Source organism: Streptomyces sp. NPDC025651 (assembly GCF_055558735.1).
Genome location: NZ_JBVHLZ010000007.1, coordinates 57672 through 285359, shown reverse-complemented (window position 1 = coordinate 285359; position 227688 = coordinate 57672). Strand labels below are relative to the sequence as shown.

Annotated in this window: 209 protein-coding genes, 7 tRNA genes and 1 pseudogene (2 of these 217 running past the window's edge); 154 read left to right on the top strand and 63 right to left on the bottom strand. The window is 71.4% G+C overall.

Features of this window, described 5'->3' with window-relative positions; translation table 11 throughout:
* Positions 1–987, bottom strand: the 5' portion of a protein-coding gene (locus ACZ4D5_RS25390; RefSeq protein WP_467774686.1) for a BMP family ABC transporter substrate-binding protein. The gene continues 72 nt to the left of window position 1, outside the view; only the first 987 of its 1059 coding nucleotides appear in the window; the start codon lies at positions 985–987; the stop codon falls past the left edge of the window.
* A 380-nt stretch (positions 988–1367) separates the two neighbouring features.
* Here ACZ4D5_RS25390 and mtnA point away from each other — a divergent pair, with 380 nt between their 5' ends.
* A complete protein-coding gene (gene mtnA, locus ACZ4D5_RS25385; protein WP_467774685.1) occupies positions 1368–2432 on the top strand; it encodes an S-methyl-5-thioribose-1-phosphate isomerase in 1065 nt (354 codons plus the stop codon).
* A 239-nt stretch (positions 2433–2671) separates the two neighbouring features.
* Here the strand turns inward: mtnA and mtnB are convergent, their stop codons facing one another.
* From mtnB to ACZ4D5_RS25345, 8 genes are all read right to left on the bottom strand, one after another.
* Positions 2672–3289 (bottom strand): methylthioribulose 1-phosphate dehydratase, encoded by a 618-nt coding sequence (gene mtnB / locus ACZ4D5_RS25380; protein WP_467774684.1) that lies wholly within the window; start codon positions 3287–3289, stop codon positions 2672–2674.
* A gap of 13 nt (positions 3290–3302) precedes the next feature.
* Positions 3303–4040, bottom strand: a complete 738-nt coding sequence (mtnC, locus tag ACZ4D5_RS25375) for an acireductone synthase (RefSeq protein ID WP_467774683.1) — start codon at positions 4038–4040, stop codon at positions 3303–3305.
* The gene (locus tag ACZ4D5_RS25370) at positions 4037–4630 is read right to left on the bottom strand and encodes a 1,2-dihydroxy-3-keto-5-methylthiopentene dioxygenase (protein ID WP_467774682.1); all 594 of its coding nucleotides are present in this window, start codon (positions 4628–4630) and stop codon (positions 4037–4039) included. The genes mtnC and ACZ4D5_RS25370 overlap by 4 nt, the downstream gene beginning before the upstream one ends.
* A gap of 58 nt (positions 4631–4688) precedes the next feature.
* Complete coding sequence (locus tag ACZ4D5_RS25365) at positions 4689–5753, bottom strand: LLM class flavin-dependent oxidoreductase (RefSeq protein ID WP_467774681.1); 1065 nt, start codon at positions 5751–5753, stop codon at positions 4689–4691.
* 123 nt (positions 5754–5876) lie between these two features.
* Positions 5877–7487 (bottom strand): glycerol-3-phosphate dehydrogenase/oxidase, encoded by a 1611-nt coding sequence (locus ACZ4D5_RS25360; RefSeq protein ID WP_362327480.1) that lies wholly within the window; start codon positions 7485–7487, stop codon positions 5877–5879.
* A gap of 4 nt (positions 7488–7491) precedes the next feature.
* Positions 7492–9054 carry a glycerol kinase GlpK gene (glpK, locus tag ACZ4D5_RS25355; protein WP_467774680.1) on the bottom strand — a complete coding sequence of 521 codons (1563 nt, stop codon included), beginning with the start codon at positions 9052–9054 and terminating at the stop codon, positions 7492–7494.
* A gap of 69 nt (positions 9055–9123) precedes the next feature.
* On the bottom strand, positions 9124–9915 hold the full coding sequence (locus tag ACZ4D5_RS25350; RefSeq protein ID WP_467774679.1) for an MIP/aquaporin family protein: 792 nt from the start codon (positions 9913–9915) through the stop codon (positions 9124–9126).
* Between the two features lie 334 nt (positions 9916–10249).
* Positions 10250–11014: an IclR family transcriptional regulator gene (locus ACZ4D5_RS25345; protein ID WP_467774678.1), complete on the bottom strand. Its 765-nt coding sequence runs from the start codon at positions 11012–11014 to the stop codon at positions 10250–10252.
* A gap of 278 nt (positions 11015–11292) precedes the next feature.
* Between ACZ4D5_RS25345 and metH the strand changes: the two genes are divergently transcribed.
* The 4 genes from metH (at position 11293) to ACZ4D5_RS25325 (ending at position 19266) form a co-directional block, all read left to right on the top strand.
* Positions 11293–14829, top strand: a complete 3537-nt coding sequence (gene metH, locus ACZ4D5_RS25340) for a methionine synthase (RefSeq protein ID WP_467774677.1) — start codon at positions 11293–11295, stop codon at positions 14827–14829.
* Between the two features lie 127 nt (positions 14830–14956).
* Positions 14957–15652, top strand: a complete 696-nt coding sequence (locus ACZ4D5_RS25335) for an HAD family hydrolase (RefSeq protein WP_467774676.1) — start codon at positions 14957–14959, stop codon at positions 15650–15652.
* 347 nt (positions 15653–15999) lie between these two features.
* The gene (locus ACZ4D5_RS25330; RefSeq protein ID WP_467774675.1) at positions 16000–17607 is read left to right on the top strand and encodes an ABC transporter substrate-binding protein; all 1608 of its coding nucleotides are present in this window, start codon (positions 16000–16002) and stop codon (positions 17605–17607) included.
* A gap of 75 nt (positions 17608–17682) precedes the next feature.
* Positions 17683–19266 carry an ABC transporter substrate-binding protein gene (locus tag ACZ4D5_RS25325; RefSeq protein WP_467774674.1) on the top strand — a complete coding sequence of 528 codons (1584 nt, stop codon included), beginning with the start codon at positions 17683–17685 and terminating at the stop codon, positions 19264–19266.
* A gap of 75 nt (positions 19267–19341) precedes the next feature.
* Here ACZ4D5_RS25325 and ACZ4D5_RS25320 read toward each other — a convergent pair whose 3' ends face one another.
* Complete coding sequence (locus ACZ4D5_RS25320) at positions 19342–20013, bottom strand: response regulator (protein WP_030782872.1); 672 nt, start codon at positions 20011–20013, stop codon at positions 19342–19344.
* A 15-nt stretch (positions 20014–20028) separates the two neighbouring features.
* Positions 20029–20910: a RecB family exonuclease gene (locus tag ACZ4D5_RS25315; RefSeq protein ID WP_467774673.1), complete on the bottom strand. Its 882-nt coding sequence runs from the start codon at positions 20908–20910 to the stop codon at positions 20029–20031.
* A gap of 129 nt (positions 20911–21039) precedes the next feature.
* Here ACZ4D5_RS25315 and ACZ4D5_RS25310 point away from each other — a divergent pair, with 129 nt between their 5' ends.
* The 3 genes from ACZ4D5_RS25310 (at position 21040) to ACZ4D5_RS25300 (ending at position 24322) form a co-directional block, all read left to right on the top strand.
* Positions 21040–22524: a site-2 protease family protein gene (locus ACZ4D5_RS25310; RefSeq protein WP_467774672.1), complete on the top strand. Its 1485-nt coding sequence runs from the start codon at positions 21040–21042 to the stop codon at positions 22522–22524.
* Positions 22525–22595: 71 nt separating this feature from the next.
* Positions 22596–23498, top strand: coding sequence for a tRNA (adenine-N1)-methyltransferase (locus ACZ4D5_RS25305; protein WP_362327508.1), 903 nt, complete (start codon positions 22596–22598; stop codon positions 23496–23498).
* 230 nt (positions 23499–23728) lie between these two features.
* Positions 23729–24322: a hypothetical protein gene (locus ACZ4D5_RS25300; RefSeq protein ID WP_467774671.1), complete on the top strand. Its 594-nt coding sequence runs from the start codon at positions 23729–23731 to the stop codon at positions 24320–24322.
* A gap of 46 nt (positions 24323–24368) precedes the next feature.
* On the opposite strand, the gene ACZ4D5_RS25295 is transcribed toward ACZ4D5_RS25300, so the two are convergent.
* Positions 24369–24683, bottom strand: coding sequence for a ferredoxin (locus ACZ4D5_RS25295; protein WP_362327514.1), 315 nt, complete (start codon positions 24681–24683; stop codon positions 24369–24371).
* 255 nt (positions 24684–24938) lie between these two features.
* Here ACZ4D5_RS25295 and arc point away from each other — a divergent pair, with 255 nt between their 5' ends.
* The 6 genes from arc (at position 24939) to prcA (ending at position 31008) form a co-directional block, all read left to right on the top strand.
* The gene (arc, locus tag ACZ4D5_RS25290; protein ID WP_362327517.1) at positions 24939–26705 is read left to right on the top strand and encodes a proteasome ATPase; all 1767 of its coding nucleotides are present in this window, start codon (positions 24939–24941) and stop codon (positions 26703–26705) included.
* A 213-nt stretch (positions 26706–26918) separates the two neighbouring features.
* On the top strand, positions 26919–28430 hold the full coding sequence (gene dop / locus ACZ4D5_RS25285; RefSeq protein WP_467774670.1) for a depupylase/deamidase Dop: 1512 nt from the start codon (positions 26919–26921) through the stop codon (positions 28428–28430).
* Between the two features lie 118 nt (positions 28431–28548).
* A complete protein-coding gene (locus tag ACZ4D5_RS25280; protein ID WP_150219625.1) occupies positions 28549–28767 on the top strand; it encodes a ubiquitin-like protein Pup in 219 nt (72 codons plus the stop codon).
* Positions 28768–28772: 5 nt separating this feature from the next.
* A complete protein-coding gene (locus ACZ4D5_RS25275) occupies positions 28773–29366 on the top strand; it encodes an endonuclease VII domain-containing protein (RefSeq protein ID WP_467774669.1) in 594 nt (197 codons plus the stop codon).
* Entirely contained in the window at positions 29318–30163 is an 846-nt protein-coding gene (gene prcB, locus ACZ4D5_RS25270; RefSeq protein ID WP_467774668.1) for a proteasome subunit beta, read from the top strand. Before ACZ4D5_RS25275 ends, prcB begins: the two co-directional genes overlap by 49 nt.
* Positions 30164–30216: 53 nt before the next feature.
* Positions 30217–31008: a proteasome subunit alpha gene (prcA, locus tag ACZ4D5_RS25265; protein ID WP_467774667.1), complete on the top strand. Its 792-nt coding sequence runs from the start codon at positions 30217–30219 to the stop codon at positions 31006–31008.
* 75 nt (positions 31009–31083) lie between these two features.
* Here the strand turns inward: prcA and ACZ4D5_RS25260 are convergent, their stop codons facing one another.
* Entirely contained in the window at positions 31084–32106 is a 1023-nt protein-coding gene (locus ACZ4D5_RS25260) for a LacI family DNA-binding transcriptional regulator (RefSeq protein WP_467774666.1), read from the bottom strand.
* 129 nt (positions 32107–32235) lie between these two features.
* Between ACZ4D5_RS25260 and ACZ4D5_RS25255 the strand changes: the two genes are divergently transcribed.
* From ACZ4D5_RS25255 to ACZ4D5_RS25200, 12 genes are all read left to right on the top strand, one after another.
* Positions 32236–33495 (top strand): MFS transporter, encoded by a 1260-nt coding sequence (locus ACZ4D5_RS25255; protein ID WP_467774665.1) that lies wholly within the window; start codon positions 32236–32238, stop codon positions 33493–33495.
* A gap of 9 nt (positions 33496–33504) precedes the next feature.
* Complete coding sequence (gene pafA, locus ACZ4D5_RS25250; RefSeq protein WP_055567245.1) at positions 33505–34866, top strand: Pup--protein ligase; 1362 nt, start codon at positions 33505–33507, stop codon at positions 34864–34866.
* A gap of 149 nt (positions 34867–35015) precedes the next feature.
* On the top strand, positions 35016–36014 hold the full coding sequence (locus tag ACZ4D5_RS25245) for an FKBP-type peptidyl-prolyl cis-trans isomerase (protein WP_467774664.1): 999 nt from the start codon (positions 35016–35018) through the stop codon (positions 36012–36014).
* Positions 36015–36073: 59 nt separating this feature from the next.
* The gene (locus ACZ4D5_RS25240) at positions 36074–36448 is read left to right on the top strand and encodes an FKBP-type peptidyl-prolyl cis-trans isomerase (protein ID WP_467774663.1); all 375 of its coding nucleotides are present in this window, start codon (positions 36074–36076) and stop codon (positions 36446–36448) included.
* A 197-nt stretch (positions 36449–36645) separates the two neighbouring features.
* A complete protein-coding gene (locus ACZ4D5_RS25235; protein WP_467774662.1) occupies positions 36646–37599 on the top strand; it encodes a helix-turn-helix transcriptional regulator in 954 nt (317 codons plus the stop codon).
* Positions 37600–37614: 15 nt separating this feature from the next.
* The gene (locus ACZ4D5_RS25230; RefSeq protein WP_362327544.1) at positions 37615–38592 is read left to right on the top strand and encodes a helix-turn-helix transcriptional regulator; all 978 of its coding nucleotides are present in this window, start codon (positions 37615–37617) and stop codon (positions 38590–38592) included.
* Positions 38593–38603: 11 nt separating this feature from the next.
* A complete protein-coding gene (locus tag ACZ4D5_RS25225; RefSeq protein ID WP_467774889.1) occupies positions 38604–38864 on the top strand; it encodes a hypothetical protein in 261 nt (86 codons plus the stop codon).
* Between the two features lie 9 nt (positions 38865–38873).
* Complete coding sequence (locus tag ACZ4D5_RS25220) at positions 38874–39071, top strand: hypothetical protein (protein ID WP_467774661.1); 198 nt, start codon at positions 38874–38876, stop codon at positions 39069–39071.
* Between the two features lie 208 nt (positions 39072–39279).
* Positions 39280–39564: a Sec-independent protein translocase subunit TatA gene (gene tatA, locus ACZ4D5_RS25215; RefSeq protein WP_467774660.1), complete on the top strand. Its 285-nt coding sequence runs from the start codon at positions 39280–39282 to the stop codon at positions 39562–39564.
* Positions 39565–39656: 92 nt separating this feature from the next.
* Positions 39657–40550 carry a twin-arginine translocase subunit TatC gene (tatC, locus tag ACZ4D5_RS25210; RefSeq protein WP_467774888.1) on the top strand — a complete coding sequence of 298 codons (894 nt, stop codon included), beginning with the start codon at positions 39657–39659 and terminating at the stop codon, positions 40548–40550.
* A gap of 17 nt (positions 40551–40567) precedes the next feature.
* On the top strand, positions 40568–41458 hold the full coding sequence (locus ACZ4D5_RS25205) for a diacylglycerol kinase (RefSeq protein ID WP_467774659.1): 891 nt from the start codon (positions 40568–40570) through the stop codon (positions 41456–41458).
* Between the two features lie 54 nt (positions 41459–41512).
* Positions 41513–44323 (top strand): DEAD/DEAH box helicase, encoded by a 2811-nt coding sequence (locus ACZ4D5_RS25200; RefSeq protein ID WP_467774658.1) that lies wholly within the window; start codon positions 41513–41515, stop codon positions 44321–44323.
* A gap of 386 nt (positions 44324–44709) precedes the next feature.
* On the opposite strand, the gene ACZ4D5_RS25195 is transcribed toward ACZ4D5_RS25200, so the two are convergent.
* Positions 44710–45816: an LLM class flavin-dependent oxidoreductase gene (locus tag ACZ4D5_RS25195; protein WP_467774657.1), complete on the bottom strand. Its 1107-nt coding sequence runs from the start codon at positions 45814–45816 to the stop codon at positions 44710–44712.
* 506 nt (positions 45817–46322) lie between these two features.
* Here ACZ4D5_RS25195 and ACZ4D5_RS25190 point away from each other — a divergent pair.
* The 5 genes from ACZ4D5_RS25190 to ACZ4D5_RS25170 all read left to right on the top strand — a co-directional run bounded on the left by ACZ4D5_RS25190 (position 46323) and on the right by ACZ4D5_RS25170 (position 50989).
* On the top strand, positions 46323–47999 hold the full coding sequence (locus tag ACZ4D5_RS25190; RefSeq protein ID WP_467774656.1) for an ATP-binding protein: 1677 nt from the start codon (positions 46323–46325) through the stop codon (positions 47997–47999).
* Positions 47996–48403 (top strand): roadblock/LC7 domain-containing protein, encoded by a 408-nt coding sequence (locus ACZ4D5_RS25185; RefSeq protein WP_362327567.1) that lies wholly within the window; start codon positions 47996–47998, stop codon positions 48401–48403. Before ACZ4D5_RS25190 ends, ACZ4D5_RS25185 begins: the two co-directional genes overlap by 4 nt.
* Positions 48400–48813 (top strand): DUF742 domain-containing protein, encoded by a 414-nt coding sequence (locus tag ACZ4D5_RS25180; RefSeq protein ID WP_467774655.1) that lies wholly within the window; start codon positions 48400–48402, stop codon positions 48811–48813. The genes ACZ4D5_RS25185 and ACZ4D5_RS25180 overlap by 4 nt, the downstream gene beginning before the upstream one ends.
* Entirely contained in the window at positions 48794–49417 is a 624-nt protein-coding gene (locus ACZ4D5_RS25175; protein ID WP_467774654.1) for a GTP-binding protein, read from the top strand. The genes ACZ4D5_RS25180 and ACZ4D5_RS25175 overlap by 20 nt, the downstream gene beginning before the upstream one ends.
* Before the next feature lie 81 nt (positions 49418–49498).
* Positions 49499–50989, top strand: a complete 1491-nt coding sequence (locus ACZ4D5_RS25170) for a cytochrome P450 (RefSeq protein WP_467774653.1) — start codon at positions 49499–49501, stop codon at positions 50987–50989.
* Here ACZ4D5_RS25170 and ACZ4D5_RS25165 read toward each other — a convergent pair.
* The gene (locus ACZ4D5_RS25165; RefSeq protein WP_467774652.1) at positions 50983–51927 is read right to left on the bottom strand and encodes an RluA family pseudouridine synthase; all 945 of its coding nucleotides are present in this window, start codon (positions 51925–51927) and stop codon (positions 50983–50985) included. The two genes, ACZ4D5_RS25170 and ACZ4D5_RS25165, sit on opposite strands and share 7 nt — an antisense overlap.
* 89 nt (positions 51928–52016) lie before the next feature.
* Here ACZ4D5_RS25165 and ACZ4D5_RS25160 point away from each other — a divergent pair, with 89 nt between their 5' ends.
* Both ACZ4D5_RS25160 and ACZ4D5_RS25155 read left to right on the top strand, forming a co-directional pair.
* Complete coding sequence (locus ACZ4D5_RS25160) at positions 52017–52616, top strand: GNAT family N-acetyltransferase (protein WP_467774651.1); 600 nt, start codon at positions 52017–52019, stop codon at positions 52614–52616.
* A 145-nt stretch (positions 52617–52761) separates the two neighbouring features.
* Positions 52762–53229: a hypothetical protein gene (locus ACZ4D5_RS25155; protein ID WP_467774650.1), complete on the top strand. Its 468-nt coding sequence runs from the start codon at positions 52762–52764 to the stop codon at positions 53227–53229.
* A 109-nt stretch (positions 53230–53338) separates the two neighbouring features.
* On the opposite strand, the gene ACZ4D5_RS25150 is transcribed toward ACZ4D5_RS25155, so the two are convergent.
* Both ACZ4D5_RS25150 and ACZ4D5_RS25145 read right to left on the bottom strand, forming a co-directional pair.
* The gene (locus ACZ4D5_RS25150; RefSeq protein ID WP_467774649.1) at positions 53339–54175 is read right to left on the bottom strand and encodes a siderophore-interacting protein; all 837 of its coding nucleotides are present in this window, start codon (positions 54173–54175) and stop codon (positions 53339–53341) included.
* 52 nt (positions 54176–54227) lie between these two features.
* On the bottom strand, positions 54228–55133 hold the full coding sequence (locus ACZ4D5_RS25145) for a 5'-3' exonuclease (RefSeq protein WP_467774648.1): 906 nt from the start codon (positions 55131–55133) through the stop codon (positions 54228–54230).
* Between the two features lie 320 nt (positions 55134–55453).
* Between ACZ4D5_RS25145 and ACZ4D5_RS25140 the strand changes: the two genes are divergently transcribed.
* From ACZ4D5_RS25140 to ACZ4D5_RS25120, 5 genes are all read left to right on the top strand, one after another.
* A complete protein-coding gene (locus ACZ4D5_RS25140) occupies positions 55454–56575 on the top strand; it encodes a quaternary amine ABC transporter ATP-binding protein (RefSeq protein WP_467774647.1) in 1122 nt (373 codons plus the stop codon).
* Positions 56568–59177 (top strand): ABC transporter permease/substrate binding protein, encoded by a 2610-nt coding sequence (locus ACZ4D5_RS25135; protein WP_467774646.1) that lies wholly within the window; start codon positions 56568–56570, stop codon positions 59175–59177. The genes ACZ4D5_RS25140 and ACZ4D5_RS25135 overlap by 8 nt, the downstream gene beginning before the upstream one ends.
* A 141-nt stretch (positions 59178–59318) precedes the next feature.
* Positions 59319–60308, top strand: coding sequence for a hypothetical protein (locus ACZ4D5_RS25130; protein ID WP_467774645.1), 990 nt, complete (start codon positions 59319–59321; stop codon positions 60306–60308).
* Positions 60309–60413: 105 nt separating this feature from the next.
* On the top strand, positions 60414–60989 hold the full coding sequence (locus ACZ4D5_RS25125) for a helix-turn-helix domain-containing protein (RefSeq protein ID WP_467774644.1): 576 nt from the start codon (positions 60414–60416) through the stop codon (positions 60987–60989).
* 1 nt (position 60990) lies between these two features.
* Entirely contained in the window at positions 60991–61755 is a 765-nt protein-coding gene (locus ACZ4D5_RS25120) for a helical backbone metal receptor (RefSeq protein ID WP_467774643.1), read from the top strand.
* Between the two features lie 94 nt (positions 61756–61849).
* Here ACZ4D5_RS25120 and ACZ4D5_RS25115 read toward each other — a convergent pair whose 3' ends face one another.
* Positions 61850–62977, bottom strand: coding sequence for a TDT family transporter (locus ACZ4D5_RS25115; RefSeq protein ID WP_467774642.1), 1128 nt, complete (start codon positions 62975–62977; stop codon positions 61850–61852).
* A 70-nt stretch (positions 62978–63047) separates the two neighbouring features.
* Between ACZ4D5_RS25115 and ACZ4D5_RS25110 the strand changes: the two genes are divergently transcribed.
* The 3 genes from ACZ4D5_RS25110 to ACZ4D5_RS25100 all read left to right on the top strand — a co-directional run bounded on the left by ACZ4D5_RS25110 (position 63048) and on the right by ACZ4D5_RS25100 (position 65713).
* A complete protein-coding gene (locus ACZ4D5_RS25110; protein WP_467774641.1) occupies positions 63048–64016 on the top strand; it encodes a LysR family transcriptional regulator in 969 nt (322 codons plus the stop codon).
* Positions 64017–64188: 172 nt separating this feature from the next.
* Entirely contained in the window at positions 64189–64650 is a 462-nt protein-coding gene (locus ACZ4D5_RS25105; protein ID WP_467774640.1) for a DNA-binding protein, read from the top strand.
* 79 nt (positions 64651–64729) lie between these two features.
* Entirely contained in the window at positions 64730–65713 is a 984-nt protein-coding gene (locus ACZ4D5_RS25100) for a phosphotransferase family protein (protein ID WP_467774639.1), read from the top strand.
* Here ACZ4D5_RS25100 and ACZ4D5_RS25095 read toward each other — a convergent pair.
* The 3 genes from ACZ4D5_RS25095 to ACZ4D5_RS25085 form a co-directional block, all read right to left on the bottom strand.
* Positions 65682–66368: a gamma-glutamyl-gamma-aminobutyrate hydrolase family protein gene (locus tag ACZ4D5_RS25095; RefSeq protein ID WP_467774638.1), complete on the bottom strand. Its 687-nt coding sequence runs from the start codon at positions 66366–66368 to the stop codon at positions 65682–65684. The genes ACZ4D5_RS25100 and ACZ4D5_RS25095 overlap by 32 nt on opposite strands.
* A gap of 67 nt (positions 66369–66435) precedes the next feature.
* Positions 66436–67881: an ethanolamine permease gene (eat, locus tag ACZ4D5_RS25090; RefSeq protein ID WP_467774637.1), complete on the bottom strand. Its 1446-nt coding sequence runs from the start codon at positions 67879–67881 to the stop codon at positions 66436–66438.
* A 144-nt stretch (positions 67882–68025) separates the two neighbouring features.
* Positions 68026–68766, bottom strand: coding sequence for a FadR/GntR family transcriptional regulator (locus ACZ4D5_RS25085; RefSeq protein ID WP_467774636.1), 741 nt, complete (start codon positions 68764–68766; stop codon positions 68026–68028).
* 75 nt (positions 68767–68841) lie between these two features.
* On the opposite strand from ACZ4D5_RS25085, the gene ACZ4D5_RS25080 reads away from it, so the two are divergent.
* The 6 genes from ACZ4D5_RS25080 (at position 68842) to ACZ4D5_RS25055 (ending at position 76102) form a co-directional block, all read left to right on the top strand.
* The gene (locus tag ACZ4D5_RS25080) at positions 68842–70212 is read left to right on the top strand and encodes a glutamine synthetase family protein (RefSeq protein WP_467774635.1); all 1371 of its coding nucleotides are present in this window, start codon (positions 68842–68844) and stop codon (positions 70210–70212) included.
* An 8-nt stretch (positions 70213–70220) separates the two neighbouring features.
* The gene (locus ACZ4D5_RS25075) at positions 70221–71582 is read left to right on the top strand and encodes an aldehyde dehydrogenase family protein (protein ID WP_467774634.1); all 1362 of its coding nucleotides are present in this window, start codon (positions 70221–70223) and stop codon (positions 71580–71582) included.
* Between the two features lie 6 nt (positions 71583–71588).
* The gene (locus ACZ4D5_RS25070) at positions 71589–72371 is read left to right on the top strand and encodes a 3-oxoacyl-ACP reductase (RefSeq protein ID WP_467774633.1); all 783 of its coding nucleotides are present in this window, start codon (positions 71589–71591) and stop codon (positions 72369–72371) included.
* A gap of 102 nt (positions 72372–72473) precedes the next feature.
* On the top strand, positions 72474–73793 hold the full coding sequence (locus ACZ4D5_RS25065) for a haloacid dehalogenase-like hydrolase (RefSeq protein WP_467774632.1): 1320 nt from the start codon (positions 72474–72476) through the stop codon (positions 73791–73793).
* A gap of 22 nt (positions 73794–73815) precedes the next feature.
* Positions 73816–75117, top strand: a complete 1302-nt coding sequence (locus ACZ4D5_RS25060) for a haloacid dehalogenase-like hydrolase (RefSeq protein WP_467774631.1) — start codon at positions 73816–73818, stop codon at positions 75115–75117.
* A gap of 28 nt (positions 75118–75145) precedes the next feature.
* On the top strand, positions 75146–76102 hold the full coding sequence (locus ACZ4D5_RS25055; RefSeq protein ID WP_467774630.1) for a DUF2510 domain-containing protein: 957 nt from the start codon (positions 75146–75148) through the stop codon (positions 76100–76102).
* 13 nt (positions 76103–76115) lie between these two features.
* Here the strand turns inward: ACZ4D5_RS25055 and ACZ4D5_RS25050 are convergent, their stop codons facing one another.
* On the bottom strand, positions 76116–77318 hold the full coding sequence (locus tag ACZ4D5_RS25050; RefSeq protein WP_467774629.1) for an amino acid deaminase/aldolase: 1203 nt from the start codon (positions 77316–77318) through the stop codon (positions 76116–76118).
* A gap of 195 nt (positions 77319–77513) precedes the next feature.
* On the opposite strand from ACZ4D5_RS25050, the gene ACZ4D5_RS25045 reads away from it, so the two are divergent.
* Genes ACZ4D5_RS25045 through ACZ4D5_RS25035 form a run of 3 tightly spaced genes read left to right on the top strand, consistent with a single transcriptional unit; the run spans position 77514 to position 81628 of the window.
* On the top strand, positions 77514–79616 hold the full coding sequence (locus ACZ4D5_RS25045) for a hypothetical protein (RefSeq protein ID WP_467774628.1): 2103 nt from the start codon (positions 77514–77516) through the stop codon (positions 79614–79616).
* A 44-nt stretch (positions 79617–79660) separates the two neighbouring features.
* Positions 79661–80839, top strand: coding sequence for a type VII secretion-associated serine protease mycosin (gene mycP / locus ACZ4D5_RS25040; protein WP_467774627.1), 1179 nt, complete (start codon positions 79661–79663; stop codon positions 80837–80839).
* Between the two features lie 54 nt (positions 80840–80893).
* Positions 80894–81628, top strand: a complete 735-nt coding sequence (locus ACZ4D5_RS25035) for an SseB family protein (RefSeq protein WP_467774626.1) — start codon at positions 80894–80896, stop codon at positions 81626–81628.
* Between the two features lie 4 nt (positions 81629–81632).
* Here ACZ4D5_RS25035 and ACZ4D5_RS25030 read toward each other — a convergent pair whose 3' ends face one another.
* A complete protein-coding gene (locus ACZ4D5_RS25030) occupies positions 81633–82010 on the bottom strand; it encodes a DUF1844 domain-containing protein (protein ID WP_467774625.1) in 378 nt (125 codons plus the stop codon).
* A 393-nt stretch (positions 82011–82403) separates the two neighbouring features.
* On the opposite strand from ACZ4D5_RS25030, the gene infC reads away from it, so the two are divergent.
* From infC to ACZ4D5_RS24980, 10 genes are all read left to right on the top strand, one after another.
* Positions 82404–83063 carry a translation initiation factor IF-3 gene (gene infC / locus ACZ4D5_RS25025; RefSeq protein WP_362328230.1) on the top strand — a complete coding sequence of 220 codons (660 nt, stop codon included), beginning with the start codon at positions 82404–82406 and terminating at the stop codon, positions 83061–83063.
* A gap of 107 nt (positions 83064–83170) precedes the next feature.
* On the top strand, positions 83171–83365 hold the full coding sequence (gene rpmI / locus ACZ4D5_RS25020; RefSeq protein WP_007829094.1) for a 50S ribosomal protein L35: 195 nt from the start codon (positions 83171–83173) through the stop codon (positions 83363–83365).
* Between the two features lie 97 nt (positions 83366–83462).
* Positions 83463–83849, top strand: coding sequence for a 50S ribosomal protein L20 (gene rplT / locus ACZ4D5_RS25015; protein ID WP_055699044.1), 387 nt, complete (start codon positions 83463–83465; stop codon positions 83847–83849).
* Between the two features lie 171 nt (positions 83850–84020).
* Positions 84021–84866, top strand: coding sequence for a TrmH family RNA methyltransferase (locus tag ACZ4D5_RS25010; RefSeq protein WP_467774624.1), 846 nt, complete (start codon positions 84021–84023; stop codon positions 84864–84866).
* Positions 84867–84961: 95 nt separating this feature from the next.
* Entirely contained in the window at positions 84962–86104 is a 1143-nt protein-coding gene (locus ACZ4D5_RS25005; protein ID WP_467774623.1) for a sensor histidine kinase, read from the top strand.
* 149 nt (positions 86105–86253) lie between these two features.
* Complete coding sequence (pheS, locus tag ACZ4D5_RS25000; RefSeq protein WP_467774622.1) at positions 86254–87384, top strand: phenylalanine--tRNA ligase subunit alpha; 1131 nt, start codon at positions 86254–86256, stop codon at positions 87382–87384.
* Positions 87384–89894 carry a phenylalanine--tRNA ligase subunit beta gene (pheT, locus tag ACZ4D5_RS24995; protein WP_467774621.1) on the top strand — a complete coding sequence of 837 codons (2511 nt, stop codon included), beginning with the start codon at positions 87384–87386 and terminating at the stop codon, positions 89892–89894. Before pheS ends, pheT begins: the two co-directional genes overlap by 1 nt.
* Before the next feature lie 384 nt (positions 89895–90278).
* Positions 90279–91268, top strand: a complete 990-nt coding sequence (locus ACZ4D5_RS24990) for a PP2C family protein-serine/threonine phosphatase (RefSeq protein ID WP_467774887.1) — start codon at positions 90279–90281, stop codon at positions 91266–91268.
* A 290-nt stretch (positions 91269–91558) separates the two neighbouring features.
* Positions 91559–92908, top strand: a complete 1350-nt coding sequence (locus tag ACZ4D5_RS24985; protein ID WP_467774620.1) for a tetratricopeptide repeat protein — start codon at positions 91559–91561, stop codon at positions 92906–92908.
* Positions 92909–93029: 121 nt separating this feature from the next.
* Positions 93030–93572 (top strand): NUDIX hydrolase, encoded by a 543-nt coding sequence (locus ACZ4D5_RS24980; protein ID WP_055699051.1) that lies wholly within the window; start codon positions 93030–93032, stop codon positions 93570–93572.
* On the opposite strand, the gene ACZ4D5_RS24975 is transcribed toward ACZ4D5_RS24980, so the two are convergent.
* Positions 93573–93830, bottom strand: a complete 258-nt coding sequence (locus tag ACZ4D5_RS24975) for a hypothetical protein (RefSeq protein WP_467774619.1) — start codon at positions 93828–93830, stop codon at positions 93573–93575.
* A gap of 211 nt (positions 93831–94041) precedes the next feature.
* On the bottom strand, positions 94042–94902 hold the full coding sequence (locus ACZ4D5_RS24970) for a 3-hydroxybutyryl-CoA dehydrogenase (RefSeq protein WP_467774618.1): 861 nt from the start codon (positions 94900–94902) through the stop codon (positions 94042–94044).
* A gap of 182 nt (positions 94903–95084) precedes the next feature.
* Between ACZ4D5_RS24970 and ACZ4D5_RS24965 the strand changes: the two genes are divergently transcribed.
* Positions 95085–96320, top strand: coding sequence for a glycoside hydrolase family 10-like protein (locus ACZ4D5_RS24965; RefSeq protein WP_467774617.1), 1236 nt, complete (start codon positions 95085–95087; stop codon positions 96318–96320).
* An 11-nt stretch (positions 96321–96331) separates the two neighbouring features.
* Here ACZ4D5_RS24965 and ACZ4D5_RS24960 read toward each other — a convergent pair whose 3' ends face one another.
* A complete protein-coding gene (locus tag ACZ4D5_RS24960; RefSeq protein ID WP_467774616.1) occupies positions 96332–96532 on the bottom strand; it encodes a DUF1918 domain-containing protein in 201 nt (66 codons plus the stop codon).
* A gap of 108 nt (positions 96533–96640) precedes the next feature.
* Positions 96641–97600, bottom strand: a complete 960-nt coding sequence (locus tag ACZ4D5_RS24955; RefSeq protein WP_467774615.1) for a DMT family transporter — start codon at positions 97598–97600, stop codon at positions 96641–96643.
* Between ACZ4D5_RS24955 and ACZ4D5_RS24950 the strand changes: the two genes are divergently transcribed.
* The 3 genes from ACZ4D5_RS24950 (at position 97599) to ACZ4D5_RS24940 (ending at position 100213) form a co-directional block, all read left to right on the top strand.
* Positions 97599–99035: an aminotransferase-like domain-containing protein gene (locus tag ACZ4D5_RS24950; protein ID WP_467774614.1), complete on the top strand. Its 1437-nt coding sequence runs from the start codon at positions 97599–97601 to the stop codon at positions 99033–99035. The genes ACZ4D5_RS24955 and ACZ4D5_RS24950 overlap by 2 nt on opposite strands.
* A 70-nt stretch (positions 99036–99105) precedes the next feature.
* Positions 99106–99546 carry a GNAT family N-acetyltransferase gene (locus ACZ4D5_RS24945; RefSeq protein WP_467774613.1) on the top strand — a complete coding sequence of 147 codons (441 nt, stop codon included), beginning with the start codon at positions 99106–99108 and terminating at the stop codon, positions 99544–99546.
* 82 nt (positions 99547–99628) lie between these two features.
* A complete protein-coding gene (locus tag ACZ4D5_RS24940; RefSeq protein ID WP_467774612.1) occupies positions 99629–100213 on the top strand; it encodes a histidine phosphatase family protein in 585 nt (194 codons plus the stop codon).
* On the opposite strand, the gene ACZ4D5_RS24935 is transcribed toward ACZ4D5_RS24940, so the two are convergent.
* The 3 genes from ACZ4D5_RS24935 to ACZ4D5_RS24925 all read right to left on the bottom strand — a co-directional run bounded on the left by ACZ4D5_RS24935 (position 100182) and on the right by ACZ4D5_RS24925 (position 102359).
* A complete protein-coding gene (locus ACZ4D5_RS24935; protein WP_467774611.1) occupies positions 100182–100667 on the bottom strand; it encodes a DUF6314 family protein in 486 nt (161 codons plus the stop codon). The genes ACZ4D5_RS24940 and ACZ4D5_RS24935 overlap by 32 nt on opposite strands.
* Positions 100664–101233 (bottom strand): GrpB family protein, encoded by a 570-nt coding sequence (locus ACZ4D5_RS24930; protein ID WP_467774610.1) that lies wholly within the window; start codon positions 101231–101233, stop codon positions 100664–100666. Before ACZ4D5_RS24930 ends, ACZ4D5_RS24935 begins: the two co-directional genes overlap by 4 nt.
* 136 nt (positions 101234–101369) lie before the next feature.
* Positions 101370–102359, bottom strand: coding sequence for an aldo/keto reductase (locus ACZ4D5_RS24925; protein ID WP_467774609.1), 990 nt, complete (start codon positions 102357–102359; stop codon positions 101370–101372).
* Positions 102360–102631: 272 nt separating this feature from the next.
* Between ACZ4D5_RS24925 and ACZ4D5_RS24920 the strand changes: the two genes are divergently transcribed.
* The gene (locus ACZ4D5_RS24920) at positions 102632–104119 is read left to right on the top strand and encodes an alpha/beta hydrolase (protein ID WP_467774608.1); all 1488 of its coding nucleotides are present in this window, start codon (positions 102632–102634) and stop codon (positions 104117–104119) included.
* Positions 104116–105318 carry a serine hydrolase domain-containing protein gene (locus ACZ4D5_RS24915; protein WP_467774607.1) on the top strand — a complete coding sequence of 401 codons (1203 nt, stop codon included), beginning with the start codon at positions 104116–104118 and terminating at the stop codon, positions 105316–105318. The genes ACZ4D5_RS24920 and ACZ4D5_RS24915 overlap by 4 nt, the downstream gene beginning before the upstream one ends.
* A 32-nt stretch (positions 105319–105350) precedes the next feature.
* On the opposite strand, the gene ACZ4D5_RS24910 is transcribed toward ACZ4D5_RS24915, so the two are convergent.
* Complete coding sequence (locus tag ACZ4D5_RS24910) at positions 105351–106679, bottom strand: MFS transporter (protein WP_467774886.1); 1329 nt, start codon at positions 106677–106679, stop codon at positions 105351–105353.
* A 65-nt stretch (positions 106680–106744) separates the two neighbouring features.
* Positions 106745–107323, bottom strand: coding sequence for a TetR/AcrR family transcriptional regulator (locus tag ACZ4D5_RS24905; RefSeq protein WP_467774606.1), 579 nt, complete (start codon positions 107321–107323; stop codon positions 106745–106747).
* 165 nt (positions 107324–107488) lie between these two features.
* On the opposite strand from ACZ4D5_RS24905, the gene ACZ4D5_RS24900 reads away from it, so the two are divergent.
* Positions 107489–109708: an NADP-dependent isocitrate dehydrogenase gene (locus ACZ4D5_RS24900; protein WP_467774605.1), complete on the top strand. Its 2220-nt coding sequence runs from the start codon at positions 107489–107491 to the stop codon at positions 109706–109708.
* Between the two features lie 71 nt (positions 109709–109779).
* Here ACZ4D5_RS24900 and ACZ4D5_RS24895 read toward each other — a convergent pair whose 3' ends face one another.
* From ACZ4D5_RS24895 to ACZ4D5_RS24885, 3 genes and pseudogenes are all read right to left on the bottom strand, one after another.
* Positions 109780–110565, bottom strand: a complete 786-nt coding sequence (locus ACZ4D5_RS24895) for an ABC transporter permease (protein ID WP_467774604.1) — start codon at positions 110563–110565, stop codon at positions 109780–109782.
* On the bottom strand, positions 110562–112106 hold the full coding sequence (locus tag ACZ4D5_RS24890) for an ABC transporter permease subunit (RefSeq protein ID WP_467774603.1): 1545 nt from the start codon (positions 112104–112106) through the stop codon (positions 110562–110564). The genes ACZ4D5_RS24895 and ACZ4D5_RS24890 overlap by 4 nt, the downstream gene beginning before the upstream one ends.
* A 302-nt stretch (positions 112107–112408) precedes the next feature.
* A pseudogene (locus ACZ4D5_RS24885) lies at positions 112409–113314 on the bottom strand (ABC transporter ATP-binding protein); the annotation flags it as partial.
* 144 nt (positions 113315–113458) lie between these two features.
* Between ACZ4D5_RS24885 and ACZ4D5_RS24880 the strand changes: the two are divergent.
* Positions 113459–114679: a sensor histidine kinase gene (locus ACZ4D5_RS24880; RefSeq protein WP_467774602.1), complete on the top strand. Its 1221-nt coding sequence runs from the start codon at positions 113459–113461 to the stop codon at positions 114677–114679.
* Positions 114676–115368 (top strand): response regulator, encoded by a 693-nt coding sequence (locus ACZ4D5_RS24875; RefSeq protein WP_467774601.1) that lies wholly within the window; start codon positions 114676–114678, stop codon positions 115366–115368. The genes ACZ4D5_RS24880 and ACZ4D5_RS24875 overlap by 4 nt, the downstream gene beginning before the upstream one ends.
* Positions 115369–115383: 15 nt before the next feature.
* On the opposite strand, the gene ACZ4D5_RS24870 is transcribed toward ACZ4D5_RS24875, so the two are convergent.
* Together ACZ4D5_RS24870 and ACZ4D5_RS24865 are read right to left on the bottom strand one after the other, a co-directional pair.
* Positions 115384–115950, bottom strand: coding sequence for a CGNR zinc finger domain-containing protein (locus tag ACZ4D5_RS24870; RefSeq protein ID WP_467774600.1), 567 nt, complete (start codon positions 115948–115950; stop codon positions 115384–115386).
* Between the two features lie 102 nt (positions 115951–116052).
* Positions 116053–116850, bottom strand: coding sequence for a LysR family substrate-binding domain-containing protein (locus tag ACZ4D5_RS24865; protein WP_467774599.1), 798 nt, complete (start codon positions 116848–116850; stop codon positions 116053–116055).
* Between the two features lie 57 nt (positions 116851–116907).
* Between ACZ4D5_RS24865 and ACZ4D5_RS24860 the strand changes: the two genes are divergently transcribed.
* On the top strand, positions 116908–117327 hold the full coding sequence (locus tag ACZ4D5_RS24860) for a DUF5997 family protein (protein ID WP_467774598.1): 420 nt from the start codon (positions 116908–116910) through the stop codon (positions 117325–117327).
* A gap of 508 nt (positions 117328–117835) precedes the next feature.
* Here ACZ4D5_RS24860 and ACZ4D5_RS24855 read toward each other — a convergent pair.
* Together ACZ4D5_RS24855 and ACZ4D5_RS24850 are read right to left on the bottom strand one after the other, a co-directional pair.
* Positions 117836–117973 (bottom strand): hypothetical protein, encoded by a 138-nt coding sequence (locus tag ACZ4D5_RS24855; RefSeq protein WP_467774597.1) that lies wholly within the window; start codon positions 117971–117973, stop codon positions 117836–117838.
* A 14-nt stretch (positions 117974–117987) separates the two neighbouring features.
* Positions 117988–118398 (bottom strand): VOC family protein, encoded by a 411-nt coding sequence (locus ACZ4D5_RS24850; protein ID WP_467774596.1) that lies wholly within the window; start codon positions 118396–118398, stop codon positions 117988–117990.
* 312 nt (positions 118399–118710) lie between these two features.
* Between ACZ4D5_RS24850 and argC the strand changes: the two genes are divergently transcribed.
* Genes argC through ACZ4D5_RS24825 form a run of 5 tightly spaced genes read left to right on the top strand, consistent with a single transcriptional unit; the run spans position 118711 to position 123574 of the window.
* Positions 118711–119739, top strand: a complete 1029-nt coding sequence (gene argC, locus ACZ4D5_RS24845; RefSeq protein WP_467774595.1) for an N-acetyl-gamma-glutamyl-phosphate reductase — start codon at positions 118711–118713, stop codon at positions 119737–119739.
* Entirely contained in the window at positions 119736–120887 is a 1152-nt protein-coding gene (gene argJ, locus ACZ4D5_RS24840; protein ID WP_467774594.1) for a bifunctional glutamate N-acetyltransferase/amino-acid acetyltransferase ArgJ, read from the top strand. Before argC ends, argJ begins: the two co-directional genes overlap by 4 nt.
* On the top strand, positions 120884–121819 hold the full coding sequence (argB, locus tag ACZ4D5_RS24835) for an acetylglutamate kinase (protein ID WP_467774593.1): 936 nt from the start codon (positions 120884–120886) through the stop codon (positions 121817–121819). Before argJ ends, argB begins: the two co-directional genes overlap by 4 nt.
* A complete protein-coding gene (locus tag ACZ4D5_RS24830; RefSeq protein WP_467774592.1) occupies positions 121816–123009 on the top strand; it encodes an acetylornithine transaminase in 1194 nt (397 codons plus the stop codon). Before argB ends, ACZ4D5_RS24830 begins: the two co-directional genes overlap by 4 nt.
* A gap of 19 nt (positions 123010–123028) precedes the next feature.
* On the top strand, positions 123029–123574 hold the full coding sequence (locus ACZ4D5_RS24825) for an arginine repressor (RefSeq protein WP_362327786.1): 546 nt from the start codon (positions 123029–123031) through the stop codon (positions 123572–123574).
* Between the two features lie 72 nt (positions 123575–123646).
* Here the strand turns inward: ACZ4D5_RS24825 and ACZ4D5_RS24820 are convergent, their stop codons facing one another.
* A complete protein-coding gene (locus ACZ4D5_RS24820) occupies positions 123647–124639 on the bottom strand; it encodes a bile acid:sodium symporter family protein (RefSeq protein ID WP_467774591.1) in 993 nt (330 codons plus the stop codon).
* A 98-nt stretch (positions 124640–124737) separates the two neighbouring features.
* On the bottom strand, positions 124738–125325 hold the full coding sequence (locus tag ACZ4D5_RS24815) for a pyridoxamine 5'-phosphate oxidase family protein (protein WP_467774590.1): 588 nt from the start codon (positions 125323–125325) through the stop codon (positions 124738–124740).
* Between the two features lie 128 nt (positions 125326–125453).
* On the opposite strand from ACZ4D5_RS24815, the gene ACZ4D5_RS24810 reads away from it, so the two are divergent.
* From ACZ4D5_RS24810 to ACZ4D5_RS24790, 5 genes are all read left to right on the top strand, one after another.
* Complete coding sequence (locus ACZ4D5_RS24810) at positions 125454–126647, top strand: argininosuccinate synthase (RefSeq protein WP_467774589.1); 1194 nt, start codon at positions 125454–125456, stop codon at positions 126645–126647.
* 67 nt (positions 126648–126714) lie between these two features.
* A complete protein-coding gene (gene argH / locus ACZ4D5_RS24805; RefSeq protein WP_467774588.1) occupies positions 126715–128145 on the top strand; it encodes an argininosuccinate lyase in 1431 nt (476 codons plus the stop codon).
* Between the two features lie 57 nt (positions 128146–128202).
* Positions 128203–129177, top strand: a complete 975-nt coding sequence (locus ACZ4D5_RS24800; protein WP_467774587.1) for an aldo/keto reductase — start codon at positions 128203–128205, stop codon at positions 129175–129177.
* Positions 129178–129261: 84 nt separating this feature from the next.
* Complete coding sequence (locus ACZ4D5_RS24795) at positions 129262–129813, top strand: TetR/AcrR family transcriptional regulator (protein WP_467774586.1); 552 nt, start codon at positions 129262–129264, stop codon at positions 129811–129813.
* Positions 129810–131354: an MFS transporter gene (locus tag ACZ4D5_RS24790; RefSeq protein WP_467774585.1), complete on the top strand. Its 1545-nt coding sequence runs from the start codon at positions 129810–129812 to the stop codon at positions 131352–131354. The genes ACZ4D5_RS24795 and ACZ4D5_RS24790 overlap by 4 nt, the downstream gene beginning before the upstream one ends.
* 135 nt (positions 131355–131489) lie before the next feature.
* On the opposite strand, the gene ACZ4D5_RS24785 is transcribed toward ACZ4D5_RS24790, so the two are convergent.
* Positions 131490–132164 carry a lysophospholipid acyltransferase family protein gene (locus ACZ4D5_RS24785; protein WP_362328236.1) on the bottom strand — a complete coding sequence of 225 codons (675 nt, stop codon included), beginning with the start codon at positions 132162–132164 and terminating at the stop codon, positions 131490–131492.
* Positions 132165–132590: 426 nt separating this feature from the next.
* Here ACZ4D5_RS24785 and ACZ4D5_RS24780 point away from each other — a divergent pair, with 426 nt between their 5' ends.
* The 3 genes from ACZ4D5_RS24780 to ACZ4D5_RS24770 all read left to right on the top strand — a co-directional run bounded on the left by ACZ4D5_RS24780 (position 132591) and on the right by ACZ4D5_RS24770 (position 134923).
* Positions 132591–133772: a glycerophosphodiester phosphodiesterase gene (locus ACZ4D5_RS24780; protein ID WP_467774584.1), complete on the top strand. Its 1182-nt coding sequence runs from the start codon at positions 132591–132593 to the stop codon at positions 133770–133772.
* A 74-nt stretch (positions 133773–133846) separates the two neighbouring features.
* Complete coding sequence (locus tag ACZ4D5_RS24775; RefSeq protein WP_467774583.1) at positions 133847–134374, top strand: RNA polymerase sigma factor; 528 nt, start codon at positions 133847–133849, stop codon at positions 134372–134374.
* Between the two features lie 36 nt (positions 134375–134410).
* Positions 134411–134923: a GNAT family N-acetyltransferase gene (locus ACZ4D5_RS24770; RefSeq protein ID WP_467774582.1), complete on the top strand. Its 513-nt coding sequence runs from the start codon at positions 134411–134413 to the stop codon at positions 134921–134923.
* A gap of 59 nt (positions 134924–134982) precedes the next feature.
* Here ACZ4D5_RS24770 and ACZ4D5_RS24765 read toward each other — a convergent pair whose 3' ends face one another.
* Complete coding sequence (locus tag ACZ4D5_RS24765; RefSeq protein WP_467774581.1) at positions 134983–135417, bottom strand: hypothetical protein; 435 nt, start codon at positions 135415–135417, stop codon at positions 134983–134985.
* A 1-nt stretch (position 135418) separates the two neighbouring features.
* Positions 135419–135778 (bottom strand): hypothetical protein, encoded by a 360-nt coding sequence (locus ACZ4D5_RS24760; RefSeq protein ID WP_467774580.1) that lies wholly within the window; start codon positions 135776–135778, stop codon positions 135419–135421.
* Positions 135779–135849: 71 nt separating this feature from the next.
* On the opposite strand from ACZ4D5_RS24760, the gene ACZ4D5_RS24755 reads away from it, so the two are divergent.
* From ACZ4D5_RS24755 to ACZ4D5_RS24710, 10 genes are all read left to right on the top strand, one after another.
* The gene (locus tag ACZ4D5_RS24755; RefSeq protein ID WP_467774579.1) at positions 135850–136497 is read left to right on the top strand and encodes an HAD-IA family hydrolase; all 648 of its coding nucleotides are present in this window, start codon (positions 135850–135852) and stop codon (positions 136495–136497) included.
* A 404-nt stretch (positions 136498–136901) separates the two neighbouring features.
* Complete coding sequence (locus ACZ4D5_RS24750) at positions 136902–137969, top strand: methionine ABC transporter ATP-binding protein (protein WP_467774578.1); 1068 nt, start codon at positions 136902–136904, stop codon at positions 137967–137969.
* Positions 137966–138712 carry a methionine ABC transporter permease gene (locus ACZ4D5_RS24745; RefSeq protein WP_467774577.1) on the top strand — a complete coding sequence of 249 codons (747 nt, stop codon included), beginning with the start codon at positions 137966–137968 and terminating at the stop codon, positions 138710–138712. The genes ACZ4D5_RS24750 and ACZ4D5_RS24745 overlap by 4 nt, the downstream gene beginning before the upstream one ends.
* Before the next feature lie 83 nt (positions 138713–138795).
* Positions 138796–139632, top strand: coding sequence for a MetQ/NlpA family ABC transporter substrate-binding protein (locus ACZ4D5_RS24740; protein WP_467774576.1), 837 nt, complete (start codon positions 138796–138798; stop codon positions 139630–139632).
* Between the two features lie 2 nt (positions 139633–139634).
* Positions 139635–140462: a MetQ/NlpA family ABC transporter substrate-binding protein gene (locus tag ACZ4D5_RS24735; RefSeq protein ID WP_467774575.1), complete on the top strand. Its 828-nt coding sequence runs from the start codon at positions 139635–139637 to the stop codon at positions 140460–140462.
* 152 nt (positions 140463–140614) lie between these two features.
* The gene (locus ACZ4D5_RS24730) at positions 140615–141307 is read left to right on the top strand and encodes a GNAT family N-acetyltransferase (RefSeq protein WP_467774885.1); all 693 of its coding nucleotides are present in this window, start codon (positions 140615–140617) and stop codon (positions 141305–141307) included.
* A gap of 120 nt (positions 141308–141427) precedes the next feature.
* Positions 141428–142654: a precorrin-6y C5,15-methyltransferase (decarboxylating) subunit CbiE gene (gene cbiE, locus ACZ4D5_RS24725; protein WP_467774574.1), complete on the top strand. Its 1227-nt coding sequence runs from the start codon at positions 141428–141430 to the stop codon at positions 142652–142654.
* A gap of 358 nt (positions 142655–143012) precedes the next feature.
* A complete protein-coding gene (cobT, locus tag ACZ4D5_RS24720) occupies positions 143013–147218 on the top strand; it encodes a nicotinate-nucleotide--dimethylbenzimidazole phosphoribosyltransferase (protein ID WP_467774573.1) in 4206 nt (1401 codons plus the stop codon).
* Positions 147219–147565: 347 nt separating this feature from the next.
* The gene (cobA, locus tag ACZ4D5_RS24715; protein WP_467774884.1) at positions 147566–148798 is read left to right on the top strand and encodes a uroporphyrinogen-III C-methyltransferase; all 1233 of its coding nucleotides are present in this window, start codon (positions 147566–147568) and stop codon (positions 148796–148798) included.
* Positions 148799–148886: 88 nt separating this feature from the next.
* Positions 148887–149705, top strand: coding sequence for a TrmH family RNA methyltransferase (locus ACZ4D5_RS24710; protein WP_467774572.1), 819 nt, complete (start codon positions 148887–148889; stop codon positions 149703–149705).
* A 48-nt stretch (positions 149706–149753) separates the two neighbouring features.
* Here ACZ4D5_RS24710 and ACZ4D5_RS24705 read toward each other — a convergent pair whose 3' ends face one another.
* Positions 149754–151094 carry a serine/threonine-protein kinase gene (locus ACZ4D5_RS24705; RefSeq protein WP_467774571.1) on the bottom strand — a complete coding sequence of 447 codons (1341 nt, stop codon included), beginning with the start codon at positions 151092–151094 and terminating at the stop codon, positions 149754–149756.
* A 196-nt stretch (positions 151095–151290) separates the two neighbouring features.
* On the opposite strand from ACZ4D5_RS24705, the gene ACZ4D5_RS24700 reads away from it, so the two are divergent.
* From ACZ4D5_RS24700 to ACZ4D5_RS24685, 4 genes are all read left to right on the top strand, one after another.
* Positions 151291–151557 carry a hypothetical protein gene (locus ACZ4D5_RS24700; protein ID WP_467774570.1) on the top strand — a complete coding sequence of 89 codons (267 nt, stop codon included), beginning with the start codon at positions 151291–151293 and terminating at the stop codon, positions 151555–151557.
* 198 nt (positions 151558–151755) lie between these two features.
* A complete protein-coding gene (locus ACZ4D5_RS24695; RefSeq protein WP_055569527.1) occupies positions 151756–151959 on the top strand; it encodes a hypothetical protein in 204 nt (67 codons plus the stop codon).
* 272 nt (positions 151960–152231) lie between these two features.
* Positions 152232–153206 (top strand): aminoglycoside phosphotransferase family protein, encoded by a 975-nt coding sequence (locus tag ACZ4D5_RS24690; RefSeq protein ID WP_467774569.1) that lies wholly within the window; start codon positions 152232–152234, stop codon positions 153204–153206.
* 69 nt (positions 153207–153275) lie between these two features.
* Positions 153276–153590 (top strand): TFIIB-type zinc ribbon-containing protein, encoded by a 315-nt coding sequence (locus tag ACZ4D5_RS24685; protein ID WP_467774568.1) that lies wholly within the window; start codon positions 153276–153278, stop codon positions 153588–153590.
* Between the two features lie 64 nt (positions 153591–153654).
* Here ACZ4D5_RS24685 and ACZ4D5_RS24680 read toward each other — a convergent pair.
* The 5 genes from ACZ4D5_RS24680 to ACZ4D5_RS24660 all read right to left on the bottom strand — a co-directional run bounded on the left by ACZ4D5_RS24680 (position 153655) and on the right by ACZ4D5_RS24660 (position 154126).
* Positions 153655–153729 (bottom strand) — tRNA-Val (locus ACZ4D5_RS24680).
* 29 nt (positions 153730–153758) lie between these two features.
* A tRNA-Val gene (locus ACZ4D5_RS24675) sits at positions 153759–153830 on the bottom strand.
* Between the two features lie 36 nt (positions 153831–153866).
* A tRNA-Val gene (locus ACZ4D5_RS24670) sits at positions 153867–153938 on the bottom strand.
* 1 nt (position 153939) lies between these two features.
* Positions 153940–154013, bottom strand: a tRNA-Cys gene (locus ACZ4D5_RS24665).
* Between the two features lie 40 nt (positions 154014–154053).
* Positions 154054–154126: transfer RNA gene (locus ACZ4D5_RS24660), tRNA-Gly, on the bottom strand.
* 187 nt (positions 154127–154313) lie between these two features.
* Between ACZ4D5_RS24660 and ACZ4D5_RS24655 the strand changes: the two genes are divergently transcribed.
* Genes ACZ4D5_RS24655 through ACZ4D5_RS24645 form a run of 3 tightly spaced genes read left to right on the top strand, consistent with a single transcriptional unit; the run spans position 154314 to position 157035 of the window.
* Positions 154314–155339: a chorismate-binding protein gene (locus ACZ4D5_RS24655; protein WP_467774883.1), complete on the top strand. Its 1026-nt coding sequence runs from the start codon at positions 154314–154316 to the stop codon at positions 155337–155339.
* Complete coding sequence (locus ACZ4D5_RS24650; protein WP_467774567.1) at positions 155336–156157, top strand: aminotransferase class IV; 822 nt, start codon at positions 155336–155338, stop codon at positions 156155–156157. Before ACZ4D5_RS24655 ends, ACZ4D5_RS24650 begins: the two co-directional genes overlap by 4 nt.
* A 53-nt stretch (positions 156158–156210) precedes the next feature.
* Positions 156211–157035 carry a GNAT family N-acetyltransferase gene (locus ACZ4D5_RS24645; RefSeq protein WP_467774566.1) on the top strand — a complete coding sequence of 275 codons (825 nt, stop codon included), beginning with the start codon at positions 156211–156213 and terminating at the stop codon, positions 157033–157035.
* A 10-nt stretch (positions 157036–157045) separates the two neighbouring features.
* Here ACZ4D5_RS24645 and ACZ4D5_RS24640 read toward each other — a convergent pair whose 3' ends face one another.
* Entirely contained in the window at positions 157046–157564 is a 519-nt protein-coding gene (locus tag ACZ4D5_RS24640; RefSeq protein ID WP_467774565.1) for a DsbA family protein, read from the bottom strand.
* A 186-nt stretch (positions 157565–157750) separates the two neighbouring features.
* On the opposite strand from ACZ4D5_RS24640, the gene ACZ4D5_RS24635 reads away from it, so the two are divergent.
* Positions 157751–158197 (top strand): hypothetical protein, encoded by a 447-nt coding sequence (locus tag ACZ4D5_RS24635; protein WP_467774564.1) that lies wholly within the window; start codon positions 157751–157753, stop codon positions 158195–158197.
* 26 nt (positions 158198–158223) lie between these two features.
* Here ACZ4D5_RS24635 and ACZ4D5_RS24630 read toward each other — a convergent pair whose 3' ends face one another.
* On the bottom strand, positions 158224–159765 hold the full coding sequence (locus ACZ4D5_RS24630; protein ID WP_467774563.1) for a DUF4874 domain-containing protein: 1542 nt from the start codon (positions 159763–159765) through the stop codon (positions 158224–158226).
* Between the two features lie 184 nt (positions 159766–159949).
* Here ACZ4D5_RS24630 and ACZ4D5_RS24625 point away from each other — a divergent pair, with 184 nt between their 5' ends.
* Entirely contained in the window at positions 159950–160204 is a 255-nt protein-coding gene (locus ACZ4D5_RS24625; RefSeq protein WP_467774907.1) for a hypothetical protein, read from the top strand.
* Positions 160205–160220: 16 nt separating this feature from the next.
* On the opposite strand, the gene ACZ4D5_RS24620 is transcribed toward ACZ4D5_RS24625, so the two are convergent.
* Positions 160221–160778, bottom strand: coding sequence for a CGNR zinc finger domain-containing protein (locus tag ACZ4D5_RS24620; RefSeq protein WP_467774562.1), 558 nt, complete (start codon positions 160776–160778; stop codon positions 160221–160223).
* A 218-nt stretch (positions 160779–160996) separates the two neighbouring features.
* Positions 160997–161410, bottom strand: coding sequence for an SsgA family sporulation/cell division regulator (locus ACZ4D5_RS24615; protein ID WP_003959770.1), 414 nt, complete (start codon positions 161408–161410; stop codon positions 160997–160999).
* 191 nt (positions 161411–161601) lie between these two features.
* Here ACZ4D5_RS24615 and ACZ4D5_RS24610 point away from each other — a divergent pair, with 191 nt between their 5' ends.
* Positions 161602–162048, top strand: a complete 447-nt coding sequence (locus ACZ4D5_RS24610) for a TIGR02611 family protein (RefSeq protein WP_467774561.1) — start codon at positions 161602–161604, stop codon at positions 162046–162048.
* Positions 162049–162114: 66 nt separating this feature from the next.
* Positions 162115–162186: transfer RNA gene (locus ACZ4D5_RS24605), tRNA-Val, on the top strand.
* 104 nt (positions 162187–162290) lie between these two features.
* On the opposite strand, the gene ACZ4D5_RS24600 is transcribed toward ACZ4D5_RS24605, so the two are convergent.
* On the bottom strand, positions 162291–164678 hold the full coding sequence (locus ACZ4D5_RS24600; RefSeq protein ID WP_467774560.1) for an SCO7613 C-terminal domain-containing membrane protein: 2388 nt from the start codon (positions 164676–164678) through the stop codon (positions 162291–162293).
* 117 nt (positions 164679–164795) lie between these two features.
* On the opposite strand from ACZ4D5_RS24600, the gene ACZ4D5_RS24595 reads away from it, so the two are divergent.
* Positions 164796–165242 carry an SRPBCC family protein gene (locus ACZ4D5_RS24595; RefSeq protein WP_467774559.1) on the top strand — a complete coding sequence of 149 codons (447 nt, stop codon included), beginning with the start codon at positions 164796–164798 and terminating at the stop codon, positions 165240–165242.
* Between the two features lie 62 nt (positions 165243–165304).
* Positions 165305–165376, top strand: a tRNA-Val gene (locus ACZ4D5_RS24590).
* A 110-nt stretch (positions 165377–165486) separates the two neighbouring features.
* Here ACZ4D5_RS24590 and ACZ4D5_RS24585 read toward each other — a convergent pair.
* Complete coding sequence (locus ACZ4D5_RS24585) at positions 165487–166212, bottom strand: 3'-5' exonuclease (protein ID WP_362327879.1); 726 nt, start codon at positions 166210–166212, stop codon at positions 165487–165489.
* Positions 166213–166391: 179 nt separating this feature from the next.
* Between ACZ4D5_RS24585 and ACZ4D5_RS24580 the strand changes: the two genes are divergently transcribed.
* The 3 genes from ACZ4D5_RS24580 to thrS all read left to right on the top strand — a co-directional run bounded on the left by ACZ4D5_RS24580 (position 166392) and on the right by thrS (position 170343).
* On the top strand, positions 166392–166958 hold the full coding sequence (locus ACZ4D5_RS24580) for a DUF4365 domain-containing protein (protein WP_467774558.1): 567 nt from the start codon (positions 166392–166394) through the stop codon (positions 166956–166958).
* Positions 166958–168184, top strand: coding sequence for a hypothetical protein (locus ACZ4D5_RS24575; RefSeq protein WP_467774557.1), 1227 nt, complete (start codon positions 166958–166960; stop codon positions 168182–168184). The genes ACZ4D5_RS24580 and ACZ4D5_RS24575 overlap by 1 nt, the downstream gene beginning before the upstream one ends.
* Before the next feature lie 179 nt (positions 168185–168363).
* Positions 168364–170343 carry a threonine--tRNA ligase gene (gene thrS / locus ACZ4D5_RS24570; RefSeq protein ID WP_467774556.1) on the top strand — a complete coding sequence of 660 codons (1980 nt, stop codon included), beginning with the start codon at positions 168364–168366 and terminating at the stop codon, positions 170341–170343.
* Positions 170344–170372: 29 nt separating this feature from the next.
* Here thrS and ACZ4D5_RS24565 read toward each other — a convergent pair whose 3' ends face one another.
* Complete coding sequence (locus tag ACZ4D5_RS24565) at positions 170373–171068, bottom strand: potassium channel family protein (RefSeq protein WP_467774555.1); 696 nt, start codon at positions 171066–171068, stop codon at positions 170373–170375.
* A gap of 67 nt (positions 171069–171135) precedes the next feature.
* On the opposite strand from ACZ4D5_RS24565, the gene ACZ4D5_RS24560 reads away from it, so the two are divergent.
* Positions 171136–171696 (top strand): HIT family protein, encoded by a 561-nt coding sequence (locus ACZ4D5_RS24560; RefSeq protein WP_467774554.1) that lies wholly within the window; start codon positions 171136–171138, stop codon positions 171694–171696.
* A gap of 21 nt (positions 171697–171717) precedes the next feature.
* On the opposite strand, the gene ACZ4D5_RS24555 is transcribed toward ACZ4D5_RS24560, so the two are convergent.
* Together ACZ4D5_RS24555 and ACZ4D5_RS24550 are read right to left on the bottom strand one after the other, a co-directional pair.
* Positions 171718–173385, bottom strand: coding sequence for a hypothetical protein (locus ACZ4D5_RS24555; RefSeq protein ID WP_467774882.1), 1668 nt, complete (start codon positions 173383–173385; stop codon positions 171718–171720).
* Positions 173386–173567: 182 nt separating this feature from the next.
* On the bottom strand, positions 173568–175766 hold the full coding sequence (locus ACZ4D5_RS24550) for an elongation factor G-like protein EF-G2 (protein WP_467774553.1): 2199 nt from the start codon (positions 175764–175766) through the stop codon (positions 173568–173570).
* A gap of 258 nt (positions 175767–176024) precedes the next feature.
* On the opposite strand from ACZ4D5_RS24550, the gene pgsA reads away from it, so the two are divergent.
* The 18 genes from pgsA to ACZ4D5_RS24460 all read left to right on the top strand — a co-directional run bounded on the left by pgsA (position 176025) and on the right by ACZ4D5_RS24460 (position 194492).
* Positions 176025–176696 (top strand): phosphatidylinositol phosphate synthase, encoded by a 672-nt coding sequence (gene pgsA / locus ACZ4D5_RS24545; RefSeq protein WP_467774552.1) that lies wholly within the window; start codon positions 176025–176027, stop codon positions 176694–176696.
* The gene (locus ACZ4D5_RS24540) at positions 176693–177613 is read left to right on the top strand and encodes a phosphatidylinositol mannoside acyltransferase (protein WP_467774551.1); all 921 of its coding nucleotides are present in this window, start codon (positions 176693–176695) and stop codon (positions 177611–177613) included. The genes pgsA and ACZ4D5_RS24540 overlap by 4 nt, the downstream gene beginning before the upstream one ends.
* Positions 177610–178818: a glycosyltransferase family 4 protein gene (locus tag ACZ4D5_RS24535; RefSeq protein WP_467774550.1), complete on the top strand. Its 1209-nt coding sequence runs from the start codon at positions 177610–177612 to the stop codon at positions 178816–178818. The genes ACZ4D5_RS24540 and ACZ4D5_RS24535 overlap by 4 nt, the downstream gene beginning before the upstream one ends.
* An 86-nt stretch (positions 178819–178904) precedes the next feature.
* Positions 178905–179450 (top strand): LemA family protein, encoded by a 546-nt coding sequence (locus ACZ4D5_RS24530; protein WP_467774549.1) that lies wholly within the window; start codon positions 178905–178907, stop codon positions 179448–179450.
* A 168-nt stretch (positions 179451–179618) separates the two neighbouring features.
* Complete coding sequence (pdxS, locus tag ACZ4D5_RS24525) at positions 179619–180527, top strand: pyridoxal 5'-phosphate synthase lyase subunit PdxS (protein WP_467774548.1); 909 nt, start codon at positions 179619–179621, stop codon at positions 180525–180527.
* Positions 180527–181132: a pyridoxal 5'-phosphate synthase glutaminase subunit PdxT gene (gene pdxT, locus ACZ4D5_RS24520; RefSeq protein ID WP_467774547.1), complete on the top strand. Its 606-nt coding sequence runs from the start codon at positions 180527–180529 to the stop codon at positions 181130–181132. Before pdxS ends, pdxT begins: the two co-directional genes overlap by 1 nt.
* 80 nt (positions 181133–181212) lie before the next feature.
* Positions 181213–181965: a YebC/PmpR family DNA-binding transcriptional regulator gene (locus ACZ4D5_RS24515; protein WP_384553352.1), complete on the top strand. Its 753-nt coding sequence runs from the start codon at positions 181213–181215 to the stop codon at positions 181963–181965.
* Positions 181966–182088: 123 nt separating this feature from the next.
* Positions 182089–182664, top strand: coding sequence for a crossover junction endodeoxyribonuclease RuvC (ruvC, locus tag ACZ4D5_RS24510; RefSeq protein WP_467774546.1), 576 nt, complete (start codon positions 182089–182091; stop codon positions 182662–182664).
* Complete coding sequence (gene ruvA, locus ACZ4D5_RS24505; protein WP_467774545.1) at positions 182661–183272, top strand: Holliday junction branch migration protein RuvA; 612 nt, start codon at positions 182661–182663, stop codon at positions 183270–183272. Before ruvC ends, ruvA begins: the two co-directional genes overlap by 4 nt.
* A 66-nt stretch (positions 183273–183338) precedes the next feature.
* Complete coding sequence (gene ruvB / locus ACZ4D5_RS24500) at positions 183339–184421, top strand: Holliday junction branch migration DNA helicase RuvB (RefSeq protein ID WP_467774544.1); 1083 nt, start codon at positions 183339–183341, stop codon at positions 184419–184421.
* Positions 184422–184663: 242 nt separating this feature from the next.
* Positions 184664–185122, top strand: a complete 459-nt coding sequence (gene yajC, locus ACZ4D5_RS24495) for a preprotein translocase subunit YajC (protein ID WP_467774543.1) — start codon at positions 184664–184666, stop codon at positions 185120–185122.
* Positions 185123–185285: 163 nt separating this feature from the next.
* Positions 185286–187082: a protein translocase subunit SecD gene (secD, locus tag ACZ4D5_RS24490; protein WP_467774542.1), complete on the top strand. Its 1797-nt coding sequence runs from the start codon at positions 185286–185288 to the stop codon at positions 187080–187082.
* A gap of 1 nt (position 187083) precedes the next feature.
* On the top strand, positions 187084–188205 hold the full coding sequence (gene secF / locus ACZ4D5_RS24485; RefSeq protein WP_467774541.1) for a protein translocase subunit SecF: 1122 nt from the start codon (positions 187084–187086) through the stop codon (positions 188203–188205).
* Positions 188202–188750, top strand: a complete 549-nt coding sequence (locus ACZ4D5_RS24480) for an adenine phosphoribosyltransferase (RefSeq protein WP_467774540.1) — start codon at positions 188202–188204, stop codon at positions 188748–188750. The genes secF and ACZ4D5_RS24480 overlap by 4 nt, the downstream gene beginning before the upstream one ends.
* Positions 188751–189069: 319 nt before the next feature.
* Positions 189070–191610 carry a RelA/SpoT family protein gene (locus ACZ4D5_RS24475; RefSeq protein ID WP_467774539.1) on the top strand — a complete coding sequence of 847 codons (2541 nt, stop codon included), beginning with the start codon at positions 189070–189072 and terminating at the stop codon, positions 191608–191610.
* 39 nt (positions 191611–191649) lie between these two features.
* Positions 191650–192963, top strand: coding sequence for a serine/threonine-protein kinase (locus tag ACZ4D5_RS24470; RefSeq protein WP_467774538.1), 1314 nt, complete (start codon positions 191650–191652; stop codon positions 192961–192963).
* Entirely contained in the window at positions 192956–193369 is a 414-nt protein-coding gene (locus ACZ4D5_RS24465) for an effector-associated constant component EACC1 (RefSeq protein ID WP_467774537.1), read from the top strand. The genes ACZ4D5_RS24470 and ACZ4D5_RS24465 overlap by 8 nt, the downstream gene beginning before the upstream one ends.
* Positions 193353–194492 carry a caspase, EACC1-associated type gene (locus ACZ4D5_RS24460; protein ID WP_467774536.1) on the top strand — a complete coding sequence of 380 codons (1140 nt, stop codon included), beginning with the start codon at positions 193353–193355 and terminating at the stop codon, positions 194490–194492. The genes ACZ4D5_RS24465 and ACZ4D5_RS24460 overlap by 17 nt, the downstream gene beginning before the upstream one ends.
* A 123-nt stretch (positions 194493–194615) precedes the next feature.
* Here ACZ4D5_RS24460 and ACZ4D5_RS24455 read toward each other — a convergent pair whose 3' ends face one another.
* Both ACZ4D5_RS24455 and ACZ4D5_RS24450 read right to left on the bottom strand, forming a co-directional pair.
* Positions 194616–195848 (bottom strand): DUF349 domain-containing protein, encoded by a 1233-nt coding sequence (locus tag ACZ4D5_RS24455; RefSeq protein WP_467774535.1) that lies wholly within the window; start codon positions 195846–195848, stop codon positions 194616–194618.
* A gap of 134 nt (positions 195849–195982) precedes the next feature.
* Positions 195983–196807, bottom strand: coding sequence for a peptidylprolyl isomerase (locus ACZ4D5_RS24450; protein WP_467774534.1), 825 nt, complete (start codon positions 196805–196807; stop codon positions 195983–195985).
* Between the two features lie 152 nt (positions 196808–196959).
* Between ACZ4D5_RS24450 and ACZ4D5_RS24445 the strand changes: the two genes are divergently transcribed.
* The 6 genes from ACZ4D5_RS24445 (at position 196960) to rpsD (ending at position 203199) form a co-directional block, all read left to right on the top strand.
* Complete coding sequence (locus ACZ4D5_RS24445) at positions 196960–197682, top strand: MBL fold metallo-hydrolase (RefSeq protein WP_467774533.1); 723 nt, start codon at positions 196960–196962, stop codon at positions 197680–197682.
* A 13-nt stretch (positions 197683–197695) separates the two neighbouring features.
* Entirely contained in the window at positions 197696–198958 is a 1263-nt protein-coding gene (gene hisS, locus ACZ4D5_RS24440) for a histidine--tRNA ligase (protein WP_467774532.1), read from the top strand.
* 307 nt (positions 198959–199265) lie between these two features.
* Positions 199266–199898, top strand: a complete 633-nt coding sequence (locus tag ACZ4D5_RS24435) for a vitamin K epoxide reductase family protein (RefSeq protein ID WP_467774531.1) — start codon at positions 199266–199268, stop codon at positions 199896–199898.
* Positions 199899–199990: 92 nt separating this feature from the next.
* A complete protein-coding gene (locus ACZ4D5_RS24430; protein WP_467774530.1) occupies positions 199991–201352 on the top strand; it encodes a replication-associated recombination protein A in 1362 nt (453 codons plus the stop codon).
* A 147-nt stretch (positions 201353–201499) separates the two neighbouring features.
* The gene (locus tag ACZ4D5_RS24425) at positions 201500–202234 is read left to right on the top strand and encodes an HNH endonuclease family protein (protein ID WP_467774529.1); all 735 of its coding nucleotides are present in this window, start codon (positions 201500–201502) and stop codon (positions 202232–202234) included.
* A gap of 350 nt (positions 202235–202584) precedes the next feature.
* On the top strand, positions 202585–203199 hold the full coding sequence (rpsD, locus tag ACZ4D5_RS24420; RefSeq protein ID WP_055698916.1) for a 30S ribosomal protein S4: 615 nt from the start codon (positions 202585–202587) through the stop codon (positions 203197–203199).
* Here rpsD and ACZ4D5_RS24415 read toward each other — a convergent pair.
* Complete coding sequence (locus ACZ4D5_RS24415) at positions 203187–205319, bottom strand: ATP-binding protein (RefSeq protein ID WP_467774528.1); 2133 nt, start codon at positions 205317–205319, stop codon at positions 203187–203189. The two genes, rpsD and ACZ4D5_RS24415, sit on opposite strands and share 13 nt — an antisense overlap.
* A gap of 172 nt (positions 205320–205491) precedes the next feature.
* Between ACZ4D5_RS24415 and ACZ4D5_RS24410 the strand changes: the two genes are divergently transcribed.
* The 13 genes from ACZ4D5_RS24410 (at position 205492) to nusB (ending at position 218390) form a co-directional block, all read left to right on the top strand.
* Positions 205492–205938, top strand: a complete 447-nt coding sequence (locus tag ACZ4D5_RS24410) for a DUF948 domain-containing protein (RefSeq protein WP_467774527.1) — start codon at positions 205492–205494, stop codon at positions 205936–205938.
* Between the two features lie 7 nt (positions 205939–205945).
* Positions 205946–206302: a DUF6167 family protein gene (locus ACZ4D5_RS24405; protein WP_467774526.1), complete on the top strand. Its 357-nt coding sequence runs from the start codon at positions 205946–205948 to the stop codon at positions 206300–206302.
* A complete protein-coding gene (gene alaS / locus ACZ4D5_RS24400; RefSeq protein ID WP_467774525.1) occupies positions 206302–208971 on the top strand; it encodes an alanine--tRNA ligase in 2670 nt (889 codons plus the stop codon). The genes ACZ4D5_RS24405 and alaS overlap by 1 nt, the downstream gene beginning before the upstream one ends.
* The gene (gene ruvX / locus ACZ4D5_RS24395; RefSeq protein WP_467774524.1) at positions 208971–209456 is read left to right on the top strand and encodes a Holliday junction resolvase RuvX; all 486 of its coding nucleotides are present in this window, start codon (positions 208971–208973) and stop codon (positions 209454–209456) included. Before alaS ends, ruvX begins: the two co-directional genes overlap by 1 nt.
* A gap of 124 nt (positions 209457–209580) precedes the next feature.
* On the top strand, positions 209581–211314 hold the full coding sequence (mltG, locus tag ACZ4D5_RS24390; protein ID WP_467774523.1) for an endolytic transglycosylase MltG: 1734 nt from the start codon (positions 209581–209583) through the stop codon (positions 211312–211314).
* Complete coding sequence (locus tag ACZ4D5_RS24385) at positions 211304–212137, top strand: shikimate dehydrogenase (RefSeq protein WP_467774522.1); 834 nt, start codon at positions 211304–211306, stop codon at positions 212135–212137. The genes mltG and ACZ4D5_RS24385 overlap by 11 nt, the downstream gene beginning before the upstream one ends.
* 145 nt (positions 212138–212282) lie before the next feature.
* The gene (gene aroC, locus ACZ4D5_RS24380; RefSeq protein ID WP_467774521.1) at positions 212283–213467 is read left to right on the top strand and encodes a chorismate synthase; all 1185 of its coding nucleotides are present in this window, start codon (positions 212283–212285) and stop codon (positions 213465–213467) included.
* Between the two features lie 29 nt (positions 213468–213496).
* A complete protein-coding gene (locus tag ACZ4D5_RS24375) occupies positions 213497–213979 on the top strand; it encodes a shikimate kinase (protein ID WP_467774881.1) in 483 nt (160 codons plus the stop codon).
* Positions 213976–215073: a 3-dehydroquinate synthase gene (aroB, locus tag ACZ4D5_RS24370; protein ID WP_467774520.1), complete on the top strand. Its 1098-nt coding sequence runs from the start codon at positions 213976–213978 to the stop codon at positions 215071–215073. Before ACZ4D5_RS24375 ends, aroB begins: the two co-directional genes overlap by 4 nt.
* 150 nt (positions 215074–215223) lie before the next feature.
* Complete coding sequence (locus ACZ4D5_RS24365) at positions 215224–216123, top strand: Pro-rich N-terminal domain-containing protein (RefSeq protein WP_467774519.1); 900 nt, start codon at positions 215224–215226, stop codon at positions 216121–216123.
* Between the two features lie 95 nt (positions 216124–216218).
* Positions 216219–217325: a M24 family metallopeptidase gene (locus ACZ4D5_RS24360; RefSeq protein ID WP_467774518.1), complete on the top strand. Its 1107-nt coding sequence runs from the start codon at positions 216219–216221 to the stop codon at positions 217323–217325.
* 61 nt (positions 217326–217386) lie between these two features.
* Positions 217387–217953 carry an elongation factor P gene (efp, locus tag ACZ4D5_RS24355; protein ID WP_467774517.1) on the top strand — a complete coding sequence of 189 codons (567 nt, stop codon included), beginning with the start codon at positions 217387–217389 and terminating at the stop codon, positions 217951–217953.
* Between the two features lie 2 nt (positions 217954–217955).
* On the top strand, positions 217956–218390 hold the full coding sequence (gene nusB / locus ACZ4D5_RS24350) for a transcription antitermination factor NusB (RefSeq protein ID WP_362327972.1): 435 nt from the start codon (positions 217956–217958) through the stop codon (positions 218388–218390).
* Between the two features lie 225 nt (positions 218391–218615).
* On the opposite strand, the gene bldD is transcribed toward nusB, so the two are convergent.
* On the bottom strand, positions 218616–219116 hold the full coding sequence (bldD, locus tag ACZ4D5_RS24345; protein ID WP_030787240.1) for a transcriptional regulator BldD: 501 nt from the start codon (positions 219114–219116) through the stop codon (positions 218616–218618).
* Between the two features lie 224 nt (positions 219117–219340).
* Between bldD and pyrR the strand changes: the two genes are divergently transcribed.
* From pyrR to ACZ4D5_RS24310, 7 genes are all read left to right on the top strand, one after another.
* Positions 219341–219904 (top strand): bifunctional pyr operon transcriptional regulator/uracil phosphoribosyltransferase PyrR, encoded by a 564-nt coding sequence (gene pyrR / locus ACZ4D5_RS24340; protein ID WP_362327974.1) that lies wholly within the window; start codon positions 219341–219343, stop codon positions 219902–219904.
* Between the two features lie 85 nt (positions 219905–219989).
* Positions 219990–220967 (top strand): aspartate carbamoyltransferase catalytic subunit, encoded by a 978-nt coding sequence (locus tag ACZ4D5_RS24335; RefSeq protein ID WP_467774516.1) that lies wholly within the window; start codon positions 219990–219992, stop codon positions 220965–220967.
* Between the two features lie 5 nt (positions 220968–220972).
* Positions 220973–222259, top strand: coding sequence for a dihydroorotase (locus ACZ4D5_RS24330; protein ID WP_467774515.1), 1287 nt, complete (start codon positions 220973–220975; stop codon positions 222257–222259).
* A complete protein-coding gene (locus ACZ4D5_RS24325) occupies positions 222256–222828 on the top strand; it encodes a PH-like domain-containing protein (protein WP_467774514.1) in 573 nt (190 codons plus the stop codon). Before ACZ4D5_RS24330 ends, ACZ4D5_RS24325 begins: the two co-directional genes overlap by 4 nt.
* Entirely contained in the window at positions 222825–223976 is a 1152-nt protein-coding gene (gene carA, locus ACZ4D5_RS24320) for a glutamine-hydrolyzing carbamoyl-phosphate synthase small subunit (protein ID WP_467774513.1), read from the top strand. The genes ACZ4D5_RS24325 and carA overlap by 4 nt, the downstream gene beginning before the upstream one ends.
* Entirely contained in the window at positions 223969–227277 is a 3309-nt protein-coding gene (carB, locus tag ACZ4D5_RS24315) for a carbamoyl-phosphate synthase large subunit (protein WP_467774512.1), read from the top strand. The genes carA and carB overlap by 8 nt, the downstream gene beginning before the upstream one ends.
* Positions 227278–227340: 63 nt before the next feature.
* Positions 227341–227688 carry the 5' end (the start) of a quinone-dependent dihydroorotate dehydrogenase gene (locus tag ACZ4D5_RS24310; protein WP_467774511.1) on the top strand. 768 nt of this gene lie beyond the right edge of the window, so the window shows 348 of its 1116 coding nt (coding positions 1–348); its start codon is at positions 227341–227343; the stop codon falls past the right edge of the window.

Sequence of the window (227688 nt, the reverse complement as noted above, 5' to 3'; positions counted from 1 at the left end):
CACGTCCTTGTTGGCGGGCTTCGCGATCAGGCACCTGGAGTCGGCGACCTCCGGCTCCAGGCCGGTCAGCGACATGCCGCCCTCCTTGAGGCCGTACGACACCGTGGTGCCGCCCTTGCCGTCGAGGATCTGCGCGATGCCCTTCTCCACGGCGACATCGGTCTTCTTGAGTACGTTGTCGACGACGACCCCGGGGGCGCCGAGGCACTGGTTGGCGTCCACCCCGTACGCCTGAAACCCCTTGCCGTTCCCGGCCTTCGCCGCCTGGAAGACGCCCGTGTTGCCGCCGGCCGCGGCCGCCATCACCTGGTCCGCCCCGCCCGAACCGAGCGTCGCCGCCTGGTCCTTGGCGCGCGCCGCGTCGTTGAACGGCGACTGCCCGCCCACGAACAGCGTCCGGGCCCTCACACCCGGCCGCACCTTCTTCGCACCCGCCTCGAAGGGCTCGCTGTACCGCCGGAACTGCGGGGTGTCGAGCGCGTCGACGGCCCCGACCCGCCCGCTCTCGGTGAGCAGCCCGGCCTCGGCGCCCGCGAGGAAGACGGCCTCGTGCTCGCGGAACACGGCACAAGTGACGTTCTCGTACGTCTTCTTGGTGCACGCGTCGACGAGCAGGAACTGCTGCTTCGGGTGCGCCTCGGCCTGCTGCGCCACGATGTCCGCGAACTCGAAGCCGACCAGGGCGACGACGTCCGGGGCGGAGTCCACGGCCGAGGCGACGTTCTGCTGCCGCGAGTCGTGGTCGCTGCTCTGGAAGACCTTCTGCGAGCCGCCCCGGGCCTTCGCCGCCGCCTTCACCCCGCTGACGGACAGCTTGAGGAACTCGTTCTGGGCGACGGGGTCGGGCGTGATCAGCGTGAACGTCTTCCCCTCCCCGCCCTCGTCCGAATCCCCGCCCTTGGCGGCGGCGTTGCAGCCGGTGGCCAGCAGGACGGCGCCGACGGTCGCGGCGGTGAGTCTCAGGGACGTACGCGTACGCAGGGACATGGGATCGCCTTCGTGAGGTGCCTGGGAGCGGCCCAGACGGTGACAGGAGAGTCGTACGGGTGCTGAGGGTCGTGCCGGGGGTGCTCGGGGCGGCGTCGCTCAGCGGCGACAGAAGCAACAGCGGCGACAACGGCACATTCGGCGGCCGCAGGACACGGCGGGGCAGCGCGTCGCGGTCGCTTTCGCGGCGATGTTCGCGGTCATGGCTGTCCTCCTCGCACCGTGGATCGGATCGATCTGTCCTGGGTGGCGGTGAGGGTAACACCGGATTTCGGACAGCCGCACGAACGTCTCGGAATGTGGTTCGAGCATGTCAGGTACGGTGACGGCACCCCTCCTCCCATGGCCGGAATCGCCCCCCTTCATTCGGAGTTGAGCACATGAGCAGCCAGGACCTGCGCGCCGTGACGTGGACGGCGGGCCCGCACGACGACGCCTCGTCCCCGTCCCTCTCCCTCATCGACCAGACCGTGCTTCCGCACACCCTGGAGCGCCTCGACGTCACGACCGTCGACGGTCTGATCGACGCGATCGTGCGCCTCGTCGTCCGCGGCGCCCCCGCGATCGGCGCGGCCGGCGCGTACGGCGTCGCGCTCGCCATGGCCCAGGCCGAGCGCGAGGGCTGGGACCGCGCGCGCCTGGACGCCGAGGTCGCACGGGTCCGGGAGGCCAGGCCCACCGCGGTGAACCTCATGGTGTGCGTGGACCGCGTGAAGTCCCTCATCGACGCGGGGGCGGCGGCGGTCCTCGCCGAGGCGCACGCGATCGTCGAGGAGGACCTGGCGGCCAACCACGCGATGGGCGCGTACGGCGCGGACTGGCTCCTCGAGCGCGTGGCCGCGGAGCCGGACCGCCCGCTGCGGATCCTGACCCACTGCAACACGGGCGCGCTCGCCACGGCGGGCTGGGGCACGGCCCTGGGCGTCGTCCGCGAACTCCACGCCAGGGGACGCCTGGAGACGGTGTACGCGGACGAGACCCGGCCGCTCCTCCAGGGCGCCCGCCTGACGGCCTGGGAGCTCGCCCAGGAGGGCATCCCGCACTACGTCCAGGCGGACGGGGCGGCGGCGGGCACGATCCTGCGGGGCGAGGTCGACGCGGCGATCGTCGGCGCGGACCGCATCGCCGCGAACGGCGACACGGCGAACAAGGTCGGCACGGTCGGCGTCGCGCTGGCCTGCGCGCACGCGGGCATTCCCTTCATGGTGGCGGCACCGACGACGACGGTGGACCTCGGGACGGAGTCGGGTGACGGAATCCACATCGAACTCCGGGGCGAGGAGGAGGTGTTGGAGTGGTCGGGCATCCGCACGACCCCGGCGGCTTCCCGCGGCCACAATCCCGCCTTCGACGTGACCCCGGGCTCCTTGGTGACGGCGCTGGTCACGGAGCGGGGAGTGCTGGAGGTGTCGGCGGGGGAGTTGCCGAGCGCGGAGCTGGGCTGAGGTCTTGCCTCCGGCGGTCCTTTCCCCAACCCCGCCCCTTCCCGAAACCGGGGCTCCGCCCCGGACCCCGCTCCTCAAACGCCGGAGGGGCTGAAGAGATCAGTGCCGGACGGGCTGGATTTTCCAGCCCGTCCGGCGTTTGAGGACGAGCGCGAAGCGCGATCGACCGAGCCCCGGGCGGCGGAGCCGCAACTTTCGGGAAGGGGCGGGGTCGGGGAAGGAACCGCCGGAGGCAGACCTCAGCCCCGAGCCGCCGCCAACTCCAGCAGCCACTCCACGACTTCGGCCCGATGCCGAGCCTCCCGCGGATCCGCCCCCCACACATAGATTCCATGCCCCGCCACGACCACCGCCGGCATCCCCGGCGACAACGCCGCCTCCAGCCGATCCCCGAGCACACCCATGTCCTGGCTGTTCGCGATCACCGGAAGCGTCACCGACACCTCGTGCGTCGGATGACCGAGCCCCTTCAGCATCTCGAGGCCCTCGAAGGGAATCCCCTCGGGCGCGCGCTGCCCCATGACCACCGACGCCACCGTGTGCACGTGCACCACGGCCCCCGCCCCGGTCAGCCGCACCACCCGCGCGTGCAGCGCGGCCTCCGCGGACGGCCGCCCCGGCCCCACCGCCGCACCTTCCCCGTCCGTCAACACCACGTCGGACGCCGTCAGTTCACCCTTGTCCCGCCCGCTCGCGGTCACCGCGATCCGCACCGGATCCCGCGACAGCACCAGCGACAGATTCCCGGACGTCCCCCGCATCCACCCGAACGAGGCGAACCGCGCGGCCTCCGCGGCCAGTACGCGCCCCGCCCCCTCCAGGTCCTCGGCGGAAACGTCGACGGCGGTCTCGGTCATGAACTGCTCCTCATCAACTGCTCCGGGCGGCAAGAAAGATCCCGGAGAAGTCCGAGACCTGCGGATGGTCACCGAACGCGGCGTCGAAGTAGGGCTCGCCCGCCCGCCGCACCCCGACCGCCCGCCAGCCCGCGGCCCGCGCCGCGTCCAGCTCGCCCGGCCGGTCGGACAGGAACAGGAGCCGCTCCGGGGCGACCCCGACGGAGGAGGCGATCTTCCGGTAGGAGTCCGCCTCCTGCTTGGGCCCGGCGTTCTCGGTGTCGTACAACCCGCCGACGAGGCCCAGCAGATCGCCCTGCGCGGAGTGCGCGAACCACGCCCGCTGCGCCGCCACCGAGCCGGACGAGTACACGTACAGCCGCACCCCGTCCGCGTGCCAGCGCCGCAGCACCTCGATCACGTCGGGGTAGAAGTGCGAGACGAGCTCGCCGCGCGCGAAGCCCTCCGCCCAGAGGATGCCCTGCAGCGTCTTGAGCGGCGTTGCCTTGCGGTCGGCGTCGACCCACGCGCCGAGGACCTCCTCGACCCGCGCCGCATCGGCGTCGGGTTCGCCGATCTCCTCCCGCACCTGGGCGACGGCCCGCGCCACCTCCGCCTCCCCGCCCCGCGAGGCGAGCAGCTCGCCGAACCGCTCGCGCGCGTACGGGTACAGCACGTCCACCACGAACCCCGTGGCGCTCGTGGTGCCCTCGATGTCGAGCACCACGGCGTCCACGTCGAACTCCGAACCAGAACCCGAAGCCGAGCTCACGCCGCGTACCCCGCGTGAATCGTGTCGAAGTCGGGGAACCGCTCCGCGATCGGGCTGCCGGTGAAGTTGCCGATCCAGCCGTCCTCCTCGTGGAAGAAGCGGATCGCCGTGAAGGCGGGCGACGTACCCATGTCGAACCAGTGCGTGGTGCCGCGCGGCACGCCCAGCAGGTCGCCCTTCTCGCAGTAGACGGCGTGCACTTCGCCGCCCACGTGGAGGTAGAAGACGCCGGCGCCCGCGACGAAGAACCGCACCTCGTCATCGTCGTCGTGCGTGTGCTCGGCCAGGAACTTCTGACGGGCCGCCGCGGCCTTCGCGGGCCACTCGGGGTCGGCCCCGTCGGCCGGCGGGTGCAGCGCCACGACGTCGACCGTGCGGAAGCCCTCCTCGGCGTTGAGCTTGTCGATCTCCGTGCGGTACGCGGCGAAGACCGTGTCGCTGTCCGCGTCGGCGGGAACGTCCTCGCGCACCGGCCACTGTTCGTACCGCACGCCTGCCGGGGCGAGCGCGGCGGCGATCTCGGCCGGGTCCGAAGTGCGGCGCACGACGGTCTCAGGGCCGGCCTCCGGCCAGGTCGTCAGGAGAGTCATGGTCACTCCAGTGCAGGTCAAGGGTGTGCGTCGGATCGTAGTCCGCGGTGCGGACGCGTCACAGGGTGTCCCACAGCGTGGACGGGGCCGCCCGCCGGACCACCGGCGCGACCTCCTCGGCGAACCGCTGCAGTGTCTCGACCTGTTCGCCGCGCGAGAGCCCGAAGCCGTCCACGGAGACCGACTGCAGGTCGTGCCCGTACACCTCGTGCCAGCCGAGGATCTTGTCGATGATCTGCTGCGGGGAGCCGATGAGTTGGGGCCCGTCCGCGATGGCGTCCTCGATGGTGCGGAACGGCGTGTTGTAGCCCGCTCTGCCCTCCAGGTCGGGCCGGAAGGACTGGGCGATCTTCGCCTCGTACAGCTCCTTGTAGCGGGCGACGGCCTGCTCGGCGGTGTCCGCGATGAGCAGGCCGCCCGACCCCGCGGCCACCCGCGCGTCCGCCGGATCGTGCCCGTGCGCCTCGAACCGCTCGCGGTAGTGGCCGATGAGCGAGGCGTACGCCGAGCGCGGCTGGATGGCGTTGGCGGTGAACAGCGGGTCGCCGTGCTCGGCGGCGAGCTCGGGGGAGTTGAGGGAGGTCGCCGAGCCGTGCCAGATCCGCGGCGCCCCGGCGTAGGGGCGCGGCACCGTCGTCACGTTCTTCAGGGGCGGCCTGAACTCGCCCTGCCAGTCGACGTTCTCCTCGGTCCACAGCCGGCGCAGCAGCTCGTACTTCTCGCGCTGCAGGTCCCACTGGCGCGCCTCGTCGAGCCCGAAGAGGTCGAAGTGACCGGCCTCCGCGCCCTTGCCGACGACGAGTTCGACGCGGCCGCGCGAGATCTGGTCGAGCGTCGCGTAGTCCTCGGCGACCCGCACGGGGTCGAGGATCGCGACGACGGTGACTCCGGTGAGGAGTCTGATGCGGGTGGTGCGCGCGGCCAGGGCGCCGAGCACGACCGTCGGCCCCGACGACAGGAACGCGCCCGCGTGCCGCTCGCCCACGGCGTACGCGTCGTATCCGAGTTCCTCCGCGGCCACGCCGACCTCGACGACCTCCTCGAACCGGTCGGCGGGGGAGGGGAGTTCACCGGTCAGCGGGTGCGGGGCGTGGGAGATGAGGGAGAGCACCTGAAACTTCATGATTCAACACTGCGCGCCGAACATTGCGGCACTGTGGCAGTGGCATGGCATGAGTAAGGGGCGGTCGCCCTGGCGACCGCCCCTTACTCGACTCTCAGGAAACCACGCTCAAGAAGCCGACCTTCAGGCCTTCTTGCCCAGCAGGTCCTCGACCTTGCTGCGGACGTCGTCCGTGGCCAGGCCGCGGATCGTCAGCGTCGTACGGCGGCGCAGCACGTCGTCCGCCGTCTCGGCCCACTCGTTGTCGCGGGCGTACACGACCTGGGCCCAGATCTCCGGGGCGTCCGGGTGGACGCGCTCGGCGAGCTCCGGGTTCTCGTTCGCCAGGCGCGCGATGTCGAAGGAGAGCGAGCCGTAGTGCGTCGCCAGGTGCTTGGCGGTGTCGGCGGCCATGCGCGGGCCGGGTGCGGGACCGTCCACCAGGAGGCGGTGGGCGACGGCGCGCGGGTTGGCGATGCCGGGCAGCGGCAGCTTCTTCGGCAGCTCGGAGATCGGCTCGTAGTCGTCGCCGAGCGGGTGGCCGGGAAGCGACTCCAGCTTCTTCATCACCGTACGGCCGATGTGGCGGAAGGTGGTCCACTTGCCGCCCGCCACCGACAGCATGCCGCCGGTGCCCTCGGTGACGACCGTCTCGCGCTTGGCCTTGGAGGTGTCGCCGGGACCGCCGGGCAGCACGCGCAGACCCGCGAAGGAGTACGTGATCAGGTCGCGCGACAGCTGCTGGTCGCGGATGGAGAACGCGGCCTCGTCCAGGATCTGCGCGGTGTCGGACTCGGTGACGCGCACGTCCGCCGGGTCGCCCTCGAACTCCTCGTCCGTGGTGCCGAGCAGGAGCATGTCCTCCCACGGCAGGGCGAAGGTGATGCGGTACTTGTCGATCGGGGTCGCCAGCGCGGCCTTCCACGGGGCGGTGCGCTTGAGGACCAGGTGCGCGCCCTTGGACAGGCGGATGGAGGGCGCCGCGTCCGGGTTCTCCATCTTGCGCAGGTGGTCCACCCACGGGCCGGTCGCGTTCAGCACCAGACGGGCGTTGACGCCGAACTCGGTGCCGTCCATGCGGTCCTTGAGCTCCGCGCCCGTGACCCGGCCCTTGGTGAAGCGCAGGCCGGTGACCTCGGCGTGGTTGAGGACGGCGGCACCGGCCTCGACGGCCGCGCGGACCGTCATCAGGGCCATGCGGGCGTCGTTCATCTGGTCGTCGCCGTAGACCGCGACGGCCTTCAGGTTGTCCGTACGCAGCTCCGGCACGTCCTGCGCGGCCTTGGCCGGCGAGAGCAGGTGGCCGACGCCGTCGCCGAACGCGGACAGCGCGCTGTACGCGAAGACGCCCGCGCCCAGCTTGGCCGCGCCGTGCGGGCCGCCCTTGTAGACGGGCAGGTAGAAGGTGAGCGGGTTCGCCAGGTGGGGGGCCACCTGACGGGACACCGCGCGACGCTCGAAGTGGTTCTCCGCGACCAGCTTCACGGCGCCGGTCTGCAGGTAGCGCAGACCGCCGTGGAGCAGCTTGGAGGAGGCGGAGGAGGTGGCGCCGGCGAAGTCACCGGCGTCCACCAGGGCCACCCGCAGTCCCGACTGCGCGGCATGCCAGGCGGTGGAGATGCCCAGGATCCCGCCGCCGATCACCAGGAGGTCGTACGTCGCCTTGGAAAGCTGCTCCCGGGTCTCGGCGCGGCTCGGGTTGGAACCGGCAGCCGGATGCGTCCCGAGGGCAGGGACGCTCTGCAGGGTGGTCATTGTCTTACTCCTCGCCACTCTCGTCGAGCCAACCCATGGACCGCTCGACGGCCTTGAGCCAGCTCTTGTACTCACGGTCGCGGGTGTCCGCGTCCATGTGGGGGGTCCATTCCGCGGCCCGGCGCCAGTTGGCGCGCAGCTCGTCGGTGGAGGACCAGAAGCCGACGGCGAGACCGGCGGCGTAGGCGGCGCCGAGGCAGGTCGTCTCGGCCACCATCGGGCGCACCACGGGCGCGTCGAGGAAGTCCGAGAGGGTCTGCATCAGCAGGTTGTTGGAGGTCATGCCGCCGTCGACCTTGAGGGCCGCGAGCTCGACGCCGGAGTCCTTCGTCATGGCGTCGGTGATCTCACGGGTCTGCCAGGCCGTGGCCTCCAGGACGGCGCGCGCGATGTGCGCCTTGGTGACGTACCGGGTCAGGCCGGCGATCACACCGCGGGCGTCGGAGCGCCAGTACGGGGCGAACAGACCGGAGAAGGCCGGCACGAAGTAGGCGCCGCCGTTGTCCTCGACCGACGACGCGAGCGTCTCGATCTCGGCGGCGGAGTTGATCAGGCCCATCTGGTCGCGCATCCACTGCACCAGCGAACCGGTGACGGCGATGGAACCCTCCAGGGCGTAGACCGGCTTCTGGTCGCCGATCTGGTAGCCGACCGTGGTCAGCAGGCCCGAGTAGGAGTTGATGGCCTTGTCACCGGTGTTCATCAGCATGAAGGTGCCGGTGCCGTACGTGGACTTGGCCTCGCCCTCGTCGAAGCAGGTCTGGCCGAACAGGGCCGCCTGCTGGTCGCCGAGCGCGGAGGCGACGGGGATGCCGCCGAGCAGGTCGCCGAGCGTGCCGCCGGTGACCTCGCCGTAGACCTCGGCGGAGGAGCGGATCTCGGGGAGCATCTGCGTCGGGACGCCGATGGAGTGGCAGATGCGCTCGTCCCACGCCATCTCGTGCAGGTTCATCAGCATCGTGCGCGAGGCGTTGGTGACGTCGGTGACGTGCTTGCCGCCGTTGACACCGCCCGTCAGGTTCCAGATGACCCAGGAGTCCATGGTGCCGAAGAGGATGTCGCCGGCCTCGGCGCGCTCCTGCAGGCCCTCGACGTTGTCGAGCAGCCAGCGGGCCTTGGGACCCGCGAAGTAGGAGGCAAGCGGCAGGCCGGTCTCGCGGCGGAAGCGGTCCTGGCCGACGTTGCGCCCGAGCTCCTTGCAGAGCGCGTCGGTGCGGGTGTCCTGCCAGACGATGGCGTTGTGCACCGGCTCGCCGGTGTTCTTGTCCCACAGCAGCGTGGTCTCACGCTGGTTGGTGATGCCGATCGCCTTGATGTCGTCACGGGTGATGCCGGCCTTGGAGACGGCTCCGGCGACGACCTCCTGGACGTTGGTCCAGATCTCGGTCGCGTTGTGCTCGACCCAGCCCGGCTTCGGGAAGATCTGCTCGTGCTCCTTCTGGTCGACGGAGACGATCCGGCCGTCCTTGTCGAAGACGATGCAGCGGCTCGAGGTGGTGCCCTGGTCGATGGCCGCGATGAACGGCCCCGCGTGGGAGGGGGTGCCTGCGGTGTGTGCGTCGGTCACGGTGTGCTCCAGAAGTTCTTGCTCGGTGGTCTCAGGCGTCTGTGGCGGTCATCGGTCGCTGTCGCGGGTCTACTTGAACGCGACGTTGTACAGACCGCCGGCGATGGCGCCGCCGATCAGCGGACCGACGATCGGCACCCAGGCGTACGACCAGTCCGAACTGCCCTTGTTCGGCAGCGGGAGCACGGAGTGGACGATGCGCGGGCCGAGGTCACGGACGGGGTTGATCGCGTAGCCCGTGGGGCCACCGAGCGAGAGGCCGATGCCGACCACCACGAGGGCGGTGATGAGCGCGCCGAGGACGCCGAGGCCGTTGCCGCCGTCGTTGAGGCCCTGCGTCAGGATGGCCAGGACCAGGACGACCGTGGCGATGACCTCGGTGATCACGTTCTGGGCGTAGTTCCGGATCTCCGGGCCCGTGGAGAAGATGCCGAGCACGGGACCCGCCGCGGGGGCGGCCTTCTGGTCGACCATGCCTTCGTCCATCGGCTGCGCCGCGAGGATCTCGGGGTCGGTCAGGTGGGCCTTGAACTGGCCCATGTAGGTGACCCACACCAGGAAGGCGCCGATCATCGCGCCCAGCAGCTGCGAGGCCAGGTAGATCGGGACGTCGCTCCACTTGGTGCCGCCCTCGACCGCGAGGCCGAGCGTGACCGCCGGGTTGAGGTGGGCGCCGGAGACGCCGCCCGCGAGATAGGCACCGGTCAGTACGGCGAAGCCCCACCCGAAGGTGATCGCGAGCCAGCCGGCGTCCTTGGCCTTTGAGCGCTTGAGCGTGACGGCGGCGCACACGCCACCGCCCAGCAGGATGAGCACGGCGGTACCGATGGTCTCGCCGATGAAGATGTCGGAGCTGGACACCCGCGACTCCTTTGTCCTTCGTCCAGGGGAAGGCGAACCCCGGGTCCCTCCGGTGGTCCGCGACCTCAGGTGAGGTCGTTGCCGGCCCTTGGCCTTGCCACACTCTAGCGCGTAATGCCGGTAGGTGTTCGACAATGCCGACCGATGGACGCGAGTCTCGCTCCGGGGTTACTCGCTCGTCAAGAGTTCTGTTATTGAAAACACGATCGTTATTGATCGTTCCGGGTTATCGGTGATCTCGCAGCTCGAGCGAGGTGCCGACGTGCTCCGGAGGCCTCGGCCGGGGCCTCTGCGGAAGCCCGTCCGAAGCCTCCGCGGAGGCCCGGCCGCACCCTCAGAACCGCCCCGCGCCCAGATCCCTGGAGACGGCGCGGGCGCAGTCGCGTACGGCGGCGATCAGCTCGGGCCGCAGCTCCCCGTCGCGGCAGACGCGCTCCACGGCGCCGGTGACGCCGACCGCGCCGACCGGCATGCGCCGCCGGTCGTGGATGGGGGCGGCGACGGAGGCGATGCCCTCCCAGGTCTCCTCCACGTCGGCCGCGTACCCGCGCGCGCGGGTCAGGTCGAGTACGCCCTCGAAGGCGTCCGGGTCGGTCACCGTGCGCGTGGTGAAGGAGGTGCGCTCGGCCTCGACGGCTTCGTTGTGCGCGACCGGGTCGTAGGCGGAGAGGACCTTGCCGAGCGCCGTGGAGTGCAGCGGCTGCATCGCGCCGACCTCCAGGACCTGGCGGCTGTCGTCGGGCCGGAAGACGTGGTGGACGATGAGCACGCCCTGCTGGTGCAGGACCCCCAGGTGCACGCTCTCGCCGCTGGAGCGGGCCAGGTCGTCGGTCCACACCAGGGCGCGGGCCCGCAGCTCGTGCACGTCCAGGTAGCTGTTGCCGAGACGGAGGAGCTCGGCGCCCAGCTGGTAGCGGCCCGACGCGGAGTCCTGCTCGACGAAGCCCTCGGCCTGAAGGGTGCGCAGGATGCCGTGCGCCGTCCCCTTGGCGAGGTCGAGGGCGGAGGCGATCTCCGAGAGGCCGAGCCGTCGCTCGCCGCCCGCGAGCAGTCGCAGCATCGCCGCGGCCCTTTCGAGCGACTGGATGTTGCGTGCCATCGCAGCCCCGACCTCCGTCCCCTCGCACCACATTCGACGTTCGACAATGCTGAACACTATCGGTCGTTGTCGACCTCTCGCTAATGCGCGGACGGCCCGTGTTGTCGTCGTTTCCCACGGGTTCCCCCTGTCAAGCACCCGTTCGAGCCAGGCGTTCACCGGACGTCCGCCCCGTGGACTCCTTCACAACGGGACCTTGGTCCCGGCTACCCTGGCCGAGTGCGCCCTCCAACAGAAGGCGCAAAGCCGACAGCCGTCGCACTCTTGGGAGCTCTTTCATGGCCTCGTCGCCAACCCCGTCGTCGCAGTCCACGCCCGTTTCGTCCGAGAGCAGGACCCGAGCCGACGCCCTCCGCGAGGCCCTCGCCACCCGTGTGGTGGTGGCCGACGGCGCGATGGGCACGATGCTCCAGGCGCAGGACCCGTCCCTCGAGGACTTCCAGAACCTCGAGGGCTGCAACGAAATCCTCAACGTCACCCGCCCCGACATCGTCCGCTCCGTGCACGAGGAGTACTTCGCCGTCGGCGTCGACTGCGTGGAGACCAACACGTTCGGGGCGAACTTCGCCGCCCTGAGCGAGTACGACATCCCCGAACGGAACTTCGAGCTCTCCGAGGCGGGCGTCCGCATCGCCCGCGAGGTCGCCGACGAGTTCACCGTCTCCACGGGACAGCAGCGCTGGGTCCTCGGCTCGATGGGCCCCGGCACCAAGCTGCCGACCCTCGGCCACGCCCCGTACACCGTCCTGCGCGACGCCTACCAGACCAACGCCGAAGGCATGATCGCCGGCGGCGCCGACGCCCTCCTGGTGGAGACCACCCAGGACCTCCTGCAGACCAAGGCCGCGATCCTCGGCGCCCGCCGCGCCCTGGACGCCACCGGCGCGAACCTCCCGCTGATCTGCTCGGTCACCGTCGAGACCACCGGCACGATGCTCCTGGGCTCCGAGATCGGCGCGGCCCTGACCGCCCTGGAGCCGCTCGGCATCGACATGATCGGCCTGAACTGCGCCACGGGACCGGCCGAGATGAGCGAGCACCTGCGCTACCTCGCCCGCCACTCGCGCATCCCGATCTCCTGCATGCCCAACGCCGGCCTGCCGGTCCTGGGCAAGGACGGCGCGCACTACCCCCTGACGGCGCCCGAACTGGCCGACGCCCAGGAGACCTTCGTACGCGAGTACGGCCTCTCCCTGGTCGGCGGCTGCTGCGGCACCACGCCCGAGCACCTGCGCCAGGTCGTGGAGCGGGTGCGCGGCCTCCAGGCGCCCGCCCGCGACCCGCACCCCGAGCCCGGCGCCGCCTCGCTCTACCAGACCGTGCCGTTCCGCCAGGACACCTCGTACATGGCGATCGGCGAGCGCACCAACGCCAACGGCTCGAAGAAGTTCCGCGAGGCCATGCTGGAGGGCCGCTGGGACGACTGCGTGGAGATGGCGCGCGACCAGATCCGCGAGGGCGCGCACATGCTCGACCTCTGCGTCGACTACGTGGGCCGCGACGGCGTCAAGGACATGGAGGAGCTCGCGGGCCGCTTCGCCACCGCCTCCACCCTGCCCATCGTCCTGGACTCCACCGAACTCCCCGTCATCCAGGCCGGCCTGGAGAAGCTGGGCGGCCGCGCCGTCATCAACTCCGTCAACTACGAGGACGGCGACGGCCCCGAGTCGCGCTTCGCGAAGGTCACCGCGCTCGCCAAGGAGCACGGCGCCGCGCTGATCGCGCTCACCATCGACGAGGAGGGCCAGGCCCGCACCGCCGAGAACAAGGTCGCCATCGCCGAGCGCCTCATCGAGGACCTCACCGGCAACTGGGGCATCCACGAGTCGGACATCCTCATCGACACCCTGACCTTCACCATCTGCACCGGCCAGGAGGAGTCCAGGGGCGACGGCGTCGCCACCATCGAGGCGATCCGCGAGCTCAAGCGCCGCCGCCCCGACGTGCAGACCACGCTCGGCCTGTCCAACATCTCCTTCGGCCTCAACCCGGCCGCCCGCGTCCTGCTCAACTCCGTCTTCCTCGACGAGTGCGTCAAGGCGGGCCTCGACTCGGCGATCGTGCACGCCTCCAAGATCCTGCCGATCGCGCGCTTCGACGACGAGCAGGTGAAGGTCGCCCGCGACCTCATCTACGACCGCAGGGAAGAGGGCTACGACCCCCTGCAGAAGCTCATGGAGCTCTTCGAGGGCGTCTCCACCAAGTCGATGAAGGCGGGCAAGGCCGAGGAGCTCCTCGCCCTGCCGCTCGACGAGCGCCTGCAGCGCCGCATCATCGACGGCGAGAAGAACGGCCTGGAGGCCGACCTCGACGAGGCCCTCCAGGACACGCCCGCCCTCGACATCGTCAACAACACCCTCCTGGAGGGCATGAAGGTCGTCGGCGAGCTCTTCGGCTCGGGACAGATGCAGCTGCCGTTCGTGCTGCAGTCCGCCGAGGTGATGAAGACCGCGGTCGCCCACCTGGAGCCGCACATGGAGAAGTCCGACGCCGAGGGCAAGGGCACCATCGTCCTGGCCACGGTCCGCGGCGACGTGCACGACATCGGCAAGAACCTCGTCGACATCATCCTGTCCAACAACGGCTACAACGTCGTCAACCTCGGCATCAAGCAGCCCGTGGCCGCGATTCTGGACGCCGCGGAGGAGCACAAGGCCGACGTCATCGGCATGTCGGGACTCCTGGTCAAGTCCACCGTGATCATGAAGGAGAACCTGGAGGAGCTCAACCAGCGCAAGATGGCGGCCGACTTCCCGGTGATCCTCGGCGGCGCGGCCCTGACCCGCGCGTACGTCGAACAGGACCTCCACGAGATCTACGAGGGCGAAGTGCGCTACGCCCGCGACGCGTTCGAGGGCCTGCGCCTGATGGACGCCCTCATCGCGGTCAAGCGCGGCGTGCCCGGCGCCACCCTGCCCGAGCTCAAGCAGCGCCGCGTCCCGAGCAAGGCCTCCGCCGCCGTCCTGGAGGTCAACGAGGACGAGGGGCCCGCCCGTTCCGACGTCTCCGTCGACAACCCCGTCCCCACGCCGCCGTTCTGGGGCACCCGCGTCGTCAAGGGCATCCAGCTCAAGGAGTACGCCTCCTGGCTCGACGAGGGCGCGCTCTTCAAGGGCCAGTGGGGCCTCAAGCAGGCGCGCACCGGCGACGGGCCCACGTACGAGGAGCTCGTCGAGACCGAGGGCCGCCCGCGGCTGCGCGGCTGGCTGGACGAGCTGCACACCAAGAACATGCTCGAAGCCGCCGTCGTGCACGGCTACTTCCCGTGCGTGTCCAAGGGCGACGACCTGATCATCCTGAACGACGACGGCTCGGAGCGCACCCGTTTCTCCTTCCCGCGCCAGCGCCGCGGCCGCCGTCTGTGCCTCGCGGACTTCTTCCGCCCCGAGGAGTCCGGCGAGACCGATGTCGTCGGCCTCCAGGTCGTCACCGTCGGCTCGAAGATCGGAGAGGCCACGGCCGAGCTGTTCGCCGCCGACTCCTACCGCGACTACCTCGAACTGCACGGCCTGTCCGTGCAGTTGGCCGAGGCGCTCGCCGAGTACTGGCACGCGCGCGTGCGTGCCGAGCTCGGCTTCGGCGGCGAGGACCCCTCGGACGTCGAGGACATGTTCGCCCTGAAGTACCGCGGCGCCCGCTTCTCGCTCGGCTACGGCGCCTGCCCCGACCTGGAGGACCGCGCGAAGATCGCCGAACTGCTCCAGCCGGAGCGCATCGGCGTCCAGCTCTCCGAGGAGTTCCAGCTCCACCCGGAGCAGTCCACGGACGCGATCGTCATCCACCACCCGGAGGCGAAGTACTTCAACGCCCGCTGAGGCCCCGATCGGGCGTCGCGCTTAACTGAAGCGCGCGTTCCTGGGACGAGTCGTACACTGGTCGGTCCAGCTCAGGCCGGTTCCCTTCGGGGAGCCGGCCTTCTCGTCCCTCATGGAGGTGTGTCGGATGACCAGTACGGTCCCCGCGCTCGGTACACGTACGGCCGAAGGGTCCGCCCTTCAGGGCGTCCTCCTCGACATGGACGGCACGCTCGTCGACACCGAGGGCTTCTGGTGGGACGCCGAGGTCGAGGTCTTCGCCTCCCTCGGCCACGCCCTCGACGAGGCATGGCGCGACGTGGTCGTCGGCGGGCCCATGACCCGCAGCGCGGGCTTCCTCATCGAGGCCACCGGCGCCGACATCACGCTGCCCGAGCTGACCGTGCTGCTCAACGACGGCTTCGAGAACCGCATCAGCCGCTCCCTGCCGCTGATGCCGGGCGCCCGGGCCCTGCTCGCCGAACTCCGCACGCACGGCATGCCGATGGCGCTCGTGTCCGCCTCGCACCGTCGCATCATCGACCGCGTCCTCGACTCGATCGGCGCCCATCACTTCGAACTGACCGTCGCGGGCGACGAGGTGGCCCGCACCAAGCCGCACCCCGACCCCTATCTGTTCGCGGCCGCGGGCATCGGCGCGGACCCCGCCAGATGCGCCGTCATCGAGGACACCGCCACCGGTGTCGCCGCCGCGGAGGCGGCCGGCTGCCGGGTGGTGGCCGTCCCGTCGGTCGCCCCGATCGCCGCCGCGGCGGGCCGTACCGTCGTGCCCTCCCTCGAACACGTCAACCTGCCTTTCCTGCAAGGCCTGATGACTTTCTGAGGCTCCGACAGTTCCATCGGCGGCACGGTTGAAGGTGTGACGTTTCCCACGTCAATCGGGGTCGACAGTGGGGCCCTTGTGTGCAGTGACCCCTCCTGGGGCAGGCGAGGGCGTGACGTTGTGTCCCGATTGATGGGAGCGTGCACGAATCCTTCCGGTGTCGGGTTATCGGTGTGTCCACGCCCGGTTTCGCAGCGTGATTGACGGCCTGCTCAGTCCCCCTCCGGCAGCCAACTGGTGCGGACTAACCTCATCGCGAGAACATCGCCCCACCCCCCGTGCCCCACCAACCCTCACCCCGCGTTGCGGGATTCACGGGATTCAAAGAGCTCTGGAGAACGTCGAGCATGAACCGCAAGACTTTGGTGCTGCCGGCTGTCATAGGTCTGCTCGCCCCCGCGCTCGCCGCATGCGGTGGCTCGGGCAGCGGAGACGGCGACGAGGCGATCGCGGTCGGCACCACGGACACGTTCGCCATCTCGAAGGAGGTGCCGGCGCCCTTCGACCCGGCGTACGCCTACGACGCCGGCTCCTGGAACGTGCTGCGCCAGACCATCCAGACGCTGATGGCCATGCCGCGCGGCGACGGCGAGCCGCAGCCCGAGGCCGCCGAGCGGTGCGGCTTCACCGACACGGGCAACGAGCGCTACGCCTGCACCCTGCGCAAGGGCCTGACGTTCTCCGACGGCAAGCCGCTGACCGCCGCCGACGTGAAGTTCTCCATTGAGCGGGTCCGCGACATCAAGATCAAGGACCCCAGCGGTTCGGACGGTCTGGTCTCCAACATCGACGAGATCGAGGTCCAGGGCGACCGCGACGTCGTCTTCCACCTCAAGACGCCGGACGCGACGTTCCCGTACAAGCTGGCGACCCCCACCGCGGGCATCATCAGCAAGGACCACTACAGCAAGAACAAGCTGCGCGACGGCTTCGCCGTGGACGGCTCGGGCCCCTACAAGGCCGAGCACGAGATCAAGGACAACCGCGTCGTCAAGACGACGTTCACCAGGAACCCCAAGTACAAGGGCGAGTTCAAGCCGCAGAGCGACAAGGTCGAGCTGCGCAACTTCACGGACACCGACGCCATGGGCAAGGCGCTTGAGGACGGCGACATCGACCTGATGACGCGCACCATGTCGCCCGAGCAGGTCAAGAAGCTCAGCGCCTCCACGGACAAGAAGATCGACCTGGTCGAGATGCAGGGCCTGGAGATCCGTTACCTCGCCTTCAACACCGAGGCCCCCACGGTCAAGAACAAGGCGGTGCGCCAGGCCATGGCGCAGATCGTCGACCGCGGCGCGCTGGCCTCCGCCGTGTACGGCTCGACGGCCGACGAGCTGTACTCGCTGGTGCCGACCACCATCACCGGGCACGCCAACTCGTTCTTCAACAAGTACGGCAACCCGAGCCCGGCCAAGGCCCGCGGCATCCTGGAGAAGGCCAACATCTCCACGCCGGTGAAGCTGACGCTGCACTACACCACCGACCACTACGGCCCGGCCACCAAGAAGGAGTTCGAGATCCTGCAGAAGCAGCTCAACGACTCCGGCCTGTTCGACGTGTCGATCAAGGGCGTGCCGTGGAGCACCTTCCGCGCCGCCGAGCGCGACGGCAAGTACGCGGCCTACGGCATGGGTTGGTTCCCCGACTTCCCCGACGCCGACAACTTCCTCGCGCCGTTCCTCGACAAGGACAACTTCCTCGGCTCGCCGTACGTGAACCGCACCATCAACGACCAGTTGATCCCGACCTCGCGCCGCGAGGCCGACCGGCTCGCCGCGTCCAAGAGCATCCGCAGGATCCAGGACATCGTCGCCGACGACGTCCCGATCCTTCCGCTGTGGCAGGCCAAGCAGTACATCGCGGCGCGCGACGACATCACGGGCGTCGAGTGGACCCTCAACTCCTCGTCGAACCTCCAGCTGTGGGAGCTCGGCCGCGGCGTGAGCGGCTGACCTTCCGTGACGAGGGGGCGGCCGACCTCCGCCCCCTCGGTTCCACCGAACGACCACAACACCAAAGGCACGTACGTGAAACGTAACCAGTGGCTGGCCCTTCCCCTCACGGGAGGGCTCGCCGCCGCCCTGCTGACCGGCTGCGGCACGGAGTCGGGCGGTGCGGGGGACACGGGCGACGCGGTCGTGATGGGGATGTCCGACGACGTCCTCGCCATCGACCCCGCGTCCGGCTACGACCCCGGGTCCTGGCTCCTGTTCAACAACGTCTTCCAGTCCCTCCTGAGCTTCCCCAAGGGCGGCACGGAGCCGGAGCCGGAGGCCGCCAAGGAGTGCGGCTTCACGGACACGGAGGCGAAGGTCTTCAAATGCGAGCTGCGTGACGGGCTGAAGTTCAGCAACGGCAACGCGCTCACCTCGAAGGACGTCAAGTTCTCCTTCGACCGCACGCGGAAGATCAAGGACGACGCGGGTCCCGCGCTCATGTTCCCGATGCTCGACCGCGTCCAGACCCCGGACGCCAAGACCGTCGTCTTCCGGCTGAAGTACCCCGACGCGACCTTCCCCAGCAAGATCGCCTCGGGTGCGGGCTCGATCGTGGACCACCGCGAGTACGACATGAACGGGCTGCGCGAGGACGGCAAGGCCGTCGGCTCGGGACCGTACAAGCTCGACTCGTTCAGCAAGGACCAGGCGGTCTTCTCGGTCAACTCCGGCTACAAGGGCACGGCCGAGGTCAAGAACGAGGGCGTGGCCATCAAGTTCTTCCACGGCGACCAGAAGGGCCTGAAGAAGGCTCTCCTGGCCGGCGACGTGGACCTGGCCTACCGAGGCCTCGCCGCCGCGGACATCGCGGACATCGAGCGGGACACCTCCAAGGAGGGCCAGGACCTCGACATCGTCGAGGGCACCAGCGCCGAGGTACAGCACCTGGTCTTCAACATGAAGGACCCGGTGGCGGGCAAGCTCGGCGTGCGCAAGGCCATCGCCTATCTCCTGGACCGCGACGCGCTGGTCAAGGAGGTCTACCAGGACACGGCCACGCCGCTGTACTCGATCGTCCCCGCGGGCATCGGCGGCCACAACACCGCGTTCTTCGACACCTACGGCGCCCGCCCGCAGCGCGCGAAGGCGGCCTCCGCGCTGCGCGGCGCCGGCATCGACGGCAAGGTGAAGCTCACCCTCTGGTCGACCCCCTCGCGCTACGGCCCGGCCACCGACCAGGAGCTCAAGGCCATCGCCAAGCAGCTCAACGCCTCCGGCCTCTTCGAGGCCGACGTGAAGTCCGTCGAGTTCGGGCAGTACGAGAAGGACATCGCGGCCGGCAAGTACGGCGTCTACGTCAAGGGCTGGGTGCCCGACTACCCGGACCCGGACAACTTCACGCAGCCGTTCTTCGGCAAGGGCAACGTCCTCGGCAACCACTTCGAGAACAGCGCCATCACCGGGAAGATCATCCCCGGCACCGCCACCGAGAGCGACCGCACCAAGACCGACAAGCAGTACGCCGAGCTGCAGGACATCGTGGCCGACCAGCTGCCGATCCTGCCGGTCTGGCAGGCCAAGCAGTACGCGGTCGTCCGCGACAGCGTCTACGGCCTGGAGTCCTGCCTGGACGCGTCGACGGTCTTCCGCTTCTGGGAGATCAGCAAGGGCTGACCGCGGGTGACCGCACAGACGACGGTGGCCGCCCCCTCGGGGGCGGCCACCGTCGTCGTTCACGGGAGTGCGGTCCTACTGCGCGCCGGGACGCACCAGGCCGCTCTCGTACGCGTACACCGCGGCCTGCACGCGGTCGCGCAGCCCCAGCTTCGTGAGCACATGGCCGACGTGGGTCTTCACGGTCGTCTCGCTCACGAAGAGGTCCGCCGCGATCTCCGCGTTCGACAGACCGCGGGCCACCAGCTTGAGCACCTCGACCTCGCGGTCGGTGAGCGTGTGCAGGGTGTCCGGCACCGGCTCGTCGCCGGAGGGCAGGTGCGCGGAGTACTTGTCGAGCAGCCGGCGGGTGATGCTCGGCGCGAGCATCGCCTCGCCCGCGGCGACCACGCGGATCGCCTGCACCAGTTCGTTCGCGGGGGCGTCCTTGAGGAGGAAGCCGCTGGCACCGGCGCGCAGCGCCTCCACCACGTACTCGTCCAGGTCGAAGGTGGTGAGCACCAACACCTTCGCCGGGCCGTCCCTGCCCGGTCCGGTGATCTGCCGGGTCGCCTCGACGCCGTCCATCCGCGGCATGCGGATGTCCATCAGGACCACGTCGGGCTGCAGCGCCCGCACCTGGTCAAGAGCCTGCAGGCCGTCTCCGGCCTCGCCGACGACCGCGATGTCCTGCTCGGCCTCCAGAATCATCCGGAACCCGGTGCGCAACAGCGGCTGGTCGTCGACCAGTAGGACGCGGATCGCCACGTGTCTCTCCTTCAGCTAGCCCGGGCCCATTCTGCCCTGCTCGCCCTCCACCGACTCGGGCGCCCTCACCGGAAGCGGATACGGCGGGGGAGTCCCACCGAACTCCGGACAAACCGCCTGATGGTCGCACCAACCGCACAACTTGGTCGGCCGCGGCCGCCAGTCACCCGTCTCGGTGGCCAGCTCGATCGCCTCCCAGAGCGCGAGCAGCTTGCGCTCCACCCGCTCCAGATCCGCCACGACCGGGTCGTACGTGATCACGTCACCGCTGCCCAGATAGACGAGCTGCAGACGGCGCGGAACGACACCCTTGAGCCGCCACACCACCAGGGCGTAGAACTTCATCTGGAACAGCGCGCCCTCCGCGTACTCCGGACGCGGGGCCTTGCCCGTCTTGTAGTCGACGATGCGGACCTCCCCCGAAGGCGCCACGTCCACCCGGTCGATGATCCCGCGCAGCTTCAGGCCCGACTCCAGCTCGGCCTGCACGAACAGCTCGCGCTCCGCGGGCTCCAGACGCGTGGGGTCCTCCAGCGTGAACCAGCGCTCGACCAGCTTCTCCGCGTCCGCGAGCCAGCGCGCCATGCGCTCGCCCTCGGGATCGTCCGCGAACAGCTCCGTCAGCTCGGGCTTGGCCTCGCGCAGCCGGTCCCACTGGCCGGGGATCAGCGACTTGGCGCGCGGCGCGGTCCGCTCACTGGCGGGCGCGTCGAAAAGACGCTCCAATACCGCGTGCACCAACGTGCCGCGCGTGGCCGCCTCGCTCGGCTTCTCGGGCAGCTTGTCGATCACCCGGAACCGGTAGAGCAGCGGGCACTGCATGAAGTCGCCCGCGCGCGAGGGCGACAAGGACGCCGGGCGCACGGCCGCCACGGCACCGTCGGTGCTGGTTTCCATGAGGACAGACCCTACGACCCGCCACCGACAACGGACGCATACCATCGACGACAGACCCTCTCGCCCTGCATGATCGTGCATGCAACCACGCCATACCGGGGCGAGGGACGCTTCGAACGAGGGGACATCGTGGACGAAAGCGGCGGGAGCGGCAGGCCGCAGTCCGACGGCGCCGAGAGCCGGCGGCCGAGCGACACGGACGGCTCCCCGGAGCCGACGCGTCCGGTCGACACGGCACCGGAGCCGGAGCGCCCGGCCGACGAGGCCGCACGGCCGCCGAGCGGCGACACGGACACGCACCCGGCCGAGCCGCGAAGAAAGCCGGACACCACGCCCGACACGCCGCCGCGCCCCGACCTCACCAAGGCGGCGCGGGAGGAGCGGCCCACCAAACCCCCGCGCACCCCGGCAGGGACAAACCGCACCGGCGACGCCGCCCCCGTCCCGCCCAAGACACAGAAGAACCCCGGCGGGGGCCTTCTCATGGGCAGGCCCTTCGGCGTGCCCGTCTACGTGGCGCCCAGCTGGTTCCTCGTCGCCGCCCTCATCACCTGGGTCTTCGGCGACCAGCTCGACCGCGTCCTGCCCGAGCTCGGCGGCGCCCGCTATCTCGTCTCGCTCTTCTTCGCGGTGGCCTTCTACGCCTCCGTACTCGTCCACGAACTCGCCCACACCGTCGCAGCCCTCCGCTTCAAGCTGCCGGTCCGCCGCATCCAGCTGCAGTTCTTCGGCGGCGTGTCCGAGATCGAGAAGGAGTCGGAGACCCCGGGACGCGAGTTCGTCCTCGCCTTCGTCGGCCCGCTCCTCTCCCTCGTCCTCGCCGGGGTGTTCTACGCCGGGATGCGCGCCGTCGAACCCGGCACGGTGCCCGGCGTCCTGCTCGCGGGACTGATGATCTCCAACCTCATCGTCGCCGCCTTCAACCTCCTGCCCGGCCTCCCCCTGGACGGCGGCCGCATGCTGCGCGCCGTCGTCTGGAAGATCACCGGCAAGCCCATGAGCGGCACCGTCGCCGCCGCCTGGGTGGGCCGCGCCCTGGCCATCTCCGTCCTGATCGGCCTGCCGCTCCTCAACCAGTCCGGCGCCCTCGGCGGCGAGCCCCAGGACATCGGCGGCATGGACACCGTCACCGACGCCCTGCTCGCCGCGATCCTCGCCGCGATCATCTGGACCGGCGCCGGCAACAGCCTGCGCATGGCCCGCCTGCGCGAGCACCTGCCCGAGCTGCGCGCCCGCACCCTGACCCGCCGCGCCGTCCCCGTCGAGTCCGACACCCCGCTCTCCGAGGCGCTGCGCAGGGCCAACGAAGCCGGGGCCCGCGCCCTCGTCGTCGTCGACCCCGACGGCGACCCGGTGGCCGTCGTCCGCGAGGCCGCGATCGTCTCCGTGCCGCAGCACCGCCGCCCCTGGGTCACGGTCGACGGACTCGCCCAGGACATCACCGAGGGCATGCGGGTCTCCGCCGAGCTCGCGGGGGAGGAGCTGCTCGACACCCTGCGGGCCACGCCCGCCACGGAGTACCTCGTCGTCGAGGAGTCCGGCGAGATCTACGGAGTGCTGTCCGCCGCGGACGTGGAGCGCGCCTTCGTCAAGGCCATGGCCAGGCCCTCCTAGCGCAGGACCCGCGGCGGGGTCTGGCCGAAGCCGTGGTCTGCGGCTCCCGCCGCGGCCGGTAGGCTGGTCACATGTCCGAACCGACCGGTGCCGCCCGCCGTCGCGGGCCCTTCAAGGTCGGGGACCAGGTCCAGCTCACCGACCCCAAGGGACGCCACTACACGTTCACGCTCGAGGCCGGGAAGAACTTCCACACCCACAAGGGTTCCTTCCCGCACGACGAGCTGATCGGCGCTCCCGAGGGCAGTGTTGTCCGTACCACGGGAAACGTCGCCTACCTGGCGCTGCGACCCCTGCTCCCCGACTACGTCCTGTCCATGCCCCGCGGCGCCGCCGTGGTCTACCCCAAGGACGCGGGGCAGATCCTGGCCTTCGCCGACATCTTCCCCGGCGCGCGCGTCGTGGAGGCGGGCGTGGGCTCCGGCTCGCTCAGCAGCTTCCTGCTGCGCGCCATCGGCGACCAGGGAATGCTGCACTCGTACGAGCGCCGCGAGGACTTCGCCGAGATCGCCCAGCAGAACGTGGAGCGCTACTTCGGCGGCCCGCACCCCGCCTGGCAGCTCACCGTCGGCGACCTCCAGGACAACCTGAGCGACACCGACGTCGACCGCGTCATCCTCGACATGCTGGCCCCCTGGGAGTGCCTGGAGGCCGTCTCCAAGGCGCTCGTCCCCGGCGGCATCCTGTGCTGCTACGTGGCGACCACCACCCAGCTCGCGAGGACCGTCGAGTCCATCCGTGAGATCGGCGGCTTCAACGAGCCGACGGCCTGGGAGTCGATGATCCGCAACTGGCACATCGAGGGCCTCGCGGTCCGCCCGGACCACCGCATGATCGGCCACACCGGCTTCCTGCTCACCGCCCGCCGCCTCGCGGACGGCGTGGAGCCCCCGATGCGCCGCCGCCGCCCCGCCAAGGGCGCGTACGGCGAGGACTACTCAGGACCGAACGCCGACGGCGGCTCGCCGCGCTGACACGCGCGCGGGCGCCCCGAAGCGGGCACCCCAAAAAGCAGGCGCCGCCGCCGAGTTCCCTGACCGACCAGGGAACTCGGCGGCGGCGCCGTTTCGTTGACGGGACACCAGCGGCGTACCAGAAGAATCAAGAGACCCACCGGACCCCGGTGTTCCACCTCACTGTGACGTATGGCACGATGCTGGCCACCTCCCCCACCGGCACAGCCCTCACAGGAGACATCTCTCTCGTGCAGCACCCCGCCGTCCCGGAACTGGCACACACCTCCGCACGCCCCATCCACTGGCTGGCCACCGCGGCCGCCCTGGCCGCCGTCGTCGCGGGCTCCGCCTTCTTGCAGCCCGACTCCGCGACCGCCGCCCAGACCGACGCCAAGCCGCACTCCAGAGCCGCCGCGGGCGCCCCGGCCCCCGCGCCCGACCCCGCGTCCGTCGACTTCCCGCTGGAGTGCGGCACGGTGAAACCCGTGGTGAAGAAGAAGGCCTCCGGCGACCTCGACGGCGACGGCAGGGCCGAGACCGTGGCCGTCGTCCACTGCCAGGCGGGCTCGGGCACCCCGCCCGACGGGGTCTACGTGATCACCCGCAGCTCCGCGGGCAAACCCCGCGTGGTCGCGACGCTCGTCGACCCCAAGGAGCGGGTGAACGTGAGCGACTTCGCCGTACGCGACGGCGCGGTCACCGCGACCCTGCTCAGCTACTCCTCGCTGGACGTCCCCCGCTGCTGCCCCGACCTGAGCAGCACGGCCGACTGGCGATGGAAGGACGGCGCGTTCGAAAGGACGGTGCACGGCAAGGACAAGCCCGAAGCACGCAGCGTCTGACGCCGGGACGGGTCGGGGCCACGCCACGTGGATCACTCCACGCAGGTCACTCCGCGTCGGGACCGTAGACCTCGACCCTGTCCGAAACGCGGCGCACATGAATGCAGTCGCCCGGGCACTCCTTCGCGGAGTCCACGACGTCGTTGAGGAGCGGCAGCGGCACGGGCGTTGTGGCCCCCGGCGCCTGCAGGAGCTCGTCGTCCCCGCTCTTCACATACGCCAGACCGTCGATGTCCAGCTCGAAGACCTCGGGCGCGTACTGCGCACAGATGCCGTCTCCGGTACAGAGGTCCTGGTCGATCCAGACCTCCAGCAGATCGTGGCCCTCACTGCCGGTCTCGGCCTCGTGCCGCACGGTCATCTCTCCTGCCGGTTGCTGCGCCGAGCAGCCCGACTTTGCAGTAAGTCGGGCCAGCCCTGACGGGTGTTGAACGCTTCGACGATACAACCGCCCGCTTTCCGATGTTGTTGGGTGGGTATTCACCTGGCGTGAGGGAGAAGCGCAAGGGTGAAGATCGGACACACCCCCATCGTCTTTGTGATCTAGGGGTTTCAATCGACACCCACCCAGGTAGGGTCTGGAAGCGTCCAGCTCCCCTTGGAGGAGGTGAGGACCGTGGCAGCCCACGACGACGACATCAACCGCGGCATCCGGCCGGGGCGAGGGTCTGAAGACCCTGCCGGTCAGGTTGCCTATCTCGAGCAGGAAATCGCCGTCCTGCGACGCAAGCTCGCCGACTCTCCGCGTCATACGAGGATTCTCGAAGAGCGGATCGTCGAGCTGCAGACCAACCTGGCCGGCGTGTCCGCGCAGAACGAACGGCTCGCCAACACGCTCCGTGAGGCCCGCGACCAGATCGTGGCCCTCAAGGAGGAAGTCGACCGGCTCGCACAGCCACCGGCCGGCTTCGGAGTCTTCCTCGTGGCGAACGAGGACGGCACCGCCGACATCTTCACAGGCGGCCGCAAACTCCGGGTGAACGTCAGCCCCAGCGTGGAGCTCGAAGAGCTCAGGCGCGGCCAGGAAGTGATGCTCAACGAAGCGCTCAACGTGGTCGAGGCCATGGAGTTCGAGCGCGTCGGGGACATCGTCACCCTCAAGGAGATCCTCGAGGACGGCGAGCGCGCCCTGGTGCTCGGGCACACCGACGAGGAACGGGTGGTACGGCTCGCCGAGCCGCTGCTGGACGTCACCATCCGACCCGGCGACGCCCTGCTGCTCGAACCCCGATCCGGCTACGTCTACGAAGTCGTTCCCAAGAGCGAGGTCGAAGAGCTCGTCCTCGAAGAAGTCCCCGACATCGGCTACGACCAGATCGGCGGCCTGGGCAACCAGATCGAGCTCATCCGCGACGCGGTCGAACTGCCTTATCTCTACCCGGACCTCTTCAAGGAGCACGAACTGCGGCCGCCCAAGGGCGTGCTGCTGTACGGGCCCCCCGGCTGCGGCAAGACGCTGATCGCGAAGGCCGTCGCCAACTCCCTTGCCAAGAAGGTCGCCGAAGTGACCGGACAGGCCGCGGGGAAGAGCTACTTCCTCAACATCAAGGGCCCCGAACTCCTCAACAAGTACGTCGGCGAGACCGAGCGACAGATCCGCCTGGTCTTCCAGCGTGCCCGTGAGAAGGCCAGCCAGGGCACCCCCGTCATCGTCTTCTTCGACGAGATGGAGTCCCTCTTCCGCACCCGTGGATCCGGTGTCAGCTCGGACGTGGAGAACACCATCGTCCCGCAGCTCCTCGCCGAGATCGACGGCGTGGAAGGCCTGGAGAACGTGGTCGTGATCGGCGCCTCCAACCGCGAGGACATGATCGACCCCGCGATCCTGCGGCCAGGACGGCTCGACGTCAAGATCAAGATCGAGCGCCCGGACGCCGAGGCGGCGAAGGACATCTTCGCCAAGTACCTCACCGAGCGACTCCCGCTGCACGCCGACGACCTCGCCGAGCACAGCGCCGACCGGCGCGCCACGGTGCACGGCATGATCCAATCCGTCGTCGAGCAGATGTACGCGGAGTCCGAGGAGAACCGCTTCCTCGAAGTGACGTACGCCAACGGCGACAAGGAAGTCCTGTATTTCAAGGACTTCAACTCCGGCGCAATGATCGAGAACATCGTCGGCCGCGCCAAGAAGATGGCCATCAAGGCCTTCCTCGAAGCGAACCAGAAGGGCCTTCGGGTCTCCCACCTCCTCCAGGCTTGCGTCGACGAGTTCAAGGAGAACGAGGACCTGCCCAACACCACCAACCCGGACGACTGGGCCAGGATCTCCGGCAAGAAGGGCGAACGGATCGTGTACATCCGCACCCTCGTCACCGGAAAGCAGGGCGCGGACACCGGACGCTCCATCGACACGGTGGCCAACACCGGTCAATACCTGTAGAACACAGGGCGGCTGCGGGTGTCCTTCACGGGTACCCGCAGCCGTCTGTTTTTCAATGACAGCAATGATCTCCCCACCAGCGCAAAGGCGTTCTAGGCTCTTCGGTACCGCCGAGTCGCGCAGTGCGGGGACGGGCACCGCACACGCACCGGAGAACCAGCGGTACTTGAGCGCCGTTCCCGAACGGGAGCGCCGCCGGGCAAGGAGGGCCGCATGACCGTACGGCGAGTAATGGGCATCGAGACGGAGTACGGCATCTCCGTCCCCGGCCACCCCAACGCCAATGCCATGCTCACCTCGTCCCAGATCGTCAACGCCTATGCCGCGGCGATGCACCGGGCGCGACGCGCCCGCTGGGACTTCGAGGAGGAGAACCCGCTGCGGGACGCGCGGGGTTTCGACCTCGCCCGCGAGGCCGCCGACGCCAGCCAGCTGACCGACGAGGACATCGGCCTCGCCAACGTGATCCTCACCAACGGGGCGCGGCTCTACGTCGACCACGCACACCCCGAATACAGCTCACCGGAGATCACCAACCCCCGCGACGCGGTCCTGTGGGACAAGGCCGGCGAGCGGATCATGGCAGAAGCCGCCGACCGCGCGGCACAGCTGCCCGGCGCCCAGCCGATCCACCTCTACAAGAACAACACCGACAACAAGGGCGCCTCCTACGGCACGCACGAGAACTACCTCATGAAGCGGGAGACCCCCTTCTCGGACATCGTGCGCCACCTGACGCCGTTCTTCGTCTCCCGGCAGGTCGTCACCGGCGCCGGACGCGTCGGCATCGGCCAGGACGGCCACGAACACGGCTTCCAGCTCAGCCAGCGCGCCGACTACTTCGAGGTCGAGGTCGGCCTGGAGACCACGCTCAAGCGGCCCATCATCAACACCCGCGACGAGCCGCACTCGGACGCCGAGAAGTACCGCAGGCTGCACGTCATCATCGGCGACGCCAACCTCTCGGAGATCTCGACCTACCTGAAGCTCGGCACGACGTCACTGGTCCTCGCCATGATCGAGGACGGCTTCATCGCCGTCGACCTCGCCGTGGACCAGCCGGTGCGCACCCTGCACCAGATCTCGCACGACCCGACGCTCAAGCACCTCGTCACGCTCCGCAGCGGCCGCTCACTGACCGCGGTCCAGCTCCAGATGGAGTACTACGAGCTGGCCCGCAAGTACGTCGAGGAGCGGTACGGCGCCGACGCGGACGAACAGACCAAGGACGTGCTCGCCCGCTGGGAGGACGTACTCGGCCGACTGGAGAGCGACCCGATGAGCCTCTCCGGAGAGCTCGACTGGGTCGCCAAGCGGGAGCTCATGGAGGGCTACCGCCGCCGCGACAACCTCGACTGGGACGCCGCGCGGCTCCACCTGGTCGACCTCCAGTACGCCGACGTACGGGCCGAGAAGGGCCTGTACAACCGTCTGGTGGCGCGGGGCAAGATGAAGCGCCTCCTGGACGAGGCGGACGTCGAGCGGGCCCAGGCCAAGCCTCCGGAGGACACACGCGCGTACTTCCGCGGCCGCTGCCTGGAGCAGTACGCGGACGACGTGGCCGCCGCGTCCTGGGACTCGGTCATCTTCGACCTCCCGGGCCGTGACTCTCTGCAACGGGTGCCCACGCTGGAGCCCCTGCGCGGCACGAGGAACCACGTCAAGGAACTTCTGGACCGCTGCCGCACCGCCGAAGACCTGGTGCGCGTGCTGTCCGGGGGCTGAAAGACCCGGCGCCGGGGAATCATCGAGGTGGTCCCCGGACGTTGAGGAAGCAGGGGCCGATGTCAGACCTCGCTTGTAGGGTCTGATCAAGAACGTCTAACCGAGCGGGGTGAGGTAGATGGCGACCAAGGACACCGGCGGCGGACAGCAGAAGGCGACGCGTCCCACCGAGGAGACCGAGGAGCAGACGCAGGACGCGCAGGCTTCGGAGGACCTCAAGGAACGCCAGGAGAAGCTGAGCGACGACGTGGACTCTGTCCTGGACGAGATCGACGATGTCCTCGAGGAGAACGCAGAGGACTTCGTGAGGTCATTTGTCCAGAAGGGCGGGGAATAGCCTTAATGTCCGATTCGCTTCGGGCGAAGAAGTGCTCACGTTGTCAGCAGGTGCAGCCGCGGGATGCTTTCGCAAGCAACAAGGCGTCCCGCGATGGCCTCCAGGCGTACTGCCGAACATGCTGGGCGGCGTATCACCAGGAACGTCAGATCGCTCGTGGGAAGAGCGTCAGGCCGAAGGTGGAGGCGTCCGAAGGTCACAAGTTCTGCCGCACCTGCGGTGAGATCGAGCCGCACAGCGAATGGGACCGGAACCGAAGCGCTTCGGATGGCTTGGCGACGCTCTGCAAGCCGTGTAAGCGAGCCAAGGGGCGAGCGGGCCACCTGAAGCGCCAGTACGGCATGACCGAAGTCGACCGCGACGAGATGATCGCCTCTCAGATGGGGCTCTGCGTGATCTGTCTGAATGCTCCAGCCGTTCATGTGGATCACTGTCACGAGACGGGTAAGGTCCGTGGCGTACTGTGCTTCAACTGCAATTCGGCCATCGTCAAGTTGGGAGACGATCCCGACACTGTTCGTCGGGCTGCCGCCTACCTGGAGGGAACTTCGTGGAAGCCAACACTCGTAGCACCGGGCGTCTACCAGCTGCCTTCCTGACGCCAGGGTCGTCGTCCTTCATGGACTTCCTGTCCGGGCACCAGCCCGAGATGCTGCCCGGGAACCGGCAACTGCCCCCCACGCAGGGCGTGTTCGAGGCCCCGCACGGCACGACCATCCTGGCCGTGACGTTCCCCGGCGGCGTGGTCCTCGCCGGTGACCGGCGGGCGACGATGGGCAATGTGATCGCCTCGCGCGACATGGAGAAGGTCTTCCCCGCGGACGAGTACTCCGCGGTCGGCGTCGCCGGTACCGCCGGTCTCGCCGTGGAGATGGTCAAGCTCTTCCAGTTGGAGCTGGAGCACTTCGAGAAGGTGGAGGGCGCCACGCTCTCCCTGGAGGGCAAGGCCAACCGCCTCTCCACGATGATCCGCAGCAACCTCGGCATGGCCATGCAGGGCCTTGCCGTCGTGCCGCTCTTCGCGGGCTATGACGTGGACCGCGAGAAGGGGCGCATCTTCTCGTACGACGTCACGGGCGGGCGTTCCGAGGAGCACGGTTTCGCGGCGACCGGTTCGGGTTCGGTCTTCGCGCGCGGTGCGATGAAGAAGCTGTACCACGACGGTCTGACCGAGGAGCAGGCGACGACGCTGGCGGTCCAGGCGTTGTACGACGCCGCCGACGACGACTCGGCGACCGGTGGTCCGGATGTCGGCCGTCGGATCTACCCCATCGTCACGGTGATCTCCGACGAGGGGTTCCGGAGGCTGACGGACGAGGAGTCGTCCGCGATCGCGCGCTCGATCCTGGAGAAGCGCATGGAGCAGCCCGATGGTCCGCGGGCCGCGCTGCTCTGATCGTCCCGAATTCGCCACTGACTGAAGTTTTTTGACAGAAAGGGACGGATCCGGTGTCGACGCCGTTCTATGTATCCCCTCAGCAGCAGATGGCCGACCGGGCGGAGTACGCCCGGAAGGGCATCGCTCGTGGCCGCAGCCTGGTCGTGCTGCAGTATGCCGACGGCATTGTGTTCGTCGGCGAGAACCCGTCCCGTGCGCTGCACAAGTTCAGCGAGATCTATGACCGGATCGGTTTCGCGGCCGCCGGTAAGTACAACGAGTACGAGAACCTCCGCATCGGCGGCGTCCGGTACGCCGATCTGCGCGGGTACACGTACGACCGTGACGATGTGACGGCCCGCGGTCTGGCGAACGTGTATGCCCAGACGCTGGGCACGATCTTCTCCAGCGCGGCCGAGAAGCCGTACGAGGTGGAGCTCGTGGTCGCGGAGGTGGGTGCCACGCGCGAGGGCGACCAGATCTACCGCCTTCCGCATGACGGTTCCATCGTCGACGAGCACGGTTCGCTGGCCGTCGGTGGCAACGCCGAGCAGATCAGTACGTATCTCGATCAGCATCACAATGACGCCATGACGCTGGCGGCGGCTCTCAAGCTGGCGGTGCGTGCGTTGTCGCGCGACACCAACGGCAGTGAGCGGGAGATTCCCGCGGAGCGTCTTGAGGTGGCGGTCCTGGACCGGACGCGGCCGCAGCAGCGGAAGTTCAAGCGGATCGTGGGGCGTCAGCTGTCGCGTCTGCTCGAAGAGGGCGGTGCGTCGGCCGAGGCCGCGGCCGTGACTGAGGACGGCGACGGTGACGCGGGCGCCGGGGCCGCGCCGGAGTCCGGCGGCGACGTCGAGTAGTTCGTTTCGTTCAGGGGTGCGCCCCGTGTTCCGGCCGCCGGGCCGGAACACGGGGCGCACTCGTGTCTTCGGGAGTCAGCGCACGGGGCCCGTCGAGCCGCGGATCACCAGTTCCACGGGGAGTGGGGTGGCGTCGGGTTCGCGTCCTTCCAGGACGTCGATCAGCGTCTCCATGCCGCGCTCCCCGAAGCGCTCGGCGGGCAGTCGGACCGTCGTCAGTTCCGGTTCGACCGCGGTGGCGAGGATCAGGTCGTCGAATCCGGTCACCGAGACGTCCTCGGGGACGCGCAGGCCGAGGCGTCGGGCCGCTTTGCAGACGCCGGCGGAGAGGAAGTCGTCGTCGCAGACGACCGCGGTGGGGCGTGGGCCGGGAGTGGACAGGGCGGCTTCTGCGACGGCGCGGGCGCCTTCGACGTTCAGGGGGGCCGCCACGCGGCGTACTGCCGTGTCGGTGCCGCGCAGGGCTTGTGCGAGGGCGTCGGCGCGGACGTCGAAGGTCCAGGAGTCGACGTCCGCGGCGAGGTGGAGGAAGTCGCGGTGGCCGAGGGTGAGGAGGTGTTCCGTCACTTGGCGCATGCCGTCGGCCAGGTCGAGGTTGACGGTGGCGGCGCCGAGGCTGCCCGCGGGGTCGCTGTCGAGCATGACCAGGGGGAGGTCGTCGCCGCGGATGGTGGCCAGCGCGTCGGAGGCCATGGAGGAGGCGAGGACGCCGTCGAGTGAGGCGCGTGCGGAGGCGAAGGGGTCGCGGGCGGGGCCGACGCCGTCGGGGGAGGGGTAGATGACGACGCCGAAGCCGTGCCGGGCGGCGACGCGGGCGGCTCCGGTGTAGACGTGGGCGAAGAACTCGTTGGTGAGTTCGGGGACGACGAGCAGTGCCGTCCTGGTTCTGCCCAGGCGAAGGTTGCGGGCGGCGAGGTTGGGGCGGTAGCCGAGTTCCCGTGCGGCGGACCGTACGCGTTCGGCGGTGGGCGCGGCGACGCGGCCGCGCCATTTGTCGCCGAGGACGAGGGAGACGGTGGCCTGGGAGACGCCGGCCGCGCGTGCGACATCGCGGCTCGTGGGGCGCGCGCCCCCGGATTCCAGCTGTGGCCCGGCCACTGACACCTCCCGTTTCGTGTCCGCGCTCGGTTTGGCGGTGGACCCGCGGACAGCGCTCATGGTACGTATGACGCCGGACGTTATACGTAAAACCCCGGGCTCGGCGGTGCGGGGGGAGGGCGGGAGAGCATGGCTGCGGGATACACGGAGATCCTCCGGACGCGCTACGCGACACGGCTGCTCGTCGGCACGTTGGTGGGCCGACTGCCCAACGCCACGGCGGCGATCGCGATCGTGCTGTTCATCAGGGCCGAGGGCGGCACCTACAGCCTGGCCGGCGCGCTCGCCGCGGTGTACGGCGTGGCCAACGCCGTGGGTCAGCCGCTGCTCGGCCGTCTCGTCGACCTGCACGGCCAGCCGCGCGTGCAGCTGCCCGCCGCGCTGCTCTCCGCCCTCGGCATGGCGGTCTTCGCCTTCACCGGGCCCGACCAGCTCGCCCTCGCCCATGTCTCCGTGGCCGTCGCGGGGCTGTTCACGCCGCCTCTCGAAGGCGGTCTGCGGGCGCTGTGGCCGAGCGTCCTCGGCAAGGAGGAGCAGGTCCACACGGCGTACGCCATGGACGCCATCGCCCAGGAAGTCATCTTCACCGTGGGGCCGTTGCTCATCACGGGTTGTGTGGCCCTGTGGTCGGAGCAGGCGGCGCTGCTCGTCGTCAACGCCGTCGGTGTGCTCGGTGCCCTGTCCGTGGTGGTGTCCCGGCCCTCGCGCGCCTGGCGCTCGGCCCCGCGCGAGGCGCACTGGCTGGGGGCCCTGCGCGCGCCCGGACTCCTCGCGCTCCTCGGCGCGTTCCTCTTCATCGGCATGGCACTCGGCTCCATCACCGTCGCCGGGGTCTCGTACGCGGACGCGCACGGCGGTGACGCGGTCTACGGCTGGATGATGGCGGCGCTCGGCTTCGGCGCGCTGGTGGGCGGCTCCGTGTACGGGGCGCGGCGGTGGAGCGGCGTACCGGAGCGGCGGCTGACCGTCCTGGTGGCGCTCCTCGCCCTCTGTTACTGGCCGTTGACGCTCACTCCGGGGGCGCTCGCCATGACGGCGCTCACGGCGCTGGCCGGTGTGTTCCTGGCGCCGGCGCTCGCGTGCGCGTTCATCGTCGTGGACCGGCACGCGCCGCGGGGCACGGTCACCGAGGCGTTCTCGTGGCTCGTGACGACCTTCACGGTCGGGGCGTCGCTGGGAACCGCCGCCGCGGGGCCCGTCGTCGAGTGGGGCGGCACGGCGTGGGGGTTCGTGGTGCCGGGGCTCGCGGGCGCCTTCGCTCTCCTGGTTCTTCTGGCCACCGCGCGGGTACTGGTACCGGTCGGGCAATCCGAAGTCGTTGCGGGTTCATCGGAAAATGATCGAAACGGTGCCGTCGAACCCGGTTTCAGTGCCGGGCATCAGGCGTAATGTTCAGTCATGGACCGCCGCATTTTCGGGCTGGAGAACGAGTACGGCGTCACGTGCACGTTCAGGGGACAGCGTCGGCTGTCGCCTGACGAGGTGGCGCGCTACCTCTTCCGCCGTGTTGTGTCATGGGGCCGCAGCAGCAACGTCTTTCTGCGGAACGGCGCCCGCCTGTATCTCGACGTGGGATCACATCCGGAATACGCGACACCCGAATGTGACAACGTGACCGAGCTGGTCACCCACGACAAAGCAGGCGAGCGCATTCTGGAAGGCCTGCTCGTCGACGCCGAACGCCGCCTGCACGAGGAGGGAATCGCGGGCGACGTCTATCTCTTCAAGAACAACACCGACTCGGCGGGAAACTCCTATGGTTGCCACGAGAACTATCTGGTGGCCCGTCATGGAGAGTTCTCCCGGCTCGCGGACATCCTCATTCCGTTCCTCGTCACCCGGCAGCTGCTGTGCGGGGCGGGCAAGGTGCTGCAGACGCCGCGCGGCGCCGTCTACTGCGTGAGCCAGCGTGCCGAGCACATCTGGGAAGGGGTGTCCTCCGCGACCACCCGCTCCCGGCCGATCATCAACACCCGCGACGAACCGCACGCGGACGCCGAGCGCTACCGCAGGCTCCACGTCATCGTCGGCGACTCGAACATGTCCGAGACGACCATGCTCCTCAAGGTCGGCGCCACCGACCTGGTGCTGCGCATGATCGAGGCGGGCACGGTCATGCGCGACCTCACCCTGGAGAACCCGATCCGGGCCATCCGCGAGGTCAGCCACGACATCACGGGCCGCCGCAAGGTGCGCCTGGCCAGCGGCCGCGAGGCCTCGGCCCTCGAAGTACAGCGCGAGTACTACGAGAAGGCGGTGGACTTCGTCGACCGCCGTGGCATCCGCACCGGCACCGTCGAGCAGGTCCTGGAGCTCTGGGGCCGCACGCTGGACGCGATCGAGTCCGAGGACCTCGACCGCATCGGCACCGAGATCGACTGGGTCATGAAGTACAAGCTCATCGAGCGGTACCGCGCCAAGAACAACATGACCATGTCGCACCCGCGGGTCGCCCAGATAGACCTCGCCTACCACGACATCCACCGCCGCCGAGGGCTCTACTACCTCCTGGAGAAGAAGGGGCAAGCCGCCCGTATCTGCAATGACTTGAAGATCTTCGAGGGCAAGTCGGTGCCGCCGCAGACCACCCGCGCGCGGCTGCGCGGGGACTTCATCCGGCGGGCCCAGGAACAGCGCCGTGACTTCACGGTCGACTGGGTGCACCTCAAGCTCAACGACCAGGCGCAGCGCACCGTGTTGTGCAAGGACCCCTTCCGGTCCGTGGACGACAGGGTGGAGAAGCTCATCGCCGGGATGTGACCCGGATGGCTCCCCTGGGGCCGGTGGGATCGGAGTGACGTTGCGGGAACGCAACGCGGGCGCCGTACGTTCCTCGTGCGGCGCCCTTCTCACGCCGTAGAGTTGCGCGCACGCCAACCCACAAGATCGACCGATACGAGGCCCCCACCGTGCGCCGACGTTCCCTTCTCCTTGCCGTCCCGGCCGGCCTGCTGACGCTGGCAGGCTGTGGTGACGACAAGGCCGACAAGGCCAAGTCCAAGCCCACCGACAGCCCGACCAACGCGACGTCGGCCCCGCCGACGGCGAAGATCGTGGACGGACCGCTGCCCGAGATCACGAAGGGCACGAAGTTCGGCGAGAAGCCGACCGTCGCCAAGGGCCCGGGCAAGCCGTCCTCCGACCTCGCGGTCAAGACCCTGATCGAGGGCAAGGGCAAGGAAGTCGTCAAGGGCGACTACCTGCAGGCCAATTACCTCGGCCAGATCTGGGCGACGGCCAAGGTCTTCGACAACTCCTACGACCGCGGCAACCCCACGGTCTTCCCGATCGGCGTCGGCCAGGTCATCCCCGGTTGGGACCAGGCCCTGGTCGGCAAGAAGATCGACAGCCGCGTCGAGCTCGCCATCCCCCCGAAGATGGGGTACGGCGAGGAGGGCAACAAGCAGGCGGGCATCAAGGGCTCGGACACCCTGGTGTTCGTCGTCGACATCGTCGACACCTTCAACGCCAAGAGCTCGGCCAAGGGCAAGGAGGTCGCGCAGTCCAACAAGGACCTGCCCAAGGTCGGTACGAACACGGACGGCAAGGCCCCCTCCATCGACGTCCCCAAGGCCGACGCCCCCAAGAAGCTCGTCGCGAGCTACATCCTCGAGGGCGACGGCGACGAGGTGAAGGAGACCGACGGCCTCCTGTGCCAGTACAAGGGAGTGCTCTGGGCGGACGGCAAGGAGTTCGACTCCTCGTACAAGAGCGGTCAGCTCGCCCAGTTCCAGCTGGCACAGGTCGTCAAGGGCTGGGCGCAGGGCCTGACCGGCAAGAAGGTCGGCAGCCGCGTCCTCATCGTCATCCCGCCCGAGCTGGGGTACGGCGACCAGCCTCCGCAGGGCAGCTCCATCAAGAAGGACTCCACGCTGGTCTTCTGCGTGGACATCCTCGCGAAGGCCTGACCTTCCGGGGATGTAAGACTGTCCGAGCTGACCTTTTCGTATCAAGCAGGAGCATTTTCGTGAGCATCGACAAGCCCGAGGTCGACTTCCCCGTCGGCGAGCCGCCGGCCGATCTGCAGATCAAGGACATCTGGGAGGGTGACGGGGCGGTCGCCAAGGCGGGCGACTTCGTCAAGGTCCACTACGTGGGCGTCGCCTTCAGCACGGGCGAGGAGTTCGACGCCAGCTGGAACCGCGGCAACCCGCTGGAGTTCCAGCTCGGTGCCGGCCAGGTCATCTCCGGCTGGGACCAGGGCGTGCAGGGCATGAAGGTCGGTGGCCGGCGCGAGCTGACCATCCCGGCCCACCTCGCGTACGGCGACCGCGGCGCCGGCGGCGGCCGCATCGCCCCGGGCGAGACGCTGATCTTCGTCTGCGACCTGATCGCGGTCTGAGTCGCGCACCAGGTCGACCGGACCTGGTCACGGAGGGCCCATGCCTGTCTGGCATGGGCCCTCCGGTCGTGCTCCACCGCCCTCGCCGGGATCCCTTCGGGGTGCTGCCCTTGCCCTTGGCTTTTGCCACGACACCCCGGGGCGGTACGGTCATCGGTCGGAAGCACTGTGTGTTGTAAGGCCGAGAAAGGGCGTCGATGGCCATTGCCAAGGCCGAGCGGCTGATGAATCTGGCGCTGTGCCTGCTCGGGACCCGTCGGCCGCTCAGCAAGCGCGAGCTCCGCGAGTCCATTGAGGCCTATCTGGAAGCGGGGTCGGACGACTCCTTCAACCGGATGTTCGAGCGCGACAAGGACGACCTGCGCGAACTCGGCCTGGTCATCGAGACCGTGGAGAACCTCGACGGCGAGGTCGGCTATCTCGCCCGGCGCGACAGCAACCGCCTGCCGCCCATCACGATCGACGCCGAGGAGGCCGCGGCCCTCGGCCTGGCCGCCAAGGTCTGGCAGCAGGCGCGCCTCGCGGGAGCCGCCAGCGGCGCCCTGCAGAAGCTGCGCGCCGCGGGCCTGCCCGAGGACGTCGACCCGTACGAGGCGCACGGCGCCCTGGAGCCGCGCATCCCCGCGCACGAGGCGTCCTTCGAGCCGCTGATGCTCGCCTGCCGCGACCGCCGCCCCGTCGTCTTCGACTACCGCAAGGCGACCGCGGCCCGCCCCGAGCAGCGCCATGTGGAGCCCTGGGCGCTGGAGTGCTGGCGCGGCCACTGGTACCTCGCGGGCTGGGACCGCGACCGGCGCGCCGAGCGCGTCTTCCGGCTCTCGCGGATCACCGGAAAGGTCCGCGCCCGCGCGGGCAAGTACACCGCCGACGTCCCGGACGTCGTCACGGTGCGCGAGACCGTCGCGAGCTGGGCGGGGGAGATCGCCGACCGCACCGCCCTGATCCGGCTGCGCGCGGGCGCCGGCTACCCGCTGCGCGCCAAGGCCGCGTCGGTGCGGGAACTGGGCGACGGCTGGGACGAGTTGGAGATTCCGTACGGCCACGGTCTCGATGCCTGGCTGGTGGAGTTCGGGCCCGACGTGGTGGTCCTGGAGCCCGCGGAGCTGCGGGCCGACGTGGTGGACCGGCTGCGCGCCGTGGCCAAGGGCTGAGGGGGACGGACGAGTATGGCCTCGAACGCCATCGACCAGACGCGGCGGATGCTGTCGCTGGTGACCTATCTGCGCGAGCGTCCCGGCGCCCATGTCGAGGACGTCGCCCGCGCCTTCGGGATCACCCCGGACGAGCTGATCTCCGACCTCGACGTGCTGCCCCTGTGCGGGACCAGCTTCCGCGGCGGCGACCTGCTGGACATCGACACCGACGGCGACCGCATCTGGTGGCACAACCCGGACGACGTGGCGGCCCCGCTGCGGCTCGCCGCCGACGAGGCGACCGCGCTGCTCGTGGCCGCCCGCGCGGTGGCCACGCTGCCCGGCCTGCGCGAGAGCGACCGGCTCGCGCTGCTGCGCGCCACCGCGAAGCTGGAGACCGCGGCGGGCGAGGCGGCGGGCGCCAGCGCACGCCTCTCGGTGACGTTCGAGTCCGAGGGCGGCGTCTTCGCCGACGTCGACCGGGCCATCTCCGAGCGGCGCAGGCTCTGGATCCGCTACTACTCGCCCGCCCGCGACGAGGTCACCGAGCGCGAGATCGACCCCATCCGCCTGGTGAGCGTCGGCCACACGTACGTGGAGGCCTGGTGCCGCCGCTCCGAGGCGCGCCGCACCTTCCGCCTCGACCGCGTCGCCGAGATCAAGATCCTGGACGAGCCGTCCGCGCCGCCCGAGGTCGAGCTGCGCGACCTGTCCGAAGGACTCGTGCAGCCCGCCGCCGAGGACCCCGAGGTCGTCGTCGAGGTCGGCCCCGGCGGCCGCTGGGTCGCCGAGTACTACCCGCACGACAGCGCCGAGGAACTGCCCGACGGCGGCCTGCGGATCACACTGCGCACCCCCGACCCCGCCTCGCTGCGCCGTCTCGCGCTGCGGCTCGGCAGGGACGGGCGGATCGTCTCCCCGGCCCAGCTCGCGGACAGCGCGCGGCAGGCGGCACAGGAGGCCCTCGCGGCGTACGAGAGGGACTACGACAGGCAGGAGCAAGGGCGTTGAGCACACCCACCATGTCCGGATTGCCGGGCGTGCCGTCGCAGCCGCGGCCCGCGCCCGTCCTCTTCACCGCCGCCTGCCCCGACTGCCGCGCCCGCTTCGAGCTCTCCGCGGGCGCGCTGCGGCTCGCGATCGGTGCCAGCCCCCGCACCACCTTCTACTCCTTCACCTGTCCCGAGTGCGGAGCCGCGGTGCGCAAGCCCGCGGGCGAGCGCATCGTCGAACTCCTCACCGGCGGTGGGGTGCGGACGCTGCGCCTGCACTCGACCGTCTAGGCTCGGCGCATGTTCTGGGCGATGCTCGCGATCGCGGCGGGCTTCTTGGGTCTCGCCGTCCTCGGCGTACTGGCGATCAGGGTCTTCGTGGAGGCGCAGCGCCTGAGCCGCCAAGTGACCGAGACCACACGGCAGATCAACCGTGCGGCGGAGGACCTGGAGAAGGCCGCGGCCGGTGTGGCCCGTGCGGGGCGGGAGGCTCTTTAGCCTCCTCGGCCTGTCACCGCGCTGTGGCAGGCGGGTACGCTGCGAATACGGCCCGAAATCGAGGCGGGGGGCCGTACTCGGAGTATGCGCGGGGATTGCCGAGCGTTTACCCCGGGGGGTTACGATCGCTGCCAGCGCGGAGGTCGGATGAATGTCCGGTCTGCGAGCAACCAGACTCCTGTCGCCTCGGTGAAGAAGGTATACAGCTATGGGTAGGCTCGGCCCCACCGAGATCATTCTCATCCTCGTCATCATCGTCCTGCTGTTCGGTGCCAAGAAGCTGCCCGACATGGCGCGCTCGCTGGGCAAGTCGGCCCGCATCCTCAAGAGCGAGGCCAAGGCCATGAAGTCCGAGAGCAAGGACGACGCCGCCGCCCCGGCAGACCCGCCGAGCGACCCGGCCGTCCAGCAGCGCACGATCCAGGCGGCCCCCGGCGACGTGACCAGCTCGCGCCCGGTCAACGAGCCGACCGACCGTACGACGCAGCGCTGATCCAAGGCCGGCGTCGGCCGGCCTGCCGCACGAGATGAGGACGTGGGTTGCTCAAGTCTGCCCGCAAGAAGGAGAAGGACCCCGAGGGGCGGATGCCCCTCGCGGAGCACCTGCGCGAGCTCCGCAACCGGCTCGCGAAGGGCATCCTGGCGATCACGATCGTGTCGATCGTGGCCGCCTACTACAGCGAAGAGCTGATGAGGTTCCTCGCCTCTCCGGTGCCCCGCTGTACCGAAGGCATGGACAGCACGGGCGGCAAGTGCGCCACCGTCGCCTACACCGACCTGCTGTCGCCCTTCACCACCACGGTCAAGGTCAGCGTCATGGCGGGCATCATCATCGCCAGCCCGGTCTGGCTGTACCAGCTGTGGGCGTTCGTCGCGCCCGGCCTGCACAAGAACGAGCGCAAGTACACGTACGCCTTCGTGTCCGCCGCCGTGCCGCTGTTCGCGGGCGGTGCCTGGCTCGCGTACGTGATCATGCCGATCAGCATCCGCGTGCTGCTCGGGATCACGCCCGAAGGCTCTGAGAACATCCTGCCGATGGACAAGATCCTGGACTTCACGGTCCGGATGGTCCTGGTCTTCGGTGCCGCCTTCGAGCTGCCGCTGCTCCTGATCATGATGAATCTGACGGGCATGGTCACCGGCAAGCGCATGGCGGGCTGGTGGCGCGGTGTCGTCATGGGCGTGTTCATCTTCGGCGCGGTCGCGACGCCCACGACCGACCCGTTCGGGATGATCGCCCTCGCGGGCCCGATCGTCGTCCTGTACTTCATGGCCGTCGGCTTCTCGCTCCTGAACGACAAGCGGCGCAGGCGCAAGGACCCCGACGCCGAACTCGACGACGACGAGGCGTCCGACATCGACCTCACCCCCGAGGACGTCGGTGACGTCGAATCGGTGCGGCCGCCCAGGGCGCTGCCCGAGCAGGCGGGCACCGGACGGGCCGACCACCGTGTCAACGGTTTCGACGACGTGACCTGACCTTGTAGGGTCCGGCCGTGACAAGCGAGATCACCCTCTTCGTCAATCCCACCGCGGGCCGCGGCCGGGGCGCCCACGCGGCGCAGCCGGCCGCTTCGGCGTTGCGGGCCCGCGGCTTCTCCGTCCGGACGGTCATCGGCGAGGACGCCCCCGACGCGCTGCGGCGGGCCCGCGAGGCCGTCGACGGCGGCACCGGGGCGCTGATAGCCGTCGGCGGCGACGGCATGGCCAGCCTCGCGCTGCAGGCCGTCGCCGGGACGCGCACCCCGCTCGGGGTGATCGCGGTGGGCACGGGAAACGACTTCGCGCGGGCCCTCGGGCTGCCCGTGCGCGAGCCTGCCGCCGCCGGCGAGATCGTCGCCGAGGCCCTCAAGGGGGCGCGCACGCGCGCCGTCGACCTGGGCAGGGTCGGGGAGACCTGGTTCGGGTCCGTGCTCGCCTCGGGCTTCGACTCGCGGGTCAACGACCGGGGCAACCGGATGCGGTGGCCCACCGGGCGCTTCAAGTACGACCTCGCGATGATCGCGGAGCTCGCCGCCTTCACGCCCATCCCGTACCGCATCACGCTGGACGACGGGGACGTCCACGAGGTCGAGGCCACGCTCGTCGCGGTCGGCAACGGCACCTCGTACGGCGGTGGCATGAAGATCTGTGCCGGGGCCGACATGGCGGACGGGCTCTTCGACGTCACCGTGGTGGGGGAGTGCAGCCGCACGACCCTGCTCACAGTCTTCCCGAGGGTCTACAAGGGCACCCACCTCGACCACCCCAAGGTCACCGTGCACCGGGCCGCCAAGGTGGAGCTGTCCGCCCCCGGCGTCACCGGGTACGCGGACGGGGAGCCGCTGGGCGCTCTGCCGCTGACCGCGCAGTGCGTGGCGGGCGCGGTGCGGATCCTCGCGGCGTGAGCTCCCGATAATGATCGTCCGTTGTCAGTGGTCCCCGGTAGTCTCGAAAGCACGATGACAGAGGACCTCTCACCGGCCGAGCGGTACGCGGCGGCGCGCAAGCGCGCTGTCGAGCAGGCCACCGCACTCGCGTCCTTCCGCGAGATGTACGAATTCGGCCTCGACCCCTTCCAGATCGAGGCCTGCCGGGCGCTCGAGGCGGGCAAGGGCGTGCTCGTGGCCGCCCCCACGGGCTCGGGCAAGACGATCGTCGGCGAATTCGCCGTCCACCTCGCCCTGCTGCAGGGCAAGAAGTGCTTCTACACCACGCCGATCAAGGCGCTCTCCAACCAGAAGTACGCCGACCTCGCCAAGCGGTACGGCGCGGACAAGGTCGGCCTGCTCACCGGCGACAACAGCGTCAACTCCGAGGCCCCGGTGGTCGTCATGACCACCGAGGTCCTGCGGAACATGCTGTACTCGGGCTCGCAGTCCCTCCTGAACCTCGGCTATGTGGTCATGGACGAGGTGCACTACCTCTCCGACCGCTTCCGCGGCGCCGTCTGGGAGGAGGTGATCATCCACCTCCAGGAGTCGGTCACGCTGGTCTCCCTGTCGGCGACGGTGTCGAACGCCGAGGAGTTCGGCGACTGGCTCGACACGGTCCGCGGCGACACCGAGGTGATCGTCTCCGAGCACCGCCCCGTGCCGCTCTTCCAGCACGTGCTCGCCGGGCGCCGGATGTACGACCTCTTCGAGGAGGGCGAGGGCCGCAAGAAGACGGTCAACCCCGACCTCACGCGCATGGCGCGGCTCGAGGCCAGCCGTTCGTACAACCCGCGCGACCGCCGCAAGGGCAAGATGGTGCGCGAGGCCGACCGCGAGCGGGAGCGCCGGCAGAGATCGCGGATCTGGACGCCGGGCCGCCCCGAGGTCATCGAGCGGCTCGACTCCGAAGGGCTGCTGCCCGCCATCACGTTCATCTTCAGCCGCGCGGGCTGCGAGGCCGCGGTCCAGCAGTGTCTGTACGCGGGCCTTCGGCTGAACGACGACGAGGCGCGGACGAAGGTCCGCGAGATCGTCGAGGAGCGTACGGCCTCCATCCCAAACGAGGACCTCCATGTCCTTGGTTACTACGAATGGTTGGAGGGGCTGGAGCGCGGCATCGCGGCGCACCACGCGGGCATGCTGCCCACCTTCAAGGAGGTCGTCGAGGAGCTCTTCGTGCGCGGCCTCGTCAAGGCCGTCTTCGCCACCGAGACCCTCGCGCTCGGCATCAACATGCCCGCGCGCAGTGTGGTGCTGGAGAAGCTCGTCAAGTGGAACGGCGAACAGCACGCCGACATCACCCCCGGCGAGTACACCCAGTTGACCGGCCGCGCCGGCCGCCGCGGCATCGACGTCGAGGGCCACGCGGTGGTGCTGTGGCAGCGCGCCATGAGCCCCGAGCACCTGGCCGGGCTCGCGGGCACGCGCACCTACCCCCTGCGGTCCAGCTTCAAGCCGTCGTACAACATGGCGGTGAACCTGGTCGAGCAGTTCGGGCGGCACCGCTCGCGCGAGCTCCTGGAGACGTCCTTCGCGCAGTTCCAGGCCGACAAGTCGGTCGTCGGGATCTCCCGCCAGGTGCAGAAGAACGAGGAGGGCCTGGAGGGCTACAAGGCCTCCATGACCTGCCACTTGGGCGACTTCGAGGAGTACGCGCGGCTGCGCCGCGAGCTCAAGGACCGCGAGACCGAGCTCGCCAAGCAGGGTGCGGCCCAGCGCAGGGCCGCCGCTGCCGCCGCCCTGGAGAAGCTCAAGCCGGGCGACGTCATCCACGTCCCGACGGGGAAGTACGCCGGGCTCGCGCTCGTCCTCGACCCCGGGCTGCCCGCCGGCCGGGCCAACGGCCACCGCGGCTTCGACCACGTGGACGGGCCGCGCCCGCTGGTGCTCACCGCCGAGCGGCAGGTCAAGCGGCTCGCCTCGATGGACTTCCCGGTGCCGGTCGAGGCCCTGGAGCGGATGCGCATCCCGAAGTCCTTCAACGCCCGCTCGCCGCAGTCCCGGCGCGACCTGGCGTCCGCGCTGCGCACCAAGGCCGGGCACATCGTCCCCGACCGGCACCGCAAGGGCCGCGCGGCGGCCGCCGACGACCAGCACATCGCCCGGCTGCGCGCGGAGCTGCGGGCCCACCCCTGCCACGGCTGCGACGAGCGCGAGGACCACGCCCGCTGGGCCGAGCGGTACTACCGCCTCAAGCGCGACACCTCCCAGCTGGAGCGCCGCATCGAGGGGCGGACGAACACCATCGCCCGCACCTTCGACCGCATCGTCGCGCTCCTGACCGAGCTCGACTATCTGCGCGGCGACGAGGTCACCGAGCACGGCAAGCGCCTCGCCCGGTTGTACGGCGAGTTGGACCTGCTGGCCAGCGAATGCCTGCGCGCCCGCGTGTGGGAGGGGCTGAGCCCGGCCGAACTGGCCGCGTGCGTCTCCGCGTTGGTGTACGAGTCGCGTGTCGGCGACGACGCGCTCGCGCCCAAGCTCCCGTCCGGCGCGGCCAAGGCGGCGCTCGGCGAGATGGTGCGGATCTGGGGCCGCCTCGATGGTCTCGAGGAGGAGTTCAAGATCAGCCAGGCGGAGGGCGTCGGACAGCGCGAGCCCGACCTCGGCTTCGCCTGGGCGGCGTACATGTGGGCGAACGACAAGGGCCTCGACGAGGTGCTGCGCGAGGCGGAGATGCCGGCCGGCGACTTCGTGCGCTGGTGCAAGCAGGTCATCGACGTCCTCGGCCAGATCGCGGCGGCCGCCCCGCGCGAGGGCAGCACGGTCGCGAAGAACGCCCGCAAGGCCGTCGACCAGCTGTTGCGGGGCGTCGTGGCGTACAGCTCGGTGGGCTGACGTGTCGGTGGGCTGACGCGTCGGTGGGCTGACGCGTCGGAGGGTTGACGTGTCGGTGGGCTGACGGGGCGTTCTTGACGGGAGCGGGTGCCGTGGCGGGGGCCGGAGCCCCTGCTGCGGCGGCGCTCTCCGCCGCGGCGCGGGGCGGCAAGCCGGGTTCCGGGGCGCCGTACGGGACCGGATCGGTTTCGGACGGCCCTCGGAGCCCGCCCTCCGGCCCTACCCGTTCGGGTTGCTCGCCACGAACACGGTCGCGCTTCTCGACCACCTGGGCGTCGAACGCGCCGGGCGACGCCCGGGAACCGCCCGGTCCTCGGCAGGCGCGCCGCCGCGGCGATCCGCGGGGCGCGCCTTGAGCGGGAGGTGCTCGGCTTCCTTCGCCGAGGCTAGGCAGCCGCGGCCGCCCGCTGGGCGTCCCGCTTCGCGACCTCCTCGCGGACGATCGGGATCACCTGGCGGCCGAAGTCGATCGCGTCGTCCAGGAGGTCGTAGCCGCGGGCGGAGAGGATCTCCACGCCCAGGTCGTAGTAGTCGAGCAGGGCCTGGGCGACCGTCTCCGGAGTGCCCACGAGCGCCGTGGAGTTGCCCGCGCCGCCGGTCTCCGCGGCGGTCGGTGTCCACAGGGCGCGGTCGTGGCGCTCACCGGACGCGGCCACCGCGAGCAGCCGCTGCGAGCCGGAGTTCTCGGGGTTCTTCAGGGGGTGGCGGCGGGAGAGCGGGGCGCCGGCCTTGCGGGCCTTGATGCGGTCCAGCGTCGCGTACGCCTTCTCCCAGGCCAGCTCCTCGGTCGGCGCGATGATCGGGCGGAACGCCACCTGGATCTTCGGCACGTCGGTGCGGCCCGCGGCCTTCGCCGCCGCCTTCACCGACTCGATCTGCTCGGCGGTCTGCGCCAGGGGCTCGCCCCACAGGCAGTAGATGTCCGCTTCGGCGCCCCCGGCGGCGTACGCGGCGGGTGAGGATCCCCCGAACGAGACGCGCGGATGCGGCTGTTGGACGGGGAAGGTGTCGCTGACGAAGTCCTTGAAGCGGTAGTGCGTGCCCTCGTGGTCGAACGGCTCGTGCGAGGTCCAGGCCTTCTTGATGATCTGGATGGCCTCGCGGGTGCGCTCGTACCGCTCGTCCTTGGTGAGGAAGTCGCCCTCGCGCTGCTGCTCGTGGTCGTTGCCGCCGGTGATGAAGTGGACGGCCAGGCGCCCGTCGCTGATCCGGTCGAGCGTCGCGAAGGTCTTCGCGGCGAACGTCGGGTACGAGACGTTGGGCCGGTGGGCGACCAGGATCTGGAGCTTCTCCGTGCGCGCCGCGATGTACGCGGCGGCGGGGGAGGGGTCGGGGGAGCCGGAGCCGTAGGCGAACAGGACCCGGTCCCAGCCGTGGTCCTCATGGGCCCTGGCGAGCCGGAGCGTGTAGTCCTTGTCGAAGGACGGGCCCGGGCGGGCGGTCACTTCGGAGCCTTCGTTGGTCGCTGCGATGCCGAGGAACTCGACGGGCATGGCGGAGCCTCATCTCTTGCCGCGGTGAAGGTGGAGAAGGGGGGTGGTCTGCGGTGCCGTCAGAGGCAACACGCGGCGGACCACACTCGACCGAAGTCGATGTGGTCGCGGGTGACCAGCCGCGGTTGAGGTGGCATGCGATCAGTGGAACAGGCGTCCATACGAAGCGTCAACCACGGCCCTGAGCGGGCAATTCCCGTTCCCGCCAAGGCCGTTCGAGAGTGTCACTCCATGTGTTCGAATGATCGCCACGCGTGTAAATGGGGCGAGTGTATTCCTGTCGGCAAGGGCTCTGCAGGGGGTTGCCGAATATGACTCGGCGATGATTCCGGCGGACTAAGCTCGCCCGGAGCGCGGCGAGTTGAAACGAGTTGCGATAGATTCGCGCGCTTGTTCCCAAATCTTTCGATAGTTCGTTTTCCTGCTCCTCCCCGTCCTCCCTTCCCCCACCCCCCCCGCTTCCCCCACACCCCACTTCCCCCAAGACGAGTGTTCAGAGGGCATACATGGTGAGTGTTCAATCGCCTCCCGGTGGCCGAGAAGTCCCTTACGCGCGTGTGCTGTTGCTGCCCGCCATGCTGATGGCCGCGGCGACCGGGGCCGCCGTCGCCGCGGTGACGGAGCCGGCCCGGGTCGCGGTCGGCTGGTGCGGCGCCGTCGCGACCCTCATGGTCATGGCCGTCGGCGCGGAAGCCGTGCGGCGCGGCCGGACCATCCGGGGACAGCGCGCGCAGTACGGACAGCAACTCGCCTACCTCGAGCGGCGCATCGCAGCGCACGACGTGGAGACGGTGCGCCTGGGCCGGGAGATCCTGCCCGAGGCGCTCTGGCGGCTGCGGCAGGGCGAGTCGCCCGCCGAAGTGGTCCGCAACGTCGTCGACAAGGACGAGGCGTACCGCGATCTCCCCGACTCCCAGCGCGAGTTGCTCCGCTCCGTGCTCGAAACGCTGGACCACGAGGAAGCGATGCGCGAGTCCGCGCAGCGCGCCTTCGTCAACATCGCACGGCGCGTCCAGTCGATCGTCCACCAACAGGCCGCGGAACTGCGGGACATGGAGGAGTTCCACGGCCGCAACCCCGAGGTCTTCGACGACCTGCTGCGCATCGACCACGGCACCGCGCTGATCGGCCGGCTCGCCGACTCCATCGCGGTGCTCGGCGGTGCCCGGCCGGGCCGCCAATGGCCCAAGCCCGTACCGCTGTTCAGCGTGTTGCGCGGCGCGATGTCCCGGATCCTCGACTACCCCCGTGTCGAACTGCACTCGATCGCCAACGTCGCGATCCACGGCACGTCCGTCGAGCCCCTCATCCACGCCTGCGCCGAACTCCTCGACAACGCCACGCGGTACTCACCCCCGCAGACCAAGGTGCACGTCACCGCCGTCGAGGTGCAGACCGGTATCGCCGTGGAGATCGAGGACGGCGGCGTCAGCCTCAGCGAGGAGGCGCGGGCCAGGGCCGAGCGCATGCTGGAGCAGGCGCAGGCGGGCATCGACCTCAACGACCTCGGTGAGACGCCCCGGCTCGGCATGGCCGTCGTCGGCCGCCTCTCGCAGATGTACAACATGCAGGTCTCCCTGCGGCAGTCCGCCTACGGCGGCGTCCGCGCCGTGCTGATCGTGCCGCGCGAGATGATCACCACCGGGCCCGCGCCCGGCCTCGCCCACGGCATCGGCGCCTCCGCGGTGCCCCGCGTGGACAACAGCGGCCGCACCATCGAGGAGCCGGCCCGCAACATCCGCCGCAAGAAGCCCCGCGTCGTCACCGCAGGGCCGCCGCTGCGCACACCGATCACCGCGACCATGGAGGACGACGTCCCCGAGGTCACCGAGTGGACGCCCAACGGCCTGCCGCAGCGCCGCAGCCGCGTCAAGATCCCCCTCTCCCAGAGGTACGCCCAGGAGGCCGAGGCCCAGCGGGTCGCCGAGGCCCACGCGGCCGCGACGGCGCCGCCCCCGGCGCCCGCCCCGAAGAAGGACCCCGTCGAACCGGGCCTGTGGATCGAGGCGTTCATGAAGGGCGTCAAGGGCGAGGACGGACCGGGTGAGCCCGACCCGTCGGCTCCCCAAGGGCCTCAGGGGCAACTGGGACCGCAGGGGCAACAGGGCCCGCAGGGATCCCACGGACCGCAGGAAACCAACCAGAACAACCACGGCAGCGCCGACGAGAGGGACTGGCAGTGATCCAGCAACGCGCCAATTTCGACTGGATGCTGAAGGAGCTCGCCGACGGGGTTCCGCAGACCCGCCAGATCGTCGTGCTCTCCGCCGACGGGCTGCGCATCGCGCGCTACGGCGGCGACCCCGACGCGGCCGACCGCATCGCCGCGGCCTGCGCGGGCCTGCAGAGCCTCGCCGCGGCCGTGGCCACGGAGATCCCGCACAGCGACGGCGGGATGAAGATGGTCATCATCGAGATCGACGGCGGCTACTTCTACTTGATGGCCGCGGGCGCCGGCGCCTATCTCGCCGTGCTCGCCGACGAGACCGTCGACGCGGGCCTCATCGGCACCCGCATGCGCGATCTCGTCGTACGCATCGGGGCCCACCTGACCAGCCCGCCCCGGCGTGACGGGCAGGCCGTATGACTCCTCCGCAAGACTCTCCCCAAGGCTCGAAACAGGGCGACGTACCAGCGCAGGGCGGACTGCCTCCGCAGCGGGAACGCCGCAGTCCGGAGAATCCCGAGCGGCTGTACATCCTCACGGGCGAGGACTCCGAGCGGGCACCGCTCGACCTCGTCACCCTGATCGTGGCGCAGGGCGAGGCGTCCCCCACCACCCAGCCGGAACACTCGGCGGTGCTGCGGCTGTGCACGACGCCTCTCTCCGTCGCCGAGGTCTCGGCCTATCTGGGGCTTCCGTTCAGTGTCGTGACCGTCGTCCTGACGGAGTTACTCGCGGCCGAGCTCGTCCAGGCGCGCGCCCCCATCGTCCGCTCCGCGCTCCCCGACCGATCCCTTCTCGAAGCGGTGATGCATGGACTTCAGAAACTCTAAGAACACGGACACGATCACCGGCCCCCGCAGCGAGGACGTCCTGCCGCACACGGCCACGGCCGCCGTGAAGGTGGTCATCGTGGGCGGGTTCGGGGTCGGCAAGACCACGATGGTCGGCTCGGTGAGCGAGATCCGCCCCCTGACCACCGAAGAGACCATGACCCAGGCGGGCATCGGTGTCGACGACAACTACGGCTCCGAGTCCAAGACGGCCACCACCGTGGCCATGGACTTCGGCCGCATCAGCATCTCCGACGAGCTGGTCCTCTACCTCTTCGGGACCCCGGGCCAGGAGCGCTTCTGGTTCCTGTGGAACGGCCTCTTCGAAGGCGCGCTCGGCGCGGTCGTGCTCATCGACACCCGCCGCCTGGAGGTCAGCTTCGACGTGATCGGCCGCCTGGAGGAGCGCGGCGTGCCGTTCGTCGTCGCCGTCAACGACTTCCCCGACGCGCCCCATCACCCGATCGAGACCCTCCGCAAGGCGCTCGACCTGGAGCCCGAGGTGCCGATCATGGCGTGCGACGCCCGCCGCAGGGAGTCGAGCCGGGACACCCTGATGACCCTGATGCGCTACCTCCACTCCCTGACGGTGGCCCGCGTCTGAGCCGACGGCGGCCCCGCGCCCCCGACGACCCCGCATCCCGTAACACCGCAACCCCCCTTCCGCGAACCCGGAGCGACGACCGTGACGACTCCCTCCCCCTCCTGGCCCGGCACCGACGACCAGACCGCGCCGCCCCCCGGCTGCCCCGCCCACGGCCTCGGCCCCGGCGGACTGCGCCGCCTCTACGGCCCGGAGGCGGACACCGACCTCGCGGGTCTGTACGAGAAGCTGCGCGCCGAGCACGGCCCGGTCGCACCCGTGCTGATCCACAACGACGTACCGATCTGGGCGGTGCTCGGCCACAGCGAGAACCTCCACATGGTCCGCACTCCCTCGCAGTACACCCGCGACTCGCGTATCTGGCGGGCCGTGAAGGACGGCACGGCGGGCCCGGACAACCCGCTCGCGCCCGTCTTCACCTGGCAGCCGATGGCCACCTTCGCCGAGGGCGACGAGCACCAGCGGCTGCGCGGCGCCGTCACCGGCGCCATGTCGAGCATCGACCACCGCGGCGTGCGCCGTTACATCAACCGCTACACGAACCACCTGCTCAACGACATCTGCCAGGACGGCCGTGCCGACCTCGTCAGCCAGTTCGCCGAGCACCTGCCGATGATGGTGATGTGCCACGTCCTCGGGATGCCCGAGGAGTACAACGAGCGCATGGTGCAGTCGGCCCGCGACATGATCAAGGGCACCGAGACCGCCATCGCCAGCAACGCGTACATCATGGAAGTGCTGATGGGGCTCGTGGCCCGGCGGCGCGCCAACCCCGAGGAGGACTTCACCAGCAACCTCATCGCGCACCCCGCCCAGCTCACCGACGACGAGGTCGGCGCGCACCTGCGCCTGGTGCTCATCGCCGCGTACGAGGCCACCGCCAACCTCATCGCCAACGTGTTGCGGATGGTCCTCACCGACCCGCGCTTCCGCGCCCAGCTCAGCGGCGGCCAGATGACGGTGCCGGAGGCGGTCGAGCAGTCCCTGTGGGACGAGCCGCCGTTCAGCGCCATGGTCGGCTACTTCGCCAAGCAGGACACCCAGCTCGGCAGCCAGCGGATCCGGGCGGGCGACGGCCTGATCTTCGGCATCGCGCCCGGCAACGTCGATCCGGTGGTCCGTCCCGACCTCACCGCCAACATGCAGGGCAACCGCTCGCACCTCGCGTTCGGCAGCGGACCGCACGAGTGCCCCGGGCAGGACATCGGCCGTGCCATCGCCGACACCGGTGTCGACGCGCTCCTGATGCGGCTTCCGGACGTCGAACTGGACGTGGACGAGCGGGAGTTGCGGTGGACCTCGTCGATCCTGTCGCGGCACCTGGTGGCGCTGCCGGTGAAGTTCGCGCCGCGGCCGCCGCAGGACGTGATGGCCCGGCCCTCCGCGCAGGTGCCTGCGCCGCGCAGGGACTGGCAGGTGTCCTCCCCGCCGCCGCGTCCGCAGCAGCCCGCCGCTGCCGCCCAGGCCCCGGCCGCCGCGCGGCCGGCCGCGCCCGCCGCGGCCCCGGGGCCCGAGGCCGCCCGGCCCAAGGGGGCCTGGCGCCGCTTCCTGACCTGGTGGCGGGGTTACTGATCCCAGGTCTCGTACGCCGTCCAGGCGTCCAGCGTCCGCCCGCTGACGAAGCGGTGCCGGGCGCCCGTGACCGGATCCGTGAACTCCAGGGCACGCGCCAGGAGTTGCAGGGGCCGTCGGAAGTCGTCCGGCGCCACGGGTCCGGTCACCACCGGGTAGACCGGATCGCCGAGGATCGGCAGGCCCAACGCGTTCATGTGGACGCGCAGTTGGTGGGTGCGGCCGGTGTGCGGGGTGAGGCGGTAGCGCCCGAGGCCGTCCCGGTGCTCGATCAGCTCGACCACGCTCTCGCTGTTCGGCTCGGCGCCCTCGACCTCGTACGCCGCGATGACGCCGCGGTCCTTCTCGATGTGGCTGCGTACGGTGCGGGGGAGCGGCACGGCCGGGTCGTACGGCGCCACCGCCTCGTACTCCTTGTGGACTTGGCGGTCGCTGAACAGTGTCTGGTAGGCGCCGCGTTCCTCGGGGCGCACCGTGAACAGGAGCAGCCCGGCGGTCAGCCGGTCCAGGCGGTGCGCGGCGCCGAGCGTGGGGATGCCGAGCTGCGTGCGCAGCCGGGCGAGGGCGGTCTGGGCGACGTGGCTGCCGCGCGGCATGGTCGCGAGGAAGTGCGGCTTGTCCACGACGACGATGTGCTCGTCGCGGTGGACGACGTCGAGGGCGAACGGCACGGTGACCTCCGGCGGGAGGTCCCGGTGGAACCAGACGAAGGCACCCGGCAGATAGGGCGTGTCCGGCGTCACCGGCACCCCGTCCGCCCCGACGATCGCGCCGTCCCGCAGCATGGCGTCGATGACCCCGGGCCCGGCCGCGAGCCGCTCCACCAGGTGGTCGCGGACGGTGGCCCACGCCCCGTCGGGCGGCAGCTTGACCCGGACGGGGTCGACGCCGTCGCGCTGGGGGAGCGGGGCGGGCGGAATGCGGGGCTTGCGTCTCATCAGGAGGTCAGCGTACGGGGCGTGGCGGCGTGGGCGGGCGGGCCCGGAATTCTCTGTCCTTGCCGGTGGCTCGCTGCCACGATGGGGCCATGCCTTACAAGATCCCCGATGTCATCGCGCCCGGCGCCCTCGCCCGTGGGGAGCAGCCGGTGATCCCCGTCCCCGGAGGCCTCGCCATCCGCCCGTGGGCCCTCGCCGACGCGGGCGCCGTGTACAAGGCGTTCCAGGACCCCCTGCTCCAGCGGTGGCACGCGCGCGTGGCGGACTCCGAGAGCGAGGCGCGCGGCTGGATCGAGGAGTGGCGGGCGTCCTGGGCCGACGAGCGCAACGCGTACTGGGCGATCGCCGACACCGGCTCGGACGAGGTGGTGGGCCGGATCGCCCTGAAGTTCATCGTGCTGGCCGACGGGCAGGCCGAAGTCGCCTACTGGACCATGCCGACGGCGCGCAGGCGCGGTGTCGCCTCGCGCGCCCTGACCGCGCTCACGGAGTGGGCCTTCGACGAAGTGGGCCTGCACCGCCTGGAGTTGACCCACTCCACGGCCAACGAGGCGTCCTGCGGGGTCGCCCTGAAGACCGGCTTCGCCGCCGAGGGCACGAAGCGGCTCGCCGGTCTGCACGAGGACGGCTGGCACGACATGCACCTGCACGCGCGGATCAAGGGGGACGGCCCTACCGCACCGGTATGACGACGGGCCCGGCTACGCCCACGGTTTACGGCCGCTGCCACGTGGGTTGAGGCCGGGATTCAACCCTGCGTGGGACGCTGGGCCTCGCCGGTTCCCCCTACCGTCTGGTGCTGACCGCACCACCGTCGTACCAGGGGGAATGCGCATGCGTACCGTCCACAAGACCGGGCTCGCCGCGGCCGCGGCCCTCGCCGGGCTCACCGCCGCCGTTCTGCCGGGCAGCAGCGCGAGCGCCGCGTCCGCGTCCGCGGTGGAGCGGCCGTCGGCGAAGACGGCCGCGAAGGCCGGTGGTCCCGCGGCCGCCGCGGGCTGTCCCGTCACGCGGTGGAACCACACGGGCAGGTACAAGTGCGGAACCCGTGTCATGGACGCCCACTGGGACTCGAGCACCGGGGTCGACGAGACGTTCGTGATCGCCCCGGACCGGACCATCTGGCACATCTGGGCCCGGTCCGGCGGCTGGAAGCAGATGCCGAACGGCGGCCGCGCGGACGACATGGCGGGCTACGACACGTCCAACGGGCGGACGGTGGCGGTGTGGGTCGGCAACGTGAAGTGGTGCACGAACTACAAGGACAACAAGTGGAACGCCTGGCACAAGTGCCGGGGCTGAGCCCGGCGCGTCGCCGTGTGGGAACCGCGGGCCGTGCGTGGCTGATCGCGCGCGGCGGAGGGAGCCGCGCAGGGCACGGCCTCGCGCCCCTCGCGGGGCGCGGCGGCCGCTATGCGGCCTGTTCCTGCTCCGCCTCCACCTGCGCGTTCCACTCCCGCTTCGAGGCCTGCCAGCCGTCCTCGTTGTGGCCGAGGCGCCAGTAGCCGGAGATGGAGAGGCGCTCGCGCGGGATCTCGCGTTCCATGCGGAGGTAGCGGCGCAGTTCCTTCACGAAGCCCGCCTCGCCGTGGACGAAGGCCTGCACGTCGCCCGCGGGGAACTCCAGGGCGCGCACCGCCTCGACGAGCCGCTCGCCGACGGGGCGGTCGCCGCGGTGCAGCCAGACGACCTCCGCGTCCGTGGCGATCTTCTGCTCCTCCTCGGGGCCCTCGACCTCGATGAGGACGCGGGCGACGGCCCCCTGCGGCAGCGCCTCGGCCGCGGCCGCGATCGCCGGCAGCGCGCTCTCGTCGCCGGCGAGGAGGTGCCAGTCGGCGTCGGCACCGGGGGCGTAGGCGCCGCCGGGGCCGAGGAAGCGGACCGTGGCGCCCGGCTCGACGCGGCGCGCCCACGGCCCGGCGAGGCCCTCGTCGCCGTGGATCACGAAGTCGAGGGCGAGCTCACGGGCCTCGGGGTCCCACCAGCGCACCGTGTACGTCCGGGTCACCGGCCACTGCTCGCGCGGGAACTCCTCGCGGATCCGCTGCATGTCGAACGGCTCGGGGTAGGTGACGCCCTCGACGTCGAAGAGCAGTTTCACGTAGTGGTCGGTGCAGTCGCCCGCGGTGAAATCGGCGAGGCCCTCGCCGCCGATGACGACGCGCACCATGTGCGGGGTCAGCCGCTCCGTGCGCACGACCTGCCCGACGTGGGCCTTCGGTGCTTTGCGTGCCGGACGTTCTGCCATGGCGACGGCCTCCCCTGATCCACAAATACTTAGGCTTGCCTAAGCTAACACCTCACGCGTGGAGAGTGGAGAGCAGGCGCTGCAGCGAACTGCCGAGGCCCCAGCGGGCCGCCAGCTCGTCGAGGGCCGCCGGGTCGCGCGGCTCGCGGGGGAGTGCGACGTCGACGTCGGGCAGGGGTACGTCGCCCGCCACCCGCACGACCTTGGGCGCGACCGCCACGTACGCACGGGCCTCGTCCAGGCGCTTGCGCTGGGAGGGGGTGAGCTTCGACTTCGGGTCGTCGACCGCGGCCATGATCCCGGCCAGGTCGCCGAAGGCGTCCAGGAGCTTGGCGGCCGTCTTCTCGCCGATGCCGGGCACGCCGGGCAGGCCGTCGCTCGGGTCGCCGCGCAGCAGTGCCAGGTCCACGTAGCCCGGCCCGTCCACGCCGTACTTCTCGCGGAGCCAGGTCTCGTCCGTGGTCTGGAGCGTGCCGACGCCCTTCAGGGGGTACAGGACGCGGATGCCGCGCTCGTCGTCGACCAGTTGGTAGAGGTCGCGGTCGCCGGTGACGATGTCGACCGGGCCCGTGGCGCGGGCGGCGAAGGTGCCGATCACGTCGTCCGCCTCGTACGCCTCGACGCCCACGCGGGCGATGCCGAGCGCGTCGAGGACGTCCTCGATGACCGGCACCTGCGGCGAGAGCGTGTCCGGGATCTCCTCGGCGTCCGCGCCCTGCGGGACCTCCTCGGCGACGCGGTGCGCCTTGTAGGAGGGGATGAGCTCGACCCGCCAGTGCGGGCGCCAGTCCGCGTCCATGCACGCGACCAGGTCGTCCGGGCGGTGGTCCTGGACGAGGCGGGTGATGAAGTCGAGCAGCCCGCGCACGGCGTTGACCGGGGTGCCGTCCGGGGCCTTCACGGATTCCGGGACCCCGAAGTAGGCCCGGAAGTAGAGGGAGGCCGTGTCGAGAAGCATGAGCCGTCGTGTTCGCTGAGTCACATCGCGCATCATGCCGCACGGCACCGACAGCCGGGCCGCATGGCACCGACAGCCGGGCCGTGCGGCACCGGCCGCGCGGCTTCGTTGCGCATCGCGACACTTCTTGTCGAGAGTGCAACAAATGTGAACTGGAACACTCCTTGGTTTGGCCTGTGTAAGCGCGGGAAGGCGCGCATCCGGAGCGAACCCGGTCGAGTATTCAACTTTTCGATCGGGCAAGTGGGCAGAACCCCACGCCGCTCCACGGCCCGCCGGCGGGGGAGGCGGGCCGTCTTGGTTCGACCCGAGAGGTGTATGTGTCCAGGCTGCAGGCCGAGCACTTGTACAAAGTGTTCGGCAGACGACCCGATGACGCGGTGGAGAAACTCCGCGGCGGAGCCGACCGAGAGGAGCTGCGCGCCGACGGCACCACCGCTGCCGTGATCGACGCCTCCTTCGAGGTCGAGCCGGGCCAGATCTTCGTCGTCATGGGTCTCTCCGGATCCGGCAAGTCCACGTTGCTGCGCATGCTCAACGGACTGTCGGAGCCGACGGCCGGTCACGTCCGCTTCGACGGTCAGGACCTGACCGAGCTGAGCGCCCGTGAGATGCGCGAGGTGCGCTCCAAGAAGATCAGCATGGTCTTCCAGCACTTCGCCCTCTTCCCGCACCGCAGCGTTCTGGAGAACGCCGGCTACGGCCTGGAGGTGCAGGGCGTCCCGCGCGCCGAGCGCGAGAAGCGCGCCACCGAGGCGCTGGAGCTCGCGGGCCTCAAGGGCTGGGAGAAGTCCTGGCCCGACGAGCTGTCCGGCGGCATGCAGCAGCGCGTGGGCCTGGCCCGCGCGCTCGCCACCGACGCCGACCTGCTCCTCATGGACGAGTCGTTCAGCGCCCTCGACCCGCTGATCCGCCGCGACATGCAGGACCAGCTCCTGGTGCTCCAGAAGCGGCTGAAGAAGACCATCGTCTTCATCACCCACGACCTGAACGAAGCCATGCGCCTGGGCGACCAGATCGCCGTCATGCGCGACGGCCGCATCGTCCAGATCGGCACCTCCGAGGACATCCTGGTCACCCCGGCCAACGACTACGTGGCCTCGTTCACGCAGGACGTCGACCGGGCCAGGGTGCTCACCGCGGGCGCGATCATGGCCGAGCCCGACAAGGACTTCGCCCAGGCCGACGCCCCCGCGACCGTCACCGAGGACACCCCCATCATCGAGCTGTTCACGCCCTGCTCCACCAGTGGTGTGGCCGTGGCCGTGACCGACGACGACGGCAAGCTCGTCGGCGTCGTGCCGCGGGCGCGCCTGCTCGCCGTGCTCGGCGAGCCGATGAAGACGGAGACGGCGGCGGAGCCGCAGGACGCGGTTCCGGCCTCCGTACCCGCGCAGGACAACGGCGGCAAGAGCGTGGGCAAGGTGAGCAGCGGTGCCTAGGATTCCCTTCGGCGACTGGGTCAATGACTCGGTCGAATGGCTCAGAACCCATATGGACTGGCTGTTCGATCTCATCAAGACGATCTTCCAGAACATGTGGGACGGCGTCTACGACGTCCTCTCCGCGCCCGAGCCGCTCCTGATGGCGGGCATCCTCGCCGTCATCGCGTTCTGGCTGCGCGGCCTGCTCGGCGGCGTGCTCTCCTTCGCGGGCTTCGCGTTCATCGTGTCCCTGGAGCTGTGGGACAACGCGATGATGACGCTGTCCCTGGTGCTCGTCTCCACCTTCGTGGCGCTGGTCATAGCCGTGCCCGTGGGCATATGGGCGTCCCGCTCGAAGACGGTCAGCGGCATCGTGCGCCCCGTCCTCGACTTCATGCAGACGCTGCCCGCGATGATCTACCTCATCCCGGCGCTGCTGTTCTTCCGCATGGGCGCCCCCGCGGGCATCGTCGCCACGATCGTCTTCGCGCTCGCCCCCGGCGTGCGCATGACCGAGCTCGGCATCCGCCAGGTCGACAAGGAGCTGGTCGAGGCCGCCGACGCGTTCGGCACCACGCCCCGCAACACGCTCTTCCGCGTCCAGCTGCCGCTCGCGCTGCCGACGATCATGGCCGGTGTCAACCAGGTCATCATGCTCGGCCTCTCCATGGCGGCCCTGACCGGCATGGTCGGAACGCCGGGCCTCGGCGCCGACGTGAACGCGGCCATCGGCCAGCTCGACGTCGGCCTCGGCGCCGAGGCGGGCGTCTCCATCGTGATCCTCGCCATCTACCTGGACCGTGTCACCAGCGGTCTGGGCGGCCAGGTCTCCCCGCTGGGCCGCCGGGCGCTCGCCAAGCTGCGGGCCGCGCAGGGCCTGAACATCTGGAACTACCGCCCCCGGCCCGTCGTCGCGATGGTCGGCGTCGTCGTCCTCGCGCTCGTCGCGGGCGGCATGGGTATCTTCGGCGGCACCAAGTCCGAGTCCGTGGCCGACTCCAAGAACGTCGGCCAGGGCAAGGAAGTCAAGATCGGCTACATCCCCTGGGACGAGGGCGTCGCCTCCACCTTCCTCTGGAAGGAGATCCTGGAGCAGCGCGGCTTCAAGGTGACCACCAGCCAGCTGGAGGCAGGCCCGCTGTACACCTCCCTGGCGCAGGGCGACATCGACTTCCAGACCGACTCCTGGCTGCCGACGACGCACGCCTCGTACTGGAAGAAGTACGGCAAGGACCTCGAGGACCTGGGCGACTGGTTCGGCCCGACCTCCCTCGAGCTGACGGTCCCCGCCTACATGAAGGACATCAACTCCCTCGAGGACCTCAAGGGCAAGTCCGACCTGTTCAAGGGCAAGATCACCGGCATCGAGTCCAGCGCCGGAATGATGGGCCTGCTCAAGGACAAGGTCCTCGGCGAGTACGGCCTGGACAAGGAGTACAAGGTCGTCGACGGCTCCACGCCGGCGATGCTGGCCGAGCTGAAGGCCGCGTACGCCAAGAAGGAGCCGATCGTCACCACGCTGTGGTCGCCGCACTGGGCGTACAGCGACTTCGAGCTGAAGAAGCTCAAGGACCCCAAGGGTGCCTGGGGCAAGGGCGACGGCGTGCACACGCTGGCGCGCAAGGGCTTCTCGAAGGAGAACCCCGAGATCGGCAAGTGGCTCAAGGACTTCAAGATGAGCGAGAAGCAGCTCACGAGCCTTGAGGCCGAGATCAACAAGGCCGGCAAGGGCCAGCAGCAGGACGCCGTGCGCGCCTGGCTGAAGAAGAACCCGGGCGTCGTCGACAAGTTCGCGCCGCTGCCGAAGAACTCCGGCAGCGACGAGAACAAGCGTCCGCTGAAGGCCGCGTACTTCGCCTGGGACGAGAACATCGCCGTCACCAACCTGTGGAAGCGCGTCCTGGAGAAGCGCGGCTACACGATGGAGCTGACGCCGGCCGACGTGGGCCCGGCCTACACCGGTCTCGCGCAGGGCGACCTCGACCTCAACCTGGACGCCTGGCTGCCCACCGCCCAGAAGACGTACTGGGAGAAGAACAAGGCGAACCTCAACGACCTCGGCTCCTGGTACAGCCCGACGTCGCTCGAGGTCGCCGTCCCGTCCTACGTCAAGGACGTGAAGTCGCTGGAGGACCTCAAGGGCAAGGGCGACAAGTTCAAGGGCAAGATCATCGGCATCGAGCCGGGCACCGGCGTGATGCAGGCGCTCAAGGACAAGGTCCTGCCCGGCTACGGCCTGGAGGACGAGTACGAGATCGCCGCGGGCTCGACCCCCGCGATGCTCTCCGAGCTGAAGGCCGCCTACGCCAAGAAGGAGCCGGTCGCGGTCCTGCTCTGGTCGCCGCACTGGGCGTACAACGAGTACGACCTCACCAAGCTGAAGGACCCCAAGGGCGGCTTCGGCAAGGGCGACACGATCCGCTCGCTCTCCAGCAAGGACTTCCCGAACCAGTACCCGCAGCTCACGAAGTGGCTCAAGAACTTCAAGATGAGCGAGCAGGAGCTGGCGAGCCTGGAGAACGAGATCAACAAGGCGGGCAAGAACAACGAGCCCAAGGCCGTCGACGCCTGGTTGAAGAAGAACCCGGGCTTCGAGGAGAAGATGACCTCCGCGAAGTAGTCGGACGCGCTCAGCACTCCCGAGGGGTGGGCCTCGCCTTGTGGCGAAGCCCACCCCTCGCGCCGTTCCGGCGGGCCGCCCCGGTCCCTAACCTCGACGGGGCACCCGCTTCTTCGTACATCTGAACGTGAGACCCCACCCGTGACCGCAAGGCAGCCGAGGACGGCGCTCTTCGCCGTCGCCGCCGTCCTGGCCCTGGCCGCCGCCCTGCTCGTCGCGCAGCTGGCGCGGGCGGACGCCACCCCCGCCTCCGCGGGCACCGCACGCCTGGCCGCCCTCGCCGAGGACGTCACCGCCGCCGACGGACACCGCTACGACGCGCGGGACCACACCGGCCGCACCATGGACGCCGCGCAGATCGAGCAGGCACAGGACGGCACCTATCTCGCCGTCTACCACACGCTGGTGGACGACGGCCGCTTCCATGCCGCCGTCGCCACCTCCACCGACCTGCGCCACTGGACGCGCCGCCACGACTTCGGACCGGGCACGCACCAGGCCTCCCTCGCGCACGACGGCCGGGGCGGCTATGTCCTCGCGTACGAGAAGGACCCGCGCAACCACATAGCGGTGCGCGCGTACGCGGATCTGGGCGCGCTCCTCGACGGCCGCGCCCGCCGGGCCTTCGACGCGCCCCTGACCCTCTCGCGCTGCGCCGAGGGCACGCCGAGCGTCACCGCCGTGCGCGGCGCCACGATCCACCTCACCGGGCACTACCGTGCGGGCTGCGACACCGACCGCCAGCTGCGCGCCACGCTCACCGGCTTCCGGCACTGGCACGCCGAACCGGACCGGCGCCTGGACCGGGCGGTGCACACCTGGGGCAACGGCGGCAACATCGGCGACCGGGCGCCCGTCGAGCTCGGCGGGCAGCGCGTGGTGCTCGTCGAGGGGCAGGGCAGGCGCGGCGACTTCGGCAGTTGGGGCACCTACGCGTACGACCCCTCAAGTGGCCGCGCGGACCGCCTCGACATCCGCACGCACGGCGGCAGCCGCGCCTTCGCCAACCCCTCGGCGACCCTGCTGACCGACCCCGAGGGCCAACCCGCCCTGCTCGTCAGTCTGTTCGTCCCGGGTGAGGGTTCGGCACGCGGCGAGGCCGGGCAGCTGCTCTACTGGCACAAGCTGTAGCCGTCGGTCGGGGCAACGGGGCAAAACCGTTTGGCGAACATGCGTAGGGTGCAGAAAGCCCCTCAGGGTTGAGAGTGGGTCGATGCGCTGAAGGGAGCCGAGGCGATGGACGAGCACAAGGAGACCCTCCGGGTGGGCTCGGCCGTGCGGCGCCGCCGCCGACAGCTGGAGCTCACCCTCGCCGTCGTCGCCGAGCGCAGCGGCCTGTCGGTGCCGTTCCTCAGCCAGATCGAGAACGAACGCGCCCGGCCCAGCATGCGCTCCCTGCAGCGGGTCGCCGACGCCCTGTGTACCACCGACGTGGAGCTCCTGGCCGCCGCCGACCCGGCCCGCACGGTGGAGGTGGTGCGCGCCGACGACGACACGGACCTGGACGTCTCCACCCCTGAGGCGCGGGTGCGGGAACTGGCCCGCGGCCACCATCAGCTGCATGCCCTTGAGTTCATCGGCGACCACGACGAGGGGCGCGAGTTCCAGCACCGCAACGACGAGTTGATGTACGTCGTCGAGGGCGCCGTCGAGATGGAGGCGGAGGGCCGCGCCTACCGCCTGGGGCGCGGCGACAGCCTGTTCCTGACGGGCGGGGTCCGGCACCGCTGGCGGGCCACCGTGCCGGACACCCGCGTCCTGGTGGTCGCCGTGGGGGACCACATCGAGGCGGTGGACGGCAGGGGGCGCTGAGATGGCGTACGGGCTGGGGGCGGGCTCGGCCTCGGCCTCGCCGCGGGTCGTCTCGCTGGTGCCCTCGCTGACCGAGGCGGTCGCCGTGACCGTGCCCGGGGCGCTGGTCGGGGCGACGGACTGGTGCAGCCACCCCGCGGACCTCGACGTGGTGCGGGTGGGCGGCACCAAGAACCCCGACGTGTCCCGCGTCGTCTCCCTCGCCCCCGACCTGGTGATCGCCAACGAGGAGGAGAACCGCGCCCCCGACCTCGCGGCGCTGCGCGCGGCGGGCCTCCAGGTCCTGGTCACCGAGGTGCGGACGCTGGAGCAGGCCTTCCGGGAGCTGACGCGGGTCCTCGCCGCGTGCGGGGCGGGGCGCCCGAGGTGGCTGGAGGAGGCCGAGTCGGTGTGGCGGGAGCTGCCCAGCCCCTCGATGCGCCTGCGGGCCGCGGTGCCGATCTGGCGCCGCCCGTGGATGGTCCTCGGCCGGGACACCTTCGCGGGAGACCTCCTGGCGCGCATGGGAGTCGACAACGCGTACGCCGCTCACGCCGAGCGCTACCCCCGCATCCCCCTGGAGGAGCTGCGCGCGGCGGACCTGGACCTGGTGGTCCTGCCCGACGAGCCGTACCGCTTCACGCGGGACGACGGCCCCGAGGCGTTCCCGACGCGCACGCCGGTCGCGCTCGTCAGCGGCCGCCATCTCACCTGGTACGGGCCGTCGTTGACGGAGGCCCCGGCCGTGCTCGGCGCGGCGCTGCGAGCGGCACGTCGGCAGATGTAGCCGCCGCTCGGGGCCGCGGCCCGGCGCGGACCGGTACGCGCCCGCCGGCGGCGGCCGCCGAGGCCGGCAGGCCGTTGCTCCGGCAGCCCAGGAGCTACTTCCGCACCGGCGCCGCGAGCAGCCTGCCGCTGAGGACGCCGCTCAGGGTGTGCGCCAGGGCCACGGCCCAGGCGGCCACGAGGAGGGCGAAGAGGCCGGTCGCGAGCCAGTCGAAGACCGCGAGCCCGGTGTGCTTGGCGAGGCCCTCGGCGCCGGTCACGCAGGTGCCGACGGGGAAGGTGAAGGCCCACCAGGTCATCGCGAAGCCCATGCCGTGGCGCCGGGCGCGCACCACCATGGCCGCGGCGAGCGCCAGCCACATCAGGGCGAAGCCCATCACGGGCACGCCGTAGAGCACGGCGAAGGCGAGGAAGCCCCGGTCGAGCGGGGCGGGGACGACGCCGGGCGCGAAGTCGGCGAGCTTGTTGGTGGCGGTGGTCGACTGGCCGAGGGGGCCGAGCACCAGGAAGAGGGTGGGGGTGAGCGCCAGGGGCAGCGGGCCCGCGGTCACCAGACGGGCGAAGATCACCGGCAGCATCACCAGAGTGGCGAGCAGGCTCAGGCCGAACATCGCGAAACAGGCGTACAGCATGGTCTGCTGGGCCTGGCCCGCGGGCAGGTGGGGGATGAGCAGGGGGCCGACGGCCGCCGAGACCATCGGGGCCACCACGGGCAGCAGCCACACGGGCGACGCCTGGTCGGCGGCGATGCGGTGGCGGACCACCATCAGGTACGGGATGGCGACGGCGGCCGCGAGCCCGATGAGCGTGCCCGCGGTGAACAGCACGGTGTCGACCGCGACGGCCGCGCCCGTGCCGATCCAGTCCTTGCCGACGATCAGGGTGCCGGCGCCGACCGCGAGCAGCGCCATCGACAGACAGCCGTAGAAGGGGGCCACGGTCGGGTCGAGGAGGTGGGCACGGGCCTGGTCGCGGTGGTGGACCCAGTGCGCGGCGCGGGCGGTGAGCAGGACGGCGAGGAGCACCAGGGAGAGCGCCCAGACGACGGTGCAGGCCGTGCGCACTCCGGTGAACTGGTACGGCAGGGCGGCGCCCGCGTTGGCGATGATGGCGGTGCCCATGACGGAGGCGTACCAGTTCGGTCCGAGGTGACGGACCGCGGGGACGCGGGCGGCGGCGAGGCCGGTGCCGGTGGATGCGGCGGAGTGTGCGGTGGTGACCATGGGTCCACGGTCGTACGGGGCGACGGGCGCCACCAGGGAGCACTCTTCTATGGGCGCATAAGCTGGCCTTATGAGCACGTCGTCACCCACACCCGCCACGCCTCCCACGTCCCCCGTGCCCACGGAGGCACCGCTCGCCCACCGTGTGCCCGACCTCGGGGCGCTGCAGCTGCTGCTCGCGGTGGCCCGGCTCGGCAGTCTCGGGCGGGCCGCGCGGGAGCTGGGCATCACGCAGCCCGCGGCGAGCAGCAGGGTACGCGCCATGGAGCGGCAGCTGGGCGTCGCCCTCGTCGACCGGTCGCCCCGCGGCTCGCGCCTGACCGCCGCGGGGGCCCTGGTGACCGACTGGGCGGGGCGGATCGTGGAGGCGGCGGAGGCCTTCGACGCGGGCGCGCAGGCGCTGCGCGACCGGCGCGACTCGCGGCTGCGGGTGGCGGCGAGCATGACGATCGCCGAGTATCTGCTGCCGGGCTGGCTGATCGCCCTGCGCACCCAGCGGCCGGACACGGCGGTGTCGCTGCTCGCGGACAACTCCGCCGCGGTCGCGTCCCGGCTCCTCGCGGGGGAGGCGGACCTCGGTTTCGTGGAGGGGCTCACCGTGCCGGGCGGGCTCGACGAGGTGGTCATCGCACACGACCGCCTGGTCGTCGTGACGGCGCCGGGACACCCGTGGGCGCGGCGCAGGAAGCCGCTCGCCGCCGAGGAGTTGGCGGCGACCCCGCTGATCCTGCGCGAGGAGGGCTCGGGCACCCGGCAGGTCCTCGACGCGGCGCTCGGCGGCCTCGCCCGTCCCCTCATCGAGCTGTCCTCGACGACCGCGGTGAAGGCCTCGGCCGTGAGCGGCGCGGGCCCCTCGGTCCTGAGCGAGCTCGCGGTGGGCGAGGAGCTCGCGGCGCGGCGTCTGGTGGAGATCCCGCTCGCGGACGTGCGGCTGCGCAGGGAGCTGCGGGCGGTCTGGCCGACGGGGCATCGGCCCGCGGGGCCGGGGCGGGATCTGTTGGCGTTGACGCGGAGCGGGACGGGGGTGCGGGGGGCGTAGGCGCTGCCGCATTCCTGTTCCCCGGGCGAGTGTCCGGCGTGATCTCCGCATCCGGATCCGGATCCGCCCCCCCGCATCCGCCCCCCCCGCATCCCCCCGGCATCCGGCAGGCAAACAAACTGTTCACAATGAACTGTTGACTACGGGTCGTGTGTGGATCCATGCTGGACGCATGCCGAATCCCGAACAGCCGCCGCACCCCGAGCAGTCGCCGAACCCCGACCCCTTCGCCCCGCCGCACCCCGAACAGGCCCGCGCCCAGCGTGTGTACGCGGCCCTGATGCGCATCGCCGAGCGGCACGCCGCCGACGACGAGCAGCGCGGGCGGCAGGTCCACCCCACCGTCATCGGCCCGCACGAAGCGGTCCGGCTCGTGTCGTTCCTGATGAGCGGCGCCGCCCGGCCCGTCGACGGCGAGCCGGAGGTGGACCACGCCGACATCACGGCGGCACTGACCCTCCTGCCGCTGGTCCGCGGTGAGCTGGACGAGCTGGAGACCGGCCTCCTCCAGATGGCGCGCGGGCGCGGCATGACCTGGCCGGAGGTCGCCTTCGGCCTCGGCCTCGGCACCCCGCAGGCGGCCCGGCAGCGGTACGAGCGGCTGGTCGCGCGCACGGGAGGCGGAGAGGAGTAGGCCCGCCGGGTTCGCGGTGCCCGGTGGGCGCGGGAAAATCCCTGGCGGCAGGGGGTGGAGGGCCCTCACCATGGGGCGCATGATCCCCACCGCGCCTCCGGCCACCGGCGTCCGCACCCCCTGGCAGCACCTCCCCGCGCGCGTCCGCGGCGCGCTGGAGGCCGAGCTCGGTGCGCCCGTGGTCGACGCGGTGACGCAGAGCGGCGGATTCTCGCCCGGGGTCGCCGCCCGGGTGCGGCTCGGCGACGGCCGGCGCGCCTTCGTCAAGGCCGTCAGCTCCGAGGGCAACCCCGCCAGCCCCGCCCTGCACCGCGCCGAGGCCCGGCACTCCGCGGCCCTGCCGGAGTCCGTGCCCGCGCCCCGGCTCCTCGCCTCCTACGACGACGGCACCTGGGTCGCCCTCGCCTTCGAGGAGGTCGAGGGGCGTCAGCCCGAAGTGCCGTGGCGCGCCGCCGAGTTCGAGCGCGTGCTCGACGCCGTGGCGCAGCTCGCGCGGGCCCTGACGCCCGCGCCCTTCGACGCCCCGTCCGTCGTCGAGGCGGAGGCGGAGAGCTTCCGCGGGTGGGAGCAGCTGATCGAGGCCGGGGCCGAGGGCGACGAGCGGCTCGACCCCTGGGCCCGCCGCAACCTGCGTGCCCTCGCCGAACTCGCCGCCGACTGGCCCGAGTTCGCGGCGGGCGACACCCTCGCCCACGGCGACCTGCGCGCCGACAACATGCTCCTGACCGCCGGGGACGGCACCCGGGGCGAGGGGCGCGTCGTCTTCGTCGACTGGCCGCACGCCGTGCGCGCCGCGCCCTGGTTCGACCTGCTGGTCATGCTGCCGTGCGTGCGGGCGCAGGGCGGACCCGACCCGGAGGCCGTCTTCACCGCCCACCCCGTGGGCCGCGACGCCGACCCGAAGGGTGTGACCGCCACGCTCGCCGCCCTCGCCGGGTACTTCGTACGGGGATCCCTGCAGCCCGGCCCGCCGGGCCTTCCGACCCTGCGCGCCTTCCAGGGTGCCCAGGGCGCGGCCGCCCTGGACTGGCTCAGGACGCGGCTCGGACCAGCGCTGCCATGACGCGCGTGTCCTCGCCCATCTCCGGGTGCCACTGAACGCCCAACGCCCAGGCGGGCGAGGGGAGTTCGACGGCTTCGACGGTGCCGTCCGCCGCGTGGGCCGAGGCCGTGAGGCCCCGCCCCAGGCGGTCGACGGCCTGATGGTGGTAGGTCGGCACGTCCGTGGAGGCGTCCGGCGCGATCGAGGCGTAGAGCGTGCCGGGCACCGGCTTCACCGGGTGCGTGCCGAACACGCCGACCCGCTCCACGTGCCCCTCCAGGTGCTGGACCAGCGTCCCGCCGAGCGCCACGTTCATCAGCTGCATGCCCCGGCAGATGCCGAGCAGCGGCGTGCCGGACGCCAACGCCGCCTCGATCAGGGCGAGTTCCCAGGTGTCCCGCTCCCGCGCGGGCGGCCCGGTCCGCTCCTCGCGCTCCGCGCCGTACCGCACGGGTTCGACGTCGGGGCCGCCCGCGACGACCACGCCGTCGAGCCGGGCGACGACGGACGCCGCGTACGCGGGATCGTCCGGCGGCAGCATCACGGCGATGCCGCCCGCCGCCTGCACGAGGCGCGGGTATCCCGCGGGCAGCAGGGCCGCGGGCAGCTCCCACACGCCCCAGCTCGCCTTGGACTCCAGATAGGTGCTGACCCCGATCAGCGGCCTGCCGCTCACTGCGCTCTCCCTCACCGTTCTCGCTCGCCTCTCCCTCTCCGCTGTGATCAGTTGTTCTCCGCTGTGATCAGTCGCGTTCCAACTCTGCCTCGGCCGCCGCAAGCGCAGCGAACTCCTCCTCCGGCGCGCGGGCCACCAGGTGCTTGCGGCTGTAGATCCCGAAGTAGGCGATGGCGACCACGTACACCGCGAGCGCGATGAACGCCGCCGTCACGTCCACCAGGAACGTCGCGACCAGCGCCGCGCAGGCGAGGACCAGCGCCACGGACGACGTCAGGACGCCGCCGGGCGTGCGGTAGGGGCGCTCCAGGTCCGGTTCGCGGCGGCGCAGCACGATGTGCGAGAGCGACATCAGGGCGTACGAGATGGTCGCGCCGAACACCGCGACGTTCAGCATGCGGGCGCCGTCCCCGGTCGCCGCGGCGAGCCCGAAGCCGATCGCGCCCGGCACGAGCAGGCCCAGGTAGGGGGCCTTGCGGCTGCTGGTGAGCGAGAGGAAGCGGGGGAGGTAGCCGGCCCGGGAGAGCGCGAAGAGCTGGCGCGAGCCCGCGTAGATGAGGGAGAAGAAGGAGGCCACCAGGCCCGCGAGCCCCGCGTAGTTGACGATGCGGCTGAGCGTCGTCGCCTCGCCGCCCGGCTGCAGCGCCTCCACCAGCGGGTTGCCCGCGTCCTGGATCGCGTTCGCGCCGCGTGCGCCGGCCGAGGCGAAGAAGGTGAGGAGCGCGAGCACGACGAGGATCGCCATCGACCAGCGGATCGCGCGCGGCAGCGTGCGGGCGGGGTCCTTGGTCTCCTCGGCCGCCAGCGGTACACCCTCGACGCCGAGGAAGAACCACATGCCGAACGGGAACGCCGCCCAGATGCCCAACAGCCCCATCGGCAGCCAGGAGTTGGCGCCGAAGGCGGAGGCGTCGACCGGGATGTCGTCGAGCCTGGAGGCGTCGAAGTCCATGAACGCGCCGACCGCGAAGACCAGCAGCGCCGCCACCGCGATGCCGGTGACGACGAAGCTGAAGCGCAACGCCTCGCCCACGCCCCACAGATGGATGCCGATGAAGATCACGAAGCAGGTCAGATAGACGGGCCAGCCGGACGTCAGGCCGAACAGGCCGAGCGACTCGACGTAGTCGCCGATGAAGATGGAGATGGCCGCGGGTGCCAGCACGTACTCGATGAGGATCGCCGTGCCGGTGAGGAAGCCGCCCCACGGGCCGAGCGCGCGGCGCGCGAAGCCGTAGCCGCCGCCCGCCGTCGGCAGGACGGACGACAGCTCGGCGAGGGAGAAGACCATGCACGCGTACATCACGCCCATCAGGCCCATCGCGATGCCGAGGCCGCCGAAGCCGCCCTCGGCGAGGCCGAAGTTCCAGCCCGAGTAGTCGCCGGACACGACATAGGCGACGCCGAGTCCGGTGAGCAGCAGCCAGCCCGCGCTGCCCCGGCGGAGCGTTCTGCGCTCCAGATAGTCGTCCGCCGGTTCGGCGGCGCTCGGCTTGTTGGACTCCACGGTCATGGCACGGCTCCTATGCGGCGGCGCTGCGGGCTTGGCGGGTGACTCAATGGAACGGATCCACACCTTTGCCGTGCCGGGTGGGAGAAATCAAGCCCCGTGCGTTACACCGCGGTTAATCGCACCTCACCCGCCCTCGGACGCGGCTCAGGTGAGGAAGCCCCGCAGCAGGGCCGCCGTCCCCGCGCAGTGCTCCCGCATCATCTCCCGCGCGCCGTCCGCGTCCCCGTCGAGCACGGCCTCGACCAGCGCGGTGTGCTGGCGCTGGGAGTGCTCCAGGTTCCGCACCAGGAGCGGGATGCAGTCGAGCAGGTCGTTGACGGTGGCCCGCACCGCCGCGTACTGCGCGGTGAGCGTCGGCGAACCGGACAGTTCGGCGAGCGTGAGGTGCAGCAGCGTGTCCAGCCTGCGGTACTCCGCAAGAGGGGCGTCGCGGGTCTGCGCGAGCGCCGCGCGCAGCCGGTCCGCCTGTTCGTCGCCCAGGCCGTGCGCCGCGCACAGCCCGGCCGCCCCCACCTCAAGGACCTCGCGGAAGCGCAGCGCGTCCTCGACGTCGACGTCCGCGACCCTGCGCCGCAGTTCGTCCTCGCCCGCCGCCTCGGGGCGCGGCCGCACGAACGTGCCGCCGTAGCGCCCGCGGCGCGACTCGACGAGGCCCTGGTCCTGCAGCACCTTCAGGACCTCGCGCAGCGTGACCCGGCTGATGCCGAGACGGTCGGCCAACTCCCGCTCCGACGGCAGGCGTTCGCCGCCGGGCACCAGGCCGAGGCGGACCACCTGGAGGATCTGCTCCAGGGCCTCCTCGAAGCCGTTGCCCGCCCGCACCGGGCGAAGGACCTGCGTCAGCCGGTCGTCGTCCGCCGCGGTGCCCTCTTCCGTGTGCGACATGCCCGTACCCCCTTCCCAAGCAATGGTTCTCCGCAATACCTTATGGCTCCCGGCTGACCCAAGGAGGCTTTTCCCGTGGCAGACCGCACACCACCGCTCGCCGTCGAGGAGCTCCGCTCCCTCGTCGCGAGCGGCGAGATCGACACTGTCGTCCTGGCCTTCCCCGACATGCAAGGGCGGCTCCAGGGCAAGCGGTTCGCCGCCCGCTTCTTCCTCGACGAGGTCCTCGAACACGGCACGGAGGGCTGCAACTACCTCCTCGCCGTCGACACGGAGATGAACACCGTCGACGGATACGCGATGTCCTCCTGGGACCGCGGTTACGGCGACTTCGCCATGCACGCCGACCTGAGCACCCTGCGCCGGGTCCCCTGGAACGAGGGCACCGCGATGCTGATCGCGGACCTCGCGTGGAACGACTCCTCGCCCGTCGTGGCCGCGCCCCGGCAGATCCTGCGCCGCCAGCTGGAGCGGCTCGCGGAGCTCGGCCTCACCGCCCACGTGGGCACGGAGCTGGAGTTCATCGTCTTCAAGGACACCTACGAGCAGGCCTGGGACGCGGGCTACAAGGACCTCACGCCCGCCAACCAGTACAACATCGACTACTCCGTCCTCGGGACCGGCCGGATCGAACCGCTCCTGCGCCGCATCCGCAACGACATGTCGGCCGCCGGGCTCGTCGTCGAGTCGGCCAAGGGCGAGTGCAACCCGGGCCAGCACGAGATCGTTTTCAAGTACGACGAGGCCCTGGTCACCTGCGACCAGCACGCCATCTACAAGACCGGCGCCAAGGAGATCGCGGCCCAGGAGGGCGTCTCGCTCACCTTCATGGCCAAGTTCAACGAGCGCGAGGGCAACTCCTGTCACATCCACCTCTCGCTCCAGGACGCCGAAGGCAACAACGCCATGGCGGGCTCCTCCGACGACCCGGGAGGCATGTCGCCCGTCATGCGGCACTTCCTCGCGGGCCAGCTGGTGGCGCTGCGCGACTTCTCCCTCCTGTACGCGCCCAACATCAACTCCTACAAGCGCTTTCAGCCCGGCTCCTTCGCGCCGACCGCCGCCGCGTGGGGCTACGACAACCGCACCTGCGCGCTGCGCGTCGTCGGCCACGGCCGTTCCCTGCGCTTCGAGAACCGGCTGCCCGGCGGCGACGTCAACCCGCACCTCGCGGTCGCCGGGCTGGTCGCCGCGGGTCTGTACGGCATGGAGCAGAAGCTCGAACTGCCCGACGAGTGCACCGGGAACGCCTACACCGGCGACTACGAACACGTCCCCACCACCCTGCGCGAGGCCGCCGAGCTCTGGGAGAACAGCCCCGTCGCCAAGGCCGCCTTCGGCGACGAAGTGGTCGCGCACTACCGCAACATGGCGCGGGTCGAGCTGGACGCCTTCGACTCCGCGGTGACCGACTGGGAGCTCCGCCGCTCCTTCGAACGCATGTGAGGAACGACTTGCTGCAGGTACTCAACCCGGCGACCGAAGAGGTCGTCGCGTCCGTCCCCGCCGCCACCGCGGCAGACGTCGACGCCGCCGTCCTCCGGGCCGCGAGGGCCCAGGAGAAGTGGGCGGCCACCGCCCCCGCCGACCGCGCGCGCCTCCTGCGCCGCTTCGCCGCCGCCGTCGACGAACACGTCGAGGAACTGGCCCGGTTGGAGGTCCGCGAGGCCGGGCACGTCATCGGCAACGCCCGCTGGGAGGCGGGCAACGTCCGCGACCTGCTCGACTACGCGGCCGGGGGAGTGGAGCGCCTGAACGGCCGTCAGATCCCCGTGCCCGGCGGCCTGGACGTGACGATCCTCGAACCCCTCGGTGTCGTCGGCGTCATCGCGCCCTGGAACTTCCCGATGCCGATCGCGGCCTGGGGCACGGCCCCCGCCCTCGCGGCCGGCAACGCCGTGCTCCTCAAGCCCGCGGAGACGACCCCGCTCACCGCGCTGCGCCTGGCCGAACTCGCCCTGGAGGCAGGCCTTCCCGAGCACCTCTTCCAGGTCCTGCCCGGCACCGGCGCCGAGGCGGGCAACGCCCTCGTCGAGCACCCCGGCGTCGCCAAGATCGTGTTCACCGGCTCCACCGGCGTGGGCAAGCAGATCATGGCCAGGTGCGCCGACCGCGTGAAGCGCGTGACCCTCGAACTCGGCGGCAAGAGCCCGAACATCGTCTTCGCCGACGCCGACGTGGAGGCCGCCGCGCTCGCCGCGCCCGGCTCCTTCCTCGACAACTCCGGCCAGGACTGCTGCGCCCGCACCCGCATCCTGGTGCAGCGCTCCGCGTACGACCGTTTCGTCGAGGTCCTGGCGCCCGCCGTCGCGTCGTACGTCGTCGGGGACCCGGCCGACGAGAAGACCCAGATGGGCCCGCTGATCTCCAAGTCCCAGCTGGAGCGCGTGCGTTCGTACGTCGCCCCGGGCTCCGGCATCCACGGGTCCGCGCCCGAGGGCCCCGGCTTCTGGTTCCCGCCGACGCTGCTCACCGACGTCGCCCCGGACGCGCCCGTCGCCGTCGAGGAGGTCTTCGGGCCGGTCGCCGTCGTCATCCCCTTCGAGGACGAGGCCGACGCGATCCGGCTCGCCAACGCCACCGAGTACGGCCTGTCCGGCTCGATCTGGACCCGGGACGTCGGCAGGGCGCTGCGCGTCTCGGGGGCCGTGCGGGCCGGGAACCTGTCCGTCAACTCCCACTCCAGCGTGCGCTACTGGACCCCCTTCGGGGGCTACAAGCAGTCCGGGCTCGGCCGCGAGCTCGGCCCGGACGCGCTGACCGCCTTCACCGAAACCAAGAACGTCTTCATCAGCACGGAAAGCACGGAGGCCTGAGCACCCATGACCGAAGACAACATCTGCCGCCGTCTCGTGGGCCGCACCGCCGTCATCACAGGAGCCGGCAGCGGCATCGGCCTCGCCACCGCGCGCCGCCTCGCCTCCGAGGGCGCCCACGTCGTCTGCGGCGACATCGACGAGAGCGCGGGCAAGGCGGTCGCCGACGAGGTCGGCGGGATCTTCGTGAAGGTCGACGTGACCGACGCCGAGCAGGTCGAGGCGCTCTTCAAGACGGCCTTCGACACCTACGGCTCCGTCGACGTGGCCTTCAACAACGCGGGCATCTCGCCGCCCGACGACGACTCCATCCTGGAGACGGGCCTGGAGGCCTGGAAGCGCGTCCAGGAGGTCAACCTCACCTCCGTGTACCTGTGCTGCAAGGCCGCCATCCCCTACATGCGGCGCCAGGGCAAGGGCTCCATCATCAACACCGCGTCCTTCGTGGCGCGGATGGGCGCGGCGACCTCCCAGATCTCCTACACCGCGTCCAAGGGCGGCGTCCTGGCCATGTCCCGTGAGCTGGGCGTGCAGTTCGCCCGCGAGGGCATCCGCGTCAACGCGCTCTGCCCGGGCCCGGTCAACACCCCGCTCCTTCGGGAGCTGTTCGCCAAGGACCCCGAGCGCGCGGCCCGCCGCCTCGTACACATCCCCGTGGGCCGCTTCGCCGAGGCCGAGGAGATGGCGGCCGCGGTGGCCTTCCTCGCCAGCGACGACTCCTCGTTCGTGAACGCCACGGACTTCCTCGTGGACGGCGGTCTCACCGGGGCGTACGTCACCCCGCTGTAGGCCCATCGGGCACAGCCCCCGCAGTTCACCCAGCAGCCACCCACCCGTCAGCCGGGCGTCGCACGACGCCCGGCTGACCTGCGTAAACACTGGAGCGTGTTCGTGAACTTCAAGCGCCGCGCCGCCGCGGCCACCGCCGTACTCGCCGTCGCCGGAGCCGGTCTCGTCACCGTCCAGGCCACCGCGGAAGCCACGCAGCCCGACGCCGCCCACGCGCGGCCGAAGGCCTGCCCCGACCTCACCGTCTCGAAGGGCTGGTACGGCGACAACAAGGCGCGGCTCCAGCGCATGGTGGACCAGTACGGCCGCTGCGGCGAGGGCGCCCGCGAGGGCGGCGCCAAGCCGGTGGCCACCTTCGACTGGGACAACACCGTCATCAAGAACGACATCGGCGACGCCACCATGTTCTGGCTGCTGCGCAACGGCAAGATACGCACGCCCGAGCGGGCCGACTGGCGCACCACGAGCCGCTACCTCACCGCCCCGGCGGCCAAGGCCCTGGCGAAGGCCTGCCCCGCCACCGCCACCACCCTGCCCACGCACCGGAACGCCGCCTGCGCCGACGAGATCCTCTCCGTCTACAGCGAGGGCGCCACGACCTCCGGCAGGGCCGCCTTCGCGGGCTTCGACCACCGCCGCATGGAGCCGCAGTACGCCTGGCTCGCCCAGCTCACCCGCGGCTGGTCGACGCGCCAGGTCAGGCACTTCGCGGCCGCCGCCCGCACGGAGAACCTCGCCGCGCCCGTCGGCACCGAGCAGAAGGTCGGCACCCACAAGGTCACCGGCTGGGTCCGCTACTACGACCAGCAGCGCGACCTGATCCGCACCCTCAAGAAGGCCGGCTTCGAGGTGTACGTCGTCTCCGCGTCGCCCGAGCCGATCGCCGAGGTGTGGGGCAGGGGCGCGGGCATCGACGCGCGGCACACCCTCGGCATCCGCAACGTCACCGCGCACGGCAAGCACACCGCCCGCCTCAAGGGCTGCGGCACCGTGCGGGACGGCGACGACTCGATGATCACGTACATCGACGGCAAGCGCTGCTGGATCAACCAGGAGATCTTCGGGGTGCGCGGCGCCGCCGCCGAGAAGGTCCAACCGGCCGCCAGGCGCCAGGTGTTCGCGGCGGGCGACTCCGACACCGACGTCTCGTTCCTGCGCGACGCCACCGGTCTGCGCCTGGTCCTGAACCGCAACAAGAACGAGCTGATGTGCCGCGCCTACGAGAACGGCGACGGCCGCTGGCTGGTCAACCCCATGTTCATCGAGCCCAAGGGCAAGAAGGCCGACCCCTACCCGTGCGCCACCACCGGCTACACCGAACGGGACGGCAAGGAAGGGCCGGTGCGCCGTACGGACGGTTCCGTGATCCCCGATCAGAGGGACTCGGTGTACGGGACGCCTCCGGCATCGTCAGCCTCGTAGGACTGATGTACGGTCCACTCACATGCGTAACAGAAACATTTTGGCGCTGACCCTGGCCGCGGCCGCCACCCTGGCGGCCGTGCCGGCAGCTCTCCCCGCGGCCGCCGCCACGCCCGCGAACTCCCGCACCTCCGGTGGGCATTGCCCCCAGCTCTCGAAGAAGCTGGAGTGGCACGGCACCAACCGCGCCAAGCTCCAGCGGACCATCGACGAGCGCGGCACCTGCGCCAACCCGGACCTGGGGCACGGCAGGAGCAAGCGCCCGGTCGCCGCGTTCGACTGGGACAACACCATCACCAAGAACGACGTGACCGACGCGACCATCGCCTGGGCGCTGCGGCACGACAAGATCCTGCGACCCAAGAGCTGGAAGTCCACCAGCAAGTGGATGACCGACGACGCCGACCGCGCGCTCACCCAGGCGTGCGGCACGAAGGTGCCCGTCGGCAAGCCGCTGCCCACCTCCACCAACAAGGCCTGCGCCGACGAGATCTTCGAGGTCCGCGAGGACGGGAAGACGATGAGCGGCGCCGCGGCCTTCGCGGGCACGTGGGACCACCGGCACACCGTCCCGCAGTACGCCTGGGTGCCGCAGCTCTTCGCCGGGCACACCGTCCGCGAACTGGAGACATACGCCGCGAAGGCCCGCAAGGAGGCCCTCGCCGCCCCGGTCGGCGCCACGCAGACCGTCGGCACGCACAAGATCCCCGGGTACGTCCGCTACTACGACCAGCAGCGCGACCTGATCCGCACGCTCAAGAGGGCCGGGTTCGACGTCTACATCGTCTCGGCGGGCTCGGAGCCGGTGGCCGAGGTGTGGTCGAAGAGTGTCGGCATCGACCGCAAGCACACGATCGCGATCCGCTCGGTCCTGGACCGCAAGGGCCGCATCACCACCTGGAACCAGGGCTGCGGCGGCGTCCCCGTCAACAAGGGCGAGGCCATCCCGTACATCGACGGCAAGCGCTGCTGGATCAACCAGGAGATCTTCGGGATCAAGGGCAAGAAGGCCTGGGAGAAGCAGGACTTCGCGCACCGCATCGCGCTCGGCGGCGGCGACGCCGACACGGACGTGACCTTCGTCGGCGACGCCACCGGCGCGCACCTCGTCCTGAACCGCAACAAGAGCGAGTTCATGTGCCGGGCGTACGACAACGAGGACGGCCGCTGGGTCGTGAACCCCATGTTCATCGAGCCGATGCCGCAGAAGAGCGGCACCTACCCATGCTCGACCGCCGCCTACAACGAGCACGACGGGAGCAAGGGTCCCGTGCTGCGGGAGGACGGCTCGGTGGTGCCGGACCAGCGGGACTCGGTGTACTGATCGTCGGGCGAAGTCCTAGAGTGCCGGGATGAGCATGTCGCCGCCGCCCGGCTGGTATCCGGACCCCCACCAGCCCTCCGTTGAGCGCTGGTGGGACGGGTCCGCGTGGACCGAGCACCGGCGCGCGCCCGAGAACGCCCAAGCCGCCCCGGAACAGCAGGGGTTCGGGCCGCCCCAGGCCACGACCTCCGTCATGCCGGTGACGTCGGCGGGCGGCGGTGGCCGGGCGAAGGTCGTCGCGCTGACCGTCGCCGCGGCCGTCCTCGTCGCAGCGATCGTCACGGGCGCCGTCGTCCTCGGCAAGGACGACGGCGACCCGGAGGGCGGCGGCCCCGCGCCGACCACACCCGCGGCCACGAGCCCGACGCCGTCCGCCACGCAGAGGACGGCGTCGCCCTCGCCGTCCGACCCCGACCCGGACACCCTCGTCGACGACCTGAACGGCATCACGCTCCCCGTCCCCGAGGGCTGGGAGAAGGACGACGACAGCTTCGGCGGCGGCGCGACCATCCAGACGCCGGACATCGTCGACTGCCCGGGCGACTCCGGACTCTGCCGCGAGGGCACCGTCACGTCGAGCACCGCGACGGGCACGAACGAGACCGACCCCAAGGCCCTCGCCCGCGGCGACATCAAGGACGCCGCCGACGCCGTCTACGACAAGGACAAGCTGGACAAGCAGCCCTACGGCGGCATCACCGGCACCAAGAAGGTGAAGGAAGGCCAGGTCGCGGTCGCGGGCCGCAGCGGCTACTTCGTGCGCTGGCGCGTCCACACCGCCAAGGGCGACGGCGGCTACGTCCAGTCGCTCGCCTTCGCGTCGAGCGTCGGCTCCGAGTCCATGGTCATCGTCCGCTTCGCCGTCGGCGCGGGAGACGGGGCGCCGCCGGTCTCCGTCATGGACGAGATCACCGACGGGATCCGCTCGGTCGACGACAGCGCGACGGGCGGCGGCGTGGGCGACGACGTGGGCGCGACGCCCTGAGGCGCCGCGCGGCTCACAGGAACGTGTGCCCCTCGCCCCGGTACGTCGGGACGCTCGCCGTCACCTTGTCGCCCTCCACCAGGTGCAGGGTCTCGAACCGCTCGCACAACTCCCCGGCCTTGGCGTGCCGGAACCACACCTTGTCGCCGATCAGCAGGTCGTCCGCCGCGGGGCCGTGCAGCGGCGTCTGCACCTCGCCCGCGCCCTCCTGCGGGTCGTACCGCAGCCCCTCCGGGAGGTACGGCACGGGCGAGCGGTCGGCGCCCGCGACACCCGACGCGGGGTAGCCGCCGCCGAGCACCGTCACGATCCCCGCGCCGGGCCGCCGCACCACGGGCTGCGCGAAGAGCGCGGCGGGGCGCCCGCTGAACGAGGTGTAATGGTCGAAGAGCCTCGGTACGAAGAGGCCCGACCCCGCGGCGATCTCCGTCACCGCGCGCTCCGCCGCCGTGTGCTGCACGCTGCCGGTGCCGCCGCCGTTCACGAACTCCAGGTCCGGCGCGACCGCCCGCACGGCACCGATGGTCTCCGCGCGGCGCGCGGCCAGCTCCCTGCGGGCCGCGGTCTGCATCATCCGGATCGCCCGCGAGCGCGCGGGATGCCCCTCGACGGCGTCTCCGACTCCCGCCACATGCCCTTCGTACGCCATGACGCCCACGAGCCGGAAGCCGGGCCGCCGGGCGATGGCGCGGGCCAGGGCGGCGACCTGCACGGGCGAGTGCAGCGGTGAACGCAGCGCGCCGATCCGCACCTTGCCGCCGAGCACCTTGAAGGAGGTGTCCAACTCCAGGCAGACCCGCACCACTTCGGTCCCGCCGTTCCGTGCTTCGTCGATCAGCCGCAGCTGGGCCGGGTCGTCGATCATCACGGTCACCGCGGCCGCGAGCTTCGGGTCGGCGGTCAGTTCGGCGAAGGAGGCGCGGTCGGCCGAGGGGTAGGCGAGCAGTACGTCCTCGAAGCCGGAGCGGGCCAGCCAGATCGACTCGGCGAGCGTGAACGACATGATCCCGGCGAATCCGTCGCGGGCCAGGACCCGTTCGAGCAGGGCACGGCAGCGTACGGACTTGCTCGCGACCCGGATCGGCTTGCCCACGGCTCGGCGCAGCAGATCGTCGGCGTTGGCGTCGAAGGCGTCCAGATCGACGATGGCGACGGGGGCGTCGAGGTGTGCGGTGGCCCGGTCGTAGCGGGCTCGGTCTGCGGCACGGCCAGTCATGGGCGAAGCCTGCCAGACGCGATTACCCGAGGGTAGGGGGATGATCCGGGCAGATCGCCCGGGGGTGCGGACTGAGTTCCCTCGCGACCTGCGTCTGCCCGTAGAGTGACGCGCACGGAGCCCGGCCGAGCGACGCGTACCGCGCCACGCGGAGCCGAGTGTTCCGGCAGGTCGAGCGCGAGGAAACGGGGGAGCATGAGCACGGAGGCGCCTCGCGGCCCCATCCCCCCGCGCCCCACCACGCCGCCCCGCCCGGCGGCCCCGCCCGCGCCGCCGGAAGAGCCGCCGCCCGCCCCCTCCGCCCGCTTCCCCGACGTCCCACCACCGGTCGGCGAGGACTGGGTGCTCGGCGCCCCTCGCCCTGCGGCGGACGACGCCCCCGATGCCGCGGCCGCCGCCCCGGACGACGCCTCCGACGGAACGGCCGCGCGCATAAAGGACCTGCTGGCCCCCTTCGAAAAGGCCCGCACGGAACGGTCCGTGGGGTCCGGGGCGGAGCAGGACACCGCGGAGGACGACGCCGCGGAGCATGGCGGCACAGCGGAGGACGACGCCGCGATGCACCGCGCCGCGGTGCCCCACGTCGCGGTGTACGACACCGCGGAGCACGACAGCGCGGAGGAGCCCCCTCCGCCGCCTCCCGCGTCGGCCCGCCTGCCCGACGCCCCACCGAAGCCGGCCTTCGACGTGAAGCCGAGCACGTCCGACGCCACGACGCCCGCCGCCGCGCGCCCGGTTGTTCCGCCGCAGCCCTCCGCACCGCCCGCCGCGGGCGGGGAGCCGGGGGTGGACGGCGGCAAGGATCCCGCACCGCCCCGCGCCCCGAGGCCGGTTGTTCCGCCCCAACCTTGTGCCCCGCCCGCCGTCGCGGGGGAGTCGGGCGCCGCCCGTGCCGCCGAGTTCCCGGCAGGTCAGGTCCCGCCTCGGCGTTCTGCTGCCGCCTCGCGGTCTTCTGCCTTGCCTGCCGTGGAGGGGGAGTCGGGCGCCGCCCGTGCCGCGGAGTCCCCGGCAGGTCAGGTCCCGCCTCGGCGTTCTGCTGCCGCCTCGCGGTCTTCTGCCTTGCCTGCCGTGGAGGGGGAGTCGGGCGCCGCCCGTGCCGCGGAGTCCCCGGCAGGTCAGGTCCCGCCTCGGCGTTCTGCTGCCGCCTCGCGGTCTTCTGCCTCGCCCGCCATGGAGGGGGAGCCGAGCGCCGACCCCGCTGCCGAGTCCCCGGCAGGTCACGTCCCGCCCGCCGTCGCGGGAGAGCCGAGCGCCGACCGTGCCGCGGAGTCCCCGGCAGGTCACGTGCCGCCTCGGCGTCCCACCGCCGCCTCGCAGTCCTCCGCCCCGCCCGTCGCGGGCGAGGAGGCCGCCGCCCGGCTGCGACCCGTCGGCGATGGGGCGGCGGTGCCCGGTGTCGAAGGGGCGGGCCGTGCAACTGCCGCGCGGCGTGCGGTCGGTGCCGTCGATCTGACGCCGGGGCCCGGTACCGGGCGGCCCTTCGTGTTCTTCGCGCGGCCCGCGATGTACGACGACTCCACCACCCGGCTGCGCCCCGTCCGCGGCTGGGCAGGCCCCCGCGCGGCCGCCGCCGCGGCCTGCGCCGTCCTCGGGCTGGGCCTCATCGGCGGCGCGGTGACCGGGAGTTGGCTCACCGGCGAGTCCGTGGCCGGGGACACCACCCGCAGCGCCTACACCGTCACCGGCGAGCTCTGGCACAGCGTCCCCGTCGACCGGCTCTTCCCGCCCACCCTCAAGGGTGAGGGCGCGGGCCCCGGCGGCGCCGACCGCTCCTGGACCCGTATCGCCGTCGCCCCGGACAGCGGCTGCAAGGCCGCCTTCGACCCGCTGCTGCGCAAGGCCCTCGCGCCGGCCGGCTGTCTGAGGCTGCTCCGCGCCACGTACACCGACGCCACCCGCAGCCATGTCACCACCGTGGGGCTGCTGTTCACCAAGGCGGACGCCGACGCCATGAAGGCACTGCGGAACCGTTTCACGGAGGAGGGGCTCGACCGGCGCCCCGACCTCATGCCCCGCCCGTACGCGGCCAAGGGCACCGCGGCCGAGGACTTCGGCGACGCCCAACGCGCCTCCTGGACCGTGTCCGTGCTCCCGGACGCGCCCGTCGTCGCGTACGCGGTCTCCGGGTTCGCCGACGGCCGCACCGTCACGGACCCCGAGCCCGCCACCGAGGCCATGGGCACCAACACCACGTCGGCGCCCGCCCAGTCGGGCCTCGGCCACGAGGCGAAAGGCATCGCCGACCGCGTCGAGCGCGGCCTGCGCAAGACCATCGCGGCCGCGGAGAAGAAGGCGTGAAGGGCCGCAAGGAGAGTGCCCTGAGGAGCCGCAGGGAAGGTGCCATGAGGATCCGTCAGCCGTTCGTCGCCGCCGCGCTCGCCGCCTCGCTGGCGCTCCTCCCCGCCACCACCGCGCACGCCAACGACGGCATCCGCGCCCAGCAGTGGGCCCTCGACGCCATGCACACCAGCCAGGCCTGGCAGACCACCAAGGGCAAGGGCGTCACCGTCGCCGTCCTGGACACCGGCATAGACGCCGAGCACCCCGACCTCGCGGGCAACGTCCTCGAAGGCGAGGACATGGTCGGCTTCGGCGCCCGGCGCGGCGACCGCCCCTGGGCCCGGCACGGCACCGCCATGGCCGGCATCATCGCGGGCCACGGACACGGCCGAGGCCGCGGCGACGGCGTACTCGGCATCGCGCCCGAGGCCAGGATCCTGCCGGTCCGCGTGATCCTGGAGGACGGCGACCCCGCCCGCAGGAAGGCCCGCAACACCCGCGGCAACGCCCTGGCCGACGGCATCCGCTGGGCCGCCGACAACGGCGCGGACGTCATCAACCTCTCCCTGGGCGACGACTCCAAGTCCGCCCACCCCGAACCCGCCGAGGACGCCGCCGTGCAGTACGCCCTCAAGAAGGGCGTCGCCGTGGTGGCCTCCGCGGGCAACGGCGGCGAGCGCGGCGACCACGTCTCCTACCCGGCCGCCTACCCCGGGGTGATCGCGGCGACCGCCGTCGACGAGAACGGCAACCGCGCCTCCTTCTCCACCCGCCGCTGGTACGCCACCGTCGCCGCCCCCGGCGACGACATCGTCATCGCCGACCCCGACCGCAAGTACTACGAGGGCTGGGGCACCAGCGCGGCCGCCGCCTTCGTCTCCGGCGCCGTCGCCCTGATCCGCGCCGCCCACCCCGACCTGAGGCCCGCGCAGATCAAGCAGCTCCTGGAGCGCACCGCCCGTGACGTCCCGGCCGGCGGCCGGGACGACTCCCGGGGCTTCGGCCTCGTCGACCCGGCGGCCGCGCTCGCCCGCGCGGGCAGACTGAAGCCCGACGAACTGCGCACGACGGCGTACGGAGCGGAGTACTTCGGCCGAGGCCCGGACCCGGCGCAGGGCGACAGCGGCCCCGCGGGCTGGGTCGGCCCGGTCGCGGGCGGCCTCGGCGTCGCCCTGCTCGCCGCGGCGGTGTACCTGTGGCGCGGCCGACCGGTCCGAGGGCGCCCCGGCCTGCCCCGGTAGGGCCCGGCCCGTCCGTGCGGGAGTGCGCCTCTGTAGGGTCGCACCGTGGCGAACATGGCGAACAAGAACATTCCCGACCCGGGCTTCTCCGACGACGACGGCACCGCCGACCCGCGCCTTGCCGCGGCGCTCGCGGCCTGGTCGGCGGACCGCACGGCCCACGGCCCCGTCCTCGCGGCCCTGGCCGGCGCCCGGCTCCTCGTCCCCGTGGTCGCCGTGCTCGGCGAGGTCGAGGAGGACGAGAACGGGCTGCGCCGCGAGAAGACCAGCGACATGGCGGTCCCCACCCTCAAGGCGGGCGACCGCAAGGCGCTGCCCGCCTTCACGTCCATCGAGGCCCTCGCCCTGTGGGACCCGGCGGCCCGCCCCGTCGCCGTCCCGCTGCACCAGGCGCTCCAGGCCGCCGCCCACGAACAGGCCGACACGATCGTCCTGGACCTCGCGGGCCCCGTCCCCTACGAACTGGGCCGCTCCGCCCTGCTCGCCCTCGCCGAGGGCCGCGCCAGCGCCGACCCGCTCGCCGACCCCGCGGTCACCGACGCCGTGCGCGCGGCCGTCGCCGCCGAGCCCGCCGTCATCCGCGCCCACCTCGGCCCCGGCCACTCGGACGGCACCCTCGCCCTGGTCCTCGACCCGGCCGCGGACCCGGCCGACGCGGCCCAGCGGGTGGCGCGGCGGATCGCGGCCGACGAAACGCTGAGGGCCCGCCTGGTGCGCGGTCTCGACCTGGCACTCCTGCCGGCCGAGGCGACGCCACCGGGCGAGCCCCTCTACGTACGTACGGCGTGAGGGCTCAGCCGAAGACCGGGCCCGTGTACTTCTCGCCCGGGCCCTGACCCGGCTCGTCCGCCACCAGCGACGCCTCACGGAAGGCGAGCTGCAGCGACTTCAGGCCGTCACGCAGCGGCGCCGCGTGGAAGGAGCTGACCTCCGTGGCGCTCGCGTCGAGCAGTCCCGCCAGCGAGTGGATCAGCTTGCGGGCCTCGTCCAGGTCCTTGTGGCCCTCGCCGCCCTCGGCGAGGCCGAGGTTCACGGCCGCGGCGCTCATCAGGTGGACCGCCACCGTGGTGATCACCTCGACCGCGGGGACGTCCGCGATGTCACGGGTCAGGGTGTCGAAGTCGGGGGAGCCGCCGGAGGGGGACTCGGGGGTGGGGGTCGTCTCGCTCATGTCCCACACGATAAGCCGCGCCCCGGACGGCCCGAGCCGCGGGAGCGGGTGTGCACACTGGTTCGCTCCACCCCCGCGGAGCTGCTAACCTTGTGTAACGACCGGCTGGAGACCCGCGTGCCAACGCAAGGATCCGGCCCACAAGTGGAGGCTCCGATCTCCCACCTGGCCGCTCTCCGGAGCGGCGGGTCACCGGTCAGGCGACCGAAGTCCCCGAGGCTTCGGGCCGCATGATGTGCGCCCCGCGATCACCGCGGAGGTGCTCCGGTAGTACGTGGAGCCCCTTCCTGTGATCGGTCGGGGCATTTTTTGTGCACCGGCGCGGTTGGTCCAGAAAACAGACGTAACGCGGCTGTCCGCCAGACGGTCGCGTGGTGCTACCGAGGAGGATCCATCAGCGCCGAGCCCCGCATCAACGACCGGATTCGCGTTCCCGAGGTGCGACTTGTCGGTCCCAGCGGCGAGCAGGTCGGGATTGTTCCGCTTGCCAAGGCCCTGGAGCTTGCGCAGGAGTACGACCTTGACCTGGTCGAGGTCGCGGCGAACGCCCGTCCGCCCGTGTGCAAGCTCATGGACTACGGGAAGTTCAAGTACGAGTCGGCCATGAAGGCCCGTGAGGCGCGCAAGAACCAGGCGCACACGGTCATCAAGGAGATGAAGCTCCGGCCGAAGATCGACCCGCACGACTATGACACCAAGAAGGGTCACGTCGTCCGGTTCCTCAAGCAGGGCGACAAGGTCAAGATCACGATCATGTTCCGTGGTCGCGAGCAGTCCCGCCCCGAGCTGGGCTTCCGACTGCTGCAGCGTCTCGCTTCGGACGTCGAGGACCTCGGGTTCATCGAGTCGAACCCGAAGCAGGACGGCCGGAACATGATCATGGTCCTCGGTCCGCACAAGAAGAAGACCGAGGCGATGGCCGAGGCCCGTGAGGCCCAGGCGGCTCGCAAGGCGGACGCGAAGGCCAACCCGGGCCGCTCGCAGAACGCCTCCGAGGAGGAGCCTTCCGAGGCTCCCGCCGAGGCCCCGGCCGAGGCTCCCGCCGAGGCCTGATCCCCGGACGCAAGTCCGGGGATGCCAACTGACACACCATGACGCTCCGGGATGCCCGGTCTCACGACCGGGCATCGGAGCGCCACTGACGAGGAGAGAACGGCGCTATGCCGAAGAACAAGTCGCACAGCGGTGCCAGCAAGCGCTTCAAGGTCACCGGCTCCGGCAAGGTGCTCCGTGAGCGCGCCGGCAAGCGCCACCTGCTCGAGCACAAGTCGTCCCGTCTGACGCGTCGCCTCACCGGCAACGCCGAGATGGCCCCGGGCGACGCCAAGAAGATCAAGAAGCTTCTCGGCAAGTGAGCTCGGGTGCCGGACACGGCACCTGACCTCTGACCGGGACCCAATCGATACCGGGTCGTGTGAGTCCAACCACGGCCCCGCTACAAGGAGTTAACAAGTGGCACGCGTCAAGCGGGCAGTCAACGCCCACAAGAAGCGTCGGGCGATCCTCGAGCAGGCCAGCGGCTACCGCGGCCAGCGGTCGCGCCTGTACCGCAAGGCCAAGGAGCAGGTCACCCACTCCCTGGTCTACAACTACAACGACCGCAAGAAGCGCAAGGGCGACTTCCGTCAGCTGTGGATCCAGCGCATCAACGCCGCTGCCCGCGCCAACGGCATCACGTACAACCGCTTCATCCAGGGTCTGAAGGCCGCCAACATCGAGGTGGACCGCAAGATCCTCGCGGAGCTGGCCGTCAACGACGAGAACGCGTTCGCCGCGCTCGTCGAGGTTGCGCAGAAGGCGCTGCCGTCGGACGTCAACGCCCCGAAGGCTGCCGCCTGAGCTGTGCGTTTCTGAACGTCCCCGGACCCGCAGGCCGCAACGGCTTGCGGGTCCGAGTGCGTTCGGAGCCTTGTCTGCCGTCTTCTGTTCGCTGCCGTCCGCGGGTTTCTTGTGGCTGGTCGCGCAGTTCCCCGCGCCCCTTTCAGGGGCGCTTTGCCTAAGGTGAGTTTTATGGTTGCCGCCCCTGAGCTGATCTCTCCCAAGTCGCCCCGCGTCAGCGCCGCTCGGCGGCTGGCCAAGCGGAATTTCCGGGGGAAGGAGCGGCTGTTTCTCGCCGAGGGGCCGCAGGCCGTGCGGGAGGCCGCCGGGCACGGGGAGACGCTCGTCGAGCTGTTCGCCACCGTCGACGCCGCCGAGCGCTACGCCGACATCGTGGGGGAGGCCCGCGCGGCCGGGGCCCGGGTGCACCTCGCCGACGAGGACGTCATCGCCGACATCTCGACGACCGTCACCCCGCAGGGGCTCGTCGGCGTCTGCCGGTTCCTCGACGTGCCCTTCGAGGAGATCCTCGCCGCCAGGCCCAGGCTCGTCGCCGTCCTCGCGAACGTCCGTGACCCCGGGAACGCCGGGACCGTGCTGCGCTGCGCCGACGCCGCGGGCGCCGACGCCGTGATCCTCACGGACGCCTCGGTGGACCTCTACAACCCCAAGTCGGTGCGGGCTTCGGTCGGTTCGCACTTCCATCTGCCGGTCGCGGTCGGCGTCCCCGTCGAGCAGGCCGTGCAAGGGCTCAAGGACGCGGGCGTACGCGTCCTCGCCGCCGACGGCGCGGGCGAGGACGACCTCGACACGGAACTCGACAAGGGCACCATGGGCACCCCCAGCGCCTGGATCTTCGGCAACGAGGCCTGGGGACTGCCGGAGGAGACCCGCGCACTCGCCGACGCGGTGGTGCGCGTTCCGATCCACGGCAGAGCCGAAAGCCTCAACCTCGCGACGGCCGCGGCCGTGTGCCTCTATGCGTCCGCCCGTGCACAGCGTGCCGCCGGAGGGTGCCGCTCCGTCACATCGAGCTAGTAGTGTGACGGGCTCGGGGGCCCTCCCCCAAGCTCTCGGCTTCGCTCGAGCAGGGAGGTACCCCACCGCCGGTCCGAGAGGGTGGAGTTCGGGGAATGAGTGTCGGCACGAGCAGAGCACCGGGAGTACAGGACCTCGTCCGTGCTCGCGCGGACCGCTGCGGTCCCGGTGAACTCGGCGACCTCGGACTCGACCCGGACGAACTGCCGGACGGGCTCGTCGTCGCGGACGAGATGGGCCGGGTCATCTGCTTCAACGCGGCGGCGGTACGGATCACCGCGGTCCCCGCGGCCGAGGCTCTCGGCGCCTCCCTGGAGCGCGCGCTGCCCTTAGAGGACCTCGAGGGCCGCCGCTGGTGGCAGCTCACCGATCCCTACGGCGGCCTCGCCACCCGCGTGCGCCAGCCCGAGCGCAATCTGCTGCTGCCCGGCGGCCGCGAGGTCCTCGTCTCCGCGCGCTACGTACGCACCGTCCGCACCGGCCCCGTGCACCGCGTGGTCGTCTCGCTGCGCGACACCGAGGCCCGCCGCCGCACCGAGCGCAGCCACGCCGAGCTGATCGCCACGGTCGCCCACGAGCTCCGCTCGCCCCTCACCTCCGTGAAGGGCTTCACGGCGACGCTGCTCGCCAAGTGGGAGCGGTTCACGGACGACCAGAAGAAGCTGATGCTGGAGACCGTGGACGCCGACGCCAACCGCGTCACACGGCTGATCGCCGAGCTGCTCGACATCTCCCGGATCGATTCCGGCCGTCTTGAGCTGCGTCGGCAGCCCGTCGACATAGGCGCCGCCGTCGGACGGCACATCCAGGCGCACGTCGCCGCGGGCCAGGACGCGGACCGCTTCCTCGTCCGGCTCCAGCAGCCGCTGCCCGATCTCTGGGCGGATCCCGACAAGATCGACCAGGTGCTCAGCAATCTGCTGGAAAATGCCGTGCGGCACGGCGAGGGAACCGTCACCATCGACGTGGCCCCCTCCTCGTCACCGCGCGAGCGGGGCGGCGCCGAGACCGCCGTGACCGTGAGCGACGAGGGTCCCGGTATTCCTGAGGAGTCGATGGGCCGTGTCTTCACCCGCTTCTGGCGGGGCAGCAAACGCGGCGGGACGGGACTGGGGTTGTACATCGTGAAGGGCATCGTGGAGGCGCACGGCGGGACGATCACCGTCGGCCGGGCCCCCGGCGGCGGCGCCCAGTTCCGATTTACGTTGCCCGTGGGGGCTCCGGCGTATCTCCAGTGAGGGCGCCCTGAGCAGCCCGCGGGCTCATTCGTTCACCGCACCCCCGTTAGACTCGGTCGTTGGCACTTTGTGTCCCCATATCTGGGACAGCTTGTCTCCGAGTTGTTGACGGGGACCCATCCGCCAGCCAATCGGAAGCACGGGAAGAGATGTCGGCACCGAACAAGTCGTACGACCCTGTCGAGGTCGAGGCACTGAAACCTGAAGAGATCGAGCGCATGCGGGACGAGGCGCTCGCCGCCTTCGCGGCCGCGGACTCGCTCGACAAGCTCCAGGAGGCCAAGGTCGCGCACACCGGCGGCACCTCGCCGCTGGCGCTGGCCAACCGCGAGATCGGCGCGCTGCCCCCGCAGGCCAAGGCCGAGGCGGGCAAGCGCGTGGGCATGGCGCGCGGCGCCGTGAGCAAGGCGCTGGCCGCCCGCCAGGCCGAGCTCGAGGCCGAGCGCGACGCCCGCGTCCTGGTCGAGGAGGCGGTGGACGTCACGCTGCCGTACGACCGCACGCCCGCCGGCGCCCGGCACCCGCTGACCACGATGATGGAGCGCGTCGCCGACGTCTTCGTCTCGATGGGCTACGAGGTCGCCGAGGGCCCCGAGGTCGAGGCGGAGTGGTTCAACTTCGACGCCCTCAACTTCACGCCCGACCACCCGGCCCGGCAGATGCAGGACACCTTCTTCGTCCAGGGGCCGAAGGGGACCGAGGGCGACGAGTCCGGTGTCGTACTGCGTACACACACCTCGCCCGTGCAGGCCCGCGCGCTCCTCGAGCGCCGTGAGCCGCCGGTCTACATCGTCTGCCCCGGCCGTGTGTACCGCACGGACGAGCTGGACGCGACGCACACCCCGGTCTTCCACCAGATCGAGCTGCTCGCCGTCGACGAGGGCCTGACCATGGCCGACCTGAAGGGCACGCTCGACCACATGGTCCAGGCGCTCTTCGGCCCGGACATGAAGACCCGGCTGCGCCCCAATTACTTCCCGTTCACCGAGCCGTCCGCCGAGATGGACATGGTGTGCTACGTCTGCCGCGGAGAGTCCGTGGGCAACCCCGACCGCCCCTGCCGCACCTGCGGCAGCGAGGGCTGGATCGAGCTCGGCGGCTGCGGCATGGTCAACCCGAAGGTGCTCACCGCCTGCGGCGTCGACCCCCAGAAGTACAGCGGATTCGCCTTCGGGTTCGGCATCGAACGGATGCTGATGTTCCGCCACAACGTCGAAGACATGCGAGACATGGTCGAGGGTGACATCCGGTTCACCCGGCCGTTCGGGATGGAGATCTGATGCGGGTCCCGCTTTCCTGGCTGCGGGAGTACGTCGACCTCCCCGCCACCGAGACCGGCCGTGACGTGCAGGCCAAGCTGATCGAGGTCGGCCTGGAGGTCGAGACCGTCGAGCAGCTCGGCGCCGGCCTCAAGGGCCCGCTCGTCGTGGGCAAGGTCCTCACCATCGAGGAGCTGGAGGGCTTCAAGAAGCCCATTCGCTTCTGCACCGTCGACGTCGGCACCGCCAACGGCACCGGCGAGCCGCAGGAGATCGTCTGCGGCGCCCGGAACTTCGCCGTCGGCGACAAGGTCGTCGTGGTCCTGCCCGGCGCCGTCCTGCCCGGCGACTTCGCCATCGCCGCCCGCAAGACGTACGGCAAGACCTCGCACGGCATGATCTGCTCCGGCGACGAGCTCGGCATGGGCGACGACGGCTCCGGCGGCATCATCGTCCTGCCGCCCGAGCACGAGGCGGGCACCGACGCCATCGAGCTCCTGGAGCTCGTCGACGAGGTCCTGGACATCGCCGTCACGCCCGACCGCGGGTACGCCCTCTCGATGCGCGGCGTCGCCCGCGAGACCGCCATCGCGTACGGCCTGCCGCTGCGCGACCCGGCGCTCCTGGACGTGCCCGCGCCGAACTCCTTCGGCTACCCGGTCAAGATCAGCGACCCGCTGGGCTGCGACCGCTTCACCGCGCGCACCGTCACGGGCCTGCAGCCCGAGGCGCGCTCCCCGATCTGGCTGCAGCGCCGTCTGCAGAAGGTCGGCATGCGCCCGATCTCGCTCGCCGTCGACATCACCAACTACGTGATGATGGAGCTCGGCCAGCCCCTGCACGCCTACGACCGCTCCCGCATCCAGGGCGCGATCGGCGTGCGCCGGGCCGAGCAGGGCGAGAAGTTCACCACCCTCGACGGCGCCAAGCGCGTCCTGGACGCCGAGGACCTGGTCATCACCGACGACCGCGGCCCCATCGGCATCGCGGGCGTCATGGGCGGCGCCAACACCGAGATCGCGGACCACGAGGAGGGGGGCGGCACCACCGACGTCGTCATCGAGGCCGCGCACTTCGACGCGATCTCCATCGCCCGCACCGCCCGGCGCCACAAGCTGCCCTCCGAGGCGTCCAAGCGCTTCGAGCGCGGCGTCGACCCGCAGGCCGCGGCCGCCGCCGCGCAGCGCACCGTCGACCTGCTCGTCCTGCTCGCGGGCGGCACCGCGGAGGCCGGCGTCACGGAGGTCATCGCCCCCACCGCGCCGCGCACGATCACGATGCCCGCCGACCACCCGGACAGGGTCGCCGGTGTCGACTACGGCCGCGAGACCGTCGTACGCCGCCTCCAGCAGGTCGGCTGCGACGTCTACGGCCAGGACGACCTGACCGTCACCGTCCCGTCGTGGCGCCCCGACCTCGCCGAGCCGAACGACCTCGCCGAAGAGGTCATCCGCCTGGAGGGGTACGAGAACCTGCCCTCGACGCTGCCCAAGCCCCCCGCGGGCCGCGGCCTGACCGAGCGGCAGCGCAGCCACCGCCGCGTCGGGCGCGCCCTGGCCGGGGCCGGTTACGTCGAGGCGCCGAACTACCCCTTCATCGGGGAGGGCGTCTTCGACCAGCTGGGTCTGGACGAGGACGACCCCAGCCGCCGCGTGGTCAAGCTCGTCAACCCGCTCTCCGACGAGGAGCCCGCGCTCCGTACGACGCTGCTGCCGGGCCTGCTCGGCGCGCTCCGTCGCAACGACGGCCGCGGCAGCCACGACCTGGCGCTCTTCGAGACCGGGCTCGTGTTCCACCCCCGTGAGGAGTCGAAGGTCGCGGTGCGCCTGCCCGTCGACCGGCGTCCCACCGACGAGGAGATCGACTCGCTGACCGAGGCGCTGCCCCTCCAGCCCCGGCACGCCGCCGTCGTCCTCGCGGGCGCCCGCGAGCAGGCCGGCTGGTGGGGCAAGGGCCGCCCGGCCGACTGGGCCGACGCCGTCGAGGCGGCGCGGACCATCGCCCGCGAGGTCGGCGTCGAGCTGATCGTCGACCAGGGGCAGTACGGCCCGTGGCACCCCGGCCGCTGCGCCGAGCTGAAGGTCGTCGTCGACGGCGAGATCGTCACCGTCGGCCACGCGGGCGAGCTGCACCCGCGCGTCGTCAAGGCGCTGGGCCTGCCCGCGCGCACCTGCGCGATGGAGCTGGACCTGGACCGTCTGGAGACGGCGCGCGACGGGGCCGTCGAGGCGCCGCGGATCTCCACCTTCCCGGTGGCCACCCAGGACGTCGCCCTCGTGGTCGACTCCGAGGTGCCCGCCGCGGTGGTCGAGTACTTCCTGCGCGGTGGCGCGGGTGAACTCCTGGAGTCCATCCGGCTGTTCGACGTCTTCGAGGGCGAGCAGATCGGTGCGGGCAAGAAGTCCCTCGCGTACGCGCTGCGCTTCCGCGCGGCCGACCGCACGCTGACCGTCGACGAGGCGTCGGCGGTCCGTGACGCGGCCGTCGCGCTGGCGTCCGAGCGGACGGGCGCGGTGCTGCGCGGAGCGTAGTCACCGCCCGTAGCCGATAACAGGCGCACAAGGGGCGCAAAGAGGGGCTTATCCGGACCACCGGATAAGCCCCTCACTCGTTTGAGTGACAAGTGGCGTCACTCTGGCCCGGTCGGGCCACACGGTCGACAGAATCAATCCGGCCATAGGGGTCGGCTACTCGCTGAACAGGGCCTTAGGGGGGCCGTCGGCATGATCCGTATCAAGGCGGGGCCTCCCTGCCGGGCGACGTTCCGGGCAAGGGTGCGCGGCAGGGGGCCCCGACGCGTTCCACGGAGGCTGCCCCGTGTCTTTCCCCGCGTCCTTCCTCGTGTGCGGCGTCGCGTCGAGCGCGGTGTGGAGCGCCAGAAGGTCCGGCGCGCGCTCGCGCTGGGGCTGCCGACCGTGTGGGGCGCCTTCGCCATCACGTACAAACTGGCCTGTCCGCTCGCGCAGCAGGACGGCATGGGGGCGCGGATCGTCAGCAGCGCCGTCTTCTTCGCCGTGGGGACCGGCCTCATATTGCATGTACGCCGGGCGCTGCTGCGGGAGTTGCGGCAGATCCGCGAGGTCGCGGGCGCCGCACAGAACGTGCTGCTGCGGCCGCTGCCGCCCCGCATCGAAGGGCTCGCGCTCGCCGCGGGCCGGCTCTCCGCCTCGCGTGGCGCCTCCGTCGGCGGCGACCTGTACGAGGTGGCGGCCACCGACCACGGCGTCCGCGTCGTCATGGGAGACGTCCGGGGGCACGGCCTGGCCGCCATCGCGACCGTCGCCGCCGTCCTCGGCAGCTTCCGCGAGGCCGCGCACGACGAGCCCGAACTGCCGCATGTGCTGCGCCGGTTGGAGCGGGCCCTCGGACGGCATCTGCGGGAGCGCTCCCGCGCCGAGCACCCCGCGGGCGGCGGCACGGTGCCGGACTGCCCGCTCGCCGAGGAGTTCGTCACCGTCCTGCTCCTGGAGATCAGCAAGGAGGGCGAGATCTCCGCGCTCAACTGCGGGCACCCCTGGCCCCATCTGCTGAGCGGCCACGCCCGGCCCCTGACCGACGTGGAGCCGCTGCCCCCGCTCGGCGCCTTCCCGCTCCCCGCCGACCTGTCCGTGCTGCGCTGCGGGCTGCTGCTGCCCGGCCAGGCGCTGGTCCTGCACACGGACGGTGTGGAGGACGCGCGGAACGCCGCGGGGACGTTCTTCCCGCTGCAGGCGGCGCTCACCGAGGCGGCGCACGCGCAGCCGATCTCGCCGCAGAACCTCATCCGCGCGGTCTACGCCCAACTCCTGCGCCACACGGGCCGGTTGCCGTCGGACGACGCGGCGCTCCTTGCGCTGCGCAACGACCGTACGAGGGTTCCGGTCCAGCAGTCGGAGCCCGGGCGGCACGCCCGCACCATGAGCTGAGCTCCCTCGAAGGGTCCGGTCGAAGGCCTGGCGGACGGCACGCGCCATCCGCCCCGCCATGGAGTTGTCGGGCAGACGGCGGGACGGACGGCGCCAGAGAGGGCCGCCGCACTGTTCGAGGGGGGAGCCGGCGGCCCGGCCGGCCTCCTTAACTGATGAGGCATCTCAGTCAAGCGATCCCACACGGTGCGCGGCAGAGCGCACACCCCCCGGATCCGGGCACTCCGTTCACACCCCGTGTGAAGTGCCCTCCACTAGTCTGAGCAGCACCGAGCCACCGGAGGGCATCCATGCAGCCCAACACCCTGCTCGACGCGATCCTCGACGAAGCGGGCATCTCCCACGCGGGACTCGCCGCACATGTGAACCAGGCGGGAAGGTCCAGAGGGCTCGCGCTGCGCTACGAACACACCGCCGTGTCCCGCTGGTTGAAGGGTCAGCGTCCGCGCGGGCAGGTCCCCGACCTGATCTGTGAGGTGCTCGCGGCCCGGCTGCAGCGGCCCGTCACCCTCGACGACATCGGCCTCGGGCTGCCCGGTGTCCCCGCGGCCCGGGCCGGCTCGGCGGCCTCCACGCTCTCCGGCTTCGTGGAGCGGGCCACCGCCCTGTGGCGCTCGGACGAACAGCAGCGCCCGCACCTCCTCGGCGCGCCCGCGGTCACCGGCACGCCCGCGGTGATGCCCGTCTGGGAGTGGGAGAACCCGCCCGAGGACGTCGACGTGTCCCGCGGCGGACGCCACCCGGTGAGCACCGCCGACATCGAGATGATGCGCGCCGCCCGCGCGCACTACGAGCAGATGTACCGCAAGACCGGCGGCGTGGCGACCCGCACCCGCATCGTCGGTTTCCTCAACGCCGAGGCCGCGCCCCTGCTGCGCGGCAGCTACACCGACGAGATGGGCCGTCAACTGCACCGCTCCACGGGCGGGTTGGTGGCGATAGCCGGGATCTGCGCCTACGACTCCGACGCGCACGGCCTCGCCCAGCGCTACTTCCACCAGGCGCTGCGGCTGGCAAAGGCCAGCGGTGACAGAGGGCTTGGCGCCTATGTGATCGCGCTGCTGGTCAACCAGTCGCTGTTCATGCGCGAGTACCGCCAGGCCGTGGCGTTCGCCGAGGCGGCGCTGCGGGCCGCGGGCCGTGATCTCACCCCCGCGCTCGCATCCGATCTGTACGCGATGCAGGCCAAGGCGTACGCGCACCTGGGCGACGGCAGGAGCGCGCTGTCCTGCATCCGGCGTGCGGAGGACGCGGCCGACCGGATCCTGCGCGGCCGCGAGCCGGACGAGACGGGCTATGTCCAGCCGGGTCTGGTCAACGTACAAGTGGCTGAGGCGCTGTTGAGCCTCGGCGATCTCACCAGCGCCCGTGAGCACGCCGCGGCGGCCGTGGACACTCCGGCGCACGACCGGGGCCGGGTGCACCGGCTCGCCATGCTCAGTCAGATCGAACTGCGTCAGGGCAACACCGACGAAGCGGTGGCCACGGCCGTCGAAATGGCAGAACAGGCACGGGGGATGGAGTCCCAGCGGCTGCGCGACCGGCTGCGCGCGGTGCGCGAGCACCTGGTCCGCAGCGACTGCGCGGGCACGGCCGAGGCGGCCGAACTCATCGACGGGGCCCTGCGCGTTCCGCTGTGACGCGCTTCCGGCTCCGCTGGTGCGGGGCCCCGTGCACGCACAGTCCCGAGCCGCACACACGCTGCTGCGAAGTTTCCCCTGCTGCGATATTGCCATCTACTCGTCGGAAGGTGGCAGAACCGTGCAGTGGACGAAACAGAGCGAACAAACTGTATATGGAAACCGGTGGTTCACGGTCAATCTCGCCGATGTCGAACTACCCGACGGCCGGCATCTCGACCACTTCCTCATACGGCTGCGGCCCGTCGCCGTGGCCACCGTCGTCAACGACGCCAACGAAGTGCTGCTGCTGTGGCGGCACCGCTTCATCACCGACAGCTGGGGCTGGGAACTCGCGGCAGGCGTCGTCGAGGACGGCGAGGACATCGCGTACGCGGCGGCACGCGAGATGGAGGAGGAGACCGGCTGGCGGCCGGGCCCGCTGCGACACCTCATGAGCGTCGAGCCGTCCAACGGTCTCACCGACGCCCGGCACCACATCTACTGGTCCGACGAAGGGACGTACATCGGGCACCCCGAGGACGACTTCGAGTCGGACCGCCGCGAGTGGGTCCCGCTCAAACTGGTCCCCGACATGGTGGCCCGCGGGGAGGTGCCGGCCGCCAACATGGCCGCGGCGCTGCTCCTCCTCCACCATCTGCGTCTCGGCCAGGACGCGCGCTAGCTAACGGCCGAGGGCCTGCCAGACCGCCACGGCGAGCGCCGCGACCGCCGCGAGGGCGACGATCGTGGGCAACGGCCAGCGCGTGTTCTCCAGGGCGGTGACCCGAGCCTCCAGGGCCTCCACGTTCTTGGCGGTCTGTTCGTCGTGCTGAGTGAGCAACGCCAGCCGTCCGTCGACACGGGCCAAGCCCACGTCCTGGCTACGGCGTAACTCGGCGACTTCTTCCGGGACCACGGCCATTTCGCCGTCGGTGGTCACGAGTCCACTCCTCTCTGTAGTGGCGCGTCCCCCCTTCATCCGCACGGAAAGTCAACTCGCCTGGTGGGCAAGGCGGGAGAGTGTGCGAAGGGCATATGCGAGCCCCCTGCGCACACGGTGTGTGAACGAGGCGGGCCCGGCACTCGAACGAGCGCCGGGCCCGCCTCCCGTACGGAGCGTGAGCGCCGTGCGAAGAGGTACGTGCGGAGTGTCAGGCGTAGGTGTAGAAGCCCGAGCCGGCCTTGCGGCCGAGGCGGCCCGCGTCGACCATGCGCTGCAGCAGCGGGGGAGCGGCGTACAGCGGCTCCTTGTACTCGGCGTACATGGAGTCGGCGACCGAGGCGACCGTGTCCAGGCCGATCAGGTCGGCGAGCTTGAGCGGGCCCATCGGGTGGGCGCAGCCCATCTCCATGCCGTTGTCGATGTCCTCGCGGGACGCGATGCCCGACTCGAACATCCGGATCGCCGAGAGCAGGTACGGGATGAGCAGCGCGTTCACCACGAAGCCCGAGCGGTCCTGGGCGCGGATCGCGTGCTTGCCGAGGATCTTCTCGACCATGGCCTGGGCCCGGCTGATGGTGCCCTCGGACGTGGTCAGCGCGGGGATCAGCTCGACGAGCTGCTGCACCGGCGCCGGGTTGAAGAAGTGGATGCCGATGACCTGGTCGGGACGCGAGGTCGCGACGGCCAGCTTCACCAGCGGGATGGAGGAGGTGTTGGAGGCGAGGATCGCGTCCTGCCGGGTCACCACCTGGTCGAGGACCTGGAAGATCTCCGTCTTGACCTGCTCGTTCTCCACCACGGCCTCGATGACCAGGTCACGGTCGGCGAACTCGCCGAGGTCGGTGGTGAAGCTGAGGCGGGCCAGCGTCTCGTCGCGCTCCTCCTCGGTGATCTTGCCGCGCTCGGCGGCCTTGGAGAGGGAGTTGTACAGCCGGGTCCGGCCGATCTCCAGGGCCTCACCGGTGGTCTCCGCGACCTTCACGTCCAGTCCGGAGCGGGCGCAGACCTCTGCGATTCCGGCGCCCATCTGGCCACAGCCCACCACTCCGACGCGTGCGATATCGGTCATGGAGTCGGTCACCTCGTGCCTTTCGCTGATCAACGGGGCCGGCAGGACCCCCGTACGGATGCGGTGCCTGCCTCGGCCGTGAACGTTACTCCGCAACGTGGGGTCCATGACCGGCCGGGTCGGGCATGCTGTCGGCAACCGGCAAGGGGTGCCGGTGCACAGCGAGCTCAGGGGGCATGCAGATGAGGCGTATGTCACGTCGAGGTTTCTCGGTGGTGGCCGCGGCGGCGATCGCGGGCCTGGCGACGGCGGGGGACGCGGCCGCCGCTCCCGACGGGCGTCGCAAGAAGGGCCGGGAGCTGCGGGGCATGTGGCTGGCGAGCGTCGTCAACCGCGACTGGCCGTCCAGGCCGGGGCTCCCGGCGGAGCAGCAGCGGAGCGAGTTGCTCGCCTACCTGGACTCGGCCGTGAACCGCAGACTCAACACGGTGATCTTCCAGGTGCGGCCCACCGCGGACGCGCTGTGGCCCTCGCCGTACGAGCCGTGGTCGGAGTACCTCACCGGAGTGCAGGGCAAGGACCCGGGCTGGGACCCGCTGGGCACCGCCGTGCACGAGGCGCACCGCAGGGGACTGGAGCTGCACGCGTGGTTCAACCCGTTCCGGATCGCCAACCACACCGACCCCTCGCGCCTGGTGGCCACGCACCCCGCGCGCGTGCACCCCGACTGGGTCGTGCCGTACGGCGGGAAGCTCTACTACAACCCGGGCCTGCCCGAGGTGCGGCGCTTCGTGCAGGACGCGATGCTCGACGCCGTGCGCCGCTATCCGCTCGACGCGGTCCACTGGGACGACTACTTCTACCCGTACCCCGTGGCGGGGCAGGTCTTCGACGACGACGACGCCTTCGAGCGCTACGGCGGCGGCTTCCCCGACCGGGCCTCATGGCGTCGCGACAACATCGACCGCCTGGTGCGCGAGATGGCCCGCCGCGTGAAGAAGGCCCGCCCGCGCACGCAGTTCGGGATCAGTCCCTTCGCGGTGTGGCGCAACATCGCGACCGACCCGACCGGTTCGGACACCCGGGCCGGCGTGCAGACCTACGACGACCTGTACGCGGACACGCGCGGCTGGGTGCGGAAGGGCTGGCTCGACTACATCGTCCCGCAGGTGTACTGGAACATCGGCTTCCCCGCCGCGGACTACGCCAAGCTGATCCCGTGGTGGAACGAGGTCGCGCGCGGCACGGGCGTGCGCCTCTACATCGGCGAGGCCCTCTACAAGGCGGGCGATCCCGCGCAGCCCGCGGCCTGGCAGGACCCGGCGGAGCTGTCCCGCCACCTCACGTACGCCGAGGACTTCCGCGAGGTGCGCGGGCACGTCTTCTTCTCGGCGAAGGAGGTCGGGGTCGACAAGATCGGCGCGATGGCGCGGGTGGTCGCCGACCACTACCAGCGGCCGGCGAAGCCGCCGCGCTGATCCTCCCGCCCCTACGACTGCTTGGCCGGGCCCTGGCGCCGCACGACGGTGTCGGGGCCCGGTGACATCAGTGTCTCGTGGCCGTCCTCGAAGCGGACGCGGTACGGCGGTCCGCCGTCCGCGCCGAGCACCTCGACGATCTCCGCGATCCGGTCGTGCTGCCCGACGATCCTGCCGTGCACCACCAGCTCGTCGCCTACGGTTGCACGCATCTGGAGTGCCCCCTCGTCCCGCTCTGCGGTCCCGATTCGTGGGCGCAAGTGTACGACGGGTGGCGGGAGTTGGATCCCTGTCGGGTGCGCGACGTCGTGCCGGACGGGTCAGTCGCGGGCCCGTTGGGTGACCGCGATGCAGACGAGGACGGCGGCCGCGGTGAGCGGCGCGGCGACGGTGAGGTGCTCGCCGAGCAGGAGCACCGACCAGACCAGGGTGAGGAGCGGCTGGGCGAGCTGGAGCTGGCTGGCCTTGGGGACGCCGATGGCCGCCATGCCCCGGTACCAGACGACCAGACCGAGGAACTGCGAGCCGATCGCGGAGTAGAGCAGGCCCGCGGCGCTGTGCCCGGTGAGCGCGAAGGACTCGTGCGGCAGCGCCACGAGCGCGGCCACGGCGTTGAACGGCAGGCACAGGAGCAGGGCCCAGCCGATGACCTGCCAGCCGGGCATCTCGCGGGCGAGGCGGCCGCCCTCGGTGTAGCCGGCCGCGCAGATCAGGAGCGCGCCGAAGAGGTAGAGGTCGGCGGTGGTCAGGGCGCCGCCGCTCTGCTGCACGGTGAAGGCGATGACCGCGGCGGCCCCGGCGAGCGCCGCCGCCCAGAACGTGCGCGAGGGGCGTGCTCCGGTGCGCACCGCGGAGAGGACGGCGGTCGTCAGCGGCAGCAGACCGACGACCACGGCGGCGTGCGCGGTGGTGGAGGTCTGCAGGGCGAGCGTGGTGAGCAGCGGGAAGCCGATGACCACGCCGGCGCCGACCACCGCGAGCCCCGCCCAGTGGCGGCGGTGCGGGAGCGCGACGCGCAGGGCGAGCAGACAGCCGCCCGCCACGAGCGCGGCGAGCACGCCGCGCAGGGTCACGAAGCTCCAGGGGCCGATGCCTTCGAGGCCCCAGGCGGTGGAGGGGAAGGTGAGCGAGAAGGCGGTGACGCCGAGGGCGGCCATGAGGGTGCCGGTGCGGCGCGCGCCGGATGGGGCGGGGGCGCCGGACGGTGCGGGGCGCGGCGTCTCTTCGAGATCCGGGACCGCTATCCGGGTCGTACGAGTAGCGCTATCCTGTGCTGTCATGCATGACAGTAGCAGTGTGGCCGAATTGGCGATAAAGCTGAGAAGTGAGCTGGACCGCTACTCTCCAGGGGGAAAGCTGCCGTCGAGCCGGGCGCTCGTCGAGCGGTTCAGGGTGAGCCCGGTGACCGTGTCGCGGGCCCTGGCGCAGCTCGCCGCCGAGGGACTCGTCGTCACCCGCCCCGGCGCGGGCGTCTTCCGCGCCGAACCGGCGGCGCCCGCCGTGCCCGCGGGAGACACCTCGTGGCAGGAGGTGTCGCTGAGCGCCGACGCCGCGACGGAGCCGGTGCCGCGCGCCGTCGACGCGTCCGGGGTCCTCGCCACGCTGGCCGCGCCGCCGCCGGGCGTCATCGAGTTCAACGGCGGCTACCTCGACCCCGCGCTGCAGCCCGAGCGCGCCATGGCCGCCGCCCTCGCGCGGGCGGGGCGGCGGCCCGGGGCGTGGGGGAGGCCGCCGATCGACGGGCTTCCCGAGCTGCGCGAGTGGTTCGCGCGGGGCATCGGCGGGGCGATCACCGCCGCCGAGGTGCTGATCACCGCGGGCGGCCAGAGCGCGCTGACGACGGCGCTGCGGGCGCTCGCGCCGCCGGGGTCGCCGGTCCTCGTGGAGTCCCCGACGTACCCGGGCATGCTGGCCATCGCGCGGGCCGCCGGGCTGCGGCCCGTGCCCGTCCCGGTCGACACCGACGGGGTGCGTCCGCAGCTTCTGGAAGCCGCCTTCCGCGCGACGGGCGCCCGGGTCTTCGTCTGCCAGCCGCTGTTCCAGAATCCGACCGGCGCCGTGCTCTGCGCCGAGCGCCGCCCCGAGATCCTGCGCATCGCCCGCGAGGCCGGGGCGTTCGTGATCGAGGACGACTTCGTGCGCCGCCTCGTCCACGAGGACGCGGGGCCGCTGCCGCGCCCGCTCGCCTCCGACGACCACGACGGCGTCGTCGTGCACGTCTGCTCGCTCACCAAGGCCACCTCGCCGAGCTTCCGCGTGAGCGCGCTCGCGGCGCGCGGCCCGGTCCTCGAACGCCTGCGGGCCATCCAGGTCGTCGACCACTTCTTCGTGCCGAGGCCGCTCCAGGAGGCGGCCCTCGAACTGGTGGGCTCTCCCGCCTGGCCGCGCCATCTGCGGGCCGTCGCGAGCGAGTTGAAGGGCCGCAGGGACGCGATGGCGGCGGCGCTGCGGCTGAGCCTGCCCGAGCTGGCCGTGCCGCACATCCCGGCGGGCGGCTACCACCTGTGGCTGCGGCTGCCCGACGGAGCGGACGAGCCGGCGCTCGCCGCCGCGGCCCTGCGGGCGGGCGTCGCGGTGGCCCCCGGCAGGCCCTACTTCGCGGCCGAACCCCCGGCGGGGCACATCCGGTTGAGCTTCGCCGCGGTCGCCGGTGCGGGGGAGATCACGGAGGGTGTACGCAGGCTGCGCCAGGCGTGCGACGAGGTCCTGGACTAGCCGGGCCCGGCCTGTCCCAGCAGGCGAAACACGGTCGACGGCGCGCCGGTGACGCTGCGAGGGTCGGGGGATGAACGACGACACTGTCACGCTCCACGGCGCGTACGAGATATCCGCCGACCCCTCCCGGATCGACGCCGCCCGCGTCCACCACTGGCTCTCCACGGACGCGTACTGGGCCCTCGGGCGCACCCGGGAGAAGCAGGACGCGGCCATCGCGGGATCGCTCAACTTCGGTGCGTACGAAGTGAGTTCAGGCGCACAGGTCGCCTACGCGCGCGTGGTGACCGACCGCGCCACCTTCGCCTGGCTCTGCGACGTGTACGTCTCTCCGGCCGCGCGCGGCACGGGCCTTGGCACCGCGCTCGTGGCGGCGGTCCGCGACCACCTGGAGCCGCTGGGCGTACGCCGCACACTGCTGGCCACGGCCGACGCGCACGGGGTCTACGAGAAGGTGGGATTCGAGCCCCTGCGGACGCCGGAGAAGTGGATGGCGCTCGGCAGCCAGTGAGCCGACGGCACCCGGAGGCAGGGCCGTCGCGCACGCACGGTGAGGCCTTGACCTGTGACGTTGCGGGCCGCACGATCTCCGGATGCACGCCAGCGTCACACTCATCGCCGCCGCACGCAGCGCCTCGCTGCTCGCCGAGCGCTTCGACGACGACCGGCCGCTCGACCGGGCGGGCTGGGACGACGTCCAGCGCGCCGCGCCCGCGCTCCTGGAACTCGGTGTGGCCGAACTGCGCTACTGCTCGCCCGCCCCGCGCAGCCGCGCCACCGGCGACGCGCTCGGCTTCGCCCCGCTCGCCCAACCCGCCCTGAGGGACTGCGACATGGGGCGCTGGCGCGGTCTGACGCTCGCCGAGGTCACGGCGCGCGAGCCGGCCGCGGTCGACGCCTGGCTGAGCGATCCGCGCTCGGCGCCGCACGGCGGCGAGTCGCTGCACGGGTTCATCTCGCGCGTCGGCGGCTGGCTCGACACCCGGCCGGTCGCCGACGGTGCCCGCGTCCTCGCGGTGGCCGAGCCCGCCGTGGTACGCGCCGCGCTCACCTACGCCCTGAAGGCGCCCCCGTCGACGTACTGGAACATCGACGTACGCCCGCTCTCGACCGTCACCCTCACCGGCCACGGCGGCCGCTGGAACCTCAGGCTGGACGCGCGCGGCGGTACTCCGTGACGAGGAGGAGGTCCTTGGCGGGGCCGCGCACCCGCCACCGGCTGCTCCAGCGGTCCGCGTCCCTCACCTCGAACGTGCCGCGGTAGAGGTCGGCCGCGCAGGGGTGGTCCGCCGTCCAGCGGCCCGTGCGCAGGTCGAGGCCGTGGAAGAAGCGGCCGTCGGCGAACTCCACGCGGACGGTGCCCGGTTCGGCGCCCGGCAGGAAGCGCAGGGTGCGCTCGGCGGGCCGCGCGGTGCCGCGCCAGGTGAAGGTGCCCGACTCGTGGTGGAGGAGGCCTCCGGCATCGGGCGCGGGCAGCGGCGAGAAGAGCGTCGTACCGGTGAAGTGGCCCGCTGAGCCGTCCGCGAGGTCGTGGACGGTGCGCTCCACGTGCCAGGCGCCCGCGAGGTGGGCCAGGGCGTCCGCCACGGGACGGGCGCCGGGCCCGGCGGGGGACGCGGGGGAGTCGCTCATCGCGGGGACCAGTCCGTCTGGATCGCCCACAGCTGCGCCCCGGCCATCAGGGCGTCGGTCGCCGGGGCCTTGATCTGTCCGTAGTCCTTTGGGGTGGGCGCGCTCTGGGCGAGCCGCCGTTTGAAGGCGCCCCACGCGTCGCGGGCCACGCGGTCGGCGCGCAGGTAGTCCCGGAAGAGCAGCGCGTAGGCGGCGTTCGCGCGTCCGTGCTCGCGCAGGTGGACGTTGCAGCGGCGGGCGCCGACCGGCGGTGCGAAGACCAGCTTGGGCGCGGGGTGGCCGAACGAGATCTCGGAGCGGTTCCACGGCTCGGGGCGGCAGCGGAAGCCGAGCGCGGCGAGCGGCGGGACGGCCCTGGCCTCGTCGAGCGAGCCCATCCGTACCTGCACGTCGACGCAGTCCTTGGCGGCGAGCCCCGGCACCGACGTCGAGCCGACGTGGTCGACGGCGACGGCGAGGCCGCCGAGCGCGGACCGCAGCCGCTCGGCGATCCGCTCGAAGTCCCGCGGCCATGTGTCCTGGTAGTCGACCACCGTCACGTCGGAGATCTCATCGGGAAAGGGCATGCCAGCAGGCTACGTCGGCCGGTGCCCGGCCCCGGGGGCGGCCACCGGACCGGGGCTCCTCGGCCGGCGGTCGGCTGCCGGCGGCCGACCGCCGGCGTGAGGCCGGGCCGGGCCGCCGGGCGAGGCGCCGGATCCGCTACCCGTTCACGACCGACAGGCTGCGCTCGTCGTACCGCGTGCCCGCGACCAGGCCCGCGGGCGCCGCCGCGTCGATCGCGGCGAGATCCTCGGCCGACAGCTCGATCGCGACGGCCCCGAGGTTCTCCTCCAGGTACTTCTCGCGGCGCGTGCCCGGGATCGGCACGACGTCCGTGCCGCGGTGCTGCACCCAGGCGAGCGCGAGCTGCCCCGCGGTCACGCCCTTCTCGGCGGCGAGCGCGTCCAGGGCCTCGACGATGGACAGGTTCCGCTCCAGGTTGCCGTCGGTGAAGCGGGGCTGGGTGCGGCGCAGATCGTCCTTCGGGAGCCCGTCGAGCGTGGTGTAGCGGCCGGTGAGGAAGCCGCGCCCGAGGGGCGAGAACGGCACGAGGCCGATGCCGAGCTCGCGGCAGACCGGCGCGATCTCCGTCTCCAGGTCCCTGGTCCACAGCGACCACTCGCTCTGCAGCGCGGCGATGGGGTGCACGGCGTGCGCCCGGCGGATCGTGGGCGCGCCGGCCTCGGAGAGCCCCAGGTGGCGCACCTTGCCCGCGTCGACCAGCCCGGCCATCGCGCCGACGGTCTCCTCGATCGGCACGGTCCTGTCCACGCGGTGCAGGTAGTACAGGTCGATGTGGTCGACGCCGAGGCGGCGCAGCGAGGCGTCACAGGCCTCGCGTACGTAGGCCGCGTCGCCCCGGATCAGTGTGGGCTCGCCGAGGCGGTTGGCGAAGCCGAACTTCGTCGCGAGGACGGCCTGTTCGCGGCGCGGGCCCGCGAGGGCGCGGCCGATGAGCTCTTCGTTGTGGCCGCCGCCGTAGAAGTCGGAGGTGTCGAGCAGGGTGACGCCGAGGTCCAGGGCGCGGTGGATCGTCGCGATGGACCGGGTGTCGTCCGACGTGCCGTAGCCGTGGCTCATCCCCATGCATCCGAGGCCCTGCGCCGAGACGGTCAGCGCGCCGAGTCGGCGCGTGGGAAGGGTGGTCATGGTGGTACCTCCTGGGGTGTGCGCTGTGATCGTCGACGACCCTAGGAGTTGGAGCGGACTCCAGGTCAACCCCAGGTCGGGGCGCGGATGTCCGGCCAGCCGGAGGGGGCGTACGGGGGTTGTCCCCAGGGGAGTCGGGCCCGGTGGCCGGATGGTTCGCGGGCTCGTGTGTTTCTAGCGTGGTGATCGACTTCCTGGGCCGGACGGCAGACGGCCGGGCCGGGCACTCGAACCACGTGAACCACTCGAACCACGCCGATCCAAGGAGCACGATGCGCGTCGTCACAGCAGTCACCGCGGGCCTGGGCCTCGTCGGGCTGCTCGCGGGCACAGTGGCCGCCGCGGGGCTGCCCGGCACTCCCACGAGCCAAGGGCAGAAAGTGAGTTGGGGGCGCTGCTCCGCCGACCAGAAGGAGCTGAACGAGGCGGGCGCGCAGTGCGCGAAGGTGACCGTGCCGCTCGACTACGCCGACCCCGGCGGCCGCACGATCCAGATCGCCGTCTCCCGCATCAAGGCGAAGTCGCCGGGCGAGCGGCGCGGCATCCTGCTCTCCAACCCGGGCGGCCCCGGCGGCACCGGACTGGCCAACACCCTTGCCCTGAGGCCCGCGTTGAAGGACGTGGCGGACCGCTACGACCTGATCGGCTTCGACCCCCGCTTCCTCGGCGAGAGCACCCCCGTCACCTGCGGCAAGGCCCCGCGCCCCGTCCCGCCCGCCGAGACGACCACGCCGCGCGCGGACTTCGAGCACCAGGTGCGTGCCGCACGCGAGACCGCCCGCCGGTGCCAGGAGCACGGCGACAACGCCGCGTTGCTCCCGCACGCCTCGACCCGCAACGTCGCCCGCGACATGGACGCCATCCGCGCCGCGCTCGGCGAACGCAAGCTCTCCTACTACGGCATCTCGTACGGAGCCGACCTGGGCGCCGTCTACACCCAGCTGTTCCCGCGCCGCGCCGACCGCGTCGTCCTGGACTCCTCGACCGATCCCGCCGCCACCCAGTACGAGCTGTTCCAGCGCTCCGGCGAGCCGGCGGAGGGTGCGCTCGTCGGTCAAGTGCGGTCGGACGTCCTGGCGTTGCTCGAAAGGGCCGAGCGGCATCCGATCCCGGTGAAGGGGCAGCGGCTCAACGCCCCGCTCCTGCGGCTGATCTTCAAGCAGCTCGTCCAGCACGAGGAGAACGACCCGCAACTGGCCTCTGTCGTGGCCGACTTGAAGAAGGCGGCGGCGGGCGAGGCGTTCGAGCCGGGGCCCGCGCTCGCCGGTCTCCTCGAACTCCTCTCCTCGCCCGAGCTGGAGAGCAGCATGGTGGGCGGCGCGATCTTCATGTGCGGGGACGGGGGATGGCCCGCCGGCGGCTGGCCCGAGAACCCGGCGACGTACTGGAAGAACATGCGGAGCAGCCGCGCCACGCAGCCGGTCTTCGGGCCGTACGTCAACGGCATGATCGCCCCGTGCGCGTTCTGGGGGAGCGAGCCCCGCGAGCCCGGCACGAGGATCGGCAACGACGTGCCCGTCCTGATGCTCCAGGCCCGCCACGACAACAACGTCCCCTACGAAGGCGCCCTCGCCCTGCACCGCAGGCTCACCGGATCGCGCCTGCTGACGGCGGACATCCGCTCGCACGGCGTGTACGGGCGCGGCAACGACGGCCTCACGCCCGTGCCCTGCGCCGACCGTGCCGTCAACTCCTATCTGCGCGACGGGAAGCTGCCCGCCGCCGACCTCACCTGCGCGAAGCCGGAGGGCGACCGATGACCTCGATCAGCAGGCGGGCGGGGCTCGCCGCCACCGTGGCGGCGGCCCTGGCGGGAGCCACGTCCGCCGCGACCCCCGCATCGGCCACGACCCGCGCCCTCGCCGCGGCCCGTGCTCCTTCCCGGCGGCTCCAGAGCGACGTCGACGCGGTCCTCGCCACCGGCGTGAGCGGTGTCGTCGCCGAGGTGGGCGGTGCGGGCGGCCGCCTGCGGGCCCGCGCGGGCGTCGCCGACCTCGCGGGGAAGGACCCCGTCCCCTGGGACGCGTACTACCGCATCGGCAGCGACACCAAGACGTTCACCGCCACCGTCGTCCTCCAACTCGTGGGCGAGGGACGGCTGAAGCTCACCGACAGGGTCGAGCGGTGGCTGCCCGGCGCGATCCGCGGCCACGGCAACGACGGCCGCCGGATCACCGTCACCAACCTGCTGCGGCAGACCAGCGGCCTGGCCGACTACCTCACCGCGGACAGCGGCGACTTCACCCCCGAGGCCTACCGCCGCAACCGCTTCCGCTCGCAGACGCCGCGGGAACAGCTGGCGGCGGCGCTGGGCAGGGCGCCACAGTGGCTGCCCGACGCCGACGATCCGGCGGGGGAGCGGCGCTGGGGATACTCCAACACCAACTACGTCGTCGCCGGGATGATCGTCGAGGCGGTCACCGGGCGGCCCTGGGCCCAGGAGGTCCACGAGCGGATCATCGAGCCGCTCGGGCTGCGGGGCACGTTCACGCCGGGGACCTCGCCCTACGTACCGCAGCCGACGGCCCTCGGTTACACGTACTTCCCGAAGTCGACCGGGCCCACGGAGACCACCCTCGGCTTCGGCGGAGGCGCGGACGGGTGTCTCGTCTCGACGGCGCGTGACCACGGGGTCTTCCTGCGCGCCCTGTTCTCGGGGCGTCTGCTGCGGCCCGCCGAGCTGGCGGCGATGAAGACGACCGTGCCGGTACGGGACTGGGTCCCTGCCGAGGGAGTCCGCTATGGAATGGGCATCGCCTGGCGCCCCGTCGCGGGTCGTGAGGACGGTGTCTGGTTCCACGGGGGCACGAGCCTCGGGTGCGTCTGCGAGTCGGGGGTGACCGCGGACGGCGCCACGTCGGTGTCGAGCGCGGCGTTCACCCTGCGGCTCGACGACGCGGGGGCGAACGAGGCGCAGGGGCGGGCCATGATGCGGGTCGTGGACCGGGCGTTGGGCTGACGGCCGGGGCGTGCCCTCACGCGCGTACGCGGCTACGGGCGCGTGAGCGTCCGGGCGGGGAGGCGTGCTGCCGTCAGTGTGCCCAGCGCCGCCAACGCCGCGAGCGCTGTCAGGGCCGGGGGCACTGCCGTGACGAACGCGGTGGTCGTCCCGCGGGGCTCGGGTGTGGTCAGCATCGTCGTCATGGTGGTGGCCGCGGCTGTGCCCAGGGCCGGGCCCACGTTCAGGGCCGTCTGCTGGAGGCCGCCCGCCACTCCCGCGTCCGTCACCGGGGCGTGCCGTACGACGACCGTCGTCGCCGCCACCATCACCGTGCCGAACCCCGCGCCCAGGAGAAGGAATCCGGTGGCGGCCGTGAGGGAGGACGCGTTCGGGTCGAGGCGGGAGAGGAGCAGTATGCCCAGGGTGAGCGACGTCATCGCCGCCGTGATCGTCCTGCGCGGGCCCTGCCTGCGCAGCACGACCGCCGACAACGGCGCCGCCACCACCATCGCCACGGCGAGCGGCAGTGCCCTCAGCGCGCACTGGAGGGGGTCGAGAGCCAGGACGTCCTGGAGGAAGTACGTCGCGATGAACAGTGCCCCGAACATCGCCGCGGACGCCGTTGTCAGGATCAGGAGGGCGGGCGCGACCGCCGCCGAGGCAACCAGCCGGGGCGGTATGAGCGGGCTCGTCGCACGTCTCTCGTGTGCGAGGAACGCGGCGCAGGCGACCGCGGCCGTGAGGAATCCCGGGACGGCCGCAGGCAGGGATTCGGGCATGGTGACCAGGGCGTGGACCAGGCAGGCGAGGGTCACCGCCAGCAGGCCCGCGCCCGGCAGGTCGAGGCCGGGCGCGGGCGCCTCGCGCGGTGGCGTCGGCAGGCGGACCGCCAGCGCCACCAGTCCTGTCGCGAGCGACGGCAGCACGCTCAGGAAGAAGACGGAACGCCAGCCCAGATGCGTGGCGAGCGCCCCGCCGAGCACGGGTCCTGCCGCCGCCGCGAGCCCGATCGCGCTCGTCCGCAGCGCGATCGGCATGCCGAGCCGGTCCGGCGGGAACGCCGCCCGCAGCATCCCCAGCGTCGCGGGCTGCAGCAGCGCCCCGAAGATCCCCTGGGCCACGCGCAGCGCGATCACCCAGCCGACCCCGGACGCGCAGCCCACCCCCGCGGACGCCGCCGCGAAGCCGAGCGTCCCGATGGCGAAAAGCCGCCGGTGGCCGTACCGGTCGCCGAGCCGCCCCGCGAAGACCAGCAGGCTCGCCACGGCGATCAGATAGCCGGTGCTGGTCCACTGCACCTGCGCGAACGAGGCCTCCAGGTCGCGCCGCAGGGACGGCTGGGCGACGGTCAGCACCGTGCCGTCCAGGGCGACGGTCATGGCCCCGACCACGCTGCAGGCGAGGGTGAGTCCCTGGTGCCGGGTCCGGGGGGCGGCCTTCGTCCTCACGAACCCTCCGGCCCGAGGTGCGCCTCAAGGGCCGCGTCCAGCAGCGCCTCCACGTCGTCCGCCCCCGAGGCGAGCCGCAGACTGCCCCAGCCCCACAGCTGCGCGATGCCGTGCAGGTTCGCCCAGAGCGCGCCCGCGACGACCCGTGCCCCCGCCCCGGAGGACGGCCGCGCCTCGGCGACCAGGCCGACCAGCACGTCGAACAGCGGCAGGCTGGTCTCCCGCAGGCCGAGTTCGTTGCTCTCCAGCAGGTCGTGGCGGAACATCAGCTCGAACATGCCGCGGTGGGCCGCCGCGAAGGCGAGGTACGCGCGGCTCAGCGCCTTCAGCTGCGTACGCGGGCTTCCCTCGCCCACGACCTTCCGCGTCTGGGCGCCCAGGTCGTCGAAGCCCCGTCGCGCGATGGCGGACAGCAGCGCCACATGCGTGGGGAAGTGCCTGCGGGGCGCCCCGTGCGAGACCCCCGCCCTGCGGGCGATCTCCCGGAGTGTCAGCGCCTGCACCCCGTGCGTGGCCACCAGCTCCACGCCGACGTCCACCAGCCGGGCCCGCAGCCCGGCGTCCTGTTCCGTCATGTCCTGTCCCCGTCGTGTGTGGCTCGTATGTGCCGTAGACACTGTCTACTACATCGCGTAGACAGTGTCTATGCGGATCGGGACCCCGAGGGCCCTGTCCGGACGGGGGGAGGTAGGAGATATCTTGATGTCGAGCAATGTTGCAGACGCGGAGCGGAGCACCCGGTGACTGACTCGACCATCATCTACACCCACACTGACGAGGCCCCGGCCCTGGCGACCCATTCGTTCTTGCCGGTGGTCCAGGCCTACGCCTCGACGGCCGGGGTCAGCGTGGAGACCCGTGACATCTCGCTCGCGGGCCGGATCATCGCGAGCTTCCCGGAGCGTCTCGAGGAGGGCCAGCGGATCAACGACGCCCTCGCCGAGCTCGGCGAGCTGGCCAAGACGCCCGAAGCGAACATCATCAAGCTGCCGAACATCTCGGCCTCGATCCCGCAGCTCAAGGCCGCCGTCGCCGAGCTGCAGGCGCAGGGCTACGCGCTCCCCGACTACCCGGACGACCCGAAGACCGACGAGGAGCGCGACATCCGCGCCCGCTACGACAAGGTCAAGGGCAGCGCCGTCAACCCGGTCCTGCGCGAGGGCAACTCCGACCGCCGCGCCCCCGCGTCGGTCAAGAACTACGCCAAGGCCCACCCGCACCGCATGGGTGCCTGGACGGCCGACTCCAAGACCAACGTCGCCACCATGGGCGAGAACGACTTCCGCTCGACGGAGAAGTCCGTCGTGATCGAGAAGGCCGGCGCCCTCAAGATCGAGCTGTTCGGCGACGACGGCTCCGCCACCGTCCTGCGCGAGTCCGTACCGGTCATCGCGGGCGAGGTCGTGGACGCCTCCGTCATGCGCGTCGCCGCTCTGCGCGAGTTCCTCAAGGAGCAGGTCGCCCGCGCCAAGGCCGAGGGTGTCCTCTACTCCGTGCACCTCAAGGCCACGATGATGAAGGTCTCCGACCCGATCATCTTCGGCCACGTCGTGCGCGCCTTCTTCCCGAAGACCTTCGCGGCCTTCGGCGCCGACCTCGCGGCCGCGGGCCTGACCCCGAACGACGGCCTCGGCGGCATCTACAAGGGCCTGGAGGCCCTGGCGAACGGCGCCGAGATCAAGGCGTCCTTCGAGTCCGAGCTGGCCGAGGGCCCCGAGCTCGCCATGGTCGACTCCGACAAGGGCATCACCAACCTGCACGTGCCGTCCGACGTCATCGTCGACGCCTCGATGCCGGCCATGATCCGCACCTCGGGTCACATGTGGAACAAGGAGGGCGCCGAGGCCGACACCCTCGCCGTCATCCCCGACTCCTCCTACGCGGGCGTCTACCAGGTCGTCATCGACGACTGCCGTGCCAACGGCGCCTACGACCCGGCCACCATGGGCTCCGTCCCGAACGTCGGCCTGATGGCGCAGAAGGCCGAGGAGTACGGCTCCCACGACAAGACCTTCGAGATCCCCGCCACCGGTACGGTCCGCGTGACCGACGCCGAGGGCAACGTCCTCATCGAGCAGACGGTCTCCGAGGGCGACATCTTCCGCGCCTGCCAGACCAAGGACGCCCCGATCAAGGACTGGGTGAAGCTGGCCGTCTCGCGCGCCCGCGCCACCGGCGACCCGGCCGTGTTCTGGCTGGACGAGACCCGCGCGCACGACGCCAACCTGATCGCCAAGGTCAAGGCGTACCTGCCGGAGTTCGACACCGACGGCCTGGACATCAAGATCCTCGCCCCGGTCGACGCCACCAAGCTGTCGGTGGAGCGCATCCGCGAGGGCCTCAACACCATCTCCGTCACGGGCAACGTCCTGCGTGACTACCTCACCGACCTGTTCCCGATCCTGGAGCTGGGCACCAGCGCCAAGATGCTGTCGGTCGTCCCGCTGATGAACGGCGGCGGCCTCTTCGAGACGGGCGCCGGCGGCTCCGCCCCGAAGCACGTCCAGCAGCTGGTCAAGGAGAACTACCTGCGCTGGGACAGCCTGGGTGAGTTCCTCGCCCTCGCGGTCAGCTTCGAGCACCTCGCCACGAAGACGGGCAACGCGCGCGCCCAGGTGCTCGCCGACACCCTGGACCGCGCCACCGGCACGTTCCTGAACGAGAACAAGTCGCCGTCGCGTCGCCTCGGCGGCATCGACAACCGCGGCAGCCACTTCTACCTCGCCCTGTACTGGGCGCAGGAGCTGGCCAAGCAGACCGACGACGCGCAGCTCGCCGAGGCCTTCACGGCCCTGGCCAAGACGCTGGGCGAGCAGGAGCAGACCATCGTCGACGAGCTGATCGCGGTGCAGGGCTCCCCGGCCGACATCGGCGGCTACTACCAGCCCGACGTGGCCAAGGCCTCCGCGGTCATGCGCCCGTCGGCGACGCTCAACCAGGCGCTGTCGATCCTGGGCTGACGTCACGGACCCATGGGTGAAGGGGGCCTCCCGCCGGTGCGGCGGGAGGCCCCCTCCCGTCTGTCGGGACGTCAGGCGTCCCGTGACCTCAGCACCAGCGCGCCCACGAGGAGTGCCCCCGCCGCATACCCGCCGAGCACCCCGATCCCCGCCCACGGTCCGATCGGCAGCCGGTCCAGACCCGTCGTCGCCTGGATCGCGAGGCCGGCCGTCGACGGGGTCAACTCCTCGGCCCGCTCCCGCCAGTCGGGGTCCGCGAGGAGCCCCGAGAGCACCGGCAGACCGTAGAAGAGGGCCAGGGCCGAGGTCGTCGCGGCCGCAGTGTCGCGCAGGGCGGTCGCCGTGCCGAGCCCGACCAGGGCGGCCAGGGCCAGATAGAGGACCGAGCCCAGGGCGGCGCGCAGCGTCGGTTCTGCCAGCAGGCGCGGTAACGGGAACCCGTCGGCCGCCAGCAGCTCCCGCCCCACGAGCAGCGATCCGAACACCCCCACGGCGCCCGCGGCCACCGTCAGCGCGCCCACCACCGCGGCCTTGGCGGCGAGCACCCGCAGTCGCCCCGGCTGCGCCGTCAGCGTCGTACGGATGGTGCCCGTGCCGTACTCGCCGCTCATCGCGAGGACCGCGAGGACGACGACGGCGCCCTGCCCGACCCAGACGCCCGTGAGGCTCAGCTCGACGGTGTCCTCGTGGCACTCGGCGGGCACCGGGCAGTCCCCGGCGGACAGCGCCGCCGTGGTGATCGCGCCCGCCGCGACGGTCAGCGCCGCCACGGCGAGCAGCAGCCACCAAGTGCTGGTCAGCGTACGGAGCTTGGTCCACTCGGCGTGCAGGGTGGCGAGCCACCGGCTGCCGGTCACACGTCCCTCCCGCGCAGCCGCCACACCGCGGCGCCGAGCACCACGACGGCGTACGCGGCGAGGGTCGCGAGGCCGGTCCAGGGGGCCTGCGGATAGCAGCCCTCCTCGGGCAGGCAGACGGTCGCCACCTGGTCGTAGCGCGGCAGGGTGCCCTGGATCGCGAACCCGGCCACGGGCGTGAGGCGTTGGACCGCGTGGGCGAGGTCCAGCGGCAGTGTGCTGAGCAGGATCAGCGGCAGTACGAAGATGACGACGACCAGGGTGATCGCGGCGGCCGTGCTGCGCAGCAGCGCCCCGAGCCCCAGGGCGAGCACGGCGATCAAAGCGAGCACGGCGGCGGTACCGATCACGGCGCGCAGCATCGGCCCGTCGGCGAGGGAGATGTCCCCGAACAGCGGCGGCTTGCCGTCGCCCCGCAGCTCGGGCGCGCTGAGCAGGTACGAGCCGAACGTCGCGACAAGACCCGCGGCGAACGCGACCGCGCCGATCACCACGGCCTTGGCGACGAGGACCCGGCCGCGCCGCGGGCTGAGGGCGAAGGTGGTGCGGATCATGCCCCGCCGGTACTCGGCGGTGACGAAGAGCACGCCCAGCGCGGCGATCAGGACCAGGCCCAGCTGGGCGCCGTCCAGGGCCATCACGGCGAGGTCGTTGGGCGGCGGCGCGGGGCCGATGTCGCCGGAGCCGCTGAGGGTGTAGCCGTCCCCGGCCCGTCGCAGCGCGCCCGCCTCACGCCGGGGGTCGCCGCCGATGTCCGTGTGCCGCCAGGCGGCCGGTGCCGCACGGCCGTCGAGTCGTACGTGGTCGAAGCGGGCGCTGGAGGCCGAGGGGCGCTGGTCGATGGACGCGTTGCCGAACTCCCGCTCACGGGACTGGATGTCGGGGGAGGTCACGAAGAACCCGGCCGCCACCGCGTGCGGCGAGCCGCCGGAGTCACCGGCCTCGTCCGTGCCGTCCAGGTCGACCGTGCCGACCTTCGTCCAGTCCCGCCCGTCGGTGGACTCGTACCCGGTGACGAGCGGGCCCTCGCGGGTCAGCCGCAGCCAGCGGGTGTCGCCGGGGGAGGCCTCGGAGCCCGCCACGTCGCGGGTGAACTCGCTCTGCAGACGCACACCGTGGCGCGCGGTGAGCATCAGCGCGGCGTAGTCCGCCCCCGGCCGGGTGCTCTCCTTGACCATGACGCCCGCCTTGGCCCACTCGGGCGTCCCGCCGGAACCCTCGGCCGCGGGCACGCTCACGCGGGCCGTGACGCTGCCGTCGCCGGTGAGCGTGCGGTGCGCGAAGGAGAAGCCGTCCCGCACGGGCTGCCCGTCGGCCCCGGTGGGTCCGGTCGGGCCGCTGCCCCTCGTGGTCTCCGCCGTCGAACTGACCGCGGAGAAAAGGGAGATGAGCACGGTCACCAGGACCGCGCCGAGCAGCGTGAACCACCAGCGGCGCACCGTACGCAGCTTGGTCCACTCGGCGTGCAGGAGCTGCGGGAAGCCGTCACGCCCGACCGGCACGGCGCAGGTACGGCGGGGCGTGGGCGTGAGGGTACTCATCGGGCACCGCCCTCGGCGGGTCGGGAGACGCCTTCGGCAGGCTTGCCGACCACAGCGTCACCGACGCAGCCTCCGGCCCTGGCGTCGACTGCGCTTTCGGCGACGGCGTCGGCGGCGCTCGTGGCTGTGCCGCCGAGGGTGCCTTCGTCCGCCGGGGCGGTGGTGTCTGCGGTCGCCGTGCCTGTGGTGCTGTCGGTCGCGGCAGTGGTGGTGCCGTCAGTCGGGGCAGTGGTGGTGTCCGCGGTCGCCGCGCCGACGGGGCCTCCACCCACCGGACCCGCGGCGCTCCCGGCCCCCGTGTCCGCCGCGAACTGCACCGTGTCCCTGGTGAGTTCCATGTACGCCTCCTCCAGCGTCGCCCGGTGCGCGGCGATCCCGGAGAACGCCACGCCCGCTCCGCCGAGCAGCGCCACGACGCGCTCCGCGTCGAGCCGCGCGACGGTGAGCGTGTCGCGGCCGGTGGCCGCGACGCTCGCGCCCGCTGCCGTCAGGACCGCCATGGCCCTGGCGCGCTCGCCGGTGCGGACCTCGACGCGGTCGCCCGACGCGGCGGCCAGCAGCTCCCGTACGCTCGTGTCGGCGACGACGCGGCCCCGCCCGATGACGACCAAGTGGTCCGCGGTGTCCTCCAGTTCGCCCATCAGGTGGCTGGAGACCAGCACGGTCCGCCCCTCGGCTGCCAGCGCCCCGAGGAACCCGCGGATCCACTGGATCCCCTCCGGGTCGAGGCCGTTGACGGGCTCGTCGAACAGCAGCACCGGCGGATCGCCGAGCAGCGCCGCCGCGATGCCGAGGCGCTGCCGCATGCCGAGCGAGTAGCCGCCCGCCCGGCGCCGCGCGGCCGCGCCCAGGCCCACCAGGTCGAGCACCTCGTCCACGCGCCGCGCCGGAATCCGGTGCGAGTGCGCCATCCACAGCAGATGGTCGCGCCCGCGCCTGCTGGGGTGCACGGCGGCCGCGTCCAGCAGCGCGCCGACCTCCAACAGCGGGGTGCGCAGCGCCTGGTAGGGGCGCCCGCCGATCAGCGCGACGCCCTCGTCGGCCGTGTCCAGACCGAGCAGGATCCGCAGCGTCGTGGACTTGCCCGCGCCGTTGGGCCCGACGAACCCTGTCACCCGCCCCGGTTCGACGCGGAAGGAGAGCCCGTCCACCGCCGTGACGGCCCCGAACCGTTTGCGCAGCTCGCGCACCTCGATCGTCGCTTCCATGCGTCCGTTCCCTCCCCGTCGCCCTGCCGTGCGGCATCTCGTACGAAGGGAGGCTAGGGGCGCCGACGGCGCGGGTCGTCACGCACCGGAGGGCTCTTCGTATCCCTCACGCGAGGGACTCCGCCGCGCCCCGCGACGGTGACAATGGCACCCGTGAAGCCGACAACTCCCTTGCGTGGCCTGCTTCGAGGGCGGGCCGGGGGATTTCCCGAGGGCCCGGTCGTGGCCGCCGCGCTGCTCGCGCTGGCCGCCGTCGGGGAGGTCCTGTTGCGCGCGGACGGCCGCATCCCGCTCCCGCTGACGCTGTCCCTCGCGCTGGGCGCGACGGCGCCGGTCGCGTTCCTCGCCGCCCCGCAGCGTTCGCCGCGCGGCGAACGGATCGTGGGCGCGGCGGCGCTGACCGCGGGCGGCGCCGGACTCCTGTCGCTCACGCCCTTCCACGTCCTGACCGCCGCCGGGTTCGGCGCGCTCCTCTACGCCCTGCACCGGGCGGGGCGCCGGGGCCCGAAGGCCCTCGCCGCGCTGCTCCCGCTGCCGTTCGTCGTGTACGCGGTCACCGCGCCGGAGGGCACCGGCACCAGGTCCCGCCTTCTCGCCGCGCTGATCGCCGCGTGCGCCGCGGCGGCGTCCGGCACCGGGCTCGCCCGCAGGGCCAGGGACACTGCGCTCGCCCACAGCGCCACCGAGCGGGCCATCGCCGACACCCTGCTCGCACACGCGGCCCGCGGCGAACGGGCCAGGATCGCGAGGGAGTTGCACGACGTGGTCGCCCACCACATCTCGATGATCGCCGTCCAGGCGGAGACCGCGCGGCTCACCACCCCGGGGCTGCCCCCGGCCGGTGCCGAGCGCTTCCTGGCCATCGGCGACACCGCCCGCACCGCGCTCACCGAGATGCGCAGGCTGCTCGGCGTGCTGCGCGAGGACGCAGGTCACGACGCCGTGCCCGACCGCCGCCCGCAGCCGGGCATCGAGCAGCTCGCCGACCTCGTCGACGAGGCACGCGACGCGTCCGGCCGCGCGCTGCGCCTGATCGTCGAGGGGCCGATGCGGCCCCTGGACCCGGGCGTGGAACTCACCGCGTACCGCATCGTCCAGGAAGCCCTCACCAACACCCGGCGGCACGCGCCGGGTGCCGCCGTCGACGTCGAACTCCGTTACGGGGACGACGCGTTGCGCCTGCGCGTGCGCGACAACGGGCCGAGTCCGCACAGCTGCGCGGGGCACGGCGGCGGGCACGGACTGCTCGGCATGCGGGAGCGCGCCGCCACGGCGGGCGGCGCACTGCGGGCGGGTCCGGCGCGCGGTGGCGGCTTCCTGATCGAGGCGACCTTCCCCGCCCCGCCACGAGAGCAGGCCGCATGAGCACCCCGCCCCGCGAGGCCGCCCCACCGCTGCGGATCGTCATCGCCGACGACCACGAGGTCGTCCGCGTCGGCTACGCCGGACTGCTCGCCACCCAGCCCGACTTCACCGTCGTCGGCACCGCGCCGGACGGCGCGGAGGCGGTCCGCGTCTGCCGGGAGCTGCGGCCCGACCTGGTCCTGATGGATGTGCGCATGCCGGTGATGGACGGCATCGAGGCGACCGAGCGCCTGGCGGGGACGGACACCCGCGTCCTCATCCTCACCACCTTCGACCTCGACGAGCACGTGTACGACGCGCTGGGGGCGGGGGCGGCGGGATTCCTGCTCAAGGACGTGACCGCGGAGCACCTCTTCGACGCGGTCCGCGTGGTCGCCGCGGGTGAGGGGTTGCTCGCGCCGACGGTCACGCGCCGGCTCATCGCCGAGTTCGCCCGCATCAGACCCGCCCGTTCCGCACGTCCTGCGCCCCGTGTGGACGCGCTGACACCCCGCGAGACCGAGGTGCTCCGGCTGATCGCGGAAGGCCTCTCCAACCCGGAGATCGCCGCCCGGCTGCACGTCGGCGAGGAGACCGTGAAGACCCATGTGAGCCGCGTCCTCGGCAAGCTGGGCCTGCGGGACCGGACACAGGCGGTGGTGGCGGCGTACGAATCGGGCCTGGTGGTGCCGCGGGCGGCCGACGGCTGACCGCCCGCCCGGCGCCTATGCGCCCGCTGCCCGTGCCGCGCGGCGGTGCGCGGCGACCCGCTCGCGGGTGGCGCAGCGCCGTGAGCAGTAGCGGCGGGCGGCGCCACTGCCCTGGGCGAGGTAGACGTTCGGGCAGCACGGCGAGGCGCAGATGCCGCCGGGGGCGCGCTGTGTGTCCCAGACGAGGACGGTCAGTGCCATGCACGCCGCGGCGAGGAACCACTCGCCCCAGGGGGCGTCGTCGGCGCCGTCCAGATGCGGGTGCCAGGGGGCGGCGCCCCCGTGGGAGGTGAGCCTCAGTGCGCCGGTGCCGCGCGCCAGGAGACCGTTCAGGGCGGCGGCCGCGGCGTCCACGTGGTCGGCGGCGAACACCTCGCGCAGCCGCAGGGCGGCGGCGCGCAGCTCGGCGAGATCGCGGTCGGACACCTGGACGAAGCCGGTCCCGCCGTACTCGCGCAGCAGGGCGGCCACGGTGTCGGGCCGGGCCTCCTCGCCGCTCAGGACGTTGACGAGGTCGGCGGTGCGCCGGGCGACGGCCGACACGGACTGCGGGGTCGACCAGTCGTTGCGGTGAGGGAGCACGCGGCGAATGTAACGCACCGGGCAGGCTTTTCAGTTACGTACGCAATGCCTTGCCCGTGCGGAGGCGTTACGCCGCGACGGCTGCGCCCGGCGACGGGTCGACTACGACCGGCGGCGGGGCTTCCCGCGCTTGGCGGGCTTGGCACGTGCGGTGCCGCCGCGCTGCCCCTTGCCGCCGGACCTGCCCGCCGAGGACTTGCCCGCCGAGGACTTGCCCGCGGCGGGCTTCCGCTTCTGCTGGGTCGCCTTCGCCGGAGCCTTGGCCGCGCCCTGGGACGTGGGCTGCGTGCGGCCGCGCGAGCTGTTGACCGTCCGGCCGCGGACGATGCCGATGAAGTCCTCGACCAGGTCGGGGGTGGTCTCGGCCTCGGGCCACGACAGGGCGACGCGCGACTCGGGGACGTCCGTCAGCGGGCGGTAGGTGAGGTCCTTGCGGTGGTGGAGGCGGGCGAGCGACTGCGGGACGACGAGCAGACCCACGCCCGCGGCGACCAGCTCGACGGCGTCCGCGGTGGTGGCGGGGCGCTCGTACGCGGCCAGGCCGGGGGGCCGCTCCCATCCGAGGGTGTCGTCCAGGGGGTGGAAGACCACCTCGTCGGCGAGGTCCTCGGGGGACACCTCGTCGACGGCCGCCGCGGCGTGGTCCTTGGGGATCACGACGACGGTCGTCTCGGTGTAGAGGGGGATCGCGCTGAGATCCGTACGGTCGAAGGGCAGTCGCACGAATCCGGCGTCGGCGCCGCCGCCGCGCAGCACCTCGGGTGCCTCGGCGGCGGAGACCTGGAGGAGGGTCAGCGGGACGTCGGGCAGCCGCTCGTTCCAGATCCGCACCCACTTGGTGGGCGTCACCCCCGGGACGTAGGCGAGCCGGAACGAAGGGGTTACTTCCGAGCCTGTCACCTCGCCAGGCTACCGGTCGTGGTCGGAGGTCGCGCACATGCTCGATACCCTTGACACATGACGTCGCACCAGACCACCCAGACCATGAAGCCCGCGACCGCGGCGAAGAAGCTGGGTGTGTACCTCCAGGCCACGCCCGCCGAGTTCCAGGAGGGCGTCGTCTCGCGCAGCGAGCTGAACGCGCTGCAGGCCGACCCGCCCGAGTGGCTCCAGGAGCTGCGCCGCAACGGCCCGCACCCCCGCCCGGTGGTCGCGGCGAAGCTCGGCGTCTCCATCGCGGGCCTCGCCCGCGGCGGGGTCACGGAGCCGCTCACCACGGAGCAGATCGAAGCGCTGAAGCAGGAGCTGCCGGGCTGGCTGCGCGAGGAGCGCGCCACGCAGGCCGAGGTCCGCAAGGAGGCGGTCCGCATCAAGGAGAAGCAGGCGGAGAAGCAGGCGAAGCAGCGCGAGCGGACGTCGGACGCCCCGCGCGACTGACGGGTCCCGACTCCGGTCCCGCCCCCGATCCTGGTTCCGGTTCCGGTTCCGGTCCCGGTCCAGGTCCCGACCTCGTCCGTCGGACGAGTGACGCCGACATCGCCGCCCCCGCGATCACCGCGGCCAGATGTACGCACGCCGCGACCGCGAGCAGCGCCCACGCCTCGAGGACGCCGGTCAGCAGCCGCCCGGGGAGCTCCCGCTCCTCGGGGCGGGCCAGACCGGCGGTGCCGCCCGCCACCCGGACCGGCTGTGCGGACTAGTTCTCGCGAGGGCCGGCGCGTCGACCCGCGGCGCGTGGGTCACGCCGTACCGGTGGGCCGCCGGGCCGTCCCCCCCGGCGTACCGAAGGAGCGGCCGCCCCGTCGGCACGACCGGCTGTCGCGCCGTCTCCACCCGCCCGAGGCGGCCGTGGAGGCCATCCGCTCCGGCCGCGGCCTTCCACGCGCTCCGGCCGCCTTCACCTGCGCCGTGCGCCGTGCGTCGCGCGCCGATTCGCCCGGCCGCTTCAGGCCGGTGTCCCGACCGCCGGGCTCTCCTCGCTCACTTCGTCAGACGTCTTCTCGTCACTCGGGTCGTCCGGGTCGTCCGGGCCGTTCAGGCGCTGTGCCTCGGCACGTGCGCGGCCCCAGGCGGGGTGACACATGGCAGCCTCCTTCGTCAGCGGAGTTCCTGGATGCGGATCAGGTTGCCCGCGGGATCGCGGAAGGCGCAGTCGCGGATGCCGTACGGCTGGTCGGTCGGGTCCTGGACGACCTCCGCGTCGCCTGCCCGCACCTTCGCGAAGGTGTCGTCGAGGTCCGGGGTGGCCAGCAGGATCCAGCCGTAGGTGCCCTTGGCCATCATCTCGCTGATGGTGCGGCGCTCGGCCTCGGTGACCCCGGGGTCGACGGCGGGCGGTGCCAGGAGGATGGACGTGCTGGGCTGGCCTGCGGGGCCGACCGTGATCCAGCGCATCGTTCCCTGCCCGACGTCGCTGCGGACCTCGAAGCCGAGCACGTCCCGGTAGAAGGCCAGGGAGGCGTCCGGGTCGACATGGGGAAGAACGCTCGTGTGAATGGTGATGTCCATGCCTTGAATGCTAGGGACATCTCCCTGACCTGTGCTTCTCCAATCCTGACCGATGACGCGTGCGGCGCTCCGCGGCCCCGCGCCGAGACCGTCGGGGACGTGGTGAGGTCGAGGCGGCCCGAGAAGGCGGCCCGAGAAAGCGGCAGGGGGAGCGCGGTGTGCGGCCGGTTCGTCACCATGGTCATGATCTTCCTCTGAGCTGGCCGGGCCCGCGTCCGCGCACGGCATCCCCGCCCACGGCAGCAGGCCGATGACGGCATTGCATAAAACTGCGGCTCCGCGTATAGTCATGCCATCCAAGAGGAGGGTTCCATGGCGGTACGCGCAGCAGTGGCAGGAGCGAGCGGGTATGCGGGCGGCGAGCTGCTGCGCCTGTTGCTCGTCCACCCCGAGGTGGAGATCGGCGCCCTGACCGGCAACACGAACGCGGGCCAGCGCCTGGGTGCGCTGCAGCCGCATCTCCTTCCGCTCGCCGACCGCGTCCTGGCGCCGACCACCGCCGAGGTCCTCGCGGGCCACGATGTCGTCTTCCTCGCCCTGCCCCACGGGCAGTCCGCCGCCGTCGCCGACCAGCTCGGCCCCGACGTCCTCGTCGTCGACATGGGCGCCGACTTCCGGCTGAAGGACGCGGGGGACTGGGAGAAGTTCTACGGGAGCCCGCACGCGGGTACCTGGCCCTACGGCCTGCCCGAACTCCCGGGCGCACGCGCCGCGTTGGCGGGGGCCAAGCGCATCGCGGTGCCCGGTTGCTACCCTACCGCCGTCTCGCTCGCCCTCTTCCCCGCGTACGCCGCGGACCTCGTCGAGACCGACGCGGTGATCGTCGCCGCGTCCGGCACCTCCGGCGCGGGCAAGGCCGCCAAGCCCCACCTCCTGGGCTCCGAGGTCATGGGGAACATGTCCCCGTACGGAGTGGGCGGCGTGCACCGGCACACCCCCGAGATGATCCAGAACCTGAGCGCGGCCGCGGGCGCCCCCGTCACCGTCTCCTTCACGCCGACCCTGGCCCCGATGCCCCGCGGCATCCTCGCCACCTGCAGCGCGAAGGCGAAGGACGGCGTCACCGCCGAGTCCGCGCGGGCCGTGTACGAGAAGGCCTTCGCCGACGAACCGTTCGTGCACCTGCTCCCCGAGGGGCAGTGGCCGAACACCGCCGCCGTGTACGGCTCGAACGCCGCGCACGTCCAGGTCGCCTGCGACGAGGCGGCCGGCCGCGTGATCGTGATCAGCGCCATCGACAACCTGACCAAGGGCACCGCCGGCGGCGCCCTGCAGAGCATGAACATCGCCCTCGGCCTCGACGAGGCCACCGGGCTCTCTACGATCGGAGTCGCGCCGTGAGTGTGACGGCAGCCAAGGGATTCACGGCCGCGGGCATCGCCGCCGGGATCAAGGAGAACGGCAACCCGGACCTGGCCCTCGTGGTCAACACCGGGCCGCGCCTTGCCGCCGCGGGCGTCTTCACCTCCAACCGCGTCAAGGCCGCCCCCGTCCTGTGGTCGGAGCAGGTCCTCAAGGGCGGTCTCGTCTCCGCCGTCGTCCTCAACTCCGGCGGCGCCAACGCCTGTACGGGGCCCAAGGGCTTCCAGGACACGCACGCCACCGCCGAGAAGGTGGCCGACGTCCTCTCCCTCAACGCGGGCGAGGTCGCCGTCGCGTCGACCGGACTCATCGGCGTGACGCTCCCGATGGACAAGCTCCTGCCGGGGGTCGAGAAGGCCGCGGGCGAACTCTCCGCGCACGGCGGCGAGAAGGCCGCCATCGCCATCAAGACCACCGACAGCGTGCACAAGACGTCCGTCGTCACCAAGGACGGCTGGACGGTCGGCGGCATGGCCAAGGGCGCGGGCATGCTCGCCCCCGGCCTCGCCACCATGCTCGTGGTCCTGACCACCGACGCCGACCTCGGCGCCGACGTCCTGGACAAGGCGCTGCGCGACGCCACCCGGCTCACCTTCGACCGCGTCGACTCCGACGGCTGCATGTCCACCAACGACACGGTGCTGCTCCTCGCCTCGGGCGCGGCCGAAGTCACCCCGGAGTACGCCGAGTTCGCCGAGGCCGTCCGCGAGGTCTGCGACGACCTCGGACGGCAGCTCATCGGCGACGCGGAGGGCGCGAGCAAGGACATCAAGGTGGAGGTCGTGAACGCCGCGAGCGAGGCCGACGCCGTCGAGGTCGGCCGGTCCATCGCCCGCAACAACCTCCTCAAGTGCGCCCTGCACGGCGAGGACCCCAACTGGGGCCGGGTGCTCTCCGCGATCGGCACGACCTCCGCGGTCTTCGACCCGAACCAGCTGAACGTCGCCATCAACGGTGTCTGGGTCTGCAGGAACGGCTCGGTCGGCGAGGACCGCGAGCTCGTCGACATGCGCTACCGCGAGGTCGTCATCAGCGCCGACCTCGCGGCGGGCGCCGAGACCGCGACGATCTGGACCAACGACCTCACCGCCGACTACGTCCACGAGAACAGCGCGTACTCGTCATGAGCGACGACACGGGGAAGGACCCCGGCAGTCAGCCCACCGCCCGCAAGCACACCGCGCTCCCCAAGGCGCAGATCCTCATCGAGGCGCTGCCCTGGCTCACCCGGCACCACGGCAAGACCGTCGTCATCAAGTTCGGCGGCAACGCCATGGTCGACGAGGAGCTGAAGGCCGCCTTCGCCCAGGACGTCGTCTTCCTGCACCACGCGGGCCTCAGGCCCGTGGTGGTGCACGGCGGCGGGCCGCAGATCAGCAAGGCCCTCGAGCGGCACGGCATCGTCAGCGAGTTCAAGGCGGGCCTGCGCGTCACCACCGAGGACGCCATGGACGTCGTACGCATGGTGCTCGCCGGACAGGTGCAGCGCGAGCTCGTCGGCCTCCTGAACCAGCACGGACCGCTCGCCGTCGGCCTCACCGGCGAGGACGCGCACACCATCACCGCCACCAAGCACCAGCCCCGCATCGAGGGCGAACTGGTCGACATCGGCCGGGTCGGCGAGATCACCGAGATCGACACCGGCGCCATCGAGGCGCTGCTCGCCGACGGCCGCATCCCGGTCGTCTCCTCGATCGCCCGATCCCAGGACGACGGACATGTCTACAACGTCAATGCTGATACGGCGGCTTCGGCACTCGCTGCGGCGCTTGGTGCCGAGACGTTGATGGTCCTCACCGACGTCGAGGGCCTCTACGAGGACTGGCCGAACTCCGACGAGGTCATCAGCAGGCTCACCGCGAAGGAGCTGGAGAAGCTCCTGCCCGAGCTGGCCAGCGGCATGGTCCCCAAGATGGAGGGCTGCCTGCACGCCGTGCGCAACGGCGTCGAGACGGCCCGCGTGATCGACGGCCGCGTCCAGCACTCGATCCTGCTGGAGATCTTCACCGACGAAGGAATCGGCACGATGGTCGTGCCCGACGAGGAGGGGGAGTCATGAGCAACCAGGAGCTGACCGCCCGCTGGCAGGGCGCGCTCATGGACAACTACGGCACGCCGAGGCTCCCCCTCGTGCGCGGCGCGGGCACCAGGCTGTGGGACGCCGACGGCAAGGAGTACGTCGACTTCGTCGGCGGCATCGCGGTCAACGCCCTCGGCCACGCCCACCCGGCGGTCGTCGAGGCGGTGAGCGCGCAGATCGGCTCGCTCGGCCACGTCTCGAACCTCTTCGTCGCCGAGCCGCCCGTCGTGCTCGCCGAGAAGCTGCTGCGGCTCTTCGGGCGCGCGGGCCGGGTGTACTTCTGCAACTCCGGCGCCGAGGCCAACGAGGGTGCCTTCAAGCTCGGCCGGCTGACCGGACGATCGCACATGGTCGCCACCGACGGCGGCTTCCACGGCCGGACCATGGGGGCGCTCGCCCTCACCGGACAGCCCGGCAAGCAGGAGCCGTTCCTGCCGCTGCCCGGCGACGTCACCCACGTCCCGTACGGCGACGTCGAGGCCCTGCGCGCGGCCGTCACCACCGAGACCGCCCTCGTGATCATCGAGCCGGTCCAGGGCGAGAACGGCGTCGTCGTGCCGCCCGCGGGCTATCTCAAGGCGGCCCGCGAGATCACCGCGGCCACCGGCACGCTGCTCGTCCTCGACGAGGTGCAGACCGGAATCGGCCGCACCGGCCACTGGTTCGAGTACCTCGCGCACGACGGCGTCGAGCCGGACGTCGTCACGCTCGCGAAGGGTCTGGGCGGCGGGCTCCCGCTCGGCGCGACCGTCGCCTTCGGCGCGGCGGCCGAGCTCTTCAGGCCCGGTCACCACGGCACGACGTTCGGCGGGAACCCCGTCGCGTGCGCCGCGGGCATCGCCGTCCTGGACACCATCGAGGCCGAGGGCCTCCTGGAGAACACCAAGCGGGCGGGCGGAAAGCTGCGCGACGGAATCGAGTCACTGGGACACCCGCTCGTAGGGCATGTCAGGGGCTCGGGCCTGCTGCTGGGTATCGTGCTCACCGAGCCGCTCGCGCCCCGGGCGCAGCAGGCGGCTCAGGACGCCGGCTTCCTGGTGAACGCGCCCGCCCCCGATGTCGTACGGCTGATGCCCCCGCTGAACGTGCGCGACGACGAGGTGGACGCCTTCCTCCACGCGTTGCCCGGCATCCTGGACAAGGCTCTTGAAGCCGACGGGGACGAATGATCCGGAGATTGAGACGACGATGAGCCAGGCGCAAGGCAACGAGCACGGCGACCACGCGGGTCCCGCCGTGCCGCAGACCCGCACCGCACGCCACCGCCGGATCGTGGACATCCTCAACCGGCAACCGGTGCGCTCCCAGAGCCAGCTGGCGAAGCTGCTCGCCGACGACGGCCTGACCGTCACGCAGGCGACGCTCTCCCGGGACCTGGACGAGCTGAACGCGGTGAAGATCCGCAACGCCGAGGGCGACCTCATCTACGCGGTGCCGAGCGAGGGCGGTTTCCGCACCCCGCGCGCGCCGCTGGGGGAGTCGGCCAAGGAGGAGCGGATGCGGCGTCTCTCCGCGGAGCTGCTGATCTCCGCGGAGGCCTCGGCGAACCTCGTCGTCCTGCGCACCCCGCCGGGCGCCGCCCAGTTCCTGGCATCGGCCATCGACCAGGCCGAGCTGCACGACATCCTCGGCACGATCGCGGGCGACGACACGCTGATGCTGATCAGCAGGGAGCCGGCGGGGGGTCAGGCACTGGCGGACCACTTGCTGCGCCTGGCCTCGAACGACCACTGAGTCTGGCCCCCGGACCTCGAGCGCCGTCGATCACCGGCTTCGCCGAGTTCGTCCTCAATCTCCCCCAAGCTCTTAAGGAGCAGGGCGGTGCCCCCTCGACGGGCTCGATTTTCTCGCCATCCACGCCGCCACCACCGCTCCCGACACGTTGTGCCACACCGAGAACACCGCCGAGGGCAACGCGGCCAGGGGACTGAAGTGGGCCGTGGCAAGGGACGCCGCGAGGCCCGAGTTCTGCATGCCGACCTCGAAGGCCATGGCCCGCGAGGCCGGCGGGCCGAGCCGCGCCAGCCTGCCCGCGCCGTAACCGAGCGCGAGGCCGAGCCCGTTGTGGAGGAACACCGCGAGGAACACCAGTGCCGCGGCCGACTTGATGGCCGCGGCACTGCCCGCGACGACGATCGCCACGATGGCGGCGATGGTCAGCGCCGACAGCCACGGCAGCGCGCCGAGCACCCGGTCGACGTACCGCCCGAAGAGCAGGCGTACGACAAGGCCCGCGATGACCGGCAGCAGGACGGTCTTGAGGATGTCCGTCACCATCGAGCCCGCGTCCACCGGCAGGTACTCGCCCGCGAGCAGCAGCGTCAGCGGCGGTGTGATCAGCGGCGCGAGGACGGTCGAGACGGTGGCGACCGACACGGAGAGCGCCACGTCGCCGCGCGCCAGATAGGTGACGACGTTGGACGCGGTGCCGCTCGGCGCGCAGCCCACCAGGATCACACCGGCCGCCAACTGCGGTGAGAGGCCGAGCGCGTGGGCGATCAGCCAGCCGAGCCCCGGCATGATCACGTAGTGCGCGACGAGTCCGAGCGCGACGGCCCAGGGCCGCTTGACCACGCCCTGGAAGTCCAGCGGGGTCATGGTCAGACCCATGCAGAACATCACCACGCCGAGCAGGTACGGGACGTTCGTCCCCCAGCCCTCGAAGACGTCCGGCACGAGGAGGCCGAGGGCGCCCGCGGCCAGGACGAGGACGGGGAAGACGGTGACGGCACGGCGGGCCGCCTTGTCGGCGGTGCCCGCGTCGTCGGCAGGGGTGGGGATCGTCTGTTCGGATTGCACGGCGCGATGCAACGCCCCGGCCCCGCGCGTGCGCAACCCCGTCTCGGTATGTGGTCGCTACACGGAGGTTCGCGTCCGGGGCCGTGCCCGCGGCTCGCTCAGGCGGCGCTCGGCGGCAGCGGCAGGGGAAGCCCCGGGAGCCCGTCGATGCTCTGCGCTATGTGCTCCTTCTTGGCGAAGTAGGCGCTGAGCGACGCGTCGTCCTCGCGCGCGAACCGCTTGCCGTGCAGGTCGCGTTCCTCGTCGTACGTCATGAAGGGCACCGCGTAGCCACAGGTGTCGCGGACGAGGTCGGCGTGCACGACGATGATGGCGCGCAGCCCGTGCGGCGTCGGGTCGATGTCGGGGAAGTGGCCGAGCAGTTCCTTGAAGCGGGGGTCGTCGCGGAAGACGGGCTCGCCGCGGCCGTGCACCCGCACGATGTTGGGCGGTCCCTGGAAGGCGCACCACATGAGCGTGATGCGGCCGTTCTCCCGCAGGTGCGCGATGGTCTCGGCGTTGCTGCCCGCGAAGTCCAGGTAAGCGACGGTCAGTTCGTCGACGACGGCGAAGGAGCCCTTGAGGCCCTTGGGGGAGAGGTTGATCGTGCCGTCGTCGGCGAGGGGTGCGGTCGCGGTGAAGAACATCGGCTGTTCCTCGATGAAGGTACGGAGCCTGCCGTCGATGCGTTCGTAAGTCTTTCCCATGTCTAAGGATTATTGATCAGAAGTCCTTCGCTTGTCTAACGAAAATCATGTCGACCGGATTGACGAAACATACGGTGCACTGCATACTCATGCATATCAGCGAACGCACCGCACGCAAGGAGGGCCCCGTGACCGAGCGCGTCGTACTCGCCTACTCGGGCGGCCTCGACACCTCCGTCGCCATCGGCTGGATCGCCGAGGAGACGGGCGCCGAGGTCATCGCCGTCGCCGTGGACGTCGGCCAGGGCGGCGAGGACCTGGACGTCATCCGCAAGCGCGCGCTCGCCTGCGGTGCGGTCGAGGCCGAAGTCGCCGACGCCGAGGACGAGTTCGCCGAGGAGTACTGCCTCCCGGCGATCAAGGCGAACGCCCTCTACATGGACCGCTATCCGCTGGTCTCCGCCCTCTCGCGGCCCGTGATCGTCAAGCACCTGGTCGCCGCGGCCGAGAAGCACGGCGCCACCACGGTCGCCCACGGCTGCACGGGCAAGGGCAACGACCAGGTGCGGTTCGAGGCCGGCATCGTGGCCCTCGCCCCCGATCTCACGTGTATCGCCCCGGTCCGTGACTATGCGATGACCCGGGACAAGGCGATCGCCTTCTGCGAGGAGAAGCAGCTCCCGATCGCCACCTCCAAGAAGTCCCCGTACTCCATCGATCAGAACGTCTTCGGACGGGCCGTCGAGACGGGCTTCCTGGAGGACATCTGGAACGCGCCGATCGAGGACGTCTACGAGTACACCGCCGACCCCGCCGAGCCCCGCGAGGCCGACGAGGTCGTCATCTCCTTCAAGGAGGGCGTCCCGGTCGCGATCGACGGCAGGCCCGTCACCGTCCTCCAGGCGATCAAGGAGCTCAACGAGCGCGCGGGCGCCCAGGGCGTCGGCCGGATCGACATGGTCGAGGACCGCCTGGTCGGCATCAAGTCCCGTGAGGTGTACGAGGCTCCGGGCGCCATCGCCCTGATCACCGCCCACCAGGAGCTGGAGAACGTCACGGTCGAGCGCGAACTCGCCCGCTACAAGCGGCAGGTCGAGCAGCGCTGGGGCGAACTGGTCTACGACGGCCTGTGGTTCTCGCCGCTCAGGCGCGCCCTGGACGGCTTCGTCAACGAGGCGAACCAGGACGTCACCGGAGACATCCGGATGACCCTGCACGGCGGTCGTGCCGTGGTCACGGGCCGGAAGTCCGACCGGTCGCTCTACGACTTCAACCTCGCCACCTACGACTCGGGCGATACGTTCGACCAGTCCAAGGCGCAGGGCTTCATCGAGATCTTCGGCCTCTCGTCGAAGATCGCCGCCCGGCGCGACCTCGCATGAGGCGTGACCGGCCCTGCCGGTCACGCGTCATCGGCCCTACCAGCAACAGCCTTGAGGAGCACGTGCAGTGAGCAGCAACAACGGCGGTGACGTCCGGCTCTGGGGCGGACGGTTCGCCGACGGGCCCGCCCAGGCCCTGGCGAAGCTGTCCGCGTCGGTCCACTTCGACTGGCGCCTGGCGCCGTACGACATCGCCGGTTCCCGCGCCCACGCGCGCGTGCTCCACACGGCGGGCCTGCTCACCGAGGACGAGCTGACCCGCATGATCGCCGGGCTCGACCAGCTGGAGGCCGACGTCGCCGACGGCTCGTTCGTCGGCACCGTCGCCGACGAGGACGTCCACACCGCCCTGGAGCGCGGCCTCCTGGAGCGGCTCGGCCCCGACCTCGGCGGCAAGCTGCGGGCGGGCCGGTCCCGCAACGACCAGGTGGCGACGCTCTTCAAGATGTACCTGCGCGACCACGCCCGGATCATCGGCGGCCTGATCGCCGAACTCCAGGGCGCGCTCGTGGGGTTGGCCGAGGCGCACCCCGACGTCGCCATGCCGGGGCGTACGCATCTGCAGCACGCCCAGCCCGTGCTCTTCGCGCACCACGTCCTCGCGCACGTCCAGTCGCTGTCCCGGGACGCGGAGCGGCTGCGCCAGTGGGACACGCGCACGGCCGTCTCGCCGTACGGCTCGGGCGCGCTCGCCGGTTCCTCCCTCGGCCTCGACCCCGAGGCGGTCGCGAAGGACCTCGGCTTCGAGCACGGCTCCGCCGCCAACTCCATCGACGGCACGGCATCGCGTGACTTCGTCGCCGAGTTCGCCTTCATCACGGCGATGATCGGCGTGAACCTCTCCCGCATCGCCGAGGAGGTCATCATCTGGAACACGAAGGAGTTCTCCTTCGTCACCCTCCACGACGCCTTCTCGACCGGCTCGTCGATCATGCCGCAGAAGAAGAACCCGGACATCGCCGAGCTGGCGCGCGGCAAGTCCGGCCGGCTGATCGGCAATCTGACGGGCCTGATGGCCACGCTCAAGGCCCTGCCGCTGGCGTACAACCGCGACCTCCAGGAGGACAAGGAGCCGGTCTTCGACTCCTGCGACCAGCTGGAGATCCTGCTCCCCGCCTTCACCGGCATGATGGCCACGCTCACCGTCAACCGCGAGCGCATGGAGGAGCTGGCCCCGGCCGGTTTCTCGCTCGCCACCGACATCGCCGAGTGGCTGGTCAAGCAGGGCGTGCCGTTCCGCGTCGCGCACGAGGTCGCGGGCGAGTGCGTGAAGGTCGCCGAGGCCGAGGGCAAGGAGCTGGACGGCCTCACCGACGAGCAGTTCGCCAAGATCTCCGAGCACCTCACCCCCGAGGTGCGCACCGTCCTGAACGTGCCGGGCGCGCTGGCCTCCCGCGACGGCCGCGGCGGCACCGCCCCCTCGGCCGTCGCCGTGCAGCTCGCCGAGGTCAAGGCGGATCTGGCGGCGCAGCGGGAGTGGGCCGGAGCCCGCGGGTGACAAAGCGGCATCGCGGGTTACGTTGACGGGGAACGCCCCTACGACGAGGAGCCCGCGATGCCCTTCGCCCGGCTGGCAGCAGCCACGACCCCGACCGCGCACATAGGGCTCGGTCTCGCCGCCGTCGGCAGGCCCGGCTACATCACGCTGGACCGCGAGACCGACCTGCCGCCGTCCCGCAGTGTCGAGGCCCTGCGTGAGCGCACCTTCGAACTCCTCGACGCCGCCTACGCGTCAGGGGTCCGCTACATCGACGTGGCCCGCTCCTACGGCCGGTCCGAGGAGTTCCTCGGCGACTGGCTGCACGCCAGGCCCGACATCCGCGACGTCGTCATCGGCAGCAAGTGGGGCTACACGTACACGGCCGCCTGGCGCACCGACGCCGAGGGTCCGCACGAGGTCAAGGACCACAGCACGGCCGCGTTCGCACGTCAGCGCGCCGAGACCGCCGAGCTGCTCGGCGACCGGCTCGACCTCTACCAGATCCACTCCGTGACGCCCGAGAGCCCGGCGCTCACCGACAAGGAACTCCACGCCCGCCTCGCCGAACTCGCGGCCCAGGGCGTCACCGTCGGCCTCTCCGTGAGCGGTCCCGAGCAGGCCGCGGCGATCCGCTCCGCCCTCGCGGTGACGGTCGACGGGGAGCCGCTCTTCCGCACGGTCCAGGCGACGTACAACATCCTGGAGACCTCGGCGGGGCCCGCGCTCGCCGAGGCGCACGACGCGGGGCTCACCGTGCTGGTCAAGGAGGGCATGGCCAACGGCAGGCTCGCCGCCCCGCACGCCCCTGCCGCGCTGCGCGAGGTCGCCGAGGAGACGGGGCTCGGCTGCGACGCCGTGGCGCTCGCCGCGGTCCTGCGCGAGCCGTGGACGGGCGTCGTCCTGTCCGGTGCGGCCACCTCGGTGCAGCTCGTCTCCAATCTGCACGCCGCCGCCGTGGATCTGGACGGCGGGCAGCTGGAGCGACTGGCGGGTCTGGCGGAGGAGCCCGGGGCGTACTGGCGGCAGCGCGCGGAGCTGCCCTGGCACTGAGCGCGAGGCGCGGGACGTGCCGAAGTAGGGCGACGCCGAAAAAGTCGTGAGACATTTTTGTCTCACACGGCGTATGGTTGTCTCATGTCAGTCGACCGAGACCAGGTCCTGCGCGCCGCCGCGGCCCTGCTCACCCGCAAGTCCACCGCCACCATGGACGAGGTCGCCCGCGCCGCGGGCATCAGCAGGGCCACCCTGCACCGCCACTTCGCGGGCCGTGACGCCCTCGTGCGCGCCCTCGAAGAGCTCGGCCTCCAGGAGGGCGAGGCCGCCCTCGACCGGGCCCGGCTCGACGAGGGCAGCGCCGGCGGCGCGCTGCGGCGTCTGGTGCAGGAGGTCGAGCCGGCCGCAGGCCTGATCGCGTTCCTCTACACCGAGAACCAGCTCTTCGAGGGCGACGAGCAGAACGAGGGCTGGGCCCGCATCGACGAGCGCCTGGCCGCGCTCTTCCGGCGCGGCCAGGAGAGCGGCGAGTTCCGCATCGACCTGACGCCCGTCTGGCTGACCGAGGCGTTCTACGGCCTCGTCGGCTCCGGCGCCTGGGCCGTGCAGGACGGCCGGGTGGCGGCCAAGGACTTCTCGTACATGATCGTCGAGCTGCTGATCGGCGGCGTACAGCGGAGAGTGGAATCATGACCAGCACCCACCAGCGGCCCGCGGCACCGGAGGCGGAACGGGGTGCGGCGGCCCGTTGGCTCGCCCTCGCCGTGCTCGCGCTGGCCGTGCTCCTGGTCGCCGTCGACGCGACCGTGCTCGGCCTCGCGACGCCGTACATCAGCGAGGACCTCAAGCCGTCCGGCACACAGCTGCTGTGGATCGGCGACGTCTACTCCTTCGTCATCGCGGGTCTGCTCGTCTCGATGGGCAGCCTCGGCGACCGCATCGGCCGCAAGAAGCTGCTGCTCACCGGAGCCGTCGCCTTCGGCGCGGTGTCGGTCCTCAACTCCTACGCCACGAGCCCGGAGATGATGATCCTGGCCCGCGCGCTGCTCGGTGTCGCGGGTGCGACGCTGATGCCGTCGACGCTGGCGCTGATCCGGAACATCTTCCACGACCCGCGCGAGCGCAGCCTCGCGGTCGGCATCTGGGGCGCCATGGCGTCCGCGGGCGCGGCCGTCGGGCCCGTCGTCGGCGGCTTCCTGCTCGAACACTTCTGGTGGGGCTCGGTCTTCCTGATCAACCTGCCGGTGATGGCCGTCCTCGTGATCGTCGGCATCAAGCTCCTGCCCGAGTCCAAGAACCCGGCACCCGGGCCCTGGGACCTGGTCAGCGTCGTGCTCTCGCTCATCGGCATGATCGCCGTCGTCTACTCCATCAAGGAGGCGGCCGCGCACGGGATGCGCTGGGACGTCGCGGTGGCCGCCGTCGTGGGCGTGGCCGCGCTCACCTGGTTCGTACGCCGCCAACTCACCCTCACCGCGCCCCTGCTGGACATGCGGCTCTTCCGCAACCGCGGCTTCTCCGGGGCGGTCCTCGCCGACCTGCTGACCGTCCTCGGCCTGTCCGGCCTGGTCTTCTTCCTCTCCCAGTTCCTGCAACTGGTCCAGGGCAGGCGGCCGTTCGAGGCGGGCCTCGCCGAACTGCCCGCCGCGGCGGGCGCGGTGGCGGCCGGTCTGGTCGCGGGCATGGTGGCGCGGCGGTTCTCGGTGCGGATCGTGGTCGCGGGCGGCCTCGCCGCGGTCGGGCTCTCGCTCGCCGCGCTCACGGCGCTGGACCAGAGCACCGGCTATCCGCTGCTCGGCGCCTCGCTCCTGGTCGTCGGCATCGGCGCGGGCTTCTCGTTCACCGTGACCGCCGACGTGATCCTCTCCAGCGTCCCCAAGGAACAGGCGGGCGCGGCCTCCGCGGTCTCGGAGACGGCGTACGAACTGGGCGCGGCCCTCGGCATCGCCCTGCTCGGCTCGATCGTCACCGGCGTGTACCGCGACTTCACGGCACCGCCGGGCACCCCGGCCGACGTGGCGGCGGCGTCCCACGAATCCCTGGGCGGCGCCGTGGAGTCGGTCGCGAGCCTGCCGCCGCAGCAGGCGGACGCCCTGCTCTCGGCGGCGCAGTCGTCCTTCGTCGACGGACTGCGCCTGGCGTCGGGCGTCGGCGCGGCGGTACTCCTCGCCACGGCGGTGGCGGCGTGGTTCCTCCTGAAGGGCCAGAAGCTGGAGGACGGCATCGAGCACTGAGCGCCCCGTAAGGGGCGCGGGGAACTGCGCGAGCAACCACGACGGGCCCGCAGAAACGTACGAAACGCAGTACGCCCGCACCGGCGCCGAGGGCTGAAACCCCGCGCCGGTGCGGGCGCACCGTGAAAAGCTCGGTCAGGCGGCCTTCGCCTTGGTCGCGTACATGTCCACGTACTCCTGACCGGACAGCAGCATGACCTCCGTCATCACGGAGTCCGTCACCGCCCGCAGCACGTAGCGGTCGCGGTCCATGCCGTCGTACCGCGAGAACTCCATCGCCTCGCCGAAGCGGACCGTCACCTTGCCCGGCCGCGGCAGCCCCTTGCCGCCCGGCTGGAGCTTGTCCGTGCCGATCATCGCGAAGGGGACGACGGGCGCGCCGGTCATCAGGGTCAGGCGGGCGATGCCGGTGCGGCCGCGGTACAGCCGGCCGTCGGGGGAGCGCGTGCCCTCGGGGTAGATGCCGAAGACCTTGCCGTCGTCGAGAATGCGCCGACCGGTCATCAGCGCCGCGACGCCGCCGCGGCCGCCGTCACGGTCCACCGGGATCATGCCGACGCCCGTGAAGAACCACGCCATCAGACGGCCCTTGAGGCCCTTGCCGGTGACGTACTCGTCCTTGCCGATGAAGAACACCGGACGGTTGGTCACCAAGGGCAGGATCATCGAGTCGATGAACGTCAGGTGATTTCCGGCCAGGATCACCGGACCGGTGCCCGGAATGTTCTCGGCGCCTTCTACCCGTGGGCGGAACATCAGGCGCAAGATCGGTCCGAGCACTGCCTTGATGAGCGCTAGACGGGACAACAGGCCCTCCGGGTTTCAACGGGTCGACGGCGAGTAAATGCAGGTGAGGACGATACTCGCGGGCCGGGGGCGATTGCACATCGGGTTCACGCACTCGATACGCAGTGTTGACCTGATTTTGCACGGAGTTGCCCTGGTCCGTCGCCCCTGCGACGACCGTATCCCCGTGGGGACGGTGTGGCCCGAAGTAGTGGTCCTTGTCACGCCCGCACTTCGCTCTCCGTCACGCCGTGCTCCGCTCTCCGCGACGCCGTGGTCCGCTCGCCGTGGCGGCCGCCGGGTGCGGGCCGCCACCTCCATGGTGCGCCCACTCGCCATGCCTCGTCATCCTGCCGTTCCGTCAGGGGTCTCCCACGCGTCACTCGCGGCCACCTACGATCGGTCCCGCTTTGTCAGGTGCAAAGCAGCGTTATTTCGGGAGGAGCGCCAATGGCGACGCAGGAGTCGGGACAGCAGCGGCCGGGGACGAGCCCGGGGCGGCGGGCGGTGCTGGGGGCGGCGGTCCTCGGCGCGGGTACGGCCGTGGCAGGACTGCCCGGCGTGGCGAGAGCCGACGAGCGGCACGGGGGAGGGCACGGCGGACACGGCGGGTACAAGTCCCTGCCGGTGCCCACCGTCGTCGCGCACCGGGGGACCAGCGGCTACCGGCCCGAGCACACGCTCGGTTCGTACCAGCTCGCCCTCGACATGGGCGCCCACGTCATCGAGCAGGACGTGGTGCCCACCAAGGACGGCCATCTCGTATGCCGTCACGAGAACGACATCACCGCGACCACGGACGTCTCGGCGCACCCCGAGTTCGCGTCCCGCAGGACCACCAAGTCCGTGGACGGCACCTCGCTCACCGGCTGGTTCACCGAGGACTTCACGCTCGCCGAGCTGAAGACGCTGCGCGCCAAGGAACGCATCCCCGGCACCCGCCAGCGCAACACCCTCTACGACGGCCGCTGGGACGTCCCCACCCTCGAAGAGGTCTTCCGCTGGGCGGAGAAGGAGGGCCGCAGGCGCGGCAAGCCGATCTGGCTGCACATCGAGACCAAGCACCCCACGTACTTCCGCAAGCTGGGCCTCGGCCTGGAGGAGCCGCTCGCCAAACTCCTGCGGCGCTACGGACGGCACAGGAAGAACGCGCCGACGTTCCTGCAATCCTTCGAGCCCAGCAGCATCCAGCGCCTGGCCAAGCTGGTCTCCGCGCCGCGCGTCGTGCTCCTGTCCACCGCGAACTCCCGCCCCTGGGACTTCGTCGAGGCGGGCGACCCGCGCACCGTGGCCGACCTCATCAAGCCCGAGGGCCTGGCGTGGATGGCCGGCTTCGCGCAGGGCATCGGCCCGACCCTGGACCTGGTCATCCCGCGCAAGGCGGACGGCAGCCTCGGCACCCCGACCACCCTGGTCGAGGACGCCCACGCGGCGGGCCTGATCCTGCACCCGTACACGATGCGCAACGAGAACACCTTCCTGCCGGCCAACTTCAGGAAGGGCACCGACCCGAACGCCTACGGCGACGCCTTCGGCGCCTTCAAGGCGTACTTCGAGACGGGCATCGACGGGATCTTCTCCGACAACTGCGACACCGCGCTGCTCGCGGCCGCGGACTTCGTCAACAAGTGAGGCGCCGGACCCGGTTGGGGTGATCGACGGCCGCTCCGGAAACCTCGCGCCGGAGCGGCCGCGTCCCGCCGTGCATGACCTACGAGCTCATCCCCACCCTCATCCCCACGCTCCGGCCGCTGCTCGCGGCCGAGGCGTCGGCCGAGGCGCTCGGCTCGGGCACCGACCCCGGCGACCTGGAACAGGCCGTCTGGCTGCGCCTGTTGGAGCGCATGGAGGCCGAGGGCCCGCCCGCGGACCCGGCGCTGTGGCTGCGCGGCGCCGTCCAGTCGGAGGCCCGCCGCACCCGGCGCACCAGCCAGCGGGAGGTGGCGTACGCGACCGAACCCGCCGACGACGCGGAGTGCGGCCCCGAACAGCGCGCCCTGACCGCCGACCGCCACCGCACCCTGCACGCCGCCGTGCGCAGACTGCCCGGCCGCTGCCCCCGCCTCATGGCCGCGCTGCTGTCCCCCAAGGACCTCACCTACCGGGAAATCGCAGGGGAGTTGGGAATGTCACAGGGCAGTCTGGGGCCGGAACGTTCCCGATGCCTGGGATGCCTGCGCAGAATGCTGGCGGCGGAGGTTGCGGCTCCTGAACCCTGGGGAAAGGAGCGATAGACAACCGGTGGACAGGTGAGCGGGAGGCATGCACACATGGGCATGAGCGTGACCATCTCGGAGGCGGCGGGCGACGACACGGACGCCGCCGAGCAGATCCTCAAACTGCAGTACCTCTGCTACCAGAGCGAGGCCGAACTGTACGGCGACTACTCCATCGAGCCGCTGACCCAGTCCCTCGACTCACTGAGGGCCGAACTGGACACGGGCGTCGTCCTGGTGGCCCGCCTCGGCGACGAGGTGGTGGCCTCCGTGCGCGGCACGGTCGACGCGGACGGCACGGCGCGGATCGGCAAGCTCATCGTCCACCCCAGGATGCAGCGGCACGGCCTGGGCGGCCGGCTCCTCGACGCGGTGGAGCGCCGCCTCGGCGCGGGCGGCGGCGCGAAGTGCTTCCAGCTCCTTACCGGGCACCGGAGCGAGCAGAACCTTCAGCTGTACCGCAAGCATGGGTACGCCGCCGTGAACACCCGGCGTATCAATGAGAGGTTGACGCAGGTCACGCTGGCCAAGGAGGTCGACGCCGGGTCTTTCGTGGCGAGCGCGTAGCGCCCCGAAGGGGCGCGGGGAACTGCGCGCTCAGCCACACGCGGCCCGCGGTGAACCGCTCAACCGGCGGACGCCCTTCGCCCCTTGCTCAGCCAGAAGATCGCCGTGACCGGCAGGATCACCGGAATGAACAGATAGCCCATCCCGAAGTCCGACCACACCGTGGCGTCGGGGAAGGCGGACGGCTCCGCCAGGGTCCAGGCACCGACGGCCAGCACGCCCACCAGCTCGGCGGCGCAGCACACCAGCGCCGCCCTGCGGGCCGTGTCCCCGCCGCGCACCAGCGAGTACGTGATGAAGCCGTAGACGAGGCCCGCGAGCGCCGACAGCGCGTACGCGAGCGGGGCCTTGTCGAAGTCCGTGGCGATCTGCACCGCGGAGCGCGACACCGCGCCGACGACCATCACGCCGTACAGCCACACCAGCAGGATGCCGGGGCCGGTGATCAGCTTCTGGCGGGTGCCGCGCGGCTCGCTCTCGTCGGTCACCGTCACCTCAGCCTCCCCAGATGTCGTAGAGCCGCACTTCGAGCACGGCGAGGACCACGCCGCCCGCGGCGACCGTCAAGGAGCCCCAACGCGTGCGCTCCGCAAGGGACATGAAGCCCGCCGCGGGAACGCAGGCGAAGGAACCGAGCAGATACGCCACGAAGATCGTCGTGCCCTGCTCCGGCTTCTCGCCGCGGGCGAGCTGGACGATGCCGACGATCAGCTGGACCAGGGCGAGGAAGCTCACCACACCCATGCCGATGAAGTGCCAGTCCTTGGTCGGCTGGTCGCGGTACGCGGCGAAACCGCACCAGGCGGCGAGGGCGAGCGCGGCCACGGCGGTCGCGATCGTCAGGGCATCAAGCATGCCCGTGACTTTATTACGGGTCCTTTGACCCGATGCGCGGGCCCCCGGGGTGCCCCGTAGGCTCGGGGACCATGAAGATCCAGGCTGAAGCGCTCCTGTTCGACAACGACGGCACCCTCATCTCCTCCATGGAGTCGGTGTACCGCTGCTGGACGCGCTGGGCGCAGGAGTACGGGATCACCGCGGAGGACTTCGCCCGCGTCGAACTGCACGGCCGCCCCGCCGTCGAGATAGCCGCCGACCTGCTGCCCGCTCAGAAGGTCGCCGAGGCCGTCGCCCGCATCGAGGAGCTGGAGGTCTCGGACGTGGCCGGCGGCGTCGTCCTGCTGCCCGGCACCCGTGAGCTCCTGGAGTCCCTGCCCATGGACCGCTGGGCCGTGGTCACCTCCGCCACCCGCCTCCTGGCCGAGGCCAGGCTCGCCGAGGTCGGCATCCGCCCCGGCCTGCTCGTCGCCGCCGACGACGTCACCCGCGGCAAGCCCGACCCCGAGCCCTTCCTGCTCGCGGCCGGCAAGCTCGGCGCCGACCCCGCGCGCTGCGTGGTCTTCGAGGACGCGCCCGCGGGCCTGGCGGCCGGCCGGGCCGCGGGCATGACCACCGTGGCGTTGACCACAACCCACCAGGTGTCCGAGCTCTCCGCCGACGTCGTCGTCAAGGACCTCTCCGCCGTGTCCGCGCAGGCCACGACGGGTGGCGTGGAGATCACCTGCGCCGAGTGAGCAGCCGGCGAAAAGCGTCCGCCGCCGTCCCATCGCTGTCCGCTATACGGACAGCGATGGTGGACAGGCACCTCACGCGTGTTTTACTTGGGCCCATGACCACGACGAGCAGCCGCACCCTTGCGACCGAGGCGATGACGACGCCCGGTGCTCGTTGTATGTGTCGAATGTGCGCCTTCTGAGGGCCCCCGCACCACTGAAGAGCCTCGCGCCCCGAAGCGAAGCCGCTGTGCCGCGCCCCTGCGTGACGTACGAGAAGTAGTCGACGTAGGAAGCGAGCCTGCCCCGCGCACACGTCCTCCGGTTCCCCCGCCCCACCACCGCGAGAACCGTGCCGCGTTCCGAACGAATGCCCCGTGCCCGGCGACACCCGCGCCGCGCACTCGACAGTGACGGAATCCCCTGTGATCACCACTTCCGGCCTCACCAAGGTCTACCGCTCACGCGGTCGTGAAGTAACCGCCCTCGACGGAGTCGACCTGCACGTCCGCGAGGGCGAGGTGTACGGCGTCATCGGCCAGTCCGGCGCCGGCAAGTCCTCCCTGATCCGCTGCGTCAACCTCCTGGAGCGCCCCACCTCCGGCACCGTGACCGTCGACGGGCAGGACCTCACCGCCCTCGCCGGACGCGGCCCGCGCGCGGGCAGGGAACTGCGGCAGGCGCGCAGCCGCATCGGCATGGTCTTCCAGCACTTCAACCTGCTGTCCTCGCGGACCGTGCAGGCCAACATCGAGCTGCCCCTCGAGATCCTCGGCCTCTCCGGCCAGGAGCGCTCCCGCAAGGCCCTCGAACTGCTCGACCTGGTCGGCCTCGCCGACAAGGCCAGGAGCTACCCGAGCCAGCTCTCCGGCGGCCAGAAGCAGCGCGTCGGCATCGCCCGCGCCCTGGCCGGCGACCCCAAGGTGCTGCTCTCCGACGAGGCGACCAGCGCCCTGGACCCCGAGACCACCCGCTCCATCCTCCAGCTGCTGCGCGACCTCAACCAGCAGCTCGGCCTGACCGTCCTGCTCATCACGCACGAGATGGACGTCGTCAAGAGCGTCTGCGACTCCGCGGCCCTCATGGAGCGCGGACAGATCATCGAGTCCGGCACCGTCAGCGAGCTCCTCGCGACCCCCGGCTCCGAGCTCGCCGCCGCGCTCTTCCCGGTCAGCGGCGACGCCACCGGCGACAACCGCACCGTCGTCGACGTGACCTTCCACGGCGAGGCCGCCACCCAGCCGGTCATCTCCCAGCTGTCGCGCACGTACAACATCGACATCTCGATCCTGGGCGCCGCGATGGACACCGTCGCGGGCAAGCAGGTCGGCCGCATGCGCATCGAACTGCCGGGCCGCTTCGAGGAGAACGTCGTCCCGATCGGCTTCCTGCGCGAGCAGGGCCTGCAGGTCGACATCGCGGGCGAGGCCGCCGTAGCAGGCACCGCCACGCCGAAGGACGCCACGCTGCTGGTCAAGGAAGGTGCCAAGTGACCTGGTCGGAGATGCAGCCCCTGCTGGAGCAGGCGTGTTGGGACACCCTCTACATGGTGGGCTGGTCCACGCTCATAGCCATCGTCGCCGGACTGCCCATCGGCATCCTGCTCATCCTCACCGAGCGCGGCGGGCTCCTGCAGAACGCCGTCCTCAACAAGGTGCTCGGGCAGATCGTGAACATCGTGCGCTCGATGCCCTTCATCATCCTGATGGTCGCCCTGATGGGCTTCACGCGCTGGGTCGTCGGCACCACCATCGGCCGCGAGGCCGCCCTCGTGCCGCTCGCCATCGGCGCCGTTCCGTTCTTCGCGCGCCTGGTGGAGACCTCGGTCCGTGAGGTCGACGGCGGGCTCGTCGAGGCCGTGCAGTCGATGGGCGGCTCCACCTGGACCGTCGTACGCAAGGTCCTCGTCCCGGAGTCGCTGCCCTCGCTGATCTCCGGCGCCACCACCACCGTCGTCGCGCTCATCGGCTACTCCGCGATGGCGGGCACGGTCGGCGGCGGCGGTCTCGGCGACCTCGCGCTGCGCTACGGCTACCAGCGCTTTGAGACCGAGCTGATGTGGATCACCGTGGCGATCCTCGCCGTGGCCATCTCGATCATCCAGTTCGCGGGCGACTACGCCGCCCGCAGGCTGCACAAGCGCGGCGGCGGCTCGGGTCCGCTGCTGCTGTTCCGGCCGCTGCGCGGCGTGCTGCCCGGCACCGTCGCCGCCGAGACGACCACCAAGACCGGCTGACCGGGGCCCGCCCCGGGCCCCACCCGCAGACTTCCCCGCGCACCTGGGCGGGGCTGCACCACCCATGGAGAAAGGCACTTTTCGTGCGTAACACCGCCAAGATCACCACCGCTGTCCTCGCCACCGGAGCCCTCACCCTCGGGCTCGCCGCCTGCGGCTCCGAGGACTCCGCCGGCGACAAGAACGGCAAGCTCGTCGTCGCCGCCACCCCGACGCCGCAGGGCGAGATCCTGGACTTCGTCCAGAAGAACCTCGCCAAGAAGGCCGGCCTCGACCTCGAGGTCAAGGAGTTCACCGACTACGTCACGCCGAACACCGCCGTCCAGCAGGGCGAGGTCTTCGCGAACTACTTCCAGCACAAGCCGTACCTGGACGACTTCAACAAGAAGAACGGCACGGACATCGTGCCCGTCCCCGGGGCCACGGTTCACCTGGAGCCGCTCGGCGTCTACTCCAAGAGCCTCAAGAAGCTCGGTGACCTCGAGGACGGCGCCACCGTCGCCGTCCCGAACGACACCACCAACGAGGCCCGCGCCCTCAAGCTCCTCGCCGACAACGGCATCATCGAGCTCAAGAAGGGCGTCGGCTACGAGGCCACCCCCAAGGACATCGCCAAGAACCCCAAGAACATCAAGTTCAAGGAGCTCGAGGCCCCCACGCTGCCGCGCAGCCTGGGTGACGTCGACGCCGCGGTGATCAACGGCAACTACGCCCTGGAGGCCAAGCCCGCGCTCAGCCCCGCCAAGGACGCCCTCGTCGCCGAGGCCGCCAAGGGCAACCCGTACGGCAACTTCCTCGCCGTGAAGAAGGGCGACGAGAACGACCCGCGCGTGAAGAAGCTCGCCAAGCTTCTCACCTCGCCCGAGGTCAAGAAGTTCATCGACGACAAGTACGACGGCGCCGTCGTCGCGGCGTTCTGATCATGCGCAGGTCCGTCATCGCCGCCGCGGCGGGGACCCTGGCCCTCGCGCTCGGCCTCACCGCGTGCGGCGGCTCCGGCGGCGGCTCGAGGGGCTCCGGCGACGAACTCGTCGTCGGGGCCACCCCGACCCCGGCCGGCGAAGTCCTCGCGTACATCCAGAAGAACCTCGCGAAGAAGGCGGGACTCGACCTCCGGATCACGGAGTTCACGGACTACGTCACGCCGAACACCGCGCTCCAGGAGGGCTCCCTCGACGCCAACCTGTACCAGCACACCCCGTACCTGAAGGACTTCAACGAGTCCAAGAAGACGGACCTGGTGCCGGTCACCGAGGTGTACCTGCCCCCGATGGGCGTGTACGCGAAGAAGACGAAGGACGTCACCGAGCTCGGCTCGGGCGCGACCATCGGCATTCCGAACGACACGACCAACGAGGGCCGGGCGCTCCAACTCCTCGCGTCCAAGGGCGTCATCGGGCTCAAGAAGGGCGTCGGCGGCACCGCCACGCCCGAGGACATCACGTCCAACCCGAAGAAGCTGACCGTCAAGCCGCTCGAACCGGCGCAGCTGCCGCGCTCGCTGGACGACCTCGACGCGGCGGTCATCAACAACAACTTCGCGCTCGACGCGGGGCTGAGCCCCAAGAAGGACTCCATCCTCCTGGAGTCCTCGAAGGGCAATCCCTACAACAACGTCCTCGCGGCCAAGAAGGGCGACGAGGACGACCCGCGCATCAGGAAGCTGGCGAAACTGCTGACTTCGCCCGAGGTGAAGAAGTTCATCGAGGACAAGTACAAGGGGTCCGTGCTGCCCGTCGAGGCCGGCTGACCGGCCTCCCGCGCGCGGGACGCCCACGGCACATCCACGGGGTCCACTCCTGGCGAAGGAGTGGACCCCGTGGTGCGTCTGTGCCCGGACATGCTGCATGCTGGGCACTTCAGAAGGCCGAAAGGTGAAGGTCCTTCAGGTCTATGAAGGTTATGGAGCGGCGCATGACTACAGCCTCCGCAGGGTCCTCGGGCACGTCGGGGCCGTCGGGCTTCCCCGACATCTCCATCAGCACGGAGCGGTTGGTGCTGCGCCCCCTCGAAGAGGCGGACGTCCCCGCGTACGCGGAGATGATGAACGACGAGCTCGTCACGGCCTGGACCTCCGTGCCCCAGCCCTACACCGAGGCCGACGCCCATGCCTGGATCACCCGCCTCGCCCCCGCGGAGCGCGCCGAGGGCCGCGGCATCGTCCTCGCCGTCACCGAGTTCCTCACCCAGCGCCTTGTCGGCATCATCCAACTCCGGGACACCGACTGGCGGGTGCGCTCCACCGAGCTGAACTACGTCGTCGCCCCCTGGGCCCGCGGCGAGGGCTATGCCTCGGAGGCGGCGCTGGCCACCGCCCAATGGCTCTTCCACGACCAGAAGTTCGAGCGGATAGAGCTGCGCACCGCCGCCGACAACACCGCGGCCCAGCAGGTCGCGCAGAAGATCGGCTGCATCAGCGAGGGCGTCCTGCGCGGCGCCTGGATAGCGCGCACGAGAAACGGCGGCGACCCCTTCGGCGGCTGGCTCGACGTCCGCACCGACCTCATCGTGTGGAGCCTGCTCCCCGAAGACCTCGAAGGCGTCTCCGAGAGCCTCGCCGACAGCGGGTTCTCCGCGTTCTCCGACTGGAACTGAGCCCTTCGCGCCCGGCTTCTGCCACCGGGTACGCTCGCCCCTGGCCGCGTGCGCGGTTGCCCCACCCCGCAGCCACCGCCCCGCACTGACGACCCGCGAGAACCCAGGAGACAGACGACGATGGCCGACCGGGTCACGGTGATCGGCTGGGACGGTACGCCGCTGACCGCCGCGGCGCGCTCCGCGCTCAGCGCCGCGACGCTCGTGGCGGGCGCCGCCCACCACCTGGCGCTGGACGAGCTCCCCGCCCGCGCCGAGCGGATCCGCCTCGGCAGCGTGTCCCTCGCCGCCCGCCGCATCGCCGCCCACCGCGGCACCGCCGTCGTCCTCGCCGACGGGGACCCCGGCTTCTTCGGCGTCGTACGCACCCTGCGCGCCCCGGAGTTCGGCCTCGAGGTCGAAGTGGTGCCCGCCGTCTCCTCCGTCGCCCAGGCCTTCGCCCGCGCGGGCATGCCCTGGGACGACGCCGAGGTCGTGGTCGCCCACCGCCGCACCCTGCGCAAGGCCGTGAACGTCTGCCGCGCCCACACCAAGGTCGCCGTCCTCACCTCGCCCGGCGCGGGCCCCGCGGAACTCGGCCTGCTGCTCCAGGGCGTCCACCGCACCTTCGTGATCTGCGAGGAGCTCGGCACCGAGCGCGAGCAGGTCTCCGTGGTCACCTCCGACAAGGCCGCCGACCACGCCTGGCGCGACCCGAACGTCGTCATCGTCATCGGCGGCTCGGGCCCCGGCGCCGCGGCCTCCCCCGACACCGGCTGGATCGCCGGACGCGAACCGGCGTCCGCGCCGCGCGGCTGGGCGCTGCCCGCCGCCGAGTACGGCGGGGACGTCTGGCTCGGCGAGGGCGAGACCGACCGGCTGCGCTCCGCCCAACTCGCCAGGCTCGGCCCGCGCGTGGGCGACCTCGTCTGGGACATCGGCTGCGGCAGCGGCGCCTTCGCCGCGGAGGCGGCCCGCTTCGGCGCCGCCGTGATCGCCGTCGACCGCGACCCGGACGCCCTCGGCCGCACCACGGCCGCCGTCCGCCGCTTCGGGGTCCAGGCGCAGACCGTGCACGGCGTCGCCCCGCACATCCTCGAGGACCTTCCCGAACCCGATGTCGTACGCGTCGGGGGCGGGGGAGCCGCGGTCGTCTCCGCGGTCGCCGACCGCCGCCCGGAACGCATCGTGACGCACGCCGCGACACGCGACGCGGCCGAACTCATCGGCAGGGACCTGAGCGAGCACGGATACGTCGTCGAGTGCGCCCTGCTGCAGTCCGTGGAGCTCGACACGCGCGCCTGGCGCGAGGAGAAGCGGACGGTGGTGTTCCTGCTCTCGGGGCGCCTGCCCGACCGCTCCCCGTGACCCTGCCGAGGCGCGGTGCGGGGTAGGCTGGCCGATTGTTGTACTGCACCCGGGTGTCCAGCAGTTCGTTGGTCAATGTCCGGAAAGCTCGCCCGTTTTGAGGGGTGTGTGTGGTACGGCGAGGACCGGAGGACGCGCAACGTGGCGCAGTCCACAGCGGGCCGTGGCCGATCAAGCTGCCGCGGCGGCGGGCCGACCGGGACAATGCCTGTTGTCCGGTCAGCGGTTCGTGCCGCGGGGCGCGCACGCTCGTTGAGGATGACGGGCGGTTGGTGCGCCGCTCCGGGCAATGGGGCCTCCCCGGCCGAAGGCTGAGGGGCGGTCGAAGAAGCACTAACCGATGGGCGAGGGGTTACGCATGACCGACACCGGCCAGGTCCCGGGCGAGGGGCTGCCGGAGGGCGCAGGCAACGGTGTACCTTCCGGGCCCGTGCAGGGCGCGGGGGCGCAGCAGCCGGGCGTTCCCGCACCGGGTGCGTACACCTTCGTGGACCCGGCCGACCCCTCCGAGAACCCCGCCGATGACGACGACCTGCTGCTGATGCCGGGCGCCCAGGGGGCGTGGAGCGAGGCACAGGCGGCGCACGCCGCGGGGCACCAGGGCCAGGTTCCCGCGCACGGTCAGATGCCGGGCCACGGGCAGGTCCAGGGCCACGCCCAGGTTCCCGGTCACGGCCACCTTCCCGGCCGGGGCGCGGCAGGTCAGCCGCAGGCCGCCCCGGCAGTCGCTCACGCCGCGCAGGCCGCCCACCAGCCGGGTCCGCACGAGACCTCCGGCCGCGACAGCGGCTCGGTCGACCTCAACGGCGTCCGCATGCCCGGCACCCCGCCCGCCGCGTCCCACCCGACCCCCGCCCGCCGTCCGCTGCACCGCGGTCCTTCGGGCCCGGCCGTGCCCGACGGCGCGGCAAGCCCCGTGCGTTCGCTCGCCGACCGGGGTCCCGCGGGGGCGACGCCTCCGCAGCAGCACCCCGCGCCGGTGCGCCACGCGGGGCCGCCCACGACCGGCCCCGAGTACCTCGACATCCCGCGTGACGACGCGGGCATGCCGGGTCCGCAGCTCGGTGAGATCCCGCAGGGGGCCGCGCCGTGGGCTCCGCAGGGGCAGGAGCCGGGGCAGCCGGTGGGGGCCCAGGGGGCTTATCCCGCACCAGCAGAAACGGTCGTCCCGGAGGCCGCAGGGACCTCGGAAGCCTCAGAGTTCCCGGGCGCCTCGGATGTCACACCGGAACCACCGGCAACTGAAGCACCGCAGGCCGCGGAAGCCGCGCAGTCCGCAGGGCTCCCGCAGGCACCGGAGGCCGCCGCCTCCGAGCTGCCCGTGGAGCTGCCCGCACAGGGCCACGACCCGGCACAGCTCCAGGCCCAGGCCCAGCCGCAGGACCAGGTCTACGCCCAGGACGGCCAGGTCCACGCACAGGACCAGGCGCAGTACGCCGCTCAGGGCGCCCCGCTCGCGGGCCCCCCCCAGGCCGCCGCGTTCCCGCAGGCCGCGGGCGCAGGTGCCGCCACCGCCGCGCAGTACGGCGCCGACGCCGGGCAGGTCCCGCTGGGGGAGCGGCAGTTCCCGGCGGGCGAGCAGCAGTTCCCCATGGCGGAGCAGCCGGCGTTCGCCCAGGCCGTGCCCGCCGCGGTGGGCCAGTCCCCGTTCGTCGTCGCCTCCGCGCAGCCGTGGGACGGCGCCCAGCTCCCGCACGCCGACGCGGCGGGCCACCCCGGCTTCGCCCCCGACGCGCCGCAGGGCGCGCACGCGGGCCCCGTGGGCGCCGTGCACGCCCAGCGCGTCCACACCCCCGACGGCGACCACCAGGCCGAGGCCCGGCATGCCGCACAGGGCCCGCACATCCCCGAGCCGCAGGGCCCGCAGGACTCCGCCGTCCCCGCGAACGCATCGGTGCCCGGCGAGCTCGGCGGTGCCCAAGAGGCCACGCCCATCGGCCAGTTCGTGCCGGTCGACGGCACCGTCCCGACCACGCCCCACCTGGCCCCGACGCCCCCGCGCCCGCTGGCCGTCCCCCAGGAGGACCCGGCATCCGCCGAGGAGGCCCCCGAGGCCCAGGCCACGCCCGAGGCCGCCCAGGAGCACGCGGCCCAGGACGCCGAGCAGCCCGCGGCCGAGCCGACCGCCGAGGCCCAGGCCGACCCCGCCGACCCGGCGGGCGTCGCCCCCGTCCTCGTACCGCAGGCGGAAGCGACGGAGACCGCGGCGCCCGAGGCGGCGGCTCCCGAAGCCGTGCCCGCCGAGCAGTCCGAGGCCGCCGACGAGGCCCCCGAAGCCGCGCGGCAGCCCGCCGCCACGGTGCCCGCCCCGCGCGACGGCGCCGAGCCGACCGCCGTGCCGGACGCGGCGGTCCAGGCCCCGGAGAGCGGCCCGAGCGCGGAGCAGGAGACGCCCGAGGCGGCGCCCGCCCCCACGGAGGCCGCCGAGAGCCTCCCCCAGAACCCGCAGGCCCTGCCTGTTTCCTCGGTGGTGGACCAGGCCGAGTTCCCGGCCGCCCCCGAGACGGCCGACCCGGCCGAAGCGTTGGACGAGGCAGACGAAGTCATCTCGTTCGAACCGATCGATGCGAACGAAGTGACCGAAGTGGCCGAAGCACCCGAGATGGCCGAAGCGCCTGAAGCCCCCGAGACGACCGAGGCCCCCGAGGCACTCGCCGCCGTCTCCGCACCCGACGCCCCCGAGGCGACGGAGGCACCCGAGCCGGTGGAAGCACCCCAGCCGCCGGAGAGCGAAGAGGCGGTGGAGGCGCAGGACGCCACCGACGTCCCCGAGCTCCTGGAGACGGAGGCCGACGACGCCGCCGAGTACCCCGAGCCCGTGCCGTCCCCCGGTACCGCCGCTCCGGGCTACGCGGACGCCGAACGCGAGGCCGTCCTGCGCGTCATGCGCGAGCGCCGCGACATCCGCAACGGCTTCCGCAACGACGCCATCCCGCACGAGGTGCTGCTCCGCGTCCTGGAGGCCGCGCACACCGCCCCGTCGGTCGGCCACTCGCAGCCGTGGGACTTCGTCGTCATCAAGTCCGCCGAGACCCGGCGCACCATGCACGAGCTGGCCATGCGCCAGCGCGACGCGTACGCCAAGTCCCTGCCCAAGGGCCGCGCGAAGCAGTTCAAGGAACTGAAGATCGAGGCCATCCTCGACACCCCGGTGAACATCGTCGTCACCGCCGACCCCACCCGCGGCGGCCGCCACACCCTCGGCCGGCACACCCAGCCGCAGATGGCCCCGTACTCCTCGGCGCTCGCCGTCGAGAACCTCTGGCTCGCCGCCCGCGCCGAAGGCCTCGGCGTCGGCTGGGTCAGCTTCTTCGACGAGCGCGAGATGGTCCGCGCCCTCGGCCTGCCCGAGCACCTCGAAGTCGTCGCCTACCTCTGCGTGGGATACGTCGACGAGTTCCCGGACGAGCCCGAGCTGATGCAGGCGGGCTGGTCCAAGCGCCGCCCGCTGTCCTGGGTCGTCCACGAGGAGACGTACGGCCGACGCGCCCTGCCCGGAGAGGACCCGCACGACCTGCTCGCCGAGACCGTGGCCAACATCCGCCCGCTGGACGCCAAGGCGCTCGGCGAGGCGTGGGAACGCCAGAAGCGCATGACCAAGCCGCCGGGCGCGCTCGGCATGCTGGAGATCATCTCCGCACAGCTCTCGGGCCTGTCCCGGATGTGCCCGCCGCCGATCCCGGAGCCCGCGGCCGTCGCGATCTTCGCGGGCGACCACGGCGTGCACGCCCAGGGCGTCACCGCCTGGCCCCAGGAGGTGACCGCGCAGATGGTCGCCAACTTCCTCGGCGGCGGCGCGGTCTGCAACGCCTTCGCCAACCAGGTGGGCGCCGAGGTCTGCGTCATCGACGTGGGCGTGGCCAGTGAACTCCCGGCCACCCCGGGCCTGTTGCCCCGCAAGGTGCGCGCGGGCACGGCCGACATGACGACCGGCCCCGCCCTGACCCGCGAGGAGGTCAAGGCGGCGATCGAGGTGGGCATCGAGACGGCCCGCGACCTCGTCGCGGCGGGCAACAAGGCCCTGCTCACCGGCGAGATGGGCATCGCGAACACGACCGCGTCCGCCGCCCTCATCTCGGTCTACACCGACACGGACCCCGCCGAGGTCACCGGCCGCGGCACGGGCATCAACGACGAGATGCACACCCGCAAGGTCGAGGTGGTCCGCCGCGCCCTGGACCTCCACAAGCCGGACCCGGCGGACCCGGTCGGCGTCCTCGCGGCGATCGGCGGCCTGGAGCACGCGGCGATGGTCGGCCTCCTCCTCGGCGGCGCCTCCCTGCGCACCCCGGTCATCCTGGACGGCGTCAGCGCCGGCGCGGCGGCCCTGGTCGCCCGCGCCATCGCCCCCGAGGTCCTCGCGGCCTGCATCGCGGGCCACCGCAGCGCGGAGCCGGGCCACGTGGCGGCCCTGAACAAGCTGGGCCTGCGCCCCCTGGTCGACCTGGACCTGCGCCTCGGCGAGGGCACCGGCGCCCTCCTGGCCCTCCCGGTGGTCCAGAGCGCGGCCCGAGCGATGCACGAGGTGGCAACGTTCGACTCGGCGGGCGTCACCGAGAAGTAAATGCGGAGCGCCTGCCCGTAGCCCTGGGCAGGCGTTCCGCAGGCGGCGCCCACCCCGTGCCCGTCCCCGTTTGTGGGCAGGCGTTCCGCAGACGCTGCCCACCCCAGTCCGTCCCCGTTTGCGGGCAGGCGTTCCGCACGGCGGAACGGGTGGGCACAAACGCCCACGGCCCGCAGACGAACGGGGGCCCGGGGCGGAGCCCCGGTTTCGGGAAGGGGCGGGCTTGGGGAAGGACACCGCCACCCGCCCCAGCCATACTGAACCCGCACGTCAAAGCATCCGCCGCTCCACCGCCGCAGCGGCAGCCGCAACGCAACGCCCCGCACGAGGAGCCCCCAGCCATGGCCATGGCCGAAAACCCCGCCTACCCCGTAGGCCTCCGCCTCACCGGCCGCCGCGTCGTCGTCCTCGGCGGCGGCCAGGTCGCCCAGCGCCGCCTCCCGGCCCTGATCAAGGCAGGCGCGGACATCCTCCTCGTATCCCCGTCGGCAACCCCCTCCGTGGAAGCGATGGCCGACGCGGGCGAGATCACCTGGACCAGGCGCCGCTACCAGCCCGGCGACCTCCAGAACGCCTGGTACGCCCTCATCGCCACCAGCGACGCCGAGGCGAACACCCAGGCCTCGGCGGAGGCGGAGGCCCACCGCGTCTGGTGCGTCCGCTCCGACGACGCCGAGGCCGCCACCGCCTGGACCCCGGCCACGGGCCGCTCCGAGGGCGTGACGGTCGCCGTCCTCTCCTCCGACCTCCACGACCGCGACCCCCGCCGCACCGCCGCCATCCGCGACGCGGTCGTCGAGGGCCTGCGCGATGGCAGCCTCGTCGCCCCGCACCTGCGCACCCGCACCCCCGGCGTCGCCCTCGTCGGCGGCGGCCCCGGCGACCCGGACCTGATCACGGTCCGCGGCCGCCGCCTCCTCGCCGCCGCGGACGTCGTCATCGCCGACCGCCTCGGCCCCCGCGACCTCCTCGACGAGCTCCCGCCGCACGTCGAGGTCATCGACGCCGCGAAGATCCCCTACGGCCGCTACATGGCCCAGGAGGCGATCAACAACGCCCTGATCGAGCACGCCAAGCAGGGCAAGGCCGTCGTCCGCCTGAAGGGCGGCGACCCCTACGTCTACGGCCGCGGCATGGAAGAGCTCCAGGCGCTCGCCGAGGCGGGCATCACCTGCACCGTCGTACCCGGCATCTCCAGCTCGATCTCGGTCCCATCGGCGGCCGGTATCCCCGTCACCCACCGCGGCGTCGCCCACGAGTTCACGGTGGTCAGCGGCCACGTGGCCCCGGACGACGAGCGCTCCCTGGTCGACTGGCAGGCCCTGGCCAAGCTGCGCGGCACCCTGGTGATCCTCATGGGCGTCGACAAGATCGGAAAGATCGCGGAGGCCCTGATCGCCCACGGCAAGGCGGCCGACACCCCGCTCGCCCTGATCCAGGAGGGCACGACCGCCGCCCAGCGCCGCGTCGACGCGACACTCGGCACGGTCGCCGAGGCGGTCCGCACCCACGAGGTGAAGCCCCCCGCGGTCATCGTCATCGGCGACGTCGTGAAGATCGGTCCCGCGCCCCTCGCGTGACGCGCCCCGCACACCCCCAAGTAACCAGCGGTAACGGAACCTGTCCGCAGCCGTTGGCACCACACCCAGGACAAGGCAGTATCACCCTGTGGCTGATCTCATCACCGTCGACGACCCCGACGACCCCCGCCTGCGCGACTACACAGGCCTGACCGACGTCGAGCTGCGCCGTAAGCGCGAACCGGCCGAGGGCCTGTTCATCGCCGAGGGCGAGAAGGTCATCAGACGGGCCAAGGACGCCGGGTACGAGATGCGCTCGATGCTGCTCTCGGCCAAGTGGGTCGACGTCATGCGCGACGTCATCGACGAACTCCCCGCCCCGGTGTACGCGGTCAGCCCCGACCTCGCCGAGCGGGTCACCGGCTACCACGTGCACCGCGGCGCGCTGGCCTCCATGCAGCGCAAGCCGCTGCCGACCGCCGACGAACTCCTCGCGACCACCCGCCGCGTGGTCGTCATGGAGGCGGTCAACGACCACACGAACATCGGCGCGATCTTCCGTTCCGCCGCGGCCCTCGGCATGGACGCGGTCCTGCTCTCCCCGGACTGCGCGGACCCGCTCTACCGCCGCTCGGTGAAGGTCTCGATGGGCGCGGTCTTCTCCGTGCCGTACGCCCGCCTGGAGTCCTGGCCCAAGGGCCTGGAGGGAGTGCGGGAGTCGGGCTTCAACCTGCTCGCCCTCACCCCGGACGAGAAGGCCAAGTCGCTGGACGAGGCGGCGCCCCACCGCATGGACCGCGTCGCGCTGATGCTCGGCGCGGAGGGCGACGGCCTCTCCACCCAGGCACTGGTCGCCGCCGACGAATGGGTCCGCATCCCGATGGCCCACGGCGTGGACTCGCTCAACGTGGGCGCGGCCGCGGCGGTCGCGTTCTACGCGGTGGCGACCGGCCGCACGCAGCTCTAGCGCCCGAAGGGGCGCGGGGAACTGCGCGCCCCAGAAGAAGCGGGGCGCCTAGTCGTCCGTGTCGTCCATGTTCATGGTCGACTCGAAGCGCTCGGACATGACCTGCCCGTCCAGCGGCTTGTACGTCGGCTCGTGCCGCTCGTGCTGCTTCTTGTCCTGTACGCCCTCGTCGCCGAGCCCTCGCGCGGGCCCCTGGCATCCCTGCGCCGCCGCGATGGCGAGTGCCACCAGCAGCGTCACGACCACGAAGACGAAGAGCCGCTGCCGCAGCAGCCGCGGATTGGCGGGCCCGCGCCGCCCCGTGCCGGTGGTACGAGGTCCTTGGCGCCCGGCGCCGCTGCGCGGGGCGGGCCTGCTGCCGGAGCGGGGGGCGGTCCTGGAGCCGGACCGCGCGGCGTTCGGCCGGGACGAGCCGGGCCGCGACGAGCTGGGCCGCGGCGGGGGAGTGGCGCCGGGCGCGGGGCGCCGCTGGGTGCGCTGGTCCGCGTACCCGTCGGCGAGCCGCCCCGTCGGACGGTCGTGGTCCTGACGCGGCGCGGGCGGCCGCACGTCGCCGATCCCCTGGGCCTCGCGGGCGGCGATCTCCTTGAGCCTGAGCGACAGTTGGAGCGTGCTGGGCCGCTCCTCGGGGTCCTTGGCGAGGCAGGCCCGGATCAGCGGCGCGAGGGCGTCCGGCACGCCGTGCAGCTGCGCCTCCTCGTGCACCACGCGGTAGAGCATGACCTCGGAACTGCCGTGCCCGAAGGGCGAGTCCGCCATGCCCGCGTAGGCGAGCGTGGCGCCGAGCGCGAAGACGTCGGTGGCGGGCGTGACGGCGGCGCCGCGCACCTGTTCGGGGGCGAGGAACCCGGGCGAGCCGACGGCGGTGCCGACGTGCGTCAGGGTCGAGGCGCCCGTGGCCCAGGCGATGCCGAAGTCGATGATCCGCGGCCCCTTCGGGGACAGCAGGATGTTCGACGGCTTCAGATCCCGGTGCACGACACCGGCCTCGTGCACGGCCACGAGCCCCTCGGCCAGCGCGGAACCGACCACGGCCACCTCGGCGGCGGACAGCGGCCCTTCGGCGGCGACCTTGTCGTGCAGCGAGGGCCCCGGGACGTACTGGGTGGCGAACCACGGCCGGTCCGCGTCGAGATCGGCGGCGACGAGCCGCGCGGTACAGCCGCCGCGGATGCGCCGGGCGGCGGAGACCTCCCGCGCGAACCGCGACCGGAACTCCTGATCCTCCGCCAGATCGGGCCGGATCACCTTCAGGGCGACGCGCTGCCCCCGCCGGTCCGACCCCAGATAGACGACCCCCATGCCGCCGGCGCCCAGGCGCCTGTGCAGCCTGAACGAGCCGACGACACGCGGGTCCTCGCGCCGGAGCCGCATCATCGCCATGTCCATCCCCGCTACCCGGTCCGTTTGACGAGCCACAGCTTACGTTTCCGCGGCCGGGCACGTGCAGAGGCCGCGCCCTCGCGGGCCGATCGATTGTCAGTGCCGGGTGGGAAACTTGAAGAGTGGTCAGGGCACGGGGGGCGAGGGGCCGTTGACGCCGCCCCGATCCCCAACCATCCATCGCTGAAGGGGGATTGATCCCGTGAAGGGTGATCGCGTGGAGATAGTCGTGGACGCCGGGGACACGACGCGTACGTACGAAGTGGTGGCGAGCCGGGCGGGCCGCCGGGTGGAGACGGCGGTGCGCAGGGGAGTGGTGGAAGTGAGCGAAGTCACCCGCAGCGGCTCGGTGGTGCGCACGGCCCGCTTCATGGCGACGCGCGTCCTGGCCCTGGTCGAACAGCCGGTGCCCAGGGAGGACACCTCCGAGGCCACGGCCCGCCCCCTCCGGGAAGACCCTGAGGCCTAGGACCTCGTCTCCACCCACGGGAGTACACAGGCGCCGGTTGGTCATCCTCCGGGAGGCCAGGCAATCGGTACGAGGGCATGACGCCCGGAACCCTCCGCGCGCCTAGATTTGAGGTCAAGCGGCGGGTGCAGCACTCGTCCCCCGAGGTCAGACACCCGCCGCTGCCAAATCCACATCGAGATCGGTCAGGAGAGGAACATGGCGGACACGGCACCGCGGACCATGATCCGCACGCAAGGGCGCAGGTTCTCCGCGTTCGGCGTCCGCCCGTCCGGCACGCGTCACCCCTTGGTGGCGACGGCCATGGTCCTCCCCCTGGCAGCCCTGCTCGTGGTCGTCTTCGGCGGCTGGGAAGCAGTGGTCACACAAGCGTCGTCCGTGGGCGTGATGCTGGGGCGCTGAGCGGCGCCCCGGGCCCGGAAGAGCGGTCCGGGCGGGGACATCCGGCCATGAAACCCCGTGGGGACGGGGGTGCGGCGGACGGCACAAATGCCCGCGCAGCTGGGGAGCTGCGCGGGCATTGCCGTACCCCCACCGAGCATCCTCGCCGCCCCCGTTCGCGACAGCCGTCCCGCGAGGCCTTCCCCACCCCGCCGCCTGCCCCTGTCCGCGGAGGGACGTTCCGCACGACGTGCCCCACCCCCCCCCGACGAGGGTGCGTACGCTCAGGCATCGTGCCCCCTGCTCCCGCGATCCTCCCCGCCCTGACCACCAAGGCCCGCACCGAAGCCCACCGCACCCCCGGCGGAGCCATCTGCGCCTGCGCCCCCGGCGACGAGGTCCTGGCGAACAGGGCGGACGCCACCGTCATCCGCCACGGCGACCTCGTGGCGAAGGCCCACGCCCAGGAAACGGACACCGCGGAGCTGGCGGCACGCCTCACCGTGGCCACCCACCTCCCCGGCACCCTCCTCGCACCCCTGTACCCCACCCCCACCGCCCTCCACGGCCGCCTCGTCACGTTCTGGCCCCACGGCACCCCCGTGGACCGCGACGACCCCGACGCCGCCCCCTGGGAAGCCGCCGCCACCCTCCTCGCCCGCCTGCACGCCACCCCCGTCACCGCGCTCCCGACCCCGCTCCCGCCCATGCGAGGTCCCGCCAAGGCCGCCCGCGCCGTCGCCCGCCTCCACGCCGCGGGCCCGCACCCCGCCGCACCCCCGGTCCTGCGCGCCTGGGCGACCCTCCCGCCCTGGGCCCGAGCGGAAACCCCCACACCCGCCCCGGCGGGGGCCCGGCGCCTGTGCCACGGCGACTTCCACCTGGGCCAACTCGTCCGCACCCCAGAGGGCACCTGGCTGCTCATCGACGTCGACGACCTCGGCGAGGGCGACGCCGCCTGGGATCTGGCCCGCCCCGCCGCCTGGTACGCCTGCGGCCTGCTGCCCCCCGACGAGTGGACCCGCTTCCTGGACTCCTACCGCACGGCAGGCGGCCCTGCGGTCCCGGCGGACGGCGCCGACCCCTGGCCGGCCCTGGACGTCCCGGCCCGCACCCTGACCGTGCAGACCGCGGCCCTGGCGATCACCAAGGCCGTCGCCGCCGACCGCCCCCTGGACGAGATCGAGCAGGCCCTGATCGACGCCTGCGCGCGGATGCCCGGAGTGCCCGCCGCACCGCCCGAGTTGGTCCAGGACGCAACGAAGTAGGGTGCAACGCACCGAAGCCGGGCAGAGTTCCGGCGAAGCAGTCATCACCGGCGAGGAGTTGAGCCGTCCATGCAGTGCCCCAAGTGTCACGCACCGATGCACACGTACAACCGCAATGGCGTCCAGATCGAGCAGTGCAACGGCTGCCGCGGGATATTCCTGGACTACGGCGAGCTGGAGTCCCTGACCCGCCTGGAGGCCCAGTGGGGCGCCCAGCAGGTCCCGCCGCCGCCCGCCCCGCCGGCCGCTCCCCAGGGCTACCCCGCGGCCCAGGCCCCTGCCTGGGGCGTCCCGCACGGCGGTCATGGAGGCCACGGCAGCCACGGCGCCCACTACGGCCACAAGCGTCACAAGAGCTTCGGGCACATGCTCTTCTCGTCCTGACGCACGACGTGCCCCGGGCACGACGAAGCCCCCGGTCGTGGAAACGACCGGGGGCTCCGTGCTGTGGTGCGCGATACTGGGATTGAACCAGTGACCTCTTCCGTGTCAGGGAAGCGCTCTCCCGCTGAGCTAATCGCGCAGGTGAACCTGCGTTTGCTGCGTACTGCGTGCGCGATACTGGGATTGAACCAGTGACCTCTTCCGTGTCAGGGAAGCGCTCTCCCGCTGAGCTAATCGCGCGGGGTTCGGTCCGAGGACCAGGATCCGAAGATCCAGTGGACGATACTGGGATTGAACCAGTGACCTCTTCCGTGTCAGGGAAGCGCTCTCCCGCTGAGCTAATCGTCCTTGGAGGTGGAGACGGGATTTGAACCCGTGTAGACGGCTTTGCAGGCCGTTGCCTCGCCTCTCGGCCACTCCACCAGGAGCGTAGGGGTTCGGGAAGATCCCCCACTTTCCTGCGAGCGGACGACCAGGTTCGAACTGGCGACCTCAACCTTGGCAAGGTTGCGCTCTACCAACTGAGCTACGTCCGCTTGTCTTTCCCGTTTCGCTTGCGCGTCCCGGCGACGTGTTGAACTCTAGCGGATTCCTGGGCCAGTACAAAAACGCGTTTGCGCAGCGTGCTGCGCTGTCGTCGGTCCAGGGCGCCGTCGGGACGGCGGTCATAGACTCACAGCCGTGCACAGCCCCCCTCTGACGTCCCCTTCCGTGCTCCCTCCGATGGCGCGCTTCGGCGGCCTCGTGGCCACCGGTCTACGCGACGTGACCAGCGACCCTGCGGCCCTGGACTCCACCGGCTTCTGGGCGGTGTCCGCGGACTTCGAGGGAGGTCTGGTCTGCGCCCGCTTCGACGACGTACGCGAAGAGGCCGTCCCCGCCCCCGTCCCGGGCCGGTGGCACGGCCCCGCGGCCGGTGACTGGACGTCGTCCCTGGATCGCGCCGCGTACACGGACGGCGTGCGACGGATACGTGAACACATCGCGGCCGGCGAGGTCTATCAGGCGAACCTCTGCCGGGTGCTGTCCGCGCCCGTCCCCGCCGACGCCGACGTGGACGCCCTCACCTCGCTCCTCGCGCGCGGGAACCCCGCTCCGTACGCCGGAACGATCCGTCTGCCCGAGCACGGCGTGGAGATAGCCACCGCGTCCCCCGAGCTCTACCTGCGCCGTGCGGGACGCACCGTGGAGTCGGGCCCCATCAAGGGCACGGGCAGGACCGAGGCGGACCTCCTGGAGAAGGACTACGCCGAGAACGTCATGATCGTGGACCTCGTCCGCAACGACCTCGGCCGTGTCTGCGCGACCGGCTCGGTGACCGTCCCCGACCTGTGCGTGGTCGAGAAGCACCCCGGGCTCGTCCACCTCGTCTCGACCGTCGGCGGGGAGCTGCGCGACGGCGCGGGCTGGGCCGAGCTGTTCGGCGCGACGTTCCCGCCCGGCTCCGTCACCGGCGCCCCGAAGTCCAGCGCGCTGCGGATCATCGACGAGCTGGAGACGGCGCCGCGCGGTCCGTACTGCGGCGGCATCGGCTGGGTCGACGCCGACCGGGGCACCGGAGAGCTCGCCGTCGGCATCCGCACCTTCTGGATCGACCGCGCCGAAGGCGTGCTGCGCTTCGGCACCGGAGCGGGCATCACCTGGGGCTCCGACCCCGAGGGGGAGTGGCGGGAGACCGAGCTGAAGGCCGCGCGACTGCTGGAGGTAGCGTCGGGGGCGTACGCAGCGAGTGGAGGAACTCCGACGTGAAGATCTGGCTCAATGGCGGGCTGCAGGACCTCGATTCCGCCCGCGTCTCCGTGCTCGACCACGGCCTGACCGTGGGCGACGGCATCTTCGAGACGGTGAAGTCGGTCGAGGGCAGGCCTTTTGCCCTGACCCGCCACCTGACCCGGCTCACGCGGTCGGCCCGCGGCCTGGGCCTGCCCGAGCCGGACCTCGACGAGGTGCGCCGTGCCTGCGCGGCCGTCCTGGAGGCCAACCCGCTGCCGCTGGGACGGCTGCGGATCACCTACACCGGAGGGCTGTCGCCGCTCGGCTCCGATCGCGGCGACCAGGGCACCACGCTCGTCGTCGCTCTCGGCGAGGTCACCCGGCGCCCCGACTCCACCGCGGTCGTCACGGTGCCGTGGACCCGCAACGAGCGCGGCGCGCTGACCGGCCTGAAGACCACCTCGTACGCGGAGAACGTGGTGGCCCTGGCCCGCGCCCGTGAACAGGGCGCTTCGGAGGCCCTGTTCGCCAACACCGTCGGGCAGCTCTGCGAAGGCACGGGATCGAACGTCTTCATCGTGCTCGACGGCGAGATCCACACGCCGCCGGTCGCGTCCGGCTGTCTCGCGGGCATCACGCGCGCGCTGGCCGTGGAGTGGACGGGAGCGCGCGAGACCGAGCTGCCGCTGGACGTCCTCGACCGTGCCGACGAGGTGTTCCTGACGTCGACGCTGCGCGACGTCCAGGGCGTGCACCGCGTCGACGGACGCCAACTGACCGGCGCCCCGGGCCCGGTGACGACCAAGGCGATGCGCGCCTTCGAGGAGCGCGCCGCCGAGGACATGGATCCGTGAGTCCCGCGAAACCTTGGTGACGGCCGGGGGTCGGCGCGGGTAGAACACCTGTGATGACCACGACCCTGCGGCCGACCGGGCCGCTCCAGCAGAGCGCCGACGGCGCGAAGTCGCGCACGTACGACGTCTGCGTGAACAGCCGTCCCGTGGGTTCCATAGCCCTCGCCACCCACAAGGTCTTCGGGCCGAAGGTCTGCCAGGTCATGGACCTGCGGATCGCGGAACCGGACCGCAGGCGGGGGCGCGGCACCGTCGCCGCGCTGGCCGCCGAGGAGGTGGCCCGCGGCTGGGGCTGCGGGCGCATCGAGGCGACCGTCCCCGCCGACGCCACGGCGGCCCTGCGCCTGGCCACCGCTCTCGGGTACGTCGAGCGCAACCGCACGATGGCCAAGCCGCTGCCCGCCGAGGTGCCCGCGCTGCCCGAGGGCGCCGAGCTGCGGCCGATGACCGAGGACGAGTACGGGCCGTGGCTGGCGCACGAGGAGGACGGCTACGTACGCGACTGGGTCGAGCGCGGAGTGCCCGAGGCCGAGGCGCGCGCCAAGGCCCGATCGGACCACGAGCGCTTCCTCCCCCAGGGCGTGGCGACGCCGGACACCTGGCTGAGCGTCCTCACGCACCGCGGCACGCGGGTGGGCACCCTGTGGATCGCCCTGGCGGGCGACGACATGTTCGTCTACAACATCGAGGTCGACGAGGAGCACCGCGGGCAGGGCCACGGCCGTTCCCTGATGCTGGCCGCCGAGGCGCAGACCCGCGAGGCCGGCCACGGCCGCATGGGCCTCAACGTCTTCGCGGGCAACACCCCGGCCCTGCGCCTGTACGAGTCGCTCGGCTACGAACCGACCTCGTACTACCTCTACAAGCCGCTGCTCTAGAAACCTGCCGCTAGGCGCCGTCGCCCGCGAGCAGCCGGTCGGCGATCTCCTCGATGCGGGCGCGCAGGCCGTCCTGGCTCTTGCCGCCGTCGAGGCGCTCGCCGTCGATCACGTACGTCGGCGTGCCGGTGACCTTGATCGCCTTGCCCTCGGCCTGGTCGGCGTCGACGATCAGGATGTGCCGGCCGTCGATCAGGGCCGTGTCGAACTCCTCGGCGTCCAGGCCCAGTTCGCGGGCGGTGTCCACCAGCACGGACTCACCCTCGGCGGACAGGTCCTCGACCCTGGCGAGGACCGCCTCGACGTACGGCCAGCCCTTGCCCTGCTCGAAGGCCTCCTCGGCGGCCTGGGCGGCGGCGAAGGAATGCTTGTGCTTCTCGAGGGGGAAGTGCCGCAGGCGCACCTCGAGACGGTCGCCGTAGCGCTCGCGCAGGGCGCGCACGTCGTCGAGGGCGGTACGGCAGTCGGGGCACTGCAGCTCGCACCAGACGTCGAGGACGACGGGGCGGGCGGGGGTGGAGTCGCTCATGGGCACAGTCTTCCAGCCCGTGGACGTGCCTCCCAACCGGGACCTGGGGAGGAGCCGGACCCCGAGATGACCCGGAGATGTCCCTGAGGTCCGCCCCGGGCGTGGCTCCACGGTGCCCGCCCGGTGCAGGATGGAAGGGACGACAGCGTCATATCCCTACGTACGCCTGTATGCCTGGAGGACCGGATGATTGCCGAGACCGTCTGTTCCGCCGTATCCGCGGCCGGGCTCGGCATCGCCGCGGTCACGGCCTACCGCAAGCGCTTCCTCTCCGCGGCACGCCTCGCCGCGTACTCCCTGGTCCCGGTGGGGCTGGTCCTGACGGGAGTGGTGGGCTGGGCGGCCGACACCGCCTTCAGTCTCAAGGCGTGGGTGGGCTTCGGCGTGCTGGGCGCGGCCTGGCTCATGTTCATGGGCACCCGCGCGGTGGAGCGCCGCACCGGCGGCACCCGCAAGGAGCGCAAGGCCGCGAAGGCCGCCCAGCGCGAGGCGGTGGCCCCCGCGGCGTCGGCGCCCTCGCTCGGCCAGGGCGCACGGCCTGCCGCCGCCCAGCCCGCGGCCAAGCCGAAGGCCACCGCGCCCGCGGAGGACTTCAGCGACATCGAGGCGATCCTGAAGAAGCACGGCATCTGACGGACCCGGTGGGGAGGTGCGGCCTCTCAGAGCCGGACCTCCGCCAGGACGTTCACGCCGTCGACCCACTCCACCGAGGCGTTCGCGCACCGCACGGCCCGCCCCCGCCCGGGGAAGGCCGGATCGGGCAGGGCGAGCGCGATGCGGTGCGCACCCCGGGCCCCGGCGGGCAGGGCGAGCTCGGCGCGCACGGTCGAGGGCGCGGGCGCCGCGTGGTCGTCGTCCGTCTCCGCGCGCCCCTGAGGCAGCCAGTCGCGCCAGTCCGCACCCGTGTCGGCCGCCGCGACCGTCCGCCCTCGGGCGTCCAGGAGCACCAGGCGTACGGGACGCGGATGCTTGGGCGGCGCGAACCCGCGGTTCACCACGTCGACCTCCACCGGGAGCCGCCCGCGCCGCCGTGCCGCCGCGAGGTCGTACCGCGCCTCGCGCACTTCCACGCGGTAGCCGAGGTGGTCGCGCAGGTACTCGAACGGGGTGCGGGCCACGGCCCGCCCCGCGCGGTCCCTGAAGTACCCGTCGGACACCGGCAGTTGCGCCTGAACGGCCTGTCGCTCGGTGAGCGGCGCCGCCTTCCAGCCGGGGATGGTGACGGTGGCGTTGTGCACGAGGGAGAGGCTGTCGAAGCGGAGCGTCTGCAGCCGTCGCGCGGCGGCGACGCCGGGAATGACGGTGCTCCACGCGTACGGGTCGGAGCTCTGTCCCTTGTCCCAGGGCATCTCGCCGTCCATCATCCGCGTCCGCGCGACGTCGAGGTACGTCGGCCAGCCGGGGTTGTCGGGTACGTAGTAGTCCCACAGCCCCTCGCCGAGCGTCACGTAGTCGTTGTGGAACCCGACGCGGTCCAGGATCGCCCGATGGGTGATCATGTCCCGTTTCTCGGCGTACCTGACCTGGGTGTGCAGGCCGGGCGGCAGGGCCTCCACGAGCGTCGTCATGATGGCGGTCACGGCGTCCGGGTAGGTCTCGTGCCGGTGGTGACTGCCGTGCCATTCGCCCCAGGTGCCGAGGAAGCCCGCCTGCCAGACCGCGACGACGTCGCTGTTGCGCGCGACCAGCGGCGCCAACTGCCCTATGTGGCGCTGGATGTCCCGCACGGTGTAGCGCCGGTTCTCCCGCACCCCGTCGTCGTACACGAACCGCAGGACCGCCGCGTACCCCTTGCTCCGCAGCCCGCCGAGGACGCGCTCGATGTTGTCGAGCGCGCTCTGCGGGATCTCCGAGGTCGCGAATTCCCAGAGGTAGAAGTACAGCTGGGTGAGGTTCGCGCCCGCGCCGTACTCGCGCTCCAGCAGGTCGAGCGTCTTCGCGGCGTCGGGGGAGTGGTCCTGCTCGTTCGGCCAAGGGCTTGTCAGGTCAAGGGCGTTGTACGACATCTCGTAGCGGAAGCCGCGGCGCGGATTGGGCAGTGCGGCGCGTCCTTCCGGGTCGTCGGGGCGGATGCCCCGGTGCGGGACCCTGCGCCACGCGCGCGCGTGCCCGGGGGCGGCCGACGCGGCGCCGATCGGCGCGGCCGCGAGCGCCGCGGTGCCCAGCGCGGTCGTCAACAGCCGTCTGCGGTCCACGGTCATGAGCGGCTCCCTCGTTCGAGTGCGGACGGTGCCGCCGAGTCTCGCGAGGGGGAACGGCCGTGAGCCATGGACGGAACGCGCCGGGCGCTGGACTTTTGCCGGTTCACGGAATCCGGCGAACTCCCGCCCCGTCCGGGCGTGTTGGTCGGCGGTCCCCCGCGACCTGCGTCATCATCACCGCGAGATGCTGGACACCACCACACAGGGCGACGCCGCCCCGCCGGACGACGAACGGCAGGCGGCACCGGCCCGCGAGCGACGACCTGCCGACGTGCCGGGGCCCGCGACCGCCCCCGAGGCCGAGCGGACCGCCCCCGCCGACGAGGAGGAGCGGCAGGGCTGTCTCTTCGCCCTCTCCCAGCCACCCCTGATGATCTTCCTGGCGGTGATCAGCACCTTGATCCTGGCGGCCTCGCTCCACGATCTCCTGCTGCTCTAGGCGATCTCCTCCCGCTCTAGCCCGCGGCTTCCTTGCGGCGGGCGCGGTACGCGGCGACGTGCAGCCGGTTCCCGCAGGTGCGGCTGTCGCAGTAGCGCCGCGAGCGGTTGCGCGAGAGGTCGACGAAGGCGCGCCGGCAGTCCGGGGCCTCGCAGCGCCGCAGCCGCTCCTGCTCCCCGGCGACCACGAAGAAGGCCAGCGCCATCCCGCAGTCGGCGGCCAGGTGGTCCGCGACGGATGCCCCCGGCGCGAAGTAGTGGATGTGCCAGTCGTAGCCGTCGTGGTCGGTGAGGCGGGGCGTGGTGCCCGCCGCGGCGACCAGTTCGTTGATGATCGTGGAGGCGGTCCGCGGCTCGGGGTTCGCGAAGACCTCGCCGAAGCGGCCGCGGACCCGGCGGACATCGGCGAGGTCCCGCTCCGAGAGCTCCCCGACATCGCTCACGTCGTGGCTTCGTACGAAATCACCGAGCGCCGCCACGTCCGCGAGACCGTCGGCGCCGTCCTCCTCCGGTGCGGTGTTCACCAGATCGACCACGGCGTCGAGGGAACACCGGGTGTCGTGGGTGATCAGCACGATTCGCTCCCTGGCCTGGGGGTCGGGCTTGAGCCCGCCGATGCTGGCCGATGCTAGCGGCTTCCCCACGGGACGCACCGGCGCCGTCGCCGCGGGAATCCCGCGGCGACGGCGCCGGTGCCTGCTCTGTTCGCCTTGTGTCGTTGTGTCGTCACTGCCTGCGCCGTCGCCCCGAGTCGGACGGCGTGTGGGGTCGCTCTCGACGCGCCGCGTGGCCGCTAGCTCTCGGCCAGGATGTGTGAGAGCTCCGTGTCGAGGTCGAAGTGGCGGTGTTCCGTGCCGGGTGGCACGGCCGCGTCCGTTCGCTTCAGGAAGGACTCCAGGGCCCGCGCCGGGGCCTCGAGCAGGGCCTCGCCCTCCGGGGAGCTCAGGGCGATGCAGACGACGCCCTGACCGTGGCTCCGGGACGGCCAGACTCGGACGTCGCCGGTGCCGGTGGGCCGGTGCAGGCCCTCGGCGAGGAGGTCGCGGGCGAACACCCACTCGACGGTTTCCTCGGCTCCGGTGTGGAAGGTGGCGTGCACGGCATAGGGATCGGCCGTGTCATACCGCAGTCCTGCGGGTACAGGCAGTGAGGACTCGCTCGACACAACGAGGCGCAGGTGCAGCTCGCAGCTGACCGTGGTGTTCATAAGCGCCAGGGCCTTTCGCTCAGTGTGCGCTCGGGGATTCGCACGTCGGCGAAATCGACATGCCACCTACGGTGCCGTTGTAAACCCCTCTGAGGGTTTTGCGTGTCTTTAGGTAGCTCGCATGGCGGGTTGTCCCTTCCGTACGTGCACCCATTCCGGTGAAGGGTTTCCGTCCGGTAGGGTTTGGCCGCATGAATACGGGGAGTAACGATCCGGCGGGGGTCGCGGACCCGACCGTCGGAGCCAAGGCCGAACAGCCTCTTGACCAGCCTCTCGGCTCGCGTGCGCCGCAGTACGTCCAAGCGCGCAGGATGCTGCACCTGAGCTGGCAGGTGGGCGTGTTCATCGTGGGTCTCGCGGTTGTCGTCGCGGGCATCATCATGCTGCCCCTGCCGGGGCCCGGCTGGCTGGTGATCTTCGGCGGAATGGCGATCTGGGCGACCGAGTTCGTCTGGGCCCAGCTGGTGCTGCGCTGGACGAAACGCAAGGTCACCGAGGCGGCGCAGCGTGCGCTCGACCCCAAGGTGCGGCGCAGGAACATCATCTTGACGACCATCGGCCTCGTCATCGTCGCGGTGCTCGTCGCCATCTACGTGTGGAAGTTCGGCATCACGATGCCGTGGAAGATCAAGGAGTGACCCGAGGGTGACTCCGGGGCGGTCGGGAGCACCCGCTGACATGCGGTAATGTTCTCCATGCGCCCGGGGCGATTAGCTCAGTGGGAGAGCGCTTCGTTCACACCGAAGAGGTCACTGGTTCGAACCCAGTATCGCCCACCCCGGATTGCGGCCCGGAGGCTTTAGAGCCTCCGGGCCGTTCTCGTATTCCCTTGTCTTTCCATGGAATTGACGGGTCCACATGTCCCGGCGGCGCTCCGCAATCAGTGCATTCGATTCAGCGCATTCCGGAACCTGCGTGCGTCGCGCAGACGTTGCTCGTACGTGGCTCCGACGGCGAGGAGCAGCAGACCCGCGAGCGCCGGCGGCAGCCAGCGGGGTAGCGCGCCCGCCACCTGCACGATGTACGGGGCCAGCTCGTGCAGCGCGTCCAGGGACAGGACCGTGCCGCCGAGGACCAGCGGGGCGCGCAGCCGGTGGTGGGCGCCGATCAGCGTCAGGGCCAGGGCGGCGGTGCCCAGCAGCAGGGGGCGCTGCCAGTGCGGGTCGCTCCAGGCGGCGGCCAGGCTCGGCAGCAGTGTCGCCGCGAGACCCGGACCGTAGGCCGTCCAGGAGGAGGCCTCGGGGTCGCGGCGGCGCCGCAGGAGGCCGACGAGCAGGGCGGGGACGGTGACGGGCAGGGTGTACGCCTCCGGGGCCGTCACCTCCCATGAGGCGAGGCGGACCCAGCTCGCCAGGACGAACAGCGCTCCGGCCGCGTACCCGACGGGGCGGCGGTCCGCGCGCAGGGCGGTGCCCGACGCGATGAGTCCGGCGAGCGCCAAGGAGAGCGCGAGGGCCGGCGCGTGGCCCGCGGTCAGGGCGACGGCGAGGGCTCCGGAGGCGGCCGCCATGATCTCGACCGGCAGCGTCAGGGGGTGCCGGCCGAGCCGGGCGGCGGCGAGAGCGGCGAGGCCCGGCACCGCGAGCGTGAGCAGCCCGATGTGCTCGGGGCGCAGATCCCCCGCGGCGCCTGCGGCGCAGGTCAGCGCGGTGGCGTACGCGAGGGCCGCGCAGGCCGAGAGCGTCGCCGCGCCCGGTGCCGGTTCCGTGCGCCGGGCCGAGCGGGCGCAGGCGGCGAGGAAGAGCGCCGTCAGCGCGCCGAGCGTGGTGAGAGTGGCCGCCGTGGTCGCCAGGGCGAGGAACGCGACGCCCGCCGAGGACACCAGTGCCAGGGCCGACGCCGCCAGGGCCCGATGCGCGGACGTGGTGTGTGCCGCGTACGCCAGGAGGGCCGCGGTCAGCAGGATCTGGGCCGAAAGGCCTGCGGCGTACGGGAGTTGGAGCGCGGGCGGCAGGGCGACGGCCGCGGACCAGGCCAGTGCCGGAGCGCCGTGGCGGGCCGCGCGCCGGGCCGTCGTACCCAGAGGGCCGGTCGCCACGAGCAGGGCCACGGCGACGGCCGCGAGCACCGGCGGGGCCAGGAGCGGGTGCGCCAGGGGCAGTTCGAGCAGCAGGGCGTCCCGGGCGTCCGAGGGCGCGCCCGACCAGGCGCGGGTGGCCCAGCCGAGCGGGCCGAGCAGGGCGACGGCGGCGACGGGCAGCGCCCACAGCACCGCAAGGCCCTGGACGGCGGCCGACGCCGCGGCGATCCCGCGCCGCAGGGGCCGGGGCAGGGCGGTGCGGACGAGCGCCAACAGCGCGATGCCGCACGCCAGATGGACCGGCACCGTCCACGCTGCGGGCAGCGCGGTCCGCAGTACACCGCCGGACGCCGCCACCGCGAGCAGTCCGCTCGCGCATGCCGCGCCGGTGGTGGCCTCGGGGTTCTTCGACCACCATGCGGCGGCCAGGGCGATCAAAGCGGAGAACAGCTGCAGCGCGCCCGCGCGGGCCGCGCCGGTCGGATCGGTGGCCTGCGCGGACAGCCAGCAGGCGCTCGCCGCGCCATACAGTCCGAGGGCACAGGCCCCCGCGGCGGCGACGATCCGCACCGAGCGGACACCCGCCCACAGCGCGAGCGCGGTGTCGAAGGCCGCCGTCGCGAGCAGCGCGGCCGCCATCGCGTGGTCGCCCGCCTGGGCGGCGCCCGCCCAGAGGACCAGGGGGAGTTGGGCCGTCGCCACCGCCGTCGGCAGCGGCAGGCGCAGCTCGCGAAGGAGCAGGCCGTACCCCGCCCACAGTGCGGCGAGGAGCGCGGAGGCCGCCGCCGCGTAGCCGAGGGCGTCCGCGCCGGGCAGGGCGAGATGGCGCAGCGCGTACGTGTCGAGGACGGTCAGCGCGAGCCCCAGGCCCGCCACCGCCTCCGCCGTCGAACGCAGCGAGCGGCGCAGCAGCGCCGCGGGGGCGCCGAGCGCCGCCAGCGTCGCCGCGCCGAGGACCGCGCTGCGGCCCCCGATGCCCAAGTGCCCCCAGCTCACCACGGTGAAGGCGATCGCCGCGATGGTCAGGAGGACACCTCCCAGCGTGAGCAGCACGTTCTGCGCGCTCGGCGGGGTGGTCTCGGCGGGCGGGCCGGCCGGGCGAGGGGGCGGCCCGGCCGGGCCCGCCGCGCGCAGGGCGCCGAGCAGCCAGGCCCGGCGCTGCAGCAACTGCTTCCTGCGCGCCTCCAGTTGGCGCAACTCCCAGTCGAGGACGCGGAGCTCCTCGGCCGGGGGCGGAATGTTCGTCATGCCACAGGAGTGTGGTCCGCGCCACGTCGCGCGACATCGGTGCGGATACTCAGGACGTACTCAGATGGGCACGTGAGTCGGTGCTCGGCTTGGCGTGTGGATGGGCAGACTCGGCTCATGGACTGGTGCCGCTACCGCTTCCGCAGCGTCTGGGATCTGCCCGGCGCGCCCGCCGACGTCTACACCGTCCTCGAACGGGCCGAGGACTATCCGCGCTGGTGGCCACAGGTGCGCGAGGTGACGCCCGTCGACGACCGCACCGGCGTCGCGCGCTTCAGGTCCTTCCTCCCGTACGACTTGGTCGTCACCGCGTGCGAGCGGCGCCGTGACGTGGGAGCCGGGGTCCTGGAGATCGTCATGACCGGGGACCTGGACGGCTGGGCACGCTGGACGGTCACGGCCGGACCCAGGGGGACACGGGCCCGCTACGACCAGGAGGTCGAGGTGCGCAGGCCCTTGATGCGGCGCCTCGCCGTCCCCGGACGGCCCGTGTTCCTGCTCAACCACGCCCTGATGATGAGGGCGGGGCGGCGCGGTCTGACGTCGTACCTGGCGTCGGTCTGACGGCGTACCTGGAAGCGGTTTGAAGGAAAGGCGCCCGGACCTGTATTGTTCAGTGCGTTCCCGGGCGATTAGCTCAGTGGGAGAGCGCTTCGTTCACACCGAAGAGGTCACTGGTTCGAACCCAGTATCGCCCACCCGGAGAATGCCGGTCCGTCAGCAGACGGACCGGTTTTTTCTTGTCCGTACGCGGCTTGTCCGTACGCGGCCCGCGTCACCCTGCGCCCGGTGCGCGCGCCCTCGACGCTCAGGCCGCCGCCGGGAGTTCGGGACGCAGCGGCCAGGCGGGGTCGACCTCCTCGGGCGAACCGCTCTTGGCGAACCACGCCTGCAGGCCGCGCGCCTGCGCCGCGTGCCAGACGGCCTGCAGTGTGTGCAGCTCGGCCGGCGAGAGACGCTCCAGGCGTGAGGCGAAACGGCGCCCCACCGCGCGGACGACGTCGAGGGCGGCCTGCGCGTCCGCCGCCGCGTCGTGGGCGTCGGACAGCTCCACCTCGTAGTGCGCGCACAGGTCGGTCAGCGTGCGCCGGCCCTTGCGGTAGCGGTCCAGGTGCTTGTCCAGGACTCTCGGGTCGACCACGCAGAGGGACGAACCCTCCATGTAGCGGCTCAGGGACGAGGCGCGGTGCCTGCGCAACTCCCGGTCCAGGATGGTCAGATCGAACGGCGCGTTCATCACCACGATCGGTCGGCCCGCCGCGCCCTGCTCGGCCAGATCGCGCGCTATCTCCTCCATCACCGGCGCGGGCCAGCGGCCGTTGCGCTGCAGGTGATCCTCCGTCAGTCCGTGTACGGCCGTGGCTTCTTCGGGCACGGGTACGCCCGGATTCACCAGCCAGCGGGTGATGCGCGGCCGGGTGCCCGCGCCCTGCTGGACGACGACGGCGGCCGACACGATCCGGTCGGTCTCGACGTCGACGCCCGTGGTCTCCGTGTCGAATGCGGCCAAGGGGCCCTCGTACCAGCACGTCATGGTGACGCAACTCCTCGTTCAGTTCCGGCAGATGACGTTCGGTCCCCTGCCCACGCTGGTGATACCCGGGCCGTTTGCGCTGTACGCGGCCCGGAGACAACAGAGGTACAGGGCCTAGGCATTGACGGCCCGAGCGGGGAAACAGCCGGGAACGACCGGGTTCGAAAGGCACGTTGGACATGGCGCTCGCGCAGCCCGAACAGGGTGGGCTGCTGCCCGAGCGGATCGCACCGCCGCGCGGCACACTCGCCACCACCGCCTGTATGGAGACACTTCAGGTGGGCTATCTGCACGCCGTCGCGGCGGCCGCCGGATGCTCGCTCTCACAGCCCTTTCCGGACAACGGCATCGACTGGCACGTCAGCCACAGCGCCCCCGGGCACACGGTCGACGACGAGGTCACCATCAAGGTCCAGCTCAAGTGCACGTACCAGATACCGCCCGCCCCGGCGGGGCCCGCCTTCTCCTTCACGCTCGACAACGCCCACCTGGAGAAGCTCGCCCGCACCCCTGTCTCGGTCCACAAGATCCTGGTCGTGATGCTCGTGCCCCGGTCGCAGGACGACTGGCTCCGGGCCGGACACGACCGACTCGACCTGCGCCACTGCTGCTACTGGACCAACCTGGCCGGGCACCCGGTGACCGGCCGACGGCGCACCACCGTGCGCGTCCCGACCTCGCGGATCTTCGACGACCGCGCGCTCTGCGAGATCATGACGCGCGTCGGGACGGGAGGGAGACCCTGATGCACCGCCCCTTCGACGTCGACGGGCCCGTACCTCCCGTCCGCCCGCACCCCGCCCCGGCCACGGGCCACTGGGCGCAGCCGCCCGAACCCGCCCAGGTCGACCCCGCCGTGCTCGGCGCGCTGCTCGCCCGGCACGGCTGGCAGCGCCGCGGCGGAGCCCCGGGCCGCTATGCCCGGTGGACGCCGCCGGGACCCGGCGGCGGGGGCACCAGCCTGCTCGTGCCCGAGAGCCGAGCCTTCCCCGACTGCGAGGACCTGATCGGCGAGGCGCTCGTCGCACTGTCCCGCAGCGCCTCGCCCGCCGCCCGCGACGTGCTCGTCGGACTCGCCGTGCCCAGCGACGAGATCCGCTGGTGGCGCGATGTGCCGGTCGGCCCGGCGGGTACGGCGACCTGGCCGGTGGAGGAGCAACTGCGGTCCGCCGCGCGGCAGTTGCTGCTCGCCGGTGCGCTCGCCGCGCGCGGTCGCGCCGGGTACCACGGCGCGCGCCACCGCGGTCCCGCCGCCGCGTCCCTGCAGAACGTCCTGGTCGGGCCCGCTCCCGGCGGGCGCGCGCTGACCGCCTTCGTGCCCGTGCCGACCGGGCGGCCGCTCACGGTCCGGCTGCACCAGGCGCTGTACGCCTGCCGCGAGGCCGTCGACTACCAGCGCGCCACCGGCGGTATGGACGCCTTCGACGGCGCGGTCGAGGCCGGGGTGAGCCACGAGCTGACCGAGGCGATCGTGGCGCTGGTGCGCGGCACGGAGGGCGCGCGCGTCGCGGTCGAGTGGGCGCCGGGCGCAGGCGTGCCCGAGGGGTGCGCGGCCCCCGCCGAGCCGGTCGAGTTCTCGCCCGGTGACCTGCCGGTGCTGCGCGAGGCGGGCGCCCGCTATCTGCACGGGGAGCCTTCGGTGCCGGTGCGGATCACCGGGGCCGTGGTGCGGATGCGGCGGTCGTCGCCGCGCGGGGAGGGCACGGTGCGGATCCGGGTGATCGCGGGGGCCGAGGTCCCCCACGTACGGATGGCCCTGGACGAGGAGTCGTACCGCATCGCGGGCCACGCGCACCTGGTCGGCCTTCCGATCCGGGTGCACGGACGGCTGGAGAGCCGGGGCGGGTTCCGCAGGCTCACCGGGGCCACCGGGGTGGTGCCGGTGCAGGTGGACGAGGCGGAGCGGGACCACCTGATGAAGTCGCTCCAGGAGAACCTCGACTTCTTCGAGGAGGCGTGCAGTCCGGACTGAGGGGGCGTACGGCACGGACTGAAGGGGTGTACGGCACGGGCTCGGAGGGCGCGGGATCGGAGGGGCCGCTTCCGGGGGCGGCGGGCAACCGTTTCGCGGCGGGCCCCTGTGGCTCGGTACGATCCCTAGTGCGCGCGCACGAAGAAAGCGCCGCACCCCCCTTCAGCAAGGAGAGACCGGTGTCAGACGTCCGTGTGATCATCCAACGCGATTCCGAGCGGGAAGAGCGCGTGGTGACGACGGGCACTACGGCCGCCGAGCTCTTCGCCGGTGAGCGCACCGTCGTCGCCGCCCGCGTGGCCGGCGAGCTGAAGGACCTGGCGTACGCCGTGGCCGAGGGCGACGAGGTCGTCCCCGTCGAGGTCTCCTCCGAGGACGGCCTGAACATCCTGCGCCACTCGACCGCGCACGTCATGGCGCAGGCCGTGCAGGAGCTCTTCCCCGAGGCCAAGCTCGGCATCGGCCCGCCCATCCGCGACGGCTTTTACTACGACTTCGACGTCAAGGAGCCGTTCACCCCCGAGGACCTCAAGCGCATCGAGAAGAAGATGCAGGAGATCCAGAAGCGGGGCCAGAAGTTCTCCCGTCGCGTCACCACCGACGAGGACGCCCGCGTCGAGCTGGCCGACGAGCCCTACAAGCTGGAGCTCATCGGCCTCAAGGGCAACGCCGCGCAGGCCGCCGACGGCGCCGACGCCGAGGTGGGCGCCGGCGAGCTGACGATCTACGACAACCTCGACGCGAAGACCGGCGAACTGTGCTGGAAGGACCTCTGCCGGGGCCCGCACCTGCCCTCGACCCGCGCCATCCCCGCGTTCAAGCTGATGCGCTCCGCCGCCGCGTACTGGCGGGGCAGCGAGAAGAACCCCCAGCTCCAGCGCATCTACGGCACCGCGTGGCCGTCGAAGGACGAGCTGAAGGCGCACCTGGAGTTCCTCGCCGAGGCCGAGAAGCGCGACCACCGCAAGCTCGGCTCGGAGCTCGACCTGTTCTCCTTCCCCGAGGAGCTCGGCCCGGGCCTCGCGGTCTTCCACCCCAAGGGCGGCGTGATCCGCAAGGTCATGGAGGACTACTCGCGGCGCCGCCACGAGGTCTCCGGCTACGAGTTCGTGAACACCCCGCACATCTCGAAGGAGAAGCTCTTCGAGATCTCGGGCCACCTGCCGCACTACGCGGACGGCATGTTCCCGCCCATCGAGTTCGACGAGCAGAACTACCGCCTCAAGGCGATGAACTGCCCGATGCACAACCTGATCTTCAAGTCGCGCGGGCGTTCCTACCGCGAACTGCCGCTGCGCCTCTTCGAGTTCGGCACCGTGTACCGGTACGAGAAGTCCGGCGTCGTGCACGGCCTGACCCGCTCGCGCGGCTTCACCCAGGACGACTCGCACATCTACTGCACCAAGGAGCAGATGCCGCAGGAGCTCGACACGCTCCTGACCTTCGTGCTCGACCTCCTGCGTGACTACGGCCTGACCGAGTTCGAGCTGGAGCTGTCCACCCGCGACGACTCCGACAAGTTCATCGGCACCGACGAGGACTGGGCCGAGGCCACCGAGGCGCTGCGGCTGGCCGCCGAGAAGCAGAACCTGCCGCTGGTGCCCGACCCGGGCGGCGCCGCGTACTACGGCCCGAAGATCTCCGTGCAGGCCAAGGACGCCATCGGCCGGTCCTGGCAGATGTCGACGATCCAGGTCGACTTCAACCAGCCCAAGCGGTTCGGCCTGGAGTACACGGCGGCCGACGGCTCGCGCCAGCAGCCCGTCATGATCCACCGTGCGCTGTTCGGCTCCATCGAGCGGTTCTTCGGTGTGCTCCTGGAGCACTACGCGGGCGCGTTCCCTGCGTGGCTGGCCCCGGTTCAGGCCGTCGGCATCCCGATCGGCGACGGGCACGTCGAGTACCTGCAGGAGTTCGCCGAGAAGGCGCGCGCCCAGGGGCTGCGGGTCGAGGTCGACGCGTCGTCCGACCGCATGCAGAAGAAGATCCGCAACCAGCAGAAGGCCAAGGTGCCCTTCATGGTCATCGCGGGCGACGAGGACATGAACAACGGTTCCGTGTCCTTCCGCTACCGCGACGGCTCGCAGGAGAACGGCATCCCCGTCGACGAGGCCATCGCGAAGATCGCGAAGGTCGTCGAGGAGCGGACGCAGGTCTGACGTGCGTACGCCCTGACGCGTACGTGGCTTCAGGAGGCCCCCGGGGATTGGCTCCCCGGGGGCCTCTCGTCGTCCCCGCGCCCGTCGGCGCCGCCCTCGCGCGCGAAGACCTGGAGCAGCCACGAGGAGAACGAACCGGTCACCGCGCCGAGCAGCGCGAGCCCGCAGCCCATCAGGCCGACCGCGGCGAGCCGCCCGACGGGAGTCACCGGCGCCACGTCCCCGTACCCCACGGTGGCCAGGGTCGCGCAGGTCCACCACACCGCGTCCCCGAACGTCTCGATCGTCGCGCCCGGCGCCCCGCGCTCCTGGTGGTAGACGGCCAGCGCCCCGGCGAAGCCGAGGAGCAGCGCGGCCAGGCCCGCGTACGCCATCACGCGCGCGTGCAGGGCGAGCCGCGGCCGCGCGTGCCGCCGCTGGACCGCCTCGTAGACGTGCACGATCCGCAGCGGACGCAGCAGCGGCAGGGCGAGGACGACGGTATCCAGCCAGTGGGTGCGTACGAAGCGCAGGCGCTGTCCGCTCAGGCGCCACCGCACCGCATAGTCCACGGCGAACCCGGCCCACGCCGCCAGGGCCGTCGCCACGCACACGTCACGCCACAACGGGGACAGCCCGTGGGCCAGGACCCGCACCGCGTACGCGCCCAGGAACAGCAGCGACGCCACGGCCAACGGGACCTCGGTGCGGTTCTCCCAGCGGGTCTGCCGGCTGTCGTCGATCATCGGCCAAGCTTCGCGGCGGTGCCGTGGGTATCCGCCCCGCCGACACGCCGCGAACGGGCGAAGTCATATGCTGCACCCCATGACGAGTGAGCCGGAGCAGCAGATCGGAGTGGGGACGCAGGACGCGTTCCAGCGCCTGTGGACGCCCCACCGGATGGCGTACATCCAGGGCGAGAACAAGCCCACGGGACCGGGAGCCGACGACGGCTGTCCCTTCTGCTCCATCCCGGCGAAGTCCGACGAGGACGGGCTCGTGATCGCGCGCGGCGAGCAGGTGTACGCGGTACTCAACCTCTACCCGTACAACGGCGGGCACTTGATGGTCGTGCCCTACCGCCACGTCGCCGACTACACCGACCTGACGGGTCCGGAGACCGCCGAACTCGCCGCGCTCACCAAGCAGGCGATGACGGCGCTGCGTGCCGCCTCCGGCGCGCACGGCTTCAACATCGGCATGAACCAGGGGGCCGTGGCGGGCGCCGGCATCGCCGCGCACCTGCACCAGCACATCGTGCCGCGCTGGGGCGGCGACACCAACTTCATGCCGGTGGTGGGGCACACCAAGGTGCTGCCGCAGCTGCTCGCCGACACCCGCAAGATGCTCGCGGACGCCTGGCCGGTCGGCTAGGCGTCACGCTTCGCGGTCGGCTCACGCGTCGTACACGTCCGCCTTCCTCGGCATCGGGTCCTGGATCGCCCCGCTGAGGAAGCCGGAGCGGGCGCCGAACTTCTCCGTGTTCACGCCGTTCTCCTCAAGGACCTTGATCGCGGCCGAGTGGACCACGCGCAGCACGGGAGTGGCGGCGCGCAGCGCGTCGTCGGCCATGAAGCGGTGCCGCCACGGCTTGTCCGCCCAGGCGTGCCGCAGGCCGAAGGGCTCGGGCAGGACCAGCTTGCCGCCGAGGTAGTCCAGGAGCGGCGGGTACCAGGTGAAGGGGGCGCGCACCGCGAGGCGTACGACCTCGTCGGCGTCGACCAGCGGGAGACTGCGGGACGTGGTCTCCCAGAACTTGATCGGCTTGGCGACCGTCTTCGTCTTCGGTGACGGCTTGCTGGTGAACAGCGAGTGCACCGGGCCCAGGGCGTGGCCGGTGACCTCGATGCGCAGCGTCTCGTGCAGCACGGTCACCGTGATCAGCATCGTGATGACCAACTGGCCGTCCCAGAGCGTGAACTGCACGCCCAGGTAGTGGCGGTTGCCGCTGCCGAACTGCTGCTCGTTGCAGATGCGCTGTATCTCGTGGCCGCGGATCTGGAAGGCCTCGACGTCCGTGCCGGTGGGGCGGGCCACCGCCTTGGCGTTCTCCCCGATGGGGGAGACGATCCAGTGCTTTATCGACGGCGTGGGGAAGCCGCCGGTGTGCAGGGGGCCGCGCTCCAGCATGCGGAGCTGGTCGTGCACCGCCCGTATGACGTCCCAGCTGCGGAAGGGGTTGATCTCCTTGCCGTCCTCGGCGGGCACCAGCTCCTCGGCCAGCTGCCAGCTGCCCCAGCGCGTGCCCATGCCCAATATGCCCTTGGGCCCGGCGTAGAACACGGAGTTGCTCTGCTGCTCGGCGGAGAGCCTGGCCAGGCCCTGGCGCAGCCGCTCGGCGGCCGTCTCGCCCGGGCTGCCCGGCACCGCCTCGGGGATCTTCGCGCCGATGCCGCCGCCCGCGAGCAGGCCGGACCAGCGCTCGCGCATGTCCTTGGCGGTGCGCTCGGCGATCTGCTTGGCCCAGAACCAGCCCACCACCGGCAGGACGATCGCCGCGCGCAGGTACCAGGCCCAGAAGCCGCCGAACGGCAGCTTGATGAGGAAGAGCACGGCGAGCACGCCCACGGCGACCAGGACGGCCGTGGCGAGGGCGCCCGCGCTCTTGTTCTCGCTCTTGGCCACCTGCCGTCTGATGGTGAACACGAGGAGCCAGACGATCAGGCCCGGCAGGAAGAGCAGGCCGCACAGGACCATCACGGCGGTGAGCCAGCTGTCGCGCTCCTTGCGGATGCGGCTCGCCGCCAGGCAGTGCTCGACCACCGCCTGCGGCTCGATCCCGAAGGACTGGATGAGCGGACCGCGGCCGCCGCCGAGCATCCGCACCTGCACGGTCCGCGCGAACGCCTCGCCCAGATTCGGCTTGAAGAGCGACCAGAGGCCGGGCTTCACCTCGGACTTGTGCCATTCGTTGTTGGCCTTGAGGATGCCGTCGACATCGCCGTCCCGGTACGCGGCAGAGGCCAGGGCATGCGTCGCCGCGGTCTGTCCCGCGGCGCCCGAGAGCGGAACCTGGGCCCCGGGCCTGAAGTCGAATACATCGTCCGCCACTGCCGCCCCCATCGCCGCGACGCCTTCGCTGCTGCGGCTCTTCCCGACTTCCTTGTCCGGCACACCTGTTGTCGACCGGCGCATCTGTTGATCAGGTCATCAGCGTATCCGGGCGCGCCGACATCCGGCAGTGGGCCACGGAATGCCGCCCGCCCGAAGGGGAGTGGGCGGGCGGCGTACGCCGTGCGGTCCAACTACGAGGCGTCCTGGGCCTGTTCGCGGATCTTCTCGGACAGCTGCGGAGGCATCGGCTCGTGGCGGGCGTACGTACGGCTGAAGCGTGCGGTGCCCTGCGAGAGGGAGCGCAGATCCACCGCGTACCGGCCGATCTCGATCTCGGGGACCTCGGCCCGCACGAGCGTGCGTCCGCCGGGCGCCTGCTCGGTGCCGACCACGCGGCCGCGGCGGCCCGACAGGTCGCTGAGCACCGCGCCGACGTAGTCGTCGCCGACCAACACCTGCACCTCGGCGACCGGTTCGAGCAGATGGATCTTGGCTCCCGACGCGGCCTCGCGCAGCGCGAGCGCGCCCGCCGTCTGGAACGCGGCGTCGGAGGAGTCCACCGAGTGCGCCTTGCCGTCGAGGAGCGTGACACGTACGTCGATCAGCGCGTACCCGGCGGCGACGCCCTTCGCCGCCTGCGCGCGCACGCCCTTCTCGACGGACGGGATGAACTGCCGCGGGACCGCGCCGCCCACGACCTTGTCGACGAACTCGATGCCGCTGCCGCCGGGCAGCGGCTCGACCTCGATCTCGCAGATCGCGTACTGGCCGTGGCCGCCGGACTGCTTCACATGCCGGCCGCGCCCGCCGGACTTGCCCGCGAACGTCTCCCGTAGGGAGACCTTGTGCGCCACCACGTCGACCTGCACGCCGTAGCGGCTGCGGAGCCGCTCCAGAGCGACGTCGGCGTGCGCCTCGCCCAGGCACCACAGGACCACCTGGTGCGTGTCCTGGTTCTGTTCGAGCCGCATGGTCGGGTCCTCGGCGACCAGGCGGGAGAGCCCCTGCGAGAGCTTGTCCTCGTCGGCCTTGCTGTGGGCCTGGATGGCGAGCGGCAGGAGCGGGTCGGGCATGTCCCAGGGCTCCATCAGGAGCGGGTCGTCCTTGGCGGAGAGGGTGTCGCCCGTCTCGGCGCGGTTCAGTTTGGCCACGCACGCCAGGTCGCCCGCGACGCACCGCGTGAGCGTGCGCTGATGCTTGCCGAAGGGGGAGGAGAGCGCGCCGACGCGTTCGTCGACGTCGTGGTCCTCGTGGCCGCGGTCGGCCAGGCCGTGCCCGGAGACATGGACGGTCTCGTCGGGGCGCAGGGTGCCGGAGAAGACGCGGACGAGTGAGATCCGCCCCACATAGGGATCGGAGGCGGTCTTCACGACCTCGGCGGCAAGCGGTCCCGCCGGGTCGCAGGTCAGCGCGGGGCGCGGCTTGCCGTCCGGTGTGGTCACGGCGGGCGCGGGGTGTTCCAGGGGGGTGGGGAAACCGCCCGTGATGAGCTCCAGGAGCTCGACCGTGCCGATGCCCTGGCGGGCGCCCTCCGCGGCGGGCGCGGCGGCGAGCACCGGGTGGAAGATGCCGCGCGCCACGGCACGTTCCAGGTCGTCCACGAGTGTCTTGAAGTCGATGTCCTCGCCGCCGAGATAGCGGTCCATGAGGGACTCGTCCTCGCTCTCGGCGATGATCCCCTCGATGAGCTTGTTGCGCGCCTCCTCGATCAGCGGCAGCTGGTCGCCGCCGGGCTCGGACTCCTTGCGCTCCCCGGAGGCGTAGTCGAAGATCCGCTGCGAGAGCAGCCCGATCAGGCCGGTCACCGGCGCGTGGCCGTCGGGGCCCTGCTCGCCGTGGAGCGGCAGGTACAGCGGCAGTACGGCGTCGGGGTCGTCGGCGCCGAACGCGTCGGCGCAGGTGCGGGTCATCTCGGTGAAGTCCGCGCGGGCCGACTCCAGGTGGGTGACCACGATGGCCCGCGGCATGCCGACCGCCGCGCACTCCTCCCACACCATGCGGGTCGCGCCGTCCACGCCGTCCGCCGCCGAGACGACGAACAGGGCCGCGTCCGCGGCGCGCAGACCGGCCCTCAACTCGCCGACGAAGTCGGCGTATCCAGGGGTGTCCAGAAGGTTGATCTTGAAGCCGCCCCATTCGAGGGGGACCAGGGACAGCTGCACCGAGCGCTGCTGCCGGTGCTCGATCTCGTCGTAGTCGGAAACGGCCGTGCCGTCCTCCACACGGCCCGCGCGGTTCACCGCCCCCGCGGTCAGCGCGAGGGCCTCCACCAGAGTCGTCTTGCCCGATCCGCTGTGGCCGACCAGCACCACATTCCGTACGGACGCGGGGTGGTCGGCCGATGTCGCCCTGCCGGCGGCTCCGGGGTGTGCGTTCGCCTTGTCGCCCATGCCTTGGCCTCCCGGTTACGTGCACGGTGAGGAGGCTCAGCCCCCTCGGGGATGCTGGCTGCTCGCGGACACGCGGGGCCGGGTGCGGGGCGGCTCCGGCGGCGCCCGTGGTGCTTTCGAGCTTTCCACTCGGGTCACTCTGCGTCCATACGTCGTACGCGATCGTGAGGGGGCGAGCCGGTCCGTCAAGGGCGTGACTACGATGGGCCAGCCGGTGGCCAACGGGGCCACGCGGCGCACCGACCCCTCGGGAAGGCCATGCTGAACAAGTACGCGCGTGCGTTCTTCACGCGTGTTCTCACGCCGTTCGCCGCGTTTCTCATCCGCCGCGGGGTCAGCCCCGACGCGGTCACCTTCATCGGCACGGCCGGAGTGGTGGCGGGAGCGCTGGTCTTCTTCCCCAGGGGTGAGTTCTTCTGGGGCACGATCGTCATCACCCTGTTCGTCTTCTCGGACCTGGTCGACGGCAACATGGCCCGCCAGCTGGGCCGCTCCAGCCGCTGGGGCGCCTTCCTGGACTCCACGCTCGACCGGGTGGCCGACGGCGCGATCTTCGGAGGCCTCGCCCTCTGGTACGCCGGATCCGGCAACGACGACATCCTGTGCGCCGTCTCCATCTTCTGCCTGGCCAGCGGCCAGGTGGTGTCGTACACGAAGGCGCGCGGCGAGGCGATCGGTCTGCCCGTCGCCGTCAACGGCCTGGTGGAGCGCGCCGAGCGGCTGGTGATCTCGCTGGTCGCCGCGGGCCTCGCCGGGCTCCACAAGTTCGGCGTCCCCGGCATCGAGATCCTGCTGCCCATCGCCCTGTGGATCGTCGCGGCCGGCAGCTTCGTCACGCTGGTCCAGCGCGTCGTGACGGTGCGCAGGGAGTCCGCGGAGGCGGACGCCGCCGCGGCCGCACAGGCCCAGGAGAGCGAGGCCGCCCAGTGAAGGAACGATTGACGGACGCGCTGTACGGGCTCGGCTGGGGCACCGTGAAGAAGCTGCCCGAGCCCGTCGCCGTACGGCTCGGCAGGACCATCGCGGACACCGCGTGGAAGCGCCGCGGCAAGGGCGTCCTGCGCCTGGAGGCCAACTACGCGCGCGTGGTGCCCGACGCGACCCCGGAGCGGCTCGCCGAACTCTCCCGGGCGGGCATGCGCTCGTACATGCGCTACTGGATGGAGTCCTTCCGGCTGCCCGCGTGGAGCAAGGACCGCATCAAGAACGGCTTCGCGCCCAAGGACCTGCACTACCTCACCGAGGGGCTCGCCTCCGGCAAGGGCGTCGTCCTGGCCCTGCCCCACCTGGCCAACTGGGACCTCGCGGGCGCCTGGGTCACCACCAAGCTGGAGACGCCCTTCACGACCGTGCAGGAGCGCCTCAAGCCCGAGTCGCTGTACGACCGGTTCGTCGCCTACCGCGGCAAGCTCGGCATGGAGGTCCTGCCGCACGTCGGCGGCTCCGCCTTCGGCACGCTGGCGCGGCGGCTGCGCGCGGGCGGCCTGGTCTGCCTCGTCGCGGACCGCGACCTGTCGGCGTCCGGCGTCGAGGTGAAGTTCTTCGGGGACACCGCGCGGATGCCCGCGGGGCCCGCGATGCTCGCCCAGCAGACCGGAGCCCTGCTGCTGCCCGTCACGCTCTGGTACGACGAGTCGTCCGTCATGAAGGGGCGCGTTCACGCGCCCATCGAGGTCCCCGAGACAGGGACCCGTGCCGAGAAGACGTCTGTCATGACGCAGGCGCTGGCCGACGCCTTCGCCACCGGTATCGCCGACCACCCGGAGGACTGGCACATGCTGCAGCGTCTGTGGCTCTCCGATCTGGAGCCCCGCCCCGAGTCCCCGGCCGCCGAGGGGACGTCGTGAGGATCGGCATCGTCTGCCCGTACTCGTGGGACGTGCCGGGCGGCGTCCAGTTCCACATCCGCGATCTGGCGGAGCACCTCATCCGTCTCGGGCACGAGGTCTCCGTCCTCGCCCCGGCCGACGACGAGACCCCCCTTCCGCCGTACGTCGTCTCGGCCGGCCGCGCCGTTCCCGTGCCGTACAACGGCTCCGTCGCGCGGCTCAACTTCGGCTTCCTGTCGGCCGCGCGGGTACGCCGCTGGCTGCACGACGGCACCTTCGACGTCATCCACATCCACGAGCCGGCCTCGCCCTCGCTCGGGCTGCTCAGCTGCTGGGCCGCGCAGGGCCCGATCGTCGCGACGTTCCACACGTCCAACCCGCGCTCCCGGGCCATGATCGCCGCGTACCCGATCCTGCAGCCCGCCCTGGAGAAGATCAGCGCGCGCATCGCGGTCAGCGAGTACGCGCGCCGCACGCTCGTCGAACACCTCGGGGGCGACGCGGTCGTCATCCCGAACGGCGTCGACGTCGACTTCTTCGCCAAGGCCGAGCCCAGACCCGAGTGGCAAGGAGGAGGGGTGCGCGGCTCGGGTGAGGGCGGTGGTGGGAGACGGGAGGGCGAGACGATCGGCTTCATCGGTCGCATCGACGAGCCCCGCAAGGGCCTGCCGGTCCTGATGAAGGCGCTGCCGCAGATCTTCGCCGAGCGGCCGAACGCGCGGCTCCTGGTCGCGGGCCGCGGCGACGAGGAGGAGGCCGTGGCCTCGCTCCCCGCCGAGCTGCGCTCCCGGGTGGAGTTCCTCGGCATGGTCAGCGACGAGGACAAGGCGCGGCTGCTGCGCAGCGTCGACCTGTACGTGGCGCCGAACACCGGCGGCGAGAGCTTCGGGATCATCCTGGTCGAGGCGATGTCCGCGGGCGCGCCCGTGCTCGCCAGCGACCTGGACGCCTTCGCGCAGGTCCTCGACCAGGGCGCGGCGGGCGACCTGTTCAGCAACGAGGACGCGGAGTCCCTCGCCAAGGCGGCGGTGCGCCTGCTCGCCGACCCCGAGCGCCGCGAGGGCCTGCGCGAGCGCGGCAGCACGCACGTACGCCGCTTCGACTGGTCGACGGTCGGCGCGGACATCCTCGCGGTCTACGAGACGGTCACGGACGGCGCGGCCTCGGTCGCGGCGGACGAACGGACGGGCCTGCGCGCGCGGTTCGGGCTCGCCAGGGACTGACGCCCGCACCCCTCACGGCGACGCCCTGACCCCACACGGCGCCCGGCGGTGAACCGCGCCCCGTGAGGGGACTAGCCTTTTGGCCCGTGACCTCCACTTTGATCTGGATCGCGGTGGCCCTCTTCGCGATCGGCCTCTACCTGAGCTGGACGGCCGGACGGCTCGACCGGCTGCACGCGCGCATCGACGCCGCCCGCGCCGCCCTCGACGCCCAACTGCTGCGCCGCGCCTCGGTCGCCCAGGAGCTGGCCACCTCCGGGGTGCTCGACCCCGCCGCGTCGATCGTGCTCTACGAAGCGGCGCACGCGGCCCGCCAGGCGGAGGAGGAACAGCGCGAGGTCGCCGAGAGCGAGCTCAGCCAGGCGCTGCGGGCCATCTTCGGCGAGGCCCAGCAGGTCGAGGCGGTGCGCGAGGCCCCGGGCGGCGACGAGGCGGCGACCGAGCTGGCCGCGGCGGTGCGCCGGGTGCCGATGGCCCGCCGCTTCCACAACGACGCGGTGCGCGCCGCCCGTGCGCTGCGCCGCCACCGCAAGGTCCGCTGGTTCCGCCTGGCCGGGCACGCGCCCTTCCCGATGGCCTTCGAGATGGACGACGAGCCGCCGGTGGCGCTGGCGGACCGGGCGACCGCGTAGCGGGGCCACAGGGCGGCAGACGGCGCTGACCAGGCCCATGCCGCGGCGCTGACCAGGCACATCCCGGAAAAATGAGCCACCGGTCATCCATTGGCCCTTGTTGTGGCCTGGTCGTCGGGAGTTTCCTCGGAGCTGCAGAAATCCTCTTCGACGAGTGAGGTCAACTCCGTGTCCAGCACCCCCAGCACCCCCGCCCCCGAGACCGGCACCGCACGCGTGAAGCGCGGCATGGCCGAGCAGCTCAAGGGCGGCGTGATCATGGACGTCGTCAACGCCGAGCAGGCGAAGATAGCCGAGGACGCCGGCGCCGTCGCCGTCATGGCGCTGGAGCGGGTGCCCGCCGACATCCGCAAGGACGGCGGCGTGGCCCGGATGTCCGACCCGAACATGATCGAAGAGATCATCGAGGCCGTCTCGATCCCGGTCATGGCCAAGTCCCGCATCGGCCACTTCGTCGAGGCCCAGGTCCTGCAGTCCCTCGGCGTCGACTACATCGACGAGTCCGAGGTCCTCACCCCGGCCGACGAGGTCAACCACAGCGACAAGTTCGCGTTCACGACGCCCTTCGTCTGTGGCGCCACCAACCTGGGCGAGGCCCTGCGCCGCATCGCCGAGGGCGCGGCCATGATCCGTTCCAAGGGCGAGGCCGGCACCGGCAACGTCGTCGAGGCCGTCCGCCACCTGCGCCAGATCAAGAACGAGATCGCCAAGCTGCGCGGCTTCGACAACAACGAGCTGTACGCCGCCGCCAAGGAGCTGCGCGCCCCCTACGAGCTGGTCAGGGAGACCGCGGAGCTCGGCAAGCTCCCGGTGGTCCTGTTCTCCGCCGGTGGCGTCGCCACCCCCGCCGACGCCGCCCTGATGCGTCAGCTCGGCGCCGAGGGTGTCTTCGTCGGCTCCGGCATCTTCAAGTCCGGCGACCCGGCCAGGCGCGCCGCCGCCATCGTGAAGGCCACCACCTTCTTCGACGACCCGAAGGTCATCGCGGACGCCTCCCGCAACCTCGGCGAGGCCATGGTCGGCATCAACTGCGACACCCTGCCCGAGGCCGAGCGCTACGCGAACCGGGGCTGGTGATGACCACTCCCGTCGTAGGCGTCCTCGCCCTTCAGGGGGACGTACGGGAGCACCTGATCGCCCTGGCCGCGGCGGACGCCGTGGCCAGGCCGGTCCGGCGCCCCGAAGAGCTCGCCGAGGTCGACGGCCTGGTCATCCCCGGCGGCGAGTCCACCACCATCTCCAAGCTGGCCACCCTCTTCGGCCTCCTGGAGCCCCTGCGCGCACGCGTGCGTGACGGCATGCCGGTCTACGGCACCTGCGCGGGCATGATCATGCTCGCCGACAAGATCCTCGACCCGCGCTCGGGCCAGGAGACGGTGGGCGGCATCGACATGATCGTGCGGCGCAACGCCTTCGGCAGGCAGAACGAGTCGTTCGAGGCGGCCGTCGGCGTCAAGGGCGTCGAGGGCGACCCGGTCGAGGGCGTCTTCATCCGGGCCCCCTGGGTGGAGTCGGTCGGCGCCGAGGTCGAGGTGCTCGCCGAGCACGAGGGCCACATCGTCGCCGTACGCCAGGGCAACGCGCTCGCCACGTCGTTCCACCCGGAGCTGACGGGCGACCACCGCCTCCACGCGCTGTTCGTGGAGATGGTGCGGGGGAACGGGCGCGCGGGATCCTTGTAGGATCTCGTGGGATCCCCCCGGGGCCTTAAGGTCTGGGAGAGTTCGTACTGGTTGTTGGGTAACGCGAAGGAGACAGGCAGATGTCCGGCCACTCTAAATGGGCTACGACGAAGCACAAGAAGGCCGTGATCGACGCCAAGCGCGGCAAGCTCTTCGCGAAGATGATCAAGAACATCGAGGTCGCGGCCCGCACGGGCGGCGCCGACGTGTCCGGCAACCCGACCCTCTTCGACGCCATCCAGAAGGCCAAGAAGAGCTCGGTGCCGAACAAGAACATCGACTCCGCGGTCAAGCGCGGTGCCGGCCTCGAGGCCGGTGGCGCCGACTACGAGACGATCATGTACGAGGGCTACGGCCCGAACGGCGTCGCGGTGCTCATCGAGTGCCTCACCGACAACCGCAACCGCGCCGCGTCCGACGTCCGCGTCGCCATGACGCGCAACGGCGGCTCGATGGCCGACCCGGGCTCCGTCTCGTACCTCTTCAACCGCAAGGGCGTCGTCATCGTCCCCAAGGGCGAGCTGTCCGAGGACGACGTCCTCGGCGCCGTCCTGGACGCGGGCGCCGAGGAGGTCAACGACCTCGGCGAGACCTTCGAGGTGCTCAGCGAGGCCACCGACCTGGTCGCGGTCCGCACCGCACTCCAGGACGCCGGCATCGACTACGACTCGGCCGAGGCCAACTTCGTCCCGACCATGCAGGTCGAGCTGGACGAGGAGGGCGCCCGGAAGATCTTCAAGCTGATCGACGCGCTCGAGGACAGCGACGACGTGCAGAACGTCTTCGCCAACTTCGACGTCTCCGACGAGGTCATGGCGAAGGTCGACGCGTAGGCGCCGCACGCAGACCCGCGCCCCTCTGGGGTGCGAACGGGCCGACGGGACACACCCCCGTCGGCCCGTCGCGTTGTCAGAGGGACCCGATAGCCTGCACAGACAGGCGATGGGAGGGGCTACGTGCGCGTGTTGGGGGTCGACCCGGGACTCACCCGGTGCGGTGTCGGGGTCGTCGAAGGCGTTGCCGGACGACCGCTGACCATGCGCGGTGTCGGTGTCGTGCGGACACCGCCGGACGCCGAGTTGGGCCACCGCCTCGTCGCCATCGAGCAGGGCATCGAGCAGTGGCTCGACGAGCACACGCCCGAAGTCCTCGCCGTGGAGCGCGTGTTCAGCCAGCACAACGTGCGTACGGTGATGGGCACCGCCCAGGCCAGCGCCGTCGCCATGCTCTGCGCGTCCCGGCGCGGCATCCCCGTCGCCCTGCACACCCCCAGCGAGGTCAAGGCCGCCGTCACCGGCAGCGGCCGCGCCGACAAGGCCCAGGTCGGGGCGATGGTCACCCGTCTGTTGCGGCTGGACGCACCGCCCAAGCCCGCCGACGCCGCGGACGCCCTGGCCCTCGCCATCTGCCACATCTGGCGCGCCCCCGCGCAGAACCGCCTCCAGCAGGCCGTCGCCCAGAACCGCCTCCAGCAGGCCGCGGCGCTGCACGCGGCCAAGACCAAGACAGCCCAGAAAGGCCGTACCGCATGATCGCCTTCGTCAGCGGCCCCGTCGCCGCCCTCGCCCCCGATCTCGCGGTGGTCGAGGTGGGCGGCGTCGGCATGGCCGTCCAGTGCACGCCGAACACGCTCTCCACGCTCCGCGTCGGCCAGCAGGCCAAGCTCGCCACCTCCCTGGTCGTGCGGGAGGACTCCCTGACCCTGTACGGCTTCGCGGACGACGACGAGCGCCAGACCTTCGAGCTCCTGCAGACCGCGAGCGGCGTCGGCCCGCGCCTGGCCCAGGCCATGCTCGCCGTGCACAGCCCGGACGCCCTGCGCCGCGCGGTCGCCGCGGGTGACGAGAAGGCGCTCACCGCCGTCCCCGGCATCGGCAAGAAGGGCGCCCAGAAGCTCCTCCTTGAGTACAAGGACCGCCTCGGCGAGCCCCTCGGCACCGGCGGCCCCGCGATCGGCACGGCCGTCACCTCCGGCTGGCGCGACCAGCTGCACGCCGCGTTGATCGGCCTCGGGTACGCCACGCGCGAGGCCGACGAGGCCGTCGCCGCCGTCACCCCGCAGGCCGAGGCGACCGAGGGCACTCCGCAGGTGGGGCCGCTCCTCAAGGCCGCGCTCCAGACCTTGAACCGCACCCGCTAGCCCCGCACGACCCCGACGTACGCACCCGCCGGCCACCCCTATGAACCGCATCGCGAGGCACACCTCATGAACTGGGACGACACGACCGACGACGCGACCGCCGCACCCGGCGCGGCCGAGCGGCTCGTCGGTGCGTCCGCCGACGGCGAGGACCAGGCGGTCGAGGCCGCCCTGCGCCCCAAGGACCTGGACGAGTTCATCGGCCAGGAGAAGGTCCGCGAACAGCTCGACCTCGTCCTGAAGGCCGCCCGCGCGCGCGGGGCCACCGCCGACCACGTGCTGCTCTCCGGAGCCCCCGGCCTCGGCAAGACGACCCTCTCGATGATCATCGCCGCCGAGATGGGCGCCCCGATCCGGATCACCAGCGGCCCCGCCATCCAGCACGCCGGCGACCTCGCCGCGATCCTCTCCTCCCTCCAGGAGGGCGAGGTCCTCTTCCTCGACGAGATCCACCGGATGTCGCGCCCGGCCGAGGAGATGCTCTACATGGCGATGGAGGACTTCCGCGTCGACGTCATCGTCGGCAAGGGCCCCGGCGCCACCGCCATCCCCCTCGAACTGCCGCCCTTCACCCTGGTCGGCGCCACCACGCGCGCGGGACTGCTGCCCCCGCCGCTGCGCGACCGCTTCGGCTTCACCGCGCACATGGAGTTCTACGAACCCGCCGAGCTGGAGCGCGTCGTCCACCGCTCCGCCCAGCTGCTGGACGTGGAGATCGACCCGGCAGGCGCCGCCGAGATCGCCGGGCGCTCGCGCGGCACGCCCCGTATCGCCAACCGCCTCCTGCGCCGCGTCCGGGACTACGCCCAGGTCAAGGCCGACGGCTCGATCACCCGCGACATCGCGGGCGCGGCCCTCGCGGTCTACGAGGTGGACGGGCGCGGCCTGGACCGCCTCGACCGCGCCGTCCTGGAGGCCCTGCTCAAGCTGTTCGGCGGCGGCCCCGTCGGCCTGTCGACGCTGGCGGTCGCCGTGGGGGAGGAGCGCGAGACGGTCGAGGAGGTCGCCGAGCCCTTCCTCGTACGAGAGGGCCTGCTGGCCCGCACCCCGCGCGGCCGCGTCGCCACCCCCGCGGCATGGGCGCACCTGGGTCTCGTCCCCCCGCAGCAAGGGGGCGGAAAGGGACAGCAGGACCTGTTCGGGGCGTGACGGCGGCGTTGCGCCGGCATATCGGCGGCGTGAGGACGGCGTGATGTCGACACGATGGCGGTCGAACACCGGAGGAACGGCGCGGAGAGTCGCACCGTCAGGAACTGCGGTGCCATGCTGAGCGTTGTTCGTTAGGTGCGGACTCGCTTAGACTCCGCCGATGCCGCCTTTGCGGGCGGCGTGCCCACCCCCATCCCACCAGGCCGCTTACCTGCGCGGTCGTGCGAAGGAAACTCCGTCCCGTGAATATCGTGACCCTCCTCCCGTTCATCGTGCTCATCGGGGCCATGTTCCTGATGACCCGGTCTGCCAAGAAGAAGCAGCAGGCTGCCGCGCAGATGCGCAATGAGATGACGCCCGGCACCGGCATCCGCACGATCGGGGGCATGTACGCCACCGTCAAGGAGGTCCACGACGACGCGGTCCTTCTTGAGGTGGCCCCCGGTGTCCACGCGGTGTACGCGAAGAACGCGATCGGCGCCGTTCTTCCCGACGACGAGTACAACCGCATCGTGCACGGCACCGAGGACGACCTGAAGGATGACAGCCCTGTCGTCCCGGACGACGCCTCCTCCCTGACCGAGACCGACGAGCCCGCCGCCGCTTCCGACGACTCGCCCATCGACCTCGGCAAGAAGGACGCGGCCGGGGCCGACGACGCGGAGCCGAAGAAGACCGACGGCGAGTCCGACGCGAAGTAGTCACGGCCGGGGCCCGTGGGGCGCGCCGCTCGCGCTCCACGGGCCCCGGACCACGTGCTTTTCGCGCCGAATCTCGACACCACTTCATGGCCGCCCGCCCGGGCCTCCCCGACCTTGAGGGGGCAGACCGGATGCCGGGCGGTTGGACAGGGAGAACGAGAAGGTGGCAGCACCGAAGAAGGGCCGAAGGCAGGGCGCCCAGGGGAAGCCGGGGCGCTCGCTGGTCTTCATCCTGATTGCCCTCGTGGCGCTGACCGGGGGAATGTTCCTTTCCGGGCACACCACGCCGCGCCTGGGCATCGACCTCGCCGGCGGCACGAGCATCACGCTCGAGGCGAAGAACGAGCCGGGCCAGAAGGACGCGATCAACCCGACCAACATGAACACCGCGGTTGACATCATCAACAACCGTGTCAACGGTCTGGGTGTCTCCGAGGCCGAGGTCCAGACCCAGGGCGATCGCAACATCATCGTCAACATCCCCAAGGGGACGAACGAGAAGCAGGCGCGGGAGCAGGTCGGCACGACCGCCCAGCTCTTCTTCCGTCCGGTGATCACGCAGACCAGCGGCGCGCCGACGCCCGAGCCGTCCGCCAGCTCCTCGTCCGGAACGGACAAGGAGAAGGACAAGGACAAGGCCGACAAGGACAAGGCCGACAAGGCCGACAAGGCCACGGACACGGCGACCTCCCCGACCGCCACCCCGACGTCCCAGGGCCGTGCCGTCACCGACGCCCTGAAGGCCGACCCCACGCCTTCCACGACCCCCTCGGACAAGGCCAAGGACGACAAGGACGACAAGAAGAAGGACGACCCGTCGTCCACGCCGTCCACCGACCCGGCCACCGCCAAGCTGCAGGAGCAGTTCGCCAAGCTGGACTGCACGGACAAGAAGGCCCGCGCCGCGGCCGGCAAGGGCGTCAAGCCGTCCGAGAACACCATCGCCTGCGGCAAGAGCCCCGACGGCTCGACGTGGGACAAGTTCATCCTCGGCCCGGCCGAGCTGAACGGCAAGGACGTCGACGACGCCCAGGCGACCATCAACCAGCAGTCCGGTGCCTGGGTCGTCAACATGGAGTTCACCAAGAGCGGCTCCAAGAAGTTCTCGTCGGTCACCAGCAAGCTCTCGCAGCAGCAGCCCCCGCAGAACCAGTTCGCGATCGTCCTCGACGGCGAGGTGGCCTCGGCCCCCAGCGTCAACACGACCCTGAGCTCCAACGCCGAGATCTCCGGCAGCTTCACCCAGGAGTCGGCCAAGGACCTGGCGAACATCCTGTCGTACGGCGCCCTGCCGCTGACCTTCCACGAGCAGAGCGTCACGACGGTCAGCCCGGCGCTCGGCGGCGAGCAGCTGCAGGCGGGTCTGATCGCCGGTGCCATCGGCCTCGCGCTGGTCATCGTCTACCTGGTGGTCTACTACCGCGGCCTGTCGCTCATCGCCATCGCGAGCCTCCTGGTCTCCGCGGCGCTGACGTACACGATCATGACGCTGCTCGGCCCGACCATTAAGTTCGCGCTCAACCTGCCCGCGGTGTGTGGTGCGATCGTTGCCATCGGCATCACGGCGGACTCGTTCATCGTGTTCTTCGAACGCGTACGTGACGAGGTCCGCGAGGGACGCACGCTGCGCCCCGCCGTCGAGCGGGCCTGGCCGCGCGCCCGGCGCACCATCCTGGTCTCCGACTTCGTGTCGTTCCTCGCCGCCGCCGTGCTCTTCGTGGTCACGGTCGGCAAGGTGCAGGGCTTCGCGTTCACGCTCGGCCTGACCACGCTGCTCGACGTCGTCGTGGTGTTCTTCTTCACCAAGCCGCTGATGACGCTCATGGCCCGCAAGAAGTTCTTCGCCAATGGCCACAAGTGGTCCGGCCTCGACCCGAAGCGGCTCGGCGCCAAGCCCCCGCTGCGCCGGTCCCGCCGTGTCACCCCCGCCGCCGGCCCTGTCGACCCGAAGGAGGCGTGAGATGTCGAAGCTCGGCAATCTCGGCGCCAGGCTCTACCGCGGTGAGGTCGGCTACGACTTCGTCGGCAAGCGCAAGATCTGGTACGGCATCTCGATCCTGATCACCATCACGGCCATCGTCGGCCTTGCGGTGCGCGGCCTGAACATGGGCATCGAGTTCGAGGGCGGCGCCGTCTTCAACACCCCGAAGACCAGCGCCTCGGTCTCGCAGGCCGAGGAGGCCGCGGAGAAGGCCTCAGGACACGACGCGATCGTCCAGAAGGTGGGCGGGGACAAGCTCCGCATCCAGATCGCGGGCGTGGACATCGACAAGTCCGACCAGATCAAGAAGGCCCTGGCCGAGGATCTGGACATCAAGGGCAACATCGGTGCCGACCTCGTCGGCCCGAGCTGGGGCGAGCAGATCGCCAACAAGGCCTGGCAGGGCCTGGCGATCTTCATGGTCCTCGTGGTCGTCTATCTGGCCATCGCCTTCGAGTGGCGCATGGCCTTGGCGGCACTGATCGCGCTCATCCACGACATCACCATCACCGTGGGTGTGTACGCGCTGGTCGGCTTCGAGGTCACCCCAGGCACGGTGATCGGTCTGCTGACCATCCTCGGTTACTCGCTCTACGACACGGTGGTGGTCTTCGACAGCTTGAAGGAGCAGTCGAAGGACATCACCAAGCAGACCAAGTACACCTACAGCGAACTCGCCAACCGCAGCATCAACGGCACCCTGGTGCGCTCCATCAACACCACGGTCGTCGCGCTGCTCCCGGTGGCGGGCCTGCTGTTCATCGGTGGCGGTGTCCTGGGCGCGGGCATGCTCAACGACATCTCGCTGTCGCTGTTCGTCGGCCTCGCGGCCGGTGCGTACTCCTCGATCTTCATCGCCACGCCGCTCGTCGCCGACTTCAAGGAGCGCGAGCCGCAGATGAAGGCCCTCAAGAAGCGGGTGCTCGCCAAGCGTGCGGCGGCCGCCGCGAAGGGCGAGTCCGCGGAGACGCCGGAGTCCGTCAACGACGAGGAGCCGCAGGACGCGGTGCCCGGTGACGCCGCTCCGGCCGTCGTCGGCCCCCGCAGCCAGCCCGCGTCGCGCAGCCGCGGCAAGGGCCGTCCTTCGGGGAAGCGCCGATGACCGAGCTCGCAGGCGTCACGGAGCTGCTGCTCAGCCGCATCCGTGACGTCCCGGACTACCCGGTGCCGGGCGTGATGTTCAAGGACATCACGCCGCTCCTGGCCGACCCGTCGGCGTTCGCCGCGCTCACGGACACGCTGGCCGACCTCAGCGTGCGGCACGGCGCCACGAAGATCGTCGGCCTGGAGGCCCGCGGCTTCATCCTCGGCGCCCCCGTCGCGCTCCGCGCCGGGCTCGGCTTCATCCCCGTACGCAAGGCGGGCAAGCTCCCCGGAGCGACGCTCAAGCAGGCGTACGACCTGGAGTACGGCAGCGCCGAGATCGAGGTGCACGCCGAGGACCTGGCCGCGGGCGACCGCGTCATGGTCATCGACGACGTCCTCGCCACCGGTGGCACGGCCGCGGCCTCGCTGGAGCTGATCCGCCGCTCGGGCGCCCAGGTGGCCGGCGTCGCGGTCCTCATGGAGCTCGGCTTCCTCGACGGCCGGCAGAAGCTCCAACAGGCCCTGGACGGCGCCCCGTTGGAGGCGCTGATCACCGTCTGAGGCGGCTCGGGCGAGCCGTGCGAGACGGCTCGTGGGACAGTGCGACGGGCGTTCCGGTACCCACCGGGACGCCCGTCGTCGTTTCGGCCGGTTCCCGCTCTGGACGGCGGCGCGGCCGGGCGCCGTGAGTGGTCAGGGCGCCGGAGAGGGGCCGCTGGGCGGGAAGAGGGGCGGGTTCCGGGGAATCCGGCGCCCGCCCCTTGCGTTTCTCCTGTACAGAGCTGTCTCACCGGCCGAAGGCGAGCGAAGGGCCCAGGATCGATACCATGGGCTCTTCGGGGCCTGACCGGGGGACCCCGATCGCGCACAGGGAGCGCTCTTGCCAGACGAGTCCCAGCCACTCACCGCCGCCAAGGCCGCCCAGAAGGCTCAGCAGGCCTCGGCGGGCTCCGCCGCGCCCGCGAAGAAGGCAGAGGGCGCGCAGGGCGGCTCGTCCGCGCAGCGTGCCCAGGGAGAGGTCTCTCGGGGCGACAAACCGGCCGAGCAGCCCCGCCCGAAGCCGCCCGCGGACCACCACCCGACGGCCCCCGCGATCCGGCCCGCCACGGGCCAGCCCGCGCGGTCCGGCTCCTCCAACCGCGTGCGGGCCCGGCTCGCCCGGCTCGGCGTCCAGCGCTCGAACCCGTACAACCCGGTCCTGGAGCCGCTGCTGCGGATAGTGCGCAGCAACGACCCCAAGATCGAGACGTCCACGCTCCGCCAGATCGAGCGGGCCTACCAGGTCGCCGAGCGCTGGCACCGCGGCCAGAAGCGGAAGAGCGGCGACCCGTACATCACGCACCCGCTCGCCGTGACGACCATCCTCGCCGAGCTGGGCATGGATCCGGCCACCCTGATGGCGGGGCTGCTCCACGACACCGTCGAGGACACCGAGTACGGCCTGGACACCCTCAGGCGCGACTTCGGCGACCAGGTCGCCCTGCTCGTCGACGGCGTCACCAAGCTGGACAAGGTCAAGTTCGGCGAGGCCGCGCAGGCCGAGACCGTGCGCAAGATGGTCGTCGCCATGGCCAAGGACCCGCGCGTCCTGGTCATCAAGCTCGCCGACCGCCTGCACAACATGCGCACGATGCGGTACCTCAAGCGCGAGAAGCAGGAGAAGAAGGCCCGCGAGACCCTGGAGATCTACGCTCCGCTGGCGCATCGCCTGGGCATGAACACCATCAAGTGGGAGCTGGAGGACCTCGCCTTCGCGATCCTCTACCCCAAGATGTACGACGAGATCGTGCGCCTGGTGGCCGAGCGCGCCCCCAAGCGCGACGAGTACCTCGCCATAGTGACCGACGAGGTCCAGGCCGACCTGCGCGCCGCCCGCATCAAGGCCACCGTCACCGGGCGGCCGAAGCACTACTACAGCGTCTACCAGAAGATGATCGTCCGCGGCCGTGACTTCGCGGAGATCTACGACCTGGTGGGCATCCGCGTCCTCGTCGACACGGTCCGCGACTGCTACGCGGCCCTCGGCACCGTGCACGCGCGATGGAATCCGGTCCCCGGCCGGTTCAAGGACTACATCGCGATGCCCAAGTTCAACATGTACCAGTCGCTGCACACGACGGTCATCGGCCCCAACGGCAAGCCCGTCGAGCTCCAGATCCGTACGTTCGACATGCACCGCCGCGCCGAGTACGGCATCGCCGCGCACTGGAAGTACAAGCAGGAGGCCGTCGCCGGCGCCTCCAAGGTGCGTACGGACGTGCCGAAGAAGGCCGGCGGCAAGGACGACCACCTCAACGACATGGCGTGGCTGCGCCAGCTGCTCGACTGGCAGAAGGAGACCGAGGACCCGAGCGAGTTCCTCGAGTCGCTGCGTTTCGACCTGTCGCGCAACGAGGTCTTCGTGTTCACGCCGAAGGGCGACGTCATAGCGCTCCCGGCGGGTGCGACCCCGGTCGACTTCTCGTACGCGGTGCACACCGAGGTCGGCCACCGCACCATAGGCGCGCGGGTCAACGGGCGGCTCGTACCGCTCGAGTCGACCCTGGACAACGGCGACCTGGTGGAGGTCTTCACCTCCAAGGCCGCGGGCGCGGGTCCGTCCCGCGACTGGCTGGGCTTCGTCAAGTCGCCGCGGGCGCGCAACAAGATCCGCGCGTGGTTCTCCAAGGAGCGCCGCGACGAGGCCATCGAGCAGGGCAAGGACGCCATCGCGCGGGCCATGCGCAAGCAGAACCTGCCGATCCAGCGGATCCTCACCGGCGACTCGCTGGTCACCCTCGCCCACGAGATGCGCTACCCCGACATCTCCTCGCTGTACGCAGCGATCGGCGAGGGCCACGTCACCGCGCAGTCCGTCGTGCAGAAGCTCGTCCAGGCGCTCGGCGGCGAGGAGGCCGCCAACGAGGACATCGCCGAGAGCGCGCCGCCCGCGCGCGGCCGCAGCAAGCGCCGCGCCAACGCCGACCCGGGCGTCGTGGTCAAGGGCGTCGAGGACGTGTGGGTCAAGCTGGCCCGCTGCTGCACCCCCGTCCCCGGCGACCCCATCATCGGCTTCGTCACGCGCGGCAGTGGAGTATCGGTTCACCGCAGCGACTGCGTGAACGTGGAGTCGCTCTCGCGCGAGCCGGAGCGGATCCTCGAGGTCGAGTGGGCGCCCACGCAGTCCTCGGTCTTCCTGGTCGCCATCCAGGTCGAGGCCCTGGACCGCTCGCGCCTGCTCTCGGACGTCACGCGCATCCTCTCGGACCAGCACGTGAACATCCTCTCGGCGGCCGTCCAGACCTCTCGCGACCGCGTCGCCACGTCCCGCTTCACCTTCGAGATGGGCGACCCCAAGCACCTGGGCCATGTGCTCAAGGCCGTCAGGGGAGTCGAGGGCGTGTACGACGTGTACCGGGTGACCTCGGCACGCCGCCCGTGAACTAGCCTGGCGCCAGGGCGAGTTCACGGGGGAGTGGGCATGGCGCGGGGCGAACTGATCGACGGGCGCTACCGGTTGGTGGGGCTCCTGGGCCGCGGCGGCATGGGTGAGGTCTACGAGGCCGAGGACATGCAGCTGGGGCGCCGGGTCGCGGTGAAGCTCCTGACCGCGGTCGACGGAATGGAACAGGGCGGCGAGGAACTGGACCGGTTCCGGCGCGAAGCGCGCGCGATGGCGAGGATCGAGCACCCCGGGGTGGTCACGCTGTACGACAGCGGACTGCACCGGGGTGTCGCGTATCTGGTGATGCAGATCCTCGACGGCCGCAACCTCGCCCATCTCGTGGGATCCACGGGCCAGTTGCCGGTACGGTCCGTGTGCTGGATCGCCCTCGGCATGGCCGAGGCGCTCTCCGCCGCGCACCAGGCCGGGGTGACGCACCGGGACATCAAGCCCTCGAACGTCGGCCTCACCCGCGACGGCCGCGTCGTGCTGCACGACTTCGGCCTGGCCCGGCTCGCGGGGGAGCGGGCCATCACGTCCACCGGAGTGGTGCTCGGCTCCCCGCAGTTCATGGCCCCGGAGGCCATCAAGGGAGGGCTCGCGGACGCGGCAGCCGACCTGTACGGGCTCGGGGCCTGCATGTACTTCATGCTCACGGGCGAGAGTCCGCTCGGCTCCGCCGTCGACGTGGGGGCCGTCGTGGAGCGGGCTCTCGGCCCCGGCATCCCCCGCCTCGCGGATCTCACGGACCGGGTCTCGGGGCCGCCCGTCGAAGTGGCCGTGCTGGTCGACCGGCTGTGCGCGCAGGACCCCGGGGAACGGCCGCGTGGCGCGGCCGAGGTGGCGGGGGCGCTCGGCCGGATGGCCGTGGGAGGCCAGGCGGCCGTGGCCGACCGGCTCACCACCCTGCTGCGCGAGGAGGCCGTGCAGGAGGCCCTGACCGACCGTGTGCCGTCCGCCGAAGGGCCGGAGTTCGACTGGGACGACGTCACGGTGCCGTCCGCACGGTCCGACGGCGTGGCGTCCACCACGGGCCGCGGCACGCCCACCCTCAGCGACGACACCCGGCGCATGGTGATCGGCAGCATGTCCCGCGAGACGGCCCTGTCCCGCCAGCGTGAGGCGGTCAACCTCGTCCTGCGGGGCGAACTGGAGTCGGCGTCACGGATGTTGGCGGCCGTCGTACCGGTGTGCGTCGCCCGCCTCGGACCCGAACATCCGACCACACTGACGAGCCAGTACTGGCAGGCTGTATGCCTGGCCCGGCTGGGCGCGGGACGGGAATCCCTGGAGCTGCTTGCCCGGGTGAACAAGTACGTCGACCGGCGCAAAGGAGCGGCAAGTGACTGACGTCTGTGTGCGGTTGGCGGCGGACCCGGGCGAGGAGTCCGAGGACGCCCTGCGGTCCCTGCTGCGCTGGCTGCATGAGGACGAGACGCTGACCGGCTCCGTACGCGGCGCAGTCGGCGCCTCGGCGGCGCCGGTCGCGGGCCACATGGGCGCGGGCGGCTTCGACATCCTCCAACTCGCCCTCGGCGGCGGCCTGTCCGCCGCCTCGCTCGCCGTCTCCCTCCTGCAGTGGCAGCTCGCCCGCAGGCGCGCGCCTGCGCTCGTCCTCAGCCGGGGGGAACTGCGCGTGGAGGTGACTCCGGAAGGCGCGCGCGACGCCGAGACGCTGCGCCGCGTGGTGGAACTCCTGGACCAGCAGCCGGCCGTCACGGCCGGGGACGGGGAGCGCGATGGCGGCGCTGCCTGACCCGAGCCTGTCGCGAGCCGTCCTGATCGGAACGGCCTCCTACCGGCACCTTCCCCAGCTCTCCGCCGTCGAGACGAACCTGGTGGACCTGGCGGGCGAACTGTGCGACGCCACCGTCTGGGGCCTGCCGGTGCAGCACTGCACCGTCGTCGCGGACCCGCCGAGCCCGCCCGCCATGCTCGACCCCGTCCACCAGGCGGCCGACGAGGCCACGGACACCCTGCTCGTGTACTACGCCGGTCACGGCATGCGCGACGCCGAGTCCGCCGACCTGTATCTGGGCCTCGGGGAGTCCCGGGAGAACATGGGCTACACCGCCGTCGCCTACCAGCATCTGCGCGCCGCCCTGCGGGCCTCCCGGGCCCGCCGCAAGATCGTCATCCTGGACTGCTGCTTCAGTGGCCGGGTCGCGCGTTCCCTGGGCGGTGACGACGTGCTGGCCGCGCAGGCGGCCGTCGACGGCGCGTACGTCCTGACGGCGTCCCCGCGCGACCGGGTGGCGCTCGCCCCGGACGGCGAGCGGTACACCGCCTTCACCGGGGAGCTCATCGGGATCCTGCGGGACGGCGTGCCGGAGGGGCCCGAACTCATCGACCTGGAGACGCTGTACCGCGTTCTCGACGAGCGGCTGCGCGCCAAGAACCGTCCCCTGCCGCAGCGTTCGCAGGAGAACGGGGTCGGCCGGCTCGCCCTGGCCCGCAACCGCGCCCGGTCTGTGCGGAGCACCCCGGCCGGACCTGTCCTGCACGCCGACGTGCGCGCCGCGATGGTCGCCACCGGGCTCAACCTCGCCCGGCTGCTGCGTGCCCAGGGCGCCATCAAGGACGCGCTGCCGGTGCTGCGCCTCGCCCTGGAGGAGCAGGGCATCGACGGAAGCGGTGAACTCCTCGCCGTACAGCTGGAGTTGTCCGAACTGCTCGCCGAGACCGGGCAGAACAAGGAAGCCATCGAGATCCTGGAGTCCGCCTTCCAGCGCGTCCACAAGATCTACGGGCCCGAGGCCGTGCTCGTCTGCCGCCGCCTCGCCGAACTGCTCCAGGAGTCGGGCAACCACATCGAGGCGTGCGAAGTCCTCAAGCACGCCCTGGACATCGCCGAGCACGACAGCACCGCAAGCCGGTAGCGGCGCCGCAGCCCGGCGGACGCGCCGTCACGACCCGCCGTCATGACGCGCCGTCACGCGGTGGACGTGCGACGGCCCGGACCGCACGGATGCGGTCCGGGCCGTCGCGCATGCCCGCGAGGCTCAGCCGCCGAACTCGTGCAGGCCCTTCAGCGCCTGGTCGAGCAGCGCCTGGCGACCGTCGAGCTCCTTCTGGAGCTTGTCGGCCTTCGAGGTGTTGCCCGCGGCGCGCGCGGCCTCGATCTGGCCCTGGAGCTTGTCCACGGCCGCCTGCAGCTGACCGGTGAGGCCCTCGGCACGCGCGCGTGCCTCCGGGTTCGTCCGGCGCCACTCGGCCTCCTCGGACTCCTGCAGCGCCCGCTCGACCGCGTGCATACGGCCCTCGACCTTCGGGCGCGCGTCCCGCGGGACGTGGCCGATGGCCTCCCAGCGCTCGTTGATGGAGCGGAACGCGGCACGGGCCGCCTTCAGGTCCGTCACCGGGACGAGCTTCTCGGCCTCGTCAGCAAGCTCCTCCTTGAGCTTGAGGTTCTCGCCCTGCTCGGCGTCGCGCTCCGCGAAGACCGCGCTGCGCGCCGCGAAGAAGACGTCCTGGGCGCCGCGGAAGCGGTTCCACAGGTCGTCCTCGTGCTCGCGCTGGGCGCGGCCCGCGGCCTTCCAGTCGGCCATCAGCTCGCGGTACCGCGCGGCCGTCGGGCCCCAGTCCGTCGAGTCGGACAGCGCCTCGGCCTCGCCGACCAGCTTCTCCTTGGTCTTGCGGGCCTCCTCGCGCTGGGCGTCCAGCGACGCGAAGTGCGCCTTGCGCCGCTTGGAGAACGCCGAGCGGGCATGCGAGAAGCGGTGCCACAGCTCGTCGTCCGACTTGCGGTCCAGGCGCGGCAGACCCTTCCAGGTGTCCACCAGGGCCCGCAGCCGCTCGCCGGCCGCCCGCCACTGCTCGCTCTGGGCCAGCTCCTCGGCCTCGGCGACCAGGGCCTCCTTGGCGTGCCGCGCCTCGTCGGACTGCTTGGCCTTTTGGACCTTGCGCTCCTCGCGGCGCGCCTCGACGCTCTCCACGAGCTTGTCGAGCCGCTTGCTGAGGGCGTCCAGATCGCCGACCGCGTGTGCCTCGTCCACCTGCTGGCGCAGGTGGTCGATGGCGGTCATGGCGTCCTTGGCCGACAGGTCGGTCGTCTTCACCCGGCGCTCGAGAAGTCCGATCTCGACGACCAGACCGTCGTACTTGCGCTCGAAGTAAGCGAGGGCCTCATCGGGAGATCCTGCCTGCCACGAACCGACCACTCGCTCGCCGCCGTCGGCCGTACGCACGTACACGGTCCCCGTCTCGTCGACGCGGCCCCACGGGTCGCTGCTCACAGCGCCTCCTCCACATGATGCCTGCGCAGGGCCTCGGGGCCCCCGGCATCGTCCACAGTTTCGTCTCCGCCAACATAGGCGACCGGCGGGTCGGCTGTCCGCATCCCGCACGACCGAAGTTTGCCCGGCGGCGGTCAGGATTTCGTGACGGTCGCCTTGTCGATGACGACCGTCGCGTTCGGGGCACCGTCGCCCTGCCCGCTGCTCTCACCGGCGGCGGCGATCTTCTTGAGCACCTTCATCCCGGAATCGGAAATGGTCCCGAACGGTGTGTAATCGGGAGGCAGCTGACTGTCCTGGTAGACGAGGAAGAACTGGCTGCCGCCGGTGTCGCGGCCCTTCTTCGCCTTGGCGTTGTACTGGTTCGCCATGGCGACCGTCCCCGCCGGATACACGTTCCCCTTCAGACGCTTGTCCTTCAGGTTCTCGTCCGGGATCGAGTAGCCGGGGCCGCCCTCGCCGGTGCCCTTCGGGTCGCCGCACTGCAGGACGTAGATGCCTCCCGTGGTCAGCCGGTGGCACTTGGTGTGGTCGAGGTAGCCCTTGTTCACCAGGAAGTCGAACGAGTTCACGGTGTGCGGAGCCTTCGCCGCGTCCAGGTCGATGCCGATGTCCCCGCACGTCGTCTTCAGGTCCATCGTGTAGTCGGCGGACTTGTCGACGGTGAGCGCCGGCTCCTTCTTGAAGCTGAGCGGCTTCACCTTGCCGGGCGCCGCCTGCTCGCACGGGTCCTTCGGGGGAGTGCTGCTGGGCCGCGTGCTCGCCTGGTCCGACGTGTCGTCCCCGTCGAAGGCGCCCGCCGCGTACGAGACCGCGGCGCCCGCCACGATCACCGCGAGCGCCCCCGCGATCACCGCGTTGCGCGCCCGCGCCCTGCGCCGCGCGGCCTCGCGCCGCTGCTGCTGACGCGCCAACTTCTCGCGGGCGAGCTGCCGCCGCCGTTGCTCGTTGCTGACCACCGGGTTCTCTCCCCTTCCTGGGTGACCGCCTGAGTCGACCCGTACCGTATATGGGTTAGCTGTGGAATCGGCAGCGCCGGTAGGCTCTGATCTGCCGCGATCTCCCGCAAGGGGCCGCGGCGCCCCCGCCGGACGACGAACGAAGGACGATCGTGCTCATTGCCGGGTTCCCCGCCGGGGCCTGGGGCACCAACTGCTACTTGGTCGCCCCCGCCGCAGGCGAGGAGTGCGTGATCATCGACCCGGGCCATCAGGCCGCCCAGGGAGTCGAGGACGCACTCAAGAAGCATCGGCTCAAGCCCGTCGCGGTCATCCTCACCCACGGCCACATCGACCATGTCGCCTCGGTCGTCCCGGTGTGCGGAGCGCACGACGTACCCGCGTGGATCCACCCCTCCGACCGGTACATGATGAGCGACCCCGAGAAGGCCCTCGGCCGCTCCATCGGGATGCCGCTCATGGGCGAGCTCACGGTGGGGGAGCCCGACGACATGCGGGAGCTGACCGACGGCGCCGAACTGAAGCTGGCGGGCCTCGACTTCTCCGTCGCGCACGCGCCGGGCCATACGAAGGGGTCGGTGACCTTCCAGATGCCCGAGACCCAGGAGATCCCCTCGGTCTTCTTCTCGGGCGATCTGCTCTTCGCCGGCTCCATCGGACGCACCGACCTGCCCGGTGGCAGCCACGCCGAGATCCTTCAGTCCCTGGCCCGCGTGTGCCTGCCGCTCGACGACTCGACCGTGGTCCTGTCCGGCCACGGTCCCCAGACATCCATCGGCCAGGAGCGCGCCACCAACCCGTATCTGCGGCAGGTGGCCGCTGTCCGTCGAGGCCACAGTGCGGACCAGACGTCCGCCCCGCGACGAGGAATGTGACGAGAGAACAACCGTGAGCACCTTCAAGGCCCCCAAGGGCACCTACGACCTGCTTCCGCCGGACTCCGCGAAGTTCCTGGCGGTCCGCGAGGCCATCGCCGCGCCGCTGCGCAACTCCGGCTACGGCTACATCGAGACGCCCGGCTTTGAGAACGTCGAGCTCTTCGCGCGCGGTGTCGGTGAGTCGACCGACATCGTCACCAAGGAGATGTACGCCTTCACGACCAAGGGCGGCGACGAGCTCGCCCTGCGTCCCGAGGGCACCGCGTCCGTGCTGCGCGCGGCGCTGGAGGGCAACCTCCACAAGGCGGGCAACCTGCCCGTCAAGCTCTGGTACTCGGGCTCCTACTACCGCTACGAGCGCCCGCAGAAGGGCCGGTACCGGCACTTCTCCCAGGTGGGTGCCGAGGCGATCGGCGCCGAGGACCCGGCGCTGGACGCCGAGTTGATCATCCTGGCCGACCAGGCGTACCGCACCCTCGGCCTGCGGAACTTCCGCATCCTGCTCAACTCGCTCGGCGACAAGGAGTGCCGCCCCGTCTATCGCGCCGCGCTCCAGGACTTCCTGCGCGGGCTCGACCTGGACGAGGAGACGCGTCGGCGCATCGACATCAACCCGCTGCGCGTCCTCGACGACAAGCGCGCCGACGTCCAGAAGCAGCTGGTGGGCGCGCCCTCGCTGCGCGACTACCTGTGCGACGCCTGCAAGGAGTACCACGAGCAGGTCCGCGAGCTGGTCACGGCGGCGGGCGTCGCCTTCGAGGACGACGAGAAGCTGGTCCGCGGCCTGGACTACTACACGCGCACCACCTTCGAGTTCGTGCACGACGGCCTCGGCTCGCAGTCCGCGGTCGGCGGCGGCGGTCGCTACGACGGCCTGTCCGAGATGATCGGCGGCCCCTCGCTGCCCTCGGTCGGCTGGGCGCTCGGCGTGGACCGCACGGTGCTCGCCCTGGAGGCGGAGGGCGTCGAGCTCGAACTGCCCGCGTCCACCAGCGTGTTCGCGGTGCCGCTGGGCGACGAGGCCCGCCGTGTCCTGTTCGCCAAGGTGACCGAGCTGCGCAAGGCCGGGATCGCGGCCGACTTCTCGTACGGCGGGAAGGGCCTGAAGGGCGCGATGAAGAACGCCAACCGCTCCGGCGCGCGCTTCACCGTCGTCGCGGGCGAGCGTGACCTCGCCGAGGGCGTCGTCCAGCTCAAGGACATGGAGTCCGGCGAGCAGGAGGCGGTCGCGGTGGACGAGATCGTCGCGAAGCTGACGGCGAAGCTCGGCTGACACATCTCGCGTGAACGCCGGAGGGGCTGGAGGATCCAGCCCCTCCGGCGTTTCGGTCGGTTCACCACGGGCCAGGTCCTTCGGGAGCGCGCGGGCCGCGGCCCCCGCACGCCCCCGGCCAGTTCGTATCCCTGTGCTGTCATGCCGTCGAGCGTTCCGCCCGCCCGAACGCCGGGGGCCTCCGCGGGGTACTTCCTTATGTCCGTCTTCCTTATGTCCATCGAACGGTGGACACACGCGCGCGTGCGGCACAATGTCCCTGCCCGCAGGCCACCACAAGCGACGGAACGGCGTGATGAGCAAAACGATGTCAGCGAAGGACGACGCCCTCGACGACGGCCAGGAGCAGAAGGACTCTCCCGGCGCGGTCGGCGGCAGTCGCGCGCTCGCCGTGCTTCTGGTGATCACGGGCGCGGCCGGTCTGCTCGCCTCCTGGATCATCACCCTGGACAAGTTCGAGCTCCTGAAGGACCCGAACTTCCAGCCGGGCTGCAGCATCAACCCCGTGGTCGCGTGCGGCAGCATCATGAAGAGCGAGCAGGCGGAGGCCTTCGGCTTCCCGAACCCGATGCTGGGCCTGGTCACCTACGGCATCGTGGTCTGCGTCGGCATGAGCCTGCTCGCCGGCGCCCGCTTCCCGCGCTGGTACTGGCTCACCTTCAACGCGGGCACGTTGTTCGGCGTCGGATTCTGCACCTGGCTGATGATCCAGTCGCTGTACCACATCAACGCGCTCTGCCTGTGGTGCTGCCTGGCCTGGGTCGCCACGCTCCTGATGTTCTGGTACGTCACGTCCTTCAACATCCGCAACGGCTTCCTGCCCGCGCCGCGCTGGGCCAGGAGCTTCCTGGAGGACTTCACCTGGGCGCTGCCGGTGATGCACACCGGCGTCATCGCGATGCTGATCCTCACGCGGTGGGGCGCGGACCTCTGGGCCTGACCAGGTTCTGAGCAGCGTTTCTGAGCAGTGCCTGAGCAGTGCCTGAGCAGCGCCTGGAGTGATTGTCAGTGGGGTGACATAGGGTTCTGGACGTGGAGCCCGACCTGTTCACCGCCGCAGCCGAAGACCGCCAGGAGAAGGACCCGTCCAGCAGTCCCCTGGCCGTCCGGATGCGCCCGCGCACCCTCGACGAAGTCGTCGGCCAGCAGCACTTGTTGAAGCCGGGCTCGCCCCTGCGCCGCCTGGTCGGCGAGGGCGGCGGCGGCCCGGCGGGACCGTCCTCGGTGTTCCTGTGGGGCCCGCCGGGCATCGGCAAGACCACCCTTGCGTACGTGGTCTCCAAAGCCACCAACAAGCGCTTCGTCGAGCTCTCCGCGATCACCGCGGGCGTGAAGGAAGTGCGCGCGGTCATCGACGGCGCCCGCAGGGCGATGGGCGGTCACGGCAAGGAGACCGTCCTCTTCCTCGACGAGATCCACCGCTTCAGCAAGGCCCAGCAGGACTCCCTGCTCCCGGCCGTCGAGAACCGCTGGGTGACGCTGATCGCGGCGACCACCGAGAACCCGTACTTCTCGATCATCTCCCCGCTGCTCTCGCGCTCCCTGCTGCTCACCCTCGAACCGCTCACGGACGACGACCTGCGCGGCCTGCTGCGCCGGGCGCTCACCGACGAGCGGGGCCTCGGCGGCGCCGTCGAGCTTCCGGCGGAGGCCGAGGAGCACCTGCTGCGCATCGCGGGCGGGGACGCCCGGCGCGCGCTGACGGCTTTGGAGGCGGGCGCGGGATCGGCCCTCGCCAAGGGCGAGAAGGAGATCACCCTCCAGACCCTGGAGGAGTCGGTCGACCGGGCCGCCGTGAAGTACGACAGGGACGGCGACCAGCACTACGACGTCGCGAGCGCCCTCATCAAGTCCATCCGCGGTTCGGACGTGGACGCGGCCCTGCACTATCTGGCCCGCATGATCGAGGCGGGTGAGGACCCCCGCTTCATCGCCCGCCGCCTGATGATCTCCGCGAGCGAGGACATCGGCCTCGCCGATCCGACCGCCCTGCCCACCGCGGTCGCCGCCGCCCAGGCCGTCGCCATGATCGGCTTCCCGGAAGCGGCGCTCACCCTCAGCCACGCGACGATCGCGCTCGCCCTCGCCCCGAAGTCGAACGCCGCGACGCTCGCGATCCAGCAGGCCCAGGCGGACGTCCGCGGCGGCCTCGCGGGACCGGTCCCGCCCCACCTGCGCGACGGCCACTACAAGGGCGCGGCCAAGCTCGGCCACGCCCAGGGGTACGTGTACCCCCACGACGTCCCCGGCGGCATCGCCACCCAGCAGTACGCGCCGGACGCGATCGAGGGCAAGCGGTACTACCAACCCACTCGGTACGGGGCGGAGGCGCGGTACGCCGACGTGGTCGAGCGGGTCCGTGCGCGGCTCAAGGGGGAGCAGCCCGAGAGCTGAGCGCTCTGCGGGGCCTGTGGTCTGTTTCTGCGGGCGCGTCGTGGCTGGTCGCGCAGTTCCCCGCGCCCCTTCGGGGCGCATCCGAACCCCGGCGAATCAGGTTCAGCCGACAGGCGAGCCCCGGCCCCGCCGCCTACGCTCGGCGCCATGGGCAGAGCTGCCGGAACCGTCGCGGGGGCGCTGCTCGTCCTTGCCGCCGTGGCTGCGGCCTGCACGCCGCCGCAGCTGGAGCGCGCGGACCCCCGCCGCACGACGCCCCCGCCGTCGACGGTCACCAAGCCCGCGGCGACCCTCGTCAGCCCCGGCTTCCCGCCCACCGCCGCCCTGGCCCGCGACCAGCTGGCCCGGCTCACCGTCGCCCGGGGCAGGAACTGGCAGACGTATAAACGCTCCGAGTTCGGCGAGACCTGGTCCGACGCCGTCGACGCCCCCGGCGGCCGCAACGGCTGCGACACCCGGGACGACGTCCTCAGACGCGACCTGAAGAACCTGCGCGAGGGCGACCGCAACCCCTGTGTCGTGCTCTCCGGCACCCTGACCGACCCGTACACCGGCAAAGAGCTGCCCTACTCCTACCGCAGGGCCTCCCAGATCCAGACCGACCACGTCGTCGCGCTCGGCGCCGCCTGGCGGGCCGGCGCCTGGTCCTGGACCCCCGAGCGGCGCCTGACCTACGCCAACGACCTGGACGTCCTGCTCGCCGCCGACAAGGAAACCAACCACGAGAAGAGCAGCCTCACCCCCGACAAGTGGAAGCCGCCCCGCAAGGAATACTGGTGCGAGTACGGGCGCCGCTGGACCGGCATCAAGGCCAAGTACGGCCTGACGGTCACCGCCCCCGAGAAGCTGGCCCTCCAGGACCTCCTCGCCACCTGCGGCTGAGGCACGTCGCCGCACCCGGTACACTTGCCCGAAGTGCTGCGTCCCGTGTCCGGTCTCGTACCGGCACCACCAGAACGGGACATCCAGCCGGAACCCCACCGCCGCGAGGCAAGGGGATCCAGGAGCGTCGCGCACCGTCGAAGGTGTCGCGGGCAGCCCACCACCACCCCGGAGCCCCGGGAATCGGTCGGTGGGCCACTCGCGTGCTGCACATAGTGCCCAGACCAGGGAGCGGCTGCCTCACGGCCCATGGCTTTCGAGCCCCGGACCACGAGGTTTCCCAGGCTGCGGATGCGACCTCCCCTAACCACTGGTGAAGCCGATTTCACACAGAACAGAGAGGTTGGTTCATGCCGAACCAGTCCCGCCCCAAGGTCAAGAAGTCGCGTGCCCTCGGCATCGCGCTGACCCCGAAGGCCGTCAAGTACTTCGAGGCCCGCCCCTACCCGCCGGGCGAGCACGGCCGTGGGCGCAAGCAGAACTCGGACTACAAGGTCCGTCTGCTCGAGAAGCAGCGTCTGCGCGCGCAGTACGACGTGTCCGAGCGCCAGCTCGTCCGCGCCTACGAGCGTGCCGCCAAGACGCAGGGCAAGACCGGTGAGGCCCTGGTCATCGAGCTGGAGCGTCGTCTCGACGCCCTGGTTCTGCGTTCGGGCATCGCCCGCACGATCTACCAGGCCCGCCAGATGGTCGTGCACGGCCACATCGAGGTCAACGGCCAGAAGGTCGACAAGCCGTCCTTCCGCGTCAAGCCGGACGACGTCGTCATGGTCCGCGAGCGCAGCCGCGAGAAGCCGCTGTTCCAGGTCGCGCGCGAGGGTGGCTTCGCCCCCGACGGCGAGACCCCGCGCTACCTCCAGGTGAACCTGAAGGCCCTGGCCTTCCGTCTGGACCGCGACCCGAACCGCAAGGAGATCCCCGTGATCTGCGACGAGCAGCTCGTCGTCGAGTACTACGCCCGCTGACCCGGACGTAGCTCACCCTGCTTCAGCCCGTCGCCTCCCCGCCCTTCCCGGCGGGGCGGGCGGCGGGTTCGGTCGTTCACGGGGTCGTGGCGCAGCGCACGGGAGACCGCCTCGTCCAGACCGAGCCCCGCCCCCGCGCGCACGCACTCCTCGTACCGCTCGTCGCCGAGCGCCTCGCGGGCCTGCCGCTCGCACAGCGCGTGCGGCGCGCCGAAGTGGCCCGAGCCGAACAGCGGCAGCCCCACCGAGGGCCAGATGCGGGACGCGGCGCCCTGCAGCACCGCCGCCTCCGCGGGATCGCCCTCCGCCGCCGTGAACAGCGCGAGCAGCTCGACGGACAGGACCGTGCCGAGCAGGTCGTGGAAGCGGTGGTCGAGATCGAGGGACCGGGTGAGCAGCTCCCGCGCCGTCCGCGCCTCGCCCCGGGTCCAGGCCGCGAAGCCGAGCACGTAGAGGGCGTAGGCGAGGGCCCAGCGTTCGCCGTGGTCCTCGCAGACCCGGCGTACGTCCTCGCAGAGCTCCACCGCGTCGTCGAGCTCGCCGCCGAAGGCGAGCGCCATGGCCAGCTCGACCTGGCCCATCAGGACGTTGCTGTTGAGCTCGCCGATCTCCCGGTAGCGGTCGAGGGCCGAGCGCAGCAAGGTTTCCGCACGCGGGATGTCGTCCGTGACCAGGGCCAGACAGCCGATGCGGTGCTCCGCGTAGGCGGCGGCGATCGCGCTGCCCGAACGTTCCGCCCCGTCACGGCACTCGTGCAGCGCGGCGAGGGCGGCGACCGTGTCGCCCTGGAGCACCGCCACGTAGCCGAGCACCCACAGCGCCTTGAGCCGCGAGTCCTCGTGGCCGCCGTCGAGTTCGAGGGCCCGGTCCAGCCAGTGCCTGCCCTCCGCGAGCCGCCCGCAGCCGACCCAGTAGAACCACAGGGTCCCGGCGAGGTGCTGCCCCAGGTGCGCCTCGTCCCGCTCGGTCAGGCAGAACTCCAACGCGGCGCGCAGATTGGGCAGTTCGGCGTCGACGAGGGCGGCGACCTCCGGCTGGCGCGGCGAGAACCAGTCCAGCTCGCACCAGGTGGCGAGCCCCATGTACCAGTCGCGGTGCCTGCGCCGCATCCGCACGCTCTCGCCCGTCGCCTCCAGCCACTCGGCTCCGTACGCCCTGACCGTGTCGAGCATGCGGTAGCGCACGCCCGACGCGCCCTCCTCGCGGTTCACGACGGACTGGGCGAGCAGTTCCTCCAGGACGTCGAGCACGTCGTCGGCGTGCAGCCCGTCCCCGGCGCAGATGTACTCCACCGCCTCCAGGTCGAACTGCCCGGCGAACACGGAGAGGCGTGACCACAGCAGCCGCTCGCGCGGGGCGCACAGCTCGTGGCTCCAGCCGATGGCCGTGCGCAGCGTCTGATGGCGTGGTGGAACGTCGCGACGGGCGCCGGTGAGCAGCCGGAAACGGTCGCCGAGGCGGGAGAGCAGCTGCGCGGGGGAGAGCGCCCGCAGTCGGCCCGCGGCCAGCTCGACGGCGAGCGGGATGCCGTCCAGGCGGCGGCACAGCTCCAGGACGTCCTCGCGGTTGCCGTCGTCCAGGGCGAAGCCGGGCAGACCGGCCGCCGCCCGGTCGCTGAAGAGCGCGGCCGCGTCCGTCGCGGGCATCGGCGCCAGCGGGAAGAGCCGCTCGCCGTCGGTCTCCAGGGGCCTGCGCCCCACGGCCAGCACCCGCAGGCCGGGGGAGCGCACGAGAAGGTCGTGGACCAGCGAGGCGCAGTCGTCGACGAGATGCTCGAAGCCGTCGACGACCAGGAGCAGTTCCCGCCCGGCGAGGTGCCCGAGCAGCACCTCGCGCGGCGGCCTGCTCGTGTGGTCCGTCAGTTCCAACGCCTCGGCGAAGGCGTGCTCCAGCAGATCGGCGTCGCGCAGCGGCGTGAGATCCACCAGCCAGGCACCGTCCCGCGGCGAGCACTTCGCCGCGGCCCGCACGGCGAGCCGGGACTTCCCCACCCCGCCGACCCCGGTCACCGTGATCAGCCGCCCGCTCCCCAACTCCGATGCCAGCGCGGCGAGTTCGGTGGAGCGTCCGACGAAGGCGTTGAGTTCCAGGGGGAGGTTGCCGGGCTGAGGAGGTCGCATGGGGTACGGAGCGTACTCATCCGTATGCGGTCCGTACAATCACTTCGGGCAACTCCTGTTGCGGCGAGGGGGAATGCGGTACGGACCCGCGGCCCCGGCGCGATAGGGTCGGGGGACGACTTTTCGATGTTCAGAGACGATGTCTCGACGATGTCTCAGGGAGCGGTGCCAAGTGTCCGGTGGAGAGGTTGCCGGGATCCTGGTGGCCGTCTTCTGGGCGATCCTGGTCTCCTTCCTCGCGGTGGCACTGGCGAGGCTGGCCCAGACGCTCAGGGCGACCACCAAGCTCGTCGCGGACGTGACGGAGCAGGCGGTCCCCCTGCTGGCAGACGCCTCCACCGCGGTGCGCTCCGCGCAGACGCAGATCGACCGCGTCGACGCCATCGCCTCCGACGTCCAGGAGGTCACGTCGAACGCGTCGGCGCTGTCCACGACGGTCGCCTCCACCTTCGGCGGCCCGCTCGTCAAGGTGGCCGCGTTCGGCTACGGCGTGCGCCGGGCCATCAGCCGCAAGGCAGGCCCCGAAGCGAAGGAAATGCCCGCCAAGCCGTCCCGTCGTACGGTGATCGTGGGCCGCACCGTCCCATCCGCACGGCGGGGAAAGCGGAAGAAGGACTGACGCAGCGATGTTCCGCCGTACGTTCTGGTTCACCGCGGGCGCAGCCGCCGGCGTATGGGCCACCACCAAGGTCAACCGCAAGCTCAAGCAGCTGACCCCCGAAAGCCTTGCCGCGCAGGCCGCGAACAAGGCGATCGAGGCGGGTCACCGGCTCAAGGACTTCGCGCTCGATGTCCGCGACGGAATGAACGAGCGCGAGGCGGAGCTGGGAGAGGTGCTGGGTCTGCACGACCACCCCGATGCCGAGCTTCCCGCGCAGCGCCGCTTCGCGGTCATCGAGAACCACAGCAACAACAAGATCGACAAGAAGACGAAGTACATCGAGAACACGACGTACTCGTACAACCGGAATGAGGACCACTGATGGAGTCGGCTGAAATCCGCCGCCGCTGGCTGAGCTTCTTCGAGGAGCGCGGGCACACCGTCGTCCCTTCGGCGTCGCTCATCGCGGACGACCCGACTCTGCTCCTCGTCCCCGCGGGCATGGTCCCCTTCAAGCCCTACTTCCTGGGTGAGGTCAAGCCGCCCGCCCCGCGCGTCACCAGCGTGCAGAAGTGCGTGCGTACGCCCGACATCGAAGAGGTCGGCAAGACCACGCGCCACGGCACGTTCTTCCAGATGTGCGGCAACTTCTCCTTCGGGGACTACTTCAAGGAAGGCGCCATCAAGCTGGCCTGGGAGCTGCTCACCAGCTCCGTGGCCGACGGTGGCTACGGCCTGGAGCCGGAGAAGCTCTGGATCACCGTCTACCTCGACGACGACGAGGCCGAGCGCATCTGGCACGAGGTGGTCGGCGTCCCCAAGGAGCGCATCCAGCGCCTGGGCAAGAAGGACAACTTCTGGTCCATGGGCGTCCCCGGACCGTGCGGCCCGTGCTCCGAGATCAACTACGACCGGGGTCCGGAGTTCGGCGAAGAGGGCGGCCCCGCCGTCAACGACGAGCGCTACGTGGAGATCTGGAACCTGGTCTTCATGCAGTACGAGCGCGGCGCCGGCGACGGCAAGGAGGACTTCCCGATCCTCGGCGAGCTCCCGTCGAAGAACATCGACACGGGTCTCGGCCTCGAGCGTCTGGCCATGATCCTGCAGGGCGTACAGAACATGTACGAGACCGACACCCTGCGCGTCGTCATGGACAAGGCCACCGAGCTGACCGGCGTGCGCTACGGCGCCGACCACGGCTCGGACGTCTCCCTGCGCGTGGTCGCCGACCACATCCGTACGTCGACCATGCTCATCGGCGACGGCGTCACGCCCGGCAACGAGGGCCGCGGGTACGTCCTGCGCCGCATCATGCGCCGCGCCATCCGCAACATGCGCCTGCTCGGTGCCACGGGCCCGGTCGTCAAGGACCTCATCGACGTCGTCGTCGACACGATGGGCCTGCAGTACCCCGAGCTCATCGCCGAGAGCAAGCGCATCGAGACCGTCGCGCTCGCCGAAGAGGCCGCCTTCCTCAAGGCCCTCAAGGGCGGCACGAACATCCTCGACACCGCCGTCACCGAGACCAAGGCCGCCGGCGGCAAGGTCCTCTCCGGCGACAAGGCGTTCCTGCTGCACGACACGTGGGGCTTCCCTATCGACCTCACCCTGGAGATGGCCGCCGAGCAGGGCCTGACCGTGGACGAGGACGGCTTCCGCCGCCTGATGAAGGAGCAGCGGGACCGCGCCAAGGCTGACGCCAAGGCCAAGAAGACCGGCCACGCCGACCTGCACGCCTACCGTGAGATCGCGGACGCCTCCGGCGCCACGGACTTCACCGGCTACGCCCTCACCGAGAACGAGGCCGTGATCGTCGGCCTCCTGGTCAACGGCGTCTCCTCGCCCGCCGCCACCGAGGGCGACGAGGTCGAGATCGTCCTCGACCGCACCCCGTTCTACGCCGAGGGCGGCGGCCAGATCGGCGACACCGGCCGCATCCGCCTGGACAGCGGCGCCGTCGTCGAGGTCCGTGACGTGCAGAAGCCGGTCCCCGGCGTGCACGTCCACAAGGGCGTCGTCCAGGTCGGCGAGATCACTGTCGGCGCCCCGGTGTGGGCCTCGATCGACGCCCACCGCCGCCGCGCCATCGCCCGCGCCCACTCCGCCACGCACCTGACGCACCAGGCGCTGCGCGACGCGCTCGGCCCGACGGCCGCCCAGGCCGGTTCCGAGAACCAGCCCGGCCGCTTCCGCTTCGACTTCGGCTCGCCGAACGCCGTCCCCGGCTCGGTCATGACCGACGTCGAGCAGCGGATCAACGACGTGCTCTCCCGCGAGCTGGACGTCCAGGCCGAGGTCATGTCGCTCGACGAGGCCAAGAAGTCCGGCGCCATCGCCGAGTTCGGCGAGAAGTACGGCGAGCGCGTGCGCGTCGTCACCATCGGCGACTTCTCCAAGGAGCTGTGCGGCGGCACCCACGTGCACAACACCGCCCAGCTCGGCCTCGTGAAGCTGCTCGGCGAGTCCTCCATCGGCTCCGGCGTGCGCCGCATCGAGGCCCTGGTCGGCGTCGACGCGTACAACTTCCTCGCCAAGGAGCACACGGTCGTCGCCCAGCTCCAGGAGCTGGTCAAGGGCCGTCCCGAGGAGCTCCCCGAGAAGATCTCCGGCATGCTCGCGAAGCTGAAGGACGCCGAGAAGGAGATCGAGAAGTTCCGCGCGGAGAAGGTCCTGGCGGCCGCCGCCGGTCTCGTCGAGGGCGCCAAGGACGTACGTGGTGTCGCTCTGGTCACCGGCCAGGTGCCGGACGGCACGGGCGCCGACGACCTGCGCAAGCTGGTGCTCGACGTGCGCGGCCGCATCCAGGGCGACCGCCCGGCCGTCGTGGCCCTGTTCACCACGGCCAACGACAAGCCGCTCACGGTCATCGCCACCAACGAGGCCGCCCGTGAGCGCGGCCTCAAGGCCGGCGACCTGGTGCGTACGGCGGCCAAGACCCTCGGCGGCGGTGGCGGCGGCAAGCCGGACGTCGCCCAGGGCGGCGGCCAGAACGCGGCCGCCATCCCCGAGGCCGTCGCCGCCGTCGAGCGCCTCGTCGCCGAGACGGCCTGATGTCCGATTCGGCTGACGGCATGCGCAGGGGCCGGCGTCTGGCCATCGACGTCGGTGACGCCCGGATCGGGGTCGCCTCGTGCGACCCCGACGGGATCCTCGCCACACCGGTCGAGACGGTGCCGGGACGCGATGTCCCGGCCGCTCAGCGCCGGTTGAAGCAGCTCGTCGACGAGTACGAGCCGATCGAGATCGTCGTCGGCCTCCCTCGCTCCCTCAACGGGGGCGAGGGCCCGGCGGCCGCCAAGATCCGTGCGTTCACGCAGGAGCTCGCCCGCATGGTCGCCCCCATTTCGGTGAGGCTCGTGGACGAGAGGATGACCACAGTGACGGCCAGTCAGGGCCTGCGCGCCTCCGGCGTGAAGTCCAAAAAGGGCAGGTCTGTCATCGATCAGGCCGCGGCCGTGATCATCCTTCAGCAGGCCCTGGAGTCCGAACGGGCGTCAGGTAAAGCTCCGGGCGAGGGCGTCGAAGTGGTCATCTGATCGCGATACGGTAACGTTCCGCGCGATGCGGCGGCGTTCGAACAGCTGCCGCACAGCATCAAGAGGCGGAACGGTTGCCCGACTGCTCGGACGGCGGCCCCGCCTCGCGGCATGTAGGGGATCGATGACTGAGTATGGCCGGGGCCCAGGCTCCGAACCGTGGCATCCGGAGGACCCGTTGTACGGGGACAGCGGATGGGGAGGTCAGGCGCCCACGGGCGGCCAGTCCACCTACGGCGGCCAGGGGCAGTACCACCCGCAGCAGCCGCATCAGCATCAGCCGCCGCACCAGTCGCAGTACGGCGGTGACTGGAACACCGGTCAGCAGCAGGGTTACGGCCAGCAGCAGTACGACGGTGGCCAGCAGCAGTACAACGGCGGTCCCGCCCAGGGCTACAACGGCGGCCCCGACCACGGATACAACGGAGGTCCCGGCTCCTACGAGGGGGGCTGGGACACCGGCCGCCAGGACCAGGTCCCCTACAGCGGCGACCCGATGGACCCCTATGGGAACCAGCAGGGCGGCTATGGCGCGGAGGCCCCCGACTACTACGCGACGCCCGATGCCTATGCGCCGCCGGAGCCGCCGGGCCGCCGCCGTCCGCCCGCTCCCGAGCCCTCCGAAGAGGCCGAGCAGGACTGGGACCCGGGTCCCGACCAGGGCGAGCACGCGTTCTTCGCCGGTGGCGGGGACGACGATGACGACTACGACGACGAGCCCGGCCGCAGGGGTGGCCGCGGCGACCGTCGCGGCGGACGCGGCGGAAAGAAACCGAAGAAGCGCCGCAGCGGCTGCGCCTGCCTGGTCGTGACGCTGGTCTTCGCGGGCGGCCTCGGCGGCGTCGGCTATTTCGGCTACCAGTTCTACCAGGACCGTTTCGGCACGGCGCCGGACTACGCGGGCGAGGGGTCGGGGACGGCCACGGTCGACATCCCCAAGGACTCCAGCGGCTACGCGATCGGCCAGAAGCTCAAGGACGCCGGAGTCGTCAAGAGCGTCGACGCCTTCGTCTCCGCGCAGGGGCAGAATCCGCAGGGCAAGTCGATTCAGGCGGGCGTCTATGTACTGAAGAAACAGATGTCCGCTGCGAGCGCCGTCGAATTGATGCTCGACCCGAAGAGCCGCAATAACCTCATCGTTCCCGAGGGGAAGCGGAACGCGGCGATCTACCAGCAGATCGATAATCGTCTTGAGCTGGAGAAGGGCACCACCGCAAAGGTCGCCCAAAAGGAATGGAAGAGCCTCGGGCTGCCTGACTGGGCCAATACCAACAAGGACATCAAGGACCCGCTGGAAGGATTCCTCTACCCCTCCAGCTATCCGGTCGCCAAGGGCCAGAAGCCCGAGGACGTCCTCAAGAAGATGGTCGCCCAGGCGAACGAGAAGTACGACGAGTTCGGTCTCAAGTCGAAGGCCGACGAGCTGAATCTGAAGGACCCGTTGCAGGTCCTCACCGTGGCCAGCCTCGTGCAGGCCGAGGGCATGACGCACGACGACTTCAAGAAGATGGCGGCCGTCGTCTACAACCGCCTCAAGCCGTCCAACACGGTGACCAACCAGAAGCTCGAATTCGACTCGGCGTACAACTACATCAAGGGTCAGAGCGAGATCAACATCCCGATCTCGGAGATCAGGAACGACCCCAACCCGTATAACACCTACTACCACAAGGGCCTTCCGCCGGGACCGATCGGAAACCCGGGGGACGATGCCCTGAAGGCCACGCTGGACCCGGACGACGGCGGCTGGATGTTCTTCATTTCCATCGACGGAAAGAAGACCGAGTTCACCAAGACGCTGTCCGAGCACGAAAAGCTGGTCGAGAAGTTCAATGATCGGCAGAAGAATGGCGACTGAGAGCGGCCGCAGAGCCGCGGTCCTCGGCTCACCCATCGCCCACTCCCTCTCCCCGGTGCTGCATCGCGCCGCATACGGGGAGTTGGGGCTGAACACGTGGACGTACGACCGTTTCGAGGTCGATGAGGCGGCTTTGCCGGGGTTCATCGAAGGGCTCGGCCCTGAATGGGCGGGGCTTTCGCTGACCATGCCGTTGAAGCGGGCGATCATTCCGCTGCTCGACGAGGTCAGTGAGACCGCGGCGTCCGTCGAGGCCGTGAACACCGTCGTGTTCACGGAGGACGGCAGGAAGGTCGGCGACAACACCGACATCCCCGGCATGGTCGCCGCCCTGCGCGAGCGCGGGATCGAGGAGGTGGAGTCCGCGGCCGTCCTCGGCGCGGGCGCCACCGCGTCCTCGGCCCTGGCCGCGCTCGCACGGATCTGCACGGGTGAGGTCGTGGCGTACGTACGCAGCGAGGCCCGTGCCGCCGAGATGCGGCAGTGGGGCGAGCGCCTTGACATCGAGGTGCGGACCGAGGACTGGGCCGATGCCGAGCGGGCGCTGAGCGCGCCGCTGGTGATCGCGACGACGCCCGCGGGGACCACGGATGTCCTCTCGACCGCCGTGCCCGAGCGGCCCGCCACGCTCTTCGACGTGCTCTACGACCCGTGGCCCACCGCCCTCGCGGCCCGCTGGTCGGCGTACGGAGGGGCGGTCGTCAGCGGCCTCGACCTGCTCGTGCACCAGGCGGTGCTCCAGGTCGAGCAGATGACCGGCCACGCCCCCGCGCCGCTCGGCGCCATGCGCAAGGCGGGGGAGCACGCGCTCGCCGCACGGTAGGACCGCGTCCGACGGCGTCCGGCAGATGGACCGGACGCCGGGGCCCGCCCCCGGTCGTGGGAGGATCGGGGGAGGCGGGCCAGGGCCGCGCACCCGGCCGCGCCGTCGAAGACAGCAGTTCGAGGCGCGAGCATGAGGAGCACCGTTGAGCAGGTTGCGTTGGCTGACCGCGGGGGAGTCGCACGGACCCGCACTTGTGGCGACGTTGGAAGGGCTTCCCGCCGGCGTGCCGATCACGACGGACATGGTGGCGGACCACCTGGCGCGGCGGCGGCTCGGTTACGGTCGCGGCGCGCGGATGAAGTTCGAGCGTGACGAGGTCACGTTCCTGGGCGGTGTCCGGCACGGTCTGACCATGGGGTCGCCGGTGGCGGTCATGGTGGGCAACACCGAGTGGCCCAAGTGGGAACAGGTCATGGCGGCCGACCCGGTGGACCCGGCCGAGCTCGCCGAGCTCGCGCGCAACGCTCCGCTGACCCGGCCCCGGCCCGGCCACGCGGACCTGGCGGGCATGCAGAAGTACGGCTTCGACGAGGCCCGTCCGGTCCTGGAGCGCGCTTCCGCCCGCGAGACCGCGGCCCGCGTCGCGCTGGGCGCGGTTGCCCGCTCGTACCTCAAGGAGACGGCCGGGATCGAGATCGTCAGCCATGTGACGGAGCTGGCCGCGGCGAAGGCCCCCTACGGCGTCTACCCGACGCCCGCCGATGTGGAGAAGCTGGACGCCGACCCCGTGCGCTGCCTGGACGCGGACGCGTCGAAGGCGATGGTCGCCGAGATCGACCAGGCCCACAAGGACGGCGACACCCTGGGCGGTGTGGTCGAGGTGCTGGCGTACGGAGTGCCGGTCGGCCTCGGCTCGCACGTCCACTGGGACCGGCGTCTGGACGCCCGTCTCGCCGCCGCGCTCATGGGCATCCAGGCGATCAAGGGCGTCGAGGTCGGCGACGGCTTCGAGCTGGCGCGGGTGCCGGGGTCCAAGGCGCACGACGAGATCGTGACGACCGAGGACGGCATCAAGCGCTCCACCGGGCGCTCGGGTGGTACCGAGGGCGGTCTGACCACGGGTGAGCTGCTGCGGGTGCGGGCGGCGATGAAGCCGATCGCGACCGTGCCGCGTGCCCTTGCCACCATCGACGTGGCCACCGGTGAGGCGGCCAAGGCGCACCACCAGCGCTCCGACGTGTGCGCGGTGCCGGCCGCGGGCATCGTCGCCGAGGCGATGGTCGCGCTCGTCCTCGCGGACGCCGTCGCGGAGAAGTTCGGCGGCGACAGCGTGCCCGAGACCCGGCGGAACGTGCAGTCCTACCTCGACAACCTGCAGATCCGGTGACCGGCCCGCAGATCGTTCTCGTCGGCCCGATGGGTGTGGGCAAGACGACGGTCGGCGAGCTGCTTGCCGCGCGGCTCGGTGCCGGGTTCCGGGACACCGACGCCGACATCGTCGCCGCCCAGGGCCGGGAGATCTCGGACATCTTCGTCGACGAGGGCGAGCCGTACTTCCGTGATCTGGAGCGGCAGGCCGTGCGCGCCGCGGTCGCCGAGCACGACGGTGTCCTCGCGCTCGGCGGGGGCGCGATCCTGGACGAGTCGACGCGTGCGCTGCTGTCCGCGCACCCCGTCGTCTATCTCTCGATGGACGTGGAGGAGGCCGTCAAGCGCACCGGCCTCAATCAGGCGCGCCCGCTGCTCGCGGTCAACCCGCGCAAGCAGTGGCGCGAGCTGATGGACGCCCGCCGCCATCTGTACGCGGAAGTCGCCCGCGCGGTCGTCGCCACCGACGGCCGCACCCCCGAAGAGGTCGCCCAAGCGGTCCTCGACGCACTGGAGTTGAAGGAAGCATGACGACGGAGCAGACCCCCACCCGTATCCACGTCGGTGGCACCGCCGGCTCGGATCCGTACGAGGTCCTGGTCGGTCGGCAGCTCCTCGGCGAGCTGCCCGGCCTCATCGGTGACCAGGTGATGCGGGTCGCCGTGATCCACCCCGAGGCGCTGGCCGAGACCGGCGACGCGCTGCGCCAGGACCTGGCAGAGCAGGGGTACGAGGCGGTCGCCATCCAGGTGCCCAACGCCGAGGAGGCCAAGACGGCCGAGGTCGCCGCGTACTGCTGGAAGGCGCTCGGCCAGTCCGGCTTCACCCGCAGCGACGTCATCGTGGGCGTGGGCGGCGGTGCCACCACCGACCTGGCCGGGTTCGTCGCGGCGACCTGGCTGCGCGGGGTGCGGTGGATCGCCGTGCCGACCACCGTGCTCGGCATGGTGGACGCGGCCGTCGGCGGCAAGACCGGCATCAACACCGCCGAGGGCAAGAACCTGGTGGGCTCCTTCCACCCGCCCACCGGCGTGCTGTGCGACCTGGCGGCGCTCGACTCGCTGCCGGTGAACGACTACGTGTCCGGGCTCGCGGAGATCATCAAGGCCGGTTTCATCGCCGACCCGCGGATCCTGGAGCTCATCGAGGAGGACCCGCAGGCCGCGCGCACCCCGGCCGGGCCGCACACGGCCGAGCTGATCGAGCGGTCCATCAGGGTCAAGGCCGAGGTCGTCTCCGGCGACCTCAAGGAGTCGGGCCTGCGGGAGATCCTGAACTACGGCCACACCCTCGCGCACGCCATCGAGAAGAACGAGCGCTACAAGTGGCGGCACGGCGCCGCGGTCTCCGTCGGCATGCACTTCGCGGCCGAACTCGGCCGTCTGGCGGGCCGGTTGGACGACGCCACCGCCGATCGGCACCGCACCGTCCTGGAATCGGTCGGGCTGCCGCTCAGCTACCGCTACGACCAGTGGCCCAAGCTCCTGGAGACCATGAAGGTCGACAAGAAGTCCCGCGGTGACCTGCTGCGCTTCATCGTCCTGGACGGCCTCGGCAAGCCGACCGTCCTGGAGGGCCCCGACCCGGCGGTGCTGCTCGCCGCGTACGGCGAAGTCGGCCAGTAGCGCGCCTTCGTGGCCCGGCAATCCGGCCACGGGCACCTCTTTGCCTCCCCGGCCGTTCACACAACGGCGGCCGGGGACGGTACCGTTCGGTAACGGACGGCCCGGGCGCCGCCCGACCAGCGTCAGTCGCACGAGACGGAGTGGCACCGGATGCAGCACGCAGTGGGATCTCCGCTGCCGCCGCCCCATCAGCCGGGGCACGGACCGGCCACCGGCTGGTCCCCGGCCGCACACCACCCGAGCGCGCCGCGTCCGGGTGCCGCGCCCCAGGGCGCTTCGCCGCCGCCGGCTCCGGGCTTCGCGGGCGGCGCCGCCCCGCGGGTCCAGGGCCAGGCCGCCCCGCAGACCCCGGGACAGGGCCCGGCCACCCTGCAGCTCGGGCACGGCCCGGTGCCTCCCACCCCCGACACCACGGGGCACGTCCAGCTGCCGCCGGGCGGCCCCGTCGCGATGCCGAGCCCACCACAGGGCACGGCGCAGGCCGACACGGGGGCGACGACGCTCGCCGTCCTCCTGATCGGCCCCGCGGGCGCGGGCAAGACGAGCGTCGCCAAGTTCTGGGCCGAGCACCGCCGGGTGCCGACGGCCCACATCAGCCTCGACGACGTACGCGAGTGGGTGCGCTCCGGCTTCGCCGACCCCCAGTCGGGCTGGAACGACCACTCCGAGGCCCAGTACCGCCTGGCCCGCCGCACCTGCGGCTTCGCCGCGCGGAACTTCCTGGCCAACGGCATCTCCTGCATCCTCGACGACGCGGTCTTCCCCGACCGCCCGGTCGTCGGCCTCGGCGGCTGGAAGCGCCACGTGGGCCCGGGCCTGCTGCCCGTCGTCCTCCTCCCGGGCCTGGAGATCGTCCTGGAGCGCAACGCGCAGCGCAGCGGCAACCGCCGCCTCACGGACGAGGAAGTGGCCCGCATCCACGGTCGCATGGCCGGTTGGTACGGCTCGGGCCTCCCCATCATCGACAACTCCCAACTGAACGTCCCCGACACGGCCCGAGTGCTGGACGACGTCCTGGCCCGAGCCATCGCGAGCCCGCCGAAGTGGTAGCGGCGAGGGCCGTCCTGCCCTCGTACTGACGTCCCCGACGCCCGGTCGGACGCGCTGGCCGGGCCGGGTGGAGGTGGGGCTCGTAGGCTCGCCCCATGTCAGAGGTGTACGCGGTGCGCAGGGAGCGGGTGAGGGAGCGGTGTGCCGGGGGTGGGGGAGCGGCTGTGTTGGTCTCCCGGCCCGCCAACGTCCGCTATCTCGCGGGCGCGGCGCCGCACGGCGCCGTCCTCCTGATGGGCAGGGGCGAGGACGTGCTGCTGTGCGGGCGTCCGCCCGGTGATCGGCAGGACGAGGGGCGGCCCGACGAGGCGCTGCGGATCCAGGTGTTGCCCGCGCCCGGCGCCGATCCCGCTGTGGCGGGCGCGGGGCTCGCGGCCGCGCAGGGGGCCGACGCGCTGGCCGTCGAGGAGCACCACCTGACCGTGGCCCGGCACCGGGCCCTCGGTTCGGTCGCGCCCCGGCTGCGGCTGACGGATCTCGGCTCGGCCGTCGAGCAGCTGCGTCTGGTCAAGGACGAGGAGGAGATCTCCTGTCTGCGGATCGGCGCCGAGATCGCCGATCAGGCCCTGGGTGAGCTGCTCGAGTCCATTCTCGTGGGACGTACGGAACGGCACCTGGCCCTGGAGCTGGAGCGGCGGCTCGTCGACCACGGCGCCGACGGGCCCGCCTTTGCGACCTCGGTCGGCACCGGGCCCAATTCGGGGAAGGGCGCCCACCGCCCCTCGGACCGGCGGGTGGAGGAAGGGGACTTCCTCTCCGTGTGCCTGGGGGCGAACTACCGTGGATACCGCTGCGAGATCGGGCGTACGTTCGTCATCGGCACCTCGCCCGCCGACTGGCAGATCGAGCTCTACGACCTCGTCTTCGCCGCCCAGCGGGCCGGCCGCGAGGCCCTCGCACCCGGTGCGGCCTGCCGCGACGTGGACCACGCGGCACGCCACGTACTGGACTCGGCGGGCTATGCGGACGGGCTCGCTCCGCTGACCGGACACGGCGTGGGGCTCGAAATCGACGAGGACCCGCAGTTGGCGCCCGCGGCCATGGGTAAACTGGACGCTTGCGTGCCGGTCACCGTCGAACCGGGGGTTCACCTCCCCGGCCGGGGCGGCGTCCGGATCGATGACACGCTCGTCGTCCGCCCCGAGGCGGATGGCGGACCCGAGCTACTCACCATTACGACCAAGGAGCTGCTCGCGCTCTAGCGGGACCACCCGCAGCGCGTGCCCCGGCGTCGTCCACGTCAGTCCAGGAGATTCCGCAACCGTGGCTTCCACGAACGACCTCAAGAACGGCATGGTGCTCAAGCTCGAAGGCGGCCAGCTCTGGTCCGTCGTCGAGTTCCAGCACGTCAAGCCCGGCAAGGGCCCGGCCTTCGTGCGCACCAAGCTCAAGAACGTGCTCTCCGGCAAGGTCGTCGACAAGACGTTCAACGCCGGCGTCAAGGTCGAGACGGCCACTGTCGACAAGCGCGACATGCAGTTCTCCTACATGGACGGCGATTACTTCGTCTTCATGGACATGGAGACCTACGACCAGCTGCACATCGACAAGAAGGCCGTCGGCGACGCCGCGAACTTCCTGATCGAGGGCTTCGAGGCCACCGTCGCGCAGCACGAGGGCGAGGTCCTCTTCGTCGAGCTGCCGGCCGCCGTCGAGCTCACCATCAAGGAGACCGAGCCGGGCGTCCAGGGCGACCGCTCCACGGGCGGCACCAAGCCCGCCATCCTGGAGACCGGCCACCAGATCAACGTGCCGCTGTTCATCACCACCGGCGAGAAGATCAAGGTCGACACCCGCACCAGCGACTACCTCGGCCGGGTGAACAGCTAACCGTGGCTGCTCGTAACACGGCCCGCAAGCGCGCCTTCCAGATCCTCTTCGAGGCAGACCAGCGCGGCACCGACGTCCTGACGGTCCTCGCGGACTGGGTGCGCCACTCGCGGTCCGACACCCGGCAGCCGCCGGTGAGCGAGTACACGATGGAGCTCGTCGAGGGGTACGCGCAGCACGAGCGACGCATCGACGAACTCATCTCGCAGTACGCCGTCGGATGGACCCTGGACCGCATGCCGGTCGTCGACCGGAACATCCTGCGGCTCGGCGCCTACGAGCTCGTCTGGGAGGACGGCACGCCCGACGCCGTGGTCCTCGACGAAGCGGTACAGCTCGCCAAGGAGTTCTCCACGGACGAGTCCCCGTCCTTCGTCAACGGCCTCCTCGGGCGCTTCAAGGACCTGAAGCCGTCCCTGCGCCGGGACGAGGCGTAAGGGCGGTAAGGCAGCCTCGTACGTCATCGGAGGGCCCGCAGCAATGCGCTGCGGGCCCTCCGATTTTCTGTCGGGGCTTCTCGCCCCGCGGGAGAAAGCATCAGGTGGGAGAAAGCGTCACCGGGGGAAATACTCCGGGAAATGCGAGAAAACCGCCGGGGTGGCCGCGCCTTTCGGCTGCGGCCACCCCGGCGGCACGTTTCTGCTGAAGTCTTCCTCGGGGGCTCAGACCTCTTCGTGGGCGACGGCGCGGCGCGCGTCCGCGTCCAGGACGCCCCAGCTGATCAGCTGCTCGGTCAGCACCGAGGGGGACTGGTCGTAAATGACGGCGAGGGTGCGCAGGTCGTCCTGGCGGATCGAGAGCACCTTGCCGTTGTAGTCACCGCGCTGCGACTGGATCGTGGCGGCATACCGCTGCAGCGGGCCCGCCTTCTCCTGCGGGACGTGGGCAAGACGCTCGAGGTCCAGGACGAGCTTCGGCGGCGGCTCGGCCGCGCCACCGGGGGCCGTGCCAGGAAGAAGCTCCTGCACAGGGACGCCGTAGAAGTCCGCCAGCTCGGCGAGGCGCTGCACGGTCACGGCACGGTCGCCGCGCTCGTACGACCCCACGACGACCGCCTTCCAGCGTCCCTGGGACTTCTCCTCGACGCCGTGGAGGGAAAGGCCCTGCTGGGTACGGATCGCGCGGAGCTTGGCCCCGAGCTGCTTGGCGTATTCGCTGGACATATAGCTCCCCGGACGCTGCGACAATCATGCGGCTCCGCCGCGTGGCTGGTAACTCACTGTGAGGTTACGCAGCGTTACTTGCCTCCGTCAAGCCGAATGGTCCGTACCGCCCCTTCGGTGGAGGGTGATGACGTGCCCCGTCATCAGTGCTGGTACTGTGGATGGCGCAATTTCGACGTCCTTTAAAGTCCGTCCCGTGAGGCGGAGAAGGAGGTCCGTTTCATATGGACACGAATGACCCCGGTGTCGCGCGCCCCGTACTCGAAGGCCCGGACATCGCGCGGGTGTTGACCCGCATCGCCCACGAGATCGTCGAGCGCGCCAAGGGTGCCGACGACGTGGTCCTGCTCGGCATTCCCACCCGCGGCGTCTTCCTCGGCCGCCGGCTCGCCGACAAGCTCGAAGAGATCACCGGCCGCAAGATCCCGGTCGGCTCCCTCGACATCACCATGTACCGCGACGACCTGCGCATGCACCCGCCGCGTGCACTGGCCCGCACCGAGATCCCCGGTGACGGCATCGACGGCCGCCTGGTCGTCCTCGTCGACGACGTGCTCTTCTCCGGTCGCACCATCCGTGCCGCCCTCGACGCGCTGAACGACATCGGCCGCCCCCGCGCGGTCCAGCTCGCCGTCCTCGTCGACCGCGGCCACCGCGAACTGCCCATCCGCGCCGACTACGTAGGCAAGAACCTCCCCACGTCGCTGCGGGAGACGGTCAAGGTGCAGCTCGCCGAGGAGGACGGCCGCGACGCCGTGCTGCTCGGTGCCAAGCCCGCCTCCGCATAGGACCGGCTTCCCCCCTCACGGGCCCGGGGCACACCCCTGTGCGCCCGCGTGCCCGCAAGACCTCCACACACCGGAGTACACCCCGATGATGCGACACCTCATCTCGGCCGCCGACCTCTCCCGCGACGACGCCGTCCTCATCCTCGACACGGCCGAGGAGATGGCGCGGGTCGCCGACCGGCCGATCAAGAAGCTGCCCGCGCTGCGCGGGCGCACCGTGGTCAACCTCTTCTTCGAGGACTCGACGCGGACCAGGATCTCCTTCGAGGCCGCGGAGAAGCGCCTCTCCGCGGACGTCATCAACTTCGCCGCGAAGGGGTCGTCCGTCTCCAAGGGCGAGTCCCTCAAGGACACCGCCCAGACCCTGGAGGCGATGGGCGTCGACGCCGTCGTCATCCGGCATGGCGCCTCCGGCGCGCCCTACCGCCTGGCGACCTCGGGCTGGATCGACGCCGCCGTCATCAACGCGGGCGACGGCACCCACCAGCACCCCACGCAGGCCCTCCTCGACGCCTTCACCATGCGCCGCCGCCTCGTCGGGCCCGACGCCGGACTCGGCCAGGACCTCGCGGGCAAGCGCATCACCATCGTCGGCGACGTCCTGCACAGCCGCGTCGCCCGCTCGAACGTCGACCTGCTGCACACCCTCGGCGCCGAGGTCACCCTGGTCGCCCCGCCCACGCTGGTGCCGGTCGGCGTCGAGCAGTGGCCCTGCGAGATCTCGTACGACCTGGACCGCGTCCTTTCGAAGTCCGACGCCGTGATGATGCTGCGGGTGCAGCGCGAGCGGATGAACGCCGCGTTCTTCCCCACCGAGCGCGAGTACTCCCGGCGCTACGGCCTGGACGGCGAGCGCATGGCGAAGATGCCCGAGCACGCCATCGTGATGCACCCCGGCCCGATGGTCCGCGGCATGGAGATCACCGCCGAGGTCGCCGACTCCGACCGCTGCACGGTCGTCGAGCAGGTCGCCAACGGCGTCTCCATCCGCATGGCCGTCCTCTACCTGCTCCTGGGCGGCAACGAGCCCGCCGTCACCCACACCCGTACCGAGGAGAAGTAAAAACCATGAGCAAGATCCTGATCCGTGGTGCGAAGGTGCTCGGCGGCGAGGCGCAGGACGTCCTGATCGACGGCGAGACCATCGAGGCCGTCGGCGCCGGGCTCTCCGCCGAGGGCGCGACCGTCGTCGAGGCCGAGGGCAAGGTGCTCCTGCCGGGCCTCGTCGACCTGCACACCCACCTGCGCGAGCCGGGCCGCGAGGACTCCGAGACCGTCCTGACCGGCACCCGCGCCGCCGCCTCCGGTGGCTACACCGCCGTGTTCGCCATGGCCAACACCTTCCCCGTCGCCGACACCGCCGGCGTCGTCGAGCAGGTCTACCGCCTCGGCAAGGAGTCCGGCTACTGCGACGTGCAGCCCATCGGCGCCGTCACCGTGGGCCTTGAGGGCAAGAAGCTCGCCGAGCTCGGCGCCATGCACGAGTCCGCCGCCGGCGTGACCGTCTTCTCCGACGACGGCAAGTGCGTCGACGACGCCGTGATCATGCGCCGCGCCCTGGAGTACGTGAAGGCCTTCGGCGGCGTCGTCGCGCAGCACGCGCAGGAGCCGCGGCTCACCGAGGGCGCCCAGATGAACGAGGGCGTCGTCTCCGCGGAGCTCGGCCTCGGCGGCTGGCCCGCCGTCGCCGAGGAGTCGATCATCGCGCGTGACGTGCTGCTCGCCGAGCACGTCGGCTCGCGGGTGCACATCTGCCACCTGTCGACCGCCGGGTCCGTGGAGATCGTCCGCTGGGCCAAGTCCCGCGGCATCGACGTCACCGCCGAGGTCACCCCGCACCACCTGCTCCTGACCGACGAGATGGTGCGCACGTACAACCCCGTCTACAAGGTCAACCCGCCGCTGCGCACCGAGCGCGACGTCATGGCGCTGCGCGAGGCCCTCGCCGACGGCACCATCGACATCGTCGCCACCGACCACGCCCCGCACCCGCACGAGGACAAGGACTGCGAGTGGGCCGCGGCCGCCATGGGCATGGTCGGCCTGGAGACCGCGCTCTCCGTCGTCCAGCAGACGATGGTCGAGACGGGCCTGCTGACCTGGGCGGCCGTCGCCGACCGGATGTCCGTCAAGCCCGCGCAGATCGGGCAGGCCACCGGCCACGGACGCCCCGTCTCGGCAGGTGAGCCCGCCAACCTCGTCCTGGTCGACGCCGATTACCGTGGGGAAGTGGACCCCGCGGGCTTCGCCTCGCGCAGCCGCAACACTCCCTACGAGGGCCGTGAGCTGCCGGGCCGCGTCACGCACACGTGGCTCCGGGGTCGGGCCACGCTCGTCGACGGGAAGCTCGCGTGACATCTCTTCTGCAACTGGCCGCCGAGAAGGAATCGGCGGACGTGACCGACTGGGCCGCTCGCATCGGCTGGGTCGTCGGACTGCTCCTCTTCATCGCGCTCGTCTACTGGCTGATGCGCGAGGGCTGGAAATGGCGCGGCACGCTCCAGAGCGACCTGCCCGAGCTGCCCGGCGCGCCGAGCGAGCCGGGCCCGGCGAGACTTGAGCTGAGCGGCCGGTACCACGGCTCCACGACGGCCGGGCAGTGGCTCGACCGCATCGTGGCGCACGGCCTGGGCACCCGCAGCCGCGTCGAGCTGACGCTGACCGACGCGGGCCTGGACGTCGTACGCCCAGGGGCCACCGACTTCTTCATCCCGGCCCACCAGCTGCGCGAGGCCCGCCTCGACAAGGGCATCGCGGGCAAGGTCCTCGCGGAGGGCGGTCTCCTGATCGTCACCTGGGAGCACGGCGGGAAGCGGCTCGACTCCGGCTTCCGCTCCGACCACGCGGCCGAGCAGGCCGAATGGGCCGAGGCCATCAACAACATGATCAACACGTCCAGCACGACGGAAGGCACCGCACGATGACGACCTCCACCAGGGGAGCCAGCAAGGCTCCCGCCGTACTCGTCCTGGAGGACGGCCGCATCTTCCGCGGTCGCGCCTACGGGGCCGTGGGGGAGACCTTCGGCGAAGCGGTGTTCTCCACCGGCATGACCGGCTACCAGGAGACCCTCACCGACCCCTCGTACGACCGCCAGATCGTCGTCGCCACCGCCCCGCAGATCGGCAACACGGGCTGGAACGACGAGGACGACGAGTCCAGCAGGATCTGGGTCTCCGGGTACGTGGTCCGTGACCCCGCCCGCATCCCCTCCAACTGGCGCGCCGCGCGCTCGCTCGACGACGAGCTGGTCGAGCAGGGCGTCGTCGGCATCTCCGGCATCGACACCCGCGCCCTCACCCGCCACCTGCGCGAGCGCGGCTCCATGCGCTCCGGCATCTTCTCCGGCACCGCGCTGGCCAAGGACGCCGAGCTGGTCGCCCGCGTCCAGGCGCAGCCCCAGATGAAGGGCGCGAGCCTGTACGAGGAGGTCGCCACCAAGGAGGCCTACGTCGTCCCGGCGGTCGGCACCAAGCGCTTCACCGTCGCCGCCATCGACCTCGGCATCAAGGGCATGACCCCGCACCGCATGGCCGAGCGCGGCATCGAGGTGCACGTGCTGCCCGCCACCGCCACCGAGGAGGACGTGTACGCCGTCGCCCCCGACGGTGTCTTCTTCTCCAACGGTCCCGGCGACCCGGCCACCGCCGACGGTCCCGTCGCGCTGATGACCGCCGTCCTCAAGCGCAGGACGCCGCTGTTCGGCATCTGCTTCGGCAACCAGATCCTCGGCCGCGCCCTCGGCTTCGGCACGTACAAGCTGAAGTACGGCCACCGCGGCATCAACCAGCCGGTGCAGGACCGCACCACCGGCAAGGTCGAGGTCACCGCGCACAACCACGGCTTCGCCGTGGACGCGCCGCTCGACAAGGTCAGCGAGACGCCCTTCGGCCGCGCCGAGGTCTCCCACGTCTGCCTCAACGACGACGTCGTCGAAGGCCTGCAGCTGCTCGACCAGCCGGCCTTCTCCGTCCAGTACCACCCCGAGGCCGCCGCGGGTCCGCACGACGCCGCCTACCTCTTCGACCGTTTCGTATCCCTGATGACCGCAGAAGGAGCCCAGCGTGCCTAAGCGCACCGATATCCAGTCCGTCCTGGTCATCGGCTCCGGCCCGATCGTCATCGGCCAGGCAGCGGAGTTCGACTACTCCGGCACCCAGGCGTGCCGCGTCCTCAAGTCCGAGGGCCTGCGCGTCATCCTCGTCAACTCCAACCCGGCGACGATCATGACCGACCCGGAGATCGCCGACGCCACGTACGTCGAGCCGATCACCCCGGAGTTCGTCGAGAAGATCATCGCCAAGGAGCGCCCCGACGCGCTGCTGCCGACGCTGGGCGGCCAGACGGCCCTCAACACGGCGATCTCCATGCACGAGCAGGGCGTCCTGGAGAAGTACGGCGTCGAGCTCATCGGCGCCAACGTCGAGGCGATCAACAAGGGCGAGGACCGCGACCTCTTCAAGGACGTCGTCGAAGAGGTCCGCAAGAAGATCGGCCACGGCGAGTCCGCCCGCTCGTACATCTGCCACTCCATGGACGACGTCCTCAAGGGCGTCGAGGAGCTCGGCGGCTACCCCGTCGTCGTGCGCCCCTCCTTCACGATGGGCGGCGCCGGCTCCGGCTTCGCGCACGACGAGGACGAGCTGCGCCGCATCGCCGGACAGGGCCTCACGCTCTCGCCGACCACCGAGGTGCTCCTGGAGGAGTCCATCCTCGGCTGGAAGGAGTACGAGCTGGAGCTGATGCGCGACAAGAACGACAACGTCGTGGTCGTCTGCTCCATCGAGAACTTCGACCCGATGGGCGTGCACACCGGCGACTCGATCACCGTCGCGCCCGCGATGACGCTGACCGACCGCGAGTACCAGATCCTGCGCGACGTCGGCATCGCGATCATCCGCGAGGTCGGCGTCGACACCGGCGGCTGCAACATCCAGTTCGCGGTGAACCCCGTGGACGGCCGCGTGATCGTCATCGAGATGAACCCGCGGGTGTCCCGGTCGTCCGCGCTCGCGTCCAAGGCCACCGGCTTCCCGATCGCCAAGATCGCCGCCAAGCTGGCCGTCGGCTACACGCTCGACGAGATCCCCAACGACATCACCGAGAAGACGCCGGCGTCCTTCGAGCCGACCCTCGACTACGTGGTCGTCAAGGCCCCGCGCTTCGCCTTCGAGAAGTTCCCGTCGGCGGACTCGACCCTGACGACCACCATGAAGTCGGTCGGCGAGGCCATGGCCATCGGCCGCAACTTCCCCGAGGCGCTGCAGAAGGCGCTGCGCTCGCTGGAGAAGAAGGGCTCGCAGTTCACGTTCGTGGGCGAGCCCGGCGACAAGGCCCGGCTCCTCGAAGAGGCCGTCCGCCCGACCGACGGCCGCATCAACAGCGTCATGCAGGCGATCCGCGCGGGCGCGACCCCCGCCGAGGTCTTCGACGCCACCAAGATCGACCCGTGGTTCGTCGACCAACTCTTCCTGATCAAGGAGGTCGCCGACGAGCTGGCCGCCGCCGAGCGCCTGGACGCCGACCTGCTGGCCGAGGCCAAGCGGCACGGCTTCTCCGACGCCCAGATCGCCGAGATCCGCGGCCTGCGCGAGGACGTCGTGCGCGAGGTGCGGCACTCCCTGGGCGTCCGCCCGGTCTACAAGACGGTCGACACCTGCGCCGCCGAGTTCGCCGCGAAGACGCCGTACTTCTACTCGGCGTACGACGAGGAGAGCGAGGTCGCGCCGCGCGAGAAGCCCGCGGTGATCATCCTGGGCTCCGGCCCGAACCGCATCGGCCAGGGCATCGAGTTCGACTACTCCTGTGTCCACGCCTCCTTCGCGCTCAGCGACGCGGGCTACGAGACCGTGATGGTCAACTGCAACCCCGAGACCGTCTCCACGGACTACGACACCTCCGACCGCCTGTACTTCGAGCCGCTGACGCTCGAGGACGTCCTGGAGATCGTCCACGCCGAGTCCCTCGCGGGCCCGATCGCGGGCGTCGTCGTACAGCTCGGCGGCCAGACCCCGCTGGGCCTGTCGCAGGCGCTCAAGGACAACGGCGTGCCGATCGTGGGCACCTCGCCCGAGGCCATCCACGCCGCCGAGGACCGCGGCGCCTTCGGCCGCGTGCTCGACGAGGCCGGCCTCCCGGCGCCGAAGCACGGCACCGCGACGACGTTCGCCGAGGCGAAGGCCATCGCCGACGAGATCGGCTACCCGGTCCTCGTCCGCCCCTCGTACGTGCTCGGCGGGCGCGGCATGGAGATCGTGTACGACGAGGCGCGCCTCTCCGCGTACATCGAGGAGTCGACCGAGATCAGCCCCTCGCGGCCGGTCCTCGTCGACCGCTTCCTCGACGACGCGATCGAGATCGACGTCGACGCGCTGTACGACGGCGAGGAGCTCTACCTCGGCGGCGTCATGGAGCACATCGAGGAGGCCGGCATCCACTCCGGCGACTCGGCGTGCGCCCTGCCCCCGATCACGCTCGGCGGCTTCGACATCAAGCGCCTGCGCGCCTCGACCGAGGGCATCGCCAAGGGCGTCGGGGTCCGCGGGCTGATCAACATCCAGTTCGCGATGGCCGGGGACATCCTCTACGTCCTGGAGGCCAACCCGCGTGCCTCGCGCACCGTCCCCTTCACCTCGAAGGCGACCGCGGTGCCGCTGGCCAAGGCCGCCGCCCGCATCTCGCTGGGCGCCACCATCGCCGAGCTGCGCGCCGAAGGCCTGCTCCCGAAGACCGGCGACGGCGGCACGCTGCCGATGGACGCGCCGATCTCGGTGAAGGAAGCCGTCATGCCGTGGTCGCGCTTCCGCGACATCCACGGGCGCGGCGTCGACACCGTCCTCGGCCCGGAGATGCGCTCCACGGGCGAAGTCATGGGCATCGACTCGGTGTTCGGCACCGCGTACGCCAAGTCGCAGGCGGGCGCGTACGGTCCGCTGCCGACCAAGGGCCGCGCCTTCATCTCGGTGGCCAACCGCGACAAGCGCTCGATGATCTTCCCGGCGCGCGAACTGGTCGCGCACGGCTTCGAGTTGCTCGCCACGTCCGGCACGGCCGAGGTGCTCAAGCGCAACGGCATCAACGCCACGGTCGTGCGCAAGCAGTCCGAGGGCGAGGGCCCGAACGGCGAGAAGACCATCGTCCAGCTCATCCACGACGGCGGCGTCGACCTCATCGTCAACACTCCGTACGGCACCGGCGGCCGCCTCGACGGCTACGAGATCCGTACGGCCGCCGTGGCACGCTCCGTGCCCTGCCTGACGACGGTCCAGGCGCTCGCCGCGGCCGTCCAGGGGATCGACGCGCTCAACCACGGCGGCGTGGGCGTCCGGTCACTCCAGGAACACGCGCAGCACCTGACCGCGGCTCGCGACTAGCAACCCACAAGGGGGACACCGGACACGGTGTCCCCCTTCTGGTGAGGACACCCGAGGACACTCATGTACAAGCTCTTCTTCAACCTCGTCTTCAAGCGCATGGACCCCGAGCAGGCCCACCACATGGCCTTCCGCTGGATCCGCCTCGCGGCCCGCGTCCCCGTGCTGCGCACGTTCGTCGCGGCCGTCCTCGCGCCCCGATTCAAGGAACTGCGCACCGAGGCCTTCGGGCTGCGGATGCACGGGCCCTTCGGGCTCGCCGCCGGCTTCGACAAGAACGCCGTCGCGATCGACGGCATGTCGATGCTCGGCTTCGACCACATCGAGATCGGCACGGTCACGGGGGAGCCGCAGCCCGGCAACCCCAAGAAGCGGCTCTTCCGCCTCGTGCCGGACCGCGCGCTGATCAAC

Bases quoted from the DNA above. Each gene is read 5' to 3' on its own strand.
- mtnA (WP_467774685.1), top strand. From the start codon at position 1,368: ATGAGCAGCCAGGACCTGCGCGCCGTGACGTGGACGGCGGGCCCGCAC.
- mtnB (WP_467774684.1), bottom strand. From the start codon at position 3,289: ATGACCGAGACCGCCGTCGACGTTTCCGCCGAGGACCTGGAGGGGGCG.
- ACZ4D5_RS25370 (WP_467774682.1), bottom strand. From the start codon at position 4,630: ATGACTCTCCTGACGACCTGGCCGGAGGCCGGCCCTGAGACCGTCGTG.
- ACZ4D5_RS25365 (WP_467774681.1), bottom strand. From the start codon at position 5,753: ATGAAGTTTCAGGTGCTCTCCCTCATCTCCCACGCCCCGCACCCGCTG.
- ACZ4D5_RS25360 (WP_362327480.1), bottom strand. From the start codon at position 7,487: ATGACCACCCTGCAGAGCGTCCCTGCCCTCGGGACGCATCCGGCTGCC.
- ACZ4D5_RS25345 (WP_467774678.1), bottom strand. From the start codon at position 11,014: ATGGCACGCAACATCCAGTCGCTCGAAAGGGCCGCGGCGATGCTGCGA.
- metH (WP_467774677.1), top strand. From the start codon at position 11,293: ATGGCCTCGTCGCCAACCCCGTCGTCGCAGTCCACGCCCGTTTCGTCC.
- ACZ4D5_RS25335 (WP_467774676.1), top strand. From the start codon at position 14,957: ATGACCAGTACGGTCCCCGCGCTCGGTACACGTACGGCCGAAGGGTCC.
- ACZ4D5_RS25330 (WP_467774675.1), top strand. From the start codon at position 16,000: ATGAACCGCAAGACTTTGGTGCTGCCGGCTGTCATAGGTCTGCTCGCC.
- ACZ4D5_RS25315 (WP_467774673.1), bottom strand. From the start codon at position 20,910: ATGGAAACCAGCACCGACGGTGCCGTGGCGGCCGTGCGCCCGGCGTCC.
- ACZ4D5_RS25305 (WP_362327508.1), top strand. From the start codon at position 22,596: ATGTCCGAACCGACCGGTGCCGCCCGCCGTCGCGGGCCCTTCAAGGTC.
- ACZ4D5_RS25295 (WP_362327514.1), bottom strand. From the start codon at position 24,683: ATGACCGTGCGGCACGAGGCCGAGACCGGCAGTGAGGGCCACGATCTG.
- dop (WP_467774670.1), top strand. From the start codon at position 26,919: ATGACCGTACGGCGAGTAATGGGCATCGAGACGGAGTACGGCATCTCC.
- ACZ4D5_RS25280 (WP_150219625.1), top strand. From the start codon at position 28,549: ATGGCGACCAAGGACACCGGCGGCGGACAGCAGAAGGCGACGCGTCCC.
- ACZ4D5_RS25275 (WP_467774669.1), top strand. From the start codon at position 28,773: ATGTCCGATTCGCTTCGGGCGAAGAAGTGCTCACGTTGTCAGCAGGTG.
- ACZ4D5_RS25255 (WP_467774665.1), top strand. From the start codon at position 32,236: ATGGCTGCGGGATACACGGAGATCCTCCGGACGCGCTACGCGACACGG.
- pafA (WP_055567245.1), top strand. From the start codon at position 33,505: ATGGACCGCCGCATTTTCGGGCTGGAGAACGAGTACGGCGTCACGTGC.
- ACZ4D5_RS25235 (WP_467774662.1), top strand. From the start codon at position 36,646: ATGGCCATTGCCAAGGCCGAGCGGCTGATGAATCTGGCGCTGTGCCTG.
- ACZ4D5_RS25230 (WP_362327544.1), top strand. From the start codon at position 37,615: ATGGCCTCGAACGCCATCGACCAGACGCGGCGGATGCTGTCGCTGGTG.
- ACZ4D5_RS25225 (WP_467774889.1), top strand. From the start codon at position 38,604: ATGTCCGGATTGCCGGGCGTGCCGTCGCAGCCGCGGCCCGCGCCCGTC.
- ACZ4D5_RS25220 (WP_467774661.1), top strand. From the start codon at position 38,874: ATGTTCTGGGCGATGCTCGCGATCGCGGCGGGCTTCTTGGGTCTCGCC.
- tatA (WP_467774660.1), top strand. From the start codon at position 39,280: ATGGGTAGGCTCGGCCCCACCGAGATCATTCTCATCCTCGTCATCATC.
- tatC (WP_467774888.1), top strand. From the start codon at position 39,657: ATGCCCCTCGCGGAGCACCTGCGCGAGCTCCGCAACCGGCTCGCGAAG.
- ACZ4D5_RS25200 (WP_467774658.1), top strand. From the start codon at position 41,513: ATGACAGAGGACCTCTCACCGGCCGAGCGGTACGCGGCGGCGCGCAAG.
- ACZ4D5_RS25195 (WP_467774657.1), bottom strand. From the start codon at position 45,816: ATGCCCGTCGAGTTCCTCGGCATCGCAGCGACCAACGAAGGCTCCGAA.
- ACZ4D5_RS25190 (WP_467774656.1), top strand. From the start codon at position 46,323: ATGGTGAGTGTTCAATCGCCTCCCGGTGGCCGAGAAGTCCCTTACGCG.
- ACZ4D5_RS25180 (WP_467774655.1), top strand. From the start codon at position 48,400: ATGACTCCTCCGCAAGACTCTCCCCAAGGCTCGAAACAGGGCGACGTA.
- ACZ4D5_RS25175 (WP_467774654.1), top strand. From the start codon at position 48,794: ATGGACTTCAGAAACTCTAAGAACACGGACACGATCACCGGCCCCCGC.
- ACZ4D5_RS25165 (WP_467774652.1), bottom strand. From the start codon at position 51,927: ATGAGACGCAAGCCCCGCATTCCGCCCGCCCCGCTCCCCCAGCGCGAC.
- ACZ4D5_RS25160 (WP_467774651.1), top strand. From the start codon at position 52,017: ATGCCTTACAAGATCCCCGATGTCATCGCGCCCGGCGCCCTCGCCCGT.
- ACZ4D5_RS25155 (WP_467774650.1), top strand. From the start codon at position 52,762: ATGCGTACCGTCCACAAGACCGGGCTCGCCGCGGCCGCGGCCCTCGCC.
- ACZ4D5_RS25150 (WP_467774649.1), bottom strand. From the start codon at position 54,175: ATGGCAGAACGTCCGGCACGCAAAGCACCGAAGGCCCACGTCGGGCAG.
- ACZ4D5_RS25145 (WP_467774648.1), bottom strand. From the start codon at position 55,133: ATGCTTCTCGACACGGCCTCCCTCTACTTCCGGGCCTACTTCGGGGTC.
- ACZ4D5_RS25125 (WP_467774644.1), top strand. From the start codon at position 60,414: ATGGACGAGCACAAGGAGACCCTCCGGGTGGGCTCGGCCGTGCGGCGC.
- ACZ4D5_RS25120 (WP_467774643.1), top strand. From the start codon at position 60,991: ATGGCGTACGGGCTGGGGGCGGGCTCGGCCTCGGCCTCGCCGCGGGTC.
- ACZ4D5_RS25115 (WP_467774642.1), bottom strand. From the start codon at position 62,977: ATGGTCACCACCGCACACTCCGCCGCATCCACCGGCACCGGCCTCGCC.
- ACZ4D5_RS25110 (WP_467774641.1), top strand. From the start codon at position 63,048: ATGAGCACGTCGTCACCCACACCCGCCACGCCTCCCACGTCCCCCGTG.
- ACZ4D5_RS25105 (WP_467774640.1), top strand. From the start codon at position 64,189: ATGCCGAATCCCGAACAGCCGCCGCACCCCGAGCAGTCGCCGAACCCC.
- ACZ4D5_RS25100 (WP_467774639.1), top strand. From the start codon at position 64,730: ATGATCCCCACCGCGCCTCCGGCCACCGGCGTCCGCACCCCCTGGCAG.
- eat (WP_467774637.1), bottom strand. From the start codon at position 67,881: ATGACCGTGGAGTCCAACAAGCCGAGCGCCGCCGAACCGGCGGACGAC.
- ACZ4D5_RS25085 (WP_467774636.1), bottom strand. From the start codon at position 68,766: ATGTCGCACACGGAAGAGGGCACCGCGGCGGACGACGACCGGCTGACG.
- ACZ4D5_RS25070 (WP_467774633.1), top strand. From the start codon at position 71,589: ATGACCGAAGACAACATCTGCCGCCGTCTCGTGGGCCGCACCGCCGTC.
- ACZ4D5_RS25060 (WP_467774631.1), top strand. From the start codon at position 73,816: ATGCGTAACAGAAACATTTTGGCGCTGACCCTGGCCGCGGCCGCCACC.
- ACZ4D5_RS25055 (WP_467774630.1), top strand. From the start codon at position 75,146: ATGAGCATGTCGCCGCCGCCCGGCTGGTATCCGGACCCCCACCAGCCC.
- ACZ4D5_RS25050 (WP_467774629.1), bottom strand. From the start codon at position 77,318: ATGACTGGCCGTGCCGCAGACCGAGCCCGCTACGACCGGGCCACCGCA.
- ACZ4D5_RS25045 (WP_467774628.1), top strand. From the start codon at position 77,514: ATGAGCACGGAGGCGCCTCGCGGCCCCATCCCCCCGCGCCCCACCACG.
- mycP (WP_467774627.1), top strand. From the start codon at position 79,661: ATGAGGATCCGTCAGCCGTTCGTCGCCGCCGCGCTCGCCGCCTCGCTG.
- ACZ4D5_RS25035 (WP_467774626.1), top strand. From the start codon at position 80,894: ATGGCGAACAAGAACATTCCCGACCCGGGCTTCTCCGACGACGACGGC.
- ACZ4D5_RS25030 (WP_467774625.1), bottom strand. From the start codon at position 82,010: ATGAGCGAGACGACCCCCACCCCCGAGTCCCCCTCCGGCGGCTCCCCC.
- rpmI (WP_007829094.1), top strand. From the start codon at position 83,171: ATGCCGAAGAACAAGTCGCACAGCGGTGCCAGCAAGCGCTTCAAGGTC.
- ACZ4D5_RS25010 (WP_467774624.1), top strand. From the start codon at position 84,021: ATGGTTGCCGCCCCTGAGCTGATCTCTCCCAAGTCGCCCCGCGTCAGC.
- ACZ4D5_RS25005 (WP_467774623.1), top strand. From the start codon at position 84,962: ATGAGTGTCGGCACGAGCAGAGCACCGGGAGTACAGGACCTCGTCCGT.
- pheS (WP_467774622.1), top strand. From the start codon at position 86,254: ATGTCGGCACCGAACAAGTCGTACGACCCTGTCGAGGTCGAGGCACTG.
- pheT (WP_467774621.1), top strand. From the start codon at position 87,384: ATGCGGGTCCCGCTTTCCTGGCTGCGGGAGTACGTCGACCTCCCCGCC.
- ACZ4D5_RS24985 (WP_467774620.1), top strand. From the start codon at position 91,559: ATGCAGCCCAACACCCTGCTCGACGCGATCCTCGACGAAGCGGGCATC.
- ACZ4D5_RS24970 (WP_467774618.1), bottom strand. From the start codon at position 94,902: ATGACCGATATCGCACGCGTCGGAGTGGTGGGCTGTGGCCAGATGGGC.
- ACZ4D5_RS24965 (WP_467774617.1), top strand. From the start codon at position 95,085: ATGAGGCGTATGTCACGTCGAGGTTTCTCGGTGGTGGCCGCGGCGGCG.
- ACZ4D5_RS24960 (WP_467774616.1), bottom strand. From the start codon at position 96,532: ATGCGTGCAACCGTAGGCGACGAGCTGGTGGTGCACGGCAGGATCGTC.
- ACZ4D5_RS24950 (WP_467774614.1), top strand. From the start codon at position 97,599: ATGCATGACAGTAGCAGTGTGGCCGAATTGGCGATAAAGCTGAGAAGT.
- ACZ4D5_RS24955 (WP_467774615.1), bottom strand. From the start codon at position 97,600: ATGACAGCACAGGATAGCGCTACTCGTACGACCCGGATAGCGGTCCCG.
- ACZ4D5_RS24945 (WP_467774613.1), top strand. From the start codon at position 99,106: ATGAACGACGACACTGTCACGCTCCACGGCGCGTACGAGATATCCGCC.
- ACZ4D5_RS24940 (WP_467774612.1), top strand. From the start codon at position 99,629: ATGCACGCCAGCGTCACACTCATCGCCGCCGCACGCAGCGCCTCGCTG.
- ACZ4D5_RS24935 (WP_467774611.1), bottom strand. From the start codon at position 100,667: ATGAGCGACTCCCCCGCGTCCCCCGCCGGGCCCGGCGCCCGTCCCGTG.
- ACZ4D5_RS24930 (WP_467774610.1), bottom strand. From the start codon at position 101,233: ATGCCCTTTCCCGATGAGATCTCCGACGTGACGGTGGTCGACTACCAG.
- ACZ4D5_RS24925 (WP_467774609.1), bottom strand. From the start codon at position 102,359: ATGACCACCCTTCCCACGCGCCGACTCGGCGCGCTGACCGTCTCGGCG.
- ACZ4D5_RS24920 (WP_467774608.1), top strand. From the start codon at position 102,632: ATGCGCGTCGTCACAGCAGTCACCGCGGGCCTGGGCCTCGTCGGGCTG.
- ACZ4D5_RS24915 (WP_467774607.1), top strand. From the start codon at position 104,116: ATGACCTCGATCAGCAGGCGGGCGGGGCTCGCCGCCACCGTGGCGGCG.
- ACZ4D5_RS24910 (WP_467774886.1), bottom strand. From the start codon at position 106,679: ATGACCGTCGCCCTGGACGGCACGGTGCTGACCGTCGCCCAGCCGTCC.
- ACZ4D5_RS24905 (WP_467774606.1), bottom strand. From the start codon at position 107,323: ATGACGGAACAGGACGCCGGGCTGCGGGCCCGGCTGGTGGACGTCGGC.
- ACZ4D5_RS24890 (WP_467774603.1), bottom strand. From the start codon at position 112,106: ATGAGTACCCTCACGCCCACGCCCCGCCGTACCTGCGCCGTGCCGGTC.
- ACZ4D5_RS24880 (WP_467774602.1), top strand. From the start codon at position 113,459: ATGGCACCCGTGAAGCCGACAACTCCCTTGCGTGGCCTGCTTCGAGGG.
- ACZ4D5_RS24875 (WP_467774601.1), top strand. From the start codon at position 114,676: ATGAGCACCCCGCCCCGCGAGGCCGCCCCACCGCTGCGGATCGTCATC.
- ACZ4D5_RS24860 (WP_467774598.1), top strand. From the start codon at position 116,908: ATGACGTCGCACCAGACCACCCAGACCATGAAGCCCGCGACCGCGGCG.
- ACZ4D5_RS24855 (WP_467774597.1), bottom strand. From the start codon at position 117,973: ATGTGTCACCCCGCCTGGGGCCGCGCACGTGCCGAGGCACAGCGCCTG.
- ACZ4D5_RS24850 (WP_467774596.1), bottom strand. From the start codon at position 118,398: ATGGACATCACCATTCACACGAGCGTTCTTCCCCATGTCGACCCGGAC.
- argC (WP_467774595.1), top strand. From the start codon at position 118,711: ATGGCGGTACGCGCAGCAGTGGCAGGAGCGAGCGGGTATGCGGGCGGC.
- argB (WP_467774593.1), top strand. From the start codon at position 120,884: ATGAGCGACGACACGGGGAAGGACCCCGGCAGTCAGCCCACCGCCCGC.
- ACZ4D5_RS24830 (WP_467774592.1), top strand. From the start codon at position 121,816: ATGAGCAACCAGGAGCTGACCGCCCGCTGGCAGGGCGCGCTCATGGAC.
- ACZ4D5_RS24825 (WP_362327786.1), top strand. From the start codon at position 123,029: ATGAGCCAGGCGCAAGGCAACGAGCACGGCGACCACGCGGGTCCCGCC.
- ACZ4D5_RS24815 (WP_467774590.1), bottom strand. From the start codon at position 125,325: ATGGGAAAGACTTACGAACGCATCGACGGCAGGCTCCGTACCTTCATC.
- ACZ4D5_RS24800 (WP_467774587.1), top strand. From the start codon at position 128,203: ATGCCCTTCGCCCGGCTGGCAGCAGCCACGACCCCGACCGCGCACATA.
- ACZ4D5_RS24795 (WP_467774586.1), top strand. From the start codon at position 129,262: ATGTCAGTCGACCGAGACCAGGTCCTGCGCGCCGCCGCGGCCCTGCTC.
- ACZ4D5_RS24790 (WP_467774585.1), top strand. From the start codon at position 129,810: ATGACCAGCACCCACCAGCGGCCCGCGGCACCGGAGGCGGAACGGGGT.
- ACZ4D5_RS24780 (WP_467774584.1), top strand. From the start codon at position 132,591: ATGGCGACGCAGGAGTCGGGACAGCAGCGGCCGGGGACGAGCCCGGGG.
- ACZ4D5_RS24775 (WP_467774583.1), top strand. From the start codon at position 133,847: ATGACCTACGAGCTCATCCCCACCCTCATCCCCACGCTCCGGCCGCTG.
- ACZ4D5_RS24770 (WP_467774582.1), top strand. From the start codon at position 134,411: ATGGGCATGAGCGTGACCATCTCGGAGGCGGCGGGCGACGACACGGAC.
- ACZ4D5_RS24760 (WP_467774580.1), bottom strand. From the start codon at position 135,778: ATGCTTGATGCCCTGACGATCGCGACCGCCGTGGCCGCGCTCGCCCTC.
- ACZ4D5_RS24755 (WP_467774579.1), top strand. From the start codon at position 135,850: ATGAAGATCCAGGCTGAAGCGCTCCTGTTCGACAACGACGGCACCCTC.
- ACZ4D5_RS24735 (WP_467774575.1), top strand. From the start codon at position 139,635: ATGCGCAGGTCCGTCATCGCCGCCGCGGCGGGGACCCTGGCCCTCGCG.
- ACZ4D5_RS24730 (WP_467774885.1), top strand. From the start codon at position 140,615: ATGGAGCGGCGCATGACTACAGCCTCCGCAGGGTCCTCGGGCACGTCG.
- cbiE (WP_467774574.1), top strand. From the start codon at position 141,428: ATGGCCGACCGGGTCACGGTGATCGGCTGGGACGGTACGCCGCTGACC.
- cobT (WP_467774573.1), top strand. From the start codon at position 143,013: ATGACCGACACCGGCCAGGTCCCGGGCGAGGGGCTGCCGGAGGGCGCA.
- cobA (WP_467774884.1), top strand. From the start codon at position 147,566: ATGGCCGAAAACCCCGCCTACCCCGTAGGCCTCCGCCTCACCGGCCGC.
- ACZ4D5_RS24705 (WP_467774571.1), bottom strand. From the start codon at position 151,094: ATGGACATGGCGATGATGCGGCTCCGGCGCGAGGACCCGCGTGTCGTC.
- ACZ4D5_RS24695 (WP_055569527.1), top strand. From the start codon at position 151,756: ATGGCGGACACGGCACCGCGGACCATGATCCGCACGCAAGGGCGCAGG.
- ACZ4D5_RS24685 (WP_467774568.1), top strand. From the start codon at position 153,276: ATGCAGTGCCCCAAGTGTCACGCACCGATGCACACGTACAACCGCAAT.
- ACZ4D5_RS24655 (WP_467774883.1), top strand. From the start codon at position 154,314: ATGGCGCGCTTCGGCGGCCTCGTGGCCACCGGTCTACGCGACGTGACC.
- ACZ4D5_RS24645 (WP_467774566.1), top strand. From the start codon at position 156,211: ATGACCACGACCCTGCGGCCGACCGGGCCGCTCCAGCAGAGCGCCGAC.
- ACZ4D5_RS24640 (WP_467774565.1), bottom strand. From the start codon at position 157,564: ATGAGCGACTCCACCCCCGCCCGCCCCGTCGTCCTCGACGTCTGGTGC.
- ACZ4D5_RS24635 (WP_467774564.1), top strand. From the start codon at position 157,751: ATGATTGCCGAGACCGTCTGTTCCGCCGTATCCGCGGCCGGGCTCGGC.
- ACZ4D5_RS24630 (WP_467774563.1), bottom strand. From the start codon at position 159,765: ATGACCGTGGACCGCAGACGGCTGTTGACGACCGCGCTGGGCACCGCG.
- ACZ4D5_RS24625 (WP_467774907.1), top strand. From the start codon at position 159,950: ATGCTGGACACCACCACACAGGGCGACGCCGCCCCGCCGGACGACGAA.
- ACZ4D5_RS24615 (WP_003959770.1), bottom strand. From the start codon at position 161,410: ATGAACACCACGGTCAGCTGCGAGCTGCACCTGCGCCTCGTTGTGTCG.
- ACZ4D5_RS24610 (WP_467774561.1), top strand. From the start codon at position 161,602: ATGAATACGGGGAGTAACGATCCGGCGGGGGTCGCGGACCCGACCGTC.
- ACZ4D5_RS24600 (WP_467774560.1), bottom strand. From the start codon at position 164,678: ATGACGAACATTCCGCCCCCGGCCGAGGAGCTCCGCGTCCTCGACTGG.
- ACZ4D5_RS24595 (WP_467774559.1), top strand. From the start codon at position 164,796: ATGGACTGGTGCCGCTACCGCTTCCGCAGCGTCTGGGATCTGCCCGGC.
- ACZ4D5_RS24585 (WP_362327879.1), bottom strand. From the start codon at position 166,212: ATGACGTGCTGGTACGAGGGCCCCTTGGCCGCATTCGACACGGAGACC.
- ACZ4D5_RS24580 (WP_467774558.1), top strand. From the start codon at position 166,392: ATGGCGCTCGCGCAGCCCGAACAGGGTGGGCTGCTGCCCGAGCGGATC.
- ACZ4D5_RS24575 (WP_467774557.1), top strand. From the start codon at position 166,958: ATGCACCGCCCCTTCGACGTCGACGGGCCCGTACCTCCCGTCCGCCCG.
- ACZ4D5_RS24565 (WP_467774555.1), bottom strand. From the start codon at position 171,068: ATGATCGACGACAGCCGGCAGACCCGCTGGGAGAACCGCACCGAGGTC.
- ACZ4D5_RS24560 (WP_467774554.1), top strand. From the start codon at position 171,136: ATGCTGCACCCCATGACGAGTGAGCCGGAGCAGCAGATCGGAGTGGGG.
- ACZ4D5_RS24555 (WP_467774882.1), bottom strand. From the start codon at position 173,385: ATGGGGGCGGCAGTGGCGGACGATGTATTCGACTTCAGGCCCGGGGCC.
- ACZ4D5_RS24550 (WP_467774553.1), bottom strand. From the start codon at position 175,766: ATGGGCGACAAGGCGAACGCACACCCCGGAGCCGCCGGCAGGGCGACA.
- pgsA (WP_467774552.1), top strand. From the start codon at position 176,025: ATGCTGAACAAGTACGCGCGTGCGTTCTTCACGCGTGTTCTCACGCCG.
- pdxT (WP_467774547.1), top strand. From the start codon at position 180,527: ATGACCACTCCCGTCGTAGGCGTCCTCGCCCTTCAGGGGGACGTACGG.
- ACZ4D5_RS24515 (WP_384553352.1), top strand. From the start codon at position 181,213: ATGTCCGGCCACTCTAAATGGGCTACGACGAAGCACAAGAAGGCCGTG.
- ruvA (WP_467774545.1), top strand. From the start codon at position 182,661: ATGATCGCCTTCGTCAGCGGCCCCGTCGCCGCCCTCGCCCCCGATCTC.
- ruvB (WP_467774544.1), top strand. From the start codon at position 183,339: ATGAACTGGGACGACACGACCGACGACGCGACCGCCGCACCCGGCGCG.
- secF (WP_467774541.1), top strand. From the start codon at position 187,084: ATGTCGAAGCTCGGCAATCTCGGCGCCAGGCTCTACCGCGGTGAGGTC.
- ACZ4D5_RS24480 (WP_467774540.1), top strand. From the start codon at position 188,202: ATGACCGAGCTCGCAGGCGTCACGGAGCTGCTGCTCAGCCGCATCCGT.
- ACZ4D5_RS24470 (WP_467774538.1), top strand. From the start codon at position 191,650: ATGGCGCGGGGCGAACTGATCGACGGGCGCTACCGGTTGGTGGGGCTC.
- ACZ4D5_RS24460 (WP_467774536.1), top strand. From the start codon at position 193,353: ATGGCGGCGCTGCCTGACCCGAGCCTGTCGCGAGCCGTCCTGATCGGA.
- ACZ4D5_RS24435 (WP_467774531.1), top strand. From the start codon at position 199,266: ATGTCAGCGAAGGACGACGCCCTCGACGACGGCCAGGAGCAGAAGGAC.
- ACZ4D5_RS24425 (WP_467774529.1), top strand. From the start codon at position 201,500: ATGGGCAGAGCTGCCGGAACCGTCGCGGGGGCGCTGCTCGTCCTTGCC.
- rpsD (WP_055698916.1), top strand. From the start codon at position 202,585: ATGCCGAACCAGTCCCGCCCCAAGGTCAAGAAGTCGCGTGCCCTCGGC.
- ACZ4D5_RS24415 (WP_467774528.1), bottom strand. From the start codon at position 205,319: ATGCGACCTCCTCAGCCCGGCAACCTCCCCCTGGAACTCAACGCCTTC.
- ACZ4D5_RS24405 (WP_467774526.1), top strand. From the start codon at position 205,946: ATGTTCCGCCGTACGTTCTGGTTCACCGCGGGCGCAGCCGCCGGCGTA.
- alaS (WP_467774525.1), top strand. From the start codon at position 206,302: ATGGAGTCGGCTGAAATCCGCCGCCGCTGGCTGAGCTTCTTCGAGGAG.
- ruvX (WP_467774524.1), top strand. From the start codon at position 208,971: ATGTCCGATTCGGCTGACGGCATGCGCAGGGGCCGGCGTCTGGCCATC.
- mltG (WP_467774523.1), top strand. From the start codon at position 209,581: ATGACTGAGTATGGCCGGGGCCCAGGCTCCGAACCGTGGCATCCGGAG.
- ACZ4D5_RS24385 (WP_467774522.1), top strand. From the start codon at position 211,304: ATGGCGACTGAGAGCGGCCGCAGAGCCGCGGTCCTCGGCTCACCCATC.
- ACZ4D5_RS24375 (WP_467774881.1), top strand. From the start codon at position 213,497: ATGGGTGTGGGCAAGACGACGGTCGGCGAGCTGCTTGCCGCGCGGCTC.
- aroB (WP_467774520.1), top strand. From the start codon at position 213,976: ATGACGACGGAGCAGACCCCCACCCGTATCCACGTCGGTGGCACCGCC.
- ACZ4D5_RS24365 (WP_467774519.1), top strand. From the start codon at position 215,224: ATGCAGCACGCAGTGGGATCTCCGCTGCCGCCGCCCCATCAGCCGGGG.
- ACZ4D5_RS24360 (WP_467774518.1), top strand. From the start codon at position 216,219: ATGTCAGAGGTGTACGCGGTGCGCAGGGAGCGGGTGAGGGAGCGGTGT.
- bldD (WP_030787240.1), bottom strand. From the start codon at position 219,116: ATGTCCAGCGAATACGCCAAGCAGCTCGGGGCCAAGCTCCGCGCGATC.
- pyrR (WP_362327974.1), top strand. From the start codon at position 219,341: ATGGACACGAATGACCCCGGTGTCGCGCGCCCCGTACTCGAAGGCCCG.
- ACZ4D5_RS24335 (WP_467774516.1), top strand. From the start codon at position 219,990: ATGATGCGACACCTCATCTCGGCCGCCGACCTCTCCCGCGACGACGCC.
- ACZ4D5_RS24330 (WP_467774515.1), top strand. From the start codon at position 220,973: ATGAGCAAGATCCTGATCCGTGGTGCGAAGGTGCTCGGCGGCGAGGCG.
- carA (WP_467774513.1), top strand. From the start codon at position 222,825: ATGACGACCTCCACCAGGGGAGCCAGCAAGGCTCCCGCCGTACTCGTC.